Source organism: Sphingomonas sp., from assembly GCF_965200135.1.
In the GTDB taxonomy this organism is placed as follows: Bacteria; Pseudomonadota; Alphaproteobacteria; order Sphingomonadales; family Sphingomonadaceae; genus Sphingomonas.
Genome location: NZ_CBDATK010000009.1, coordinates 110638 through 301437 on the forward strand (window position 1 = coordinate 110638; position 190800 = coordinate 301437).

Sequence of the window (190800 nt, forward strand, 5' to 3'; positions counted from 1 at the left end):
GGGCGCGGCGACTCCTCGACCAAACCGCGCCCCAGCCTCATCGTTCAGGCGGACGCCCTCATGCCAGTCACCCGATATTTACCGTGTGCCCGATCACCACTCATCTCACGGGCGCGTTCTTTTATCGCGTCCCGATGGGGCGTGATGCGGGCAACGGGCTACGCGAAGATAGTGAGGTCGAGATCGACTTGATCCAGGCCATCCGGCAGGAGCGAATCAGGAACGTGATCGGCAGCACTTCGCCGGAAGTGATGACCGTCGTAGACCAGGCGCTCCGACGCTGGTTTTCTTTGTAATTTCAACCACAGGAACTCGCATGACCCCCGCCGTCACCGCCATTCTCGCCAAGTACGAAGCGACCTCGCCTGCCGTGAAGGCGAACCTCGCGCGCATCCTGATGCACGGGCGGCTCGGCGGGACGGGCAAGGTCATCATCCTGCCGGTCGACCAGGGCTTCGAGCACGGGCCGGCGCGGTCGTTCGCGATCAATCCGCCCGCCTACGACCCGCACTATCACTATCAGCTGGCAATCGACGCCGGGCTGAACGCCTTCGCCGCGCCGCTGGGGATGATCGAGGCGGGGGCGGATACCTTCGCCGGTCAGATCCCGACGATCCTCAAGGTCAACAGCTCGAACAGCTGGGCCACGTCGGTTCAGCAGGCCCAGACCGGCAGCGTCGGCGACGCGCTGCGGCTGGGCTGCGCGGCGATCGGTTATACGATCTATCCGGGCTCCGACGACATTTTCGCGTCGATGGAGCTGCTGCGCGGGCTGCGCGAGGAAGCGGACGCGGTCGGCCTCGCGACGGTGGTGTGGAGCTATCCGCGCGGCGGCACCCTGACCAAGGACGGCGAGCTGGCGCTCGACGTCGGCGCCTATGCCGCGCACATGGCGGCGCTGCTCGGCGCGCATATCATCAAGGTCAAGCTGCCGAGCGACCATATCGAGCAGGCGGAGGCGAAGAAGGTGTACGAGGGCACCGATTGGTCGAAGCAGGCCGACCGCGTGCGCCACGTCGTCCAGTCGAGCTTCGCCGGCCGACGCGTCGTCGTGTTCTCGGGCGGCGCGTCAAAAGGGACGGACGCGATCTATCAGGACGCACGCGACATCCGCGACGGTGGCGGCAACGGCTCGATCATCGGCCGCAACACGTTCCAGCGGTCGCGCGAGGACGCGCTGGCGATGCTCGACAAGCTCGTCGCGATCTACAAGAACGAGGAGTGATCGACCGGCGCGCGCTGGTCGGCGGCGCGACGGTCGCGACGCTGCTCGGCGGCACCGCCGTCGCGGCGGGCGGGGCGGCTGACCGGTACGGCATGATCGGCCGGATTACGGCGAAGCCGGGGCAACGCGCGGCGCTCGCCGGGCTGCTGCTGGCGGGCAGCGCCGATATGCCCGGGTGTCTCAGCTACGTCGTGTCGGAGGATCTCGCCGACCCGGATGCGCTGTGGGTGGCGGAGGCGTGGGACAGCAAGGCGAGCCACGCCGCCTCGCTGTCGCTGCCGGGCGTGCGCGCGTCGATCGCCGGGGCGCGGCCGCTGATCGCGGACTTCACCACGACCGCCGAGGTGAGGCCGCTGGGCGGGACCGGGCTGGGTCGACGCTGATGGTCGAGCGGACGGAGGCGCCGGACCCGCGCTGGGCCGAGGTGGACGGCTATATCGCCGACCGGCTGCTCGGCACCGACGAGACGCAGGCGGCAACACTGGCGGCGAACGCGGCGGGCGGACTGCCGGATATCGACGTGTCGCCAGCGCAGGGGCGGATGCTGCACCTGCTGGCGCGGATGGCAGGGGCGCGGCGCATCCTGGAGGTGGGCACGCTTGGCGGCTATTCGACGATCGAGCTGGCGCGGGCGCTGCCGGCGGTCGGGCGGCTCGTGTCGCTCGAGATCGATCCGCATCATGCCGCCGTCGCGCGCGGGAACATCGCGCGGGCCGGAATCGCCGACCGCGTCGAGGTGCTGGTCGGGCCCGCCGCCGAGACGCTGGCCACGCTGGACGGGCCGTTCGACTTCTTCTTCATCGACGCCGACAAGCCGTCCAACGTCACCTATCTGCGCGAGGCGCTACGGCTGGCGCGGCCGGGCGCGACGATCGTCGTCGACAACGTGATCCGCGAGGGCAGGGTGCTCGACGCTTCGAGCGACGACTCGCGCGTCGTCGGCACCCGTGCATTGTTCAACGCCATCGCCGCCGAGCCGCGCCTCACCGCGACGGCCGTGCAGACGGTCGGCGTGAAGAAGTGGGACGGGTTCGTGCTGGCGATCGTCACCGGCTGAGCCAGTTCCGTCAGTCGGGCCGCACAACCGCAAAGTGGAAGCGGTAGGGCCGCGGTGCGGGCTGTTCGCCCGCGACGCGATCCGGGCTGACGCTGTCGAGCACCAACCCCGGCGCCGCCGGCTCGCCGAGCGTCAGGTCGCGCGTCATCCGGGTGCGGCCCCGCACGATCGTCGCGCGCACCACCAGCCGGCCCGCCCAGACGCACCGCGCGTTCATCGGGCAGCGGCTGTCCTCGACGACCCGCACCGGCATCACACGATAGGGGCCGACGCGCTGTGTCTGGTGGAGGCCGATCGACCTGGCATCGGCGGCGGTGGCCAATATCATGGTGGTGGCGAGAAGAAGCGTGCGCATGACCGGGAGGTGGCGGAAGTCGGCTGAGCGCGGGCTGAACCGCCCGCCGGTTTGCTCCTCCCCCGGCGGGTGGCTAGGGGATGGCGATGCCACAGCCAGACCTGACCGAAGACCCGCTGGGTCCGCTCGATCCCGACTTCGCGGCGCGGTTCCGGCGCGATATGCGGCGGCCGCCGTGCCAGCTGTATCTCGTGTCGCCGCTCGATACCGGCGGCGACTTCCCGGACCGGCTCGCCCGCGCGCTCGATGCCGGGCCGGTGGCGGCGTTCCAGTTCCGGGTGAAGGAGATCGACCAGCACGAGGCGGCGCGGCTGGCGGAGCCGTTGCAGCGGCTGTGCGCCGATCGCGACGTCGCCTTCATCGTCAACGATTCGGTCAGTCTGGCGAAGCGGCTCGGCGCGGACGGGGTGCACCTGGGGCAGGACGACGGCGATGCGATGGAGGCGCGCCGCCTGCTCGGGCCGGAGGTGCAGATCGGGGTGACCTGTCACGACAGCCGCCACCTCGCGATGGAGGCGGGCGAGGCGGGGGCGGATTACGTCGCGTTCGGCGCGTTCTATCCGACGGTCACCAAGGAGGTGCGGCACCGCCCCGACCCCTCGATCCTCGGCTGGTGGGCGTCGATGTTCGAGCTTCCCTCGGTCGCGATCGGCGGCATCGTGCCCGCCAACGCAGCACCGCTGGTCGCGGCGGGCGCGGACTTCCTGGCGGTCAGCGCCGGGGTCTGGGACGACCCGGCCGGCGAAGCGGCAGCGGTCGCCGCGTTCGCGAAGGCGCTGGAGGGATAGAAAGCGCACCCGGACCGTTCTTGCGCCAGCGTAACGGTTTGAGGTGATCGGCATGACCAAGTGGATGCTCGCGGGCGTAGCAGGAGTGGCGCTGGCAGGGGCCGCGCTGGCCCAGTCGACCTCCCGACCGACCGCTCGACCGGCACCGGCATCCAGCCCCGCCGTCGCGGACCCCGGCGCGATCGACCAGGACATCATGCACGTACAGGTGATCCTCGACCATCTCGGCTTCTCGCCCGGCACGCTCGACGGGCGCGCGGGGATTTCGTTGACGGCGGCGCTGAAGGGTTTTCAGGAAGCGCGCGGCCTGACAATTACCGGCAGGATCGATCAGCCGACGCTCGCGGCCCTGCATCCTTATGCGGCGTGGCGACCGACGGTTCGACTGCGGTTGACGGAGGCGGCGCTGGCCGGGCCTTACGTCAATCCGATCCCACACAGCGAGATGGAGCAGGCGAAGTTGCCCTCGCTCGGCTATCGCAATCCGCTCGAGAAGCTGGCGGAGATGTTCCACACCACGCCCGACGTGCTGATCCGGCTCAACTCGCGCGAGACGCAGTTGACGCCCGGCACGATGGTGGTGTTTCCCAACGCGCTGCCCAGCAGCCGCGCCTACGACACCAGCCTGAAGCCCGACTGGCAGCAGACACTGGCGTCGCTCAACGTCGACGCCGTCCAGCCGCAGGGCGAGAAGATCGTCGTCGACAAGTCCGACGGGGTGCTCCGCGTGCTGGACGCGGCCGGCAAGCTGGTCGCGCAGTTCCAGGTGACCACCGGCAGCGAGCACGACCCGTTGCCGCTGGGCACCCACAAGGTCACGGTGATCGACCGCAATCCCAAGTTCCACTACAATCCGGACCTGTTCTGGGACGCCAAGGCGACCGACAAGGCGGCGATGCTGCCGCCGGGGCCGAACGGTCCGGTGGGCGTCGTGTGGCTGGACCTGAACATCCCGCATTACGGTATCCACGGCACGCCGGAGCCGCAGTATATCGGCCGCACCGAAAGCCATGGCTGCGTCCGGCTGGCGAACTGGAACGCGGCCCGGCTGGCGCAGATGGTCAAGCCGGGGGTCGTCGTGGTCTTCCAGGCCTGACGCCATGACGCGGATCGGGTGGATCGTCCTCGGGGGTATCGTGCTGGTGGTCGCCTTGTTCGCCTCGCTGCTGTCGTTCGGCGGCGAGCGCGTGGTTGGGTCGCCCAAGGTCACGTTCGATCCCACCACTACCGTTGCCGAAACGACGCCCGGCCTGCCGGCGCTTCAGGTGCCGGTGGCGGGTGTAGCTCGCGGCCAGATCGCCGATAGCTGGGGCGATGCGCGCGGCGAGGGTCGCCAACATCACGGCACCGACATCATGGCGCCGGGCGGCACGCCGGTGCTCGCCGCCGCCGGGGGTACGATCGAGAAGCTGTTCCAGAGCCGGCTGGGGGGGACCACGCTGTACCAGCGCTCCGCCGATCGGCGCTGGACCTTCTATTACGCGCATCTCGCCGGCTACGCCGCGGGCGTGCACGAGGGGCAGGCGGTGCGCGCGGGTGAGGTGATCGGCTATGTCGGCGATACCGGCGATGCGGGGGCGGGCAACTACCACCTCCACTTCGGCCTCGCGCGCGTGTCGCCCGAGCAGCACTGGTACGAGGCGGATGACGTGAACGCCTATCCGGCACTGCGCGGGCGGTGACCCCTCTCGCTGCGCGCTACCGGAGCGCCTTCTTGGCAGATCGAGCGCCCCTCGCTACATCGCGGCATCGGGCCGACGGCCCCGGCTCTTTCCAGCAGGTCAAGCTCCATGAAGATCAGCGGCGTGGACATCCGTCCCGGCAACATCATCGAATATGAAGGCGGCATCTGGCGCGCGGTGAAAATCCAGCACACGCAGCCCGGCAAGGGCGGCGCGTACATGCAGGTGGAGCTGAAGAACCTGATCGACGGGCGCAAGAACAACGTCCGCTTCCGTTCGGCGGAAAGTGTCGAGCGCGTGCGGCTGGACACCAAGGACTTTCAGTTCCTGTTCCGCGACGGCGACCAGCTGACCTTCATGGACAAGGACAATTACGAGCAGATCGCGCTCGACGCCGGCATCCTGGGCGATGCGGCGGCGTTCCTGCAGGATGGCATGGACGTGGTGCTGGAACTCTATGACGAGCGCCCGATCTCGGTCGAACTGCCGAGCACGATCGAGGCGATGATCGTCGAGGCTGATGCGGTCGTGAAGGGGCAGACCGCCTCGTCCAGCTACAAGCCCGCGATCCTCGACAACGGCGTCCGCGTCATGGTGCCGCCGCACATCGGCGCCGGGACGAAGATCGTGGTCGACGTCTACGAGCAGACTTACGTCAGGCGCGCGGATTGATGCGACGTTGGTGGCGCCGACTGTTCCCCGCGCCGCCGCCGCCATCGGTATACCTGTTCCGGCACCTGCGTGGGGAGGGGGCCGGGTACGACCTCGACGACCTGATGACCCGTCATGAGGGCGATCCGGCCTATCAGGACGTGATCGACACCGTTCTAGAGATGATGCTCGAGCATCGGGATCAGGCGCTCGATCGTTCGGCGGCACGGTCCGCGCTGCAAGGGCTGGCCATGCGCCTCGCTTCACAAGGTAGATAGATGCCCACCCATTCCGGCCTACTCACCATCATGGAGCGCGCCGCGCGCAAGGCGGCGCCGCGGCTGCGGCGCGACTTCAACGAGGTCCAGCAGCTGCAGGTCAGCCGCAAGGGTCCGGCCGACTTCGTGTCGATGGCCGACCGCCGCGCCGAGCAGACGATCTTCGAGGAGTTGAGCCACGCGCGGCCCGACTGGAGCTTCCTGATGGAGGAGCGCGGCGAGATCGTCGGCGACCCGGCCAAGCCGCGCTTCATCGTCGATCCGCTCGACGGCACCAGCAACTTCCTCCACGGCATCCCGCACTTCGCGATCTCGATCGCGGTCGAGGAAACGATGGCCAACGGGAAGCGCGAGATCACGACCGCGCTGGTCTATCAGCCGCTCACCGACGAGAGTTTCTGGGCGGAGAAGGGTAAGGGCGCCTGGAACACCGACCAGCGGCTGCGCGTCTCGGCACGGCGCGAGATGTCGGAGGCCCTGATCGCGACGGGCATCCCGTTCATGGGTCACGGCGACTTCGTCCAGTGGAGCCGCATCTTCGGTGCGGTCGCGCCACAGGTGGCGGGCATCCGCCGCTTCGGCTCCGCCGCGCTCGATCTCGCCTGGGTCGCGGCGGGGCGGTACGACGGCTATTGGGAGAGCGATCTGCAACCGTGGGACGTCGCGGCCGGGCTGTTGCTGATCAAGGAGGCGGGCGGCTTCGTCACCGACTTCCGCGGCGGCGACCGGCCGATGGAGCGCAACGAGTTCCTGGCCGCCAACGACGTGCTGCATTCGAAGCTGCACAAGCTGGTCGCGGGGGCGCTGCGCTAGGTTGCAAAAGGCGGTTCAATGCCTTGCTCCCCCTAACGGGCGCGCCTAAAGCGGGCACGTTCCGTTCGCACTTGCGAGAGACAATTTGGTCGACCTGTCGCACTATCTGCCGATCCTGCTGTTCCTGGGCGTGGCGCTCGTGCTGTCGAGCGCGTTCGTGTTCCTGCCGATGGTCGTGTCGCGCCTGACCGGCGCGCACAAGCCGACGCCGGAGAAGCTGTCGGAGTACGAGTGCGGCTTTCCCGCGTTCGAGGACCCGCGCAGCCAGTTCGACGTCCGCTTCTATCTCGTCGCGATCCTGTTCATCGTCTTCGATCTGGAGGCGGCGTTCCTGTATCCTTGGGCGGTCAGTGTGTTTCATCTCGGCTGGACCGCATGGTTCGCGATGATGATCTTCATCGCCGAACTGGCGCTCGGGCTCGTCTATGCGTGGAAGAAAGGGGCGTTGGATTGGGAATGACGCCTTCTCTCGTCGGCCATTCCGGCCCCGTCGAACTGCAGCCCGGCCCTGACGCCGGGGTCGCGGTGACGCCGCCCGATCAGGCTTTCTTCGACAGCCTCAACGGGGAGCTGACCGACAAGGGCTTTCTGGTCACCTCGACCGAGGATCTGTTCCAGTGGGCGCGCACCGGCTCGCTGTGGTGGATGACGTTCGGTCTCGCCTGCTGCGCGGTGGAGATGATCCACGTCAACATGCCGCGCTATGACCTGGAGCGGTTCGGCGCCGCGCCGCGCGCCAGCCCGCGCCAGTCGGACGTGATGATCGTCGCGGGCACGCTGTGCAACAAGATGGCCCCGGCGCTGCGCCGCGTCTACGACCAGATGTCGGAGCCCAAATACGTCATCTCGATGGGGTCGTGCGCGAACGGCGGCGGCTACTACCATTACAGCTATTCGGTGGTGCGCGGCTGCGACAGGATCGTGCCGGTAGATATCTACGTGCCGGGCTGTCCGCCGACCGCGGAAGCGCTGCTCTACGGGATCATGCAGCTGCAGCGGAAGATCCGCCGGAGCGGGAGCATCGAGCGATGAACGCGGCGCCGTCGCGCTGGCGGTTTGCGGTGCTGCCGCTGGTCAGCTTCAGCATCCTGCTGCCAAACCTGATGCGTGACCGCCACCTGCTCGCGGGGGCATGGCCGGCGTGGCGGGGTATGATCCTAGACACGCTGCTGGTCGCCGCCGGTGCCGTGCTGGTCGCTGGCGTGGCGTTCGCTGTCCACGCCTGGCGTGAGGCGAAGCGGCATGCGTAGCCCGGCGCCCGCCTATGCCGTCGATCTGAACGACGCGACGATCGACGCGGCGCGCGCGGTGCTCGGGCCGATGCTGGAAGAGGCATGGGCGCGGGTCGGCGAGGTGCAGCTGTATGTGCGGCGTGACGACATCGTCGCCGCGCTGACGGCGCTGCGCGACACGCCGGGGCTGGAATATCAGCAACTGATGGAGATCGCCGGGGTCGACTATCCCGAGCGCCCCGAACGCTTCGCGGTGGTCTATTGCCTCCTGTCGCTGACCCGCAACCATCGCGTGCAGGTGCACGTCTGGACCGACGAAGAGACGCCGGTGCCGTCGGTGACGGGGCTGTGGCCGGTCGCGGGGTGGCTGGAGCGTGAGGTCTACGACCTGTTCGGCGTGCTGTTCGCGGGCAACCAGGATCTGCGCCGCATCCTGACCGACTACGGCTTCCGCGGTCATCCGCTGCGCAAGGACTTCCCGCAGACCGGCTATACCGAACTGCGCTATTCTGAGGAGGAGAAGCGCGTCGTCTATCAGCCGGTGCAGCTGGCCCAGGATTTCCGCACCTTCGACTTCATGTCGCCGTGGGAGGGCGCCGACTATACGCTGCCCGGTGACGAGAAGGCGGCCGACGGCGCCGGGCTGCCCGAGGCCAAGGGAGCGCAGACGCCGTTGTCGGCCGACGCGATCGCCAAAGCGGGCGCGGCGCAGACCGACAAGGTGAAGCCGACCGATCCCAAGGTGACCGAGACCACCGCGCAGTCCGGTGCCGGCCAGCCGCATCCGGGCAACAAGCCGGCCGAGAAACCCGCCGCCGCGGACGTGCCGCCGCCGGCGACGGGCAAGGGGCAGAACCAGTGAGCACCGACACGATCACCGCGCCCGCCGACATGCCTGCGCCGGCGACGACGGACATCGACCCCTATGTCTCCGAGCTCCTCCACGAGCCCACGCCGGGCGAGGAGACGACCGGCGACGTCACGATCACCAACTACACGATCAACTTTGGGCCGCAGCATCCGGCGGCGCACGGCGTGCTGCGGCTGGTCATGGAGCTGGACGGCGAGATCATTGAGCGGATCGATCCGCATGTCGGGTTGCTCCATCGCGGCACCGAGAAGCTGATCGAGTTCAAGACCTACGCGCAGGCGTTGCCCTATTTCGACCGGCTGGATTACTGCTCGCCGCTGTGCATGGAGCACAGCTTCGTGCTTGCGATCGAGAAGCTGCTCGATCTGGAGGTGCCGCTACGCGCGCAGTATTTGCGCGTGTTCTTCGCCGAGCTGACACGCATCTCGAACCACATGCTCAACCTCGGGAGCCACGTCATGGACGTGGGCGCGATGACGCCGAACCTGTGGCTCTTCGAGGTGCGGGAGGACTGCTACAATTTCTTCGAGCGCATGTCGGGCGCGCGGATGCACCATAATTACTTCCGGCCGGGCGGCGTGCATCAGGACGTGCCGCTCAAGCTGCTGACCGACATCGCCGACTGGCTGGACGACCGTTTCACGCGGCTGTTCGAGGACGCGATCTCGCTCGTCGCGGACAACCGCATCTTCAAGCAGCGCAACGTCGACATCGCCACGGTCAGCCGCGAGGACGCGATCGCCTGGGGCTTTTCCGGGCCGATGATCCGCGCGGCAGGGCTGCCCTGGGATCTGCGAAAGTCGCAGCCCTATGATGTCTATGCCAGGATGAAGTTCGACGTGCCGGTAGGCACGCGCGGTGATTGCTACGACCGCTTCATGGTGCGCGTGGAGGAGTGCCGGCAGTCGGCGCGGATCATGAAGCAGTGCCTCGCCGAGATGCCGGAGGGGCCGGTCCAGAGCCTCGACCGCAAGGTGATGCCGCCGCCGCGCGCGGACATGAAGCGGTCGATGGAGGCGCTCATCCATCACTTCAAGCTCTACACCGAGGGCTATCACGTTCCGGCGGGCGAAGTGTACGTCGCGACCGAAAGCCCCAAGGGCGAGTTCGGCGTGTATCTGGTCGCCGACGGGAGCAACAAGCCGTATCGTTGCAAGATCAGGCCGACCGCGTTCAGCCACCTGCAGGCGATGGACTTCATGAGCCGGGGGCACATGCTGGCGGACACGACGGCGATCTTGGGGGCTATGGATATCGTGTTCGGGGAGTGCGACCGGTGAGCACTGAAAAACCCGCCTCAGTTGTTCGGGACCACTTGGCTGGTGTCCGTAGCTTCGAATGCGACGTAAACGTGGCACCGGACAGTCAGTGGACTGTCGTGTCGGGTAAATTTGTACATAGAATGTCAGTTCAGCAGTCGTACCGCTTCATAACGCAAGCATGGGACTTTCCCATTGTATCGGGTTTCGTGAGTGAAATCAGCGGCACTGATGCCCTTGCCGAGCTTCAGCTTGATAACGGGAACGGCTACATGAAGCAGGTGGCGGCGCAATACCGTGTGGATGATGGGCGCATTGTGCAGGCTAGTCTGAAAGTTTCTCAAGCGAGCCAGATGCATGGCTGAAGCTGCCACTATTCCCGACGGAACCGAAGTCCGCGCGCGTTGGGGTTCCTTCGCGTGGTCGGAGGAGAACGTCCGCAAGGCGAACGAGATACTCGGGCGCTACCCCGCCGGGCGCGAGCAGTCGGCGTCGCTGCCTCTGCTAGACCTCGCGCAGCGGCAGGTCGGCGCGGAGACGGCGACGCAGGGCTGGCTGCCCGTGCCGGTCATCGAGTTCGTCGCGCAACAGATCGGCGTGCCGTACATGCGCGTGTTCGAGGTCGCGACCTTCTACACCATGTTCAACCTGGCGCCGGTCGGGCGCTTCCACGTCCAGGTCTGCGGCACGACGCCGTGCCTGCTGGCGGGCTCCGACGATGTGCTGGCGGCGTGCAAGAACCACGGGCTGACCAAGGGCCGGACGACGCCGGACGGGCTGTTCACGCTGACCGAGGTCGAGTGCCTGGGCACCTGCGCCAATGCGCCGATGGTGCAGATCAACGACGATAATTACGAAGACCTCGACTACGACCGCACCACGGCTGTGCTTCAGGCGCTGGCGCGCGGCGAAATACCCGCGCCGGGCTCGACGACTGGGCGGCGGGCGAGCTGTCCCGCCGGCGGCCCGACTTCGCTGACCGCGATGGTGGATGCGAACCACGATTATTGTGGCGAGTGGGGTGACGTGGCGATGCCGGACGCGGTGCAGCGGGAGGCGGCGCATGGCTGACGATTTTTTGGTGGAACTGCTGAAGGGCATCCAGACGAACATCGCAGAGCTCGGCCGCCGGATGGATCGGCTGGACTCTCGGATGACGAGCATGGAAGATCGCTTGGAGCGGATCGAGCGCCGTCAAACGGCGGCGCAACACTTTCATCAGCAGGTTCTTGTCCATCTTACGAGCATCGATGAGAGGATCGACAACTTCAGTGCTGAACTCGTGGGTCTTACGCGTCGCGTTGCCGCGCTGGAGGCACGCGGCTAATGCTCGCTGACAAGGACCGCATCTTCACCAACGTCTATGGGTTCCAGCCGTGGAACCTGCCCGCCGCGCGTGGGCGGGGCGATTGGGACAATACGAAGGCGCTGCTCGACCTCGGGCAGGACAAGATCATCGACGCGATCAAGGCGTCGGGTCTGCGCGGGCGGGGCGGGGCAGGGTTCCCGACCGGCACCAAATGGTCGTTCATGCCCAAGGAGCCGAAACCCGACCGGCCGAACTTCCTGGTCATCAATGCCGATGAGTCCGAGCCGGGGTCGTGCAAGGACCGCGAGATCATCCGTCACGATCCGCACAAGCTGATCGAGGGCGCGCTGGTCGCGGGCTTCGCGATGCGGGCGCGCGCCGCGTATATCTACATCCGAGGCGAATATATCCGCGAGGCGGAGGTGCTGTTCGCCGCCGTCGCCGAGGCGTACAACGCCGGACTGGTGGGAAAGAACGCCTGCGGCTCGGGCTATGATTTCGACGTCTTCGTCCATCGTGGCGCGGGGGCGTATATCTGCGGCGAAGAGACCGCGATGCTGGAATCGCTGGAAGGCAAGAAGGGCCAGCCGCGTCTCAAGCCGCCCTTCCCGGCGGGCGCGGGGCTGTACGGTTGCCCGACCACGGTCAACAACGTCGAGAGCATCGCGGTCGCACCGACCATCCTCCGGCGCGGCTCGCCCTGGTTCGCGGGCATCGGCAACAAGGGCAACGAGGGCACCAAGCTCTTCCAGATCAGCGGCCACGTGAACACGCCCTGTGTCGTCGAAGAGGCGATGAGCATCCCGTTCCGCGAGCTGATCGAGAAGCATTGCGGCGGAATCAGGGGCGGCTGGGACAATCTGCTCGCGGTGATCCCCGGCGGCTCGTCGGTGCCGTTGGTGCCGGCTGCGCAGATCATGGACGCGCCGATGGATTTCGACGGGCTGAAGGCGCTAGGCTCCGGCCTCGGCACGGCGGCGGTGATCGTGATGGACAAGTCCACCGACATCGTCCGCGCGATCGCGCGCCTCAGCTATTTCTACAAGCACGAGAGCTGCGGCCAGTGCACGCCGTGCCGTGAGGGCACCGGCTGGATGTGGCGCGTGATGGAGCGGCTGCGCACCGGCGACGCGGACTTGTCGGAGATCGACATGCTCCAGCAGGTGACCAAGCAGGTCGAGGGCCATTCGATCTGCGCGCTCGGCGATGCGGCGGCGTGGCCGATCCAGGGGCTCATCAAGCATTTCCGGCCCGAGCTGGAGCGGCGGATCAACGAGCGCGGCGGCGATCTGGCACCGATGATGGAGGCGGCGGAGTGAGGGGCGTCGCTCGTTATATGAGCGCGCTGCTCGTCGCTGGGGTCGCTGTCCCGCCGGCCTTCGCCCAGACGGGGTCGATCCTGCCCGATCGAGCTGCGGAAACTTCGGCCCATGGGTCTGACGCCGACCGCGCGCACCGGACGATGAACGATTACGGCGTCTGCCTCGTCAAATCCAGGTTTACCGCCGTTCGGCGTGCCATTGCCTCGCCAGAAGGGCAGGTAGACGGAGCACTCAGTAGCCTTGCGATCGACGACTGCCTTCAGAGCGGTGAGCTTCGCATGTCGAGAACATTAATGCGCGGCGCCGTCTTCCGCGCCCTGTACATACACGATTTCGGCAGACGCCCGCCGGTCGCACCCATTATCGAGACGAGCGTGTCCACCAATGTGCCACCAGGCGACAATCCTTTGCGGGTCTTCGGCCGTTGCGTGCTTGGATCCGACGCCGCGAACACACGCGCGTTCGTCCTTGCCGTCCCTGCCACGTCGGCGGAACGCGACGCATTACGGGGTCTCGCTCCGGCGCTGGCGCGGTGCGTGGCTGGCGGGCAGACTATTCGGTTCAGTCGAGCGACGCTGCAGGGCGTGCTCGCGGAAGCTGCATATCGCAGTTCCAGCGTGCCGGTGAGCAACTAACATGCCTAAACTAAAAGTCGACGGGATCGAAGTGGAAATGCCGCAGGGCGCCACCGTGCTTCAGGCGTGCGAAGCTGCGGGCAAGGAAATTCCGCGCTTTTGCTATCACGAGCGGCTGTCCATCGCGGGCAACTGCCGGATGTGCCTGGTCGAGGTGAAGCCGGGCCCGCCCAAGCCGCAAGCTTCGTGCGCGCTGCCGGCGGCGGACAATCAGGAGGTGTTCACCACCACGCCGATGGTGAAGCATGCCCGCGAGGGCATCATGGAATTCCTGCTCATCAATCACCCGCTCGACTGCCCGATCTGCGATCAGGGCGGCGAGTGCGACCTGCAGGATCAGTCGGTCGCCTATGGCAAGGGCCACAGCCGCTACACCGAGAACAAGCGTGCGGTGACCGAGAAATATATGGGGCCGATCGTCAAGACGATCATGACGCGGTGCATCCAGTGCACGCGCTGCATCCGCTTCGCGGAGGAGGTCGCGGGCGTCGAGGAGATCGGCGCGATCTATCGCGGCGAGGACATGCAGATCACGTCGTACCTCGAACAGGCGGTGACCAGCGAGCTGTCGGGCAACGTCGTCGATCTGTGCCCGGTGGGCGCGCTGACGTCGAAGCCCTATGCCTATGAGGCGCGGCCGTGGGAGCTGCGCCGGACGTTGACGATCGATGTGCAGGACGCGGTCGGCACGAACATCCGGCTCGACAGTCGCGGTCGTCAGGTGCTGCGTTGCGTCCCGCGCATCAACGAGGACGTCAACGAGGAGTGGGCGCACGACAAGACGCGCCATCACGTCGACGGCTTGGTGCGGCGGCGGCTCGACCGGCCGTTCGTGCGGCGGGACGGCAAGCTGGTCGAGGCGACCTGGGACGAGGCGTTCGCGGCGATCGCGGCCGTAGAGCACGGTGGGTCTGTCGCGGCGGTGGCGGGCGACCTGGTCGATTGCGAGACGATGTACGCGGCCAAGTCGCTGGTGCGTGCGCTGGGCGGGTCGCTGATCGAGGGTCGCCAGACCGGCATGGCCTACGACACGTCCAGTCTGTCGGCGGTCAACTTCAACACCACGATCGCCGGTGCGGAGCGCGCAGACGCGGTGCTGCTGGTCGGCACCAACCTGCGCTGGGAAGCGCCACTGCTCAACACGCGCATTCGCAAGGCGATCAAGCGTGGCGCCAGGGTGTGGGCGATCGGGCCGGAGACCGATCTGACCTACAAGGTCGAGTGGCTCGGCGACGACCTGTCGCTGCTGGGGGCGCTGCCCGATGCCGTCATGCAGGCGTTCGCGACAGCGGAGCGGCCGATGGTGATCGTCGGCGGCGGAGCGCTGAAGGGCGGCCACGGCGCGGCGCTGGCGCTGGTCGAGCCGCTGGGGCTGGTCAAGGACACCGCTTCGGCAGGCTCAGGACATGGCTGGAACGGGTTCAACGTCGTCCATATGGCCGCGAGCCGGATGGGCGGGCTGATGCTCGGCTACGCGGCGAAGGGCGGGATCGCCGACCTCCATGACGCGAAGCTGACCTTCTTCCTCGGCGCGGACGAGGTCGATTACAGCCGCTTCGGCGGCTTCAAGGTCTATGTCGGCCACCATGGCGATCGTGGCGCGGCGGCGGCGGACGTGGTGCTGCCGGGCGCGGCCTATGCCGAAAAGGCAGGGATCTGGGTCAATCTGGAGGGCCGCGTCCAGCGTGGCGAGCGTGCGGTGTTCCCGCCGGGCGACGCGCGCGAGGACTGGAGCATCCTCCGCGCGCTGTCGGAGCGGCTCGGCACCACGCTGCCGTTCGACAGCTTCGCTGGCCTGCGCGAGGCGATGTTCACCGAGGTCCCGCAGCTGCGCGAGCAGGGGCTGGTGGCGTTCGACTGGTCGCCGCCCGCGCTGGACTCGACGGGACAGGGGTGGATCGAGGGCTATCCGATCAAGGATTTCTACCTCACCAACGCGATCTGCCGCGCCAGCCCGACGATGCAGCGCTGCTCGCAGGAGCTGGTCCACGGCGAAGCCTTTGCGGAGGCGGCTGAGTGACCGACTTCTTCAACACCACCGTCGGCTTACCCTATGGTTGGGCATGGTTCCTCGCGACGATCGCGGGCATCCTGCTGATCGCATTGCCGCTGATGCTGGCGGTGGCGATGATCATCTATGCCGATCGCAAGATCTGGGCGGCGATGGCGTTGCGGCGTGGGCCCAACGTGGTCGGGCCATTCGGGCTGCTGCAGAGCTTCGCGGATGGGCTGAAGGTGTTCCTGCAAGAGACGATCGTCCCGTCGGCAGCCAACCGCGTGCTGTTCCTGCTGGCGCCGATCATCACTTTCACCGTCGCGCTGATCGTCTGGGCGGTGGTGCCGTTCGGGGCGGGCGTGGTGCTCGCCGACATCAATGTCGGGCTGCTCTACGTGCTCGCGGCATCGAGCCTCGGCGTCTACGGCATCATCCTGGCGGGCTGGGCGTCGAACTCGAAATATCCCTTCTACTCGGCGTTGCGCGCGGCGGCGCAGATGGTCAGCTATGAAGTCGCGATCGGCTTCGTGCTCGTCACGGTCGTGCTGTGGGCCAGGTCGTTCAACCTGTCGGCGATCGTGCTGGCGCAGGCAAATATGTACGACCTGCCGATCAATGGCTTCGTGCTCAACCCGCTGCTGTTCCCGATGTGGGTGGTGTTCCTGATCTCGTCGATGGCGGAGACGCAGCGTGCGCCGTTCGACCTGACCGAGGCGGAGTCGGAACTGGTCGCCGGGTATCAGACTGAATACAGCTCGATGAGCTTTGCGCTGTTCTGGCTGGGCGAATACGCCAACGTGCTGCTGATGTGTGCGTTGAACGCGACGCTGTTCTGGGGTGGCTGGCTGCCGCTGTTCAACTTTGCGCCGTTCACCTGGGTGCCGGGCATCGTCAACCTGTTCGTGAAGATCCTGTTCTTCTTCTTCATTTTCTCGTGGGTGAAGGCGACGGTGCCGCGCTATCGCTACGATCAGCTGATGCGGCTGGGATGGAAGGTGTTTTTGCCGCTGTCGCTGCTATGGGTGTTTCTGGTGTCCGGCGTGTTGATGTGGATGAGGGTCGGAATATGACGATCGCACTTGCGCTCCTGATCGCCGGACAGGCCACCGCCGCCGCCGCACCCGCCCCGGCGCTTGGGACCGACACGCAGCTCAGCTGCACCCTAGTCGGTCCCGGCGACCGCAACGCCAGCCGACTCGATCTCGATTTCCGCAGCAAGAAAGCGCCGAACGCCACCCTCGCTTTCGCCGCCGACAGTCCGTTCGCGCGGGTGGGATCGACCAGCGTCGTCGCGCGCCGTGCAGATGGTCCGTATGTGATCGGCTTCGCGACCGGCAACGGCCAATATCGGCTGGAGCTGACGCCCCAGGGTTCCGGACAGGCGCAGGCGGTTCGGCTGCGTGTCACCAGCGTCGTCGATCGCACAATGCGGCTGACGGTGGCGCAGGGCTTTTGCAACGCGCGTCGCGGCAAGAAGCTTAACACACGCGCGTCGGTGCCGCTGCCCGTCGACGACGCCGTCCTGCCGCCGCCGTGGAAGCTCGCGGCGCTGCCGAGCCGCCTGCCCGACGCTGTGTGTCGGGTGGTGGCGCGCGACGGGCGGGTGCATCAGTTCAGCTATCAGATCACCACCGCCGACAAGAACGAGCTCAGCGCCAGCTATCGCTTCATCACCGCCGACCTCGCGGGGGCGACGACGCAGCTGGGGGCAGGGACGCAGTTCTACCTCGTCGCGCCGGCGCAGCGGATGGTCGCGACCACGCTGCTGCTCGGCACCGCCGCCGGAACCGCGGCGACCTATGTTCACACCACTTATGAGCGGCTGGGCACTTTTGTCGATTTCAGCCGTGCCGGCAACATCTTCGCGGTCGGCGAGTGCGGTACGCCGCCGATCTGGATCGCCGCCGCAGCAGGGACCCCGCCGCGATGACCGTCGCCCAGTTTGTCAAGTCCTTCACGCTTTGGGAGTTCCTGAAGGCGCACGCCAAGACGCTGCACTATTTCTTCAAGCCCAAGGCGACGATCAACTACCCGTTCGAGAAGATGCCGCTCAGCCCGCGTTTCCGCGGCGAGCACGCGTTGCGGCGTTATCCGAACGGCGAGGAGCGGTGCATCGCGTGCAAGCTGTGCGAGGCGGTGTGTCCCGCGCAGGCGATCACGATCGAGGCCGAACCGCGCGACGACGGGTCGCGCCGCACGACGCGCTACGACATCGACATGACGAAGTGCATCTATTGCGGGCTGTGCCAGGAGGCGTGCCCGGTCGATGCGATCGTCGAGGGGCCGAACTACGAGTTCTCGACCGAGACGCGTGAAGAGCTGATCTACGACAAGGCGAAGCTGCTCGATAACGGCGATCGCTGGGAAAGCGTGCTCGCCGCGAACCTTGCCGCCGATGCGCCCTACCGCTAGGCGCCCGTCCGAGATGAACAAGTCGACATGATTCAGGCGCTCGCCTTTTACCTGTTCGCGACCGTCGTGATCGTCGCCGCAGCGCTGACGGTGTCGTCGCGCAACCCGGTCCACGCGGTGATGTGGCTGATCCTGGCGTTCTTCAACGCCGCCGGGCTGATGGTGCTGTGCGGCGCGGAATTTATCGCGATGCTGCTGGTGATCGTCTATGTCGGCGCGGTCGCGGTGCTGTTCCTGTTCGTGGTGATGATGCTGGACATCGAGGTGGCTCAGATGCGCGCCGGGTTCGCCCGCTATTGGCCGCTCGGCTTTGCGATCGCGGCGGCGCTGCTGGCGGAGATCGTGATCGGCGTGCAGGCTTGGTCGATCGGCGGCGTCGATCTCGCGCGGCGTGCGGGGACGACGGTGGCGGCGAAGCCGAACATCGAGGCGCTCGGCGAGCTGCTCTACACCCGCTATCTCTTCGTGTTCGAGGGCGCCGGTCTGGTGCTACTGGTGGCGATGATCGGCGCGATCGTGCTGACCCATCGCGAGCGCAAGGGCACGCGCTATCAGAACGTCAGCCGCCAAAACGCGCGGCGGCCGCAGGACGCGACGCGCAACGTCGATCAGCCGGTCGGCGTCGGGGTGGAGCTGTGAATGGGCGGCGTCAGCATCGTTCACTGGCTGGTGTTCGCCGTGATCCTGCTCCTCTTGGTCGGCATACCGGCGGCCGCGATCGTCGCCTTTCTCCTGCTGCGGAAGCGCTGACGTGATCGGGCTCGTCCATTATCTGGTCGTCGCTGCGATCCTGTTCGCGCTCGGCGTGCTGGGCCTCGTCGCCAATCGCAAGAACCTGATCGTCATGTTGATGGCGATCGAGCTGATCCTGCTGGCGGTGAACCTCAACCTGGTGGCGTTCTCGTCCTACCTTCACGACATGGTCGGGCAGGTGTTCGCGATGTTCGTGCTGACGGTCGCGGCGGGCGAAGCGGCGATCGGGCTGGCGATCCTGGTGATCTATTTCCGCAGTCGCGGCACCATCGCGGTCGACGACGTCAACCGGATGAAGGGCTGAGATGATCCTCTTCATCGTCTTCCTGCCGCTGCTCGCCGCGGTGGTCGCGGGGCTTGGCAAGAAGCAGCTCGGCGCGCTGCCGTCGAAGCTGGTGACGACGGCGGCGCTGTTCGTCGCGGCGGCGCTGTCGTGGGTGATCTTCGCGGGCTTCCTCAGCGGCACCGCGACGCCCGGCGCGATCACGGTCCTAACCTGGATCGACTCCGGCTCGATGCACGCGGCGTGGCGGCTGAACGTCGATCAGCTCACCGCGGTGATGCTGGTCGTTATCACCACCGTGTCGGCGCTGGTCCATCTTTATAGCTGGGGCTATATGGCGGAGGACCCGGATCAGCCGCGGTTCTTCGCCTATCTGTCGCTGTTCACCTTCGCGATGCTGATGCTGGTGACCGCCGACACGCTGATCCAGATGTTCTTCGGCTGGGAAGGCGTCGGTCTCGCCAGCTACCTGCTGATCGGCTTCTGGTTCCGCAAACCCAGCGCCAACGCCGCCGCGATCAAGGCGTTCGTCGTCAACCGCGTCGGCGATCTCGGCTTCATGCTCGGCATCTTCGGCACCTATCTGGTGTTCGACACCGTCTCGATCCCCGCGATCCTCCACGCCGCGCCGGCGATGGCGGGGTCGACGATCGGGTTTCTGGGCCAGCGCTACGACACGATGACGGTGCTGTGCCTGCTGCTGTTCGTCGGCGCGATGGGCAAGTCGGCGCAGCTCGGGCTGCACACCTGGCTGCCCGACGCGATGGAGGGGCCGACGCCGGTCTCGGCGCTGATCCACGCCGCGACGATGGTGACCGCGGGCGTGTTCATGGTGTGCCGCCTGTCGCCGATGTTCGAGACGTCGCCGGACGCGCTGTCGGTGGTCCGCTTCGTCGGCGCCGCGACCTGTCTGTTCGCGGCGACGGTTGGCATGGTGCAGACCGACATCAAGCGCGTAATCGCCTATTCGACCTGTTCGCAGCTCGGCTATATGTTTTTCGCCGCCGGGATCGGCGCCTATGGCGCGGCGATGTTCCATCTGTTCACGCACGCTTTCTTCAAGGCGCTGCTGTTCTTGGGCGCGGGCAGCGTGATCCACGCGATGCACCACGAGCAGGACATGCGCTATTACGGGGGCCTGCGTAAAAGCATTCCGCTGACCTTCTGGGCGATGCTGCTGGGGACGCTGGCGATCACCGGCGTCGGTATCCCGGCGGTGTTCGGCAACCCGGTCGGGTTCGGCTTCGCGGGCTTCCATTCCAAGGACGCGATCATCGAGGCGGGGTGGGCGTCGGGCTGGACCGGCACCTGGTTCGTCGGCACGCTGGTCGCGCTCATCACCAGTTTCTATTCGTGGCGGCTGATGTTCCTGACCTTCTGGGGCGCGCCCCGCTGGATCAATTCGGAGCATATCCAGCACGCCCTCCACGACGCGCACGGGCATCACGACGACGCCGAGGAACAGACGCACGATACGACCGCGCATCCGCACCAGCGTCAGCCCGGCGCCGCCGATCTGCAGGACGGCACCGGCGGCTACCATCCGCACGAGAGCCCGCTAAGCATGTTGATCCCGCTCGGCGTGCTGTCGCTGGGTGCGGTGGTGGCGGGATTCGTCTTCCACGGCTGGTTTATCGAGCCCGACGCGGGCGAGCGTTACTGGCACGGCACGATCGCGTTCCGCGAGCATCTGATGCACTCGATCCACGAGGTGCCGTTGCTCATCAAGCTGTCGGCCAGCATCGCCATGCTGCTCGGGCTGTTCGGCGCCTGGTATGCCTATATCCGCCGCACCGACACGCCCGCCGCGGTCAGCGAACAGTTCGCGCCGGTCTACGATTTCCTGCTCCACAAATGGTATTTCGACGAATTGTACAACCTGCTGTTCGTGCGCCCCGCCTTCGCGATCGGGCGGCTGCTGTGGCACCGTGGCGACGAGGGCACGATCGATCGCTTCGGGCCGAACGGCGTCGCCGCCGTCGCCGCGTTCGGCAGCCGCGTCGCGGGCCGGTTCCAGTCGGGCTACCTCTACAGCTATGCGTTCGTGATGCTGATCGGGCTGACCGGCGCGGTGACCTGGGCGATCACGCGATGATCGGCGGCTTTCCGCTGCTGTCGGTGATGTTGGCGGTGCCGGCGCTGGCGGCGGTCGCGTGCCTGTTCCTGTCGCCCGCCAATGCGCGCTGGCTGGCGCTGGCGGCGACGCTGGTCGACTTCGCGCTGGGCGTCGTGATGTGGGCGGGGTTCCAGACCGGCGGGCCGCAGTGGCAGTTCGTCGAACAGGGGCCGAGCCTGGGCGTGTTCAGCTGGAGCCTCGGCATCGACGGTTTCGCGATGCTGCTCATCATGCTCTCCGTGTTCCTGATGCCGATCTGCATCGGTGCGAGCTGGCGCGCGATTGTCGACCGCGTGCCCGAATACATGGCGGCGTTCCTGTTCACGGAAGTGCTGATGATCGGCACCTTCGCGGCACAGGACCTGTTCCTGTTCTACATCTTCTTCGAGGCCGGGCTGATCCCGATGTACCTCATCATCGGCATCTGGGGCGGCGCCAACCGCATCTATGCCAGTTACAAGTTCTTCCTCTACACCCTGCTCGGCTCGGTCGTGATGCTGATCGCGATGCTCTACATGGCGCATGCGGCGGGGACGACGAGAGTACCGGCGCTGATGGCATACGACTTTCCGGCCGGCGTGCAGACCTGGTTATGGCTGGCCTTCTTCGCCAGCTTCGCGGTCAAGATGCCGATGTGGCCGGTCCACACCTGGCTCCCGGACGCACACGTCCAGGCGCCGACGGCGGGGTCGGTCATCCTCGCGGGTGTGCTGTTGAAGCTGGGAGGCTATGGCTTCCTGCGCTTTTCGCTGCCGATGTTCCCGGAGGCGAGCGCGCAGCTGGCGTGGCTGATCTTCGTGCTGTCGGCGATCGCGGTGGTCTATACCTCGCTGGTCGCGCTGGTGCAGGCGGACATGAAGAAGCTGATCGCCTATTCATCGGTCGCGCACATGGCGATCGTGACCATCGGCCTTTATGCCTTCAACCGCCAGGGGGTAGAGGGCGCGATGATGATGATGCTCAGCCACGGGCTGGTATCTGGTGCGCTGTTCCTGTGCGTGGGCGTGATCTACGACCGGCTGCACACGCGCGAGATCAGCCGCTATGGCGGGCTGTCGATCAACATGCCGCGTTATGCGCTGTTCTTCCTGCTGTTCACGATGGCGTCGATCGGGCTGCCGGGCACCAGCGGCTTCGTGGCGGAGTTCCTGAGCCTGATGGGCGTCTACAAGCTGTCGACCTGGACGGCGCTGATCTGCACCACCAGCATCATCCTGGGCGCGGCCTACATGCTCTACCTCTATCGCCGTGTCGCGTTCGGGGAGATCAAGTCGGCGGATGTCGCCGAGATGAAGGACCTGACCGGCCGCGAGCTGTGGCTGCTGGCGCCGATCGCGGCGGTGGTGATGTGGATGGGTGTCTATCCGGAGAGCTTCATGGCACCGATGCGGAAGGACGTGGCGGTGCTGCTCCAGCGGATCGACCGCGCCGCGCCGGCGAGCGACTCCGCGCCGACCGCGGGTAAGGGATTGGCTGCGGCCGCCCAGGCGGGAGCGCACCACTGATGGGCGCGAACATGATGATGACACTGCCCGAGGTGGTGCTGTCGGCGGGCGCGATCCTGCTGATGCTCGTCGCCGCCTGGGGCGGGGCCGCGTCGACGCGCGCAGTCAGCTGGGCGGCGGTGGCGGTGCTGATCGGCGCGGGCGTGGCGCTCGCCGGGCCGGCGACGTCGGGGGGCGAGGCCTATGGCGGCCTCTACCGCGCCGATGCGTTCGCCGGGTTCGCGAAGATCCTGATCTATCTCGCCACCGCCGTGTCGATCGTAATCGCGCCCGGCTTTTTCGGCCGCACTGCGGGCGACGACCTGCGGCCCGAATACCCGGTGCTGATGCTGCTTGCGGCGGTGGGCATGGGGATGATGGTGTCGGCGGGCGACATGCTGACGCTGTATGTCGGGCTGGAGCTGCAGTCGCTCGCCTCTTACGTGCTCGCCAGCTTCATGCGCCGCGATAGCCGCTCGGCTGAGGCGGGGCTGAAATATTTCGTGCTCGGCGCGCTGGCGAGCGGCATCCTGCTCTACGGCGTCAGCCTGATCTACGGCTTCGCCGGCACGACGCTGTTCTCCGGGATCGCCGCTGCCTATGCCGGCGCGGCACCCGGCACGGCGACGTTCCTCGGCCTCGTCTTCGGGCTGGTGTTCGTCTTCGCCGGTATTGCGTTCAAGATGGCGGTGGTGCCTTTCCACATGTGGACGCCCGACGTTTATGAGGGCGCGCCGACGCCGGTGACCACCTTCTTCGCCACCGCGTCGAAGGTGTCCGCCGTGGCGCTTGCCGCACGCGTCGCGATCGGGGCTATGGCACCGGCATATGGCCAGTGGCAGCAGATCGTGATCTTCGCCGCGCTGGCGTCGATCGTCCTCGGTGCGGTCGCGGCGATCGGCCAGAGCAACATCAAGCGGCTGCTCGCCTATTCCTCGATCAACAATGTCGGCTTCATCCTGGTCGGGCTGGCGGCGGGCACCGACGAAGGCGTCGCGGCGATCCTGTTCTACCTGGCGGTCTATGTCGCGATGACGCTGGGCGCGTTCGTGGTGGTGTTGCAGATGCGCGGCCCCGACGGCGAGCAGCTGGAATCGATCGCAAGCCTGTCGGGCCTGTCGCGCACCCGGCCGGCACTGGCGGCGGCGATGGCGATCTTCATGTTCTCGCTCGCGGGCATTCCGCCGCTGCTGGGTTTCAACGCCAAGCTGGCGGTGTTCCGTGCGGCGGTGAATGCGGGGTTGTACCCGCTCGCGGTGGCGGGCTTCGTCGCGTCGGTGATCGGCGCCTATTATTACCTGCGCGTCATCAAGGTGATGTATTTCGACGACCCCGCCCCCGAGTTCTCGCGCGGACATGACCGGGTCGAGGGCGGGCTGATCGCCGCATCGGCGCTGGTCGTGTCGCCGCTCGGCTGGTTCCTGCTCGCGCCGCTTGGTGCGTGGACGATGGCCGCCGCGCATGCGCTGTTCTAGGGCACTGCGCCGCTGACCACGATCCGTACCGTCGCGGAAACCGGATCGACCAACGCCGACCTGCTCGCGCTGGCGCGATCGGGCATCGAGGAGGGGTTCTGGCTTCGCGCCGAGCGGCAGACCGCGGGGCGGGGGCGACAGGGCAGGGCGTGGGTGTCGCCGCCGGGTAATTTCTACGGGTCGACGTTGGTGCGGCTGCGGGCGGGTGACCCGTCGGCGGCGACGCTGGGCTTCGTCGCGGCGGTGGCGTTGTGCGAAGTGGTCGCGCTGCTGCTCGATCGGTCATCCGTGGCCGGGCACGGCGAGGCGCGCCTGAAATGGCCCAACGACCTGTTGGTCGGCGGCGCGAAGCTGTCGGGCATCCTTCTCGAGCGCGCCGACGACGCTGTGGTGGTCGGGGTCGGGGCCAATCTTGCGCATCACCCCGACCTGCGCGACCGCCCGACCACCAGCCTCGCCTCCCACGGCGCCCTGCTCGCGCCCGAACCGTTCGCCGAGATGCTGGCCGAGGGCTTCGCGCGCTGGCTGGCCCGCTGGCGCGGCGAAGGGTTCGCCGCCGTTCGCACCCGCTGGCTCGACCTTGCCCATCCGCGCGGCACCGCGCTCGCGGTCCATCTGCCCGACGGGGCCGCCGTCCAGGGACTGTTCGACGGCCTCGACCCGGACGGGGCGCTCATCCTTCGCTTGGCGGCGGGCGAACCGCGTGTCATTCACGCCGCCGATGTATTCTTGGCCTGACCCATGCTGCTAGCGATCGATGCGGGCAACACCAACGTCGTGTTTGCTGTTCTCGACGGACGGAGGATCGTCGCGCGCTGGCGGATCGCCACCGACCCGCGCCGCACCGCCGACGAATATGCGGTGTGGCTCAGTCAGTTGCTCCACCTCGAAGGCATGAGCCGCGACGTGATCGAGCGCGTTATCATCGCCACCGTCGTGCCGCGCGCGCTCCACAATCTGGAGGTGCTGGCCGAGAAATATTTCAATACGACCGCGCTGGTCGCCGGCCGCGCCCCGGTCGAGTGGGGCATCGCTCTCGATGTCGACGAGCCGCAGTCGCTCGGCGCCGACCGCGCGGTCAACACCATCGCCGCGCATGCGCTCCACCCCGGCGACCTGATCGTGGTCGACTTCGGCACCGCCACGACCTTCGACGTCAGCGACTTTTCGGGCGCCTACAAGGGCGGGATCATCGCGCCCGGCCTCAACCTATCGCTCGACGCGCTGGTCACCGCCGCCGCCAAGCTGCCCCGCGTCGCGATCGAGGCGCCCAAGGGGGGCACCGGCGTCATCGGGCGGAACACCGTCGATCAGATGCAGATCGGCATCTTCTGGGGCTATATCGCGCTGGTCGAGGGGTTGGTCGCGCGGCTAAAGCAGGAGGTCGGGCGACCGACCAAGGTGATCGCCACCGGCGGACTCGCCACGCTGCTGACCGAACATACCGCCGTCTTCGACACGATCGAACCCGACCTGACCATTCAGGGGCTGGCGATCATGTCGGAGCGCGCCCATATACCGGCCTAGAGTTTTCCCCACCGGTGTCGACCGGTAACCCCGCTATCCCAATATCGTCAACGGAGCGACGTCGTCGCTCGGGCGGGCATGACGAGAGAATATCAGGACTACATGACTCCCAGAAACAACGAATTGCTCTTCTGCGCCCTCGGCGGCTCGGGCGAGATCGGCATGAACGTGACGCTGTACGGGACGGCCGGCAAATGGCTGATGGTCGATTGCGGCGTGACCTTCGCCGATGCGGGCTATCCCGGTATCGACCTCATTCTCCCTGACCTCCAATTCATCGAGGAGCGCCGCGACGACCTGGTCGGCATCGTGCTGACCCACGGGCATGAGGATCACATCGGCGCGCTGCCGTACCTGGCCGAAGAGCTGGGCGTGCCGCTCTACGCCACCGCTTTCACCGCCGGGCTGATCCGCGGCAAGCTGGAGGAAGAAGGGCTGACCGATCAGGTCAAGCTGCGTGTCATCGGCACCGGCAAGCGGTTCGACCTTGGGCCGTTCGGCGTGACCTTCGTGCCCATGTCGCACTCGATCCCGGAGGCCAACGCGCTGACGATCGAAACGGCGGCGGGCAGCGTCTTCCACACCGGCGACTGGAAGCTCGATCCGTCGCCGGTGATCGGCAAGCCCTCGACGCCCGAGCAGCTTACCGCGATCGGCGACAAGGGCATCGACGTGCTCGTCTGCGATTCGACCAACGTCTTCAACGCCGAGCGCTCAGGGTCGGAGAGCAGCGTGCGCGAGGGGCTGCTCGAGGTCGTCGGACAGGCGAAGGGGCGCGTGCTCGTCACCACCTTCGCGTCCAACGCGGCGCGGCTGCACACGCTCGGCCAGGTGGCGAAGCAGACCGGGCGGACGGTGTGCGTCACTGGCCGCTCGCTCGACCGCATCCTGCGCGTCGCCCGCGCAACCGGCTACCTCACCGATTTCCCGGAGACGGTGGACCCGGAGACGGCGATGCGACTGCCCGCCAATCGCGTTCTGATCGTCGCCACGGGCGGTCAGGGTGAGCCGCGCGCCGCGCTTGCACGGGTGGCCGAGGGCACGCATCCGATTTCGCTCAAGGCGGGCGACACCGTCGTCTTCTCGTCGAAGCAGATCCCCGGCAACGAGGTCGCGATCGGGCGCATCCAGAACATCCTGGCGGGTCGTGGCGTGGAGATGATTACCGAGCGCCAGGCGCATGTCCATGTGTCGGGGCATCCCGGCCGTCCCGAGCTCGCGGACATGTATCGCTGGATCAGGCCGTCGGTGCTCGTCCCCGTTCATGGCGAGATGCGGCATCTTCAGGAGCAGGCGCGGTTCGGCAAGGCGGAGGGGATCGCGGAGACGGTCGTCCAGACCGACGGCGACCTGCTCCGGCTGCTGCCCGGCCCGGTCGCGAAGATAGGCAACGCCACGGTCGGCCGGCTGGTGCTCGACGGCGACATCATCCTGCCTTCCGACGGCGCGACGATCAACGAGCGCCGCCGGATCGCGGTGAACGGTCAGGTCTCGGTCGCCGTCGCCGTGCGTGACGGGCGGCTGCTGGGTCGTCCCGAGGTGCGCGTGCAGGGCGTGCCGGTCGAGGAGGATCGGGCCGCCTTCGTCGCCGACGCGGGCGACGCGGCGGCGGCGGCGGTGAAGGGCGGCAAGCGCAACACCGACCGGCTGCGCGAAGACATTCGCCTGGCGGTGCGGCGGACGGCGACGCGATGGACGGGCAAGAAGCCGATCGTCGACGTGATGCTCATCGAGGTCTGACATGCGCTGGACCTCGGCGCTCGCGATCTACATCCTGTTCTGGGCTTTCTCGGTGTTCCTGGTCCTGCCCTTTGGCGTCCGTACGACGCGCGAGGCCGGGGGCGAGCACATCCCCGGCACTGCCGAAAGCGCGCCGCACGGATTCCGGCCGCGCCGCGTCGCGATGCGGGTGACGGTGGTCGCCACCGTGCTGTTCGGGCTGTTCATGCTGAACTATCATTTCGACTGGATCGACCAGCAGTCGCTGACCTTCTTCAACCTGCAGGAAGCACCGGAGGTCAGGTAGCGCGTCCGCCGCGACGTCGTTTCCTGTCCCTTAGCCAGCCCAGCGGTTCAGACCGCCGGCATGACCACTGCGCTTCTCCCCGTCCCGACGTCCCCGGTGCGACCGGGCGTGGAAACTGAGGTGAAGGTCACGGAACGTAGCGTCAATTTCGTCGATTTCAGCCGCGAATTACCGCAGCCGTTCGATCGCCTGCGCCATCGCCACGTACAGCTTGCCCATGTCGCCCGACAGCAGCGTCACGCCCAGCGGCGAGCCGTCGCGCTGCACCAGCACCGCGCGCAGCATCGATTCGAAATCGTGGATGTAGCGGTTCACCTGCTCGCGGAAGCTGGCGTCGGCATCGTACAGTGCCGCAATCGCGCGCGCCTCGCCGGCGTCCAGCAGCCGCACCGCGCGCCGGGTGAAGACGCCGCGATCACCCTTCAGATATGCCGCCCAGGCACTGTCCGCGACCTCGGGCGACAGCGTGCGCGTGATGTCGATCGAGGCGGAGTTGAGCGCTTCGATCAGCAACGAGACGCGGCGCGCGAAGGTGTCGCGGTCGTGCTCGTCACGCTCGGCGCGTGCGTCCTCGATCCGCGTCTCGACGATCGCGGTCTGGTCGGCGATCGCCTGCACATGCGTCGCCAGCCGCTCGGTCGCGCGGGTCGAGGCATCCACCGCCCGCGCCGTCGCATCGGTGACGGCGGCGATCTGCCGCTCGACGGTGTCGCTGGTCGCGCGCGCCAGCGCTGCCGCGCTCGCCGCTTCCAGCTTCGCCGTGGCCTCCGGGATCACCTGACCCAGCGCCTCGCGCGCCTTGTCGGCCGCCGACTGCGCCGTCTCGCGCACCCGCAGCAGCGCTTCCAGCAGGCGCGGTGCGGCATCCTCGGCGAAGCGGTTCGTGCGGCCGATCGTCTCGTCGACCATCACGCCCAGCGCATCGGCCTTGGTGCGACCCTCGTTGAGCGTCTGTAGCAGCTGCGACGACAGCTGGTCGACCACGCGGCGCTGATCGGTGATGACGCCGGCGACCGCCTCGATCGCATCGTGCGTGCTTTCGGCGGCGGTGACGAGCGCGAGTAGCTCGGGCTTGGTGGCGCCGATCACGCCCTTGCTGTCGGCGACCTTGGCGTCGAGCCGGGTCAGCGCATCCGGCAACGTCTCGTCAATCTCTCGTGCGGCGGCGTCGAGTGCGATCAGCAGCGACTCGGTCGTGCCGATCGTCCGCGTCGCCATCGCCTCACCCGCCCGCAACGCCTCCGTCATCGCGTCGGCGGAGCCGCCCAGCGCGCTGATCGAAGCGGCGAGCATCTGCGAGCGCTCGACGCCTTGATGGTGCAGCGTCGCCATCCGGTTCTCGACGCGCTCCAGCCCGCCTTCCAGTCCGGCGACGACCGCCTCGCCCGACGCGCGCTGCTCGTCGAGTCGCGTTGCAACCCGATCGATCGTGCCCTCGACCGTCTCGATCCTCGCAGCCAGCGTCTCGGCCGATTCACGTGCGGCGGTGTCCAGCGCCGCCTGATGCGCGCCGACCATCGCCAGCATCGCGTCGCCCTGCGCGGCGATTCCCTGACGCGAGCGGTCGACCGCGTCGGCGGTGCGGCCGAGCAGGGCGTCGATCGCGACCGTCATCGCAGACGTGACCGCCTCCAGCCGCGCCGCCGCCGCCTCGCTGGTGCCTTCCATCCGCTGGAGGTGGTCTGCCAGCGCCTGCGCCGCGCCCCCCGCGATCCGGTCGGCATCGTGACCCTGCGCGGCGAGCGCGGTCAGCCGCTCATGCAGCGCCGCCGCCTGATCGCGTGCGTTCTCGGCCGTGACGTCGAGCAGCGCCGCCGCCGCCTCGGTCTCGCCCCGTGCGCGCGGCAGGTTGGCGAGCAGCGCGCCGACACTGTCCTCGGCGCGGCGGGCCGCTTCGCTCAGCGTCGTGGCATGACGGTCGGCGAGCACCACCTCGCCGGCCAGGCTCTGGCTCAGCGTGGCGAGTCGTTGACCCGCCGCATCGCCCCGATCGAGCAGGTCTTCGACATGCGCGGCCAGCCCCTGGCGGTGCGCGTCCACCTGACGTCCCATCGCAGCGACGGCGGACTCAAGCCGCGCGGATTCGGTCCGCATCGCTGCCGCCGTCCGGCCGAAGCGCCGCGCCTCGGCGTGGCTGGTCCTCAGCGCCAGCAGCCACACGATGCCGAGGGCGGCAGGCACGATGACGAGCGCCGCGACGAACTCCACCAGCGCGACGGGCGGCAAGGTCGGCAAGGCGTCCCGCGCCAGCCAGAGCGCGCCGCCGACCCAGATCAGCGATGCGACCACCGCGACCATCACAGCGGCGAGCCGCAGGCCGTGGCGCGATGGCACCGCCTCGACCTGGTCCTCGATCCAGCCGCTTTCGAGGTCGAGATCGTGCGGCGCCGCGGCGCTGGGTGGCGCGCGACTGGTGTCGGCGCGGATTTCGACCGCGATGGAGCCCCCGTTCATCGGTGGGATTTACCATCTTTCCGCCGTCCGCAAAGCCCCGAACGCAACGCTTCGGTAAACACCGTCGCATATGGAAGGCGGCATGGCGTACGATCCGGGAGCGATAGAGGCGACGCTGGCGGCGGCGGTGGGGGACGATCCCGCGCTGATCGTCGAGCTGCGGATCGCGTTCGTCGAAAGCGCGGCGGCGGCGCTCACCGGTCTGGACCTCGCGGCCGGTCCGGAGGCGTGGGTCGCGGCGGCGGGTCGACTGAAGGGATTGGCGGCCAGCTTCGGCGCGGTGCGGCTGATGGCGCTGGCGAGCGAAGCGGTGAAGGCGGGTGCGCCCGACCCGCAACTGCTCGGTCGCATCAGGCGGATGGTGGCGCGGCTCTAGCCGTAGCCGCCCCCACGCCGTAACAGCCGCGACATATGCTCGCGGGGCTCCTCTTCGCCGTCCAGGAAACCGACGATCGGCCCGAGCGGCTGACCGCGACGCTGCCGTTCGGCGGCGTGACGCTGATCGAGTATCAGGCGCGGTTGCTGATCGAGGCGGGGGCGGGGCAGATCATCGTCCTGGTCGCGCGCCTGACCCCCGAGCTGCTCGGTGCGGTCAGCCGCATCGGCCGGCGCGGCGTCACCGTCGATGCGGTCCGGCACATCGCGGAGGCGGCGGGCAAGCTCCATCCGCTCGCCCGCGTCCTCGTCTTGGCGGACGGTCTCATCACCACCGAGCGCGTGGTCGCGACGCTGGCCGGCGAGGGCGGTGACGCGCTGCTGGTCGTGCCGCAGACGGATGCCGGGCCGGTGTTCGAGCGGCTAGGTGGCGCGCAGGCCTGGGCCGGCGTCGCCAGGCTCGATCCGCGCCGGTTCGCCGACGCAGCCCGACTGCCAGCCGACTACGACGCGCAATCGACGCTGCTGCGCGTCGCGGAGCAGGCCCGCGCCACGCACGTCATGCTCCCCACCGAGGCCCTCGCCCACGGTCACGGCATCGAGCGCGACCGCGTGGCGCTGGAGCGGCGCGGTCGCGCGGTGCTGGCGGCGATCGTTTCCGACCGGCGGGGCTGGTTCGATCGCCGCGTCGTCGCGCCGCTCGCCCGCTGGACGCTGCCGGCGATGATCGATCGCGGGTGGCCGGGGCTGGGGGTCGCGATGATCGGCGGCCTAATCGGACTGACGGGCCTGGTCGCCGTCGCGCTCGGCTGGAGCACGACCGGGCTGGTGTTCGCCTTCGCCGGCTGCCTGGTGCTGGCGCTCGGCGCGACGCTCAGCGGCCTGCGTGACGAGCCGCGCATCGAGCGGGCACAGCGGGTCGGCGGCCTGGCGGTCCCCGCGCTTGCCGCGCTGTTCCTTGGGGCGGCGACCAGCGGCATGGCCGGGAACGTCGCCGCGCTGGCCGTGGCGGCGGCGCTGGTGACGATCGCGGCGCTGGCCGAGCGGGCCGGGCCGGAGCGGCTGCGGCGCTGGTGGTGGGGCAGCGCCCCGGCCTATCTGCTGCTCGTGATGGTCGCGACGGCGGCGCACTGGCCGCTGGTGGGGATGGCGATCGCGGCGGCATACGCCGCCGCGACGCTGGCGGCGGCGATCGAGCGGCTGCGGCGACAGGCTTAGCGCTGCCTTAACCGTGAGTGCCGTAGGACGGGCGGATGCCGGCCGACACCGCTTCCCCGACCGCCGCCGTGCGTGCCGCCGAGGCGCGCGCGCGGGCGGACGCGCGGCTGCTGGTCGCGATGGGCGATATGATGCTGCCCGATGACGGCAGGCTGGACGAGCAGACCCGGCTGGCGGTGATACGGTCGCTGACCGATGCGATCGGGGCGATCGAGACCGACCTGCGGCGTCAGGCTGCGCGGCTGCTCGCGGCGCGTGGCGCGACTGAAGCGGCCGAGTCGCTCCTGCGCGGCACCGGTGCTGCGGGGCGACTGATGGCGGCAGGGCTGTTGCGCGACGAGCCGCTGATCGCGACGCTGACCGCGCATAGCCAGGCGCGTCTGCTCGCCGCCGCCCTGCCGGTGACGGTCAGCGAGACCGAGGAGGCAAGCCTGCTGGTACGGCTGGCCGCCGTGCCCGACCGCCTCGTCGCCGCCGCCGCCCATGAGATGTTGGTCGCCGATGCGGTCGAACGGCCGACGCTGCCGGCGGAGGTGCAGCACCGCCTCGTCTGGGCGGTCGCCGCCGCCATCCGACCGCCGACCGCCGACGCGGATTTGGATCGCGCCATTGCCGAGGCAGCGTTGCGCGCGCTCGGAGCGCACGACGAGGGGGTCGGCGCGGCGAGGGTGGCAATGAACCTGGCGCAGGCGATCGACGCCCGTCCCGAAGAACTCGCGCCGCTGCTGCTGGAGGCGCTCGGCGACCGGCGGCTGGCGCTGTTCGTCGCGGTATTGGCCCATGCGGTCGGCCTGGATTTCGCGCGGACGCAGGCATTGATCCTCGATCCCGCCGGCGAGCGACTGTGGCTCGCCCTTCGGGCTGCGCGGCTCGATCGTCGATCGATCGCGGGCATCGCCTTGGCGCTTAGCGACGCCGACCCCCGCCGAGACATCGAAGCCTTTGCCGACGATATCGACCGCATCGCCGCGATCAAGCCGTCAGAAGCGAGGTCGGCGTTGGCACCGGAGACGCTGGAGCCTGATTTCAGGTCGGCCATCCAGGCGCTGGCGCGGGGCGCTCGCCGGTGACTGCTACCGGCGCCGAGCGTGAGATAGCGCACGCGATCGTCGACGCGGAGGGACGGCTGGACTCCGCCGACCTCGCGATCGAAAGGCTCAATACGCACGCTGGTGGCAGCATCGGCAAACCGCTAGCGGTACCACAGCTCGCCACGGTGGCGCGCTTGGCGCGGCGCCTCGGCGTGATCGTTTCGCGCGGCATCGTCGTCGCGGATGAGGACGCCGATCTCGACCTGTGGGTCCGAGCGCAGCCGGACGGTGATCGGGTGCGGCTGGCGATCAGCGGCTGGCGTGAAATGCGCGCCTGGCGCCCGGCGAGGATTTCCAACCCCGCCTCCATCGCCCAGGCGGGGGCTGACCTGTGCTGGGAGACGGATTGGGCGCTCTGCCTCACCTTTGTGTCTCTGGACGCGGCCGCGGCTGCCGGTGTCGATGCGTTCGCGCTGCTCGGTCAGCCGCTGACGGCACTGTTCACGCTGGAAGGCGGGGAAGACGGCACGCTGCCGATCCTAGCCGCGGTGGCGGCGCAGCGCCCGGTCGTCGATCAAGCCGCGCGCGTCCGCGCGACCGGTGCGCCGGTGATCCTGTCCGCAACGGTTCGCCAGGCCGGGGGCGGCGTCTTCGCGGGCCTGAGCGGGACGGCGGTCATGTCGTCGCAATCGGCCCCGCCCGTGCCCGAGGCTCTCTCGCGCACGTTCACCGAGGGACTGGACGCCGCGTTGCGTTCGTCGCTCGCGCGGATCGTCGCCAATGCCGACAGCATCACCGCGCGTACCGACGGGCCGATCGCGCCGGGCTACGCCGATTACGCGGCCGATATAGCCGGCGCCGGCCGCCATTTGCTGTCGTTGGTCGACGATCTGGTCGATTTGCAAGCGGTCGAACAACAGGATTTCACCCTGCCATCGGAGCCGATCGACCTTGCCGATGTTGCCCGGCGGGCCGCTGCGTTGTTGGCGATCCGGGCAAGCGACGCGCAGGTGTCGGTGGAACGGCCGGCCGCCAATGCCACGCTGATCGCGGGTGGTAATTTCCGTCGGGCGTTGCAGATCGCGGCCAATCTGTTGGGCAACGCGTTGCGATACGCGCCAGCGGTTTCAACAATCGGCATTACCGTAGGCCAGGAGGGAGATCGGGCGTGGTTGACCGTTGCCGATCAAGGCAAGGGTATCGCCGCGGCGGACCAACAACGCATCTTCGACAAGTTCGAGCGGGTCGATCCGGAGGAACCCGGCACTAACGGACTAGGCCTCTATATCGCGCGGCGACTGGCCCGCGCGATGGGGGGCGATCTGACGGTGGCAAGCAGCGCCGGCGAAGGCGCGCGCTTCACGTTGTCGCTAACGGCGCAGCCTTCGTCCGACCAGCAATAGCAGCAGCCCGACCACGGCAAGCGCGGCGCCGCGGTTCGCCCATGGCCGCTGATCGAGCATGAAGCTGGAGCGCGGCCAGTGGATATAGCCGAGCCCCTGACCGATCCACAGCAGCCCCATCAATGTGGCAAGCACACCCAGGACGAGTGCGATCGTTCGGATCGGATATCGCATCAGCGATCGCCCACAGCGACGTAGTCGCGTGCGGTCGGGCCGGTATAGAGCTGTCTCGGCCGCCCGATCTTCTGGTCGGGATCGGTAATCATCTCGTTCCACTGTGCCACCCAGCCGACGGTGCGGGCGAGCGCGAACAGCACGGTGAACATCGATGTCGGGAAGCCGATCGCCGACAGGATCACGCCAGAATAGAAGTCGACGTTGGGGAACAGCTTCTTCTCGACGAAATAAGGATCGCTGAGCGCCATCTCTTCCAGCTGGATCGCGACGTCGAACACGGGATCGGTGACGTTCAGCGCGCCGAGCACCTCGCGCACCGTCTGTTGCATCACCGTCGCGCGCGGATCGTAGTTCTTGTAGACGCGATGGCCAAAGCCCATCAGGCGGAACGGATCGTTCTTGTCCTTGGCGCGGGCGATGAACTCGGGGATGCGGTCCGGCGTCCCGATCTCGCGCAGCATGTTGAGCGCCGCCTCGTTGGCGCCGCCATGCGCCGGACCCCACAGACAGGCGATGCCCGCCGCGATGCAGGCGAACGGATTGGCGCCCGACGACCCGGCGAGCCGCACGGTTGACGTCGACGCGTTCTGCTCATGGTCGGCATGGAGGATGAAGATACGATCCATCGCCTTTTCGACGATCGGGTTCACCACATAGGGCTCGGCCGGCACGCCGAACGTCATGCGGAGGAAGTTGCCCGTGTAGCTCAGCGAATTGTCGGGGTAGAGGAACGGCTGGCCGACGCTGTACTTATAGGCCATCGCCGCGATCGTCGGCATCTTAGCGAGCAGGCGGTGCGAGGCGATCACGCGCTGCGCGGGATCATGGATGTCGGTCGAGTCGTGATAGAAGGCGGACAGCGCGCCGACGACGCCGCACATGATCGCCATCGGGTGCGCATCGCGGCGAAAACCCCGGAAGAAGGTCGCCAGCTGCTCGTGCACCATGGTGTGACGGGTAATGGTGGTGGTGAACTGATCGAGTTCCGCCTGCGTCGGCAGCTCGCCGTTCAAGAGGAGATAGCTCACCTCCATGAAGCTGGACTGCTCGGCTAACTCGCCGATCGAGTAGCCGCGATGGAGCAGCACGCCCTCGTCGCCGTCGATGTAGGTCAGCTTTGACTGACAACTAGCGGTTGAGGTGAAGCCGGGGTCGTAGGTGAACATCTCGGTGTCGGCGTAGAACTTGCGGATATCGACCACGTCCGGGCCGACGGAGCCGGACATCACCTTATAGTCGTGGCCGGCGAACTGGACGGGGTCGGTCATCGGACGGGTTCCTCGATCTGGGCCTGATCGGCGATGCGGGCCAGGCTCTCGTCGCGACCCAGCAGGGCGAGCACGTCGAAGATGCCTGGCGACGTCCGCCGACCGGTGAGCGCGACGCGCAGGGGCTGGGCGACCTGACCGAGCTTCAGCCCGGCCGTTTCCGCCACGGCCCTGACCGCCGCCTCGAGCGCTTCCGTATCCCAGTGCTGCACCGCGTCAAGCGCGTCGTGGACAGCCTGAAGTGTACGACGTGCATCGCCAGCGAGCAGCGGCGCGGCGTCGCCGGCGACGGGCAGGGGGCGGCTCGCGAACAGAAAGCCGGCGTTCTCGGCCAATTCGTTGAGGTTGGCCGCGCGCGGCTTCAGCGCAGGCATTGCGCGTTGGAGCAGATCGATCGCCGGCCCGCTCATGACATCGAGCGTGTTCGCGATCAGCCCGGCCAGTCGGTCGTCGCCTGCTTCGCGAATGTAGTGGCCGTTGAGACTTTCGAGCTTCCTGAGGTCGAAGCGCGACGGGGCCTTGCCTACCGCGGCCAGATCGAACCACTCGACGGCCTGTGCGCGGGTGATGATTTCGGCATCGCCATGGCCCCAGCCGAGGCGGAGCAGGTAGTTGTCGAGCGCTTCGGGCAGAATGCCGAGCTCGTCGCGATACGCCTCGACCCCGACCGCGCCGTGGCGCTTCGACAGTTTGGCGCCATCGGCGCCGTGGATCAGCGGGATGTGCGCGTAGATCGGCTCGGGCCAGTCCATCGCGCGGATGATCGGCAGCTGGCGAAAGGCGTTGTTGAGATGGTCGTCACCGCGGATGACGTGGGTGACGCCCATGTCGTGATCGTCGACGACGACCGCGAGCATGTAGGTCGGCGTACCGTCCGAGCGGAGCAGGACGAGGTCGTCGAGCTCGGCGTTCTGAACGGTCACGGCGCCCTGGACGCGGTCGTCGATCGTCGTGGCGCCCTCTCGCGGCGCCTTGAGGCGCACGACGAAGGGCCGCTCCGCCGGTCCGTCGTCCCGGTCGCGCCAGGGGGAGCGGATGCGGAGCGGCTGTTTCGCCGCCTGCGCCGCCGCACGCTGCGCGTCGATCTCCTCGGCTGTCATATAGCAGCGATAAGCGTGACCGCGCGCGATCATCTCGGCCGCGATCTCGGAGTGGCGGGCGGCGCGGGCGAATTGATACACGGCGTCGCCGTCCCAGTTCAGACCGAGCCAGGTCATGCTGTCGAGGATCGCGTCGATCGCCGATTGCGTCGAGCGCGCCCGATCGGTGTCCTCGATCCGCAGCAGGAACTCGCCGCCGTGATGGCGGGCGAACAGCCAGTTGAACAGTGCGGTGCGCGCACCGCCGAGATGGAGGAAGCCGGTCGGCGAGGGCGCGAAACGGGTGACGACCGCGCTCGATCCCGAGGTCGCTTCCGGCGCGGCGATGTTGTCGGTTGCGCCCAAGCGCGGCTGCTCCCAAGCTGATGGTGATGGCGACGATCGCCCCTTTCGCCGCTAGCATGGGCCTGCCCGGGCGGCAAACGCCAGCGGTGGCGGGCGCTGCAATAGAGCGCTGGCTGGAGGCGGAGCGCGATCAGCTGGCGTTGTGGTTGCCGGTTGCGCTGGGCGTGGGCGTAACCGCGTGGTTCGTGCTGCCGGACCCGCGTGGCTGGACGGCGGTGTTGCTGGCGCTGCTGTCGCTTGGGTTGGGTGCGTTGGCGATCGGGCGTTCCGGGCGGCTGGCGCGGGCGGTCGGGGTCGGGGCGCTGGCGGCGGCGCTCGGGTTGACGTTGGTCTGGTGGCGGGCGGAGCGGGTGGCGGCGCCGGTGCTGGGCGGCCCGACGGTGGCGCGGTTCACTGCCATAGTCGAGCGGGTCGAGCCGCTCGCGGCGCGTGGGCTGGTGCGGCTGACGGTGGTGCCGGCGACCGGGGCGACCGATGATCGCGGTGGCGCGGTGAGGCTGCCGCCGCGGGTGCGGATCAATCTTCAGGCGGAGGATGCGCCGGCGGGGCTGGGAGCGGGTGCGGTCGTGCGGCTACGCGCGCGGCTGATGCCGCCGCCGATCGCGGCGGTGCCGGGCGCCTACGACTATGCGCGGCAGGCCTGGTTCGACGGGATCGGCGGCACCGGGCGGGGGTTCGCGCCGGTGACTGTCGTGCGTCCGGGTGCGGTGGGCGGGGGGCTGCGCGCGGCGTTGTCGCAACACATCACCACGCAGCTGCCGGGGAGCGAGGGCGGGATCGCGGCGGCGCTGGCGACGGGTGATGTCGGCGCGATCGGGCAAGAGGACTCCGACGCGATGCGCCGCGCGGGGCTGGCGCATCTGCTGTCGGTCAGCGGGCTGCACATCACGGCGGTGGTGGCGGCAACGATGTTCGTGATGCTGCGGCTGTTGGCGTTGAGTTCGTGGCTGGCGCTGCGGACGCGGCTCCCGCTGTTGGCGGCGATCGCCGGAGCGGCGGCGGCGATCGGCTATACCGCGCTGACGGGGTGGCAGGTGCCGACGATCCGATCGTGCGTGGCGGCGCTGCTGGTGCTCGGTGCGCTGGCGCTGGGGCGTGAGGCGGTGACGTTGCGGCTGGTGGCGACGGGCGCGATCGCGGTACTCTTGTTCCGGCCGGAAGCGCTGGCGGGGCCGAGCTTTCAGCTCTCGTTCGCGGCGATCACCGCCATCGTCGCGCTGCACGAACAGCCTCAGGTGGCGGCCTTCTTCGGCCCGCACGAGGAGGCGCGCTGGCGGCAATGGGGGCGGGGGCTGCTGTCGCTGCTGCTGACCGGACTGGTGGTCGAGGTCGCGCTGATGCCGATCGCGGCGTATCACTTCCATCGCGCGGGCCTGTACGGGGCGATCGCCAACATCGTCGCGATTCCGCTGACGACCTTCGTCATCATGCCGTTGGAAGCGGCCGCGTTGCTCTTCGATCTGGTCGGCTTGGGACGGCCGTTGTGGTGGCTGACGGCGCAGACGCTGGCGGGGTTGCTGGTGATGGCGCGACTGGTGGCGAGCGCGCCGGGGGCCGTGGCGGCGGTGCCGGGGATGCCGGGCGGTGCGTTCGGGCTGATGGTCGCGGGCGGGCTGTGGCTTGCGTTGTGGCGGACGCGGTGGCGACGGCTGGGGCTAGTTCCGTTCGCGATCGGGGCGGGGTGGGCACTGATGACGACCGCTCCCGACCTGCTCGTCACGGGCGACGCCCGCCATCTGGCGCTGCGGCTGCCCGATGGCGGGATGGCGCTGCTGCGCGAGCGGGCGGGCGACTATACGCAGACGATGCTGGCGGAAAGCGGCGGGGTGGACGGCGCGCTGACGCTGCTGCCGGATCAGCCGTTGGCGCGGTGCAGCGACGATCTCTGCCTGGCCGACGTGGCGGGTAGCGGTCGGACGTGGCGGGTGTTGGCGACGCGAAGCGGCTATCCGGTGCCCGCGCCCGAGTTGATCGCGGCGTGCCGACAGGCCGACATCGTCGTCAGCGAGCGTTGGCTGCCGCGCGGGTGTCGGCCGCGTTGGCTGAAACTCGACAAAATGGTGGTGGGGCGGACCGGCGGCGTGGCGATCACGCTTGGAACCGTACCGACGGTCAGGACCGTGCTCGACCCCGCCGACCGACATCCCTGGCGAGTGCCGGAGCGGCTACGCGCTGAGACTCGCTTTCCACGGCGCGGCGCCAGCGGTTACGGACCCCGGTCCAGCGTCGAGTCGACGACGCGGCGCGACCAGGACCCCCGCGCCTCGATGCCTCAGTTGTAGCGCCGGAGGATGCCCGAAAGCTTGCCCTGAATACGGACCTGTGCGGGCGTGTAGCGCTGCGGGTCATAGGCGCGGTTGGCGGGGTCGAGCCGGACCATCGCGCCTTCGCGGCGGAAATATTTCAGCGTCGCCTCGACATCGTCGATCAGCGCCACGACGATCTCGCCGTCGCGGGCGACCTCCTGACGCTTCACCAGCGCATAGTCGCCATCGAGGATGCCGGCCTCCACCATCGAGTCGCCGGCCACTTCCAGCGCATAATGGTCGCCCTGACCGAGCAGCGCGGCTGGGACGGCGAGCATCGAGGCACCCTCGAATGCCTCGATCGGCACACCGGCGGCGATGCGGCCGTGGAGCGGGATTTCGATCACGTCGTTGGCGGCGCTGGGCAGGCTGCGGAGCTGTGGAACTTCACTGACTTCACGGAGCGTCGGGCGGGAAACACCCTTTTTCTCCGGCCGTTCGGGCATCCGCAGCACTTCCAGTGCGCGCGCGCGATTGGGCAGACGGCGGATGAACTCGCGTTCCTCCAGCGCGGAGATCAGACGATGGACGCCCGACTTCGACTTTAGGTCGAGTGCCTCCTTCATTTCCTCGAACGAGGGAGATACGCCGGTCTCCGCCAGGCGATCGTTGATGAAGCAGACCAGTTCATGCTGCTTGCGCGTGAGCATCCGGGTTCTCCGTCTCAGGAACAGACGTGGAACTCCTATGGAACAAAAGAACAGGCGTCAAGCGATGTCGAGGACTTCCGCCGAGTCGCCCGCGTGAGCCGCCGGTGCTTCAGGTGCGCGGATCACCAGGCAGGTGGAATGCGCCAGCGTCAGCAGCATCGAGCTGTCCTGAACCGGGGCGGCATAAACGCGACCATCGCGCTCGGTGCCACGCAGATAGTCGGTACGGCCGTTGTTGGCGGGCAGGTCCTCACCAAGCACGGCGAGACGTGGCCGGGGCAGGGGATCGGCCGCCCCCGACAGGTGCCCGACCAGCGGACGCACGAACAAGGTGGCGGTGACGAAGGCGGAAACGGGATTGCCCGGCAGCCCGAGTACAGTCGTGCGCCCTAGACGCCCGGCCATCATCGGCTTGCCGGGGCGGAGCGCGACCCGCCAGAAGTCGACCCTGCCACCCGCCGCCGCCAGCGCCGGCCGGACCAGATCGTGATCGCCGACTGATGCACCGCCGGTGGTGACCAGCAGGTCGGCGTCCACCCCGGCGAAGGCGTCGCGCATCGTGTCGAGCCGGTCGGGCAGGATGCCGAGATCGACGAGGTCGACCGGCAGGTCGGCGAGCATCGCGGCGAGCATCGCTCGGTTGGATTCGGGGAGCGCGTTCGCAGAGAGCGGCCGGCCGGGGTCGACCAACTCGTCGCCGGTCGCGGCCAGCGCGACGCGAACGCGGCGACGGACCGGGAGGGTGCCGTGGCCGGCGGTGGCGGCAACGGCGAGCCGGGCGGGGGTGATCCGCTCGCCCGCGGCGATCAACCGGTCACCCTTGCCGAAATCGAGCCCCTTGCGGCGGGTGTTGCGGCCGAGGTGAGGCGGTCCGTCGCCAGTTAGACGGAGCTGCTCACCGTCGCGACCCGCCTCTTCCTGGATCAGCACGGTGTCGGTCCCGGCCGGCATCGCCGCGCCGGTGAAGATGCGCGTGGCCTCGCCGGCGCCGACCGCGCTTGCGAAAGGCCGCCCCGCCGCGCTCTCGCCGATCACGCGCCACGGACCCGGCAGGTCGGTGAAGCGTAGGGCGTAGCCGTCCATCGCGGAGAGGTCGACGGCGGGCTGGGTACGTAGAGCCCGGACGTCAGCGGCGGCCCAGCGACCGGCGGCCTGCGCGAGCGTCACCTCCTCGGACGCGATCGGGGCAGCCAGGGCGAAGAGTCGGGACTGCGCCTCGGTAATGGGAAGCAGCGTCATTGCATCGTACCCGTGGCGATCTGCGGGAGGCCGGCACGGGTCCGGGCGAGGAACGCGGCTTCGCGTGCCCATGAAGGATTGGTGTCCGGCCGGTCGGCCGAATTCGGCGCGGCGGCGAGCGTCTGCCAGAGGGTCAGATACCGGTCGGCGATCTGCCGAAAGCGGGCCGGATTGGTCGCGGGCGAGGTCAGCCGCTCCGCCTCTACCAGCCAAATGAAGGCGTTCGATCGTTGCTGCCTGTCCTGAGTCCGAACCACCCGCTCTGCTCGCCGGATATAAAGGTCGGCGAGCACGTCCTCGTACCGCCCGAGTCGGATCGACCATCCATCGCGACGTTCCAGCAGCCGATGGCGCAACAGTTTCGCCGCGAGGTCGAATGCCTCATCGCCAAGCGGCGCGGGCTGTGGGTCTAGCAGTTCCAACGTCGCCCGCACGCGCCAATAGGCGAGCAGGCGGCCTTCGAAGTCATTTTCCCTGTTCTCACAGGCGGTCCTGATCGCTTCGAGGTCGGCACGGTCGTCCACGTCGCAGAGGTCGCCGCCATGTTCGTACGCCTCGAAGGCGGCGCTGCGGAGCAAGGCACCGTCACCTCGGTCGAGCAGGCGGGTGGCTTCGGCCAGATCGGTCGGCGCACGGGTCAGCGTCGCGTGGAGCACCGACGCACGCGCCTCCATATCGCGCACGGCATTGACCGTCCCCGCAGGGAGGTTGAGCAGATGGGCTGCGGGCGGGTCGGCAGCCATCGCGACGAGCGCATCGTCGAAGAACAGCCGGACACCCTCGGTGGCGGCTCGGAGGTAAAGTCGAGCTGTCGCCAGCAACTCCGGTGAGCGGTGGAACTCCGCTGCGCGAAGATATTGCTCGGCCAGGAACACGCTTGCCTCATACCCGCGTGCGAACGGCTGGAGGGCACGGATCGTGCGATCGGCGGCGACCGCCCTGCGCCAGCGTACGTCGCCGCCTGGAACGTCCAGGCGGGCCAGCGTTCGGATGCTAGGTTGAGCGCGGTGCCAGGCGGCGCCAACCCCGGTGAGAAAGGGATCGCCGGTCGGTACGCCTCGCGTCGAGTCGGCTTCAAGGAATGCCAGCGCGGCGGTGACGCTCGCCGCGCTCCCGAAGGCGAGATGCCAGTCGATCAGCGACGGCCTGTGCAGCGTGTTGCATGGTCCGGCGGCGAATATCGTGCGGTAGCTGTCGGGCACTGGTGTGGTTTCGATCAGGCGCGTCTCGGCCGTGCTGCCCGACCACATCGTAAGGATCGTGACGCATTCGATCTCGTTGGACTCTCTCCGTGCTTGCGCGCTGGCGGGTAGCAAAACGAGGGCGGCAAGTGCGAGGCGAAGCGGGGCCATCTCAGGACGCCGTCCAGCGGTGCGCGCGCAGCCAGCGGGGAACGCTCTGCTCGCCATCGTCTTCGGCGCTGCCGGGGATGCGGAACATGGTGTGGCCGTCGGGGCGGATCAGTGCGACCGGGTTGTAGGAGCCGCCTTCGACGCGGTGATAGTAGCGGTGCTGTCCGACCAGCAGATAGCCGCGCCAGGGGCCGGTGCGAATGACGCCTAGGTTCCAGCCATCGACGATATACCGTTCGGCGCCGGTGCGGACGTCGATCTGGTGAATGGCTTCCGACGTCGCCCAGGCGTTGGCGTCCAAATACACGAAGCGACCGTCCAACGACCAGTGGAGATTGCCGAACCGGGCGAGGTTGCGCTCCGGCTCACGTGACTCGCGTGGGGCGACCAGGCGGCGAGGCGGCGCGCCAGCGGTTGCGGCGACCCATAGCGAGGTGCGTTCTTCGTCTTCCACGCTCGAGTCGGCGTGGAGGAAGGCGACCTGCCGACCGTCGGGGGAGACCACCGGCTCGCTGAAGCCGCCACCGATGGTGATCGTGCGGGTGGCAGGGCCGTCATGCACGACGACATTGCCGCGATCGATCGTGGCGCTGATGGCGAGGAGCAGGGCGAGGGCAAGCATCGCGCCAGCCTAGGCAGGGTCGGGCGGGATCGCCATCCCCGCCTGCCAGTCCCCCGACGCGCCGCCGCGTTTGGCGAGCAGGCGGATGCCCTCGATCGTCATCCCCCGGTCGATCGCCTTGGCCATGTCGTAGATCGTGAGCAGCGCGACCGACACGGCGCTGAGCGCCTCCATCTCGACGCCGGTCTTGCCGTCGGTGGCGCAGGTGGCGGTGGCGGTGATGTCGTGCTCGCCCAGGTTGAGATCGAGCGTGACGCGGGTGAGGGGGAGGGGGTGGCAGAGCGGGATCAGGTCGCTGGTGCGCTTTGCTGCCATGATGCCGGCGATGCGGGCGACGGCGATGACGTCGCCTTTCCTGGCGCTGCCGCCGCGGATGGCGGCGAGCGCCTCGGGCGACATGGTGATGCGGCCGGTGGCGGTCGCCTCGCGCTGGGTGACGGGCTTAGCTGCGACGTCGACCATGCGTGCTGCGCCGGTGGGATCTAGGTGGGTGAGGTCAGCCACCGAGCAGCGCTTTAGTGGCCGCCTCGACGTCGGGTTGGCGCATCAGGCTCTCGCCGACGAGGAAGCAGCGGATGCCGTGCTCGGCGGCGGCCTGCACGTCGGCGTGGGTGGCGATGCCGCTTTCGCTGACGAGCGTGCAGCCGGCGGGGACACGCGCCGCGAGGCGGTGGGCACGGGTGGGATCGGTGTCAAAGGTCTTCAGGTCGCGATTGTTGACTCCGATCAGCCGCGATCGGAGCCTCAGCGCGCGGTCCAGTTCGGCGTCGTCATGGACCTCGATCAGCACGTCCATGCCTTGGTCGATCGCGACTGCTTCGAGGTCGGCGAGGGCTGCGTCGTCGAGCGCGGCCACAATCAGGAGGATGGCGTCTGCCCCGTGAAGGCGCGCTTCGGCGACCTGCCAGTCGTCGACCATGAAGTCCTTGCGAAGCACCGGCAGAGCGACGGTGGCGCGGGCTTGGACGAGATAGTCGAGATGGCCCTGGAAATAGGGGGCGTCGGTCAGCACCGACAGGCACGCGGCGCCACCGGCGGCGTAGGCGCGGGCGTGAGCGGCGGGGTCGAAGTCCGCCCGAATCAGCCCTTTCGACGGGCTCGCTTTCTTGATTTCCGCGACCAGACCGAAACCGTTTGCGGAAGCCGCCCGAAGCGCAGCGTGGAAACCGCGTGGTGCGCCGGCGGGCGGGAGGTCGGGAAGGCCCATGCGCTTGCGACGGGCAACCTCCTCGCGGGTAGTCGCGAGGATCTGCGCGAGGCGGTCGCTCACCAGGCGATCCAGCGGTCGAGAAGGTCGGCGGCGGCACCGGAGTCGATCGCTGCACCGGCCTGAGCCGCGCCCTCGCGCAGGTCGTCCGCGTTGCCCGCGAGCATCAGCGCGGCGGCGGCGTTGAGGAGGACGGCATCGCGATACGGGCCGTGTTCGCCGCCGAGCAGCCTGCGGAGCGCCAGCGCATTGTGGGCGGGGTCGCCGCCGTGGATGCCGGCGAGCGGGTGGCGGGGGAGGCCGGCGTCCTCCGGAACGATGCGGCCGGGAAAGGCGACGCAGCCGACCGCCACCGCGACGCTGGCGCCGGCGCCGGATAGCTCGTCCAGACCCTCCTCCCCCGAGACGATCAGCGCCGTCTCCGTGCCGAGCAACTGGAGCGCCTCTGCATAGATTGACGCATAATCCGGCCGGGCGATGCCGATCAGCTGACGGCTCACCCGCGCCGGGTTGGCCAGCGGGCCCATCAGGTTGAAGATCGTGCGCCGGCCGAGGCGTTGGCGGATCGGCGTGATGCGCTTCATCGCGGGGTGGTGATTGGCGGCGAAGAGGAAGCAGATGCCCAGCGCGTGCAGCGTGTCCTCCGCCGCCGCGCCCGCGCGCGCCATGTCGAGGCCGAGCGCCTCCAGCGTGTCCGCGGCGCCGGCTTTTGAGGAGGCGGCGCGGTTGCCGTTCTTGGCGACGGGCACGCCCACGGCGGCGACGACGAGCGCGACGGCGGTGGACACATTAAGCGTGTGGTGCCCGTCGCCACCGGTGCCGCAGACGTCGATCGCGCCCGGCGGCGCGGTGATCGGGAGCAGGCGGGCGCGGAGCGCTGCGGCGGCCTCGGCGATCTCGATCGAAGTTTCGCCTCGGTCGGACAGGTCGGCGAGGAAGCGGGCGATCTCGTCGTCGGGGGCGCGACCGTCGAGGATATCGGCGAACGCGGCGCGGGCGGACTCGTGGCTGAGCGGAGTCGCCGGCGACGGGAGAAGGGCGAGCGTGGTCATGCCAGCTTCCGCACCTTCATGCCTGCAACGCGGAAGAAGTTTGCGAGGATCGCATGGCCGTGCTCTGTCGCGATCGACTCCGGGTGGAACTGGACGCCGTGAATCGGTAGCGTCGCGTGGCGGAATCCCATCACCGCGTCGTCGTCGCTGCGGGCATTGACGAGCAGCGTGGGCGGCACGTCGTTGACGATCAGCGAATGATAGCGCGTCGCGGTGAAGGGGGAGGGCAGGCCGTCGAACAGGCCGGTGCCGTCGTGAAACACGGGACTGGTCTTGCCGTGCATCAGATGGCCACGCTCGACCCGGCCGCCGAAATGCTGGCCGATCGCCTGATGCCCCAGGCATACGCCGAGCAGCGGCCGGGCGGCGTCGGCGCAGGCCGCGACCAGGTCGAGCGTGACGCCCGCATCGTCGGGAGTCTTCGGCCCCGGCGAGATCAGGATCGCCTCCGCCCCGGACGACAGCGCCTGACCGGCGGAAATGGCGTCGTTGCGGACGACCTCAACCTCGGCGCCGAGCTCCTGGCAGTAATGCACCAGGTTCCAGGTGAAGCTGTCGTAATTGTCGATGACCAGCAGCATGAGCCGGCGGCTGTAACGGGTGAAGGCAGGGTTGCAAGGCAGACCGGTGGCGACGCGGGAGCGTTCGCGGGCGGAGCGCGTTGAGGGCACAAAGGAGAACGGGTCCATGTTGCGTTTGTTCGTTACCGCCGCCGTCCTGATCGCACCGACACTGGCGGTGGCGCAATCGGCGCCGCCGCAGCGCATCCGCAATGTCCAGTTGCAGCACGGTCAGCCCTGCCCGCCTGCGAGCGTGCCTGGCGAGGTGGTCGTCTGTTCGACCTTGGAAGAGCCGTATCGCATTCCCAAGGCTTTGCGCGACGACGCGCCGGTCGCGGCAGCGAACCAGAGCTGGGTCAACCGCGCGGCTGATATCGACCAGACCAGCCGGGTGCAGGGCGGGCTCCCGGATACCTGCTCGGTGGTCGGCAATGGCGGGCAGACGGGCTGCGCCCAGGCGGCGGCTCGGGCATGGGCGGCGGATCGACGCGCGGGCAACGTGCCAGGGCGGTAACCGCAAAGAAGTTTTATTGTCCCCAGCCCGACTCTCTCGCTCTCGCCACCGCGTCGCGGGCGGCGGCGAGAATGGCGCCGGCCTTGGCTTCGCACTCGCGCTGTTCGGACGCTGGGTCGCTGTCGGCGACGATGCCGGCGCCGGCTTGGGCGTGGATGACGCCGTCCTTCACCACGGCCGTCCGGAGTACGATGCAGGAGTCGAGCGACCCGTCCGGCGAGAAGTAACCGACGCCGCCGGCATAGGCACCGCGTCGTTCCGGCTCGAGTTCTGCGATGATCTCGCAGGCGCGGACCTTGGGCGCACCCGACACGGTGCCGGCGGGGAAGCCGGCGAACAGCGCGTCCAGCGCGTCGCGGTCGGGGGCGAGGTCCGCGACGACGTTCGATACGATGTGCATGACGTGGCTGTAGAACTCGACCGTGTAGCTGTCCGTGACCCGAACGCTGCCGGCGCGGGCGGCGCGGCCAGCGTCGTTGCGGCCCAGGTCGAGCAGCATCAGGTGTTCGGCGCGCTCCTTGGGATCGGCGAGCAGTTCGGCACGGTTGACCTCATCCTCCGCTGCGGTCCGCCCCCGCGGGCGGGTGCCCGCGATCGGGCGGATCGTGATCTCGCCGTCGCGGACGCGGACCAGGATTTCGGGGCTGGAGCCGATCAGCGCGAAGCCGGGCAGGTCGAGATGGTAAAGGAACGGCGACGGATTGATGCGGCGGAGCGAGCGGTAGAGTTCGAAAGGCGGCAGCGGGAAGGGCGCCGAGAAACGCTGGGCGAGCACGACCTGGAAGATGTCGCCCGCGACGATGTACTCTTTCGCGCGCGCGACCATCGCGGTGTAGCGGTCGGGCGCGAGCGCGGGCGTGTAGACCGGCTCGGCGGCATCGGCCCGGACCGGAGCGGGCAGCGCCGTCGCGGCGAGGCGGGCGGCGGTGGCGTCGAGTCGCTCCTCGGCCTCTGCGACGATCGCGTCGACGGTGCGGGCCGGATCGGGCCAGGCGGGCGCGACGAGGAACAGCGCGTCGGCGAGGCGATCGAACACCAGCAGCACGGTCGGGCGCACGAACAGCATGTCGGGCAGGCCGAGCGGATCGGCGGCGGGTTGCGGCAGGCGCTCGACTAGGCCGAACGTCTCGTATCCGAAATAGCCGACCAGACAGGCGAGCGCCTGGGGCAGGCCGGCGGGCACCTCCGCGCGGCATTCCGCGACCAGCGACCGCAGCGCCGCCAGCGTCGGGCCGGCGGGCGCGAAGGCGTCGCGGACGGTGGCCCAGCGACGGTTGATCTCGGCGCGGTCGCCGGTCGCGCGGAACACGAGGTCGGGGGCGAGGCCGATCAGGCTGTGTCGGCCGCGCGTCGCGCCGCCCTCGACCGATTCGAGCAGGAAGTCCCCGCGACCCGGCTCGATCAGCCTGAGCGCGGCGGCGACGGGCGTCTCGGTGTCGGCGACCTGACGCCGCCAGATCAGCGCCGGGCGGTTCGCGGCGAGCGCCGCGACCGCCTCAGTTGCCGCTGCCACCCTGACCGAGCAGCTGAGCACGCACGCGGGCGACCGCGGCGGGGTTGGTCTTCGCGCCGACCTGACGCTCGGCGGCGCGGGCGAACTGCTCGGCATATTCGCGGCCGAGCAGCCCACCGAACGCCTGCTTGATCGCGCCGACCCGCACGGTGTCGCGCGAGGCGTCGCCGGACTGCACGCGGTCGAGCCGGATGATCGCCCAGCCGCCGTTGCCGGGCGCCTCGAGCAGCCGCGTCGTGTTGGGCGCCATCGCGAACATCAGCGCCAGCGGCGCGCGGCTCGGTCCCTGCGTCCGGTCGACATCCTCGCGGCTGGCGTTGAGCGGCTTCGGGCCCTCGCCGGAGACGCCGGCGGCGGCCCATGCCTGTTGCAGCGTGGCGCCGGCGTTGACCTTCGCCAGGATCTGGCCGGCGACGCGGCGAGCCGCCTGACGGGCGCGCTCGCCCTGAACGTCGCGGACGACGTCGGCGCGCACCGCCGCCAGCGGGCGCGGGGCGGCGGAGACGATCCGCCCGAGCGCCACGACCGCGAACCCACCGTCGGCGCCGGTCGCGACGAGTTGAGGATCGTCACCGTCCTGCATCTGGAACGCGGCCTGGACAAGCGGCGCCAGCGCGGCGTCGGGCTGACCCGGCTTGTCGGGGTCGGTGGCGTCGACGAGCAGGCCGGGGGTGGTCTGTGCGGCCAGCCCCTTGTCGCGCACGACCTCGTCGAAGGTGGCGTGGTCGGCGAGCGCGGTGTCCAGCTGGTCGCGCAACGCCTGCAAAGCCGCCGCCTGCTTCTGCGTCCGCAAGTTGGCGGCGATCTCGTCATGGACCTGCGCGAGCGTGCGACCGGCGACCTGTTCGATCGCGTCGACATGCGCGACGAAGAAGCCGAGCCCCCCGCGCACCGGCCCGATCACCGCGCCCTGCGCGGCGGTGAAGGCGGCATCGGCCAGCGCCGGCGCGGTCTGCGTCGCCAGCGCCGCTTTCGTCAGGCCGGTGCGAGCGGAAGCGGCGAGGCCGGCGGCGGTCGCGGCGGCGGCGAGCGATTGGCCGCTCCCCGCCTTGGTGGCAAGCTGGGTGGCGGTCGCCTGATCCAGCACGACGACGGTGGTGACCGACCGCTTCTGCGTCGGCGCGTATTTGGCGCGGTCGGCGTTATAGGCGGCGGCGATTTCCGCCTCGCTCGGCACTGCCTGGGCGCGCACCTGATCCGCGCCGATGCGGGCGTAGCGGAGCACGCGGCGCTCGGGCACGGTGTAGCGCGCGAGGCTGCGGTTGTAGAAAGCCTGCAATTCGGCGTCGGTCGGCGCGGCGCCGACGGGCATGCCGCGCGTCGGCACGAAGGCGATCGTGCCCTGACGACGCTCCATCAGCAGGTTGGCGTAGGGCACCGCGAGCTGCTGCGGCACGCCCTGAAGCCGGAGCAAGGGCGCGGTCATCGCCTGTTCCATCAGGCTGCGCGCGAAGTCGTCGCGCACCGCGCGTTCGGTCAGCTTGCGCTCGACGAGCAACTGGCGGAACAGACGCGGGTCGAACTGGCCGTCAGGACCCTGGAGGCCTGGGATGGAGGCGATCTGGCCGTCGATGGCGCGCTTGGAAATCCGCATCCCCTGCGACGCGCCGAACTGCTCCAGCGCCAGGCCGCTGATCGCGCGGCGTAGCGAGCCGTCGAGCCCCTTGCCGGCGATGAATTGGGCCATGGTCAGCCCCGGCTGCTGCTGGCGAAACGATTCCAGTTCGTTGGCGGCACGCTGCGCCAGCTCGGCCTCGCCGATGCCGGTATCGCCCACCTTCGCCACGTCGTTGCTGCTTCCGCCCAGCGCCGCCATCCCCTCCGAGCGGAGCGACGACACGTCACCGCCGGCAAAGGCGAGTGCGATCAGGACGAGCACGACGCCCGTGACGATCGCACCCGTCTTCGAATAGATCAGACGGCGGAAGGTGGAGAGCATTCGAGGGCTTTCGGCCGGAAAGGAATGGGGTGCCTTACGGGCGGGCGAGCGGCGCTTCAAGCTTGTGCGGCGAGGGGGCGGCGCTATCCGCGGATGGCAGAGGAGTGTTGACGATGCGGCGCAAGCTGGTGGCGGGTAACTGGAAGATGAACGGGACGCGCGCGACACTGGCCGAGCTGGATGCGATCGCGGCGGCGGCGGCTGATCGACCGGGGGTCGACGTGGCGGTGGCGGTGCCGTTCACGCTCGTCATGGCCGCGGCCGAGCGCGTGCCGACGCTGTCGATCGGCGCACAGGACGTGCATGCAGCGGACGCGGGCGCGCACACCGGCTGTATCTCGGCGGCACAGGTGCGCGATGCGGGCGCGACCTTCACGATCGTCGGTCATAGCGAGCGCCGCGCGGATCAGGGCGAGACCGATGCCGACGTGCGCGCCAAGGCCGGCGCTGCGCGGCGCAACGGGCTGACCGTGATCCTTTGCGTGGGCGAGACGCTGGCCGAGCGTGATGCCGGCCGGGCGGAGGCGGTGGTGACGGCGCAGCTCGCCGGGTCGCTGCCGGAGGGCGCGACGGCGGACTGGCTGTCGGTCGCCTACGAGCCGGTGTGGGCGATCGGGACCGGGCGGACACCGACGATCGCCGACGTGGCGGCGATGCACGGGGCGATTCGGGCGGAGCTGCGCCGATCGATCGGCAACGAAGCCGATGCGGTGCGGCTGCTGTATGGCGGGTCGGTGACGGCGGACAACGCGGCGGGGTTGCTGGCGGCGGGCGATGTGGACGGCGCGCTGGTCGGTGGAGCGAGTCTGACCGCGGCGAAGTTCGTGCCGATCATCGAGGCTGCTTGAGCGGCGAGCGAGTTTTCAGCCGCCCCGCTCCCCGCCGCTTTGGTCAGCATTTCTTTCTGCCGATCATGCCGCCGAGCATCCCGCCGACGCTGGGGCGGCAGGCTTGGCGAGCTGGCTCCTGGCCCTGCTGGCCCTGCATCATCGCGCCCATGCTCGGCGCGACCATCGCGGTCGATTTGTAGCGGACCTTGACCGTCGAGTCGGGGTGCCATGGCGTGCGCTGGTTGGCCGGGCGGGGCGGGTAGGCGAAGTCGGCTTCCGGACCGAAGGCATTGAGGAACGCGATCGTCTGCGCGCCGCCGACCTCGGCCGGGATCGCGCAGCTGGTGCGCGATGGCGCCATCACGGTGCCGCGCGGCACCAGGCGCGAGACGATGCCGGGCGCGACATAGTCCCACAGGCCGCCGCCGATCTCGCGCGTCGTCGCCGACGCCCACCAGATCACGTCGCCATTCTGCCCCGCGCCGATCGCCCAGGCATAGTAGCCCGTCGCGCCCGCGACACCGTTCCAGCTGAGCAGCGACGAGCCGTCCGCCTGCGCGGCGCGTTGCGCGTGGAGCGCGGGCAGGAAGTCCTGCGCCAGGCTGAAGGCGATCTCCGGGCTGTAGTTGCCGGCGACGCGATGGGCGCCGACGATCGACGACGCCGCCTGCGGCTTCTTGACGCGGCCGACCGGATAACCGCCGAAGGTGCGGCTGGTGGCGGCGTTCGGGGGCGTGTCGAACGGCACGCTGGCGGTGAAGAGGTTGGGCGGGAACTGGCCGTCCGCCACTTTCGCGAAGTCGATGATCGCGGGCTGACCGGGGCCGGCATGGGCGCCGCAGCCCCAATAGACGAGCAGGCGGCCGCGTGGGCGCTGCGGCTGACCGGGGCTACCGGGTTCCGAGGTGGAGGGCTGCGTCGGCCCGCTCTGGCTCGGAGACGGCGAGACCAGCGGCACCGATGGGCCGATCAGCGCGCCGGCGGGCATGAAGTGATCCGCGCGCGGCGCGCCGCCGGTCGGCGACAGCGTCGATCCGAGACTGAGCGTCAGGCTGCGGCTCTCGCCTCCGCCCCGCATCATCGCGCGCAACCCGCCGGCGAGCGGTCCGGTCGCGGTGCTCACGTCCATGTAATAGCGCACCTTGGGCGAATTTGCGCTCTGCGCGCCGCCGTCGGCAGTCAACGCGAGGCACAGGCCGGCGGCACCCGCCAATAAGATCGTAGCTCGCATCTCGCACCCCCTGGTTCGACTCGGGCGCGACCCTGCTCTTATTATCGTGCCGGGACTGCCCGCGATTGGGGGAGAAGTCGAGTATTCCTCAGCGGCCGTATCGATCCTTCAGCATCTGGTATGCGGCGCGCAGCGCATAGGCGTCGCCGCCCTTGGGTCGTCCTGCCTTCGCCGTCGGACGCCAGGCGAAGACGTCGAGGTGCGCCCATGCCACCCCCTTGGGCACGAAGCGGCGGAGGAACAGCGCGGCGGTGATCGCGCCGGCCAGGCCGCCGTCGGGCGCGTTGACCATATCGGCGATGTCCGACTTGAGGTCCGCGTCGTAGCCGTCCCACAGCGGCATCCGCCACAACGGGTCGCCGAGCGCGGTGCCCGCCGCGAGCAGCGCCTCGGCAAGCGCGTCGTCGTCGGTGAACAGCGGCGGCAGGTCGGGCCCGAGCGCGACGCGGGCGGCGCCGGTCAGCGTGGCGTAGTCGAGGATCAGCTCGGGCTTGCCTTCGCCCGCCTTGGTCAGCGCATCGGCGAGGATCAGCCGGCCCTCGGCATCGGTATTGGTGTTCTCCACCGTCAGCCCGGCGCGGCTGCGGAGCACGTCGCCGGGGCGAAAGGCGTCGCCGGCGATGCTGTTCTCGACCGCCGGGATCAACAAATGGAGGCGGACCGGCAGGTTGGCCGCCATCACCAGCCCCGCCAGCGCCAGCGCGTGTGCGGCACCGCCCATGTCCTTCTTCATCAGCTTCATGCCGGCGGCGGGCTTGATGTCGAGGCCGCCGGTGTCGAAGGTCACGCCCTTGCCGACCAGCGCGACGCGGGGATGGACGGGGTCGCCCCATTCCAGCTCGATCAGGCGCGGGTGGCGGTCCCTGGAAGCGGCCTGTCCGACCGTGTGGATCATCGGATAGCCGGTCGCGAGCGCGTCGCCGCGCGTGACGGTCAGCGTCGCGCCGTGCCGCTTCGCCAGCGCCTCGGCCTGTGCCTCCAGGTCGGCGGGACCCATGTCGGACGCGGGCGTGTTGACCAGATCGCGGACCAGCGCCGTCGCCTGCGCCAGCCGCACCGTCTCGGCGATGCGCGCGGGATCCGGCGTGAGCAGGACGCGCGGCTCGGCGGGGGCGTCCTTGCGGTAACGGCCGAAACGATATTGGCCGAGCAGCCAGCCGAGCGTGCCCGCGCCGGGATCGTTCGTCAGCCGATAGGTTCCGGGCGGCAGGAAGCCGCCCATCGACGCAAAGCGCCACGGCGACGTGACCGGGTCGTCGCAGACCAGCACGGCGGACCAGTCCTCCGCCCCCTCGCCGGGCAAGATCGCCTTGTCGCCAGCCTTGCCCGTCAGTGCATGCGCGGCGACGGCAGCGCGGCCGCGAGCAGGTTGCGCGGCGAGCCAGGCGGTCCACGCATCGGGAGTGACGACGTGAATGTCGCGGGCGGGCTGCCCGCGATCGGGCTGGAGCAGGTCGGCGAAAGTCATTGCGTCGGCGCCACCAAAAACTGCTCGAACCGTCCGCTCTCACCGGGTTCGGCATAGGTGCTGACCGCGAGCGATCGGTTGGGATAGGTGACCCGATACACCCGGTTGATGAACCCGCCGCGCAGCCGCGTGCGGCCGGTCTGGACGAAGCCGGTCGGCTCGCCGAGCGGGGCGAGGCTGGTGCGGTAGTCGCCGCGAGCCTGCGCGGTGAAGTAGAAGTTCGCGTCCGTCGTCAGCAACCGAGCGTCGAGGGCACCTCGGCGGAGCTGGTCGTAGACGATCCGGGCGCGGGCGAGCGCCGCCTGGTCGGCGGTCGCCGGCGCGGGCGCGGGGGGAAGGACGACGCGGCCGATGCCCTGCGCGATCCGGGTGACGGCGTCGGAGAACCAGCTGTTGGTGAGGACGACGATCGCGGCCTGCTGATCGGGGAAGACGACGTTCTCCGACAGGAACCCGACCGCCTCGCCCGAATGCTCGACATAGCGGCGGCCGTCGGCGACGCCGGTGCCGACCCCCAGCCCATAGCCGTTGGTGGTGCCGTCGGCGAGGCGCACGGGCGTCTCCTGCGCCGCCCAATCGTCGGCGGGAAGCAGCGTCCGCTGTAACCGTGCCACGTCCCACTTCGCCAGATCCTCCGCCGACATGGCGAGTTCCCCGGCGGCGTATAGCCAGCCGTGCGCGGCCGGCGTCTCGACCCGCACCGGGCCGAGCGCCAGCCGGCGATAGCCCTGCGGAAAGCCGGGACCGACGGCCAAATCCTGATCCATCGCGCGGATGCCGAGCGGGTGAAAGACTCGGCGCTGGAGGAACGCGAGCAGCGGCTCGCCCGCGGCCTTCTCGACGATCAGTCCCGCGACGACATAGCCCGTGTTTGAATATTGCCACTGCGTGCCGGGGTCGAAGTCGAGCGGCTTCTTCGCCCAGCGGTCGACGATCTCCTGCGGCGTGATCGGCCGCGCCATCGCGGCGAAGCTGTAGTCCTGCGGCCAATAGTCCTGCAGGCCGGAGGTGTGGGAGAGCAGCTGGCGGAGCGTGATCCGGTCGCCGCCGGTGATGCCGGGCAAATATTTCGCGACGGTATCGTCGAGGCTGAGCTTGCCCTCGTCCTCCAGCAACAGCAGCGCGGCGGCGGTGAATTGCTTGGACACCGACGCGATCTGATAGGGCAGCCGCGCATCGGGTGCGCCGCACCGCTCGCACTGTTTGCCATAGGCGCGAACGAAGACGATCCGCCCGCCACGCACGATCGCGATCGAGGCGGACGGCACGCCGGTGTCGCGCAGTGTGGCGGTGACGACCTGATCGACCTGCGCGCGCTCGGCAGGGCTGAGCGCCTGGGCGAGAAGGGGGGCGGGAGACAGGGCGAGGACGGCGGCGAGGAGCGAGCGGAGCATGACGTCGTTCAATCAGATGCGTCCGCCGGGCGCAACTTTCGTCTAGGCGCCGACTGGGACGCCGAACAGGTCGTGCTCGTCCGCATCCTCGATCGTCACGTCGACGATGTCGCCAGCGGACAGATGCGCGGCGTCGCGGAGCAGGACCTGGCCGTCGATCTCCGGCGCGTCGGCCTGGCTGCGGCCGGTGGCGCCTTCTTCGCCGACCTCGTCGATGATGACCGACAGCGTGCGCCCGATCTTCGCCTGGAGCTTGGCGGCGGAGATGGCGGCGGTGCGCTCCATGATGCGCGCGTAGCGCTCCTCCTTGACCTCCTCGGGCACGTGGTCGGGCAGCGCGTTGGCGGTAGCGCCCGCTACGGGTTCGAAGCGGAACGCGCCGACGCGGTCGAGCTGGGCCTCGTCCAGCCAGTCGAGCAGATAGTCAAAGTCCGCTTCGGTCTCGCCGGGGAAGCCGACGACGAAGGACGAGCGGATCGCGATGTCCGGACAGATGTCGCGCCAGCGGCGGAGGCGTTCGAGCACCTTGGCGTCGTTGGCGGGGCGCTTCATGCGCTTGAGCACGGCGGGGCTGGCGTGCTGGAACGGAATGTCTAAATAGGGGACGACCAGCCCCTCGGCCATCAGCGGGATCACCGTGTCGACGTGCGGATACGGATAGACGTAGTGAAGGCGGACCCACGGCGCGATGCGGCCGAGTTCGCGGGCGAGATCGGTCATCGCGGGCACGACCTCGCGACCCTTCCATGACCGCGGCTCGCGGCGGATGTCGATGCCGTAGGCGCTGGTGTCCTGGCTGATGACCAGCAGCTCGCGTGTGCCCGCCGCGACCAGCTTCTCCGCCTCGCGCAGGATCGCGTCCGGGCGGCGGCTGACCAGATCGCCGCGCAACGACGGGATGATGCAAAAGGCGCAGCGGTGGTTGCAGCCCTCCGAAATTTTCAGATAGCTGTAATGGCGCGGCGTCAGCTTGAGGTCGGTGTCTTCGACGGCGCCGCCGGGCACCAGGTCGAGATAGGGCGAATAGGGCACCGGCGCGGCGTCGTGGACGGCGACGACGACTTGCTCGTATTCGTGCGCGCCGGTGATCGCGAGCACGTCGGGAAAGCGGCTGCGGATCGCGTCCGCCTCCTTGCCCATGCAGCCGGTGACGATGACGCGGCCGTTCTCCGCGATCGCCTCGCCGATCGCCTCCAGCGACTCCTCCTTGGCGGAATCGAGGAAGCCGCAGGTGTTGACCAGCACGACGTCGGCGCCGGCGTAGTCGGGCGACAAGCTATAGCCATCGGCGCGCAGCCGCGTCAGGATACGCTCGGAGTCGACCAGGTTCTTGGGACAGCCGAGCGACACCATGCCGACGCGCGGCGGGGAGGGAAGGACGGTCGCCATGGGAGACGGCGCATGTAGGCCAGTGCGAGCCGATTTGCCACCACTTGCCTTCGGCCCTCGGCGCGGCGACACGATGCGACCAGTGCCGACCTATCATCTGACCCCGCATCCTGACCATCCGCCGCTCGCCGTGCGTGGGGTCGAGGTGGAGGTGACGGGCCGCGACGACGGTGTCCGCCTCGGCTACCGCGTGCTCGCGCCGGAGACGGTCCTCACGCCCGAGCGCCTATCGCCCGCTCGCGCAGACGAGCTGTGGCGGACGACGTGTTTCGAGCTGTTCCTGCGCTTCGATGACGACGAGCAATATGTCGAGTTCAACTTCTCGCCGTCGACCCGCTGGGCGGCGTATGCGTTCGACGGGTATCGGGAGGGGATGACCGCGCTCGACCGCGACGTCGATCCGCGCATCCAGCGGCGACCGGACGGGGTCGCCGTCGCGTGCAATCTGCGCGGTCTTCCTTACGGCGGGCTTGCGATGGCGCTGACGGCGGTGATCGAAGAAACGGACGGCACGAAGTCCTATTGGAGCCTCGCGCACCCGCCGGGCGCGCCCGACTTCCATCATCCGGCTTGCTTCGTCGCGCGGCTCCCGGCACCGGCTGCGCAATGAACTTCGGTATCGACCGGCTGCTCGCCGAGCCCGACCTCCGTCGCCCGCTGGTCGGCAAGCGTGTGGCGCTGCTGGCGCATCCGGCGTCGGTGACGGCGGACCTGACGCACTCGCTCGACGCGCTGGTCGCGGCGGGAGTGAACATCACGGCGGTGTTCGGGCCGCAGCATGGCGTGCGTGGCGACCTGCAGGACAATATGGTCGAGTCGCCGGACTACACCGACCCGGTCTACGGCGTGCCGTGCTTCAGCCTGTATGGCGAGGTGCGGCGTCCGACCGGGCAGTCGATGGGGACGTTCGACGTGCTGCTGGTCGACCTGCAGGATGTCGGCTGTCGCATCTACACCTTCGTGACGACGCTGCTTTACATGCTGGAAGCGTGCGCCGCGCAGGGCAAGGCGGTATGGGTGCTCGATCGGCCCAACCCCGCCGGGCGGCCGGTCGAAGGGACGACGCTGCAACCGGGCTGGGAGAGCTTCGTCGGCGCGGGGCCGATGCCGATGCGCCACGGGCTGACGCTGGGCGAGATGGGGCGCTGGTTCGTCGCCAGGTTCGGGCTGGATGTGGATTATCGGGTCGTCGAGATGACGGACTGGCGTCCCGAGGAGGCGCCGGGGTTCGGCTGGCCGCCCGAGCGGGTGTGGATCAACCCAAGCCCCAACGCCGCCAACGTCAACATGGCGCGCGCCTATGCCGGCACGGTGATGCTGGAGGGAACGACGATGAGTGAGGGCCGGGGCACGACGCGGGCGCTGGAGCTGTTCGGCGCGCCCGATCTCGATGCGCTTGAGCTGCTGGCGACGATGCGGCGGATCGCGCCCGACTGGCTGGCGGGATGCACGCTGCGACCGATCTGGTTTCAGCCGACCTTCCACAAGCATGTCGGCGAGCTATGCGCGGGGCTGTTCATCCATGCCGAAGGCGCCTGTTACGACCATGCGGTGTTCACGCCGTGGCGCTTGCAGGCGCTGGCATTCAAGGCGATCCGGACGTTGCGGCCGGACTATCCGTTGTGGCGCGATTTTCCGTACGAATACGAGTTCGACAAGCTGGCGATCGACGTCATCAACGGCGGTACTGGGTTGCGCGAGTGGGTGGACGATCCTGCTGCCGCGCCTGGCGATCTCGATGCGATTGCCGGGCCGGACGAGGCGGCGTGGGGGGAAGAGCGGCGACCATACCTGATATATTGAGCACGGTCGCCGATCGGTTCGGATTTAGGCCTTCTTTGCTGCTGGCTTCTTGGCGGCAGTCTTCTTGGCAGCCGGTGCCTTTTTCGGCTTGTCGCTCTTCAGCGCGCGGGCGGCGGCGGGACCGCCGATGATGGCCGCGGCACCCGCTACGATCGCGGCACCGATGGCGGCGGCGGTCTTCGGCCGGGCCTTGACCGCGTCAACCGCTTCCTCCGCCAGATCCTGCGCGCGCTCGCCGAGTTCCTTGGCACGGTCGCTAAGCGACGGGCCGTCGACCTTGGCGGCCTTGTCCGCCTTCGGTGCCTTCGGCGTTACGCCCGGCTGTTCGGGCTCGGCGACGTGGGCGTGCTTCATCTTGGCGTTGGGAATGCTGGACATGGTACGCTCCTGGCGGTGATGCAGGTTAAACCGGAACGGTAGCGCAATGGTTCCGTGGCGATCGATCCGCACCCCTGCTATGTGGCGGCGATGAGGAGTTCGATCGCTGTCGGCGTCGCAGCGCTGTGCGTAATGACCGCGCCCGTGGCGGCGCAGGTATCGCGCGACGTCGTCGTCACCGGGCGGCGCGAGGTCCCACGTGCCGCCGCACGGCGGTTCGCCGACAGTATCGCCTGAAGGTCGACGGGCAGCTTTCGCGCGTACGCTGGCCGATCTGCCCGGTCGTGCTGGGCATCGATCCGGCGCTGGCCGAGGTAATCGTCGCGCGGCTGCGGCAGGCACGCGATGCGGGTGCGCCGGTCGCGGGCGAGGGCTGCCATGACGCCAACAGCAAGCTCATCATCGCCGCGGACCCGGCAGCGCTGATGACCGACATCCGACTGACGCGGCCCGGTTGGCTGAACGGCGTCCGCGCGGCGGGGATCGAACGTCTAGTCGCAGACACCGGACCGGCGCGCGCCTAGCAGGTGACCGAGGTGCTCAACGAGGACGGTCGCGCGATGCGAGGCTCGCCATCCACCTCGGGCGCGACCGCACCGACCACCAATCCGGGCGGGAGCGGTTCGGTCGCGCTGCCGTCCGCGCCGGTGTTGCAGGTAATGGGAAGCTCGATCCTGCAGCCGTCGACGCAGCAGGCGATCGGCGCCGCGTTCCTGGTGATCGACGCCCGCGCAAGGCTGGGCAAGACGCCGACCCAGATCGCCGACTATGCGGCGATGCGGTTGCTGGCAGCGACGCGAGTGCCGGCGGCGGGCGGCGACACCGTGTTGACGCTGTTATCGGGCGGCGAGGCGCCGGCGGGACTCACGCCGAGCGATGCCGCTTATCTGCGCGCGCTCCACCATACGCCGACGACCGAGAAGGCATCGGCCCGGCTCGACTCGATGGCAGGACAGATGGCGAGAGCCGCCCGCTAACGCTTGCGCGTCAGTTCCCGCATCGCGTCGTCGAGGCCGGTGAGCGACAGCGGGTACATGCGGTCGGTCATCAGCTCGCGGACGATCTTCACCGATTGCGAATAGCCCCATTGCTGCTCGGGCACCGGATTGAGCCACACCGCGGCGGGGTAGGTGGTGGTCATGCGGTGCAGCCAGACCGAGCCCGCCTCCTCGTTGAAATGCTCGACGGAGCCGCCGGGATGGGTGATCTCATACGGGCTCATCGAGGCGTCGCCGACGAACACCAGCTTGTAGTCGTGCCCAAACTTGTGGAGCACGTCCCACATCGGCGTCCGTTCGGTGAAGCGGCGCCGGTTGTCCTTCCACACGCCTTCGTACGGGCAGTTGTGGAAGTAGAAGAACTCGAGGTTCTTGAACTCGGTCGTGGCGGCGGAGAACAGCTCCTCGCAAAGCTTGACGAACGGGTCCATCGACCCGCCGACGTCGAGGAAAAGCAGCAGCTTGACCGCGTTGTGCCGCTCGGGGCGCATGTGGATGTCGAGCCAGCCCTGCCGCGCGGTGCCCTCGATCGTCGCATCGAGGTCGAGCTCGTCGGCCGCGCCGTCCCGCGCGAAACGGCGCAGGCGGCGTAGCGCCACCTTGATGTTGCGGGTGCCGAGCTCCTTGGTGCTGTCGAGGTTCTTGAACTCGCGTTGGTCCCAGACCTTGACCGCCTTCTTGTGCTGAGATTCGCCGCCGATCCGGACGCCTTCGGGATTGTAGCCGCCATTGCCGAACGGCGAGGTGCCGCCGGTGCCGATCCACTTGTTGCCGCCTTGATGCCGGCCCTGCTGCTCCTCCAGCCGCTGTTTCAGCGTGTCCATGATCTCGTCCCACGAGCCGAGCGATTTGATCGCTTTCATCTCCTCGGGCGTCAGGAACTTCTCGGCCACCGCCTTTAGCCAGTCGGCGGGGATTTCCGCGTCCTGCTTGCCGAAGGTGGTGGCGATGCCGCGGAACACCTTGGCGAAGACCTGATCGAACCGGTCGAGCAGCCCCTCGTCCTTCACATAAGTCGCGCGGGCGAGATAGTAGAAGTCTTCCGGCGTGCGTTCGATGACGTCGCCTTCCAACGCCTCCAGCAGCACGAGGTGCTCCTTGAGGCTGGCCGGGATGCCGGCGATGCGGAGTTCGTCGAGGAAGTTCAGGAACATGACCGGCCCCAGGCTTAACGCCGCGCTAACCGTCCAGCGGCTATCGCGGGTCAGGACTTTCGGAGCGTGACTAGCATGCCCATCGGCGCCGACGCGAGTGCGATCGACGACATGGCCAGGAACTGCGGCGCCGTCGCGATCGGCGCCACGGAGGCGCACGGCCACATGACGCGGGTGTCGGGTACGATCCGGGACCAATTGGCGCGGCTGGCGACGTTGCAGACCGTGACGGAGCAGCTGTCGGCGGAGCAGGCGCAAAGCGCCGCCTCGACGCTGGAGGCGCGGGCGATCGCCGACCGGTCGAGCGCCAACGTGCGCGCGGGCGCGGCGCTGATCGCGGACGCCATCGGCGACTTCGGGTCGCTCACCAAACTGGTGGTGCGACTGGGGCAACATGTCGCGCGCTTCGCCGACGCGATGGAGGACGTGCGCCGCGTCACCGACGATATCGATACGCTCGCCCGCACTACCAACGTGCTGGCGCTCAACGCGACGATCGAGGCGGCGCGCGCCGGCGACGCGGGCCGCGGCTTTGCGGTGGTCGCGGACGAGGTCAAGCGGCTGGCGCACAGCACGCGCACCGCGAACGACGCGATCGGGACGCGCATCGCGTCGCTGCATCAGGAGGCGAGCGGGATCGCGGCCGACCTGAACGTCGGCGTCGATCAGGCGCGCGCGGCGCAGGGCCGCTTCGGGGCGATCGACGGCGTGCTGGGCGAAGTCTCGCGGCTCACCGAACTGGTGTCGCAGCAGTCGGACGAGACGGTCCGCTCGACCACGCGGGTCGAGGCGGGCGTGACGCGGGTTCGCGACGGATTGGACGGGTTCGTCCGCGACGCGCGTGCCAATAGCGAGCAGCTGGGCGAGGCCGAGCGCAACGTCACCGAGCTGGAGGTGCTGTCGAACCGGATGTTCGATCGGCTCGTTACCGGCGGGTTCGCGCGCGACGATCAGCGTTTTGTCGAGATCGCCATAGCCGGGCGCGACGAGGTGCAGGCGATCGTCGAAGCCGCGATCGCGCGTGGCGAGATCGGGGCCGATGCGGTGTTCGATACGACCTATCGACCGATCGCGGGTTCCACGCCCGAGCGGTTCGACACCCGGTTCTGCGATTTCGCCGACGCACATATCCGTGCCGTGATCGATCAGGTTTCGAGAAGCGATGCGCGGATCGAGGGATCAGTGATCTCCGACGTCAATGGCCATCTCCCGACGCATGTATCGGAGCGATCGCTGCCGCCACGAGCAGGCGAATCGGCATGGAACGACGTCAACTGCCGCAATCGCCGCATCTTCTGGGATGCCGCGACCGAGCGGGCGGTCGCGAGCGCGCAGCCCTTCACCATGTCGGTGTACCAGCTGGACCGATCGTCGCAGCGGCTGATGGTGAAGAGTGTGTATGTGCCCCTGTTCATCGCGGGCCGACGCTGGGGGAATTTCGAGATCGCCTACCGCGATCGATAGGCGGGGCCGTTACTTCCCGTAGGCGTCGATGAGCGCCGCGACGTAGTCCGGGTTCCGGCCCGTCAGCTCCCCGGCAGGCGCGCGGTCGGCGTAGATGAACCCATCGACCGGGTAGGTTGAGCCGCCTAGCCCGTCCGAATCGCGGAACCAGACGCGTACCTCGCTCCAGTCGTTGGCGGGGGAGACGTCGAACAGCGTCACGTCCTGCTCGGCATGGCCGCGCGCGCCGTTGAGCCGCGACCAGTTGGCGTGGGTCAGCAGCACGACGCGCTTTTCAACGACCCGGCTGATGACCGCGACATGGCCGAGCGGCAAGCGGCCGGTGCGGGAGAACACGACCACGGCACCCGCGCGTGGGCTGTGTCCGCGCTGATAGCGGCCTGCCGCCTGACTCCACCAGGTCCATGCGTCGCCATAGATCTGGACGCCCGACGCGGCCCGCGCGAAGGGCACGCATTGTCCGACGTAGTCGAGCAGCGATGCCGCCGGCGCCTGTGCGGCCAAGCCGAGGGCCGCGAGGGTCGCGACAAGACGTAGAGGCGCGCGCATCGGCAAATCCTAGTCACGCAGTGGTTAACAAAATGTTGCGTGCCGTCCCTGGACGGATTTGCGACCGTAACGGAAAATCCATCTTGCCGCACGGCCGATTTGGCGCAAAAGATACCGTCACTTCCGGGGGTAATCGGGAGCGAACAGGGGACAGATTCATGATGAAGCAGATCGCTGCCGCGGCCGTGTCCGCCGCGCTTTTCACCGCAGCCACTATTGTGCCGTTGCCGACGCTGGCCGTCGCCCACGCCGCGCCCGCCAAGGGCTGCACCGACGGCAAGAACCGCCGGGTGCGGATGGTCAACGCGACCAGCTACACGATCCAGCGGATGTATGGGTCCAACGAGGGCCGCACGACCTGGGAAGAGGATGTCCTGGGCGATTCGGTGCTGCGGCCCGGCAATTCGGTAGTTGTGAACTGGGACGACGGCACTTGTTACTGCGTGTTCGACTTCAAGGCGGTCTATTCCGACGGCGACACCAGCACCAAGCGCACGGTCGACGTCTGTCGTCTGGAGACGTTCCGCTTCGTCGAATAGCGCCCGATGATCGGGATCGGGATCGATGCGCCGTCGGCGGGCTGCGGCTCGCCGACGGTGCGTCGACTCAGCCCCGATTGGCCTGGCGCTTGGCCATGAAGGCAAGCCGTTCGAACAGCATCACGTCCTGCTCGTTCTTGAGCAGCGCGCCGTGGAGCGGCGGGATCGCCTTGGTCGGGTCGCGGTTCTGCAGCACTTCAAGCGGCATGTCCTCGTGGAGCAGCAGCTTGAGCCAGTCGAGCAGCTCGCTGGTCGACGGCTTCTTCTTCAATCCCGGCACGTCGCGAACGTCGTAGAAGATGTCCATCGCCTTGGCGACGAGCAGCCGCTGGATGCCGGGAAAGTGGACGTCGACGATGGCCTGCATCGTCTCCCGGTCAGGAAACTTGATATAGTGGAAGAAGCAGCGGCGCAGGAAGGCGTCGGGCAGCTCCTTTTCGTTGTTCGAGGTGATGACCACGATCGGCCGCTCGACGGCGCGCACCGTTTCCTTGGTCTCGTAGACGTGGAACTCCATGCGATCGAGCTCTTGGAGGAGATCGTTCGGGAACTCGATATCGGCCTTGTCGATCTCGTCGATCAGCAGCACGGGCGCGACGGGGCGCGTGAACGCCTCCCACAGCTTGCCGCGCCGGATGTAGTTGCCGATGTCGTGGACGCGCTCGTCGCCGAGCTGACCGTCGCGCAGGCGGGCGACGGCATCGTACTCGTACAAGCCCTGCTGCGCCTTGGTGGTGGATTTGACGTTCCATTCGATCAGCTCGGCGCCGACCGCCTTGGCGATCTCGTGTGCCAGTACGGTCTTGCCGGTGCCGGGTTCGCCCTTGACCAGTAGCGGCCGCCGCAAGGTGACGGCGGCGTTGACCGCGACCTTTAGGTCGTTGGTGGCGACATAGTCTTGGGTGCCTTCGAAGCGCTTCATGGCCATGCCTGTTTTCGAGGAATGGGTATGCGAATGGCGTAAGCGAGCGTCTAGTGCAAGCTGTCCGCGGCCTGTTGTCCCATCGTGACGTAGTCGAGCTTGCCCGTGCCGAGCACGGGTAGCGCCGGGACGATCCGGATGTCCTTGGGCAGCATCAGTTCGGTGACGCCGTTCGCGCGGCCCCAGGACTGGAGCGCGGCGGCGGTGGCGTCGGCGCGAGTCGTGAACATCACGAGCTGTTCGCCCTTGCGTGCGTCGGGGCGGGTGACGACGGCGTGTTCGGCATCGGGCCAGAGCTTGCCCGCATAGCCCTCGACGGCGGGCAGCGAGACCATCTCGCCGCCGATCTTGGCGAAGCGCTTGGCGCGGCCGCGGATCGTGACGAAGCCAGCGTCGTCGATCGTGACGATGTCGCCGGTGTCGTGCCAACCGTCTTCGGGCGGCTGGAGCACGCCGGGGCGGTCGGCCTTGAGGTAGCCGGCCATGACGTTGGGGCCGCGGATCGAGAAGCGGCCGCCCTCGTCGATGCCGGGGACGGGATCGAGGCGGCCTTCGACGCCGGGGAGGAGGCGGCCGACGGTGCCCGCCTTGAAGTGCATCGGCGTGTTGACCGCGATGACGGGCGCGGCCTCGGTCGCGCCATAGCCTTCGAGGATACGGAGGCCGAACTTTTCGGCATAGACCTTGCGGGTCTCGTCGCGCACGCGTTCGGCTCCGGCAAAGATGTAGCGGAGCGAGTAGAAGTCGTAGCCGTGCGCCATGCGCGCATAGCCCGACAGAAAGGTATCGGTGCCGAAGAGGATCGTGGCGTTGGCGTCGTAGGCGAGGGCGGGAACGATGCGGTAGTGCAGCGGGCTGGGGTACATGACTGTCCGCACCCCGTGGAGGATCGGCAGCAGGGTGCCGCCGGTCAGGCCGAAACTGTGGAAGACGGGCAGCGCGTTTAGCACCACGTCGCCCTCGTTGAAGTCGATCCGGGCGGAGAGCTGTTCGCAATTCGCCAGCAGATTGCGGTGGGTCAGGACCACGCCTTTGGGCAATCCCTCCGAGCCGCTGGTGAAGAGGATCACCGCCGGACTGTCCGCCGACACGGCGCGGCGGCGGTGGAGGCGGAGCGCCCATCGAACGGCGAGTATGGCGCCGAGCTTTCTGAGCGGGCCGATTTCGGTGCCGGCGTCCTCGACGTTACGGACACGGATGTTGGCGGAGGTGACGCCTTCGATGACGCTTTGCAGCTTCGATTGCTCGACAAAGGCGCGTGACGTCACGATCGTCCTGATCTCGGCGGCCTCACAGGCGGCGAGGATGTTGGACAGGCCGGCGGTGAAGTTGAGCATCGCGGGCACGCGGCCGGCATATTGAAGCGCGAAGAAGGTTGCGACGGTGGCGTTGACGTTGGGGAGCAGGACGCCGACCGCCTCGCCCGGTCGCGTGTCGCGGGTGAGCGGGCCGGACAGCGCGAGCGACCCGGCGATCAGCCGCGCATAGGTGAGGGGCACGCGCTTGATGTCCTCGACCACCGGCGCCTTGCCGCCGTGGATGTCCTTCGCATCGATCAGTGCCTGGAACAGCGTGCGGTCGATGTTGGAGGTGGCGAACATCGTCTCGCTCATCACGTCGTAGAGCTTGCGCCCGGCGGCGGCGCGGCGCGCGCGGGCGCTGTCGCCCTCCACCTCGAACCGGCGCTGCGGCAGCACGGTCAAGGTGATGCGCGGAAACCAGCGGCGGCGGACCTTGCCGCCGAGCCGGGAGAAGGGCGTGAACTGCGCGCCGTCGATGCGGACGGGGACGATCGGCGCGTCGGCCTTGGCCGCGACCATGCCGGGGCCGTCGAACACCTTCATCAGCGCGCCGGTGACGGTGATGCGGCCTTCGGGGAAGATCACCAGCGTGCGGCCGTCGCGCACCGCCTTGACCATCGCCTTGGCCGCCATCGGGTTGGTGGGATCGACCGGGAAAGCGTCGAACAGCTTGATGAACGGACGCACCCACCACGCCTGCGCGATGCGGGTGTGGACAGCGAAGGTCGGCTTGCCGGGCAGGAAGGCGGCGAGCAGCAGGCCGTCGAGGAAGGAGACGTGGTTGACGACGACCACCGCGCGCTCGCCGGCGCGCGGCATGTTCTCCGCGCCGTCGACGCGGACGCGGTAGAACGTGGCGAGGACGCCGCGCACCAGCCATTTGAACACCGTCTCCGGCAACAGCCAGCAGGTGATGAGCGCCACCGCCAGCGTCGCGAAACCCATCGTGCCGATCACGCCGGGCACGCCGACGCCGGCGGACTGGAGTGCGAGCACGACGAAGACGATGCTGACCGTCGAGATCGCGTTGAGGATATTGTTGGCGGCGATGATGCGCGAGCGGTTGGCGGGATCGGCATGGGTCTGGAGGATCGCGTAGAGCGGCACCACGAAGGCGCCGCCCGACAGCGCCAGGCCGAGCACGCCGGCCAGCACCGGCCACGCCTGCGGCTGCACGGCGAAGGCTCGCCAGTCGAGGCCGGGCACGGGGGTGTAGGTGCGCGACACCACCCACAGCGCGATCAGCGACGCCGCCATGCCGAGGGCGGCGAGCGGGACGAAACGCGCGGAGACCTCGCCGCGCAGCAGCCGATTGACGAGCAGCGAGCCCGACGCGACGCCGATCGAGAAGACCAGCAGGAACAGGATCACCGCGTCGGCGCCGAGGCGCAGCGACCCGGCGAGCGCGGGCAGCTGCGCGGTGACGACGGTGCCGACCGAGAAGAACCAGCTGATGCCGAGGATCGCGAGCCACACCCCGCGTCCACCACGCGCGGCGCGCAGGATCTCGCCCGTGCCGCGGATGATGTTGGGATCGACCTTCAGCCGGGCGGCAGGCGGCGCCGACGGGACGGCGAGGCTGACGAGCAGACCGGCGACCGCGACGCCGATCGCGATGTAGCCCGCGTGCATCGGCGGCATCAGCCCGCCCATCAGCTGGCCGGCGAGGATCGCGAGGAACGTGCCCGCCTCGATCAGGCCGGTGCCGCCCATGATCTCGCCTGCTCCCAGATGCTGGGGCAGGATCGAATATTTGACCGGGCCGAAGATCGCCGAATGGACACCCATCGCGACGACGCAGCCGAGCAGGATCGGGATCGACGCGAAGTGGAAGCCCGCCAGCGCGACGCCCATAATGGCGATCTCGGCGGTCTTTACCCAGCGGACGAGCTTCGCCTTGTCGAGACCGTCGGCGAGCTGGCCCGCGACGGAGGACAGGAGGAAGTAGGGCAGGGTGAACAGCCCGGCGGCGATCGTCGCCAGCATCTCCGCCCGCCCCGGCTCGCCCGGATAGAGCGTGAAGGTGGCGAGGAACACCATCGCATAGCGCAGCAGGTTGTCGTTGAACGCCCCGCCGAACTGCACGAGGAAGATCGGGGCGAAGCGGCGCTTGCCGAGGAGCGACAGGTCGGGAGCGGACATGGGTGCCTCTCTAACAGTCTATTGCGACTTTTCCGCTGTGCTCGTGCGGAGGCAAGAGCACAGGGCGGTCATGTGTTATGCTCAGGGTCCTGGGCTCCTGCCTCCGCAGGCGAACGGTCGTCCGGCAAATAGCGGCTGTAGAGCCAGCCGATGCCGATCAGGCTGAACCCGAGCGCGGCGAAGGAGGCGATGCGGAGCAGGCCGTGGAGGCCCGAGGTGTCGAGCAGGAACACCTTGGCCACCGCGCCGAGCATCACCACCAGCGAGGCGATGCGCCAGTCGCGGCTACGGCGACGGATGCCCCATTGCAGGAAGCCGATCGCGATGCCGATCGCGACGACCGAGCGCAGGATGTCCTCGCCCTCGCCGACGCCGTGCGTGGCGAGCAGGCTGCCCTGGAAGAGCTGGCGCAGCGCCGACGCGGCGAAGAGCAGGACGAGGAGCATCTGCGCCCAGCCGCGCGCCCGCTCCGCGTGTGGCGGCAGGCCGGTGCGTCCCGCCGCCCAGAGCAGCCCGAAGGCGAGCGCATAGACCGGCAGCAGCAGGTTGACGACGGGGAGCGCGCCGACCGCCTGATCGCTCCACAGCGGGTCGTGGATCACTAGCGTGAACCAGCCGAGGTGCGCCATCGCGGCGATCCCGAGCGCACGGGCGGCCACGGGGACGCGCTTCGCCAGCCCGACCGCGGCGAGCGCGAGCAGCGCCTCCCACAACGTACGCTCCGCGAGGCCGTGCGCGACGAAGTCGGCGGCGCCGTGGAGCGCGAACAGCTGCTTGTAGGCGATGTGCGCCACCGGCGTGCCGAGCAGCGCCAGCCCGACCGTCCAGCCGAGGCGGACCGTCCGGTCGACAGGCGGGTGACGCCATAGCAGCAGCGCGGCGGCGACGGCGGGCGCCAGCAGGCGCGTGGCGGTGTCGGTGAGGCTCGGCAGCGCGTCGACATAGAGCGGTAAGCCGAGCAGCGCGCCGCCGCCGCCCGCGAGCCACTGGCCGAGCGGCCATGCCGCCCACGCGGTCGCGAGGACGCCGGCGGTGATCGTCGCGGCGTCGGAACGGCGGAACCAGCCGAGCGCGGCGAGAGCGGCCGCGGGGATCAGCGGCAGCAGCGCGGTCGGGAGCAGCTGCGCGACCGCGACATAGCCGAGCAGCACGGCGGCGATCTCACCGATCGGCCGGGCGGCGGGCAACTTGCCCCAGCGTGCGAAAACCAGCGCGGTGGCGGTGGCGATCGCCCAGCGCAGCGACTCCAGCGGGAGCGCGGCGCGATCGAACAGGCCGCCCGCATGGCCGAGCGGATCGGCGCGGCCGGCGGTGAGGACATAGAGGCCGAGCGTCGCCGCACCGGCGAGCCAGGCGAAGCGTTCGACGTGGCGGTCCTGCGCCCGGTCGGCGAGCAGCACGAGGCCGGCGGCGACCGCGGCCCAGGCGGGGGCGATCCACATCTCGGGCAGCGCAAAGGCGGCGGCGGTCGCGGTCAGTGTCGCGGCGGTGGCGGTGAGGAGGACGAAGCGGATGTCCTCGCGCCGCGTCGCGTTGCGCCAGCCGAGTGCCGCGACGCCGCCGGCGACGGCCGCGCCGAGCAGGGCCAGCAGCGTCGCGTCGCGGTCGATCGGGTCGGCGTGGAGCAGCCACAGCACGATCGGCGCGGCGGCGAGTGCCGCGACCGCGCCGGCATCGGCGAGCCGCGCGTCGGGGCGCCAGACGCGCCACGCGGCGGGCAGGCCGAAGATCGCGGCGGCGCCGGCGAGCACGATCGCGAGATCCTGTTCGGTCGGCAGCGGCCACGCCATCATCAGCAGCAACGCGACGACGAGCGCGGGCGCGGGGAGGTCGGCGAGCGGCTTCTCGCGGCGCGACAGCCAGACGCTGGCGATGCCGAGCAGTCCGAACAGGCTCCATTCGAGCATCGCGTAACCGCCGGTCGCGACCAGCGCGGCGAGCTGCGCCGCCGCCGCCAGCGTGCCGACGAGGCGGACGAGGTGACCGCGCGCGCCGCCGAACAGCAGCACCGGCAGCCCGACGCCGAGCAGCAGCAGGAAGCCGCCGACCGACAGCCGGTCGGTGAGGTCGAGCGCGCCGCCGAGGATCAGCACCAGCCCCCAGCCGAAGCCGCCCGCCAGCGCCGCGACGCCCAGCCACCACCAGCGCTGCGCCCGGCCGAGCGTCGCCAGCCCGCCGACCGCGAGCGACAGATAGGCGGCGAGCAGCGGCACGTTGGGGTTGCCGCTGCCGACCAAAGCGGGCGCGGCGAGCCCGCCGACCAGCCCCAGTACCGCAGACGGTGCGCCGAAGCGGATCGACAGGAAGCCGGCGAGCACGGTCACGCCCGCCAGCCCGACGAACGCGGTCAGCGGCGGGATGAGGTGATAGAGATTGGTCGCGATCAGGATGGCGGCGTACAGCGTCGCGACGCCGGCGCCGGACAGCGCCTGTGCGACGCGGGGGTCGCGGACGCGGTGTTCGTTCTGCCGCGCCGCCTCCGCGCCGGCGATCAGGCCCGAGCCGAACAGCAACCCGCCGACGACGCGCACCCAGGGCGAGAGCAGACCGGCGTCGATCGAGTATTTGACGATCAGGAAGCCGCACACCGCGAGCGTGATGCCGCCCGCCCAGATCGGGAGCTTGCGGCCGAACAGGTCCTCGAAGGAGAAGGCGGGGCGGGGGGCGGCCGGCGTCGGCGGTGTCGCTCGGGTCCCGTCGTCCCCGCGCACGCGCGGAGTCATCTCATTCGCTGGTGCGGCTTCGATGGCCGGAGCCGGGTCCCCGCTTTCGCGGGGATGACGGGGGGTGGGCAGTTCTTCGTCACCGGGATGACGGGGGGGTTGAACGACGCGGACGGTGACGAGCGGGGCGACGACCGCATCGGGCTCGACCGGCTCCGCGGGGACATGGACGGCGGGGGTGGCCCAGTTGGGGGGGAAGTCGGACAGGCGCGTGGGCTGGCCCAGCTCCATCGCGCGGACGCGGAGCCGGAGCGCGCCGATGTCGGTCCAGAGCTTCACCACCGCGCCGAACAGCGCCAGTACCAATAGCCACAGCATCGCTGCATCTCCCGTGTCGCAGCCCGCCTAGAGCAATAATGAGCGCTGTTCAATAACTGAATTGGACAGCGCTCATTTTTTGTGGTCAAGCGTCGCCATGGGTAGGCGATCAGATCACAGCCGCGCCGAGCTGGAGGCGCTGATCCTGCACGAGGGCCACGGCCTGATGGCCGAAGTCGGCTTCGCGCGGTTCTCTGCGCGCGAGGTGGCGAAGCGGGCGGGCTATTCGATCGGGACGATCTACAACGTCTTCGGCAGCTACGACCGGCTGGTGCTGGCGATCAACACCCGCACCTTCACCTTGTGGGCGCAGCATCTGCGCTCGAAGCTGAGCGGGGCGGGCGAGGACCGCATCGCGGCGCTGGTCGCCGGGTATTTCGGGTTCGCGCGCGAACATCCGCATCTGTGGATGGCGATCTATGACCACCGGCTGCCCGCGGGGATGTCGATCCCGGCAGCGGACGAGGCGACGCGCGCCGAGCTGACCGGGATCGTGGCGGAGGAGATCGCGCGCGCGCTGGGCGGGCGGCCGGACGTGGGCGCGCTGACGCGGTCGCTGGTGGCGACGGTCCACGGCCATTGCGATTTCGCGCTGACCGGCGCGTTCGCGCTGATGGGCGAGGCGGACCCGGAGGGCGCGGCGCTGGCGCGGGTGCGCGAGACGCTTAGCGCCGCAGGCTGAAGAATGTCGCGCGGCTCAGCGCCGCGCGACCGGCAGCGAGAGGCAGAAGCACGCGCCGGTGTCGGACGGGCGCAGCGCGATGTCGCCGCCGACCGCGTCGAGTAGCGAGCGGACGATGGCGAGCCCCAGGCCGCTGCCACCCGCGTCGCGCTTGGTGGTGAAGAACGGCTCGAAGATGCGGTCGCGGTCGGCGGCGGGGACGCCCGGTCCGTCGTCGGCCGTGCTGACTTGTACGGTGCCGCCGTCGACGCGCGCGGTGATCCGCACGGCGGTGGCGCCGGCCTGACGCGCGTTGTCGAGGAGGGTGACGAGCATTCGTTCGAGGACGGCGGCTGGGGCGGCGACCGGCGGCAGGGCGGGCAGCATTACAGCGACGGCGAACCCTTCCTTCCGAGCGGCGTCCGCGACGGCGTGGACGACGGTGGCGAGGTCGGTCGAGGCATCGGCGGGGGCGGCGGTCATGTCGGCACGTGCGAGGTCGAGCAGGCGCGTGACGAGGTGTTGGAGGCGGCCGGCGTCGGCGTCGGCATTGGCGAGGAAGCGGCGGCGCTCGGCGGCGGTCATGTCGTGCTCGCCGACCAGTTCCAGCGCGCCGCGGATGCCCGCGAGCGGCGTCTTGAACTCGTGGCTGACCGCGTGGGCGACATCGCGCAGGTAGCGCGAGCGGCGCTCGATCGCGGCGGCCATGACGGCGAAGTCGCGATACAGGTCCTGGATCTCGGCGGCGGCGGTCGGCGGCGGCGGTGGGACGACACCGCGCCCGGCGCTGACCGAGCGGGTGGCGGCGGATAACGCCTCGACCGGGCGGGCGATCGAGCGCGACAGCAGCGCGGTCAGCCCGAACAGCGCCGCGAGGATGACGGCGATGCCAGCTGAGATCTTGCCGCGATCCTCGTAGAGCCCGCGGAACAGCGCCCGCGCGGAGCGGCTGACGAGGACGACGCCGACGACGCGGCCGTTCACCACCACCGGCCGGGCGTGATGGACGCGGATCGCGGCGGCGCGGCTGAGCCATTCGAACCAGTAGACCGGCCGATATGCGCCGTTGCGACGGAGCACGGTGGCGGGGCGACCGGCGAGCGCGGCGCGGACCTCGGGCAGGTCGGCATGGCCGCCGCCCGCGAGCGGCCCGGCGACGATGCGTCCGGCGCCGTCGAGCAGATAGGCGGTGGCGAGCGTGACCTGACGGGTGCGGGCGAAGACGGGGGCGAGCCGCTGCGCGGCCTGGACGGCGTCGGGGGCGGGCGGCCCTTCGTAGCGCGGCTGCGGGCGGGCGGGGAGGATCGGCGTGGCGCTGAGATCGACCTGCGGTGCCTCCGGCATGACGTCGTTGGCGGCGGGGAGCGGCCGGGGCTGCGCGCCCGGCCAGTCGACGGCGGCGGCGGCGGCGAGGGCGGCGCCCTGCGCGACCAGTTCGGCTTCGGTCTGGCGGACGAGCGTGTTCTCGTAGACGCGCAGGAACACCGCCGCGATGCCGGGGGTGGCGGCGACGAAGAAGAGCGTCGCGAACAGGACGGTGCGGAGGCGGACGCGGGGCCAGCGCGCCTTGAGCCAGTCCTTGGTGCGGGCGATCACCGGTCAGCCGCACAATTCTTCGTCGCCCCGGCTCAAGGCCGGGGTGACGAGACGAAGGCGTTCATCGGATCTTGTCACCACAATTGCCAAGCCGATAGCCGATGCCCGCCCGCGTCTCGATCAGATCGGTGGCGCCGAGCGCGCCGAACTTCGCGCGGAGGTTGCGGATGTGGCTGTCGATCGTGCGGTCGGTGATCGCGAAGCCGGGGCCGTGGAGGCGGTCGATGATCGCGTCCCGGCTGAACACCTTGGCGGGGTGCGCGGCGAGCGTGCGGAGGATGGAGAACTCGGTCAGCGTCAGCGCGATCGCCTCGCCCGCCCACTCGGCGCGCCAGCCGTCGAGGTCGAGCGTCAGCCGGCCATGGCGGATCGCGGGGCCGGCGACGACGGGCGCGCGCGCGCCGGTGCGGCGGAGCACGGCCTGGACGCGCGCGACGACCTCTCGCGGGGAGAAGGGTTTGACGACGTAATCGTCGGCGCCCAGCTCGATCCCGACGACGCGGTCGATCTCGTCGTCGCGGCTCGACAGGAACAGCACCGGCGTGTCGCCCCCGGCCCCTCGAAGCCGGCGACAGACCTCCAGCCCGTCCATGCGCGGCATGTTGATGTCGAGGACGACGAGGTCGGGCGCGTCCGCCTCGACCGCCGCGAGCGCAGCCTCGCCGTCGGCGGCCTCGCTGGTCGCGAAGCCCGCCTTGCCGAGCGCGAAGACGAGCAGCTGGCGGATGTGCGGGTCGTCGTCGACCACGAGTACGGAGCGGGGCATCGGGCAGACGATGCGGGACGGGGCGGGAAGGTCAAGGGCGAGCATGAGGAGCGGGGTAGCGAGGCGGGGTGCAGGGGGTGTCGGTGCCGGTGTGCAGAACGGGTGCAGGCGAGGCATACCGCCGTCATCCCGGCCGTGAGCCGCTGCGGGTTGTCGTTGAGGTCAGACTCGCGACCGTTTCGCACCCGGCCCTCACCCTGGCGCTTCGCGCCTGTCCCTCTCCCGCAAGCGGGAGAGGGTTGGGACCTGCCTCTTCCGTCGGCGCTGGGAGGCAGCGGGACCCCGGCTCAGGGCCGGGGTGACGGATGATCCATCCCGAAACCGCGCGGGATACGTCGCTCCTGGCAGCCGGTGGCGGCGAAGCTGGCCATGAGCGAGGCGAGCGCCGCATCGAGGTCGTGCCTGCTGCCGCACAGGAAGATGTCGACGGCGGCATAGCCGTGTTCGGGCCAGGTGTGGATCGAGATGTGCGATTCGGCGAGCAGCGCGACGCCGGTCACGCCCTGGCCTTCCCCGAAATGGTGGAGGCGGACGTCGAGCAACGTCGCGTCGGCGGCGGCGACCGCGTCGCGCAGCGCGGTGTCGACGCGGGCGACGTCGGCGAGGCCGGTGCAGCCGGTGAGGTCGGCGATGAGGTGGGTGCCGGTGGGGGTCACGCCGTTGCCCTAGGGCCGGAGCCGTCGAACTTGAAGCCTTCCGCGAACGGCCAGCGCTGGTGACCGGACGGGGTCATACCAGGGTCGAGACATGCGCCACGCCCAGCATCTCCAGCACGTCCTCGGCGGCGCGCGTGCCTCGATAGTGTGCCTCCTCGAACAGCGACAGGCCGCTCAGGTCGGAATGCGCGAAGAACAGCGGCGGGCGAGGTCTGGCCGCTTCCTCGCGCGCGCCGGACCAGAAGAAGCCGGGGACGGGGCGGATCATCGCATGCCCCCAGCGCCAGACGTCGATGCGGCGGATCGCGCCCTGGAGATCGGGATTGGTGACGAGCAGGTCGTCGCGGACGATGCGCTGCCAATGGTCGAGCGGGCGGGCGAGCAGCTCCTTGCGCGCCGCATGCGGGTCCATGTCCGACAGCGGCATATACCAGCTGAGGACGGTCGGCCCGGGGACGCTGTCCAGCGCCTGATGCGTGGCGACGACGTAGCCGAGGCTGCGGCTGGTCCAGCTGACATTGTCCCAGGCGAGGCCGACGCCCGGACCGGCGGGCGGGCGGTCGACGGTGACGTTGGCGACCAGCCACGGGGCGTAGCCGAAGCCCTCGGCCGCGCCTTCGCCCAACAGCCGCGTCGTGACGAAGTGCGGGGTGGCGAGGATCGCGGCGTCGGCGAGCGTGCGGACGGCGGTGCCGTCGGGGACGAGGCTGTCGATCGCGACGCCGTCTTCGTGGCGCGCGACGCGGAGGACGAGCCGGTCGGGGGCGAGGTGCGCGCGCAGGCGAGCGGCCATGCGGCCGGCGAGGTGGGCGTTGCCCTCCGGCCAGGTCAGCACCGCATCGCCCGCGACATTGGCCGCCTCGCCGCGCCGGCCCGCCCAATAGTGGATGCCGGCCCAGGCGGAGGTGTGCTCGGGCTCCGTGCCGTAATCGTCGCGGCAGCCGTAGCGGACATGCGCGTGGAGGACGGGCGAGCGCCACCCCTGCGCGTGGAGCCAGTCGGTGAAGCTCTGCCGGTCGAGCGCGAGGAGGTCGGCGTCGCGGCTGGACCCCGCCATCGGCAGCGCGAACGCGGGGCGGCCGTCGCTGCCGATGCGTTTGCGGAACGTGTCCATGCTGGCGAAAAAGGCGTGGAGGTCGGCCTTGTCGGTATCGGTGAGGCCGAGCGTGGGAACGAGCCCGTCCTGCCAGCGGCCGAGGTGGAGCAGCCGCTCGTCGGGGTCGCCGACGACCTGATAGGGGTCGAACACCGGCTTGCCGTCCTGCCAGTCGGTGACGATGCCGAGCCGTTCGAGGAGGCGGATGACGCCCTTCGCCTCCGGGTTGGGGATCGGCAGATAGTGCGCGCCGAGCGGATAGGCGCTGACGGCGTTGCGGCCGGCGCGGGCGTTGCCGCCGGCGCGGTCTTCCAGTTCGAGCAGAGTGAAGGGGACGCCGGCGTCGGCGAGCGCCCAGCCGGCCGCGAGCCCCGCGACGCCGCCGCCGATGATCGCGACGCGGGTGCGTTCGGTGCGGGTGGGCGCGGGGAAGCCGCCGGTGCGGAGCTTGTGACCACGTTTCGCGTCGGCGCCGCCGAGGGTGCCGGGAATGGTGTCGTCGCGGGTGAGCGCGAATGCGCCGGCGGTGGCGGCCGCCGCAGCGACGGCGCCCGTGGCGAGGACGGTGCGGCGGCGCATCAACCCTCTCCCGCTCGCGGGAGAGGGAAAGCCGCGCAGCGGCGAGAGTGAGGGCTGGGAGCGATGCGGCTGGTTGGTCGCACCCGGCCCTCACCCTGGCGCCTGCGGCGCCTGTCCCTCTCCCGCGAGCGGAAGAGGGTGAGGTCAGCCCTCATACCGGCTCCACTCCGCCTCGAACTGGCGGACGAGGCTCTGGTTGTCGAGGCGGTTCACCGGCGTCGGCACCCTCGCCATGTCGGGGGGGAAGTAGAAGGCGAGGCGGTCCGCGACCGGGGTCAGGAAGTGTAGCCCGGCGGGCAGCGGGCGCGGCGCGGGGAGGGGGCCGTGGCTGGCGAGGACGAAGCCCCATTCGCCGAAGCTGGGGACGTAGACATGGTAGCCGCGCGTGCTGAGCCCCGCCGCCTCCAGCGTCGACGATACCGTCCAATACGCGCGGGGTGCGACCAGCGGCGAGGTGCTCTGGATGCTCGCCACCGCGCCGGGCGCCATCGCGCGGGCCAGCTCGCGATAGAAGGTGACGGTGTAGAGCTTGCCGATCGAGAAGTTGCTCGGGTCCGGAAAGTCGACCAGCACCGCGTCGAACCGGCGGCGGTTGTCGCGCAGCCATCGGAAGGCGTCGGCGTTGACGACGCGCACCTTCGGCGAGCTGAACGAATTGTCGTTGAGGCTCGACAGCAGGCCGGAGCGGGTGAACAGCGCGGTCATGGCCGGGTCCAGATCGACCAGCGTCACCGAGCGGACGCTCGGATATTTGAGGATCTCGCGCACCGCGAGGCCGTCGCCGCCGCCCAGCACCAGCACGTCGTGGAGCGACGCGACGCGGCTGAGCGGGACGTGGACCAGCGCCTCGTGATAGCGATATTCGTCGCGGCTGGAGAATTGCAGGTTGCCGTTGAGGAACAGGCGCAGGTCGTCGGCGCGCTTGGTGACGACGATGCGCTGATAGGGGGTCTGCTGCGCGTAGATGATCGGGTCGCCATAGGCGGCGACCTCGGCGGTGCGCTCGATGCGTTCGGAGACGGCGAAGCCGGCGAGCAGCACGATTGCGACGACGATCGCGGCGGTCAGCTCGGCGCGCAGGCGCTTGCCCGGCAGCATCCGGATCAGCGCGACGGCGACGGCGACGTTGGCGAGGCCGAACAGGAAGCCGGTGCGGATCAGCCCCAGATGCGGCACCAGCAGCAGCGGGAAGAGCAGGCTGGCGGCGAGTGCGCCGATATAGTCGAAGGTCAGCACCTTCGACACGAGGTCGCCGAACTCCAGCCGGTCCTTCAGGATCCGCATCAGCAGCGGGATTTCGAGCCCGACCAGCGCCCCGATGACGAGGACGAGGCCGTAGAGCGGCAGGCGGAAATCCTGCACCCGGTCGAACAGCAGGAACAGCAGCGCCGTCGAGCCGCCGCCGACCGCCGCGATCAGCACCTCGACCCGGACGAACACCGCGACCTCGTTGCTGCGGACGTAGCGCGAGCACCACGAGCCGGCCCCCATCGCGAACAGATAGGTGCCGATGATCGTCGAGAACTGCGTGACGCTGTCGCCGAGCAGATAGGAGGCGAGCGTGCCGGCGAGCAGCTCGTAGATCAGCCCGCAGGTGGCGACGACGAACGCGGACGCGAGCAGCGCCCAGCCGGTGCGGGTGGCGGTGGTGGTCATGGGAACGGTGATCCTCCCCGGGACGGGGAGGTGGCAGCCCAACGGGCTGACGGAGGGGGCTCGCAACGAGCGATCCCCTCGCGGAAACCCCCCTCCACCACGCCGCTGCGCGACGCGGTTCCCCTCCCCGTCCCGGGGAGGATTTGGCTAGCCATGAATTGCCGCGCTGATGATGAGCGCCAGCCCGATCGCGACGCCCGCAGCGAGGATCGCGACCGCCTGGTTGCCGCGGCAGATCTCGCCCCACAGGTCGGCTGGCGTCGCCTTGTCCCACAGCCAGAAGCCGACCACGAAGATGACGATGCCGATGCCCGCATAGACCAGCGTCGCGAGCAGGACGTCGGTTGAGAGCAGGCCGGCGACCGGCACGGCGTTGGCGGTGGTGGCGGCGAGGGTGGTGAGCATATCGGGTCCCCTATTTATGCTGCGGGCCGCCGGTGCGGCCGCCGTAGAAGAAGAAGCCGCCGCGATTGCCCCCCGCGGCGAAGGGGGAATAGCCGTTGCGGGCGCTCATGAAATAGAGCGCGACGACGCCGAGGCAGAACAGCGCGAACAGGAGGCCGGAGCGGCTCATTCGTCGTCATCCCAATCATCGTCGTCGCCCGAGCCGGCGACGGCATTGCGACGTGCCTCGAACGTCTTGTGCCGGGACCAGGCGATCAGCGGCCAGACCAGGATCGCGATCAGCGCCAGCCAGAACGGTCCCGCGAAGCCGCCGCCGCGATCGACGGTGATCGTCACCGGCAGCGTGGCGCTGGTATCCTCGGGCACGACCGAGCCGGTGCCGAAGATGCTGGTATAGCTGCTCGCCTGCGCCTTGGGATCGACCCAGCGATGCGCGCTCGCCTCGACGACCAGGTCATAAGTGCCGCGCGGGATGGCGGCGAGGCCGGTGGTCGGCTCCGCATTGCCCTCGCTCCAGCTGCCGTCGGAGTCGCGGCCGTGATAATATTCGGCGGTGCCATAGGCGTCGTAGCTTTGCTGCGATTGGCGTTCGACCAGCGAATAGTCGAGGTCGACCCACATGTTGTCGAGCCCGCCGGCGCGGCCCTGAATGCGGACCTTTTCGCGCGGCACGTCGACCGGGATGGGGCCGAGCACGATGTTGCGGGTGGTGCCGTCGACCGGGATGGTGATGTCGCGCTGGAGGACGCGGGTCGAAGCGGCGGTGCCCAGCGCGATGACGATGCAGGCGGCGAGCGCCAGCAGCGCGAGGATGCGCGCGTCGCGCCACGCGGCGCGATAGGGCGACGGTTCGTGCGGGGCGGGGGTGCCGCGATAGTCGGCGCGACGTGGCTCGATTCCGAACGCGCGCTCGGCGGCGCCCCAGTCCTGCATCTCCAGCGCGGTCCAGGTGCGTTCGTTGCCGGACTCTTCACACACCAGCATCGTGCCGGGGCGGACGTAATCGGTCTCCATCGCCCGGTCGGCGATGCGGACGCGCCAGTAGAACTCGCCGACCACGAACTGCGTGCGGACGGGATAGGTCTCGCCGAACCGGTCGAAGTTCCGGCCGCCTTCGGTCAGCCCGCCGAAGCGGTCGCCGGGCAGGACGGTGAGGAGCTTGCCGAGGCTGAAGCGACGGCCGTCGTCGACCAGAAAGGCATAGCCCTCATACGGGTTGAACAGGAGGTACTCGCTCCACGCGACCTCGCCGTCGGAGCGTTCCTGATAGCCGACGGCCTCCCACGTCGAACCGCCGAGCGTGCCGCGGGTGCCGAGCGGGATCAGCGGCTTGTGCAACGCCTGGTCGGCGCGGACGATGACGGCGAGGTCGGGGCGAGTCGCGTCGAGCGTCGAGCCGCAATGCTCGCAGACGATCGACACGGTGCTGCCGGCGGCGCGCAACGCGATGGTGCCGCCGCAATTCGGGCAGGAGAGCGAGCGGACGGAGGTTTGCGCCGAGGCGGTAAGGGTGTCGGTCATGCGGAAAGGACCGTAGCGACCGATTCTGCCGTCACCCCGGACTTGAGCCGGGGTTCCGCTGGCTTGGCTTTGCGCGCGAAGAAGAAGCGGGATCCCAGCTCAAGGCCGGAATGACGATGGGAAGGGTTGGTCACGCCGCGAACCTCGGCATCGGCCAGCCGTCGAACTGACGCAGGCCGGTCGCGGCGATGTCGGCCAGCGTCACGTAGCGGCCAGCATAGGCGGACACCTGACCGCCGTCGGTCTGGAGCGAAGCGGTGCGGCCGTCGGGGCGTTGGAGGTCGACGCTGACCGCCTTCGTGCCGATCGGGGTGGGGTAGGGCAGCTCGCCCTCGGAGCCGATGCAGCCGACCTGCTGCACGTCGGAAACGCTGTAGTCGAGGCCGCCGATCGCCGCGACCATGCCGGGTTCGACGGTGCCGCCGGTCGACAGCCGCGCGACCGCCTCGCCCGAGAACATCGACGTTTCCGCTTCGCGAAGCAGCATCAACCGGCCCGATGCCTCGCCGAGCCAGCCGTAGCTGCCGTCGGCGTAGAGCAGACACCACTCGTTCCATGCGCCGTCGGCATAGCCCCAGCGGACGCGGCCGACGATCTCGAAAGCGGTAGTGAGGTCGCGACCGCGCACGCCGACCTGCAACGGGCTGACGTCGCCGGGGACCTCGGCGGCCTTGCCGACATTCTCCAGCACCTCGCCCTTGCGGACGATGGTGGAGCGGCAATAGTCGCAGACCTTCACCGCCAGCTCGGCCGAGCGGAAGCGCAGCGCGGCGCCGCAATTGGGACAGTTGGTATCGAGCATGCCGCTCAGCTCATGCGCTGGAGCCAGGAGGCCTTTTTGGCGTCGAACTCGTCCTGCGTGATCGCGCCCATCTGCAGCAGCTTGTGGAGCTTCTCGATCTGTTCGAACGCATCGTCGGACGAGACCGGCGCCGCTGCCGCCGCCGCGACGGGAGCGGCGGCGGGTGGCGCGCCCCCGGCGAACGCGCCGCCCAGCGTCGACGCCATGTTCTGGCCGATCGCCATGCTGGCGCCGAGGCCCGCCATGCCGCCGCTCGCCGACGCCGCCTCGTCGATCGAATCCGCGGCTTGGAACCGCGCATATTGGTTGAGGTCGCCGACGACGCGCATGGAACTCGCCTTGTCGAGATATTCCTGCACGTTGTCGGGCAGCGACACGCTCTCGACAAAGAAGCTGGTGCACTTCAGCCCCCATTGCGCGAAGGCAGGCGCGACGGCGGCCATCAGCCGCTCCGACATCGCGGCCTGATCGCCGGCGATGTCGAGGAACGCGGTCTCGCCCTTGCCGAGCGCGGCGGCGATGGCGGTGTTGATGACGCTCTTCAGCTGCGGTTCGAGGTCCTGGACGGTCAGGTGCTCGAGCGTGCCGAGCAGCTTCGCGGCGAAGACCGCGATGTCGTCGATGCGAAAGCCGTAGGAGCCGAACGCGCGGATGCGAAGCGGCCCGAACTCCTTGTCGCGCACCGTGATCGGCTGCGGTGTGCCCCATTTCAGCCCGGTGTGCTCGCGCGTGGTGAAGAAATAGACGTCCGCCTTGTAGGGCGAGCGGAAGCCCGTTTCCCAATGCCGCAGCGAGGTGAGCATCGGCAGGTTGGCGGTGTCGAGCGTGTGCAGGCCGGGCTGAAAGGCGTCGGCGACGCGGCCCTCGTCGTAGAACAGCGCGATCTGGCCGTCGCGGACGGTCAGCTGTGCGCCGTTCTGGATCTCGCGATCCTTGATCGGATAGCGCAACGCCAGGTCGCCCGGCTCTTCGGTCCAGTCGATGACGTCGACCAGCTGCTTGGACAGGAAATCGAACAGGCCCATGTGTCGCTCCCCGGAGTGTTCTACGCAGCTATGCCACCCTTCGTCATCCCCGCGCAAGCGGCGACCCATCCCGGATGCGCTGGAGATGGGTCCCCGCCTGCGCGGGGATGACGACTATTGCATCACCTGTGCCGAGAACCGCTCCATCTCTTCCATCTGCGGGCTCATCTGAAGGAGCAGCAGGTCGAGGCCCGCCGCCTCGTATTCGGCGATGCGCTCCTTCAGCTGTTCGGGGGTGCCGACCAGATTGGGGCGCAGGCCGCGGTTGGAGACGCTGTATTCCTGCACCTTCAGCTCGCGTTCCAGCTGCGTGCCCGACAGCCACTGGTCGAAATTGGCGTAGCCGGCGGGGAGCTGGTCGACGGTGGTGATCCGCTCCAGCTCGCGCTTCGCCTCGGCTTCGGAGTCGCGGACGATGGCGTAGGCGGCCATGCCGTAGTGCATCGGCGGCTTGCCGATCGTCTCGCGGCGCGCGGCCATGTCGGCGATCTTGGGGGCGATCGCTGCTGCCGGGTCGCCGTGCATGACATAGGCGTCGCACTGGGCGGCGATCATCGCCTTGGCCCCCTCGCTCTCGCCGCCGGCGTAGACGACCGGGTGGTGTGCAGGCTTGGGCGCGCAGATCGCGTCTTCGGTGCGATAGAAGCGGCCGTCGAACGAGAAGCGCTCCTGCGACCACAGGCCGTCCACGACCTGCAGCCATTCGGACGTGCGGGCATAGCGGTCGTCGTGCTGGTCGAACTGGAGACCGTATTGCCGCGCCTCGTCCGCCCACCAGCTGCTGACGACGTTGAGGGCGAGGCGGCCGTCGGCGATCCGGTCGATGTTGGCGGCCGCCTTCGCGAACAGCGCCGGGTGGTGGAAGTTGGGGCGGACGGCGACCATCAGCTCGATCGACTCGGTCACCGCCGCGAGCGCAGCGGCGGTGGACCAGGCGTCCAGCGCGGGCTGGTCGACGCCCTTGATGTCGTTGAGGTTCAGCTCCGCGATCAGGCTGAGCGAATAGCCCCACCGCTCCGACGCCTGCGCCAGCCGCTTGGTATAGTCCCACGACGCCGCCATGCCTTCGTCGGGTACGTTGCGGAGCCAGCCGCCGAACACGGGCATCCAGTAACCGTATCTCATGCGCGCGCCTCCTCGATCAGCCCGACCAGATAATCCACGAGCCGGTCGTGCGGGTCCCAACCGAGCACATCGATCGGTTTGGCGACGAAGTTCGACAGCGCGTTGATGTCGTAGAAGCGGGCGATGCCGTCGCGGTCGTCGACCATCACCTCCACCCCGCCGACGTCGAGGTCCATCGCGCGGGCGATCGCCTCGGCCGCGTCGACCAGCGCGGGCGAGGGCTGGACGGCACGCATCGAGATGCCGGAGCCCTCGACACAGGCGTCGGCGGGGCAGAGGTCGAACGCGCCGCCGCCTGCGACCTCGATCGCGTAGAGGAAGCGGCGGTCGAGCGTCTCGATGCGGGTGATCGTGCCGTCACGGACGGGGACGTAGTCCTGCACCAGCAGCACGCCGTCGACGCTGGTCGGCAGGTCCCCGGCGTCGATCGCGTATCGTAGCTCGGCCATGTTGTCGAAGCGGCTGATCCCCGCGCCCGAGCCACCGATGTTCGCCTTGACCACCAGCGGAAAGCCGACCGCGTCCGCCGCCGCCGGCACGTCGGCGGCGCGGTGGACGACGCGGGTGGCGGGGATGGCGAGACCGAGCCCGGCGAGCAGCGACAGCTGGCGCGCCTTCGAGGCGTCGATCGCGAGCACGTCGGCGCCGTTGACGACGCGCGCGCCCCGGCGCCAATGGTCGAGCAGCGCGGCGGTGAAGAAGATCGGGTGTTCGTCCGAGCGCAGGAAGCTGGACATCGCGATGCGGTTGAGGACCACGGGCGCGGGCGGGGCGGGGTCGGCGGGGTCCCAGCCGAGATCGGGGGTTAGCCGCACATGGTCGACGCCGCGTCGGTCCAGTGCGGCGAAGAGCGGCGCGAACCATTGCGGGTGTTCGTAGAGGATGGCGAGATCGGGCATCGCACGGTTCCTGCCACGACGGCAGGTCCTCGCCTAGCGGCTTCGGCGGCGCGCGGTGAACGGAGGCGGCCGCGGTTTGACGCGGTGGAGCGTTAGGCGGTAGCAGCTGACACGACGGCGACAAGGACTCGCGCTCCGGGGGTATGGAGCGCGCGGCGGGCTGCGTAACGGGGGTAAGGGCATGGGCAGGCAGCGTCGCCTGGGGATCGCTTCCACGCTGGGGCTCGCCTTGGCGTGGCCGGGGCTGGCGCGCGCGCAGACCGCGACGCCGCAGGGCAACCCGCTGCCACCGCGCGAGACGATCACGCCACCGACGCCGACGCTGGCGCCGCCGGCCACCGCCACCGTCGATTCGCGCGCGGCGCTGGCGCAATCGAGCTGTCCGTTCGAGACGTCGCCGATCCGGCTGTCGCTCAACCGCGTCGTGTTTTCCCGCCCCGACGGCAGCCCCTTGCAGGCGCCGATCGCGCAGACGCTGGGCCGGATCGCGGCGCCGACGGGCGATCAGCCGATCCGCGTGATCTGCGACCTGCGCGATCAGGCGAACACCGCGCTCAGGCGCGACGGCTGGGTCGCATCGGTGCAGATTCCGGCGCAGAGCATCGAGACGGGTGAGCTGAAGCTGCAGGTCGTGACCGCGCGGATCACCGAGGTGCGGGTGCGTGGCACGCCGGGGCCGTATCGACGCGCGCTGGAAGAGCGGCTGACGCAGCTGAAGAGCCTCGATCCGCTGAACGAGCGCGACGCCGAGCGTGCGCTGCTGCTGGCGGGCGACATTCCGGGCCTCGACGTCCAGCTGTCGCTGCGGCCGGCGGGCACGCAGCCCGGCGACGTGATCGGCGACCTGCAGATCAGCTATCACCCGTTCACGCTGGTCGGCAACGCGCAGAACTTCAACAGCCGCGCGCTGGGGCGCGAGACGGTGTATGTGCGCGGCGACGTCTATGGCCTGACCGGCGCGCAGGACGTGCTGTATCTGGGCGCGTCGACCACGACCGACTTCGACGAGCAGAAGATCGTCCAGGCGGGCTACACCGTGGGCATGGGGCTGAGCGGGTTGTCGTTCGGGCCGCGCGTCATCTATGCCTGGTCGCGGCCCGATCTCGGGCAGCTGGACCTCAAGACGGATACGGTGATCGCCGGGTTCGACGCGATCCTGCCGATCCGGCGGACGCTCAACACCAACCTGCGCGCCGGCGTCGGCTTCGATTACGTCGATCAGCGCACCACCGTGTCGACCAGTGGCTCGACCAGCGTGCCGCTCAACCTCGACAAGCTGCGGGTCCTGTTCGGGCGGATCAGCGGCGACACCGCCGGGCGGCGCGCGGATGGGTCGGTCTTCTATTCATTGCGCGGCGGGCTGGAGGTGCGGAAGGGCTTGGGCATCTTCGACGCGACGCCGCGCGGCGGGGTGACGGGGACGGGTGCGATCCCGTCGCGGATCGACGGCGACGCGCGCGCGACGGTGATCCGGCTCGACCTGGACGGCGCGTTGGCGCTGAACCGCATCTTTTCGATCGCAGGCTCGACGCGGGCGCAATATTCCAATCACGCGTTGCTCAACTACGAGGAGTTCAGCCTCGGCAATCTGACGATCGGCCGCGGCTATGACCCCGGCTCGAACAGCGGCGACAAGGCGGTCGGCGTCCGTGGCGAGGTGATCGCGCGGCTGCCGCTGCGGACCAGCCTGGTCGATACGCAGGTGTTCGGGTTCTACGACAGCGTGTGGCTGACCAACCTCGACCGCAATTCGACCGAGACCGACCGGCACCTGCGCTCCTATGGCGGCGGTCTCCGCGCGATCATCGCCAACCAGGTGTCGCTGGAGGCGATCTACGCGCATCCGCAGGACCGCGCGCTGACGATCGACAAGGCGCCGCCGCCCGACCGTTTCCTCGTCTCGCTGACCGCCCGCTTCGACGCCCGGCCCCGCTGACGCCAGTATCTCCGGAGAGTAGCCATGACCCCGACCGCCCCGACCCGGACGCTCCGCCGCACGCTGGCGCTCTCCACCGCGCTGGGCGTCACGCTGGGCGTGTTCGCGACGCCGGCGGCGGCACAGACGGTGCAGAACGTGCTGCCCGGTAACCTGACCCAGGGTGCGACGGTCGAGAACGCGGTGACGATCCCCGGCCAGACGGTGAACGTGACCGTCAACGCGCCGCGCGCGGTCGTCGACTGGTCCAGCTTCAACGTGCTCAACGGCACCACCGCCAATTTCGTCAATGCCTCCACCGCGGGCACCGCGGTGATCCTGAATCGCGTCACCACGCTCGCACCGACCAATACGACGACGCTGGCCGGCACGATCAACGCGGTCAACAACCTGATTGCGGGCAACGGCCTGCCGGCCGGGCAGCAGGGCAACGGCGTCGAGGTGTGGGTCGCCAACCCCAACGGTATCGTCATGGGGGCGACGGGCAACTTCAACACCCAAGGGTTCGTCGCGACTACGCGGTCGTTCGACGCGACCGACGTCGGCAACTTCGTCGCGGGCAATGCGGCGTTGACGCTGACCGCGCCGAGCGGGCTGGGATCGACTCCGAACTCCGGCATCACGGGCGCGGCGGGGCAGATCGTGACCGACGGCCATGTGCTCGCCTTCATCGCGCCGGTGATCCGGCTGTCGGCCGGGACGTTCGACGCCGGCGCGGGCGACGTCGCGTTCGTGACCGCAAGCGACGTGACGATCGGCAATCCCGGCAGTCCGCTGACCATGACGATCAACGCCGGCACCGCGCTGGACGCGGCGAGCGGGACGGCGTTGCAGGTCGGCGGCGCGGTGACGGGCGGCAACGCCTATTTCATCGCCAGCGCACAGACGGGCGTCGACGCGCTGCTCAACGTGACGGCAGGCGTGACCACCGCGAGCAGCGTCAACGGCGTGGTCGTGCTCGCGAAGGCCGCCTCGCTCGGCGTGCCGTTCACGTTCGCGACGGGCGCCGGGAGCGACAATGACGGGTCTCTGGACGTCACGCTGAGCGGGGCGCTGACGGCGAACGGCGGTGGCGGCATCCTCGTCGTCAACGGAACGACCGGCGGCGGTATCGCCAACAGCGGCGCGCTGACCGTCACCGGTGCGAACAACGTCGACCTGATCGCCGACGGTGCGCTGTCGATCAGCGACAACGTCACCGTGGGCGGTGCCTACAACGCCGTCGGGAGCAGCGTCGTGCTTGGCCGCGCCGCCGCTACCGTTCTGCAACAGGCAGGCGTCAGCAACATCGAGGCCAAAGGCGGCACGATTTCCTCGGTCGGTGATCTTAGGCTCTCCACCACCAGCACCGATATCGCGCTGGGTGGGACCGGCACGACGGGCATCGACCTGACCGGGAGCAGCATCCAGGTCGGCACGACCGGGACCGGCGGTCTCGCCATCACCACCAATACGAACGCGGCGTCGGTCGTGCTGGGCGACGTCACCGCCGGGACGCTGGGTCTGTCCTCGGCGCGCACCGGCGTCGTCACGACGGGCGACCTGGTGCTCAACAACGTCAATCCGGAGACGATCCGGACCACCGGCGTGCTAACCACCGGCGCGGTCGCGTCGACCGACGAGCTGACGCTGCGTGGCGATGCCGGCGTGGTGGTCGGCGGCGCGCTGACCAAGGTCGGCGCGGGAAGCGGCATCGTCAGCGTCATCAGCAATGCGGCCACGGTGTCGCTGCAAGGTAGCAACCTGGCCGGCGCGCTGACGGTCGACGCCGCCGGCGACGCCAGTTTCACCGACCTGGCGGGCGCGGGGAGCAAGTCGATCGTCGCCGGCGGCGGCATCGCCGGGACGAGCATCGCGGGCGCGGGCGCGGTGACGTTGCGCGCCGGGCTCGCCAGCCCGATCACGATCACCGGCACGTTGGGTGCGAGCGGCGCGCGGATCGGCGTGCTGACGATCAACGGCAGCAATGGTGCCACGATCGGCACGACGGGTGCGACCGGCACGACGGCGTTCCTGACCAGCGCCAGCATCGGCCAGGCGCCGGGCGTCGCGACGGCGGGGCTGACCGTCAACGGCGGCACCGATCATAGCGGCACCTTCACGTCGACGACGACCGGCGCGACGACGATGGGCGACGTCGCGAGCGGGGCCGCGTTCCAGGCCACTGCCGGCCTGGCGGGCGCGAGCTTCGGCGCGTTGTCGGGGGCGGGCAGCAAGACGGTGACGACGACCGGTTCGATCGGCGCGACCAGCATTCGGGGTGCGGGTGCGGTGGTGCTGACCGGCGGCAGCGGCGCGGTCGAGGGCGTGACGGTCGGCGGGGGCATCGGCGCGAGCGGCGCGCCGGTCGCGAGCCTTACCGTGAACGGGGGCAACGCCTCGCTCGGCAATGTCGTCGCGACGGGCGCGGCGCTGCTCGGGCAGGGCGCGGGGCTGAACTCGCTGACGACCGGCAGCGTCGACGTCGGTCGTCTGACGTCCGATACGACGACGCTGCTGATCGCACCGGGCACGAACTTCACGGGCGCGGTGCGGGCACGGACGGGCGCGATCGACGTCGGCAGCGCCAACGGCATCACCTTCGCCGGCACGCTGGACGGCCCGGCGGCGCTGGTGGTGCAGGCGGGCGTGGCGAACAGCGTCACCTTCGGCGGCTCGGTAGGGGCGTTGCAGCCGTTCACGACGCTGACGAGTGTCGGCGTGGCGACGGTGCGGCTGAACGCTGCGTCGGTGACGACGACCGGCGCGCAGAATTACGGCGGGTCGCTGGTGCTGGGTGCCGACGCGACGCTGACCGGCACGGGCGCGACGTTCACCGGCGGCGTGCAGGGCAATAACGGCACGCGCGACCACGACCTCGCGCTGAACTTCACGGGCGCGCAGACGATCGCCGGCGCGGGCGTCCTCGGCGTCCGCAACCTCGCGACCGATACGGTGACCGCAGCCGGGACGACGAGCCTGTCGGGCGCGATCACGACCTCGGGCACGCAGACCTATAACGACGCGGTCCTGCTGACCGGCGTCGGCGACGTCGCGCTGGTGGGCGGGGGCAACGTCACCTTCAACAACACGCTCGGCGGGCCGCGCGGGCTGTTGGTGACGACGCCGGGCACGCTGGCCTTCGGCGGGGTCGTCGGCGGCGGCGGCAATCCGCTGGACGCGATCGGTGCGGGCACCGTCGGCGCGGTGGTCATCAAGGCGAACGTCACCACCACGGGCGCGCAGACCTATGCGCCGGTGACGCTCAACGGCGGCGGCGACGTGACGCTGACCGCCGGCGGCAGCGTCGTGATCGGGGGGCTGAGCGGCCCGCGCGGGCTGACGGTGAACAGTCCGGGGATCACCGCGATCACCGGCAACAACGGCGCGGCGCTCGCCTTCGTCACCACCGACGCGGCGGGCACGACGACGTTGTCTGGAACGATCAACAGCGTCGGCGAGCAGACCTATGCCGGCGCGACGGCGCTGACCGGCAACACGGTGCTGAGCGGCACGCGCGCGGTGTTCGGCGCAGGGCTGACCGGCGGCGGGTTCGACCTGACGCTGAACAGTTCGGGCGCGCAGCAGCTGGGCGGCGGCGTGTCGGGCATCCGCAATTTGCTGAGCGACGCGGCGGGCACGCTCGCGATCACCGGCGACATCACGACGACGGGCACGCAGACCTATAACGACGCGACGACGCTGACCGTCAGCGCGACGCTGAATGCGGGCACGAACGCGATCACCTTCGGCGGGACGCTCGGCAGTCTGGACGAGGGGCAGGCGCTGACGACGACCTCGCCGACCGTGTTCAACGGCGACGTCGGCGGCGCGGCGGGCGGTGGCGTCCGGCTGCTGTCGCTGACGACCGGCGGTGCCACGACGGTCGGTGGCGCGGGCGCGCGCACGATCCGGACGGTGGGGGCGCAGAGCTATGGCGGGCTGCTGACGCTCAACACCGGCGGCGTGCTGATCGGCAGCGGCGCGACGTTCACGGCCGGCGTCACCGGCACGGCGGCGCACAACGATCTGACGCTGACGTTCACCGGGGCGACGACGCTGGGGCCGGAGCCGTTCGCCAATATCGGCGATTTCGCGGTGACGGGCACCGGGCCGCTGACGCTCAACGGCAACCTGACGACCTTCGACAGCCAGACCTATGTGCCGACGCTGACGCTGGGCGCCAACGCCGTGCTGACCAGCCAGAATGCGGGCGCGATCACCTTCGCGACGATCGCGGGCGGCGGCCGGGCGCTGACGGTGAACACCGCCGGGGTGACCAGCTTCACCGCGGGCGCGGGCGGGCTGGCCTCGCTCGCGACCGACGGGCCGGGGTCGACCAGCGTCGCGGGCACGATCGCCACCTCCGGCGCGCAGACGTTCGGCGACGCGCTCGTGATCGCGGCGGACACCGATTTCACGAGCAGCGGCGGCGGCGCGATCGGGTTCGGCGGGACCATCACCGGTGCCCATGCGCTGAGCACCACGACGGCGGGGCGGACGACCTTCGGCGGCGCGGTCGGCGCGACATTGCCCGACGGCACGGCCGATGCGGCGGTGTCGCCGACCAGCGTGACCTCGGCGGGCGTCGGACTGGTGCGCGTCGATGGCGGCAGCATCGCCACCAGCGGCGCGCAGGCCTATGTCGGGCTGCTGCAGCTCGGCGCGAACACCGTGCTGACGGGGGTCGCGGGCAGCTTCACCGGCGGCATCGACGGCAACGGCTTCGACCTGACCCTCAACTTCTCCGGCGCCACGACGATCGACGGCGGGTCGTTCGGCGGGGTCAACAATTTCGCGTCGGGCGGCGGCGGGGTGACCAATCTGGCGGGCGCGATCACGACGATCGGCGGTCAAACCTATGGTGACGCCGTGACGCTGATCGGCGCGACGACGCTGGCGAGCAGCGGTGGCGGCGCGATCCGGTTCGCGGATACGCTCGACGGTGCGCAGGCATTGCGGATCACGACCGCCGGGCAGACGCGCTTCGACGCGGCGATCGGCGGGATCACGCCGCTCGCTTCGCTGCTGATCGACGGCAGCGGTGGCATCCTGCTCAACGGCGGCAGCATCCGGACCGACGGCGCTCAGACCTATACGGGCGCGACGACGCTGGGCGTGGATACGCTGCTGGCGACGGACGGGGGCGACATCGGCTTCGCCGGGACGGTCGACGGCGCGCAGCTGCTGTCGGTGCGGACCAGCCTGGCCGGGGCGCCGGTCGCGGGGACGGTGAGCTTCGGCGGCGCGGTCGGTGGCGGCACGGCGCTGATCGGGCTGGCGATCCGCGCGAATGCGGCGACGGCGGTCGGCGGTAACCGGGTCGGCACGCTGGCGGCGCAGGTCAACGGCGGCGGGCTGACCTTCGCCGACGCGGCGGCGCTGACGATCGGCACGGTCGACGGGTTGTCGGGCATCGCCACCGGCGCGGGCGTGGCGACGATCGGGGCGGGCGGGCTGCTGACGCTGGCGAGCGACGTCACCGCCGGTGGTGCGGCGCTGAGCGGCGTCGGCGTAACGCAGAACGCGGGCACCAGCATCGTCGCGGGCGCGGGCACGATCCTGATCGACGGCAACGACGGCGCCCTTGCGCTGGCGGGAACGCTGACCACGACCAACGGCGGCGCGGGCGCGGTACGGCTGATCGACGCGAGTACGGCGCAGCTGGGGATCATCACGACCGGCGCGGGCGGGACGTTGACGCTGGGCGAGGCGGGCGGCGACGCACTGTCCGGCGCGGTGACGCAGGCGGTAGGGACCACGATCGCGGCGGGCACGCTGGCGGGGAACGTCGGCGGCACCGCGACGCTGACCGAGGCCAACGGCATCGCGACGCTGGGCGCGTTCAGCGCTGCCGGGCTGGCGCTGCGGACGACGGGCGCGCTGACCGTGACGGGGCCGGTCACCACCGGCACCGGGCCGCTGTCGCTCCAGCTCGACGCCGGGGCGTTGACACTGAACGGCAACCTCACGGGCGGTGCGGTGACGTTCGTCGTGGCGGGCGGCATCACGCAGGATGCGGCGGGCAGCGTCATCACGGCGACGTCGCTGAGCGGCTCGGCGGGCGGAGACGTGTCGTTGCCGGGCGCCAATCGCATCGGCAGCATCGGCGCGTTCTCGAGCACCGGCGGCTTCGCGTTCAACAACGCGCAAACACTGACGATCACCAGCGACCTGACGGTGAGCGGCGCGTTGCAGATCGGGGCGACCGACCTCGACTTCACCGGGCGGACGCTGACCGCCGGCGGTGCGGCGACGCTGAGCGCCAGTGGGGCGCTGACGGGGGGCACCGTCGTGGCGGGCGGCAACGTCACCGGCACCGGCACGACCATCGCGCTGGACAGCGCGACGGCGGGGACGACGCCGACCGGCGCCTTGACGCTGACCGCCACGGGCACGCTGTCGCTCGGCAGCGGAACGGCGGGACGGACGATCGCGCTGACCAGCACCAACGGGCCGCTGACCGCGACGACGCTGACGGCGGGCACCGCCGGCAATACGGCCGCCGTCACTTCGATCGGCGCGGTGTCGGGCGGAACGACCGGCGTCGGCACCGCGACGAGCAACAACGGGTCGGTGACGGTGAACGGCGCCAGCGCCAGCCTGACCACCGGGGTCGCGACCAACGGCGCGCTGAACATGACCGCGAGCGGCGGCGTGCTGACGCTCGGCATGGGCGACGCCGGCGCGACGGCGACGCTGAACGCGACCGGACCGCTGTCGGTGACGGGTGGGCTGACCAGTGGCGGCGACGGATCGTTGACGGCGACCGGGACGGCGATGGTCAACGCCGTGGAGAGCACCGGCGGCGCGCTGTTGGTGCGCGGGAGCAGCGTAACGCTGGGTAGCGATCCGACGCTGATGGCGGCGCGAAGCGCGTCCGCGCTGACGGTCGAGGCGACCGCGGGTGACGTGACGCTGACCAACGCGGTCGCCGGCAGCAACGCGAGCCTGACGGCGACGGGCGCGATCACCGGCACCAGCCTGCTCGCAACGGGTACGGCGACGGTGACCGGCGGCGGCGCGGTCGGCTTGGGGACGCTGGCGGGCACCGGTGTCACCGCACAGGGCGGTTCGGTCGCGATCACCACGGCTACCGCGACCGGGGCGCTGATCCTCAAGGCGACGGGCGGCGACCTGTCGCTCGGCACCGGCGAGGCGGGCACGACCGTCGACCTGACCGCTACGGGCGCGCTGACGGTCGGCATCTCGCTGACCGGCGGCAACACGGGCGCGGGCGGTAACGTCACCACGACCTCCGGCGGTGCGACGACGATCACGGCGGTGCAAAGCCGCACGGGCGCGGTGAGTGCGACGGGCGGCAGCGTCGCGGTCGGCACGGCGCTGGCGAACACGACGCTGTTGCTGCGCGGCACGGCGGGGGCGGTGTCGCTCGGCACCGGCACCGCCGGGGGGGCGGCGACGCTGGACGCGCAGGGACCGCTGACCGTCTCGACCGGCGTCACCGCGGCCACCGCAACGCTGACCGCCACGGGCGTCGCGACGGTCCAGTCGGTCACGACAACGGCGGGCACGATCTCCGTCCGGGCCGGGTCGGCCACCGTCGTCAATGCCGATGCGCGAACGACGCTCGACGTGACGGCGACCGCCGGCGATGCGACGCTGACGACCGGCAGGTCGGGCGGCGACACCGTCGTCCAGGCGACGCGCGCGGTTACGCTCGGCACGATCACCAGCGGCGGCGCGCTCACGGCGACGGCAAGCGGCGGCGCGCTGTCGTTGGGGTCGGGGACGGCGACGAGCACGGCGACGCTCGGTGCCGCGGGGCCACTGACCATCGCGACGGCGCTGACCAGCGGCGGCAAGGCCATGACGACGGCAACGGGGGCGACCACGATCGGCGCGATCCGGTCGACCGGCGGCGCGGTGAGCGTCACGGGCGGCAGCGCCGACGTGACGAGCGCGCAGGCTGCGACGACGCTGGATCTGATCGCGACGACGGGCAACCTGACGCTCGGCACCGGCACGGCGGGCGGTGCGGCGACGTTGACCTCGGCGGGAACGCTCGGCACCACCGCACTGACCGCGACCGGCGCCGCGACGCTGACCGCGACCGGCGCGGCGACGCTGGGGCAGACGACCGCCGGCGGCGCGGTGGCGGTGACCGGCGCCACGATCGGCGCGGGCCAGACCAACGCCGCCACGACGCTGACGATGACCAGCGCCGGCAACCTGACGCTGGCGGGCGGACAGGCGGGCGGCAACGCCAGCTTCGACGCGAACGGCACGGTGGCACTGGGGCAGGTGATCGCGGGCACGGCCTCGACCATCACGATCAAGGCGCTCGACGCCGCGATCACGGGGACGCAGCGGGCGGCCACCGTCGCCTTCGTCAATCGCGCGCCGGCGACGACCGCCTTCAAGCTGGGCGACGCGACCAGCGCGGGCGGGTTCGCGCTGAGCCAGAGCGAGGTGAACAACGTCGAGGCCGGACAGCTGACCGTCGACGGAGGTGCCGGCAACATCGAGGTCGGCGCGCTGGCGTTCGATGCCGACGCGGGTCGGACGCGGGTCGACCTGCTCTCGACGGGGCGGATCGACGTGATCGGCGCGATGGCGGGCGGTGGCGCCGGGCGCACCTTCCGCCTGGGCGGCACCGCGACGAGTACGACCGACAAGGCGGGGGTGATCCGCGTCGTCGCGACCGCGAGCGCGGGCGGGCGACTGTTGTTCGACACCGCCGACCTCGACCTGCGCGGCACCCGGATCGGGATCGGGCAGGCGGCGGGGTTCCTCGATCCGATCGGCCTGAGCCCCGGCGGCACGCCGCAGTCGGCGGGTGCCGTCGCCGCCGCCTATGTCGGCAACCCGAACTCGTCGCTGTACAACTCCACCTTCGGCGGCGCGCTTTATACGGGGTCGCCGGTGCTGGTGTCGGCGCGCAGCCTGACGGTGCGCTACGGCGACTATGCGCTGATCCAGAATACGGGCGTGCCGGGGCAGAATACGGGCGCGACGCTCGGCTCGGTCACGACGCCCGTGACGCCGGCGCTGATCCTGCAAGGGCCGGCACCGAGCGCCAACGCATTCGCGATCTTCGGCTCGATCAACGGCATCACCGGCACGGGCGCGGCGGTGCTCGGCTCGTCGGTCATCCAGGTCAGCGGCGCCGACATCGCCAACACGCGCGTCAACGGCTGCCTCGCCGGGTCGGGGGCGGGCTGTCTGACGGCGGTGGTCAGCCAGCCGCTGCTCAACGTGTTCGACTCCAGTCGCCTCAACGTCTTCCGCGCGGCGGACGATCTGGCGCTGCCGTTCGACCCGGTGGTGGGCACCAACAACGAGGCGCTGTTCTCCGGCTTCGGGCTGATCGAGTCGCCGGTGACGGGCACCGAATGCTCGGACGATCAGAGCAATCCGAATTGCGCGCAGAACCGGGAGCAAGGCAAGTGACACGAGCCAATTCGCGCATCGCGGCGCTGACGTCCGCGGCCGCGCTGGCGATCGCGACGGCCGGGTGCGCCGGACCGCAGGCGCTTCGGTCGCAGCCCGACAGCTTCAGCCTCGGCCGCAATGCCGCGGGCGAGCCGTGCACCGCGACGCGCAACTGGCGCGATCCGGCGGTGCTCGACTCGTTCGACCAGTCCTGGTCGATCGGTTGCCGCAACGTCGCCGCCAGCCGGTCGCTCGGCACCGTCCGCCTGCTCCACGAAGGCGAGGAACACGACGCGGTCGACAAGGCGCTGACCTGCGGCGAGGCCCGCACCGTTCAGCTTACCCGCATCGGGGAAGTCGCGGCGCGGCGTTGCTACGACAGTTCGCTGGCGACCCCGACGGTCGCCTTCGTGTCGAATCGCGGCGGCAGGCTGGTGATGGTGTCGGCCGCGGAGAACGTCCTCGGCCCGACGGAGGAGGCGGTGCGCCTGATCGCAGGCGGCGAGCGCGCGTCGCCGGACGCGACGCGGACGGTCGCGGCCCAGTTGAAGGTCGGCGACCTCGCCGCCGCGCCGGCGGGTACGTCGACCGCCGACCAGGCGCCGTTCGATCCCGCCGTGGCGCTGAGTGACGGGATCAACCTCAACCATCGCGGCCTGTATGTGCAGGCGTCGCGCGTGCTCAACGACGCGCTGAGCCGCCTGCCGGTCAACGTCACGCCCACCACCCGCGCCGAACTGCTGCTCGAAGCCGGGCTGGCCGATTCGAACATCCGCTTCAGCGATTCGGCGACTGAGCATTTCAACGAAGCGGATACGCTGCTCGCCGCCGCCGAGGGCGCGCCGCGCATCGCCTTTCTCGCCCGCAAGCGCGACGCCTATCGCGCGCTGGACCTGCTCAACCAGCGCAAGTTCCGCGAGGCGCTGGTCGCGCTCGACCGGCTGGTGTCGGTGCCGGGGCCGACCGATCAGCCGCTGGCCGACCCGGCGACGGTGCGGCTGCTCAACCAGACGGGGCGCACCAATGTCGGCGTGAGCAGCTCGATCGCGGTGCCGGAGACCGCCGCCTTGCAGCAGCTGGTGCTCGACGCGCAGGCCAGCTGGGCGCGATCGGTTGCGATGTATGCGCTGGGCGACGCGGCCGGATCGCAGGTCGCGCTGGACCGCGCGATGGTGGCGTATCGCCCGCTCATCAACGAGCGGATCGATCCGACGCTGATCCTGTGGCTCGGCGCGCATCTCAATCGCCAGCAGGGACGGTTGCAGGCACGTCAGCGGCAATATCCGGCGGCGATCGCCAGCTTCGACCGCGCGTTGACCGAGCTGCGCCGGGGCGCGCTCAACACCGCCGGGACGGGCACCGAGCCGACGATCGCCGAGACCGCGCTTGAGCGGGCCGGGATCATCCAGGATGCCGGCAGCGACCCGGCCCTGATCCGGCGCGAATACGACCAGGCGATCGACCTGCTGATCCAGGCGAACGAGACCGGCGGCGCGATGTCGCTGCCCAACGGCGTCGCGCGTTATCTGGACCTGCTGATCGCGGATGCGGACGCGACCGGCTCGACGGCCGCGTATGAACAGTTCTTTCGGGCGGTGCAGGCGGTGGGCGAACCGGCGGTGGCGCGGCAGCTGAACCAGCTGCAAGCGGTGGTGACCGCCGATCCCGCGATCGGCGTCAAGGTTCGCGATCGCGCCGAGCTGGAGCGTGAGATCACGCGGCTGCGCTATGACATCGCGTCGGGCGCGCAGGCGGGCGCTGCTACAACGGCGTTGGAACAGCAGCGGCAGACGGCGGAATCGAAACTGCTGCAGATCGACTCGGATCTCGGCAGCTCCGCCCGCTATCGCGCCATCGACGACCGGCCGGCCACGATCGCGGAGCTGCGCCAGGTGCTGCGGCCGGGCGAAGGCTATTTCAAGATCGTCGAACTCGGCGGCCGTGCCTATGGGATGTTCGTCAACGCGGATCGCAGCTGGATCTATCCGGTCGCGGCACCAAAGGCGGCGCTGGATGGGCTGGCGGCGCAGATCCGTGGCTCGATCGACGGCAAGCTGCCGGTATCGCTGGTGCCGTTCAAGGTAGCGGAGGCGTACACGCTGTTCGCGTTGCTGGGCGGGCCGGCGACCGACGCGATGCTGAAGTCGACCGCGCTGGTGATCGATCCGGCGGGGCCGTTGCAGAACCTGCCCGCCGGCGTGCTGGTCACCGACCGTGCCAGCGTCGCCGCCTATGCCGCGACCGCCAAGGCGGCACCGTTCGATTTTACCGGCGTTCATTTCCTCGCGGCGCGGGCGACCGTCTCGACGGCATTGTCGCCGCGGTCGTTCCTGGTCGCGCGCTCCTTGCCGCCGTCGACCGCGAAGCAGGCGTTTCTGGGGCTCGGTGAGCATGCGCCCGCGCCGCCGGTCGCGGGCGAGGAGGGCGCGCGGCCGGTGTCGGTCGGGTTCGGCTGCACCGTCAGCTATTCGACGCTCGCCGACCTGTCGCGCCAGCTTCAGCCGATCAATCGCAAGGAATTGGCGCTGGCGTCCGCCGCGCTCGGCGTGCCGAACGCGCCGGAAGTGACGGGACAGGCGTTCAGCGACACCGCCGTCGAGGCGCGCACCGATCTTGCCGACTTCGAGGTGATCCACTTCGCCACCCACGGGCTGGAGGAGGGGGTGTGGGGCTGCAACAAGTCGCCGCCGGCGCTGGTCACGTCGATGGGCGATGCCAATTCGGACGGACTGCTGAGTTTCGACGAGATCGCCCGGCTGCGGCTCGATGCCAATCTGGTGGTGCTGTCGGCATGCGACACCGCGTCGGGGGTCAAGGACGAGGCACTGGCACGGCGCTCCGGTCAGGAAGAGGCGGGATCGACGCTTGAAGGTCTGGTGCGCGCGTTCCTCACCGCCAACAGCCGCGCGGTGCTGGCGACCTTCTGGCCGGTGTCGGCGGGCGGCGAGACCGATCAGTTTATTCAGCGCTTCTATTCGGTCGCGCGGCAGCGCTCGATCGGCGGCTCGCTCCAGACCGCACAGGAGGCGTTGATGCGGAACCCGGAATATTCGCACCCGTTCTATTGGGGGCCGTATTTCGTGGTCGGCGACTCCACCAAGATGATGCTGTCGGGCACGCGCGCGGCGAACGCCTCGCCGGGCGGCGGGCGAGCTGCGGCCCGATGAGGGGCCGGTCGTGAATTGGTCGAGTCGTCGTTGCGGCGGGCGTCGCAACGACGGATGGGCCGGCGTAGTACGGGCGAGGGGTAAGTAGCAGCATGGGAATGCCAGCATCGCGCCTCGGCGACATGCATGTCTGTCCGATGGTCACCCCCGGCGTGCCGCCGATCCCGCATGTCGGCGGACCGATCCTGCCGCCCTGCTCCATCAACGTGCTGACCGGCAGCATGCCGCAGGCGCGGATCACGGACATGTGCGTGTGCGTGGGGCCGCCCGACGTGCTCGTGAAGGGATCGGTGACCGTCTTGGTCAACGGCCTGATGGCGATCCGGATCGGTGACATGACGGCGCATGGCGGCTCGGTCGTCGTGGGATATCCGACCGTGTTGATCGGCGGTTGAGCGCGACGTCGCTCCTGTCTCGCGGCTGACGATGATCCGCGCACTGATCGGACTTGTGATCCTGGCGATCGCCGTCGCCGTCTGCTGGGGCGTGCTCGTCGTCGGCCAGGCGCACGCGCTGGCGTGGATCACCGCCGCGGTCGGAGCCGAACGCGCGAGCGATCCGCCGACGGTCGAATCGCTGTTCAACGTCATCATCTTCGCGCCGCTGATCGTCGTCGCGGTGATCGGCGGTATGCTGGAGCGGCGGAATGCGTTGAGGCTGGGGACGCGGCCGGCACTGTCGCTGGGTGTCGGGCTGATCGTCGGGTTGGCCGGGCTGTCGGCGACCGTGCTGTATGCCTGGCTCGCCGGCGTGTTGACGGCGGGCGGCGATCCCGGTGCGGGGGCGGGGCTGTTGTTGTGGGGGCTGGGCGTTACCGCGTTTCAGGTGGCGGCGGAGGAGATCTATTTCCGCGGCTGGCTGCAACCCGCGCTGACGATGCGGTGGGGGCAGGTGGCGGGCGTCGGCGCGGCGGCGCTGGCATTCGGCGCGCTGCACGTCGCGGGCGGCGCGCGGGAGCCGGTGAGCCTGGTCAATTTGTTCCTCGGCGGGGTTATGTTCGGGCTGTTCGCGCTGCGCGGCGGCGGGCTGGCGGCGGCATTCGGCGCGCACTTCGCATGGAACGCGGTGGAGCAGCTCGCCTGGGGACTCGACCCCAATCCCGGTATCGGCAGCTTCGGTGCGGTCGTCGACAAGGAGCTGGTCGGCGCCGCGATCTGGGGCGGCTCGGGCGAGGGGCTGAACGGCAGCATCGGCATGACGATCGCGCTGCTCGCCATCGTCCTGCCGCTGGCGCTGCTGAGCTGGCGGCGCGTGTCGGGGGCGACGCCCGCTGCCGTCGCCAAACCGACCACTCCGCCGGCGACGGCGCCGGTCGCGCGCGCCGCCTAGCTTACCGGTGCCGCCCGGCTGCGGTCGATGCGGTCGCGCTCCTTGCGGAATCCGGTCAGCGCATCCCCGCCCAGTACCTTGCCCGTGCCCGTGTCGACACTCATCGGATCGATCGGCTGACCGTCGACGTGCAGCTCGAAGTGCAGATGCGGCCCGGTCGAGCGACCGGTCGTGCCGATCTCGCCGATCTTCTGCCCCTGACTGACCCGCGCGCCGGGGACGACGCCGGGCATGAACATGCTCTGGTGGAGGTAATAGGTCTGCCAGCCATTGTCGTGCTGGAGGATCGTCAGATTACCGTTCGGCCCCTTCATCGCCGCCCACTGGATGACGCCATTACCCGCGGCGTAGATCGGCGTGCCGATCGGCGCGGCGAAGTCCGTGCCCTTGTGGAGCTTGTTGAAGTGCAGCACCGGGTGGAACCGCATGCCGAAGCCCGAGCTGATCCGGGCCCCGTCGACCGGCGTCCGCATCAGCGCCGTCACCGTGCTGCGGCCGTTGCCGTCGTACCAGCCCGGCTCCGTGTCGCCGGGGGCGAGGAAGCGATACAAGGACTTCGATTTCGCCTGCGTCTGTAGCGACACATAGATCAGCACCGGCGGCCCGACGCGGTCACCCTGCGGATTGACCTTCTGCTCGAAGGCGGCCTCGAAGATGTCGCCGGAATGCACATCAGTCGCGAAGTTGAAGTCGAACGCGAATGCCTTGGCGAACGTCTCGATCAGCGAATCGGTGATCCCGGCGGTGACGGCGGCGCTGTAGAAGCTGTTCGAATCCATCTCGCCGCGGACGACCTGAACCTCGGTGGTCAACCGCGCCTGCTGCACGGCCGATGCGTAGCTGCCGTCCGGCTTGACCGTAAGCACGACGCCCGACCCGTCGTCGCGCGTCGCTTCCAGCCGGGTCATGCGCCGCGCATCGTCGGGGCCGACCAGATCGATCATCATGCGGATGTCGCCGGCGGCGCTGCCGAGCGCGCTGGCCGCCGCGCGCGCCGCCGCCGTCGCGGCCCCGGCCGGGATGCCGGTGCTGGTCAGCGTCGTCGCGACGTCGGCGGGGCTGGCGATCACCAGGGTGCGACGGCTGGCGTTGACCGCCTCGACCGGCGGCGGAGCGGCGACCGTGGAGGCGATGCCCGCGGCCGGCGCGGCCTGTGCCGTCGCCGGCGCCGTGGCGTGGGAGAGGTGGGCCGCGACCGCGCCGCCGGTCAGCAGCACCGCGCTCAGCCCGGTGGCGAGAAGATAGGGCGGCCGACGCATCGCGGGTGGCGGGGAAGAGGGTGGTGCCGCAGCGATCGGCGGCGGTGGCGGCGCAACCGGCGCGGCGTCGGCGGTCGTGCCCCAGCTCTTCGGGTCGAACGAGGTCTGGTCGGCAGGCAAGTTTGACGGCGGGGGCGAGGCGCTCGGCACGGGTGCCTTTGGCGACGGTGCGCCGCCCCACGTCTTGGGGTCGAACGACGTCCCTTCGTCCTCCCCCTTCGCCACGCAGTCCCCCTTCGACCCCCGCGCAACCACCTTTGCGCGCCTCGACTCGAATAACGCGGCTTTTGCGGAAGCGGAAGCTGTGCTTAAAGCCTATGCCGGGGAGCGGGGGTATAGATGGCAGGCAAGAACCGTGTTGCGTGGCGCGAGGGGATGTTCCTGCGGCCGCAGCACTTCCAGGCACAGGACCGCTTCCTCGACGCGCAGCTGCGCGCGCGGGTCGACAGCGTGCAGCCCTGGGCCTGGGGCTTTACCGAGCTGGTGGTCGACGAGAGCCTGGCCAGCCTGGGCAAGTTCGGGATCAGCCGCGCGCGCGGCGTCATGCCCGACGGCACCCCCTTTTCGATTCCCGACGAGCTGCCCCCGCCCGAGCCGCTGGACGTGCCGCCCGACTCGCGTGATGCGCTGATCGCGCTGACGCTGCCGGCGGCACAGGTCGGCGCGACCGAGTTCAAGGAGGCGGATGCGAAAGCGCTCGACGCGCGCTTCCTGGTCGACGAGGCGGAGGTGGCCGACGCCTTTTCCGACGACCGCACCACCGAGCCGGTCGAGCTGGGCCGGCCCAACCTGCGCTTCGGGATCACGCGCGACCAGCTTTACGGGCGCGTGACGCTGGGTGCGGTGCGGGTGCGCGAGGTATCGAACAAGCGGGTGATGTTCGACGACCGCTATATCCCGCCGACGCTGGACATGGACGCGGCGCAGCGGCTGAGCGCCGGGCTTACCGACATCATCGGCCGCGCCGAACAGCGTGCCGACGAACTGGCGCTGCGCGCGGTGGAGGCGACCGACGGCGGGTCGGAGACCTTCGCCAGCTTCCTGTTGTTGCAGGCGCTCAATCGCTGGATCCCAGTGATGCAGCATCTCGAAGGGCTGCCGTCGATCCATCCGGAGCGGCTGTACGAGACGCTGATCGCGGCGGCGGGCGAGCTGGCGACGATGATCCGGTCGGAGCGCAAGCCGCCCGCCTTGCCCCGCTACGATCACGAGAACCCGCAGACCTGCTTCGACCCGGTGTTCGACCTGCTCCAGTCGATGCTGTCGGCGGTGTTCGATCGCTCGGCGGTGCAGCTGCCGCTCGAACCCGCCGGGCCGGGCGCGTATGTCAGCCGGATCACCGACCACAATCTGTTCAAGACGGGTTATTTCTACCTCGCCGTTTCCGCCGCCAACCCGGTGGAGGAGATTCGCGGCCGGTTCCCGATGGTCGCCAAGATCGGGTCGGTGACCAAGATGCGGCAGATCGTCGAGTCGGCGCTGCCCGGCGTGCCGCTGCGGCATACGCCGACGCCGCCGCCGCAGCTGCGCGTGCTGCCCGGCTTCGTCTATTTCGAACTCGATCGCGGGGTGCCCGACTGGCGCGATTTCGCCACCGCACCCGCGCTCGGCCTGCATGTGGCGAGCGACTGGCCGCAGCTGAAACTCGAACTCTGGTGCGTGAAGAGAGCGAACCGATGAGCGATCGTCATGAGTGACTCGGGCGGCAACAAGACGGTCTTCCGCCCGTCGCCGTTGCAGGGGCGCAAGCAGGGCGCGGCGCCGCCTGCGCCGCCTCAGCAGCAGCAGGGCTGGGGTGCGCCACCACCGGCCGACTATGGAGCGCCGCCGCCCGCCCAGCAGCAGCAATGGGCACCACCTCCGCCGACCGCCGCCGACCCGCAGGGGTATGGCGCGATGCCGACGATGTCGCACGAGCAGCCGCAGGCGGGACCCGCGCTGACGCCGTCGCGGCTGGGCGAGGACGACGTGCCGCTGCCGACCACGACGCGCGAGGTCCGCAACATCATGCTGGGCGAGGCGGGGCCGGTGCTGGCGCTCGCGGCCGGGATGCGGGCGGGGCGGGTCAGGACGCCGCTGCCGCAGTTTCATCGCGAGGCGACGAAGGCGATCACGCAGTTCGAGCGCGCGATCGCACCGCACTATTCCGAAGAGACCCGCCAGCGCGCGAAATACGCGGTCTGCGCGACGATCGACGACGTCGCGCAGAATCTGCCGGGCGCGGGCAACGACGGCGCGGAATGGGCGCGGCGGTCGATGGTGGTCCAGTTCTTCCGCGAGAACATCGGCGGCGACCGGTTCTGGCAGCTGGTCGACGACATGCTGCGCACGCCCAGCGACAATCGCGACATCATCGAGCTGTACCACGCCTGCCTCGCCGCCGGGTTCGAGGGGCGCTTTCGCGTCATGCCCGACGGCCGACGCCGGCTGCACGAGATCATGTCGCGGTTGCAGGGCGCGCTGGAGCATGTCCGGTCGCTGTCGATGCTGGAGATGTCGCCCCGCTGGCGCGGCGAGAAGGCGCCGCTCGGCAAGGTCGGGCTGTGGACCTATGTCGCGATCGCGGCGGCGGCGGCGGCGGCGTTGCTGCTGGTCGTGTATATCGGCCTGCGCCTGCTGTTGATGTCGGCGGGCGAGGCGCCCTCGGGCCAGCTCGCCGGGGCGATGCCGGAGGAACGGCTGCGGCTGTCGCGCGAGGGCGGGCCGGTCGCGGCCCCGGCCGCCAGCGCGCAGGCGGGCAAGCTGTCGACCTTCCTGGCGCCGGAGATCGGCCAGAATCTGGTGTCGGTCGAGGAAGACGCGCAGACCGTGCGCGTCCGCACCAAGGTCGGCCAGCTGTTCAAGTCGGGGTCCGACCAGCTCGAACCGGGGCAACGCGCGTTGTTCGAGCGGATCGCGCGCGCCGTCCAGACCGAGCGCGGCGCGATCACCGTCGAGGGTCATGCCGACAGCGACAAGATCGCCTCGCTCGCCTTTCCCGACAACATGGCGCTGAGCCAGGCGCGCGCGGAGACGGTCGCCACCATCATCAAGGGCATCATCGCCGACCCCAGCCGCGTCACCGCCAAGGGGATGGGCGAGACGGTGCCGATCGCCTCCAACAGCACGCCCGCCGGCAAGACGCGCAACCGCCGCGTCGAGGTCGTCGTGCCGCGGACCTATTGAGGAGCGCGCCGGTGAGGAAGTTCTTCGGCAACTGGTGGTTCCTGACCATGCTGGGCGCGATCATCGTCGCGCTGATCCTGGCGGTGGGCCTGCCGCTGTTCGTCGGCGCGCTGCGGCCGTTGTGGGTGCGGATCACCTGCGTCCTGGTGGTCGCCGCGATCTGGGGACTGTTCGCGTTCCTGCGCGTCCGCAAGGCGCGCAAAGCGGCGGACGCGATCGCGAAGGAGCTGACCCAGCCCAGCGCGTCGGACGCGGAGTCGGCCGCGCTCGCCAAGCGGATGAGCGAGGCGATGGCGACGCTGCGGTCGTCGGCGAACAAGAAGCGCGACTACCTCTACACCAAGCCGTGGTACGTCATCATCGGCCCGCCCGGCGCGGGCAAGACCACGGCGCTGCTCAATTCGGGCCTGCGTTTTCCGATCGGCGATCAGGCGCTGAAGGGCGTCGGCGGCACGCGCAACCTCGACTTCTGGTTCGCCGACGAGGCGGCGATGGTCGACACCGCCGGACGCTACACGACGCAGGATTCGGATCAGGCGGTCGATTCTCGTGGCTGGACCAGCTTCCTTCAGCTGCTCAAGAAGAACCGGCCGCTGCAGCCGATCAACGGTATCATCGTCGCGATCGGCGTCGACGAGCTGATCCGCGCCGACTGCGCGCAGATCGACGCGCACGCGCGTGCGGTGCGCCGCCGCATGGTCGAGCTGCGCCGGACGCTGGAGGTCGCGGCCCCCGTCTACGTCATGCTGACCAAGGCGGACCTGCTCGCGGGCTTCACCGAATATTACGACGATCTCGACGTCGAGGGGCGGCGTGCGGTGCTCGGCGCGACGGTGCCCTATGCGGGTGGCCGGCCCAGCGCGGACGTGCTCGCGCGCGCCTTTGACGAGATGGCGCAGGCGGTGGCGGACCGGCAGGCCAAGCGCCTGTTCGACGAGGTCGATGCGTCGCGCCGCTCGCTGCTGCTCGGCTTTCCCGCGCAGCTGCAATCGCTCCGCTCGCGGCTGATGCGGTTCCTCGACGGCGCGTTCGTGTCGGGCGACGAACCGACGGGTGCGCTGCGCGGGTTCTACCTCACCTCCGGCGTGCAGGAAGGCACGCCGCTGGACCGCATCATGTCGGGCATGGCCGACGTCTATGATCGCCCGCAAAAGGTCGCGGCGGGGCAGGGGCGCGCCTACTTCCTCAACCGCCTGTTGACGGAGGTGATGTTCCCCGAGGCCGGGCTGGTCACGCTCGACCCCAAGGCGCGCGCGCGGCAGCGGTCGCAGCTGATCGGCGCGATGACCGTGATCGGCGCGCTGTGCCTGCTGGTCTTCACCGGTTGGGGCGTGAGCTATGCGCGCAACCGGTCGTTCCAGACCGGGGTGCTGACGCAGACCAACGCCACCGAGGGCGCGCTGAAACAGTCCGGCGTCGATCTGCGCGAGGTGCGCGACAGCGATGCCGACCTGCGCGCGGCGTTGCCCGCGCTCAATCAGCTCCGCAACCTGCCGCGCGGCTATGCCGAGGCGCATGCCGGCGGCCCGCCGCTGCTGATGCGGCTCGGGCTGTATCAGTCGTCGCTCAGCGAAGAGGCGCAGGCGAGCTATCGGGAGGGACTGCGTCGCATCATGCTGCCTCGCCTGCTGCTGCGGATCGAGAAGTACATGGCCGCGAACTCCGGCGACGCCCTCAAATTATACGAGCCGCTCAAGGTCTATCTGATGCTCGGGTCGCAGGGGCCGATGGACGCGGCGGCGGTAAAGGCGTTCGTCACCACCGACTGGGCGACGGAGGTCTATCCGGGCGCCGACGCCAACGCAGAGCGCGACCAGCTGGCGCAGCATCTGTCCGCGCTGCTGGAGGACACCGATCTCGCCGCCTCCTGGCCCGACCGTCGCGCGCCGCTGAACGGGACGCAGGTCGCGAGCGCGCGTGCGGCTGTGCAGACGCTGAGCCTCGCCGACCGCGCCTATGCGGTGATGAAGCAAAAGGCGGCGAGCGCCGGGCCGCCCTGGCTCGCCGCCAACATCCTGACCCAGGGCGACGCGCTCGCCTTCGCCAATCCCGATCAGGTGATGACGGTGCAGGTGCCGTTCTTCTTCACCCGCGCCGGGTTCGAGAAGAGCTACACGCTGGGGCTGGCGACGGTGCAGCAGGACCTGCAGCGCGACCTGTGGGTATTGGGGTCCGATGCCACCAACGGCGGCACGCAGGCGGAAATGGCGAACGTCCGCCCCGGCGTCGCCGGCCTCTATGCGCGCGACTATATCGCGGCATGGGATGGGGTCATCAAGGCGATGGCGCCGGGCAACTACTTCGGCGATCCGGCCGCGTTCGGCGCGTTCACCAAGATGCCGTCGCCGCTGAAACGCGTGCTGCTGGAGCTACGGAAGAACACGATCTTCGCGGGCGGCGCCAGCGCGGTCGTGAACAGCACCATCAGGCGCCAGATCGAGCAGAGCCGGCTGCGTCGCGTGATCGGCGACGCCAGTACGGGTCGCGCGACCGGGCTGTCGGCGGGCGACGAGATCCGCAACTATTTCAGCTCGGTCCACGAATATGTCGGCGACTCGAAATCACCGGCGCCGATCGACGACTTCATCGCCGCGCTGAAGGATGCCGGCCAGGCGGTGATCGCGGCCAAGGCCTTGCAGAACGGCGGCGGCGGGTCGGACGCGGTGCAGGCGGCGATGGCGCAGGCGATGGCGAAGGTCGCCACCGCCGCCGCCGGTGCGCCGCCACAGCTGCAAGGCTTCGTGGCGGCGGCGACGAAAGGAGGCGCGACGGCGCAGACCGTCTCCGCGGGCGAGGCCACCAGCGGCGGCTACGAAGCCAACGTGGCGCCGGTATGCAAGGAGGTGGCCCAGGACCATTACCCTTTTTTCGGCGGGGCGACGCAGGATGCCTCGGTTCCTGATATCCTGCGCGTCTTCGGCATGGGCGGGACGATCGACGCCTTCGGTCGCGGCCTGACGCCGAAGCTCGACATCAGCGGTCCGGTCTGGCGCTGGAAGGCGGACGACGTCGTCGCCCAGACCTTCGATCCCCAGACCCCCGAACAGTTCAGCAAGGCCCAGCAGATCCGCGACCTGCTCGCGGGCGGCCTGCCGCTCAAGGTGTCGGTCGTCGCCTTCGGCAGCGAGGTCGATTCGGCCGAGTTCGCGAGCGGCGGCACGACCTATCGGTTCACCAAGGCCGACATGGCCGACAAGCCGCTGCAATGGAGTGCCAACAGCGGCACGCCGGCCGCCGACGTGGTGCTCAACGCGGCCGGTGCCGCGGGCGCGCCGGGTGCCGAACTGCGACGGTTTGAGGCCGAGGGGCCATGGGCGCTGTTCCGCCTGTTCGACAAGGCGACCAGCAAGGAGAACAGCGGCCCGACCGCGTTCAAGGCGACGTTCGGCGACGGCGCGCGCACCGTCACCTTCCTGATCCGGCTGCCGTCCGAGCAGAACCCCTTCAGCCGTGGCGGGGTGTGGTCGTTCCGGTGCCCGATCAAGCTTTGACGGCGTTCCTGTTCGGCAAGCTGCCCGCGCATGGCGACTTCGTGGCGCGGGGACTGGAACCCGACGCGCGCGAGGCACTCGACCTGTGGCTCGCCGATTCGCTCGCGGCGGCGCGTGAGATGTTGGGAGAGGCGTTCGACGACCTCTACGAAGAGGCGCCGCCGTGGCGGTTCGCTGCTGCCGGCGTCGACGGTTGGACGGCGGGCGCGATGGCGTTGTCGGTCGACGGTGTCGGCCGGCGCTATCCGATCCTGCTCGCGCTCGACGGGCTGGCGAACGGGCAGGTCGAGACTGCCGCCGACGCATGCGAGAACCTGCTCTACGATGCGCTGGGTGAGGGTTGGGACGCCGACCGGCTCCACGCCGCCGCGCTGGCCGTAACGCCGGATGCGACCGTCGCGTGGCAAGGTGGCGAAGGTTGGTGGACGCTCGGGGCGGAGCGCTTTAACGAGGCGTATCTGCTGGGCGCGCGCCCGGCGGGGTTGATCGCCGCGGTGCTGACGCCGCGCGATGACACTGGGCAAGACGACGCAGGGGGGCCGGACGACGCATGAGCGGCAGCAACCGCCTGGAACACGCCGCCCTGTCGCACGAGGGGCGCGTTCGGAAAAATAACGAGGACGCCTTTTGCGTCCGGGCGGAGGACGGCCTGTTCCTGGTCGCCGACGGGATGGGTGGGCACGAGAACGGCGAATGGGCATCGGCGGCGATCGCCGACCAGCTCCGCGACGTGGCGTTGCCAGGCGACTTCGAGGAGGCGAGTCATGCGGTCGCCGCCGCGATGCACCGCGCCAACGCCGTCATCTTCGCCGAAGCACAGGCTCGCGGGTTGCAGATGGGGTCGACCGCCGTCGCGCTGCTGATCCGCGGGCGTGAGTTTGCGGTGCTGTGGGTTGGCGACAGCCGCTGCTACCTCCACCGCGATGGTCAGCTCGTCCGGATGAGCCACGATCATACCCAGGTCCAGGACATGATCGATCGTGGGCTGCTGACGCCGGAAGAAGGCGAAGGCCATCCGATGAGTCATGTCCTCGCCCGCGCGATGGGCGTGCGCGAGACGGTGGAGGTCGATGTCATCGCCGACGAGATCGAGTCGGGCGACGTCTTCCTGCTCTGCTCCGACGGGCTGATGGCACGGGTCGAGGACGACGAGATCGAAAAGGTGCTGACCGAGCCCGATGCGGCCGCGCGCGCGCAACGCCTGATCAAGCTGACGCTCGATCGCGGCGCCCCCGACAACGTCACGGTCATCACGGTCGGCATTCCGCAGACGACCCTCCTCCAACTCAACCAACCCATTCACGTGGTGGCGCCATGAGCGACGAGATCGACAACGCGGGCGGGGCCCCCGGCCAGGGCGAAGAGCCACGGACGGTGTTCATGCCCGGCCCCGCTTCGCCGGTCGCGCCGATGCCGTCCACACCCCCGCCGCCCGAGCAGCCCGCCGAACCCGGTCCGAGCACCCCGCCGGTGTTTCAGCAGACCCAAGGCAGCTTCAACACCCAGTTCGCGCCGCGCGAAGTGGGGCAGGGCATCCAGGTCGGTGACGTCCTCAACCACATCTTCGAGGTGCGCCGCTTCATCGCGCGCGGCGGCATGGGCGAGGTGTTCGAGGGCATCAACGTCAACTCGGACGAGCGCGTCGCGATCAAGGTGATGCTGCCCAGCCTCGCCGCCGATCCCAACGTCATCGGCATGTTCCGCAAGGAGGCGCGCACACTCACCCGCCTCCAGCACGAGGCGCTGGTCAGCTATCGCGTGCTGGCGCAGGAGCCGCAGCTCGGCGTCCTCTACATCGTCACCGAATATGTCGACGGCGACAATCTCGCCGATGTGCTCGGGCGGCAGCAGCCGAGCGGCGCGGATCTTGCGCTGCTGCTGCGGCGCCTTGCCGCCGGGCTGCGCGCCGCGCACCAGCTCGGCGCCATCCATCGCGACATGTCGCCCGACAACGTCCTGCTCGAAAACGGGGAGCTGGCGCGCGCGAAGATCATCGATTTCGGGATCGCCAAGGATCTCGATCCGGGATCGAAGACGATCGTCGGCGACGGGTTCGCGGGCAAGCTCAACTATGTCGCGCCCGAACAATTGGGCGATTTCGGGCGAGAGATCGGGCCGTGGACCGACGTCTACAGCCTGGCGCTGGTGATCCTGGCGGTGGCGCTGGGCAAGAACGTGCAGATGGGTGGCAGCCTGGTCGACGCGGTCGACAAGCGACGCGCGGGGCCGGACCTGTCGGCGGCGCCCGAGGAAATCCAGCCGGTGCTGGCACGGATGCTCGCGCCCAACCCCGCCAACCGCCTGCGGTCGATGGACGAGGTGCTGGCGGAGCTGGAGCCAAAGATCGTGCTCGCGCCCGAATGGGAGGATGTGCCCAAATCCAAGGCGCCGCTCTTCATCGGTGCCGGACTCGGTCTGGCGGCGCTCGCGGCGGCGGGGTTCTTCCTGCTGCGGCCGGGCGGACCCGGCGGGCGGGGGGCCGACGGCGGGATTGCGGTGGTCTCCAGCGACCCGGTCGAGGTCGCTCGATCGACGCTGAATTCGACGCTGCCGTCGGTGGCATGCACCTGGCTCGACATCGCCAAGGTCGAAAAGGCGGGCGATCGTCTGGCGGTGGCGCTGACGGGTGTCGCCGGCAACCCGGCATCGGCGCAGAGCGAGATCAGCCGCGCGTTGAGCCAGCAGAAGATCACCAACGCGGACATCGATTTCGAGGCGGTCTCGCCAATTACCCAGTCGGGCTGCTCCGCGCTCGACGCCTATCGCCAGATCCGCTCGCCGGACGGCGGTCGCCTGTCGGCGGCGCAGCACAAGTTCGAGATGCGGATGCAGGCGCCCGGCACCGCTTATGCCGGCAAGGTCGCGGCCAACACCATCGTCAACCTGAACCCCGGCAGCAACGACTTCACGCTGATCGGGATCGAGCCGTCCGGCATCATCAGCGACGAGATCGAGAGCCGCAAGGCGTTCGAGGCGATCCAGGCCGCCGTCGGCGGTCCGATCACGAAGCTCGGCGAAAACCGATTCCAGCTGCGTCTCGACGTCGATCACACCGGCTGGTCGGGCATCCTGCTGCTGACGGGCAAGGGGCCGTTCCCGGCCACCGTCGTCGCCCCGCCGCTGGGCGCACGCGGGCCGGATTGGCTCAACAAGTTCGTGTCGCAGGCAGCGGCGAACGGCTGGCAGTCGGACATGGTCTGGTACAAGACCGTCGACGAAGTGCGGGAGTAGGACGATGCCGGCCACGAACGAGCGCGCTTTCGACATGCCCGGCACGTTGCAGCGCGCGATGGGCTTCGGCCGCCCCGGCCTGATCGGCGGTGCCGGCGGCAAACCGGGCAAGACCGGCGGGATCACCGGTTGCCAGCGCGTCGAGCTGGTGGCGGGGACCAGCATCGTCCGCTTCGGTCAGAAGCGGCTGACCCCCAACCGCACCAGCCTGAGCGCGCGCGGGCTGTTCAGCGGTGCGGCGGAGGGCGAGTGGTGGCTGGAGCAGGATCAGTTCGACCGCGTCGAGCGCTATGCGACCGAGCAGCGGATCGAGGTCGGCGCGGCGGTGGGCGCGCTGTGCGTGGTGCCGGAGGAGTGGAGCGACCTCGACATCGTCATCTTCGCCCGGCTGAAGTCGCCGCTGCTCGCCTATCGCGGCTCACCCAACCCCGCGACCGTACGCGGCCGGCTCGCACCCAAGCTGCGCGATAATCACAATTATCTCATCAAGCAGCTGTTCGTGCCCGGCCTGGCCAACGGTGACGTGCTGCACGACGCGCTGATGATCGAGCGTCAGGTTTTCCTGCACCAAAAGGCGCGCCACTGATCTCGCGGGCGCGGCTCAGCGCCGGCGGTTGCGGCTCAGCTCGTCATAGGCCTGCCGGAACTCCTTCGCGAAAACGTCCATGAACGCCTCGTCCGATCCCTGCGCGACGCCGGAGAACTCCTTTTCATAGGTCTGCCAAAGCGTCGCTTCGCGGCCGCCCGGCAGCAGGCGAGCGAGAAAGCCGCCCGTTTCGGCGCGCTGCTTGATCGCGGTCGGGGAGAAACGGTCGAGCGTCGCGCGCAACGCGCCCTGCATCGCCTTCAACGTCGCCATCTGGTGCGACTGGAGGTCGAAATAGGCGTCCTCGACCGCCTTGTCCGCCGCCATGAAGCCGCGCTCCGGCGGGTTGAGCAGCTGTGACAGGGCCTGATCGGGCGCGCGCGCGAACTTGATCGGGTTGTTGCCGTCGAACTCCAGCCCGGTCTGCTCCGCCCCCATCTGCGATTTGGCGCGGGCGCGCGCCTCGACCATCACCACGAGCCCCGAGACGAGGCGCCGCATCAGGTCACCCGCGCGGGTCATGGTTTCCGCAGACGGCTCCTTGATCTGGTCGGGACGCAGCCCCGCCGCGGTCGCGAAGGCGAGGACCATCGCCGTGGCATCCGGGGCCGGAGCAACCTGGGTCGGGGCGGAAGCAGGGGCCGGAGCGGGTGCGACCGGCGGGGTGGCCGCCGGCGCGGGTGCCGGGCGCGGGGCGGGAGGAGGCGCGGGCGGTGGGGGCGGGGAGGAGGCCGGGGTCTCGCCCCAACCACCCGTCGCCCCAGCGGGGGTCGGCACGGGTGTCGGCGCACTTGCCCAGCCACCCTGCACGGGCGCTGCCGGCGCCGGCGCGCGCGGCAGTTCCGCCGGCAGGGCCGCACTGGGTGCGGGCTTGTTCAACCCGAGCGGATCGTCGTTCCGGTCGGGCTTCTGTCCGAAATCGGCACGTGCCCAATCGACGACGTTGCTGCTCTCCATCGAGCCCCAGATGTCGTTGGGCGTCGCCGCCGCCGGCCGATCCGATGCCGCGCTCGACCATGCCGACGATTGCTGCACGGGCGCCTGCGCCGAATCCCATGGCGACGGCGCGCGCTCTACCGCCTGCTGCGGCGCAGGGGTCCAGCTGTCCGCCAGGCCCATCGATCCCGCCGCCGACGGTCGTTGCGGTGCGCCGTTGCCGGCTTGCGCGTAGGGGGTCGGTGCGCTGAGCGACGGCCGGGCTTCCGGTGCCCAGGAACCCGCGTCGCCGCCGCCCGGTGCGGCTCCCCAGCCGTCGTTCGATGCCGGCGCTGCCGCGGGCGCGCCCCAGCCGTCGTTCGAGGATGGCGCGGGCGCCGCGCCCCAACCCTCGTCGTCGGCGGCGGGAGCTGCCGACGCGCCCCAGCCGCCCAACGGTGCCGCGGCACCGCCGGCGCCGTGGGCCAGACCGCCGTTACCGGGCGCATCGCCCCAGTCGTCACGCGCGGCCGCCGGCGGTGGCGCGGCGGGAGCGCCGCCACCGGCCTCCCAGCTCCACCCCGCCTGGGCGGCAGCGTCGTCGGCGACCTGTTGTTCCTGCCGCTCCACCGCTGCCGCCGCGGCGCCGGAGAGCGAGGCGGCGATCTCGTAGTGGCCGACCAGGAACAGATCGCCATCCTCGACGCGGTGCGGATCGCCGCGCGTCATCCGCTCGCCGGCACCGTTCAGGAAGGTGCCGTTGGTGCTGATGTCGTCGAAATAATAGAAGCCGTCGCGGAACGTCACCTCCCCATGGCGCGAGGAGATGTAGCTGCGCGGGTCGGGCAAACTCCAGTCGCACGTCGTCGCGCGCCCGATCAGCGCGCCGCGCCGATTGAGCACGAACTCGGCCGGCATGCCGTTGTCGAGCCGGTCGACGTTGCGGATGGAAAAGGTCAGCGTCATTCGGCGGACAGCGCTCGCATACCATGCGTTGCGATTTTCTCACCAAGGTCGAGCGCGCGGTCGATCACCGCCTTGCGTCGTTCGATCACGCGGCCCGCCGCCATGATGATCGCCCCCGCCGCGAACCGGCCCGCGACGCCGGGCGCGGGCGGGACGGGGGGCAGTTCGGGTTCGGAGATCGATCCGCCCGAGAAGAAGACGCCGAGCGCCAGCATCCGCTCCGGGCTGCGGTCGCCCGCCGCCTCCGCCGCGACACGCGCGGCGCGGCGCGGCTGATCGCTCTGATCGCCCAGCCAGCGCAATGCATGATCCAGTGCCTGACGGTCGGCGGGCGGCAGTTGACGTCCCTCCGCCTCGGTCTCGACGATGCGCCCGGCCCAGGCGATCGCCTCCAGCCGGGGCAGCGTCGCGCCCATGAACAGCACCGCCGCGGTCCCGTCCTCGCCGCCGCGCAGGCTGCGGTAATGGTCCTCCGGCGCGATACCCTCGGCGGGCATCTCGCCTTCGTCGGCGCCCATCATCGAGGCGACCTGACGCGCCTCCGTCCAGCGTATCTGATTCCACCCCATGCCCGCACCTTACGATGCCGTGGCGACGCCGTCGATGCCCCGATGGCTAGTTGATCATCACGATGCCGCCCTTGAGCGTGCTCATCGCGTCGGCGGACGACGTCACCATGATCCCCTTCAGATCGACGTTGACGGTGCCCTTGATCGTGACGCCGACCTGATCGATCACGACCGAACTGCCACCGACCTTGAGCGTGATCGATTGCAGCGCCTCCATCTCGATCTTGCCCATGCTCGCCTTCACCGAGATGTTGCCCATCGACACCGTCTCGGTATCGTTGCCCATCTTGATGGTCACCTCGCGGTTGCCCATCTCGATCGTCTCGGTCTGATTGCCTTCCTTGATCGTCAGCGTCTGGTGGCGCTTGATCGTGGTGGTCTCGTCGCGCCCGACATAGGCGTCCCGGTCCCAGAACACCTTGTCGTACTGGTTGTGCGCGACATGGTTGGTCTGGTCGTTGCGGGTGCGGAGGTTCATGTCCTTTTCGGCGTGGAGGAAGACCTCCTCCTTCCCCGACTTGTCCTCGAAACGCAGCTCATTCGCGCCGGGGCTGTCGGTATCCAGCGTCTCCGCCTCTGGGTATTTCGTCGACTTGCCGCCCATGTAGCTTTTGGTGCGCCACAGCGCCCGCGTCTTGTTCTCGGGCAGCGGATAGATCGGTCGGTGGGTCTGGTTGAAGACCCAGCCGACGACGATCGGCTCGTCGGGATTGCCGTGGAGGAAGTCGACCATCACCTCCTGGCCGATCCGCGGCAGGATGATGTTGCCGAGCCCGCCGAACTGCGCGACGCGGATCCAGCAGGTGCTTTTCTCGCCCGTCGTGTCCGAGCGGTCCCAATGGAAGCGGACCTTCACGCGGCCATGCTCGTCGGTGTAGATCTCCTCGCCGTCGGGGCCGCTGACGATCGCCGTCTCCAACCCCTGCACCAGCGGCTTGGGCGTGACCTGCGGCAGGTGGAAGGGCGTGTCCGCGGGGATCGCCTCGATAACGACGCGGGTCGCCTCTTCGTCCTCGTTCTCCGCCGAGCTGTCCTGCGCCCGGTACTGCTCGCCCTGCAGCACGTGCTCGACCCGCGTGATGAGATAGGTCTGATCCAGCCGCTTGGCGAAATGGTCCTGCACGGTCAGCTTGGACCCGCAGGCGAGGCTGGTCGCCTGCGTGCGCCCGGCATAGAGCAGGCGATCGCGCCGCAGCGTCGTCAGCGGCACCAGCGCCTGATCGCTGTCCAGCTGGTGATTGAAGAAGCGGTTAGGGTATTGATAGACCTCGCGATTGTCGTTGGGGTGTTCCAACGGATCATAGGCATGGGTCGACAAGGGGCGCTCCGGCTTCTCGAAGTCGAAGGCGCGCAGCGTCACCTGCGCCTCGCCACCGCTCGCGACCCGCTCGCCCCAGCTTTCCAGGAAGTGCTTCGAGCCGCCGCGTTCCCCCGACCCGGCGCGGTGCATGGACCCGGCGCTCGTGTTGAAGGTCAGCGTTCCGGGTGTGCCTGCCGTATGCGCGGACGGCGAGTCGCATAGCACCATCACATGCTTCGACTCGCTGTGCGTCCAATAATAGTAGATGCCTTCTTCTTCCATCAACCGGGTGATGAAGGCGAAGTCGCTCTCTCGGTACTGCACGCAATAGGTCCGCGGGTGGTAGGTCTTCCGCAGCTCCAGCTTGAAGTCGGAAATGTGGCCGTTGCTCAGCACCTTTTTGATGATCTCGGGGACGGGCAGGTCCTGAAAGATCGCCATGTCGCGGTTGTGTGCGAGAAAGTAGGTAAAGGGTCTCGCCTGCAGCCGGTAATGAAAGCCGGAGCCACTCTCCTGCTTGAATTCGCCGCCCACGATCAGCCCGTGGAAATGGCGCATGACCTCGTCGTCTTCGTGGAGGTGGATGGCGATCGGCTTGCCCAGGTGCGGCAAGAGATCGATCTCGCCCAGCATGGCCACGACGTCGACCTGCAGCTCAAATGGCTGCCCCAGCTTGTCGACGAATCGCGCTCGCTCGATCTTCACCTGCTCGCCGCCCAAGTCCACGGTCATCTGGACCTGGCGCGTGTCGTTGATGGCGGCCATGGCAACTTCCCCTTTGTGCCCGCCTTGCCCTAGCCGACGGACCTTCGCGACGATGCCGTCGACGGATTTGCGACACTATCGCATGGCAGCCGCCCCGACAAAACCCGTGACAAGCCCTTCGACGCCATCGGAGCGGGGCCGGATCGGGACAGGGCTTCGCTTGTCACTCGCGCGCTTTTCGGATAGTGGCACCCCATTCAATTTTCTATCTTTGCTTTGGGAACGGGGGTTCACATGCGGAACATGATCTTGGCGGTAGGCACCGCGGTGCTGTTGACCGGCACGTCGGCGTTGGCTCAACAGACGGCGACCGAGCAGGCACCGGCCGCGAGCGAGACGAGCAGCTACCTTTGCGCCCTGGCGGGCAAGTGCGACGGCGATGCGTCGGCGACCGAGGGCACGCCCACCCGCGCCGCGCCGGCGACGAAGGGTTTCCGTTTGGCCGCGCAGCAAGCGCCAGAGACGCCGACCCGCGCCGCGCCGACGACCCGTGGCTTCCGGCTCGCGACGCAGCAGCCGACCACCCCGGCGCCGACGACCCGCGGCTTCCGCCTCGCGACCGGCGCGGCGGCGACGCAGCCCAGCGTCGCGGCGCCGAGCACCCGCTCCTTCCAGGTTGCACGGCCCACGGGGGTAGCGTCGACCACGACCGCCTCGCCGATCGCGTCGGTCCGCGCGCGCGGCAGCCGCGCGTCGCGACGTAATCTCGTGGCCGCCAACCGCGGCACGGTCACGCCTGGCGTGGCGCGGTCCGACCTGATGCTGAGCTTCGACCTCAACTCGGCGAACATGACGCCGGGCGCCGAGGCGCGGGCGCGCACCTTTGCGCAGGCGCTGATGATGGAAGAACTGCGCGGCAAGCGGTTCCTGATCGAGGGTCATACCGATGCGCGCGGTGCTCGCGACGCCAACATCGACCTGTCGCGCCGGCGCGCGCAGACCGTCGCCGATTACCTGATCGCGCAGGGTGTGGATCGCAGTCGCGTCGAGGTCCGTGGCGTCGGTCCCGACGCGCCGCTGCCGGGCCAGACCCGTGCGGCGGAGTCCAACCGGCGCGTCGAGGCGGTGCTGCTCTCCTGATCGGATCGTCCCGCTTCGCTGACGGGGGGACGGCGACTTATGGCTCGTGATATCGCGGCGCTGACCGCGCCGCTTTCCGACGAAGACGGCGAGGCGGCTGGTGCCGATCTCAGCTATTCCAACGACCGCACGACCATTGAGGCACCGTTCCAGCTCGACGCCAACGGTGACACGGTCGAGGAGCGCGCCTGGCGGGACTCGATACGGCTGATCGACGATCAGGCGATACTGACGCGCGATCTGTGGCTCGCGACGTATCTCGCGCGGAGCGGGGCGAAGGTCGGTGATCTCCAGACCGTCGCCGACGGCACGGAGATGCTGGCCGGGCTGCTCGAAAACCTGTGGGACTCGGTTCACCCGACGCTCGACGACGCGGACTTCATCGGCCGCAAGACCCCTTGCGATTCGCTGACCAAGATTCGCGAGTTCCTGACGCCGTTGAAGCGCGTGACGGTGTTCGAACACCGTATGGGCAAGGTGACGGGTGAAGACCTGGAGCGGTTCGCGGCGCAGGGCGGCGCGGCCGACGGCTATGCGCAGTTCCGTGGCGCGGTCGAGACCAGCGATCCCGATCGCGCGGAAGAGATCAAGCAGGCCTTCGTCGAGGCGATCACCAAGCTCGACGCGATCCGCGACTCGCTCAAGCGCGTCGATACGGTGCTCGTCGCCAACGCCGGCAGCGACACGGGCACCAATTTCCAGCCGACCTACGACACGCTGGCGACGATCCGCGCGGCGGCCGTGCCTTATGCCGGAGTCGACGAACCCGAAGCGACCGAGGAGCAGCACGGCGCCGAGACCGGCGCGACCGGGGGCGAGGGCCGCCCGTCATTGTCGGGCCGCGTCAACACGCGCGAGGACGTCATCCGCGCGATCGATGCCATCGCCGAATATTACACCGCCCGCGAACCGGGGCACCCGATGCCCGTGCTGATGAAGCGGGCAAGGCACTGGGTGACGATGGATTTCATGGAGCTGCTGGGCGAGATCGCGCCGGACAGCCTGGACGGCGCGCGCCGTATGCTGGTGTCCAAGCTCGATGCGCCGCCGGTGGACGACGGTTATTAGGGCTGTTGCTTCGACCCCGGTCTGCGGTAACGTGGACGTGGGGTCGGCGAGTCTTTCGGACGGTCGCCGCGATTCAGGGGAACAGAGATGCCGGTAAAGAGCGGACAACGTTTCATTCGCGAGAACCGGGCACCGCGCGTGCATATCGAGTACGAGGTCGAGACCTACGGCGCCAAGCAGAAGGTCGAGCTGCCGTTCGTGATGGGCGTGATGTCGGACCTGTCCGGCAAAAGCCACGTCGAGAAGAAAGAGGCGTCCAAGCGCGACTTCGTCGAGTTCGACATGGACAATTTCGAGCAGCGGATGGAGGCGATCGCCCCGCGCGCCGCCTTCAATGTGCAGAACACGCTGTCGGGCGAGGGCCAGATGGCCGTCGACCTGTCGTTCAAGAACATGGAAGACTTCTCGCCGGGCGAGATCGCCAAGAAGGTGCCGGCGGTGGCCAAGCTCCTCGAGGCGCGTCAGCAGCTCAACGACCTGTTGCTCTATATGGACGGCAAGGACGGGGCGCAGGAGCTGCTCGACAAGGTGTTGAAGGACCCGACGCTGATGCAGGCGCTGTCCTCGGCCAACCAGAACAGCGACGCCACCCCGGACGCGGACAAGCCGGCGGCGGAGTGAGGTAGCGGCGGTCCGGGAACGGGCCGCCTTTTTTTATTTCCCAACGGGGGTTGGAGTCGGGGTTATGGCGCAAGAAGCACTTCAGACCGGCGCGCAGGCGCAGGGCGAGTCCATTCAGTTCGACGACTTTTCGTCGCTCCTGCAAAAGGAGTTCAAGCCGCAGGACGACAAGAAGGCCGATCGTATCAGCCAGGCGGTGCAGACGCTGGCGCAGCAGGCGCTGGCCGACGCCGCGGTGATCGGCGACGACGTCTTCACCACCGTCGACGCGATGCGTTCGGCGCTGGATCGCAAGATGTCGGAGCAGATGGATGCGATCATCCACCATCCGGATTTTCAGAAGCTCGAGAGCGCGTGGCGGGGGCTCAGCTACCTCGTCATGAACACGTCGACGGGCAAGGACATGAAGATCCGCGTCATGAACATGTCGAAGGACGAGTGCCGGAAGATGTTCCGGCAATATCGTGACGCGGCGTGGGATCAGAGCCCGCTGTTCAAGAAGATCTACGAGTCGGAGTTCGGCCAGCTTGGCGGTCAGCCCTACGGTGCCTTTACCTGCGACTATTCGTTCGATCATTCCGCGCCCGACCTGGAAGTCATGCGCGGCCTGGCGAAGATCGGCGCCGCGGCGCACGCGCCCTTCATCGCCGGTGCGGCGCCCGGCCTGTTCGGGATGGAGAGCTGGCAGGAGCTGGCCAATCCGCGTGATCTGGCCAAGCTGTTCGACGCGACCGACTATGCCGCGTGGCGTTCGTTCCGCGAGTCGGACGACGCGCGCTACCTCGCGCTGACGATGCCGCGCTTCCTCGGCCGGCCGATCTATGGCGCCAAGACCGATCCGGTCGAGTCGTTCGACTATGAGGAGGATACGTCGGGCAGCCACGACAACCACCTGTGGATCAACGCCGCCTATGCGATGGCGACCCGCATCACCGAGGCGTTCTCGACCTACGGCTGGTGCACGCGGATCCGCGGCGTCGAGTCGGGTGGCACGGTCGAGGGGCTGCCGACGGCGGCCTTCCCGACCGACGACGGCGGCATCGACATGAAGTGCCCGACCGAGATCGCGATCTCCGACCGGCGCGAAGCGGAGCTGTCCAACGCGGGGTTGCTGGCGCTGGTGCATCGCAAGAACACCGATCAGGCGACCTTCATCGGCGGGCAGACGCTCTATAAGCCGAAGATGTTCGACAATGCCGACGCCACCGCGAATCAGAATCTGTCGGCGCGACTGCCCTACATTTTCGCGTCATGCCGATTCGCGCATTATCTCAAGTGCATGGTGCGCGACTGGATCGGCGGCAACCGCGAGGCGCACCAGCTGCAACGCGATTTGAGCGACTGGGTGAGTCAGTACGTCGACGGTTCGCCGCAAACGTCGAGCGAATCCGTGAAAGCCAAGCTACCCCTCAAGGGGGCTCAGGTCGAGATCCTGGCTGACCCGGAGAACCCGGGTTACTACAAGGGGAAGTTCATGTTCGTTCCTCATTATCAGATGGAAGGCATGGACATCGCCATGAGCATGGTCTCGCGCCTGCCCAAGGCCGCCTGATCGTCAGGCAGCACGCACTCGGCCGGCCGTCGGTGACGGTCAGCGGCCACATCGGAGGGAATAGCAATGGCAACCGACTTCTTCCTCGACATCGACGATCTCAAGATCAAGGGCGAGGCTACCGCGCGTCACGCCAAGGATCACATCGATGTTCATTCCATGAGCTTCGGCGTGACTCAGCCGCATGCGGTTGGTCGCACCGGCGCCGGCCTGTCGACCGGCAAGGCTTCGTTCGGTGAGATCCACTTCACCAAGTACACCGACAAGGCGTCGCCGAAGCTGTACATGGCGGCGGGTTCCGGCACCCACTTCGGCAAGGCCGTGTTCTCGGGCTTCAAGCATGGCGACAAGCCGATCCTGTACTTCAAGGTGACGCTGAGCGATGTCATGGTGACCTCGTTCCAGAACTCGGGTGCCGGTGGCAGCGAAATGACCGAGCAGGTTTCGTTCGGCTATTCGAAGATCGAGTTTGAATATGTCGAGCAGACCAAGGAAGGCGGCACCTCGGGCAAGAACCTAGCGATGTTCGACGTCCGCGAGGGCGCCAACTCTTAAGCTCGAACGACGCGCGGCAGGGGGTCGCATCATGAGTAACGATGCCGACCAACTGCTGCGGGCAGGAGACCTCGACGGTGCGCGACGCGCGCTCGTCGAGGTCGTCCGCGCCAAGCCGGGCGATGCGCAGGCCCGGATGTTCCTGTTCCAGCTTCTCGCCGCGGCGGGTGAGTGGGACAAGGCCAAGACTCAGCTGAACACGCTCGCCACGCTCTCGCCAGAGGCGCAGATGCTGAGCGTCGCTTATGGTCAGGCCGTCGACGCCGAGCGGCAGCGTGCCGCCGTCTTTGCGGGCACCGAACGTGCCCAGCTGCTCGTTACCAGCGATTGGGCCAATGCGCTCGTCGATGCGATCGAACATTACGCGCTGGGCCGCATCGCCGAGGGCGATGCCGCGCGCGACGCGGCGTTCGAGGCCGCGCCCGACACGCCCGGGACGCTGGACGGCGTCGAGTTCGACTGGATCGCCGACGCAGACAGCCGCTTCGGTCCCGCGTTCGAGGCCATCGTCGGTGGCCGCTACGGCCTGGTGCCGTTCGATACCGTCGCCAGCCTTAAGAGCGGCGGTCCCAAGGATTTGCGCGATACCGTCTGGTATCCCGCGCAAGTGGCATTCAAGTCCGGCCAGTCCGTCGCGGCGATGTTGCCGACGCGCTATCCGGGCAGCGAGGCGTCGGACGACGTCAACGAGCGGCTCGGCCGCGCCACCAGCTGGCGCGATGTCGCCTGGGGTCAGGCCGGCAGCGGCCAGCATCTGTGGACCTTGTCGACCGAGGACGATTGCGACCTCCTGTCGGTTCGCCAGCTCGTCTTCGCCTGAGGCGGCGCAGACCGTGGCCGCCGTCAAGCAGCGCCTGACGCCATCCCTGTTCGACAAGCTCGTCGGCGACATCGACATGGCGGGGCTGCGCGAGAACGAGGACTCGCGTACCACCGTCGCGCGAGAGAATTTCCGCTTCTACACAGTGCCGCAACTCGAACGCTTCAACGAGGTCGCGCTGCGGGGAACGGTCCGCCGCGAACTGGCGTGGTTGCTCAATACCACCAACTACGGTGCGACACGCGATCTCGCGGCCTATCCGCAGGTCGAGACCTCCGTCCTCAACTACGGCCTGCCCGACCTCGCCGGCAAAACCGGCGATCGGCGCGCCACGCAGCAGCGGGCGCGGGAGATACGGACGGCCATCCGTAATTTCGAACCGCGGATCGACCCCAAGACGTTGGTCGTCGATACCGTCGTCCAGGACGAGCAGCGGCATCAGGTCAGCTTCGTGATCCAGGGCGACATCTCCGCCGCCGCGCACGCGATGCCGGTCAAGTTCCACACGCATGTCGATCCCGACACCGCGTCGGTCGACGTCGAAGAGTAGGGCGCAAGTGGATCCCCGCCTGCTCCGCTTCTACAACGACGAGCTGGGCTATTTGCGCGAGTCCGCGCGCGAGTTCGGCGAGGAGCACGAGACGGTCGCCGCACGGCTCGGGCTGAAGACCCCGACCGAGATCGATCCCTATGTCGAGCGGCTGCTGGAGGGCGTCGCCTATCTGGGGGCGCGGGTACAGCTCAAGCTCCACGATCAATATCCCGAGTTCACCCAGCACCTGCTCCACGCGATCCAGCCGCATTATCTGGCGCCGATGCCGTCGATCTGCATCGCCGGTTTCGAGCCCAAGGAAGGCGACCCGGTGCTGGTCAAGGGCCACAAGGTGCCGCGCGGCACCGAGCTGACCGCGATCGCCGCCGATCAGGGCGGCACGCCGGTGCCGTTCCGCACCGGCCACGACGTCACGCTGTGGCCGCTGAAGATCAGCGAGGTCGAGTATCTCGCCAGCCGCGCCGCCGTCGCGCCGTTCGCCGCCGCCGCCGATGTGCGCGCCGAGGGCGGGCTGAGGCTGCGGTTCGAGGCGACCGCCGGCGTCGACCTGACCCAGGTCTGGCCCGCCAGCCTGCCGATCTATCTCGCCGGGGCGGAGTCGATCCCCGGCGAACTCTATCGCCAGCTGATCGGCGAGACGCTGGTGGTGCTCGCCCGTTCCGCCGATGCGCCCGCGAACGCGCCGTGGCTGCGGCTGCCGATGCCGGAGCAGATCGGCTTCGACGACAAGGAAGCGCTGCTGCCGGCCGAGGAGCGGTCGTTTCGCGGCTATCGCCTGCTCAGCGAGTATTTCGCGTGTCCCGAACGCTTCCTGTTCATCGACCTGAAGGAGCCGGGCCGCGCCTTCAAACAGTCGCCCACGGCGTGCGACGTGGTATTCCTGTTCTCGCGCTCGTCGGCGACGCTGACCGGGGCGGTGGAGCCGGCCAACTTTCGCCTCTATTCGACGCCGGCGATCAACCTCTTCGAAAAGCAACTCGGCCGCGTCCAGGTGACGCCGTACGAGCATGAATATCACGTCATCCCGGATCGCACGAAGCCGCTCGATTTCGAGGTGTTCCGCCTGCTCGAGGTCAAGGCTTACGACCGCGAGAACGTCAACGCGCGCACCGTGGCGCCGCTCTATTCGTTCGGCGCGCTGCTCTACGACTGGCAGGAGGCGCTTTTCTATACCACGCAGCTGCGCGCTCGGCGGTTGTCGACGCGTGAGCAGCGGCTCCGCAAGCGCACCGAATATGTCGGCACCGAGACCTGGCTGAGCCTGACATCGCCGGGCGATGCGACGCGGCTGGACGGCATCCAGGAGCTGAGCGTCCGCGCGCTGGTCACCAACCGCGAGCTGCCCGAGCTGCTCACCTTTCGCGGCGACAAGCATTTTCTGATCTCCGGCATTCCCGCGCGCGGCGTGTCGGTGCTGCGCGCGCCGACCCGCCCACGCCCGCCACTGGGGATGGGCGATGCGGCGTGGCGGGTGATCGGGCATCTGACGCCCAACTACGCGACGCTGGCGCCCGAGGATCACGACGATGCGTCGGTGCTGCGTGACCATCTGGCGCTCTATGGGCAACAGGACGACGCCGCGTTGCGGAAGCAGATCGACGGCGTGCTGTCGATCCGCTCGCGCAAGGTCGCCCGGCGCGTACCGGGGCTCGACCGGATGGCGATCGCGCGGGGGCACCGCATCTCGATCAAGCTGGACGATGCGGCGTTCGAACGCAGCCGGATGTTCCTGTTCTCGGTGGTGCTCGAACGATTCCTGTGCGAATTCGCCAGCATCAACTCGTTTACGGAAACCTGTTTCGACAGTCCTCAGGAAGGGGAGTTCGCGCGATGGCAACCGCGGATCGGCCGCCGACCGAACATCTGAGCTTCCTGCAGCGCGCGGCCGCCGAGGTCCGCCGTTACGGGATGTTCCCGCTCGTCCGTGGAGCGGAGGCGCGCGCGCCGGGTCTGCCGCGTGTCGGTCGCGCGCGCCTGCCGGCGCAGACCGCGGTCGACCTCGCGCAGGTGCCCAGCCTGTCCTTCCCCGATGCGACGATGGAGCAGGTCGAAGTCCGCCACGGCCGTCCGACGCTACATGGCCTGTGGCTGGGCCTGCTCGGGCCGATGGGGCCGCTGCCCACGCATCTGACCGAGTTCGCCTATTACGAGCGCCGTTATGCGACGTCGCGGCCGTTCGGGCGCTGGCTCGACCTGATCTCCAACCGCATGCTGCAGTTGTTCTATCGCGTGTGGGGCGATTCGCAGCCGGTGGTGCAGGCGGATCGGCCCGAGGACGATCGGTTTGCGCGTTACCTCGGCGCGCTGTCCGGCGCGGCGGAGGGCGTCGGCGAGCAGGCGCTGTTCCCGCCGCGCGCGCGGCTGTTCTATGCGGCGCTGTTCGCCTCGCGCCGGTCGGCGGTGGGTATAGAGGATGCGCTGAGCAACCTGTTGCGCCAGCCGGTGCGCGTGCTCGAATATCAGCCGCGCTGGCGCGAGATCGAACCCGACGACCAGACCCGGCTGGGGCGCAGCTTTGCCAGACTCGATCAGGGCGTGGTGATCGGCGGGCGCACCCGAGTCGCCTCCGACGCCTTTCGCGTCGCGATCCGTGCCGGCTCGATGCGCGAATACGAACAGTTGCTGCCGACCTCGGCCCGGTTCGCGGTCGCGTCGGAGGCGCTGGACGCCTTTACGCCCTCGCATCTCGAATGGGACATGATGATCGAGATGGAGGAGCGCCATGCCCGCCCCGCCAAGCTCGACGGCCGCGCGCAACTCGGCTGGACGGGCTGGCTCAAACCGGGCGGCGGGACTAACATCCGCTCGGACGCACATCTGACGCGCCGCGCGAAGGGGACTCGCGCGCCAATTGGGGGATTAGCATCATGACCGAGATCAGCCGCTCTGCCCTGTTCGGGCGACTCAATCCGACCGGCCTCAAGGCGATCGAGACCGCCACCGGCTTCTGCAAGATGCGGGGCAATCCCTATGTGGAGCTGGTCCACTGGGTCCATATACTGTTGCAGGACGCGCAGAACGACTTCGCCGCGATCCGCACCGCGTTCGGGCTGAACGACACGCAGGTCGCGCGCGACGTGGTGGCACAGCTCGACTCGCTGCCGCGCGGCGCGACCGCGATCAGCGACTTTAGCCCACAGATCGAGGAGGCGATCGAGAAGGGCTGGCTGTATGCCTCGCTCCAGTTCTCGGCGGGCCGCGTCAGGACCGGGCATCTGCTGTACGGCATGCTCAAGACGCCGACGCTGAAGAACGCGCTGTTCACGATCTCGGGCGAGTTCCGCAAGGTGCAGGTCGAGAAGCTGGGCGCCGAGTTCGAGCAGATCGTCCGCGCCTCGACCGAACAGACGCAGCGCGATGCCGGTCCGGCCGCGAGTGCGGGCGGCGAGGGCGGAGAGCCGGGCGCGGGTCCGGTGTCCGAGGGCGAGGCGCTGGTCAAGTTCTCGGTCGATCTGACCGCCAAGGCACGTTCGGGCGAGATCGACACGATCGTCGGCCGCGACCAGGAGGTCCGTCAGCTGATCGACATCCTGCTGCGCCGTCGCCAGAACAACCCGATCCTGGTCGGCGAGGCGGGCGTCGGCAAGACTGCGGTAGTCGAGGGCTTCGCCAAGCGCATCGTCGACGGCGACGTGCCCCCGGCGTTGCAGGGCGTGACGTTGCGCGCGCTCGACATCGGCCTGATGCAGGCGGGCGCGAGCGTGAAGGGCGAGTTCGAGAAGCGGCTGCGGATGGTAATCGACGAGGTCGAATCGAGCCCGGTGCCGATCGTGCTGTTCATCGACGAGGCGCATACGCTGATCGGCGCGGGTGGCGCGGCGGGGACGGGCGATGCCGCCAACCTGTTGAAGCCGGCGCTGGCGCGCGGGCGGCTCAGGACGATCGCGGCGACCACCTATGCCGAGTACCGGCAGTATTTCGAGAAGGACCCGGCGCTGACCCGCCGCTTCCAGACCGTCGACGTGCCCGAGCCCGAGACGCCCAAGGCGATCGCGATGATCCGTTCGGTCGCGCCGATGATGGAGAAGCATCATAACGTCGTGGTGCTGGACGAGGCGGTGGCGGCGTCGGTGACGCTGTCGCAGCGCTATGTCCCCGCACGCCAGCTGCCCGACAAGGCGGTGAGCCTGCTCGACACCGCCTGCGCGCGCGTCGCGGTGTCGCAGCACGCGACGCCGGCACAGGTCGAGGACCGCATGCGCCGCGTCGAGCTGCTGGAGGTCGAGCGCGAGATCGTCGAGCGCGAGCGGGCGGGGCAGTATCGCAGCGACGACCGGCTGGAGAAGATCGACGAGGAGCTGACCGAGGCGCGCGCGGCGGCCGAGGCGATCAACGTCAAGTGGGCCGACGAGAAGGCGGCGCTGGAGAAGCTGGTCGCCGCCCGCGATGCGTTGCGCGCGATGCGTGAGAGCGGCGAGGGCGACGAAGCTGCCCTCAAGACCGAGCTGGATAGCGCGATCGAAGTGATGCGCGGCGCGCAGGGCGACCAGCCGATGGTATTCGGCGTCGTCGATCAGGATGCGGTCGCCGCTGTCGTCGGCGACTGGACGGGCATCCCGATCGGGCGGATGGTGAAGGACGAGATCCAGTCCGTGCTCAAGATCGCCGACGAGCTGAAGAAGCGCGTCGTCGGCCAGGACCATGCGATGGACGCGATCGCCAAGCGCATCCAGACCAGCCGCGCCAAGCTGGACAACCCCAACAAGCCGCAGGGCGTGTTCATGCTCGCCGGCCCGTCGGGCGTCGGCAAGACCGAGACCGCGCATGTGCTCTCGGAGCTGCTGTATTCGGGCGACGATTCGATGATCGTCATCAACATGAGCGAGTTCCAGGAGGCGCACACCGTCTCGACGCTGAAGGGCGCGCCGGCGGGGTATGTCGGCTACGGCCAGGGCGGCGTGCTGACCGAGGCGGTGCGGCGGCGACCCTATTCGGTGGTGCTGCTCGACGAGGTCGAAAAGGCGCATCCGGACGTCCACGAGATGTTCTTCCAGGTGTTCGACAAGGGGTTCATGAACGACTCCGAGGGGCGGTTCATCGACTTCAAGAACTGCCTGATCCTGCTGACCTCGAACGCCGGCACCGACCTCATCACCACGATGTGCGAGGACCCGGAAATGGCGCCGGAGCCGGAGGCGCTGGCGACCGCGCTTCGCCCCGACCTGCTCAAGGTGTTCCCGCCGGCGCTGCTCGGCCGGCTGGTGGTGCTGCCGTATTTCCCGCTGTCGCCAGAGATGCTGGGCGGGATTGTCGTGCTGCAGCTCAACCGGATCAAGAAGCGGATCGCGGAGAACCACAAGATCCGGTTCGCTTATACGCAGGCCGTGGTCGAGCTGATCGTCAGCCGCTGCAACGAGGTGGCGTCGGGCGGACGCATGATCGACGCGATCCTGACCAACACGATGCTGCCGGAGATGTCGATCGCACTGTTGGGCAAGCAGATGTCGGGCGAGATCGTCGAGGCGATCGAGGTGGACGTCGATGGCCAACAGTTCAGCTATGGCTTCCACGCCAAGGGCGCGGGTTCGGTTTCCACGGTAACCGGTCCCGTCGAGGAGCCGCTGACGGCCTTCTCCGGCGAGGCGTTGCTGGCGGAGGCCGTGACGGAGGAGGCGGCCTGACGTGCGGATCGTCTCGCCGACGCCGAATCAGGTCTTCACGATCTCGAGCGACACGACCGCGCCGGTGATCGAGAGCGGCGGCGCCCAGCGGCGTTGGACGCTGCGCTGGCGCACCTACACCAAACAGGGAATCGGGTCCTCGACAGGCAACTGGGTCAGCATGCAGCCGCTGCTGGCCGGGTTGGGTGGGACGCTGACCATCACGGGGACGGCGGCGGGCAAGAGCGCGGCGGTGACGGTGAAGATCGTCGGCGCCAACCCCAGTCTTCAGGAACTGCGCGACTTCACCCGGCCGCTGCCGCAGGGGCCGGACCTGCTGCTGATCCTGGAGCACGAGACGCACGGGCGTCATTTCAACACCGGGCGAGTCCACAATGGCGAGCCGATCGTCTCGTTCGACGGCGGCTACGGCATCTCCCAGCTGACGACACCGCGGCCCACTTACGAGCAATGCTGGAGCTGGAAGGAGAACGTCCGCGGCGGGATCGCGCTGTTCGCGACCAAACGCGCCGACGCGATCGCTTTCTTGAGCCGCGGCGGGAGGACCTATACGCCCGACCAACTGCGCCGCGAGACCATCTGTCGCTGGAACGGTGGCCGTTACCACGAGTGGAACGGCACTGCCTGGCAACGGCCAGCCAACATCGTCTGCGCGCCGGGCACCGGCAATATCGGCTGGAACACCAACCTGGCAGCCAATCAGGATCAGACGGTGACCCAGTTGCAGGACCGCGACCGCGACGATTATCGCCTGCCGCACGACGATGGTGACAACTGGAACTATTACGGAGTCTGCTATGTGGATTCGCTGCTCGGCGGCTAGTGCGGCGCTGCTTGTCGGCTGCGCGGCACCGGTCGTTGGCGCGGGACAGGCGGCGGCGGTCGCCGGCGGGATCGTGGCGCAGCGTAACGGGTCGCAGCCGGGCGATCCGGGCCGTATCGCGCTTCTGGTCGGCGGCCGGCGGGTAGAAGCTGCCGTACGCGTCGACCGTACGACGATCACGCGAGGACGACGCGAGGTGACGCTGCTGGCACAGCGCGGGGGGCTCGCGATCCTTACCGACTCCTATGGATCGCGTCCGCAGGGACTCAGCCGCTGCCAAGCGGGCGATGAGATCTATGCCAGGGTGATCGACGTCGCGGCGCGGCGCGAGCGGTACAGCAAGCTGGTCGAGAGCTGCCTGAAGCCGGTCATCTCGGGCAGTCCGGCGTACACGGTGACGCCAGACGGCAGCGCCGTCACTTTCGACCTGCTCTATGAGCCGGCCGTGACCGTGACGCTCGGCGACCACGGCCGGGTCGACGTCGTTCCCCTGCCGCGATGAGCACCACCGACCGCGTCGAACTGCACCTGCCGATCCCCGGCAACGAGCGGACGATCCTGATCGAGGTCGATCGCGATCTGGTCCGTTCGGTCAATACGCACAAGCTGACGCTGGTCGGCGGGGTCGGCCCGCTGCATGTCGCGATCGACCGCTACGAGTCTTCGGTGGCAGGCGGCGAGGAGTGCTACGTCCGGGTGCTCGATCTGGCGGCGGAGGAGGAGCGCTGGTGCCTGCTGGCGCGGAGCACGACGCGCGGGCTGGCCGCGATCGAGCCGGTGGTCGATTGGGAACCCGACCGGGCCAGCTTCACCGTCCGGCTCGCCGGTCGACCGTCGCTCCGGGTGGACCTGAGCGAGGATGGCGAGATGACGGTGGGCGCGCTTGTGGATCAGGTGTCCGAATGAGCGACGATTCCCTCGCCGAGGCGGCCGCGTTGCAGGCGCGCGACACGGCCGCTTATGGCCGCACGCCCTATCCGGCGCTGATCCATCCGCACACGCATCCCGATCGGCTGGCGGTGATCGCGCGGCTGGCGGGGATGGACCCGCCCGACATCCGTACCGCCCGCGTGCTGGAGGTCGGCGTCGGCAACGGTCTCAACCTGCTGGTGATGGCGCAGGCGCTGCCCGAGGCGCGGTTCGTCGGCTTCGACATCGACACGCAGGCGATCGAGCTGGGGCAAAGTTGGATCGCCGAAACCGGCGCGACCAACGTCACCCTCGCCGCGCTGGACCTGCTCGACGCCGCCGAGCGGCTGGACGGGGAGTTCGACTACATCATCGCGCACGGCGTCTTCGCCTGGGTGCCGGAGGTGGTCGCCGACGCGCTGCTCGACCTGATCGGGCGGAAGCTGTCGCCGCACGGCGTCGCCTTCGTCAGCGCCAATACCCTGCCGGGTTGCCACGTCCGCCTCGCGTTGCGCGACGCGATGCTGCGGGCGAGCGCCGGTGTGACCGACGATGAGGAGCGGCTGCGGCTGGCGCGCGCGGCGCTCGCCCGGATCGCGGTGCCCGGCGACGACGACCTGCCGATCCAGACCGGGATGCGCGCGGAGGCGCAGTCGCTGCTCGACCGGCCGGAGGGCAGCGTCATGCTCCACGATGAATTGGGCGTCAGCTATCGACCCTGGTATCTCCACGAGGCGATCGCGCGCGCCGGGGCGAACGGCCTAGACTTTCTCGGCGACTCGACGCCCGACCTGATCGGCGACGCGCTGCTGTCCTCCACCGGTAGCGCCGACGATCATCAGGCGGCGATCGGGGAGGCGGCGTGCGACGGCGACGAAACCGCGTTTCGCTTCTTTCGGCGCATGCTGTTCGTCCGGCGCGGCGCGGCCCCGGACCGCGTGTTGCACCCCGCCCGCGTGGCGCAGCTGTTCGTTTCGAGTTCCGCGACCGGCGCGGCCAACGGTATCTGGCAGCGCGGCAACGCCAAGGCGCGGATCAGCAGTCCGGTGCTGAGCGCGATGCTGGTGCGGCTGGGCGCGATCTGGCCGGCGCGGCTGGCGGTTGCGGAGCTGGAGTTCGACGCCGACTATACGCGATCGTTGATCGGGTTGTCGGCGCTCGGGCTGGTGTCGCTCCATTCGATCCCGGCGCCGTTCGCGACGGCGCCGGGGTCGCAGCCGGTCGCGAGCCCGCTGGCGCGGTGGACCGCGGCGCAGGGGCTGCCCTGGGTCGCGACGCTGGATCATCGCGCGCTGACGCTCGATCCGATCGCGCTGGCGGCGTTGCAGGTGCTGGACGGCGCGCCCGACGAGGGCCGGTTCGCCGCCGCGCTGGCGCAGGCGACCGTGACGCCCGACCAGGCGTTGCGCGCGCTGGCGTCGGAGGCGCTGCTGCTCCCCTGACGCTCAGCCGCGCACGAAGCGCCAGCGGTCCGGCTCGCTCTCGTCGGCGACGTAGCGATAGCCCTCCCAGTCGAACGCCTGCATGTCGTCGGGCGTGGCGACGCGGTGTTCGATCAGCCACCGCGCCATCGCGCCCCGCGCGCGCTTCGCATTGAACGATACGAACCGCCGGTCCGCACCCTCGCGGAAATCCGCCGAGATCACCCGCACGTCCGGCAACCGCCCCTCGACCGCCGCCCAATATTCGTTGCTCGCGAGGTTCAGCACCGTCGCCGAGCCGTCCGCCGTCAGGTCCTCGATCAACGTCGCGGCGATGCGGTCGCCCCACCAGTCGGTCAGCTTTGCCCGGCGCGGCGCCCAATGCGTCCCCATCTCCAGCCGGTACGGACGCATCAGGTCGAGCGGCCGCAGCAGCCCGTATAGCCCCGACAGCATCCGCAGGTGATCCTGTGCGAAGGCGACCGCCGCCTCGTCCAGCGTCGCGACGTCCAGCCCGTGATAGACGTCGCCGGCAAAGGCATAGAGGGCGGGCCGCTCCGGGGCGTCCGCGAACCCAACGAAACGGTCGTGGTTAAGCTTCGCAAGCGCGAGCGAGATCCCCATCAGCTGCCGCAACCGCTTCTGCGGCAGCCGCGCCGCCGAGCGCGCCAGCGTCGCCGCTTCCTCGCCGAAGCGCGGCGCGGTCGGCGTGAGCGGGGGCAGGGCGGTGGCGTAGTCGAGTGTCTTGGCGGGCGAGATGACGGCGATCATGGCGATAGCGGCTAGCGATCCTCTCGGGCTCGTTCAATCGCGGTTCAACGGGCGGCGGCCACGGGCGCGGTCCGACATCGCTTGAAGGGCGCAGGCGCTCCCACTACACTCGTCGTCAACCATATCGAACGGCGCGCCCCCGCGCCCGGACGCAAGGAGAGTTCCCATGAAGTCGTTTCCGAAGCTCGCGCTGGCGGCTGTTCTCGCCACGGGCACGGCAGGCGTAGCGCTGGTCGCACCCGCCGTCGCCAAGGAGAAGCCCAAGACCGCCGAAGCGGGGCTTCAGCTCAGCCCCGCAGTCATCAAGGTCGCAAAGCCTGCACAGGACGCGGTGCAGGCGAACAATCCGGCCGTCGCCGAGCCGGCGGTCGCGGCGGTAGAGGCCGTCGCGACGACGGAAGGCGACAAATACGTCGCGGCGGTGCTTCGTTATCAGCTGGAGTCGCAGAAGGCGCGCGCTTCTCAGGCGGCGAACCCGCGTGCCGTGGTCGACGAATCGTTGCAGGCGCGGCCGCTGGACGTGTTGATCGCCAATCCGAACACGCCGGCGAACGTGCGTGGTGCCTATGCGGCACGGCGCGGCGAGATCTCGTACAATGCGCGCCAATATCCGCAGGCGATCCAGTATTTCACGCAGGCGCGCACGCTCGGCTTCACCGACGGCAATCTGGACCTGATGATCGTCAAGGCAAAGGTGGACGGCGGCGACATCGCCGGTGGGTCCGCCGACCTGGAACGGGTGGTCGCGGCGGCGAGCACGGGCGGTGCCAAGGCGCCGGTCGAATATTACCGCTACGCCATCGGCCGGTCGAACAAGGCGCATCTGGTGCCGCAGACCGTGTCCTGGATGAACCGCTACCTCGCCGCGTACCCGACCAACGGCCAGACGTGGTACGAGGTGCTCGCGACCTACGGCTTCTCGCAGGACGCGACCGCAAGGCTCGACAATCCGCAAAAGATCGACCTGTTCCGCCTGATGCGGGCGGCTGGCGGCCTGCAGGATCAGTATTTCTATATCGAGTACGCGCAAAAGGCGCAGAATGCGGGCTTGCCGCTGGAGGCACAGGCGGTGCTTCGCGAGGGGTTGGCTAACGGCAAGATCCCGGCAGGCAACAGCGAGGCCAAGGCGATGCAGGTTGAGCTGACCCGCTCGATCGCCGCCGAAGGGTCGCTCGCGTCGCTGGAGACCAAGGCCGCCGCAGCCGCCAATGGCCAGCTCGCCGGCCAGACGGCCGACGCCTATCTGAGCCAGGGCACCTGGGCCAAGGCGGCGGGGCTGTATCGCACCGCGTTGACCAAGGGCGGGGTCGATGCCGACACGATCAACACCCGGCTGGGCATCGCGCTGGCGCGGTCGGGCGACAAGGCCGGGGCGCTCGCCGCCTTCGCGCTCGTCAAGGGCAACCCGCGCGCCGATATCGCGACGTTCTGGACGACGTGGCTGAACGCGTCGGGCACCGCGCCCGCCGCATGATGGTAATGCCACCCCGGCGCTCGTGACGAGTGCCGGGGTGCGCTACTCCGGATCGACGGGAACGCCGCTCTTCGCCTTTGCGGTTCGGATCGTGAGCGAGGTCTTGACGCTCGCCACGTTGGGGGCGGCGGTCAGACGGGTGGTAAGCAGCGTCTGGAACCCGCTCAGGTCGCGGGCCACGATCTTCAGGATGAAGTCGATCTCGCCGTTGAGCATGTGGCACTCGCGCACCTCCGGGATCGCGGCGACGTGGCTTTCGAACGCGGCGAGGTCGTGCTCGGCCTGGCTCTTGAGCGACACCATGGCGAACACGGTGATCGGATAGCCCAGCCGGGTCGCGTCCAGGTCGGCATGATAACCGCGGATCGCGCCGCCGTCCTCCAGCGAGCGCACCCGGCGCAAGCAGGGCGGGGCGGTCAGCTCGACCCGCCTGGCCAGTTCGACATTGGTCATGCGGCCATCGTCCTGAAGCATCGCCAGGATTTGCCGATCGATCCGATCGAGCATCATCATCGTTCCTCCATGTCGACCGATCCTGTCCATTCCCGCGACTGCCTTGGTATTATTATTACGCCCAAAGGCAATCGTCCCACATCGTGACGGTCGCAAATGCGGTGTTCCGCCGCGCGGACGGCAACGTTAATGCCGTGTTGACCGCGACGGGAACGGGGTGTCGGGGAGGGTACGTCTTGCGCTTCGACGACAGTCTGACGACCGTGCTTGCCGCCGACGCGCAGTCGGGCTTCGGCGCACAGGCGGCGTGGCGACAGCTCGCCGACCTGATCGGACGCCACCGCGTGGCGGAGGTCGACGCGGCCATCGCGCGACTGAAGCTGCTCCGCGACCGGGTGCCGATCGCCGTCCGCGTTGCCAGCGCGCGCGTGATGGCAACGGGCGATCTGCCGGAGGCCTTGGTCGCATTGTTCGCCGAGGACGAACCCGCCGTCGCCGCGCCGGTGCTGCGTGCCGCGACGCTGCGTGCCGACGAATGGCTGGCGCTCTTGCCCCGATTGGGTCCTGCGGGGCGTGCGGTGTTACGCGCGCGCCGCGACCTGATGCCGGAGGTGGTGCGCGGGCTGGCGAGCTTCGGTTCGACCGACTTCGTGCTTGGGCATGACGGACCCGTCGACGCGGCGCGATCGGCGGGCCAGATCATCACGCCAACGCCGATCGCCGGGGTCGATGGGCTGGCGCGCACCCGGCCGGTCGAAGCAGAGGCGCCGCGTTCGCGTGCGGGGCCGTCGGGCTTTGAGATCGCCGATCTGGTCGCCCGCCTCGACGCTTTCCGCCGAGACCGACCCGAGGCGCCTCCCCCGGTCGTCGCGCCTCCTCCCTCCGACCGGTTCGATTTCCACACCGATGCGGCGGGCGTGATCCGTTGGGTTGAGGGAGTGGCCCGCACGCCGTTGATCGGGGCGACCTTTGCCAGTGGGCGAGGACAGGGCGCGGCGACGCTGGATCGCGCGGCCGGAGAAGTGCTGCACGCGCGGGCGCCGTTCCGTGACCTCTGCCTGCAGGTGGAGGGCGACTCGAGCGCCGCCGGAACGTGGAGCCTTGCCGGTCTGCCCCGTTTCGATCCCGCGACCGGGCAGTTCACCGGCTTCGCCGGCTCCGGTCGGCGTTCCCGCGCCGACGCCGTCCCGACCCCTGCCGTCGACGCCGCCGACTCGCTGCGTCAACTCGTTCACGAGCTGCGGACGCCTGCCAACGCCATCACCGGTTTCGCGGAGATGATCGGCACCGAGCTGCTCGGCCCGGTGCCGCCGGTCTACCGCGAGCGGGCGTTGCTGATCGAGAGCGAAGCGGCGGCGCTGGTCGGTGCCATCGACGATCTCGACACCGCCGCAAGGTTGCAGGGTGAGGCGCTGGACCTGCGTCCGGGGCCGATCGATCTCGTCGTGCCTTTGGCGGCGGCAGTCGCGGCGTTGCACCCGCTCGCGACAGCCAGAGGCGTGTCGCTGATCGCGGACCCGAGCGAGCCGGCGATCGTGCTCGCCGACGATCGTGCCGTCGCACGGCTGCTTGCGCGCCTATTGACTGTCGCTGTCGCAAGCGCCGAGACGGGCGAGCACCTGCGCGTTCAGATCGTGCTCAAGACCCGCAACGTGAGACTTCACGTCACGCGGCCGCGCGGCCTTAGCGTAGAGGGGGACGATGCGCTGCTCGCGATCGCACCGTCGGGGGCGGCCGGGACGGGGGACGGCGACCCATTGCTCGGCCTTGCCTTCACGCTGCGGCTGGTGCGCGATCTGGCCGGGGCGCTCGGCGGATCGCTGGCGATCACGCCGGATCGCTTGACTTTGCGGTTGCCCGCCGCCGTAACCGCCAGGATGGAGCGGGCGACGACACGGTGACAGCGAGGGGCGCGGGTGTTCCGCGCGGCCATCGAAGTTACGTTCCGGCACCGGGCCCGCCGGTGCGTTGGCCGAATGATTTCGGCACCCGCTTCACCGTATTCGTCGACGTCGAGGAAGAGTTCGACTGGTCGGCGCCGCTCGATCGCGCGCATCGGGCCACGACCGCGATGCGCGCCTTTCCGGCGGCGCACGCGCGTTTCGCCGACGCGAGCGTCGGGCTGACCTGCATGGTGGATTACCCGATCGCCACCGACCCGGCGGCGATCGACATCCTGCGCGCGGTGCAGGCCGACGGCCGTTCCGCGATCGGGGCGCAGCTTCACCCCTGGGTCAATCCCCCGCACGAGGAGCAGGTCGGCGCGTTCACCAGCTTCCCCGGCAACCTGCCGCGCGCGTTGCAGGAAGCGAAGCTGGCGGCGCTCACCGACGCGATCGAACAGGCGTTCGGCGAACGTCCGGTCGCGTTTCGGGCCGGCCGCTACGGTCTCGGCCCCGACACCTTCGCGCTGCTGGCGGCGGCGGGTTATCGGCTCGATAGCTCGGTGCGGCCGGGTTATGACTACCGGGGGGAGGGCGGGCCGGACTTCCGCCGCTCGGGCCAGCGGGCCTGGCACACGACCGGACTGGTCGAGCTCCCGCTCACCACCGTCTTCACCGGTCGGCTGCGCACCGGCGGCGCGGCGCTCTATGCGGCGCTCGATCGCCTGCCCCGTGGCCGTGGCATGTTTTCCCGAGCGGGGCTGCTGACGAGGGTCGCGTTGACGCCCGAGGACATGCCGATCGCGGCGGTGCTGGAGGCGATTGCGGTGGCGACCGGCGAGGGGCTGCCGCTGCTCGCCTTCTCCTTCCACTCGCCGTCGCTGGTGCCGGGGCACACGCCCTACGTCCGCGATGCGGCGGACTTGGCGACGTTTTGGCGGTGGTGGGATCGCGTGCTCGACCGGCTGGATCTGCTCGGCATCCGCTCCGCGTCGCTCGCGGAAATCCTCGCCGCTGCCGAGCCGCATGCGTTACCTCTTGCGATCAAAGACCGCTGACCGCATGGGCATGTATGTCGGGGAGTGGCGCAGCCTGGTAGCGCATCTGGTTTGGGACCAGAGGGTCGCAGGTTCGAATCCTGTCTCCCCGACCACCTGTCTCGGGATTCGAGACGGTAGCGTCCCATAGCTGGCGGCGGGTATGCGTGGTGGGCCCGGCAGGACTCGAACCCGCAACCTAGCCGTTATGAGCGGCCAGCTCTAACCATTGAGCTACAGGCCCACGCGCACCTCGTCGTTAGCCGAGCGTGTGCGGAAGCGAAAGGCTGAGGCTATCGCAGGTTCTGCACCTGCGCGTCCGCCGCATCACCGACGTTGCGGCGGGCGGCGTCCAGTTCGTCGGCGGCGTTCCGCATCGCATCGGCGGCATTACGGTCGGCGGCACCGTCCGCCATCGACGACAGGTTCGCCGCTTCGTTTCGCAGCGCAGCCTCATAGGCTTGCGCGTTGTTCTCGACGCTTTCCGCCGCGGGCGAGGAGCGGTCGCATGCCGACACGAAGACCAGGCAGGCCAGTGCTACGAACTTCATGTCGACGTCCTTCGCGCAAAACGAAGGCGGCGCCCGCACCGGCCGGACCAAGGTCCGACCGGCACGAACGCCGCCATGGAACCCAACGGGTGCGCTACTTAGTGCGCGCCCATCATGTTGCCGGTCGCGACGTTCGCCGCAGTCGCCGGGTTGTTGGTCGCACCGGTGTCGGTCGCGTCGGCGGCGTTGTCGGCCATCGCATGCTGGTTGTCGGCGACGTTCTGGATCGCGTCCTGACCGGCTTCGGTCGTGGCGTTGTCGGCCATCGCGTCGTTCGCGTCGGCGGCCGCTTCCAGGTTCTGGGCGGCAGGGTTGTCGTCATGCTTGTTGCATGCGCCGAGCGTCAGCAGGCTGGCGGCCGCAACCGCGAAAGCAATCTTCTTCATCCAAGTGCTCCTAAAGGCATCAAGGCGAACCGGCCCCCGCGCCGCTCGCTGAACATGGGATTACCGTAATGTGGCGGAAGGTCAATTCCCAATCGTTCGATAGGATATGATTTCGCCTCAATTCGCCGCATTTTTGCCTCATTTGCGCGGCGTGACGTTGCCGATGTCTTCCGACGCGTTTGCAACGACCGCCAGCATGGCCGTCCAAGCCGCTACATTCTGCCGTAATTGCGCCGGGTCGATCCGTTCCAGCGTGTCGTCGGGCGTATGGTGCGTGTCGAAATAGCGCAGCCCGGACTGGTTGAGGTCGACCGAGCCGACGCCGAGCGCGATCGTCGGTCCGACGTCGGTGCCGTCGCCCCCGATGCCAGCACCGCGCGAGATGCCGAGCGGGGCGAGCGCGGATTGCAACCGATCGGCCACCGCCTTCGCGCTGTCGGGCAGGTTGACCTCGAACCGCCAGACGCGGTCGGCTCCGAAGTCGCTCTCCTGCGCGGTGGCGTGGCGCTCGCGGCCGTGGACGCGCGCATAGTCGATGCCGCCATAGCCGCCCGGCTCCTCCGCCCCGAACCAGACGACGCGGATCGTGCGTCGCGGGCGGGGTCCGTCGAGCAGCCGCTTCGCCGCCGCCGTCGTGATCGCGACACCGGCGCCGTCGTCGATCGCGCCGGTCCCCAGATCCCAGCTGTCGAGATGGCCGCCGATCAGGACGATACCGGCGCGCGGGTCGGTGCCCGGCACCTCGGCGATGACGTTGCCCGACTCGCCCTCGCCGGCGAAGCGCGGGGTGAGCGTGAGGTGGAGCGTGATCGGCTTGCCCCGGTCCGCCATGCGTTCCAGCAGCAGCGCATCGCTGACCGACAGCGCGGCGGCGGGGATCGGCTGAACGCCCGGCGGCCAGTTGGTGCCGCCGGTATGCGGGTTGCGGTGCGCGTCGGTGCCGATCGAGCGGATCACCACGGCCAGTGCGCCCTTGCTCGCCGCCAGCGCGGGCCCCACGAACCGCGCCGCGCCGTTCGAGCCGTAACTGGACCCGTCCTGCGTCGGCTCCATGGCGTTGCCGACATAGGCGATGCGTCCCTTCAGGCTCCCGGCCGGCGCGTTGGCGAGGTCGCCATAGGTGCGGAACACCGTCACCGGCGCGGTCAGGCCCTCGGCCGGCGTCGCGCCGGAGTTGCCGAGCGCGACCAGTTGCAGCTTTTGCGGGAACGGCGAGATCACCTCCGCGCGTTCCTCGCCGCGCAGCCACACGGGCATGCGGAAGGTCTCGATACGGACGTTGCGGAAGCCGAGCGCCTTCAGCCGCGCGACCGCCCAGGTCCGCGCGCGCGCCTCCGCCTCCGTCGCCGCGAGCCGTTGCCCGATCTCGGTCGTCAGGCCCTCGACGATGTCATAGGCGAGCGTGTCCTCCAGCGCCGCGTCGCGCAGCCGCGCGACGGCGGGATCGACGCGCGCCGGCACGGGGGGCGCGGGCCGCTGGGCCACGGCGGGGGCTACGGCAGTGGTGGCGAGCAGCAGGGCGGCGGCGATGGCGGGGTGGTTCATGGCGCCGGTCTACGCATCGCCGGCACCATTGCCAACAGCACCGCCGCGACCGCTTTCGGACAAGCGAAAGGCCGCGGCGATCGTCTCGCCGAGGCCTCTTGCCGTCATCGCATCGGGGTTCAGGCGGTGGCGAGGCCACCCACCGAGCGGCGACGGCGCAGGCTGCCGCCGACCGCGCCGAACCCGACGATCATCAGCGCCCAGGTCGCCGGCTCCGGCACCGCACCGGCCAGGCTGATGCCGTCGATGAACGAGGTGCTGTCGGTGCCATTGTAATCGCCGACGAACCCGATCGTGTAGGACTGGCCGGCGACGAGGCGGAACGAGGACGAGGTCTGCGCCGTGAAGGTCTGGCCGGCCGTGGTCTGACCATCGGTCAGGCCGTTGAAGATGTTGAACCCGTTGAACGACGCCACATAAGTATGCGGGCCGTTGTAGCCGCCGCGCGAGCGTCCGGCGTCGAGGAAGCTCAACGCGAAGGTGCCGGTCGTGTCCGCCGTGAACGTCTGGAACAGCGAGCCGCCGCCCTGAATGAAGCCGTGATAGTCGCCGACCGTGCCCGGCGCGCCCGGCCAGTCGCCGTTGCTGGCACCGACGAAGCCACCGCCGCCGCCGACCGACGTCCAGCTACCGCCGGCGCAATTGCTGTTCAGATAGCAATAGGAGGTGTTGCCCATCGAGGCACTGCCCTGCGTCTCGAAGCTGCCGTCGACGAGCTGTGCGACCGCAGGCGAGGCGACGAGGGCAGCGGCGAGACCGATGGTGGTGAAAAGCGTCTTCATGATGACCCCCTGAGAACGGCGCTGGCCGGTCCGAATTGTTGATGTCGAGATACCGCGTTCCTAACGATCCGTAAACGCGGCAAATCGGCCACAGTGCGGGTATCGTCCCGTTCTGGCGCAAGCCTATCCCGGTTTGCCAAGCCTCTCGCCGCTCCCTAGATGCGATCCGACATTTCCGCACCTCTCGCACCCGGAGCAGCGACCGTCATGGCCGTCCAGTATACCTACGTCATGAAGGGTCTGACCAAGACCTTCCCCGGCGCCAACAAGCCCGTGCTCAACAACATCCACCTTCAGTTCATCCCGGGCGCGAAGATCGCGATCATCGGGCCGAACGGGTCGGGCAAGTCGACGCTGATGAAGATCATGGGCGGCATCGACACCGAGTTCCAGGGCGAAGCCTGGGCGGCCGAGGGGCTGCGCGTCGGCTACCTGCCGCAGGAGCCGCAGCTGGATAATTCGAAGACGGTGATCGAGAACGTCCGCCTCGGCGCCGGGCCGGTGGTCGGCATGATCGAGCGCTTCAACGCGATCTCCGCCGAGATGGGTGATCCCCAGGACGACACCGACTTCGACGCGCTGATGGAGGAGATGGGCGACCTTCAGGCAAAGATCGACGCCGCCGACGGCTGGTCGCTCGACAGCCAGCTGGAACAGGCGATGGAGGCGATGCGGTGCCCGCCGTCGGACTCGGCCGTCACCAACCTGTCGGGCGGCGAGAAGCGCCGCGTCGCGCTGGTCCAGCTGTTGCTGGAGAAGCCCGACATCCTGCTGCTCGACGAGCCTACCAACCATCTCGACGCCGAAAGCGTCGCGTGGCTGGAGAACTTCCTCAAGGAGTATCAGGGCAACGTCATCCTCGTCACCCACGACCGCTACTTCCTCGACAACGTCGTCAACTGGGTGCTCGAACTCGATCGCGGCCGTTACTACACCTATGAGAGCAACTACTCCGGCTATCTGGAGAAGAAGGCGAAGCGGCTGGAGCAGGAGGAGCGCGAGGAGCAGGGCAAGCAGCGCGCGATCGCCGACGAGCTGGCCTGGATGCGTCAGACTCCCAAGGCGCGTCAGACCAAGTCGAAGGCCCGCATCCGAGCCTTCGACGAGCTGATGGAAAAGCAGGAGAGCCGCGTCGCCGGCAAGGCCGCGATCCTGATCCAGCTACCCGCGCGGCTCGGCGGCAAGGTGATCGAGGCGAAGGGTCTGACCAAGGCCTATGGCGACAAGCTGCTGTTCGACGGGCTCGACTTCATGCTCCCGCCCGGCGGCATCGTCGGCGTGATCGGTCCGAACGGCGCGGGCAAGTCGACGCTGTTCAAGCTCATCACCGGTCAGGAAGTCCCGGACAGCGGCACGATCGAGGTCGGCTCGACGGTCAAGCTCGGCTATGTCGACCAGAGCCGCGACGACCTCGATCCGGACAAGAACGTCTGGCAGGAAATCTCGGACGAGCTGGAAATCTTCCGTTTCGGCAAGCAGGAGATGGGGACGCGCGCCTATGTCGGCGCGTTCAACTTTCGCGGGCCGGACCAGCAGAAGAAGGTCGGTCAGCTATCGGGCGGTGAGCGCAACCGCGTTCACATGGCCAAGATGCTGAAGGAGGGCGGCAACGTCCTGCTGCTCGACGAGCCGACCAACGACCTCGACGTCGAGACGCTGCGCGCGCTGGAGGAGGCGCTGGAGACCTTCGCGGGCTGCGCGGTGGTCATCAGCCACGATCGCTTCTTCCTCGATCGCCTGTGCACGCACATCCTGGCATTCGAGGGCGACAGCCATGTCGAGTGGTTCGAGGGCAATTACGAGAGCTATGAGGAAGACAAGCGCCGCCGCATGGGCGACGCGGCGGACCGTCCGACGCGGCTGGCGTACAAGAAACTGACGCGGTGACGGGCGGAGGCGAAGCTACTCGCATCAGGCACGCAGCGGTTGCGACGAGGTCTCCTCGAAGGCTGCCGCAATCATAGCGTGGTCGTGCGGATCGACAGCTCGGGCTTTGTGATTGAGGCAATGGGTTGCCCAAAGGGAATGTCGTCTCGTTCTGAATAGGTGTGTGCGGACGGCGACCACATCCGGTGGATCATCTGTCCGGTCACGTCTACGACCCAGTATTCGGGGATGCCGCCAGCCGAGTAGCGCATCGCCTTGCTCCCGAGGTCGTCTTCCAGCGTTGTTGAGGAAACCTCGACCAGCAGGGGCACGGAACTGCCGGGCACCGGGCCATCGCCTGTCGCTTCTGAGGTAAGCAGGATGTCTGGACGCGGCATGTCCGTATCGGAGATCGCGATGCTTCCCTCCGTGCCCACGAAGTACGGGAGGCCGGCATCGTCTACGGCGCGGCGGAGCAGATAGAGAAGCTCAGATTTGATACGAAAATGCGGTCGCCATTCAGGGCTCAAGACGAACACCTGTCCATCGACCAGTTCCGTTTCCTGATGTCGGAAGCTGCCCTTCTCATGCAGCATGACATAGTCCGCAATACGCAAGCGGTAGCGTGCCGGTTGGTTGGCGTTTTCCGCTGTTGGTATTTTGATCCGAACCGGCGCGTTCATATCGGTACCTTAGCAGCTTTGGGCACGCTCCGCATCACCGCACCCGTTTCACCCACAACCCATTCTCGCGCCGCTCGACCTGGAACTGGTCGACCTTCTCGATCAGGTCGCTCAGCTGCTTGAATCCGTAATTCCGCGCGTCGAAGCTGGAGCGGTTACCCGCCAGCTGGCCCATCGCGGACAGGCTGACATAGCCCTTCGCGTCGCGTTTCACCGAGTCATAGGCGTCGATCAGCAGCTTCACGAGCTCCGGATCGTCGGCCAGCCGCTTGGCGCGGATCGGCGGGGGCAGGGTGTCGGCCAGCGTGCGGGGGTCGTCGTCCGCCTCGGGCGGCGGGGCGGGGGCGGCGACCGGGGTGCGCGCCGGCGCGGGCTTGTCCTCGCCCCGCGCCGCGACCAGCAGCGCGCCGACGTCGATGAACCGGCTACAGGCGTTCTGGAAGGCGAGCGGTGTGCGGCTGGTGCCGAAGCCATAGACCTCCAGCCCGTCCTGCTTCAGCCGCATCGCCAGCGGCATGAAGTCGCTGTCCGACGACATGATGCCGAAGGCGTCGACCCGGCCGCGATACAGCAGGTCCATCGCGTCGATCGTCATCTTCATGTCGGTCGCGTTCTTGCCCTTGGTCAGGTCGAACTGCTGCATGGGTTCGACGCCATAGCGGACGAGCTGATCGCGCCACCCGCCGAGCGCCGGTTTGGACCAGTTGCCATAGGCGCGCCGGACGTTGACCGTGCCCAGCTCGGCCAGCACCGTCAGCACCGGGTCGAGTGCGGCGGGCTGCGCGTTGTCGGAGTCGATCAGCAGGGCGACATTGCGGGAGGCGCTGGGCCGGGAAGTATCGGGCATCGCCGCTCCCTGCCCGCCGAACGCGGCCCGTGCAACGAGGACCTGACCCGGTCAGGCCGAACGGCGCTCATCGGACCGAAATGACCGGCGGCGCAGGGGGCTTGGTCAATCCGGATAGGCGATCGCGGTGACCTGATACTCGCGTTCGCCAACGGGCAGCGTCACGCGGCGCAGGTCGCCGACCGCCGCACCGCGCAGCGCCCTGGCGATCGGCGCGCTCCAGCCGATCCGCCCGTTGCCCGTATCCGTCTCGTCGTCGCCGACCAGCGTCAGGACGCGCTCCTGCTCGTCGTCGTCGATCAGCGTCACGCACGCGCCGAACCACACGCGCGTCCGGTCGGACGCCTGCGCGGGATCGACGACCCTCGCCGCCTTCATCCGCTTCGACAGCGAGCCGAGGCGCCGGTCGATCTCGCGCAGCCGCTTCTTGCCGTAGAGATAGTCGCCGTTCTCCGACCGATCGCCGTTGCCCGCCGCCCAGCTGACCACCTCGACCAGTTGCGGTCGCTCGGTGCCGAACAGCTGCTCGTATTCCGCGCGCAGTGCCGCATAGCCGGCGAGGGTGATGTAGTTGGGGCGGTCGGTCATCTCTCTCTCGTCACCGCGGTCTTGCCCCGGTAGAAGAAGAAGCGGGATCCGGGGTCGAGCCCGGGATGACGAGGGCTAGGACGGCCGCCGCCCCAGATACCAGCTGAGGTTCGCCGGCCCCCGGCTGATCGCGCGGTCGGGGCGCATCAGGTCATAGACGACCGCATTCTCCAACACGCGCTGGACATAGTTGCGCGTCTCCTGGATCGGGATCGCCTCGACCCAGTCGACCATGTCGATCGTGCCCGTGCGCGGATCGCCGTTGGCGCGCAGCCATTTGTTCACGTTGCCCGGCCCCGCGTTATAGGCCGCGATCGTCAGCGGATAGCTGCCGTAGATGCCGTAGACCCGGCGGAAGAAGCCCGCGCCCAGCTTGATCGACAGATCGGGATTGCCGGTGAGCTCGGCGGGTTGATAGCTGATCCCCATCTTGCCCGCCTGCTCGCGTGCGGTGGCTGGCATCAGCTGCATCAGCCCGCGCGCGCCGGCATGGCTGATCGCGGTGCGGTTGAACTGGCTCTCCTGCCGCGCGATCGCGTGGATGATCGTCCAGTCGCCCTCATAGCCGAACGGCACCGGCACCGTCGGAAAGCCCGTCGCCGAATAGTCGCTGAGCCCGTTGAGCAGCGCGCTGCGCCCGACCATCACGCCGAGATCGGGTCGTTGCAGCTCACGCGCCAGGTTGGCGGCGAGCAGATGGTCGGTGTCGCTCTTCGCCAGCAGCGCGATCTGGCGGACGAAGACCGTCTGGTCCTCGTGCAGCCCCAGTTTGCCCAGGAACCGCACCGCCCGCACGATCTCGCGATTGCCGAACGCCAGCTTGGTCATCGCATCCACCCGCTGCGCCGCGACCGGCGGCGGCGCCACCAGCGGGCGACCGAGATGCTCGTTGGCGAGCTGGCCGTAATAGGCGTCGCGATACGCCGCCGTCGCCGCCCACAGCCGCGCCGCATCGGCGCTCAACCCCGCCCGCTCCGCCGATCGCGCCGCCCAGTAGAGTCCCTTCGATCGCGTCGAGGGCGTCGGCGTACCGTGCGCGTAGCGGTCGAAGAGCGTCATCGCGTCCGCCGGGCGCCCGACCTTCAGCGCCGCCTGCGCCGCCAGCCAGGCGAGGCTGGTATAGTCGTCGCGCTCGCCATAGCTTTTCGTCGCGACGTCGGTGCCGGGCGGGTAGGCACCGTCGACCTGCCGCGCGATGTCGTAGGCGACCTGCCACTGCCCGTCCGCCGCCGCCCCGCGCGCCGCCGTCAACAGCACCTCGAAATATTCTTCCGGATTGCCGGGCAGCACCGTCAGCCTTCTCGCCTGTGCCAGCCACGTCCGCGCGCTCGGCCCCGCGCCGCTGTTGCGGAGCCATGTCGCCTTGTCCGCGACGAACCCCGCATCGTCGCCGAAGCCGGCCGAGGCCGCCAGCGCCGACGCTTCCGGCGCATTGGTGCGGAACGCCAGCCGCGCCGCGAAGGCATCCCGCCGGTCGGCCGCGACCAGCGGCAGCACGCGCGCCGCCGCGCCGGTCGATCCCGCCCATAGCAGCGTATCCGCGCGCACCGCGTGATCGGCCGGGGTCAGCTGTCCGGCGAAGCTGGTCAGCACGAAGCTCTCGTCCGCCGCCGCCAGCCCGCCGCCGCGCCACGCCGCGCGCGCTGCGGTCGCGGCGCCGACCGGATCGCCCGTCGCGAGCAGCGCGCGCGCCAGCGCGACGCGGCCGGCGCCGGTCAGCGGCGGGAACGCGATGAAATAGCGCGCCACGCTGCCGGGCGACGCAGCGCCGGCCTTTGCCTCGGCAGCGCGCCGGATCGTCGCCTCGTCGGGCCAGCCGGGATGGGCGAGCAGGAAGCCGGCATAGCTGTCGAACGGTAGCTGGCTGGTGTCGCGCACCGCCCGCCATTGCGCGATCGCGGCGGCGATGGCGGTATCCGGCGCGACGGCGACGGCCACCGGCTGAACCGGCGACACGACGCCCTCGCGCGCGCTGTCCTGCACCCCCGACGCGCCGATCGCGGCCAGCGCGGCGGTCAACAATCCGGTCTTCAGCGTGTGTGCGAACATGTGGACAGGATACGGACCGCGCCCGTATCTGTCCTGAACAAAATAGGGCGACTTTCTCGATGTTCTCCGGCTCCATTCCCGCGCTCGTCACCCCGTTCGAGGCGGACGGCAGCTTTGCGGAGGCCGCCTTCCGCGATCTGATCGAGTGGCAGATCGCCGAGGGCTCGTCGGCGCTAGTCGCGTGCGGCACGACGGGCGAGGCGGCGACGCTGCCCAAGGACGAGCATTTCGCCGTCGTCCGTATCTGCGTCGATCAGGCACGGGGCCGGGTGCCGGTGATCGCCGGCGCCGGTTCCAACGACACCCGCGTCGCGCAGGAGAACCTCGCCGCCGCGCATGCCGCCGGCGCCGACGCCGCGCTGATGGTGCCGCCCTATTACAACCGCCCCAGCCAGGACGGCATCGCGCAGCATTTCGCGGCGCTGGCGGCGTCGTCGCCGCTGCCGATCCTGCTCTACAACGTGCCGGGCCGCACCGTCACCGACATCCTGCCCGCCACCGTTGCCCGCATCGTCGAGGCGAGCCGTGACGTGTTCGTCGGGATCAAGGACGCCTCCGGCGCGATCGCCCGCATCTCCGATCACCGCGCGGCGCTGGGCGCGGACTGGTGTCAGCTGTCGGGCAACGACGATCTGGCGCTCGCCTTCAACGCGATGGGCGGGGTGGGGTGCATCTCGGTCAGCGCCAACGTCGCCCCGCGCCTGTGCGCCGACTTTCAGACCGCCTGCGCGGCCGGCGACTATGCGATCGCCCGCGCCCTCCACGACCGGCTCTTCCCGCTCCACTCCGCGGTGTTCACCGACGCCTCGCCCGGCCCGGTGAAATATGCGCTCAGCCGCGTCCGCCCGGACATGCCGTGCGGATTGCGCCTGCCGATGACGTGGCCGTCCGAGGCATCGCAGCATGCGGTCGACGCCGCGCTGGCTAGGCTGGAGCAGGCATGACTAGTTTTCCGCAAGCGATCCGCCACTGCCTTCGCCGCCTCGGGACGTTTCGAGGCCGCGACACCCGATCGCAGTTTTGGTTCTTTGTCCTCGGCCTCGTCATCGCACAGCAGGTTGGCAGTGCCGTCGTGATGGTGCCCCTCATGTTCCTGCATTTCGGCGATGCCGGCCTCGCGGCAGACGCGACGGCGTCGGCGGACGGGTTTGCTTCGATAATGAGTTGGTTCGTGGTGATCGCACTGGCGCTGCCGGTTCTGGCTGTCGCCTTACTTGCTGCCGCCATCGTCAGGCGTCTGCACGACCGGGGATTGTCCGGATGGTGGGGCGTCATGCCCTTACCATTTCTGGTGCTCGGAGCGGCGGGCATGTACCGCTTATTTTCTTCTTTCGGTACTGATGGGGCGGATGTTGACCAGCAAACGTTCGCGATGGTCCTCCTGAACAACGTACTTTACCTGCTGACACTGCTCGTGCTTGTCATCTTGCTCATCAAGGAGAGCGACCGTGGGCCGAACCGATACGGTCCGCCCGCGCCGCAGGAGTTCTGACCCATGGCTTCCCTGCTCCGCGATCACCTGACCCGCCTCGCCGACTTTTCGGGCCGCGAGAACCGGCAGCCCTTCTGGCTGTGGATACTGGCCGTCTATCTCGCGCAGATGGTGGTCGGGGTAGTGCTCGCCTCCGTGCTCATGTCGCGGATGATGACGGCGATGCAGCCGTTGATGGGGCAGGATCAGGTCTATATCGACCAGCATCCGGAACTTGCGGCGCAGGTGATGATGGGCGTCATGGTGCCGCTCATGCGCGGCATGCTGATCTTCAGCATCGCCATCGTCGTGGTGAACCTGATGCTGGTCGGCGCGGCGGTGGTGCGGCGGCTGCACGACGGCGATCGTTCGGGCTGGTGGGCGTCGCCGGTGCTGGTGTTGCAGGTCGCGATGCCGATCGCCTACCTCGTCATCATGCCGCGCTTCCTCGGCATGATGGGCTCGTTCGGGCAGGAGACCTCACCCGATCAGGTCAACGCCGCCATGGCATCGATCATGCAGGCGTTCATGCTGGTCTGGCTGCTCGGGATGATCGGCGCCGTGCTCACGCTCGGGCTGATCGTGCTGCTGGTGCTGCGCGGCACGGTGGGGCCTAACCGCTATGGCGACGACCTGTCGCCGCCGCCGGCGCTCGTGCCGGTGCCGGAATACCGGCCCGCGCCGCCGGTCGGACAGCCGCAGCCGGCGGCCCGCATCGTACGCGCATCCGACACGCCGCCGACCGCGCCCTGAAGTCGCCGCATTGCCGGGCGACACTGCGATGCAGGGAGGGCAGGGCATGCCGGTCGTCATTCTCGTCCAGGCCGTCGCGGGACCGTTCCTGCCGGCGCCGTCGCGACCACGCGGCGATGCGCCGTGTCCACCGCCGTCGGCCGACGGCGAGGTGGTGGTCTGCGCCCGCGATCAGGAGCGCTACCGCCTACGCACGCCGCCGACCGTCGACGGGCGCGACGGTCCGCCGCGCGCTGCGGTGCGCGTCTTCGGTGACGCCAAGCTGGGCGCCGAGGCCGAGCAGGGTCGCGACGCGCAGGGTGGCCCGATCAATCGGATCATGGTCCGGCTGAAGGTTCCTTTCTGACGCTTTCGTCCTTTGCCGATCGTCCCTACATGCTGCCACCTATGGCCCGACCCAAACCCGTCACGTTCGACAAGAAGAAAGTCGTCGCCGAGAACCGGCGCGCGCGGTTCGATTATGCGGTCGACACCGTCTACGAAGCGGGGCTTGTGCTGACCGGCACCGAGGTGAAGTCGTTGCGTGGCGGCGAGGGGTCGATCGCCGAATCCTATGCTGACATCCAGGACGGGGCGGTGTGGCTCATCAACGCCAACATCCCCGAATATAATTTCGGCAATCGCTTCAACCATGAGGCGAAGCGGCCGCGCAAGCTGCTGTTGCACGTCCGCGAGATCAACAAGCTCCACGGCGCGGTGGCGCGCGACGGCATGACGCTGGTGCCGCTGTCGGTCTATTTCAACGGCACCGGTCGCGCCAAGGTGGAGCTGGCGCTCGCCAAGGGCCGCAAGGCGCACGACAAGCGCGAGCACATCAAGGAGCGCGAGTGGAAGAAGGAAGCCGGGCGGGTCCTGCGTGAGCGCGGCTGACCCGGCGCTGCCCGCCGGCGGGGTCGCCGGGTGGGTCCGCCGTCACATCCCGACGCGCGAGGCGATCGAGCGCAACCGCTGGCTGCGGCCGGTCGCCAGGTACATCCTGTTGCCCAGCCTGTGGCGCTTCAACCGGCGCTCGGTGCCGCGCGCGGCGGCGGTCGGCACGCTGTGCACCGTGCTGTTCCCCTTCGCGCACATGCCCGCAGCCGCGCTCGCCTGCGTGCCCGCCCGCGCCAACGTGCCGCTCGCGGTCGCGATCACGTTGCCCGCGACGTTCCTGTTCGGCCCGATCGGCTATCTGGCGCTTCAGATCGGACGCTGGGTGCTGCGCGTCGACCGGCAAGTGCCGGGGCGGCCGGTCGCGACCAATCTCCATTTCTGGCAGGGCGTGCTCAACTGGCTGGTCCATAGCGGCCCGGCGATGATCGTCGGCCTGCTGGTGCTCGCGCCGATCTTCGCGGGTGCGGCCTATGCGGTGGCGGCGGCGATCTGGCGGCTGCGGACGGCGCGGCGCTGGCGTAAGCGGCGGCAGCGACACGCTTAATTTGACGGCGCGCGTCGCCCGACTAGAACGGCACGCAATCGACCTCCCCGTCAAAGGACCATTCATGCGCAAGCCGGTCATCGCCGCCCTTCTTCTCGCGTCCGCCGTTTCCACGATCGCCGTGGCGCAGAGCCGCCGCGCCCGCCCCACCGTCGCTCCCGCGCCCGCGGGCCGCCCGACCTACGGCACCTTCGGGGTCGACCTCGCGGGTCGCGATCCGGCGGTGAAGCCCGGCGACGACTTCTTCGATGCGATGAGCGGCAGCTGGTATGCGCGCACCGAGATCCCGGCGGACAAGGCTGCCTACGGCATGTTCAACACGCTGGACGACCTGTCGCGCGAGCGCACGCGCGGCATCCTGGAGGCCGCCGCGCGCCGCCCCGGCGACAAGATCGGCGACTTCTACACCAGCTTCATGGATCAACGCGCGATCGACGCCGCCGGCATCGCGCCGGTGCAGCCCTGGCTCGACCGCATTGCCGGTGCCGCGTCGAAGGATCAGCTGGTCGCGGTGATGGCCGACCTGCAACGGCAAGGCGTCGGAACGCTGATCGGCGCGGCCGTCGGTCAGGACGACAAGGCGCCCGACACCTATGTCGCCGGCTTCTATCAGGCGGGTCTGGGCCTGCCCGACCGCGACTATTATCTGAAGGACGACCCCAAGCTCGCGGACGTGCGCGGGCGTTATCAGGCGTATCTGGCGCAGATGCTCGGCATCGCCGGGCAGCAGGACGGCGTCGCCCGCGCCGCCGCCGTGTTCGCGCTCGAAAAGACGATCGCGCAGGCGCACTGGACGCGGATCGAGAGCCGCGACGCCGACAAGACCTACAACCGCTGGACCCCGGCGCAATTCGCGAGTCAGGCGCCCGGCTTTCCCTGGCCCGCCTATATGAGCGGGCTCGGTTTCGGCGACCGGCCCTTCTATCTCGTCTCGCAACCCAGCGCGCTGACCGGCGAGGCGAAGGCGTTCGCCGACGCACCGCTGCCGGTGTTGCAGGACTTCCTGCGGCTGCGCGTGATGCGCGCCTATGCGCCGTATCTCGCACAGACGATCGACGATGCCAATTTCGGCTTCTACGGCACCGTCCTGTCCGGCGTGCCGCAGCAGCAGCCGCGCTGGAAGCGGGGCGTCGGCGTCGTGTCGGCGGGCATGGGCGAGGCGATCGGACAACAGTATGTCGCGCAATACTTCCCGCCTGCGACGAAGGCCGCCGCCGACCAGCTGGTCAAGAACGTCATCGCCGCGATGGGCGACCGGCTCCGCAATCTCCAGTGGATGGCGCCGGAAACCAAGGTGAAGGCGCTCGCCAAGCTGGCGGCGTTCACGCCCAAGATCGGCTATCCGGACCGCTGGCGCGACTATTCGGCGCTGACGGTGGCGCGAGGCGATCTGGTCGGCAACGTCGCGCGCGCGAACGGTTTCGAATGGAACCGCAACCTCGCCAAGCTCGGCGCCCCGATCGATCGGGGCGAGTGGGGCATGACGCCGATGACGATCAACGCCTATGCCAACCCGACGATGAACGAGATCGTGTTCCCGGCGGCGATCCTGCAACCGCCGTTCTTTGATCCCAACGCCGACCCGGCGGTCAATTACGGCGGCATCGGCGCGGTGATCGGGCATGAGATCAGCCATCATTTCGACGATCAGGGCCGCAAGTACGACGCCACGGGCAAGCTCTCCGACTGGTGGACGGCGAACGATATCGCGCAGTTCAAGCGCTTCACCGACGCGCTGGTCGCGCAATACGACGCCTACGAGCCGCTGCCGGGCCAGCACGTCCAGGGTGGGCTGACGCTGGGCGAGAACATCGCCGATCTGGCGGGGCTGACGGTGGCGCTCGACGCCTATCACCGCTCGCTGAACGGTCGCCCGGCGCCGGTGATCGACGGCACCACCGGCGACCAGCGCTTCTACATGGGCTGGGCGCAGGTGTGGCGGGTCAAGACCCGCGAGGCGGCGCTGCGGTCGCAATTGTTGAGCGACCCGCACTCGCCGGGGCATCAGCGCGTGCTGACCGTCCGCAACCTCGATCCCTGGTATGCGGCCTACCGCGTCGAGCCGGGGCAGCGGATGTACCTGAAGCCCGCCGACCGCGTCCGCATCTGGTGACCGCTTTCCCTCTTCCTCCAGGGAGAGGGAAGGCTTGACCGCGAGGTCCAATCCGCCCGAAGCAAGCCCATGGCCACCGCCGCCCGCTCGCTGACCCCCACCCGCACCGCCGCGCTGATCGCCGTCGCCACCGGCATCCTCGCCGCGCTGGCGACGCTGTGGGCGATCGACAGCCCGATCGCGGCGGCGGGGTTCGCCGCCGCCGCGCTGGTCATCGCAGGCGCGATCGCCGCATGGCGGCTGCTCGCCCCGGTCAAGGCGGGCGAGCAGATCGGCGACACCGATTGGGCACTCGCCCGCAGCCTCGCCGCCGCCAGCGACGACGCGATCGCGGTGACCGACCGCGCCGGTCGGCTGGTCTGCGCGAACGACGCCTGGGCGGAGCTGTTCCGTGGCTTTCCGACCCCGCCCGGCGTGCCGTTGGACGAGGCGGGCGTCGCCGCACTCGGCACCGCCGGCCGCAACGCCTGGCGCGATGGCGAGGGCAGGGCGGGGGGGCTGACGCTCGACGGCCGCCGCCTCGCCGCCACCGTCATCCGTGCGGGCGACGCGGGCGACCTGCTGGTCTGGCGCTTCGCCGTCACGGCGGCCGAACGGGACCTCGGCGGCGCGCTCACCGCGCTGATCGCCGGCCCGGCGGGCGAGCGACTGGGCGCGAATGGCGTCATGGCGGCGCTGATCGACGCCGACGGGCGTGTCCGTATCGCCAACGCCGTGCTCGCGCAGCGCGCGCTCGGCGGCACCGCCCCCGATCTGACGGGTCGCGACTTCGCGCACCTGCTCATCACCGACAGCCGCGGGCTGGTCCGCTTCGAACGCGAAGGGCTGGAGGGCACGCCGCTGCGCGTCATCCAGCTACCGGTGCTCGACGGCCCGATGCCCAACGGCGAGGACCCGCCGCTGCTGGTGGCGCTGCTCGACGAGGACGAGGCGGCGCAGCCCGCGATCGGCGGCTCCGCGTCGGCGCATGTCCGCAGCCTGGTGTCGCTGATGCCGTTCGGCATGGCGCTGGTCGACCGCGACGGCCGCTTCCTCCAGATGAACGACGCCTTCGCCCGCGCCGCGCAGGTCGATCCGGCCGCACCGCCGATCTATCCCGGCGACCTGGTGACGCGCGAGGACAAGGCCGCCGTCGCCGACGCCGTCCGCCGCTTCGCCGGTGGTGCCACCCACTCCACCGACATGACCGTCCGGCTGAAGCCGCATCCCGACGAGCCGGTGGCGCTCACCATCGCCGGCGCGCGCGGGCTGGGCGATGCGGCGGTGCTGCTGTCGCTCAAGGACAATTCGGTCGAATCGCGCCTCAAGCGCGAGGTCGCGCAGGCGACCAAGATGCAGGCGGTCGGCCAGCTCGCGGGGGGCGTCGCGCACGATTTCAACAACATCCTGACCGCGATCATCGGTCATTGCGACCTGATGCTGATGCGCCATTCGCCCGGCGACAGCGATTATGACGACATTCAGCAGATCAGGACCAACTCGAACCGCGCCGCCGGGCTGACGCGCCAGCTTCTCGCCTTTTCGCGGCAACAGACGCTGCGCCCGCAGGTGTTGCAGCTGCCCGACGTCGTGGCGGAGGTCTCCAACCTGTTGAAGCGCCTGATGGGCGAAACGGTGAAACTCAACGTCGCGCACGGCCGCAACCTCGGCCCCGTCCGCGCCGATCCGGGCCAGCTGGAACAGGTCGTCGTCAACCTGGCGGTCAACGCCCGCGACGCGATCGTGCAGCACGATCCGCGCGGGGGCGGCACGCTGACCATCCAGACCAAGGCGGTGTCCGCCGCCGACGTCCGCGCGCTCGGCAACGACGTGCTGCCGCCCGCCGACTATACCGCGCTGATCGTCACCGACACCGGTGCCGGCATCCCGCCCGACATCATCGCCAAGATCTTCGAGCCCTTCTTCACCACCAAGGAGCTGGGCAAGGGCACGGGGCTGGGCCTCTCCACCGTCTACGGCATCGTCAAGCAGTCGGGCGGCTGGATCTTCGCGGAGTCGAAGCCGGGGCAGGGGGCGAGCTTTTCCATCTACCTGCCCGTCCACGCCGCCGGCGCGCCCGTCCGCTCGACCGCCCGCGTCGCACCCAAGCCATCGGAGACCTGGGGCACCGGCACCGTGCTGCTGGTCGAGGACGAGGAGATGGTCCGCGCCGTCGCCGAGCGCGCGCTGGCGCGGCAGGGCTACAGCGTCCTCACCGCCGAAAACGGCGAAGCGGCGCTGGAGCTGCTCGCCACCAGCGGCCGCCCCGACCTGCTCATCTCCGATGTGGTGATGCCGACGATGGACGGGCCGACGATGGTGGCCCGCGTGCGGGAGAGCTATCCGGACCTGCCGGTGATCTTCATGTCGGGCTATGCCGAGGAACAGCTGCGCAAGTCGATCGACCTCGACAACGTCGCGTTCCTGCCCAAGCCGTTCTCGGTCCAGCAGCTTGCCGAAGCCGCGAAGGAAGCGCTGATGCCGCTGCCGGGCGCAGGCGGAGAACAGCCGGTAGTCGAGCCGCTGCCGACCGTCGCGTAGCGCACGGCCGAAGCCCGGCGTCACGACGATCGACGCCAGCCAGCCGCGACCGACGACACGCGGTAATCAGTTGGACTTGCACCGAACTCCCGCTAACAGGCAGTCATGACGGGGCCGCAACAGATCCTCATCGTCGAGGACGAACCGCTGATCGCAATGATGCTCGAAGACTTCCTCGAGGTGCTCGACAAGCAGGCGTGCGGGACCGCGGACAATGTCGCGAGTGCGCTGGAGCGGGTCGAGCAGGGCGGCATCGATGCCGCGATCCTCGACCTCAACCTGCGCGGCGGCGAGCGCAGCATCCCGGTCGCGGAGGCGCTCGCGGCAAGGGGGGTGCCTTTCATCTTCGCCACCGGCGGCAGCGACGACGCACTGGACGCACGCTTCAGCGACCGCCCGCGCCTGACCAAGCCCTTCACGATGGACAGCGTCCAGAAGGCATTGGCCAGCCTCTGAGGCTCGCGCAACCTTGCCGGTCCCCGAACGCTTGAACCGCCAGGCGTCGAGGAGCGGGTGAATGACGGTTGAGCTTTCGGATCGGGTCGCGATCGTCACCGGGGGAGAGTCCGGGATCGGGGCCGCCTGCGTCGCCGCGCTGGTCGCGGCCGGCGCCCGCGTCGCTTTCACCTATTTTCGTGACGAAGCGGCGGCGGACGCCGTGCGAGACGCTGCCGGCGGTGCCGCGCTGGCGTTGCCCGTGCAGTGCGACGTCGCCGACGAGGCTGCGGTCGAGGCGCTGTTCGCGACCTGCGAGCGGTCGTTCGGCACCGCGACGCTGCTCGTCAATTCCGCGGGGCTCAACATGAGCGGCGTCCACATCGTCGACATGGCGCTGAGCCAGTTCGACCGAGTGATCCGGTCCGATCTCTACGGCCCGTTTCTGACCTGTCGCCGCTTTGCCCAGGCGCTGACGAACAAGAAGCTCGGCGGTCGCATCGTCAACATCTCGTCGATCCACGAGCGCGCCCCGCGCCCCGGTGGCGTCGACTATGATTCGGCGAAAGGCGGGCTGTCACAGCTCACCGCCACGCTGGCGCTCGAACTGGCGCCGCAGCAGATCGCGGTGAACGGCGTCGCTCCCGGTATGATCCTGACGCCGATGAACGAGCGGGCGACGCAGGACGAGGCGTATCGCCGGTCGCTCGAAAGCAACATCCCCTGGGGCCGGGCCGGTCGCGCGGACGAAGTGGCGGCACTCGTCGCCTTCCTGCTGTCGCCCGCGGCCGATTACATCACCGGCACCACCGTGACGATCGACGGCGCGCTGTCGCTTACCGTCGCGCAGGGCGCCTGACCCGGTGCCGACCTATGCCGTCGAGCAGCTCGATACCGTCACCATCGCGTCGAGAACGCCCCTGGACGGCATGGACCTGATGAGCCCGTTCGTGTGGAAGGAGGGCGATCGCTATCGGATGATGGTGCGCGGCGTCCCCGATCCGCTCGGTCCCACCGATCCGACCGGGCTGATCGCGTGCGGCGAGAGCAGCGACGGGCTGAACTTCACGCTCGACGCGAAGCTGGCGGTGGCACCCGGCGCCGATCCGGCTGACGCGGACGGCGGCGGCTGCGAGGACCCGACCGTGGTCCTGACGGACGCGGGGTACGTCGTCTATTACACCGGCGTCGACGCGAAGCGGACGCAGGGCGTGATGATCGCCGCATCGGGGCCGACGCTGGAGACGCTGGTCAAGCGCCGCGTCGCGTTGGCCGCCCCGGCGGGGGAGGGCAACATCAAGGAGGCGACGCTGGTGCAGACGCCGGCGGGCGACTGGCGGCTGTTCTACGAATATGCGGCGCTGTTCGATGGTGGCGTCGGCGCGTCGCGGGTCGGCGTCGCGCGGGCGGGCGCGCTCGGCGAGGACTGGGAGTCGATCGCCGATCCGTTTCCGACACGCGAGGACAGCTGGGACAACTGGCACCTCTCGACCGGCCCGATCTGTCGGCTACCCGGTGTCGACCCGGTAATGTTCTACAACGGCGCGACGCTGGACGCGCGCTGGCGGATCGGCTGGATCAGTTTTTCGGAAGACTATTCGCGAGTCACGGGTCGTGGCCTCGAACCGCTCATCCTGCCGCCGCCGCCGGCCGATCGATCCAAAACCGATATCGCGTTCGCCGCCTCGACCGTGATCGAGGACGGCGGGATCAGCCTGTACTTTTCGTTGGAGGACCGCATCCTGCGGCGCGCGCGCATCCGCTACTACGCCTGAGGGCCGCGCCTCTCCCCATCGCGGGGCAAATGTGCCAACAGCGCAGCCATGCCTCGCTTCGATAAATCCACGCTCCCCTCCCGCCACGTCAGCGTCGGGCCCGAGCGCGCGCCGCACCGTTCCTATTACTACGCGATGGGGATCAGCGAGGAGGACATCCAGAAGCCGTTCGTGGCGCTCGCCAGCGCCGGCAACGATAGCGCGCCGTGCAACACCACGCTCGACGTGCAGGCGGACGCGGCGCGGGCCGGGGTGATCGGCAACGGCGGCATGCCGCGCCGGTTCAACACCATCACCGTGACCGACGGCATCGCCATGGGGCATCAGGGGATGAAGGCGTCGCTGGTCAGCCGCGAGGTGATCGCGGACTCGGTCGAGCTGTCGGTGCGCGGCCATTGCTACGACGCGCTGGTCGGCTTCGCGGGGTGCGACAAGTCCTTGCCGGGCATGATGATGGCGATGCTGCGGCTCAATATCCCGTCGATCTTCGTCTATGGCGGCTCGATCCTGCCCGGCCGCTTCGACCAGCGCGACGTCACCGTCGTCGATGTGTTCGAGGCGGTGGGCCAGTATGCCGCGGGCAGCTGTCCGCTGGAACGACTGACCGCACTCGAAAAGGTCGCATGCCCCGGTGATGGCGCCTGCGGGGGTCAGTTCACCGCCAACACCATGGCCTGCGTCGGCGAGGCGATCGGATTGTCTTTGCCGAACAGCAACATGGTGCCCGCTCCTTACAGCAGCCGCGAACAGATCGCGATCGCCGCCGGGGCGCAGGTGATGGAGCTGGTCGAGCGTCAGCTGCGCCCGCGCGACATCTGCACCCGCGCCGCGTTCGAGAACGCCGCGCGGGTGGTGGCGGCGACCGGCGGCTCGACCAACGCCGCGCTGCACCTGCCGGCGATGGCGAACGAGTGCGGGATCGACTTCGACCTGCACGACGTCGCGCGCGTGTTCAAGGACACGCCCTACCTCGCCGACCTCAAGCCCGGCGGAAAGTATGTCGCCAAGGACATGCACGACGCGGGCGGCGTTTACATGCTGATGAAGACGATGCTGACCGGCGGGCTGCTCGACGGCGATTGCCTGACCGTCACCGGCCGCACGCTGGGCGAGAACATCGACGAGGTGACGTGGAACCCCGACCAGAAGGTGATCTATGCCTTCGACACGCCGATCACGCCGACCGGCGGCGTCGTCGGTCTGCGCGGCAGCCTCGCGCCCGACGGCGCGATCGTGAAGGTCGCCGGGATGCACCGGTTGCAGTTCGAGGGGCCGGCGCGCTGCTTCGACGGCGAGGAGGCGGCGTTCGCGGCGGTCGAGGCGCGCGACATCGACGAGGGCTGCGTCGTCGTGATCCGCTATGAAGGACCGAAGGGCGGGCCGGGCATGCGCGAGATGCTGTCGACCACCGCCGCGCTCTATGGGCTGGGGCTGGGCGAGAAGGTGGCGCTGGTCACCGATGGCCGCTTCTCGGGCGCGACGCGCGGCTTCTGCATCGGCCATGTCGGACCCGAAGCGGCGGACGGCGGCCCGATTGCGCTGGTAGAGGACGGCGACCCGATCCGCATCGATGCGGAGGCCGGCACGATCGACCTGCTGGTGTCGGGCGACGTGCTGGCGCAGCGCCGTGCCGCATGGCGCGCGCGCGACAACGGCTATGGCTCGGGCGCGCTGTGGCGATACGCGCAGAATGTCGGCCCCGCGCATCTCGGCGCGCTGACGCACCCCGGTGCCAAAGCGGAAAGTCACGTCTATGCGGATATTTAACCTACGCTCCTCATACGAGAGATCAGGTGAACGGCACAGCCGTGGTAAGGCTAGTGCGACCACTTTTGCGTTGCTTCTCGCCGCGTGCGGCCAGCAAGCTCACGACCAGCAACAAGCGATGGCCAACGAACGGGCCGCCGAAGCCGCGCTCCCGCGCTTCCCCTGCGCGAGCGGCACCGCCGCGCTCGCGCCGGTCTGCACCGCCGAACGCATCCGCACCGCGCAGGGCTGGGTCATCACCGTGCGTCACCCCGACGGCCATTTCCGCCGCCTGCTGGTGAAGGACGACAACAGCGTCACCGCCGCCGACGGCGCACAGCCCGCCGTCGTCAGGCAGGACGGCACCGAGATCGAGGTCGCGATCGCCAACGACCGCTACCGCCTCCCTGCCGCACGCTGATGCTGCCGATCGACGGCCAGCCGATCCTCACGGCCGCGCAGATGCGTGCGGCGGAGGAACGCGCCGCGCCGACCCCCGACGCGATGTACGGCCTGATGGAGCGGGCAGGGGCAGGGGTGGCCGAAGCGGTCCGCCGCCTAGCGGCCGGCGCGGAGGTGCTGATCCTCTGCGGACCCGGCAACAACGGCGGCGACGGCTACGTCGCGGCGCGGGTGCTGCGGGCAGCGGGGCACCCGGTGCGGGTCGCGGCGCTGGGCGAATCCGTCACCGACCTCGCTCGGCGTGCGCGGGCGGCGTGGGACGGCCCGGTCGAGGCGTTTCCTGCGGCACTCCCCGACGAGGCGGCGTATGCTCCCGTCGTCGTCGACGCGGTGTTCGGCACCGACCTGTCGCGCCCGCTCGCGAACGACGCGATGGCGGCGATCGGCGCGCTGGTCGCGTACGCTCACCTGTCGGTCGCCGTCGACCTGCCGAGCGGGATCGACGCCGATACCGGGGCCGAGATCAACCGTCTCCAGATACCCGAGTTCGACCTGACGCTGGCGCTCGGCGCGCTCAAGCCGGCCCATGTCCTTCAGCCCGCGGCCGAGCAGTGCGGCGCCGTCCGGCTGATCGATATCGGCCTCGGCCTCGACGAAATCGGCTCCCCGCGCGACAACGTCAGTCCCGACCAGGCGATGGCGGCTCCTTGGCTGCACGCGCCGTACAGCTGGAATCACAAATACTCGCGCGGCATGGCGGTGGTGATCGCCGGCGCGATGCCGGGCGCGGCGGCGCTCGCGATCGAGGCGGCGATGCGCGCGGGCGCGGGCTACGGTCTGCTGCTTGCCGAGGACGCGCCCGGCCTGCCGCATGCGGTCGTGCGTCGCCCCTGGTCCGCGGACGCGCTCGCCGAGGCCGTCGACGGCAAGCCCAAGGTCGTGATCGTGATCGGTCCCGGCCTTGGGCGGGGGGCGGACGCGCTGGCGAAGCTCGACGCCGCGATCGCCTGCGATTGCTCGCTGGTGATCGACGGCGACGCCCTCCACCTGCTCGAAGAGCGGCACCTCGCGCTGTTTCGCGAGCGCACCGGCGTGGCCCCCGACCGGCGCGTCGTCCTCACCCCCCATGCCGGCGAGTTCGCCGCGCTGTTCGGCAAGCCGAGCGGCTCCAAGATCGAGGCCGCCCGACAAGCGGCAAGACGGGCCGGCGCGACGGTGGTCTACAAGGGCCCCGACACGGTCGTCGCGCACCCGAACGGCCACACCAACACAGCCCGGCTCGGCAGCACTTGGCTCTCCACCGCCGGCACCGGTGACGTGCTGGCCGGCACGATTGCCGGGACATGGCACGCCGCAACGCCGTTCGGCGGGGTCGAAGCCGCAGTCTGGCTCCACGCCGAGGCCGCGCGCCGCTGCGGCGCGAGTTTCATCGCCGACGACCTCGCCCACGCGCTGACCGCCGCGCGCGCGTCGCTATGTCGCTGATCGTCCGCGTCGCCGCGCGGGGTGACGGCATCACCGCCGATGGCCGCCACGCCGCCTCCGCCGCCCCCGGCGACACGCTGACCGACACCGGCGAGGTCATTCCCGGCCCGCACCATCAGCCGCCGCCCTGCCGTCACTTCCCCGAATGCGGCGGCTGTCAGCTCCAGCATCTCGACGACGACAGCTACGCCGCCTTCGTCGCCGACCGCATCGCCACCGCGCTCGCGGCGCAGGGGATCGAGGCCGACCTCCGCCCCACCGCCTTGTCGCCGCCACGCACCCGTCGTCGCGCGACGCTGCATGCCGAGGGCGGACTGATCGGCTTTACCGAGCAAGCGTCGCACCGCATCGTCGACATGCGCGAGTGCCACGTCCTGCACCCGGCACTGTTCGTGCTCGTCGGGCCGTTGCGCGCGCTCGTGCAACGGCTACGACCAAAGGGCAGGGTGGAACTCCACCTCACGCTCGCCGATCAGGGCGTCGACCTGCTCGTCAAGGCGACGCTGCCCCCCGGCCTTGCCGCCGCCGAGGCGATCACCGCCTTCGCGCAAGCCCACGCGCTTGCCCGGCTGAGCATCGACGAAGGCTACGGCCCGGAGGCACGTTGGGAACCGCAGCCGGTCACCGTCACGCTGGGCGGCACCCCCGTCGCACTCCCGTCCGCCGCCTTTCTCCAGGCGACGGCGGAGGGCGAGGCCGCGCTCGTCGCCGCCGTGCGCGAGGCCACCGCCGGTGCCGCCACGGTCGCCGACCTGTTCGCCGGCCTCGGCACCTTCGCGCTGGCGCTGCCCGCCAAGGTCTATGCCGCCGAGGGGGCCCGCGACGCGCATCTCGCGCTCAAGGCGGCGAGCGCGCAGCGGCCGTTGTTCACCGAGCATCGCGACCTGTTTCGCCGCCCGCTCACCGTGGCCGAGCTGGATCGGTTCGACGCGATCGTCCTCGACCCGCCCCGCGCCGGCGCCCGCGAACAGATCGCGAAGATCGAGGCCGCCAAGACGCCGCGCCTCGCCTATGTTTCCTGCAATCCCAGCAGCTTCGCGCGCGATGCGAAGGCATTGTGCGAGGGAGGCTGGCGGCTGGATTGGGTCCAGCCCGTCGGCCAGTTCCGCTGGTCGACGCATGTCGAACTGGCGGCGCGGTTCAGCCGCTAGAGCGCGACGACCTTAGGCCCGACCATTTCTTACCGTTCGCCCTGAGCGAAGTCGAAGGGTGTGGGACTCACCTGTGCTTCGACTTCGCTCAGGGCGAACGGGGCAAAGTGAGGTCGGCATGCTTTAAGGATAGACCGCGCCCACGAAATACAGCCCGTCCGCCGGCGCGTTGAGCGGCAGCTTCGCCCGATCGCGTGCGCCCAGCGCCGCTGCGAGGTCGTCCGGCGTCCACCGCCCCAGCCCGACCTCCGCCAGCGCCCCCACCATCGAGCGCACCTGATGATGCAGGAACGACCGCGCCGCCGCGCGCACGGTCACCCGCTCGCCGTCGCGCACGACCGTCAGCGTGTCGAGCGTTCGCAAGGGGCTGTCCGCCTGACAATGCGCCGACCGAAAAGTGGTGAAGTCATGCCGCCCGACCAATCGCCGTGCGCCCGCGTCCATCGCCGCAGCGTCGAGCGGCCGCGTCACCTGCCACACCAGCCCGCGCTCGACCGTCAACGGCGCCCGTCGGTTGACGATGCGGTATTCGTATGCGCGCCCGAGGCAAGAGAACCGCGCATGCCAGTCGTCCGCGATCGCCTCGCAGCTCAGCACCGCCACCGGCGCCGGGCGCAGCAGGGCGTTGAGCGCCTCCATCAGCCGGAACGGCGCGATCGGCTTGGCAATATCGACATGCGCCCGCATGGCCAGCGCATGCACCCCCGCGTCGGTCCGCCCCGCCGCGTGGACCGCCGCCGCCTCGCCCGTCACCGCCAGCACCGCCGCCTCCAGCGCGCCCTGCACCGACACGCCGTGCGCCTGTCGCTGCCACCCCACGAACGGCCGCCCGTCATATTCGACCGTCAGCGCGAACCGCGTCAAAGCTGCGTCCCGGCGGGGATGGGAAAGCCGCGGAGCAGGTCGGTCGCCGTCATCGGCTTGCCGCCCGCCCGCTGGACCAGCGTCGGCCGGATTGCGCCGTCGCCGCACGCGATCGTGAGATGCTCGTCGACGACTGTCCCTCGCCCCGAAGGAGAGAGTGACAGCATTTCGGCCGCCAGCACCTTGACCCGCTCGCCCGCCACCTCGAACCATGCCCCCGGCGCGGGGTTCATCGCCCTGACCAGCCGCTCCACCTCAATCGCTGGCCGCGACCAGTCGATCCGCGCCTCCGCCTTGTCGATCTTCGCCGCATAGGTGACGCCGTCGTCGGGCTGCGCCACCGCCACCCGCGCGTCGAGCGTCGCCAGCGTCTCCACCATCAACGCCGCGCCCAGCTGCGCCAGGTCCGTCGTCAGCTCACCCGCCGTCCGGGCGCCGATCGCGACCCGCCCGTCGAGCAGCACCGGCCCGGTATCCAGCCCCGCCTCCATCCGCATGATGCACACGCCCGTCTCGTCGTCGCCCGCCATGATCGCGCGCTGTACCGGCGCCGCTCCGCGCCAGCGCGGCAGCAGCGAGCCGTGGACGTTCAGACAGCCGAGCCGCGGCGCGTCCAGCACCGGCTGCGGCAGGATCAGGCCATAGGCGGCGACCACCGCGATGTCCGCCCCCAGCGCCGCGAACGCCGCCTGCTCGTCCGCCCCGCGCAACCTCGCCGGCGAGCGCACCGCGATCCCCAGCGCCGCCGCCCGCCGCTGCACCGGCGACGGCACCAGTTCGCGCCCGCGCCGCCCGCCCGGTCGTGGCGGCTGCGTGTACGCCGCGACGATCTCGTGCCCCGCCGCCGCCAGCGCGTCGAGCGTCGGCACCGCGAAGTCGGGCGTTCCCATGAAGACGATCCGCATGGCGCGGCTTTGATGCGGGGGGGCCGCGCTGGCAACCCGTGCTCCTGCGAAGGCAGGAGCCCAGGGCGGCGGAAACCGGCGCGCGCGGGTCTGGGCTCCTGCCTTCGCAGGAGCACGGACGAGGTGACGCGATGCGGAAGAGCAACTATCTACTCCTAATGGCCTCCCGCGAGATCGAGACCCTGACCCAGGCGCTCAGCCGCCTTCCCGGCCTCGGCCCGCGATCGGCGCGGCGTGCCGTGCTCCATCTGCTCAAGCGTCGCGAGGCCGCGCTCGGCCCGCTGCTCGCCGCGTTGCAGGCGGTGGAGGCGCATCTCGCCACCTGTTCGACCTGCGGCAATGTCGACACGTCGGACCCCTGCACGATCTGCGCCGACCCGCGCCGCGACGCGCGCGCGCTGTGCGTGGTGGAGGAGGTCGCGGACCTGTGGGCGCTCGACCGCTCGCGGCTCTTCCCCGGCCGCTTCCATGTGCTGGGCGGGCGATTGTCGGCGCTGGAAGGCGTCCGGCCGGAGGACCTCGCGATCGACACGCTGATCGCCCGCGTCGAGGCGGGCGGGATCGACGAGGTCGTGCTGGCGATGAACGCGACACTGGAGGGTCAGACCACCGCGCACTACGTGGCCGAACGCATCGAGCGCTTCCCGGTGCGGGTGACGCAGCTCGCCCACGGCCTGCCGGTCGGCGGCGAACTGGATTACCTCGACGAAGGCACGCTGGCGCAGGCGCTGCGGGCAAGACGACCGGTCAGCTGATCCTTCCCGTTCACGGGGAGGATTGGGTTGACCCCCGCATCGCCCCAACCTAGCGCCGCCCCCCATGGCCGTCCTCCCCATCGTCGAAGTCCCCGACCCCCGCCTGCGCCTCGTCTCCGGCCCGGTCGACGCGATCGACGCCGCCACGCGCGCCTTCGTCGCCGACCTGATCGAGACGATGTACGCCGCCAAGGGCATCGGTCTCGCCGCGATCCAGGTCGGCGTCGATCGCCGCATCCTGGTCATCGACCTGCAGGCGGAGGAGGACGCCGAGGGCAAGCCCGTTCGCGACCCCCATGCCTATCTGAATCCCGAGATCCTGTCGGTGTCCGACGAGCTGTCGGTCTACAACGAGGGCTGCCTGTCGATCCCCGAGCAGTATGCGGAGGTGGCGCGCCCCGCGTCGTGCCGCGTCCGCTGGCAGGACGAGCAGGGCGGGGACCACGAGGAGGACATGGACGGCCTGCTCGCGACCTGCATGCAGCACGAGATCGACCATCTGAACGGCGTGCTCTTCACCGACCATCTGTCGCGGCTGAAGCGCGATATGGTGATGAAGAAGCTGACGAAGATGCGGAAGATGGCCTGACTCTCCAATCTCCGGTCCTTTCGTAGCGGCCTAGAGCCGGGAACCCGCTTTCCCTTTAGCCCCGGGTGAAAACAGGGCTGTCCTGCCACACTCGTTCCGGCTACGTTCCACCATCGGCCATCCGGGTCGGTCGGATCGGGAGCTTTCACGTGCGACGTAGCGAGATGATCGTGAGGTTCCGCCATGACTGAGCTGGCGCTGGTCGCGCTGCTGGCGCTCGCCGCCGGGTTGCTGATCGGGTGGCTGGTCGCGGCGCGTCGCACCGGCACGCTCGCCAGCGACCTCGCCGTCGCCAACAGCCGCGCCGCCGACGCCGACCTGATCCGCCAGACCCGCGACGCCGTCGAACGCGAGCGCAACGCCGCGCATCAGGACGTCGCCGCCTTGCGCGCCGCCGCCGAAGCACGCGATCAGGCCCACGCCCGCCACGTCGAGCAACACGCCGACCTCGCCCGCAAGGCCGATACCATCGAGGCCGAGCGTAGCCGCCTCGCCGCCGACCTCGCCGCGCTCCGCTCGCAGGCGCTGGAGCGACAGCAGGCGCATGCCGACAACCTGACCGCGATGCGGACGCATTTCGAGGCGGCCGCCGGCCAGGCGCTGGAGGTCGCGCAGACCAAGTTCCTCGACCGCGCGCATCAACGCTTCACCGAATCGGAGAAGTTGCAGGGCGAGAAGCTGTCGCAACTGCTCGCCCCCGTGAACGACCGCCTCACCCGCTACGAAGAGACGGTGACCAAGGTCGAACAGGAGCGCCGCTCCGCCTTCGACACGCTCGACGGCCAGATCAAGGCGATGCGCGACGGGCAGGAGCGCGTCTCGACCGAGGCCGCGCGCCTCGTCAACGCACTCCGCAACGCGCCCAAGGCCCGCGGCCGCTGGGGCGAGCAACAGCTCCGCAACGTGCTGGAGACCTGCGGCCTCGCCGAGCATACCGACTTCGCGATGGAGGTCAGCGTCACGGACGGGGAGGGCGGTCGCCTGCGCCCCGACGCGGTCGTCCGCGTACCCGGCGGCAAATCGCTCATCATCGACGCCAAGGTGTCCCTCAACGCCTATCAGGACGCCTTCGATGCGGTCGACGACGAGGCGCGCAAGCTCGGCCTCGCCGCGCACGCCCAGTCGATGAAGAACCACGTCACCGGGCTGGCGGGCAAAAGCTATTGGTCGCAGTTCGACGACACGCCCGAATATGTCGTGATGTTCGTGCCGGGCGAACACTTCCTCACCGCCGCGCTGGAGCACGACCCGACGCTGTGGGACTATGCCTTCGACAAGCGCGTCCTGCTCGCCACCCCCACCAACCTCATCGCCATCGCCCGCACCGTCGCGGCGGTGTGGCGGCAGGAAAAGCTCGCGGGCGAGGCGCGCGCGATCGCGGAGCTGGGCAAGGAATTGTACGCGCGGCTGGCGACGATGGGCGGGCATGTCGCTCGAGTCGGACGAGCCCTCGATCATGCGGTGGTCGGGTACAATGCCATGGTTGGGAGCCTAGAAAGTCAAGTCCTGACAAGTGCGCGAAGGTTCGAGACTCTGAATATCGATACTGGTGCAAAGCAGCTTGACGCGCTTCCAATCGCCGAGCAATCTACACGTCCGCTCACTAAACTGGTGAGCACAACTGCAAAGGAGAATGATCCAACGGCCGGGAAGGGCCGCGACTAATTTCGCTTCAGTTCTAATAGGTTGGCTAACATCTTAGCAAGCGCGATAAGACCCGAAGAACGGCACCGCAAATTGCTCGTATCGCGGCCACTCTGACAAAGACTGAGGCTTCTTCATAACGGAGCAAGTCCATGAGCAGGTTGATTTTCGACCTGCATCAGGATCGCGAGCAGTTGTGGAAGTGGCATGGGTGCGCCCCTGGCTCTAACCAGCTGATCGTGTCGCGTCGCTCATACGAGCTTCGTTCGACCTGCCAGGAAGCGCTTAGTCGCTTTCTTGATTGTGTCGCACGAGCAGAGCGTCGGTAGATGCAGGGGAGTAGGTGGACACGTTCACCTACTCTCCGCCTCGTCAGGTTCGCCCCAGCACCTCATACGCCATCACCGCGGTCGCGACCGCCGCGTTGAGGCTGTCGGCCTTGCCCAGCATCGGCATCTTCACCAGCAGGTCGCACGCCGCCGCATAGTCGGCCGGCATTCCCTGCGCCTCGTTGCCCGTGAGCAGGAAGGTCGGGGCCGCATATTGCGCCGCGCGATAGTCGCCGCCGTCGAGGCTCAGCCCGACCAGCTGCCCCGGTCCGCCGCGCAGCCAGGCGAGGAACGGCGCCCACTCGCTCCGCACCACCGGCACCGTGAACAGCGCCCCCATGCTCGCGCGCACCGCCTCGACCGAGAACGGATCGACGCACTCGCCGATCAGGATCAGCCCGCCGGCACCGACCGCATCGCCGGTTCGCAGGATCGTGCCCAGATTGCCGGGGTCGCGCAGCCGCTCGGCGACCAGCCAGATGTCGCTCGCGGTCCGGTCGAGCGCGTCGAGCGGCGTGTCCCAGGCGTCGAACACGCCCACCACCGCCTGGGGATTGTCCTTGCCCGACAGCTTCGCCAGGATGTCGGGCGTGGTCGCGATCGCCTCGCCGCCCGCCGCCTCGACCTCGGCGATCAGCGTCCGCACCAGCGGATGCGCGGCACTCGCCTCGGCGAGGAACACCAGCACCGGCAGCCGTCCGCCCTCGCGTGCCTCGATCAGGATGCGGAGTCCTTCCGCCAGGAAGCGCCCCGACTCGCGACGATGACGCTTGTCGCGCAGGTCGCGGACCTGTTTGACGAGCGGATTGGAATAGGCGGTGATCGTTCGCACGCGGCGGCGCTACACCGGGCGGGCCGTCGCGGCAAAGCCGTCCGGCGTCACTCTTCCCCGAACTTCGCCTCGACCAGCGTCGCCATCGCGGCCACCGCGCCGTCCGCGCCGTCGCCGGTGGCGCTGATCCGGATCGTGTCGCCCATCGCCGCGCCCAGCATCATCAGCCCCATGATGCTGGTCCCGGTCACCGGCTCGCCCGCGCCGTCCTTCTCGACCAGCAGCTCGCACGGCTGCTCGCTGGCAAGCGTCACGAACTTGGCCGACGCGCGCGCATGCAGCCCGCGCTTGTTGGTGATGAGGACGGAGCGTGCGCTCTCGCTCATGCCGCCGCCTCGCCGAGAACCTCGGAGGCGACAGAGATGTATTTGCGCCCCGCCTCGCGCGCGGCGGCGACGGCGGCGGTGACGCCCATCGCCTTGCGCGCGGAACCGAGCCGGATCAGCATCGGCAGGTTCATGCCCGCGATCACCTCGACCCGTCCGCGCGCCATCAGCGAGATGGCGAGGTTCGACGGCGTGCCGCCGAACAGGTCGGTCAGCACGATCACGCCCGAGCCGTCGTCGACGGCGGCGATGGCGGCGGCGATGTCGTCGCGGCGCGACTCCATGTCATCCTCGGGGCCGATCGCGACGGGCGCGATCTGCTCCTGCGGGCCGACGACGTGCTGCATCGCGGTGACGAACTCCTCCGCCAGCCGTCCGTGGGTCACCAGAACCAGACCGATCATCGTGCCGTATGCTTACCTGTGCCATCGGCCGGCAGGCGCGAGCCCTCCAGCGAGTCCTGCGGCGCGGCCCGGAGGTCGCGGTGGGTCACCGTGGGCGAAAAGCCGCGCTCGTGCAACCACCGCCCGAGCCGGTCGGCGACGTGGACCGACCGGTGTCTCCCCCCGGTACACCCGATCGCGACGGTAACGTACGACTTCCCCTCCGCCCGGTAGCGCGGCAGCAGCAGCGCGATCAGCTCCTCGATCCGCCCGACCGCTTCGGCGTAGGCCGGGTCGGCCGCGACATAGGCGGCGACGTCCGGGTCCAGACCGGTTCCCGGCCGCAGCGCCGGCACCCAGTGCGGGTTTTGCAGAAAGCGCATGTCGAACACCAGGTCGGCGTTGCGCGGCAGCCCGCGTGCGAAGCCGAACGACATCACCGACAGCACCGGCGCGTCGCTGTTGCCGCCCGCAAACATCTGTCGCACCTGCCCGGCCAGGTCGTGCGCCGACAGGCTGGTGGTATCGATCAGCCGGTTCGCCCAGTCGCGCAACGGCGCCAGCAGTTCGCGTTCGCGCGCGATGCCATCCGCCGCCGGCCGATCGTCGGCGAGCGGATGCCGCCGTCGCGTCTCGGTATAGCGTCGCTCCAGCTCGCTGCCCGCACAGTCGAGGAACAGCGCCCCGATCGCCACGTCCTCGCGCTTCCTCAACTCGGTCACCCGTGCGACGACCCGCTCGGGATCGAAGTCGCGCGTCGTCGATCCCAGCCCGATCGCCAGTGGACGCGGCGTGTCGCCCTCCGGCATCGCGCCGATCAGTCTGCCCAAGAGGGGAAGAGGCAGGTTGTCGACGACCTCCCACCCCAGATCCTCCAATGTCTTGAGCACGGTCGACTTGCCTGCGCCCGACATGCCGGTGACGATCAGCACGGTCGCGCCGCTCATGGTGCGTTCTCCGGCTGACGCAGCGCCCATTCGACCTTGAGCGGCCCCGACGCGCGGAACGGGTCGATCACCAGTTCGCGCACCGCCAGCCCGGCGATCTCGCGCGTGTGCCGCTCGGGCAGCCTATCCTCCTCGACGCCGAGGCGCACCAGCAGCGCCACCGGCGCGGCCGTGACATGGGGCACCGCGACGATGCCGAGCCCACGCACCTCGATCCGCCCCGCCATCCGCTCGGGCGCGTGAGCCGTCAGCCGCTCGCCGTCTCGCACCAGTCGGGTCCGGTCGTCACTGACCAGTACCGCGCCGCGATCGATAAGGCGCAGCGCCAGGTCGGACTTGCCCGCCCCTGACGGCCCCTCGATCAGCACCGCGCGTCCTTCGATCGCGACGGTGGTGGCGTGCATGGTCTGAGAGGGCGGGTCGGTCAGCTCAGGCTCCAAGGCGCGAGGGGGCGAGCGGCAGGCGGATGACGAAGCGCGCCCCCACCAGCCGGTCCTCGCGTGATTCGGCGACGATCTCGCCCTGATGCCCCTCCACGATGGTCCGCGCAATCGCGAGGCCCAGCCCCGAATGCTGCCCGAACGCCTCCGTCTCCGGCCGGATCGACTGGAAGCGGCGGAAGATCGATTCGCGCGCGTCCTCCGGCACGCCGGCGCCCTCGTCCTCGACGCGGACCACCAGCTCGTCGTGTTCGCGTGCCGCCGCGACGCTGACCAGCCCACCGTCGGGCGAGAAGGATACCGCGTTGTCGAGCAGGTTCTCGAACACCCGCTCCAGCCGCGCGCCCTCGCCCAGCACCGTGAACGGCCCGTCGCCGGCCCGGTCGAAGCGGATGCGGACGCCGCGTTCGTGCCCGCGTTCCTCGCGCTGGCCGAGCAACCCCTCCAGCATCGCCGCCACGTCGATCGGCTCGAACGTCGCGCGGCTCAGCTGCGCGTCGAGCCGTGACGCCTCCGAAATGTCGGTGATGAGCCGATCCAGCCGCCGCACGTCGTCGCGGACGATCGCGAGCAGGCTCGCCTGCAACGCCGGATCGGTGACGCGGCCCAGCCCGTCGACCGCCGATCGCAGCGAGGCGAGCGGGTTCTTCAACTCGTGCGTCACGTCGGCCGCGAACGCCTCGGTCGCGTCGATCCGCGCGCGCAGCGCCAGGCTCATGTCCGACAGCGCGCGCGCCAGCAGCCCCAGCTCGTCGCGGCGTGACGGCAGGCGCGGCACCACCACCTCGCGCGCGCGCCCCAGCCGAACGCGCACCGCCGCGCGCGCCAGCCGCCGGAGCGGCCGCACGATCGTGCGCGCCAGAAACAGTGACAGCAGCACCGACACCAGCGTCACGACCAGCAGCAGCACCGCCAGCCGGAACCGCTCGACCCGCACCGTCTGCGTGATGTCGCGCGCGTTGACCGACGTCAGCACCACCCCATCGTCACCGATCGGCGAGGCGGCGGTGATGACATAGGTGCGGTCGGGCGCGCGCCACACGGTGGCGGCGATGATCTTGCCCTCGCGCGCCGCCTTGGCGTCGGGCCACTGCGCGCCGTTGCGGCGCTCGCGATACAGCGGCTGGCGCGGCGCCCCCACCACCGTGTCGACCGTCGCGTCAAGGAAACGCGCGACGTCCTGTCCCCACGGGTCCTTGTCGGGGTCGGTCAGCTGGAAATTGTGGACGCCCAACGCGCGGCTGTCGGCGAGCAGCTTGCCGCCCGCATCGTACATCCGCACGCGCAACCCCGAATCGTCGGCGAGCCGCACCACCATCTCGTCGCGCCGCCGCGTCCCGCCGGCGGTGATCGCCTCGCCGATCAGCCGCGCCTCGCGCAACGCCTGCGCCACGCGGTTGTCGATCAGCCGCGTCCGGAACGAGTCGAGATAGAAGAACCCGCCCGCCAGCAGCAGCAGCGCCACGATGTTGACCGCCAAGATGCGCCGCGTCAGCGAGATTTGCCCCGACCAGCGCAGCGTCAGGTCGCTGCCCTCGTCGTCCGGATCGTCGACGCGCGGCGACCGTCGCTTCCAGCGCAGCGCCACTAGCGCAGGTGCCGACCGGCGTGCGTCACCGCCACCGTCCCGCCGCGCCGGGACAACGGGGCGGCATGGCCGGCGACCGCTTTAATCGTCGGAGAAGCGATAGCCGGCACCGTACAGGGTCTCGATCGCGTCGAAGCTGGGATCGACCTGCCGGAACTTGCGCCGCAGCCGCTTGATGTGGCTGTCGATGGTGCGGTCGTCGACATAGATGTCGTCCTGATACGCCGCATCCATGAGCTGGTTGCGCGTCTTCACGACGCCGGGCCGCTGCGCCAGCGTCTCCAGGATCATGAACTCGGTGACGGTCAGCGTCACCGCATCACCCGCCCAGGTGGTGCGGTGGCGCGCCGGGTCCATCAACAGTCGTCCGCGTTCGACCGGCACCGCCGCCACCGTGTCCGCCTCGCCCGGCAGGGGGGCGACCTCCGTGCGGCGGAGGATGGCTCGGATGCGCGCGATCAGCAGCCGCTGGCTGAACGGCTTGGCGATGTAATCGTCCGCGCCCATCGCGAGGCCCAACGCCTCATCCAGCTCGTCGTCCTTACTGGTCAGGAAGATGACCGGGACGTGGCTGCGCTCACGCAGGCGCCGCAACAGCTCCAGCCCGTCCATTCGCGGCATCTTGATGTCGAGCACCGCCAGGTCGGGCGGGTTCTCGGTCAGCGCCTTCAACGCCGTCTCCCCGTCCGAATAGACGCGCGTCAGGAACCCCTCGGTCTGCAACGCGATCGACACGGAGGTCAGGATGTTGCGGTCGTCGTCGACCAGGGCGATCGTGGCCGTCATGATGGGCAGGGCGGTAAGCCATCGCGCGGCCGCACTCAACCGTGCGCTCGCCACGCCCTCGCTTGGCGTCCGCGACGAAATGCCGCATTGGCGGCCGATGGACACCGATCTGCCGGACTTTCGCACCCGTGCCTCGTTGCGCGCCGATCTCGGCAGGATCGGCGTGCGTGCCGGCGACACCGTCATGGTTCATGCCGCCATGAGCAAGGTCGGGCCGCTGCTGAACGGCCCGGACGCACTGGCGAACGCGCTGCTCGATGTCGTCGGCGCAGATGGCACCATGCTGGTCTACACCAGCTGGGACAGTGTCCACGACGACCTGCTTGACGACGACGGACGTGTCCTGCCCGAATGGCGCGACCATGTGCCAGCCTTCGATGCGCGGACATCGCGTGCAGTGCGGATGAACGGCGTCATCGCCGAGTTCGTCAGGACCATGCCGGGGGCTCGGCGCAGCGCTAATCCCGGCGCCTCCGTCGCGGCGGTCGGCAAGCTCGCCGACTGGATCACCGCCGATCACCGGCTCGACTACGGCTTCGGCGAGGACACGCCCTTGTCCAGGCTGGTCGAGGTCGGCGGTCGCGTGCTGATGGTGGGCGCGCCGTGGGATACCATGACGCTGATCCACCATGCCGATCACCTCGCCGACATTCCCGACAAGCGGCTGGTCCGGATCGAGGTGCCGCTCGCCGGTCCGAACGGAACGCTATGGCCGATGATGGAGGAGTTCGAGACCGGCGATCCGGTGCATGAGGGCTTGCCTGACGACTATATCGAACGGATCGTCACCGCCTATGTCGAGGGTGGCGGCGGGCGTCAGGGGCCGGTCGGACTTGCGCCGTCGTTGCTGGTCGACGCTTCCCCGATGCTCGCCTTCGCCATCGAGTGGCTGGAGGCGTGGGTCCGCCGACCCCGTTCCGGCTAATCCTGTCGATTTGACGCTCCCCGCCGCCACCGATAAGCGCCGGATCAGATCGGGCATTGCCCGCAAGCATTTGCATAAGAGAGGTTTGTCTTTGAGCCAGCGTGTTCCCGCAGTCGGCCTGTCGGAGGGGCTGGGCCACGACTATCCCCTGAACGCCGAGGTGCACTGGAACCTGACGGCGCCCGCGCTGGTCGAGGCAGCGGTGGCACGCGGCGAGGGCAAGCTCGCCGCCGATGGTCCGCTGGTGGTGGAAACCGGCCCGCATACCGGCCGGTCGGTCAAGGACCGCTTCATCGTCCGCGACGCGCAGACCGAGAGTACCGTGTGGTGGGGCAAGTCCAACCAGCCGATGGACCCGGATGCGTTCGGTCGCCTGAAGGCGGACTTCCTCGCCGCGCTGGGTGAAAAGGAGACGCTGTTCGTCCAGGATCTCCACGGCGGGTCGCAGCCGTCGCATCGCGTCAAGGTGCGCGTCGTCAACGAGTTCGCCTGGCACAACCTGTTCATCCGCACGATGCTGGTGCGGCCCGAGGAGAAGGAGCTGGCCGGCTTCCGCCCCGACTATACGATCATCGACCTGCCCAGCTTCCGCGCCGATCCCGCGCGACACGGCTGCCGGTCGGAGACGGTGATCGCGGTCAGCTTCACCGAGCGGCTGATCCTGATCGGCGGCACCCGTTATGGCGGGGAGATGAAGAAGTCGGTGTTCAGCCTGCTCAACTATCTGCTGCCGCCGACCGGCGTCATGCCGATGCACTGTTCGGCCAACATCGGCCCGAACGGCGACACGGCAGTGTTCTTCGGCCTGTCCGGCACCGGCAAGACGACGCTGTCGGCCGACGCCAATCGCACCCTGATCGGCGACGACGAGCATGGCTGGTCCGACACCGCCGTCTTCAATTTCGAGGGCGGCTGCTATGCCAAGATGATCCGCCTGTCGGCCGACGCCGAGCCGGAGATCTTTGCGGTGACCAAGCGCTTCGGCACCGTGCTCGAAAACGTGGTGATGGACCCCGACACGCGCGCGCTCGATCTGGACGATCCGACGCTCGCGGAGAACAGCCGCGGCGTTTATCCGATCGACTTCATCCCCAACGCCAGCGCCGACAATCTCGGGCCGGTGCCGACCAACATGATCTTCCTGACCGCGGATGCCTATGGCGTCATGCCGCCGATCGCGAAGCTGACGCCGGATCAGGCGATGTATCACTTTCTGTCGGGCTATACCGCCCGGGTGGCGGGGACCGAGATCGGCGTGGTCGAGCCCGACGCGACCTTCTCCACCTGCTTCGGCGCACCGTTCATGCCGCGCCATCCATCGGTCTACGGCAACCTCCTCAAGGAGCGGATCGCGGCGGGCGGGGTCGATTGCTGGCTGGTCAACACCGGCTGGACCGGCGGCAAGTACGGCGTCGGTCACCGCATGCCGATCAAGATCACCCGCGCGCTGCTCAACGCCGCGCTCGACGGCAGCCTCAACCAGGCGGAATTCCGCACCGACCCGAACTTCGGCTTCGAGGTGCCGGTCGCGGTGTCGGGCGTCGACTCGACCATCCTCGACCCACGCCAGACCTGGGTCGACAAGAACGCCTACGATCAGACCGCCGCGCAGTTGGTCGAGCGGTTCGTCGAGAACTTCACCCAGTTCGCCGACGGCGTCGACGAGGGCGTCCGTCAGGCCGCGCCGAAGGTGACGCGCGAGACCGCGACCGCGTGATCCTCATCCGCCACTGATCGTCATCCCGCCTTCGCAGGGCAACGATCAGTGGCGGATCTGGCGGCCCACACTACGCCGCCACGATCCGCCCCAGCACTGTCATCGGCACCGGGCCCGCGCCCACGACGCGGTCGTCGAACGCCTTCAGGTCCAGCCGCCCCTTCGCCGTCTCGCGCAGCCGCAGGATCTCCGAATGGCCGACCTTGTAGGCGCACGCCTGACCCGGCCAGCTGCAATAGCGGTCGACCTCGCTCCCGACCTCGACGGGGTCCTGCCCGTTGGCGTCGGCGAACCACTGCACCGCCTTGGCACGCGACCAGCGCTTGGCGTGCAGTCCGGTATCGACCACCAGTCGGCACGCGCGAAACGCCATCGACTGGAGGAAACCCAATCGGTTGACCGGGTCGTCGGCATACATGCCCAGCTCGTCCGCCAGCTGCTCGGCGTACAACGCCCATCCCTCCTGATAGGCGCTGAAGCTCAACAGGTTGCGGATCAGGGGTAACCGAAACGCATATTCGCCCTGCCACGCATGGCCCGGAATCGCCTCGTGATAGGCGAGCGTCGGCAGCGAATAGCGCGGCAGCCCGCCGGGGTTCCGCAGGTTGATCCACAGCCGCCCCGGCGTCGACCCGTCGATCGCGCCCGACCCGCCATAGGCACCCGCGGCGCCCGGCTCCTCCGCGATGGGGATGCGCCGCACCTCGACCCGCCCGCGCACCGGATGCGCGAACGCGGTCGCCAGCTTTGGCCGGATCGCATCGATCTGCGCTTGCAGGAACGCGATGATCTGCGCCCGCCCGGTGTCGTTATCGGGGAACAGGAAGCGCGGGTCCTTGCCCAACGCCGTCATCCGCGCGCCCACCGACCCCTGCGTATACCCCAGCGGCCGCAGGATCACGTCCATCTGCGCCTGATAGCGCGCCAGCTCGTCCAGCCCCTGCGCGTGCAGCTCGTCAGGCGAGCGCGTCGTCGTCGTCGCCGACCGCAGCGCCCAGCGGTAATAGGCGTCGCCGTGGGGCAGCCGCCACACACCCGCGTCGCTCCCCGCCCGCGTGCGCTGGTCGCGCAGCGCCGCGATCTGGCGGCCGAAGGCAGGCAACACCCGCTCGCCCGCGATCCGCGCCGCCTCCGCCCCATGCGCCGGGTATTTCGTCGCCAGCCGGGTCACCATCTCCCACGCCGCCGGATCGCCGGCGCGCACGGTCGTCAGCTGCGCCAGCGCCTTGTCGAGCAGGAAATCCGGCGGCACCGCGCCCGCCGCGGTGCCCAGCCGCACCCGCTCGGTTTCGCCGTCCAGTTCGGCCGCAAAGCCGGCGAGGCGCTGTAGATAGTACCCCGCATCCGCCTCGTTCTCCAGCTTCTGGGTCACCGTCAGCAGGCGCGGCACGTCGATATACGCGCCGACGTTCTGGATCACCGGATAGGGCGAGTTACGCCAGCTTCCCGTCGCCACTTCGCCATAGGGAAAGGCGAACCCCTCCAGCGCGGTCGTGTAGCTGGTCCGCACCACGTCGACATGAACCTTCGTCGTCGCATCCAGCGTCGCCGGATCGAGCCGATCGAGCGCCGCCAGATCCTGCCGCAGCCCCGCCGCTACCGCCCGCTGTCCGGCCACGCTACGATCGGGCAGCTTGCCGCGCAGCTCGGCGCGCGTGCCGCTATCGACGCCCAGCTCGGTCGCGTCGGCCGGGTAAGCCCGGCAGAACCGGTCTGCGATCGCGTCCAGCGTCGAGGTGGCGCGGGGCGCTTCGGCGGCATTGGCGGGCAGGGCGGCCACCGCGAGCGAGGCGGTGCCGGAGGCGAGCAGGTCACGGCGATTCAGCATGGTCCATGCATCCGCCAAAGCGGCACGCCCCGCAACTCCCTTCGCCGCCGGCGGCAGGGCAGGTGGAACCTTGCCTCCCGCCGCCGCCTCGCTAAAGCCCGCCAATGGACATCCCCCTCGGCCTCACCTTCGACGACGTCCTCCTGGTGCCCGCCGCCTCGGAGGTGCTGCCGACCGAGGCCGACACCCGCACGCAGCTGACGCGCGGTATCCGCCTCAACATCCCCGTGCTCTCGTCCGCGATGGACACGGTGACGGAGGCCGACATGGCGATCGCGATGGCGCAGCTGGGCGGCATCGGCGTGCTCCACCGCAACCTGTCCGTCGAGGAACAGGTCGCCGCCGTGCGTCAGGTCAAGCGCTTCGAGTCGGGCATGGTCGTCAATCCGATCACCATCGCGCCCACCGACACGCTCGCCGACGCGCAGGGGCTGATGACCCGCCACAAGATCAGCGGCATTCCGGTGGTCGAGGCGGACGGCCGCCTCGTCGGCATCCTCACCAACCGCGACGTCCGCTTCGCCGAACATCCGGGTCAGCCGGTCGCCGAGCTGATGACCCGCGACAACCTCGCTACCGTGTCGACCGATGTCGGGCAGGAGGACGCGCGCCGTCTGTTGCATCAACGCCGCATCGAGAAGCTGCTGGTCGTCGACGACGCTTATCGCTGCGTCGGCCTTATCACGGTCAAGGACATCGAAAAGGCGGTCACCTATCCGACCGCAACCAAGGACGCCGCCGGCCGCCTTCGCGTCGCCGCCGCCACCACCGTCGGCGACAAGGGCTTTGAACGGACGGAGGCGCTGGTCGCCGCCGAGTGCGACCTGATCGTCATCGACACCGCGCACGGCCACAATCGCGACGTCGCCCGCGCCGTCGAACGGGTGAAAAAGCTGTCGAACAGCGTTCAGGTCGTCGCCGGCAACGTCGCCACGGCATCGGCGACGCGCGCGCTCGCCGATGCGGGTGCGGACGCGGTCAAGGTAGGCATCGGCCCCGGTTCGATTTGCACCACCCGCGTCGTCGCGGGCGTCGGCGTGCCGCAGCTCACCGCCGTTATGGAATGCGCGGAGGAAGGCGCGAAGCTAGGGGTGCCCGTCATCGCCGACGGCGGCATCCGCACCTCGGGCGACATCGCCAAGGCGCTGGCGGCGGGCGCGTCGACGGTGATGATCGGCTCGCTGCTGGCCGGCACCGACGAGGCACCGGGCGAGACCTTCCTGTATCAGGGCCGCGCCTATAAATCCTATCGCGGCATGGGCTCTGTCGGCGCGATGGGCCGCGGCTCGGCGGATCGGTATTTCCAGGGCGACGTCAAGGATCAGATGAAGCTCGTTCCCGAAGGCATCGAGGGTCAAGTCCCCTTCAAGGGCCCCGCGCGCGACGTCGTCCATCAGCTCGTCGGCGGCGTGAAGGCGGCGATGGGCTATACCGGCGCCGCGACGCTGGCGGAGTTGCGCGATCGCGCCAAGTTCGTCCGCATCACCGGCGCGGGCCTGCGGGAAAGCCACGTCCACGACGTGACGATCACGCGCGAGGCCCCGAACTATCCGACAAGGTGATAAAGCTCCCTCCCGCAAACGGAGGGGCTCTATGATCTGCGCTTGGTTCGGCGACACCGATGACAGGCTCGGCGGAGCCAAAAGGCTTTGCTGGCGAGTATGACCAAGCGCCGGGGTCGGACGGATTCAAGCGCCGAGGCGGTCGCGTCGTGGGAGACGATCGGTCGCCGGCAAGCCTGGTAGCGAAGCCGCCGGCGCCGACGACGGCGTCGCCAGCAGATCAGGCTTCGGCGATCGCGCTGTTGCGTTGCCAGCTGGACCGGGCGGGATGGGAGGCGACATCCTGAACAAACCATCGGCATCTTTGCGGAGATGCAGCGACGAAGTTCGCCTTCATTGAGCAGCATGCGTCGGCTCCGGACGCACCATCAGCGGCGATACGGGTCGGCCAGGATGCACGCCACTCTGCGAGCTGAAGGTCTTGGATGTAGCCGTGGTCGCGTCGAGCGGCCGATGCGCCGGCATCGCATCCGTGCGCTGGCCGGTTGCAGGTTCCCGTCCTGCACGGCCGATAGCCGTAACCATTCGCCGTTCGCGCCGAACCTGTTGACGCAGCGTTTCGGGGCGTTCTCACCAACCGGATCTGGCTGACCGACATCGTGTCTGTCGCCGCCGGCGAGGATCATCGGGAACTGAGGTGGTTCCGCCTTTTTGGACAGTTTGGCGGCTGAGCTAAGCTATACCCCTGTTGATTTACGCCGCCATTCTGGTGCGCGCCATGTCCGGGGCATGCCCCGGACATGGCGTTGTGTCTGTTTGCCCATGGACCTCGTCCGGCGTTCGGCCGCCGAAGCGGGAGTGGGGCCGGTGCCCGTTGTAATGGTTGATCCACCGGCCGAGCCCAGCGCGCAGCTCGGAGCCGGTCTCGAAGGCGTTCAGGTAGACGCACTCGTACTTCAGCGACCGCCAGAGCCGTTCGATGAACACGTTGTCCATCCAGCGGCCACGGCCGTCCATTGAGACCTTCACCTTGGCACCGCGCAGGACGTCGGTGAAGTCGTTGCTGCTGAACTGGCTCCCTTGGTCAGTATTGAAGATGTCGGGCTTGCCGAACCGCACCAGCGCCTCTTGCAGGGCAACGACGCAGAACTCCGCATCCATCGTGTTCGACAGCCGCCAGGCGAGCACCTTCCGGCTTGCCCAGTCCATGATCGCGACCAGGTAGAGAAAGCCGCGCCGCATCGGGATGTAGGTGATGTCGGCGCACCAGACCTGGTCCGGCCGCGTGATCTCCAGATCGCGCAACAGGTACGGGTAGATCCGATGCTCGGGGTGCGGGTCGCCGGTCCGCGGGCGCTGGTAGATGGGCGACAGCCCCATCTTCGCCATCAGCCGCCGCACACGCCGTCGTCCGACCGCATGCCCGAGCCGCGACACGTGCCGGGCCATCTGCCGGCTGCCATACCATGGGTGATCGAGGAACGAGGCGTCGATCACCGCCATCAGCGCCAGCGTCTCGACCGTCTCCGCCGCCGGCGCATAGTAGAAGGACGACCGGCTGATCGACACCAGCCGGCACTGCGCCACGATCGACAGGCTGGCATGTCCGCGTTCGATCATCCGCCGCCGCCGCTCGACGCTCATCGCGCGAACCCCTTCGACAAAAAATCCCGTTCCACCACCAACTGCCCGATCTTCGCGTGCAGCTTCTCGATCTCGGTGTCGCCAGCGGTCTTGCTCGCCTCGCTCGCGCCCGAGAACGTCGCCGCCATGCCGTCTGTCGCCTGGCGCTTCCATGTCGCGATCATCGTCGGATGAATGCCGTGCCTGGCCGCCAACTCCGCCAGCGTAAGATCACCCCCGATCGCCTCCAGCGCAACCTTGGCCTTGAACTCGCCCGTATACCGCTTCCGCGTCGTCTTCATTGCCGTCCATCCCTCACGCCCGGGATAGCTTAGCCGCCTGTCCAGATTTCCAGCACCACCTCAGACGACGGTGGTCGCGAACTCGACCAGCGATCGATAAGGCGACAGCAGGCACGGAAGTAGCTTCGCCCGATCACAGGCGCGGTTAACTTCACGGCGGCAGCGGCGCTGCTCGCCCTTGTCACGTACGCAGCAGCCGCTCAGGACGGCGGCGAAGGTCGTGCGACGAGCTGCTTCACGAGACATTGTTCTTCACGAACATCGAAGCATCGAATTGCTGCACGCGGGATTAACCGGTATCGAGCCTTTGGCGATTTCCGACTTGGGGGACGACACCATGAAAATTGCTCTGATCGTAGCTTTGCTCAGCTCGGCTCTCGCCACGCCAGCAGTCGCGCAGACGGCGATTGCCGAGAACTTCGACAGCGAGGCCGGTGGCGGCACCGCTCTCAGCTACAACAGCTTTTCGCAGTTCGATGTGACGAACGGCAGCGTCGATGTCCTGCATCAGCCGAACAGCTTCTCGCTCAATTGCTCCGGCCGCGGTGGTTCTTGCGTTGATCTAGATGGGACTACGAATTCGGGCGGCACGCTGACGACGAAAAACGCACTGTTGTTTAACGCTGGGCGTCTCGTAACCCTGTTGTTCGATCTCAGCGGCAACCAGCGTGGCGCTGGTTCTGACAATTTCTTCGCAGGCTTCGATTTCGGTGCCGGATCGGGCGCGGTGGTAAACGACTTCACCTTCGGCGGTTGCTTCGGGAACTTTAATTTCGGCTCTTTCGGTAGAGTCAATTCGGCGACCGCGTGCTGTACGACCTATGACGCCGCTCCGTTCTCTCGCTACTCGATCAGCTTCACTTCAGGTTCGACCGGTACGGTGAAGGGGTTCATCGGCACCGACAGCGTCGATAGCCAAGGCCCGATCCTGGACAATTTCAGCCTCTCGGTCGCGGGCGTTCCCGAGCCGTCGATTTGGGCGCTGATGTTCGTTGGCTTCGGTGCGGTGGGAAGCTCGATGCGGCGCCGTACCAAGTTGCGAACCGCTATCGGCTTCGCCTGATCCGCCGGGCAGGTAAGTTTAAGGGGCCGCTGTTCTCGACGGAGGACGGCGGCAGTTTTGCCGACCCGGTCGATCCGGCGACACGCGAGGGGGGTGAGACCCGGAGCTGATTAAGGCCAACGCGGACCAAGGCGCCTCGCTACGAAACCTCGCCCACGGCAATGCGGAGGCGGGGCATCTTCCTGCTCGAGAGAACGGCAACCCCGATCCCATGGCGGACCGTTTGGAACCGGCCGGTCTGATGGCTACGCCCAAGCAGCGGGTCTCGTTCAGATAGCTGTCGCAGGGATGGACCTCGCTCATCTGTCAGATGCTCAACCGATAACCGATGCCGGGTTCGTTCAAGATGAGGGCCGGTGCTGCCGGATCGGTCTCCAGCTTCAGGCGAAGCGCGCGGATGGCGACCCGCAGATATTCGACATCGCCGAGGTGCGCTTCACCCCATACGGTCCGCAACAGGTGCGCGTGCGTGAGCAGCTTGCCACCGTGCCGGGCCAGCTCCGCAATTAGAGCGAATTCCTTGCGGGTCAGCTTGACGGGTGCGCCGTCGCGCCAGATCCGATGCGAGGCGAGATCGATTTCGACCGGGCCGACGTGTAGCCGGTCCTGGCCGGCGGGAGCGGCGGCGCGGCGGCGCAACGCACCCCGCACGCGGGCGAGCAACTCTTCGGTATCGAACGGCTTCACGACATAGTCGTCTGCACCGAGATCGAGCGCGGCCACCTTTTCCGTCGTCGCGTCGCGCGCAGTCAGCACGATGACGGCGCGGTCCATCGCCTTCAGAAGCGGCACGAGCTCGATGCCGTCGCGGTCGGGCAGGCCGAGATCCAGCAGCACGAGTTCGCAGCCCGGCCGATGCGCCGCGGCGAGGCATTCGGCCGCGGTGCCGGCGTCGTCGGCGCTAAGTCCGGCACGTTCGACGGCGCCGTGCACCAGCCGACGAATCGCGACCTCATCATCGACAATGAGGATCCGCGCGCTCATTTGGCGGCAGTAGGGCGGATCAAAGCGGCAGGCCACAGGACCACGAAGGCGGCCCCCCCCTGCTCGCGGTTACGGGCAGTGACGCTCAACTCCATCGCGTGGGCGAACCCCTGAACGATCGCCAGTCCCAGTCCCGTGCCGCCGCTACGATCGTCGCCATCGACCCGGGTGAAGCGATCGAACAGGTGCGCCTCCTTGCCCGCCGGTAAGCCTGGCCCCCGATCGAGCACACCGAGCGTCAGGCCATTGGGCAAACGGCGGCCCTCGATCACGATATCCGTCCCGGCGGCCGCGAACTTCGCCGCGTTGCCGAGCAGGTTGACGAGCACATGGTGCAGCATCCGCGGATCTGCCTCGACCAGAGGAAGCGTGGGCGGAACGTCGAGGATCAGCTTGTGGCAGCTAAGTTCGGCCCGGAGATCGTGGGCGGCAGCCGCGACGGCATCGGTAAGGTCGGTCGCCTCTCGCTTCGCGACGAGGGCGCCCGCCTCGATCCTCGTCATCTCGACGAGATCGTCGAAGACGCGGCGCAGGCGGCGGGCCTCGCTTTTCAACGTGACGGTCGCGGGCGAAGCGCCGTGCGCGTCCGACAGCGCGTCGGCGGCGGCGACCACGGCGGTAAGAGGGGTCTTGAGATCGTGGCCGATCGAGGCGAGCAGCGTCGCGCGCAGATCGTCGCGTTGTTGGAGGGCACGCACGTCGCGAGCCTGCGCTTCCAGCTGGAGGCGCTCGTGTGCCAGCGAAGCCTGGCTGATCAATGTGGAGAACAAGATACGCTTGTCGGCCGGAATGGGGTCGCCCCCGCCTTCGCGGGCGACACCCAGCACGCCCAGAACACCCAACGCGGTCTTGAGTGGATGAAACTGCCATTCGCTTGCCGCCAGCGTGCCGCTGTCGTGACCCGTCACCTCGCCACGATCGAACGCCCAATCGGCCGCCGCGACGTCGATCGGGCTGAAGTGCGGAATATCCGGCACGCTCGTGATGATGGCGTGACGTCCCGCGCGCCGACCGAGCAGGACGGTGGCGACCCCGAGCAGCGCAGCGATTTCCTCACAGGTCGCCGTTGCCGTACTGGCTTCGTCCGATGCGGCGGCGAGGCGTTGCCCGAAGGCGGCGAGCGCTGCGTTCTCGGTGGCCGTTCGCGCGCCGATATTGGCCTCACGCCGCACCTGCCCGGCCAGTTGGCTGGCCACCACCGCGACGACCACGAACACGATCAGCGTGACGATGTTCTGCGGATCGGTGATGGTCAGTGTGTAGAGCGGCGGCAGGAAGAAGAAATTATAGGCCAACGCGGCACCGATGCTGGCGAGCAGGGACGAACGCAGACCGTACAGGGTCGCGGTGGCGATGACGGGTAGCAGATAGAGCAGGTCGATTGCGTTGGGGCCGACCAACGGGCGCAGGAGCGTCGCCAGAGCGGTGTTGGCGGCGACGAACCCCAAGCCGATCAGGCTGCCGGGCGCGAAGATCGGACGTGCGACGGGCTGTTGGCGAACCGTCTCGCTGGGGACCGCAACCGGCACGACGTGGATCGCGACGTCGTCGAGCGCGCGCACCAGCCGGTCGACGACCGAGCCATGCCGAAGCTCGAACCACCACGATCGCCGCGATTTCCCGATCACTACGGCAGTCGCGTGCGCCTCGCAGATATGCGAGACCAAGCCCTCGAACACGCTGCGCGCCGGGACGGTGGCGATCGTCGCGCCAAGCTCCGTGGCGAGATCGAGCGCGACCGCCATGCGCGCCCGTGCCCCGGCCGACAGGGTCGCGGTCCGCGGCGTCTCGATCACCACGGCGGTCCAGTTGGCGCGGAGCGCATCGGCGAGGCGCTTGGCGGATCGGATCAGCGTGTCGCTGCCGGGCTGGTCGCCGACGGCGACGACGATGCGCTCGCCGCCCGCCCAGACGCCACCCTCGCCCAGGCTGGCGACGTGGTCGAGCAGATGCCGGTCGACGGTCTGCGCAGCGCGGCGCAACGCAAGCTCGCGCAACGCGGACAGATTCGACTTCGAGAAGAAGCGATCAAGCGCCCGCGTGGCTTCCGCGGGGATGTAGACCTTGCCGTCTTGCAAACGCGCGATCAGTTCGTCGGGCGGCAGATCGACCACCTCGATTTCCGCGTTGTCCAGCACCGCATCGGGCACCGTCTCGCGCACCCGCACGCGGGTGAACCCGGCGACCACGTCGTTGAGGCTCTCGACATGCTGGATGTTGAGCGTGCTCAGCACGTCGATCCCGGCTTCGCGTAGTTCCTCGATGTCCTGCCAGCGCTTGGGGTGCCGGCTTCCCGGCGCGTTGGTGTGTGCGAACTCGTCGATCAGCGCGACCTGCGGGTGCCGCGACAGCATCGCATCGAGATCGAACTCGTCCAGCGTATGCGCGCCATGGACGACGACCGCACGGGGCAGGATCTCGAACGGCGCGGTCAGGCGCTCGGTCTCCGTGCGCCCGTGCGTCTCGATCACACCCGCGACGACATCGGTGCCGGCATGCAGCAGTTCAGCCGCTTCGCGCAGCATCTCGAATGTCTTGCCGACGCCGGGCGCCGCGCCGAGAAAGATCTTCAGCCGCCCGCGGCCCTCCCGCCGGGCCGCCTTCAGCAGGGCTTCGGGAGAGGGTCGCGCGTGGCTCACCGCGCCGTGGTAGCGGAAAGCGCGTCGAGCTGTCGATTGAGCAGCAGCACGTTGACGTGCGGCTCGCCGATGATCCCGAGGACCGGTCGCTCGATCCGTGCAGCGACGAGCGCCCTGAGCGTTGCGACCTCCATGCCGCGTACACGGGCGATGCGCGCGACCTGGGACAAAGCCGCCTGGGGACTGAGATCGGGATCGAGCCCCGAGGCGCTAGTGGTGACCAGGTCGGCGGGTACGGACCCGGTCATCCCGTCCGCCCGCGCATCCCTCACGCGGCGCGCGATGGCATCGCGCAGGTCCTGCGATCCCGGTGCGAGGTTGGTCGCGCCCGATGCGCCGGCATCGTAGCCGTCCGTCCCGGCTGCGGACGGGCGTGGGTGGAAATAGCGCGCCGTCTTGAAATTCTGGCCGATCAGTCGGGACCCGATCACGCGGCCCCGATCTTCGATCAGGCTGCCGTTGGCATTTCCGGGCATCGCGACCTGCGCGATGGCGGTGATCGCGGCGGGGTAGGCGAGGCCGGTGACGGCGGTCATGCCGAGCAGGAGGACGGCGGCCGGACGCAGCGCGCGCAAGGTTTCGGTAAGCATCGACGAGTTCCTTCAGGCGAGGTGCAGCGCGGAGACGGCGAGGTCGATGAGCTTGATCCCCGCGAACGGCGCGATCAGCCCGCCCACGCCGTACACGGCGAGGTTGCGCGCCAGCAGCGTCCCGGCAGGCGCGGGGCGATATTTCACCCCCTTGAGCGCCAGTGGCACCAGCGCCGGGATGATCAGCGCGTTGAAGATGATCGCCGACAGGATCGCGCTTTCGGCGCTGGCGAGGCGCATCACGTTCAATCCGCCGAGGCCCGGATAGAGCGCGAGAAAGATCGCCGGGAGGATCGCGAAATACTTCGCGACATCGTTCGAGATCGAGAAGGTCGTCAGCGCGCCGCGCGTCATCAGCAACTGTTTGCCCAGGCCGACGATCTCGATCAGCTTGGTCGGGTCGCTGTCGAGGTCGACCATGTTGCCGGCCTCGCGCGCGGCCTGGGTGCCGGTGTTCATCGCCACGCCGACGTCGGACTGGGCAAGCGCGGGCGCATCGTTGGTGCCGTCGCCGCACATCGCGACGAGCTTGCCGCCTTCCTGCTCGCGGCGGATCAGCGCGAGCTTGTCCTCGGGCGTGGCCTCGGCGAGGAAATCGTCGACCCCGCTCTCGGCGGCGATGCTGGCGGCGGTGAGCGGGTTGTCGCCGGTAATCATCACCGTGCGGATACCCATCCGGCGCAGTTCGCCGAACCGCTCGCGGATGCCGGCCTTGACGATGTCCTTTAGCTGCACCACGCCGAGCAGGCGGTCGCCGTCGGCGACGGCGAGCGGGGTGGCGCCGCCGCGGGCGATCTCGGTGGCGATCGTCCGCAGCGCATCGGCGTTGGGTGCCTCGGGCAGGCGCCTCAGCACCGCGTCGACCGCGCCTTTGACGAGGGGGCGATCACCGATCTGAAGGCCCGAGACGCGCGTCTGCGAGGTGAACCTGATCTCCTCCGCGCCGTCCGGAACGGTTAAGGCGGCAGCGCCGTCACGATCGGCCAGCACGACGATCGACCGGCCTTCCGGCGTCTCGTCGGACAGGCTCGCCAGGCGCGCGGCGGCGGTCAGTTCCGCCACGGTCACGCCGGGGACGGGAAGGAAGGCGGTGGCCTGCCGGTCGCCGATGGTGATGGTGCCGGTCTTGTCGAGCAGCAGGGTGTCGATGTCACCTGCCGCCTCCACGGCGCGTCCGGACTTGGCGAGCACGTTGAAGCGCACCAGCCGGTCCATGCCTGCGATGCCGATCGCCGAGAGCAAGGCCGAGATCGTCGTCGGGATCAGCGTGACGAACAAGGCGACGAGCACCGGCACGGCCAGCACGCCACCGGCATAGGAGGCGAACGCCGGCAGCGTGCCGACCGCGATCAGGAAGATGAGCGTCAGCCCGGCGAGCAGGATCGTCAATGCGATCTCGTTGGGCGTCTTCTGGCGTTGCGCCCCCTCGACCAGCGAGATCATGCGATCGAGAAAGCCTTGTCCCGCGCCTGCGGTGACGCGGACGGTGATGCTGTCGGCGATGACGCGGGTGCCCGCCGTCACGGCCGAACGGTCGCCGCCGCCCTCACGGATGACGGGCGCACTCTCGCCGGTGATCGCGGCTTCGTTGACGGAGGCGACGCCGCCGACGACGTCGCCATCGGCCGGGATCAGGTCGCCGGTCTCGACCAGCACCTCGTCGCCGACCTCGAGCCGGGTGGCGTCGACCATCTCCCACGCCCCTGCGACGCCGATCAGTTTCTTGGCGCGCAGGTCGGCCTTGGTAGCGCGCAACGATGCGGCCTGCGCCTTGCCGCGCCCTTCCGCCAGCGCCTCTGCGACATTGCCGAACAGTACCGTCAGCCACAGCCAGAAGACGAGCTGCCCTTCGAACAGCGGATCGCCGGTGCCGGTGGCGAGACCCTTGACGAACAGGACGGTCGAGAGGCCGGCGACGATCGCCGTCACGAACATCACGGGGGTCTTGATGAGCTTGCGCGGATCGAGCTTGAGGACGGCATCGCGGGCCGCGGCGACGAGCAGCGGGCCGGTGAACAGTGAGGCGTTTGCCATCGTATTTGACCTTTTCAGAGCAGCGTGCCGGCGGCGACCTGCGCTTGATCCGCGATCGGACCCAGCGCGAGCGCCGGCAGGAAGGTGAGACCGCCGACGATCACGATGACCGCGGCCAGCAGGCCGATCCACAGCGGTCCGGTGGTCGGGAACGAGCCGGGCCCGTCGGACACGCGACGCTTGGCAGCCAGGCCGCCGGCGATCGCCAGCACGGGCAGGATCACGCCGAACCGGCCGGCCACCATGCCGAGCGCGAGCAGCAGGTTGTAGAAGGGCGTGTTGCCGCTCAGCCCGCCGAATGCCGACCCGTTATTCGCGGCGGCGCTGGAGAAGGCGTAGAGCATCTCGCTGAAACCGTGCGCGCCCTTGGCGAGTGGGCCGGCCAGCCCTGCGCCGGTCACGCAGGCAACCGCGGTCAAGCCGAGGATCGCGAGCGGCGGGATGGCGATCGCGATCACCGCCAGTTTCATCTCTCGCGCCTCGATCTTCTTGCCGACATATTCCGGCGTGCGGCCGACCATCAGCCCGGCGATGAACACGGCCAAGATGCAATAAACCAATGCCGCATAGAGACCCGACCCCACACCGCCGATGACGAGTTCGCCCAGCTGCATGTTGAACATCGGCACCAGACCGCCGAGCGGCGTGAAGCTGTCGTGCATGCCGATCACCGCGCCGCAGGATGTGGCGGTCGTGATGACCGCGAACAGCGCGGTCGCGGCGACGCCGAAGCGGACCTCCTTGCCCTCCATGCTACCGCCCGCGACGCCCAGTGCCTGGTGGATCGGATTGCCGGCGGCTTCCGCACCATAGGTGACGCCGACGCCGACCACGAAGATCAGCAGCATCGCCGCCAGGATCGCCCTGCCTTGCCGGACATTGCCGACCGCCTTGCCGAAAGTGACCGTCAGACCCGCGCCCAGCACGAAGATCGACAGCATCTGCACGAAATTGCTGATCGCCGACGGATTTTCGAACGGATGCGCCGAATTGGCGTTGAAGAACCCGCCGCCGTTGGTGCCGAGCATCTTGATCGCCAGTTGCGAGGCGACGGGGCCCATCGCGATGGTCTGCTTCGCGCCCTCCATCGTGGTCGCGGTCGTCGACGGGTCGAAGGTCTGCGGCACCCCCAGCGCGACATAGATCAATGCCAGCGCGACGGAGATCGGCAGTAGCAGGTACAGGGTGACGCGCGTGATATCGACCCAGAAGTTGCCGATGCCGCCGCCCGACCCGCCAGGCGCCTGCTTCTGCGCGAACCCGCGGATCAGTGCAAAGGCGACGGCGATGCCGACCGACGCCGACAGGAAGTTCTGCACCGTCAATCCCGCCATCTGCGACAGGTTCGACAGCGCGGACTCGCCGCCGTAATTCTGCCAGTTGGTGTTGGTGACGAAGCTGACCGCCGTGTTGAAGGCGAGCAATCCTGCCATGCCGGGCATCCTCTGCGGGTTCATCGGCAACACGCCCTGCAGCGTCAGGATCGCGAACAGCAGTGCGATGCCGCCGAGGTTGAACACCATCAGCGACACCGCGTAGCCGACCCATCCTTGCCCGGCTTCGGGATCGATCCCGGCCATTTTGTAGAAGCCACGCTCGACGAAGCCGAGCGGCAAGGTCTCGCGCCCGTAGAGCGCTTGCATCCACAGGCCGGCCGGCCTTGCCAGGGCGACGACGAAGGCGAGAAAGAGGAGGATCATGCTCCAGCCGGCGAGAGTCATCGCGCCGCCCCTCAGTACCGCTCGGGGCGTGCGAGCACGCCGAGCAGGTAGATGAGAACGACTATGGCGACGATGCCGCCGAGGATGAGGTCGAAGGACATAGCGGCCCGCCTGCGATGGATGAGGCCGCCGCTGTGCTACTTACCGGCGTAAACGCGCGCGGTGGATCAGGGCGTCGTGTCGTAAAGCGCGCGTAAAGTCGTCCGCTTCGGCCGTCGCGGCGGCCCCCCCGCCGTTCCCACGACGTTCCGATGCTGCGGGCGGCGTGTCCCGTAACGATCCGGGCGCTGGCAAGAGCGCAGCCCGCCGCTGGACGATATGTCGTCTCCACAGGGTCAATGATCGAGCCGGCAGGATCTCCGCGCGCGCAAAGGGTGCTGCGCTGGCGTGGGGAACGGCCTCTTACCGCCGCGAGCACGATGGTTGCCGTCGAGCAGTTGGACGGCAAAGTCGTTTGTCGAACTGATGCACGCAGCCTGCGGCAGCTTGACGGTTCGACCCGACGAGGCAGCTCGGACGGCTGGCGTTCGGCGGCGATCCTACAGGCCGAAGATGAAGCTCGCGCGGCTGGTCGAACCGCCGTTGGCGACCGGTCGTTCGTTCTCGAAGCGGTATTCGTAGGACAGGCGCAATTTCAGATTGCGGGAAAGCTGTGTGTCCAGCGACGAGGCGGAGAGGCCGTCGGTCTTGCCGTCCTCGAAGAAGGCGGCGACCTTCTGCTTGAGTATCAGGCGCGACGAGAGCGGCCAGTTCAGGTCGGCGGAGCCTCTGCCGGCGAGGGCGGTACGGCTTTCGTCCAGACGGTCGGTGCGGCGGACGGCGGGGCCACCATCCACCAGGAGTTGCAGCCGTTCGGGGCTGCCGAAGCGCAGGCCCGCGCCGATGCCGACCGAGTAGCGGTTGTCGTAGCCGAGCGCGGGATCGTGCTCGTATTGCGTCAACCCGAAGGTATAGCCGCGTTCGCCGAAGCTGTAACGCGGCTGCCACGACGCCGTCACGCGCTCCACCGCGCGCGAGCCGTTCGTTTCCTGCATCTCGCCGCGCACCTGCAGCTTGTGCGTCCACGCGACGCCCTTGCGCTCGACGTCGACCGAGCCGAGCAGCCCGAGGCTGGACGCGGCGCCGGTCGTCCAGGAGGCGCCGAACTCCAGCTGGCCGGCCCAATTGACGAGCGGATTCCAGCGCGCCAGCCGGACCTCCGCGGCCGTCGCTTCTTCCCGGCGCTTGCGGTCGAGCTGTTGCTGGTAGGTCGCGTGTAGCGCGTCGATCGCGGCGACCGCATCGGGGCGGGCGCGCCGCGCGTAGCCGAACACACGCTCGATCGTGGCGGCATCGCCCTCGCCGATCGCGAACTCCAGGATGCCCCTGACGTCCGCCGGAAGCTGGCCCGCGTCGGTCGCGACGGGTGCGGGCTGAACCGCGGGAGGGGACTGACCGATCATCATGGCGTTCACGAAGACGCTCAATAAATGCCGGCAGCGGCCGGGGCAAGCGTCAGCTACGTTGACCTTTGCGCCGCTCGACAAAGGTTTGTCGTACGGAATACGCTGCAAGAGGCCGAGTATGGGAGCGGGTCGTGACAGGATCGAGAATGCGTTGGCGCGAACTCTCGGTACTGGCTGGTGTCGCCATCGTCTCCGCCTTGTCCGGCTGTGCGTCGATGGCGCGACCGTCACCGGTTCCCGCCACCATGGCCCTGGACCCGTTCTACACCCAGTATCTGAACGCCGGCGGCATTCCGATCACCGCCTCCGCCGCGACGCCGCCCGAGGCGCTGGTGCGGGCGCGCAGCATCGTCGCCGAGATGCTGGAGCATCGTCCCGACGTCCGCGCCGCGCTGGTCAAGCTGGGCGCGCGGGTCGTGATCATGGCGGAAACCGAAGGCACGATGGACCTGCCCGAGCAGCGCGACTGGAAGAAGCCCACGCGCGACGACCCGGCACTGTTCGCGCTGCTGGGTGAGGTTTACGGCACCCGCCACCGGCTGACCGGCGACGCCTTTTACCTCAGCCCCGCGCGGGTGCCGCCGGGCGGGCCGCCGACGTCCACCGCCGACGTCCACCGCCGAGGTGTGCTGACGATGGCGGGTCGCGGCGCTAGGCCTGTCCGCCGCCGCGCCGCCGGTGAGGACGCCGCGCAGGATCACCGGATCGCTGCTTGCGCGCGGCAACCGGTTCCGGCTCGGCACCGACGCGGGGGGAAGCACAGCTTCGTCTCGGGCCGCGGCTCGCATATCTTCTGGATGCGGTGCGACGTGGCGGACTAGGGCCGCTCGGTCGGAGGGGATCTATGGCGCACCACCGACACATGGCGTGGTCCTGCTGCGGGTGGACGCCGCCGCCCGGTGAGGACGGAGCGCGGCTTGCCCGACCACCCCGGTCGGCGCTACCGCCGCGCGATGACAGCTTACGATGTCCTCATCGTCGGTGCCGGGCATGGCGGCGCCCAGGCTGCGATCGCGCTGCGCCAGCAGAAGTTCGCCGGCTCGATCGCGATCGTCGGCGACGAGCCCGACCCGCCCTATGAGCGTCCGCCGCTGTCCAAGGAGTATCTGTCGGGCGACAAGAGCTTCGAGCGGCTGCTGATCCGCCCGGTGGCGTTTTGGGCGGAGCGCGACGTCGCGTTGCTGCTCGGGCGGCGGGTGACGACGATGGACCCGGTGGCGCACACGGTCGCGACCGACACCGGCGAGACGCTCGGCTATCGCCACCTGATCTGGGCCACCGGCGGCGCGCCGCGCCGGCTGGTCTGTTCCGGCCATGATCTGGTCGGCGTCCACACCGTTCGCACGCGCGCCGATGCCGACCGGATGCGCGCGGAAATGGCGGGTGTCGCCGGTGCGGTGGTGATCGGCGGCGGCTATATCGGGCTGGAGGCGGCGGCGGTGCTGGCGAAGGCGGGCAAGCGGGTGATCGTGCTGGAAGCGCTGGACCGCGTGCTGGCGCGCGTCGCGGGCGAGC

Annotated in this window: 171 protein-coding genes, 2 tRNA genes and 1 pseudogene; 104 read left to right on the plus strand and 70 right to left on the minus strand. The window is 69.2% G+C overall.

The genetic code is table 11. The features are described from left to right. Positions 1-74 precede the first annotated feature (74 nt). Genes ACOFKS_RS12075 through ACOFKS_RS12090 form a run of 4 tightly spaced genes read left to right on the plus strand, consistent with a single transcriptional unit; the run spans position 75 to position 2282 of the window. Entirely contained in the window at positions 75-296 is a 222-nt protein-coding gene (locus ACOFKS_RS12075) for a type II toxin-antitoxin system PemK/MazF family toxin (protein ID WP_419809663.1), read from the plus strand. A gap of 20 nt (positions 297-316) precedes the next feature. Then, positions 317-1225 carry a class I fructose-bisphosphate aldolase gene (locus ACOFKS_RS12080; RefSeq protein ID WP_419809495.1) on the plus strand — a complete coding sequence of 303 codons (909 nt, stop codon included), beginning with the start codon at positions 317-319 and terminating at the stop codon, positions 1223-1225. Next, positions 1222-1608 (plus strand): putative quinol monooxygenase, encoded by a 387-nt coding sequence (locus ACOFKS_RS12085; RefSeq protein WP_419809496.1) that lies wholly within the window; start codon positions 1222-1224, stop codon positions 1606-1608. The genes ACOFKS_RS12080 and ACOFKS_RS12085 overlap by 4 nt, the downstream gene beginning before the upstream one ends. Next, entirely contained in the window at positions 1608-2282 is a 675-nt protein-coding gene (locus ACOFKS_RS12090; RefSeq protein WP_419809497.1) for an O-methyltransferase, read from the plus strand. Before ACOFKS_RS12085 ends, ACOFKS_RS12090 begins: the two co-directional genes overlap by 1 nt. Before the next feature lie 10 nt (positions 2283-2292). Here ACOFKS_RS12090 and ACOFKS_RS12095 read toward each other — a convergent pair whose 3' ends face one another. Further along, positions 2293-2637, minus strand: coding sequence for a hypothetical protein (locus ACOFKS_RS12095; RefSeq protein ID WP_419809498.1), 345 nt, complete (start codon positions 2635-2637; stop codon positions 2293-2295). An 86-nt stretch (positions 2638-2723) separates the two neighbouring features. On the opposite strand from ACOFKS_RS12095, the gene thiE reads away from it, so the two are divergent. The 29 genes from thiE (at position 2724) to ACOFKS_RS12240 (ending at position 27549) form a co-directional block, all read left to right on the plus strand. Then, positions 2724-3425, plus strand: coding sequence for a thiamine phosphate synthase (thiE, locus tag ACOFKS_RS12100; RefSeq protein ID WP_419809499.1), 702 nt, complete (start codon positions 2724-2726; stop codon positions 3423-3425). Positions 3426-3477: 52 nt separating this feature from the next. After that, positions 3478-4521, plus strand: a complete 1044-nt coding sequence (locus tag ACOFKS_RS12105; RefSeq protein ID WP_419809500.1) for a L,D-transpeptidase family protein — start codon at positions 3478-3480, stop codon at positions 4519-4521. Between the two features lie 4 nt (positions 4522-4525). Beyond that, positions 4526-5107: a M23 family metallopeptidase gene (locus ACOFKS_RS12110; RefSeq protein WP_419809501.1), complete on the plus strand. Its 582-nt coding sequence runs from the start codon at positions 4526-4528 to the stop codon at positions 5105-5107. Between the two features lie 108 nt (positions 5108-5215). Then, positions 5216-5779 carry an elongation factor P gene (gene efp, locus ACOFKS_RS12115; RefSeq protein WP_419809502.1) on the plus strand — a complete coding sequence of 188 codons (564 nt, stop codon included), beginning with the start codon at positions 5216-5218 and terminating at the stop codon, positions 5777-5779. Next, complete coding sequence (locus ACOFKS_RS12120) at positions 5779-6036, plus strand: hypothetical protein (protein WP_419809503.1); 258 nt, start codon at positions 5779-5781, stop codon at positions 6034-6036. The genes efp and ACOFKS_RS12120 overlap by 1 nt, the downstream gene beginning before the upstream one ends. Further along, positions 6037-6849, plus strand: coding sequence for an inositol monophosphatase family protein (locus ACOFKS_RS12125; protein ID WP_419809504.1), 813 nt, complete (start codon positions 6037-6039; stop codon positions 6847-6849). 85 nt (positions 6850-6934) lie between these two features. Further along, positions 6935-7309 carry an NADH-quinone oxidoreductase subunit A gene (locus tag ACOFKS_RS12130; RefSeq protein WP_419809505.1) on the plus strand — a complete coding sequence of 125 codons (375 nt, stop codon included), beginning with the start codon at positions 6935-6937 and terminating at the stop codon, positions 7307-7309. Then, positions 7306-7881 (plus strand): NuoB/complex I 20 kDa subunit family protein, encoded by a 576-nt coding sequence (locus tag ACOFKS_RS12135; RefSeq protein ID WP_419809506.1) that lies wholly within the window; start codon positions 7306-7308, stop codon positions 7879-7881. Before ACOFKS_RS12130 ends, ACOFKS_RS12135 begins: the two co-directional genes overlap by 4 nt. Then, positions 7878-8099 carry a hypothetical protein gene (locus ACOFKS_RS12140; RefSeq protein ID WP_419809507.1) on the plus strand — a complete coding sequence of 74 codons (222 nt, stop codon included), beginning with the start codon at positions 7878-7880 and terminating at the stop codon, positions 8097-8099. Before ACOFKS_RS12135 ends, ACOFKS_RS12140 begins: the two co-directional genes overlap by 4 nt. Next, complete coding sequence (locus tag ACOFKS_RS12145) at positions 8092-8943, plus strand: NADH-quinone oxidoreductase subunit C (RefSeq protein ID WP_419809508.1); 852 nt, start codon at positions 8092-8094, stop codon at positions 8941-8943. The genes ACOFKS_RS12140 and ACOFKS_RS12145 overlap by 8 nt, the downstream gene beginning before the upstream one ends. Further along, on the plus strand, positions 8940-10232 hold the full coding sequence (locus ACOFKS_RS12150) for an NADH-quinone oxidoreductase subunit D (protein ID WP_419809509.1): 1293 nt from the start codon (positions 8940-8942) through the stop codon (positions 10230-10232). The genes ACOFKS_RS12145 and ACOFKS_RS12150 overlap by 4 nt, the downstream gene beginning before the upstream one ends. After that, positions 10229-10576, plus strand: coding sequence for a hypothetical protein (locus ACOFKS_RS12155; RefSeq protein WP_419809510.1), 348 nt, complete (start codon positions 10229-10231; stop codon positions 10574-10576). Before ACOFKS_RS12150 ends, ACOFKS_RS12155 begins: the two co-directional genes overlap by 4 nt. Further along, positions 10569-11282, plus strand: a complete 714-nt coding sequence (locus ACOFKS_RS12160; protein WP_419809511.1) for a complex I 24 kDa subunit family protein — start codon at positions 10569-10571, stop codon at positions 11280-11282. The genes ACOFKS_RS12155 and ACOFKS_RS12160 overlap by 8 nt, the downstream gene beginning before the upstream one ends. After that, a complete protein-coding gene (locus ACOFKS_RS12165; protein WP_419809512.1) occupies positions 11275-11538 on the plus strand; it encodes a hypothetical protein in 264 nt (87 codons plus the stop codon). Before ACOFKS_RS12160 ends, ACOFKS_RS12165 begins: the two co-directional genes overlap by 8 nt. Next, positions 11538-12839, plus strand: coding sequence for an NADH-quinone oxidoreductase subunit NuoF (gene nuoF, locus ACOFKS_RS12170; protein ID WP_419809513.1), 1302 nt, complete (start codon positions 11538-11540; stop codon positions 12837-12839). The genes ACOFKS_RS12165 and nuoF overlap by 1 nt, the downstream gene beginning before the upstream one ends. Before the next feature lie 17 nt (positions 12840-12856). Beyond that, the gene (locus tag ACOFKS_RS12175) at positions 12857-13477 is read left to right on the plus strand and encodes a hypothetical protein (RefSeq protein ID WP_419809514.1); all 621 of its coding nucleotides are present in this window, start codon (positions 12857-12859) and stop codon (positions 13475-13477) included. A gap of 1 nt (position 13478) precedes the next feature. Further along, positions 13479-15497, plus strand: a complete 2019-nt coding sequence (gene nuoG / locus ACOFKS_RS12180; protein ID WP_419809515.1) for an NADH-quinone oxidoreductase subunit NuoG — start codon at positions 13479-13481, stop codon at positions 15495-15497. After that, a complete protein-coding gene (gene nuoH, locus ACOFKS_RS12185; RefSeq protein WP_419809516.1) occupies positions 15494-16543 on the plus strand; it encodes an NADH-quinone oxidoreductase subunit NuoH in 1050 nt (349 codons plus the stop codon). Before nuoG ends, nuoH begins: the two co-directional genes overlap by 4 nt. After that, positions 16540-17403 (plus strand): hypothetical protein, encoded by an 864-nt coding sequence (locus ACOFKS_RS12190; protein ID WP_419809517.1) that lies wholly within the window; start codon positions 16540-16542, stop codon positions 17401-17403. The genes nuoH and ACOFKS_RS12190 overlap by 4 nt, the downstream gene beginning before the upstream one ends. Continuing rightward, positions 17400-17885 (plus strand): NADH-quinone oxidoreductase subunit NuoI, encoded by a 486-nt coding sequence (gene nuoI / locus ACOFKS_RS12195; protein ID WP_419809518.1) that lies wholly within the window; start codon positions 17400-17402, stop codon positions 17883-17885. The genes ACOFKS_RS12190 and nuoI overlap by 4 nt, the downstream gene beginning before the upstream one ends. 27 nt (positions 17886-17912) lie before the next feature. Further along, positions 17913-18524 carry an NADH-quinone oxidoreductase subunit J gene (locus ACOFKS_RS12200; RefSeq protein WP_419809519.1) on the plus strand — a complete coding sequence of 204 codons (612 nt, stop codon included), beginning with the start codon at positions 17913-17915 and terminating at the stop codon, positions 18522-18524. Positions 18525-18636: 112 nt separating this feature from the next. Further along, the gene (gene nuoK, locus ACOFKS_RS12205) at positions 18637-18942 is read left to right on the plus strand and encodes an NADH-quinone oxidoreductase subunit NuoK (RefSeq protein ID WP_419809520.1); all 306 of its coding nucleotides are present in this window, start codon (positions 18637-18639) and stop codon (positions 18940-18942) included. 1 nt (position 18943) lies between these two features. After that, a complete protein-coding gene (gene nuoL / locus ACOFKS_RS12210) occupies positions 18944-21016 on the plus strand; it encodes an NADH-quinone oxidoreductase subunit L (protein ID WP_419809521.1) in 2073 nt (690 codons plus the stop codon). Then, positions 21016-22542, plus strand: coding sequence for an NADH-quinone oxidoreductase subunit M (locus ACOFKS_RS12215; protein WP_419809664.1), 1527 nt, complete (start codon positions 21016-21018; stop codon positions 22540-22542). The genes nuoL and ACOFKS_RS12215 overlap by 1 nt, the downstream gene beginning before the upstream one ends. Then, a complete protein-coding gene (nuoN, locus tag ACOFKS_RS12220; RefSeq protein WP_419809522.1) occupies positions 22542-23996 on the plus strand; it encodes an NADH-quinone oxidoreductase subunit NuoN in 1455 nt (484 codons plus the stop codon). The genes ACOFKS_RS12215 and nuoN overlap by 1 nt, the downstream gene beginning before the upstream one ends. A gap of 21 nt (positions 23997-24017) precedes the next feature. Further along, the gene (locus ACOFKS_RS12225) at positions 24018-24734 is read left to right on the plus strand and encodes a biotin--[acetyl-CoA-carboxylase] ligase (RefSeq protein ID WP_419809665.1); all 717 of its coding nucleotides are present in this window, start codon (positions 24018-24020) and stop codon (positions 24732-24734) included. Positions 24735-24737: 3 nt separating this feature from the next. Beyond that, positions 24738-25523, plus strand: coding sequence for a type III pantothenate kinase (locus tag ACOFKS_RS12230; RefSeq protein ID WP_419809523.1), 786 nt, complete (start codon positions 24738-24740; stop codon positions 25521-25523). Between the two features lie 102 nt (positions 25524-25625). Next, positions 25626-27263 carry a ribonuclease J gene (locus ACOFKS_RS12235; RefSeq protein WP_419809524.1) on the plus strand — a complete coding sequence of 546 codons (1638 nt, stop codon included), beginning with the start codon at positions 25626-25628 and terminating at the stop codon, positions 27261-27263. Position 27264: 1 nt separating this feature from the next. After that, positions 27265-27549 (plus strand): DUF1467 family protein, encoded by a 285-nt coding sequence (locus tag ACOFKS_RS12240; protein ID WP_419809525.1) that lies wholly within the window; start codon positions 27265-27267, stop codon positions 27547-27549. A 168-nt stretch (positions 27550-27717) separates the two neighbouring features. Here the strand turns inward: ACOFKS_RS12240 and ACOFKS_RS12245 are convergent, their stop codons facing one another. After that, complete coding sequence (locus tag ACOFKS_RS12245) at positions 27718-30003, minus strand: hypothetical protein (protein WP_419809526.1); 2286 nt, start codon at positions 30001-30003, stop codon at positions 27718-27720. A gap of 82 nt (positions 30004-30085) precedes the next feature. On the opposite strand from ACOFKS_RS12245, the gene ACOFKS_RS12250 reads away from it, so the two are divergent. The 4 genes from ACOFKS_RS12250 to ACOFKS_RS12265 are packed head-to-tail and all read left to right on the plus strand — an operon-like array spanning position 30086 to position 34030. Next, positions 30086-30379 (plus strand): Hpt domain-containing protein, encoded by a 294-nt coding sequence (locus ACOFKS_RS12250; protein ID WP_419809527.1) that lies wholly within the window; start codon positions 30086-30088, stop codon positions 30377-30379. A gap of 35 nt (positions 30380-30414) precedes the next feature. Continuing rightward, positions 30415-31596: a hypothetical protein gene (locus ACOFKS_RS12255; protein ID WP_419809528.1), complete on the plus strand. Its 1182-nt coding sequence runs from the start codon at positions 30415-30417 to the stop codon at positions 31594-31596. Positions 31597-31631: 35 nt separating this feature from the next. Next, positions 31632-32666 (plus strand): DUF2336 domain-containing protein, encoded by a 1035-nt coding sequence (locus tag ACOFKS_RS12260; protein WP_419809529.1) that lies wholly within the window; start codon positions 31632-31634, stop codon positions 32664-32666. Further along, positions 32663-34030, plus strand: coding sequence for a sensor histidine kinase (locus ACOFKS_RS12265; RefSeq protein ID WP_419809530.1), 1368 nt, complete (start codon positions 32663-32665; stop codon positions 34028-34030). Before ACOFKS_RS12260 ends, ACOFKS_RS12265 begins: the two co-directional genes overlap by 4 nt. On the opposite strand, the gene ACOFKS_RS12270 is transcribed toward ACOFKS_RS12265, so the two are convergent. Genes ACOFKS_RS12270 through gltX form a run of 3 tightly spaced genes read right to left on the minus strand, consistent with a single transcriptional unit; the run spans position 33998 to position 36920 of the window. Beyond that, on the minus strand, positions 33998-34204 hold the full coding sequence (locus tag ACOFKS_RS12270; RefSeq protein WP_419809531.1) for a hypothetical protein: 207 nt from the start codon (positions 34202-34204) through the stop codon (positions 33998-34000). The genes ACOFKS_RS12265 and ACOFKS_RS12270 overlap by 33 nt on opposite strands. Further along, complete coding sequence (locus tag ACOFKS_RS12275; RefSeq protein ID WP_419809532.1) at positions 34204-35475, minus strand: citrate synthase; 1272 nt, start codon at positions 35473-35475, stop codon at positions 34204-34206. Before ACOFKS_RS12275 ends, ACOFKS_RS12270 begins: the two co-directional genes overlap by 1 nt. Continuing rightward, positions 35472-36920: a glutamate--tRNA ligase gene (gene gltX / locus ACOFKS_RS12280; protein WP_419809533.1), complete on the minus strand. Its 1449-nt coding sequence runs from the start codon at positions 36918-36920 to the stop codon at positions 35472-35474. The genes ACOFKS_RS12275 and gltX overlap by 4 nt, the downstream gene beginning before the upstream one ends. 56 nt (positions 36921-36976) lie before the next feature. Here gltX and ACOFKS_RS12285 point away from each other — a divergent pair, with 56 nt between their 5' ends. After that, positions 36977-39202, plus strand: coding sequence for a ComEC/Rec2 family competence protein (locus tag ACOFKS_RS12285; protein WP_419809534.1), 2226 nt, complete (start codon positions 36977-36979; stop codon positions 39200-39202). Here the strand turns inward: ACOFKS_RS12285 and lexA are convergent. From lexA to ACOFKS_RS12325, 8 genes are all read right to left on the minus strand, one after another. Next, a complete protein-coding gene (gene lexA, locus ACOFKS_RS12290; protein ID WP_419809535.1) occupies positions 39193-39876 on the minus strand; it encodes a transcriptional repressor LexA in 684 nt (227 codons plus the stop codon). The genes ACOFKS_RS12285 and lexA overlap by 10 nt on opposite strands. 57 nt (positions 39877-39933) lie before the next feature. Beyond that, a complete protein-coding gene (gene glp, locus ACOFKS_RS12295) occupies positions 39934-41115 on the minus strand; it encodes a gephyrin-like molybdotransferase Glp (protein ID WP_419809536.1) in 1182 nt (393 codons plus the stop codon). Beyond that, positions 41112-42365: a hypothetical protein gene (locus tag ACOFKS_RS12300; protein ID WP_419809537.1), complete on the minus strand. Its 1254-nt coding sequence runs from the start codon at positions 42363-42365 to the stop codon at positions 41112-41114. The genes glp and ACOFKS_RS12300 overlap by 4 nt, the downstream gene beginning before the upstream one ends. 103 nt (positions 42366-42468) lie before the next feature. Next, a complete protein-coding gene (locus tag ACOFKS_RS12305) occupies positions 42469-43089 on the minus strand; it encodes a TolB family protein (RefSeq protein WP_419809538.1) in 621 nt (206 codons plus the stop codon). A gap of 9 nt (positions 43090-43098) precedes the next feature. Beyond that, positions 43099-43593: a cyclic pyranopterin monophosphate synthase MoaC gene (gene moaC / locus ACOFKS_RS12310; RefSeq protein ID WP_419809539.1), complete on the minus strand. Its 495-nt coding sequence runs from the start codon at positions 43591-43593 to the stop codon at positions 43099-43101. After that, positions 43586-44359: an indole-3-glycerol phosphate synthase TrpC gene (gene trpC / locus ACOFKS_RS12315; RefSeq protein WP_419809540.1), complete on the minus strand. Its 774-nt coding sequence runs from the start codon at positions 44357-44359 to the stop codon at positions 43586-43588. Before trpC ends, moaC begins: the two co-directional genes overlap by 8 nt. Further along, positions 44356-45348, minus strand: a complete 993-nt coding sequence (trpD, locus tag ACOFKS_RS12320) for an anthranilate phosphoribosyltransferase (protein WP_419809541.1) — start codon at positions 45346-45348, stop codon at positions 44356-44358. Before trpD ends, trpC begins: the two co-directional genes overlap by 4 nt. Beyond that, positions 45345-45929: an anthranilate synthase component II gene (locus ACOFKS_RS12325; RefSeq protein ID WP_419809542.1), complete on the minus strand. Its 585-nt coding sequence runs from the start codon at positions 45927-45929 to the stop codon at positions 45345-45347. The genes trpD and ACOFKS_RS12325 overlap by 4 nt, the downstream gene beginning before the upstream one ends. A 106-nt stretch (positions 45930-46035) precedes the next feature. Between ACOFKS_RS12325 and ACOFKS_RS12330 the strand changes: the two genes are divergently transcribed. Further along, on the plus strand, positions 46036-46422 hold the full coding sequence (locus tag ACOFKS_RS12330; RefSeq protein WP_419809543.1) for a hypothetical protein: 387 nt from the start codon (positions 46036-46038) through the stop codon (positions 46420-46422). A gap of 13 nt (positions 46423-46435) precedes the next feature. On the opposite strand, the gene ACOFKS_RS12335 is transcribed toward ACOFKS_RS12330, so the two are convergent. Beyond that, positions 46436-47935 carry an anthranilate synthase component I family protein gene (locus ACOFKS_RS12335; RefSeq protein ID WP_419809544.1) on the minus strand — a complete coding sequence of 500 codons (1500 nt, stop codon included), beginning with the start codon at positions 47933-47935 and terminating at the stop codon, positions 46436-46438. After that, positions 47919-49874: a SurA N-terminal domain-containing protein gene (locus ACOFKS_RS12340; protein WP_419809545.1), complete on the minus strand. Its 1956-nt coding sequence runs from the start codon at positions 49872-49874 to the stop codon at positions 47919-47921. The genes ACOFKS_RS12335 and ACOFKS_RS12340 overlap by 17 nt, the downstream gene beginning before the upstream one ends. Before the next feature lie 113 nt (positions 49875-49987). Here ACOFKS_RS12340 and tpiA point away from each other — a divergent pair, with 113 nt between their 5' ends. Continuing rightward, complete coding sequence (gene tpiA, locus ACOFKS_RS12345; RefSeq protein WP_419809546.1) at positions 49988-50722, plus strand: triose-phosphate isomerase; 735 nt, start codon at positions 49988-49990, stop codon at positions 50720-50722. A gap of 43 nt (positions 50723-50765) precedes the next feature. Here tpiA and ACOFKS_RS12350 read toward each other — a convergent pair whose 3' ends face one another. From ACOFKS_RS12350 to rimO, 4 genes are all read right to left on the minus strand, one after another. Beyond that, positions 50766-51935, minus strand: a complete 1170-nt coding sequence (locus ACOFKS_RS12350; protein ID WP_419809547.1) for a hypothetical protein — start codon at positions 51933-51935, stop codon at positions 50766-50768. A gap of 88 nt (positions 51936-52023) precedes the next feature. Next, positions 52024-53403, minus strand: a complete 1380-nt coding sequence (locus tag ACOFKS_RS12355; protein ID WP_419809548.1) for a leucyl aminopeptidase family protein — start codon at positions 53401-53403, stop codon at positions 52024-52026. Then, complete coding sequence (locus ACOFKS_RS12360) at positions 53400-54797, minus strand: serine hydrolase domain-containing protein (protein ID WP_419809549.1); 1398 nt, start codon at positions 54795-54797, stop codon at positions 53400-53402. Before ACOFKS_RS12360 ends, ACOFKS_RS12355 begins: the two co-directional genes overlap by 4 nt. Positions 54798-54839: 42 nt before the next feature. Continuing rightward, positions 54840-56186, minus strand: a complete 1347-nt coding sequence (rimO, locus tag ACOFKS_RS12365) for a 30S ribosomal protein S12 methylthiotransferase RimO (RefSeq protein WP_419809550.1) — start codon at positions 56184-56186, stop codon at positions 54840-54842. A gap of 73 nt (positions 56187-56259) precedes the next feature. Here rimO and ACOFKS_RS12370 point away from each other — a divergent pair, with 73 nt between their 5' ends. Beyond that, a complete protein-coding gene (locus ACOFKS_RS12370) occupies positions 56260-56796 on the plus strand; it encodes a DOMON-like domain-containing protein (RefSeq protein ID WP_419809551.1) in 537 nt (178 codons plus the stop codon). Then, a complete protein-coding gene (locus tag ACOFKS_RS12375; protein ID WP_419809552.1) occupies positions 56793-57989 on the plus strand; it encodes an exo-beta-N-acetylmuramidase NamZ domain-containing protein in 1197 nt (398 codons plus the stop codon). Before ACOFKS_RS12370 ends, ACOFKS_RS12375 begins: the two co-directional genes overlap by 4 nt. Before the next feature lie 24 nt (positions 57990-58013). Here ACOFKS_RS12375 and ACOFKS_RS12380 read toward each other — a convergent pair whose 3' ends face one another. Continuing rightward, positions 58014-58439 (minus strand): hypothetical protein, encoded by a 426-nt coding sequence (locus ACOFKS_RS12380; RefSeq protein ID WP_419809553.1) that lies wholly within the window; start codon positions 58437-58439, stop codon positions 58014-58016. Positions 58440-58457: 18 nt separating this feature from the next. Here ACOFKS_RS12380 and ACOFKS_RS12385 point away from each other — a divergent pair, with 18 nt between their 5' ends. From ACOFKS_RS12385 to ACOFKS_RS12395, 3 genes are read left to right on the plus strand one after another with little or no spacing between them, the layout of a single operon-like run. Continuing rightward, the gene (locus tag ACOFKS_RS12385; RefSeq protein WP_419809554.1) at positions 58458-58604 is read left to right on the plus strand and encodes a hypothetical protein; all 147 of its coding nucleotides are present in this window, start codon (positions 58458-58460) and stop codon (positions 58602-58604) included. Positions 58605-58651: 47 nt separating this feature from the next. Further along, entirely contained in the window at positions 58652-58891 is a 240-nt protein-coding gene (locus tag ACOFKS_RS12390; protein WP_419809555.1) for a hypothetical protein, read from the plus strand. A 3-nt stretch (positions 58892-58894) separates the two neighbouring features. Beyond that, a complete protein-coding gene (locus ACOFKS_RS12395; RefSeq protein ID WP_419809556.1) occupies positions 58895-59344 on the plus strand; it encodes a hypothetical protein in 450 nt (149 codons plus the stop codon). On the opposite strand, the gene ACOFKS_RS12400 is transcribed toward ACOFKS_RS12395, so the two are convergent. Next, entirely contained in the window at positions 59341-60519 is a 1179-nt protein-coding gene (locus ACOFKS_RS12400; RefSeq protein ID WP_419809557.1) for a vWA domain-containing protein, read from the minus strand. The two genes, ACOFKS_RS12395 and ACOFKS_RS12400, sit on opposite strands and share 4 nt — an antisense overlap. 75 nt (positions 60520-60594) lie before the next feature. Between ACOFKS_RS12400 and ACOFKS_RS12405 the strand changes: the two genes are divergently transcribed. Beyond that, positions 60595-61983, plus strand: coding sequence for a methyl-accepting chemotaxis protein (locus tag ACOFKS_RS12405; protein ID WP_419809666.1), 1389 nt, complete (start codon positions 60595-60597; stop codon positions 61981-61983). Between the two features lie 9 nt (positions 61984-61992). On the opposite strand, the gene ACOFKS_RS12410 is transcribed toward ACOFKS_RS12405, so the two are convergent. Next, entirely contained in the window at positions 61993-62532 is a 540-nt protein-coding gene (locus ACOFKS_RS12410) for a CHAP domain-containing protein (protein ID WP_419809558.1), read from the minus strand. Positions 62533-62690: 158 nt separating this feature from the next. Between ACOFKS_RS12410 and ACOFKS_RS12415 the strand changes: the two genes are divergently transcribed. After that, a complete protein-coding gene (locus ACOFKS_RS12415) occupies positions 62691-63071 on the plus strand; it encodes a hypothetical protein (RefSeq protein WP_419809559.1) in 381 nt (126 codons plus the stop codon). Between the two features lie 67 nt (positions 63072-63138). On the opposite strand, the gene ACOFKS_RS12420 is transcribed toward ACOFKS_RS12415, so the two are convergent. The 3 genes from ACOFKS_RS12420 to ACOFKS_RS12430 form a co-directional block, all read right to left on the minus strand. Further along, positions 63139-63993, minus strand: coding sequence for an AAA family ATPase (locus tag ACOFKS_RS12420; RefSeq protein WP_419809560.1), 855 nt, complete (start codon positions 63991-63993; stop codon positions 63139-63141). Positions 63994-64043: 50 nt separating this feature from the next. Further along, positions 64044-67436 (minus strand): acyl-[ACP]--phospholipid O-acyltransferase, encoded by a 3393-nt coding sequence (locus ACOFKS_RS12425; RefSeq protein ID WP_419809561.1) that lies wholly within the window; start codon positions 67434-67436, stop codon positions 64044-64046. A 68-nt stretch (positions 67437-67504) separates the two neighbouring features. Then, positions 67505-70477, minus strand: a complete 2973-nt coding sequence (locus ACOFKS_RS12430) for a DUF2339 domain-containing protein (RefSeq protein ID WP_419809562.1) — start codon at positions 70475-70477, stop codon at positions 67505-67507. 97 nt (positions 70478-70574) lie between these two features. Here ACOFKS_RS12430 and ACOFKS_RS12435 point away from each other — a divergent pair, with 97 nt between their 5' ends. Then, complete coding sequence (locus tag ACOFKS_RS12435) at positions 70575-71159, plus strand: TetR/AcrR family transcriptional regulator (protein ID WP_419809563.1); 585 nt, start codon at positions 70575-70577, stop codon at positions 71157-71159. Between the two features lie 15 nt (positions 71160-71174). On the opposite strand, the gene ACOFKS_RS12440 is transcribed toward ACOFKS_RS12435, so the two are convergent. From ACOFKS_RS12440 to ACOFKS_RS12495, 12 genes are all read right to left on the minus strand, one after another. Continuing rightward, positions 71175-72734, minus strand: a complete 1560-nt coding sequence (locus tag ACOFKS_RS12440; protein ID WP_419809564.1) for a sensor histidine kinase — start codon at positions 72732-72734, stop codon at positions 71175-71177. Between the two features lie 61 nt (positions 72735-72795). Beyond that, positions 72796-73545, minus strand: a complete 750-nt coding sequence (locus ACOFKS_RS12445) for a response regulator (protein ID WP_419809565.1) — start codon at positions 73543-73545, stop codon at positions 72796-72798. Between the two features lie 242 nt (positions 73546-73787). After that, positions 73788-74156 (minus strand): adenosylmethionine decarboxylase, encoded by a 369-nt coding sequence (gene speD / locus ACOFKS_RS12450; RefSeq protein WP_419809566.1) that lies wholly within the window; start codon positions 74154-74156, stop codon positions 73788-73790. Positions 74157-74229: 73 nt separating this feature from the next. Then, complete coding sequence (locus tag ACOFKS_RS12455; protein WP_419809567.1) at positions 74230-75831, minus strand: FAD-dependent oxidoreductase; 1602 nt, start codon at positions 75829-75831, stop codon at positions 74230-74232. A 144-nt stretch (positions 75832-75975) separates the two neighbouring features. Beyond that, on the minus strand, positions 75976-77487 hold the full coding sequence (locus tag ACOFKS_RS12460; protein ID WP_419809568.1) for a polyamine aminopropyltransferase: 1512 nt from the start codon (positions 77485-77487) through the stop codon (positions 75976-75978). Positions 77488-77634: 147 nt separating this feature from the next. Next, positions 77635-77892, minus strand: coding sequence for a DUF350 domain-containing protein (locus ACOFKS_RS12465; RefSeq protein WP_419809569.1), 258 nt, complete (start codon positions 77890-77892; stop codon positions 77635-77637). 10 nt (positions 77893-77902) lie between these two features. Further along, complete coding sequence (locus ACOFKS_RS12470; RefSeq protein ID WP_419809570.1) at positions 77903-78061, minus strand: hypothetical protein; 159 nt, start codon at positions 78059-78061, stop codon at positions 77903-77905. Beyond that, complete coding sequence (locus ACOFKS_RS12475; protein ID WP_419809571.1) at positions 78058-79413, minus strand: DUF4178 domain-containing protein; 1356 nt, start codon at positions 79411-79413, stop codon at positions 78058-78060. The genes ACOFKS_RS12470 and ACOFKS_RS12475 overlap by 4 nt, the downstream gene beginning before the upstream one ends. A 130-nt stretch (positions 79414-79543) precedes the next feature. Beyond that, positions 79544-80215, minus strand: coding sequence for a DUF4178 domain-containing protein (locus ACOFKS_RS12480; protein ID WP_419809572.1), 672 nt, complete (start codon positions 80213-80215; stop codon positions 79544-79546). A 5-nt stretch (positions 80216-80220) separates the two neighbouring features. After that, on the minus strand, positions 80221-81240 hold the full coding sequence (locus ACOFKS_RS12485) for an SPFH domain-containing protein (RefSeq protein ID WP_419809573.1): 1020 nt from the start codon (positions 81238-81240) through the stop codon (positions 80221-80223). A 114-nt stretch (positions 81241-81354) separates the two neighbouring features. After that, positions 81355-82365: an LLM class flavin-dependent oxidoreductase gene (locus tag ACOFKS_RS12490; protein ID WP_419809574.1), complete on the minus strand. Its 1011-nt coding sequence runs from the start codon at positions 82363-82365 to the stop codon at positions 81355-81357. After that, positions 82362-83264, minus strand: a complete 903-nt coding sequence (locus ACOFKS_RS12495) for an ATP-grasp domain-containing protein (RefSeq protein ID WP_419809575.1) — start codon at positions 83262-83264, stop codon at positions 82362-82364. Before ACOFKS_RS12495 ends, ACOFKS_RS12490 begins: the two co-directional genes overlap by 4 nt. A gap of 181 nt (positions 83265-83445) precedes the next feature. Here ACOFKS_RS12495 and ACOFKS_RS12500 point away from each other — a divergent pair, with 181 nt between their 5' ends. The 5 genes from ACOFKS_RS12500 to ACOFKS_RS12520 all read left to right on the plus strand — a co-directional run bounded on the left by ACOFKS_RS12500 (position 83446) and on the right by ACOFKS_RS12520 (position 99071). Next, entirely contained in the window at positions 83446-85200 is a 1755-nt protein-coding gene (locus tag ACOFKS_RS12500) for a ShlB/FhaC/HecB family hemolysin secretion/activation protein (protein WP_419809576.1), read from the plus strand. Between the two features lie 24 nt (positions 85201-85224). Continuing rightward, positions 85225-94593 (plus strand): filamentous hemagglutinin N-terminal domain-containing protein, encoded by a 9369-nt coding sequence (locus tag ACOFKS_RS12505; RefSeq protein ID WP_419809577.1) that lies wholly within the window; start codon positions 85225-85227, stop codon positions 94591-94593. Continuing rightward, positions 94590-97742: a CHAT domain-containing protein gene (locus ACOFKS_RS12510; RefSeq protein WP_419809578.1), complete on the plus strand. Its 3153-nt coding sequence runs from the start codon at positions 94590-94592 to the stop codon at positions 97740-97742. The genes ACOFKS_RS12505 and ACOFKS_RS12510 overlap by 4 nt, the downstream gene beginning before the upstream one ends. Before the next feature lie 98 nt (positions 97743-97840). Further along, positions 97841-98137, plus strand: a complete 297-nt coding sequence (locus ACOFKS_RS12515) for a PAAR domain-containing protein (RefSeq protein ID WP_419809579.1) — start codon at positions 97841-97843, stop codon at positions 98135-98137. Between the two features lie 31 nt (positions 98138-98168). Beyond that, a complete protein-coding gene (locus ACOFKS_RS12520) occupies positions 98169-99071 on the plus strand; it encodes a type II CAAX prenyl endopeptidase Rce1 family protein (RefSeq protein WP_419809580.1) in 903 nt (300 codons plus the stop codon). On the opposite strand, the gene ACOFKS_RS12525 is transcribed toward ACOFKS_RS12520, so the two are convergent. Then, positions 99068-100555: a M23 family metallopeptidase gene (locus ACOFKS_RS12525; RefSeq protein ID WP_419809581.1), complete on the minus strand. Its 1488-nt coding sequence runs from the start codon at positions 100553-100555 to the stop codon at positions 99068-99070. The genes ACOFKS_RS12520 and ACOFKS_RS12525 overlap by 4 nt on opposite strands. 114 nt (positions 100556-100669) lie before the next feature. Between ACOFKS_RS12525 and tssK the strand changes: the two genes are divergently transcribed. Genes tssK through ACOFKS_RS12560 form a run of 7 tightly spaced genes read left to right on the plus strand, consistent with a single transcriptional unit; the run spans position 100670 to position 110803 of the window. Further along, positions 100670-102010 carry a type VI secretion system baseplate subunit TssK gene (tssK, locus tag ACOFKS_RS12530; protein ID WP_419809582.1) on the plus strand — a complete coding sequence of 447 codons (1341 nt, stop codon included), beginning with the start codon at positions 100670-100672 and terminating at the stop codon, positions 102008-102010. A 9-nt stretch (positions 102011-102019) separates the two neighbouring features. After that, positions 102020-103495, plus strand: a complete 1476-nt coding sequence (icmH, locus tag ACOFKS_RS12535) for a type IVB secretion system protein IcmH/DotU (protein ID WP_419809583.1) — start codon at positions 102020-102022, stop codon at positions 103493-103495. Positions 103496-103506: 11 nt separating this feature from the next. Beyond that, the gene (gene tssM / locus ACOFKS_RS12540; protein WP_419809584.1) at positions 103507-106986 is read left to right on the plus strand and encodes a type VI secretion system membrane subunit TssM; all 3480 of its coding nucleotides are present in this window, start codon (positions 103507-103509) and stop codon (positions 106984-106986) included. Then, positions 106968-107540 carry a type VI secretion system-associated protein TagF gene (tagF, locus tag ACOFKS_RS12545; RefSeq protein ID WP_419809585.1) on the plus strand — a complete coding sequence of 191 codons (573 nt, stop codon included), beginning with the start codon at positions 106968-106970 and terminating at the stop codon, positions 107538-107540. Before tssM ends, tagF begins: the two co-directional genes overlap by 19 nt. Beyond that, on the plus strand, positions 107537-108304 hold the full coding sequence (locus tag ACOFKS_RS12550; RefSeq protein WP_419809586.1) for a PP2C family protein-serine/threonine phosphatase: 768 nt from the start codon (positions 107537-107539) through the stop codon (positions 108302-108304). Before tagF ends, ACOFKS_RS12550 begins: the two co-directional genes overlap by 4 nt. Further along, the gene (locus ACOFKS_RS12555) at positions 108301-110217 is read left to right on the plus strand and encodes a serine/threonine-protein kinase (protein ID WP_419809587.1); all 1917 of its coding nucleotides are present in this window, start codon (positions 108301-108303) and stop codon (positions 110215-110217) included. Before ACOFKS_RS12550 ends, ACOFKS_RS12555 begins: the two co-directional genes overlap by 4 nt. 4 nt (positions 110218-110221) lie before the next feature. Beyond that, complete coding sequence (locus tag ACOFKS_RS12560) at positions 110222-110803, plus strand: hypothetical protein (protein WP_419809588.1); 582 nt, start codon at positions 110222-110224, stop codon at positions 110801-110803. Positions 110804-110818: 15 nt separating this feature from the next. Here the strand turns inward: ACOFKS_RS12560 and tagH are convergent, their stop codons facing one another. From tagH to ACOFKS_RS12575, 3 genes are read right to left on the minus strand one after another with little or no spacing between them, the layout of a single operon-like run. Further along, positions 110819-112684 (minus strand): type VI secretion system-associated FHA domain protein TagH, encoded by a 1866-nt coding sequence (gene tagH / locus ACOFKS_RS12565; RefSeq protein ID WP_419809589.1) that lies wholly within the window; start codon positions 112682-112684, stop codon positions 110819-110821. Continuing rightward, on the minus strand, positions 112681-113253 hold the full coding sequence (locus ACOFKS_RS12570; RefSeq protein ID WP_419809590.1) for a DUF6931 family protein: 573 nt from the start codon (positions 113251-113253) through the stop codon (positions 112681-112683). The genes tagH and ACOFKS_RS12570 overlap by 4 nt, the downstream gene beginning before the upstream one ends. Before the next feature lie 46 nt (positions 113254-113299). Continuing rightward, positions 113300-115318 carry a type VI secretion system Vgr family protein gene (locus ACOFKS_RS12575; RefSeq protein ID WP_419809591.1) on the minus strand — a complete coding sequence of 673 codons (2019 nt, stop codon included), beginning with the start codon at positions 115316-115318 and terminating at the stop codon, positions 113300-113302. A gap of 243 nt (positions 115319-115561) precedes the next feature. Between ACOFKS_RS12575 and ACOFKS_RS12580 the strand changes: the two genes are divergently transcribed. The 14 genes from ACOFKS_RS12580 (at position 115562) to ACOFKS_RS12645 (ending at position 130362) form a co-directional block, all read left to right on the plus strand. After that, complete coding sequence (locus ACOFKS_RS12580; protein ID WP_419809592.1) at positions 115562-116398, plus strand: OmpA family protein; 837 nt, start codon at positions 115562-115564, stop codon at positions 116396-116398. Between the two features lie 39 nt (positions 116399-116437). Next, a complete protein-coding gene (locus tag ACOFKS_RS12585; protein WP_419809593.1) occupies positions 116438-117466 on the plus strand; it encodes an ImpA family type VI secretion system protein in 1029 nt (342 codons plus the stop codon). Positions 117467-117553: 87 nt separating this feature from the next. Then, on the plus strand, positions 117554-118087 hold the full coding sequence (gene tssB / locus ACOFKS_RS12590; RefSeq protein ID WP_419809594.1) for a type VI secretion system contractile sheath small subunit: 534 nt from the start codon (positions 117554-117556) through the stop codon (positions 118085-118087). A 64-nt stretch (positions 118088-118151) separates the two neighbouring features. Beyond that, positions 118152-119639 carry a type VI secretion system contractile sheath large subunit gene (gene tssC, locus ACOFKS_RS12595; RefSeq protein WP_419809595.1) on the plus strand — a complete coding sequence of 496 codons (1488 nt, stop codon included), beginning with the start codon at positions 118152-118154 and terminating at the stop codon, positions 119637-119639. Between the two features lie 66 nt (positions 119640-119705). Then, on the plus strand, positions 119706-120194 hold the full coding sequence (locus ACOFKS_RS12600; protein WP_419809596.1) for an Hcp family type VI secretion system effector: 489 nt from the start codon (positions 119706-119708) through the stop codon (positions 120192-120194). Between the two features lie 31 nt (positions 120195-120225). Continuing rightward, complete coding sequence (locus ACOFKS_RS12605; RefSeq protein ID WP_419809597.1) at positions 120226-121014, plus strand: type VI secretion system accessory protein TagJ; 789 nt, start codon at positions 120226-120228, stop codon at positions 121012-121014. Positions 121015-121027: 13 nt separating this feature from the next. Then, positions 121028-121564: a type VI secretion system baseplate subunit TssE gene (gene tssE, locus ACOFKS_RS12610; RefSeq protein WP_419809598.1), complete on the plus strand. Its 537-nt coding sequence runs from the start codon at positions 121028-121030 to the stop codon at positions 121562-121564. Positions 121565-121571: 7 nt separating this feature from the next. Continuing rightward, positions 121572-123434, plus strand: a complete 1863-nt coding sequence (gene tssF, locus ACOFKS_RS12615) for a type VI secretion system baseplate subunit TssF (protein WP_419809599.1) — start codon at positions 121572-121574, stop codon at positions 123432-123434. Continuing rightward, positions 123398-124438 (plus strand): type VI secretion system baseplate subunit TssG, encoded by a 1041-nt coding sequence (gene tssG / locus ACOFKS_RS12620; protein WP_419809600.1) that lies wholly within the window; start codon positions 123398-123400, stop codon positions 124436-124438. Before tssF ends, tssG begins: the two co-directional genes overlap by 37 nt. Next, entirely contained in the window at positions 124435-127188 is a 2754-nt protein-coding gene (tssH, locus tag ACOFKS_RS12625) for a type VI secretion system ATPase TssH (protein WP_419809601.1), read from the plus strand. The genes tssG and tssH overlap by 4 nt, the downstream gene beginning before the upstream one ends. Before the next feature lies 1 nt (position 127189). Continuing rightward, the gene (locus ACOFKS_RS12630; RefSeq protein WP_419809602.1) at positions 127190-128011 is read left to right on the plus strand and encodes a hypothetical protein; all 822 of its coding nucleotides are present in this window, start codon (positions 127190-127192) and stop codon (positions 128009-128011) included. After that, on the plus strand, positions 127986-128513 hold the full coding sequence (locus ACOFKS_RS12635) for a hypothetical protein (protein WP_419809603.1): 528 nt from the start codon (positions 127986-127988) through the stop codon (positions 128511-128513). The genes ACOFKS_RS12630 and ACOFKS_RS12635 overlap by 26 nt, the downstream gene beginning before the upstream one ends. Beyond that, the gene (locus tag ACOFKS_RS12640; protein WP_419809604.1) at positions 128510-128917 is read left to right on the plus strand and encodes a hypothetical protein; all 408 of its coding nucleotides are present in this window, start codon (positions 128510-128512) and stop codon (positions 128915-128917) included. The genes ACOFKS_RS12635 and ACOFKS_RS12640 overlap by 4 nt, the downstream gene beginning before the upstream one ends. Beyond that, positions 128914-130362, plus strand: coding sequence for a methyltransferase domain-containing protein (locus tag ACOFKS_RS12645; RefSeq protein WP_419809605.1), 1449 nt, complete (start codon positions 128914-128916; stop codon positions 130360-130362). Before ACOFKS_RS12640 ends, ACOFKS_RS12645 begins: the two co-directional genes overlap by 4 nt. Positions 130363-130365: 3 nt before the next feature. Here ACOFKS_RS12645 and ACOFKS_RS12650 read toward each other — a convergent pair whose 3' ends face one another. After that, positions 130366-131112, minus strand: a complete 747-nt coding sequence (locus ACOFKS_RS12650) for a YaaA family protein (protein WP_419809606.1) — start codon at positions 131110-131112, stop codon at positions 130366-130368. Between the two features lie 166 nt (positions 131113-131278). Here ACOFKS_RS12650 and ACOFKS_RS12655 point away from each other — a divergent pair, with 166 nt between their 5' ends. Continuing rightward, entirely contained in the window at positions 131279-132586 is a 1308-nt protein-coding gene (locus ACOFKS_RS12655) for a hypothetical protein (RefSeq protein WP_419809607.1), read from the plus strand. A gap of 42 nt (positions 132587-132628) precedes the next feature. On the opposite strand, the gene ACOFKS_RS12660 is transcribed toward ACOFKS_RS12655, so the two are convergent. Next, entirely contained in the window at positions 132629-133096 is a 468-nt protein-coding gene (locus ACOFKS_RS12660) for an Lrp/AsnC family transcriptional regulator (protein ID WP_419809667.1), read from the minus strand. A gap of 86 nt (positions 133097-133182) precedes the next feature. On the opposite strand from ACOFKS_RS12660, the gene ACOFKS_RS12665 reads away from it, so the two are divergent. From ACOFKS_RS12665 to ACOFKS_RS12675, 3 genes are all read left to right on the plus strand, one after another. Continuing rightward, entirely contained in the window at positions 133183-134940 is a 1758-nt protein-coding gene (locus ACOFKS_RS12665; RefSeq protein WP_419809608.1) for a sensor histidine kinase, read from the plus strand. A 62-nt stretch (positions 134941-135002) separates the two neighbouring features. Next, a complete protein-coding gene (locus tag ACOFKS_RS12670; RefSeq protein ID WP_419809609.1) occupies positions 135003-135980 on the plus strand; it encodes a polysaccharide deacetylase family protein in 978 nt (325 codons plus the stop codon). An 18-nt stretch (positions 135981-135998) separates the two neighbouring features. Continuing rightward, a tRNA-Pro gene (locus ACOFKS_RS12675) sits at positions 135999-136075 on the plus strand. Between the two features lie 52 nt (positions 136076-136127). Here the strand turns inward: ACOFKS_RS12675 and ACOFKS_RS12680 are convergent. The 5 genes from ACOFKS_RS12680 to ACOFKS_RS12700 all read right to left on the minus strand — a co-directional run bounded on the left by ACOFKS_RS12680 (position 136128) and on the right by ACOFKS_RS12700 (position 139223). Continuing rightward, positions 136128-136203, minus strand: a tRNA-Ile gene (locus tag ACOFKS_RS12680). Positions 136204-136252: 49 nt separating this feature from the next. Continuing rightward, complete coding sequence (locus ACOFKS_RS12685; protein ID WP_419809610.1) at positions 136253-136510, minus strand: hypothetical protein; 258 nt, start codon at positions 136508-136510, stop codon at positions 136253-136255. Positions 136511-136608: 98 nt separating this feature from the next. Then, positions 136609-136896, minus strand: a complete 288-nt coding sequence (locus ACOFKS_RS12690) for a hypothetical protein (protein WP_419809611.1) — start codon at positions 136894-136896, stop codon at positions 136609-136611. 138 nt (positions 136897-137034) lie between these two features. Next, entirely contained in the window at positions 137035-138441 is a 1407-nt protein-coding gene (locus tag ACOFKS_RS12695; protein WP_419809612.1) for a M28 family peptidase, read from the minus strand. 119 nt (positions 138442-138560) lie between these two features. Then, positions 138561-139223, minus strand: a complete 663-nt coding sequence (locus tag ACOFKS_RS12700) for a PEPxxWA-CTERM sorting domain-containing protein (RefSeq protein ID WP_419809613.1) — start codon at positions 139221-139223, stop codon at positions 138561-138563. Positions 139224-139430: 207 nt separating this feature from the next. Here ACOFKS_RS12700 and ettA point away from each other — a divergent pair, with 207 nt between their 5' ends. Then, complete coding sequence (gene ettA / locus ACOFKS_RS12705; protein ID WP_419809614.1) at positions 139431-141110, plus strand: energy-dependent translational throttle protein EttA; 1680 nt, start codon at positions 139431-139433, stop codon at positions 141108-141110. A 71-nt stretch (positions 141111-141181) separates the two neighbouring features. On the opposite strand, the gene ACOFKS_RS12710 is transcribed toward ettA, so the two are convergent. From ACOFKS_RS12710 to ACOFKS_RS12725, 4 genes are all read right to left on the minus strand, one after another. Next, positions 141182-141772 carry a Uma2 family endonuclease gene (locus ACOFKS_RS12710; protein ID WP_419809615.1) on the minus strand — a complete coding sequence of 197 codons (591 nt, stop codon included), beginning with the start codon at positions 141770-141772 and terminating at the stop codon, positions 141182-141184. Between the two features lie 34 nt (positions 141773-141806). Next, the gene (locus ACOFKS_RS12715) at positions 141807-142619 is read right to left on the minus strand and encodes an NYN domain-containing protein (RefSeq protein WP_419809616.1); all 813 of its coding nucleotides are present in this window, start codon (positions 142617-142619) and stop codon (positions 141807-141809) included. A 105-nt stretch (positions 142620-142724) separates the two neighbouring features. Further along, a complete protein-coding gene (gene greB / locus ACOFKS_RS12720; protein ID WP_419809617.1) occupies positions 142725-143207 on the minus strand; it encodes a transcription elongation factor GreB in 483 nt (160 codons plus the stop codon). A gap of 75 nt (positions 143208-143282) precedes the next feature. After that, positions 143283-145256 carry a lytic transglycosylase domain-containing protein gene (locus ACOFKS_RS12725; protein ID WP_419809618.1) on the minus strand — a complete coding sequence of 658 codons (1974 nt, stop codon included), beginning with the start codon at positions 145254-145256 and terminating at the stop codon, positions 143283-143285. Positions 145257-145315: 59 nt separating this feature from the next. Between ACOFKS_RS12725 and dapA the strand changes: the two genes are divergently transcribed. The 15 genes from dapA (at position 145316) to ACOFKS_RS12800 (ending at position 160524) form a co-directional block, all read left to right on the plus strand. Further along, entirely contained in the window at positions 145316-146200 is an 885-nt protein-coding gene (gene dapA / locus ACOFKS_RS12730; RefSeq protein ID WP_419809619.1) for a 4-hydroxy-tetrahydrodipicolinate synthase, read from the plus strand. Next, on the plus strand, positions 146197-146748 hold the full coding sequence (locus tag ACOFKS_RS12735) for a DUF805 domain-containing protein (protein ID WP_419809620.1): 552 nt from the start codon (positions 146197-146199) through the stop codon (positions 146746-146748). Before dapA ends, ACOFKS_RS12735 begins: the two co-directional genes overlap by 4 nt. 3 nt (positions 146749-146751) lie before the next feature. Then, complete coding sequence (locus tag ACOFKS_RS12740) at positions 146752-147480, plus strand: DUF805 domain-containing protein (protein WP_419809621.1); 729 nt, start codon at positions 146752-146754, stop codon at positions 147478-147480. A 46-nt stretch (positions 147481-147526) separates the two neighbouring features. Further along, a complete protein-coding gene (locus ACOFKS_RS12745; protein ID WP_419809622.1) occupies positions 147527-147826 on the plus strand; it encodes a hypothetical protein in 300 nt (99 codons plus the stop codon). A 41-nt stretch (positions 147827-147867) separates the two neighbouring features. After that, positions 147868-148350 carry an SsrA-binding protein SmpB gene (gene smpB / locus ACOFKS_RS12750; RefSeq protein ID WP_419809623.1) on the plus strand — a complete coding sequence of 161 codons (483 nt, stop codon included), beginning with the start codon at positions 147868-147870 and terminating at the stop codon, positions 148348-148350. Then, positions 148337-148897: a DUF2062 domain-containing protein gene (locus tag ACOFKS_RS12755; RefSeq protein WP_419809624.1), complete on the plus strand. Its 561-nt coding sequence runs from the start codon at positions 148337-148339 to the stop codon at positions 148895-148897. The genes smpB and ACOFKS_RS12755 overlap by 14 nt, the downstream gene beginning before the upstream one ends. A 64-nt stretch (positions 148898-148961) precedes the next feature. Next, a complete protein-coding gene (locus ACOFKS_RS12760) occupies positions 148962-151010 on the plus strand; it encodes a M13 family metallopeptidase (protein ID WP_419809625.1) in 2049 nt (682 codons plus the stop codon). Positions 151011-151079: 69 nt separating this feature from the next. After that, positions 151080-153530 carry a response regulator gene (locus ACOFKS_RS12765; protein ID WP_419809626.1) on the plus strand — a complete coding sequence of 817 codons (2451 nt, stop codon included), beginning with the start codon at positions 151080-151082 and terminating at the stop codon, positions 153528-153530. Between the two features lie 105 nt (positions 153531-153635). Further along, positions 153636-153986: a response regulator gene (locus ACOFKS_RS12770; protein ID WP_419809627.1), complete on the plus strand. Its 351-nt coding sequence runs from the start codon at positions 153636-153638 to the stop codon at positions 153984-153986. Between the two features lie 61 nt (positions 153987-154047). Beyond that, entirely contained in the window at positions 154048-154824 is a 777-nt protein-coding gene (locus ACOFKS_RS12775) for an SDR family NAD(P)-dependent oxidoreductase (protein ID WP_419809628.1), read from the plus strand. 4 nt (positions 154825-154828) lie between these two features. Then, positions 154829-155740 carry a glycosidase gene (locus ACOFKS_RS12780; protein WP_419809629.1) on the plus strand — a complete coding sequence of 304 codons (912 nt, stop codon included), beginning with the start codon at positions 154829-154831 and terminating at the stop codon, positions 155738-155740. A gap of 48 nt (positions 155741-155788) precedes the next feature. Next, complete coding sequence (gene ilvD / locus ACOFKS_RS12785; protein WP_419809630.1) at positions 155789-157507, plus strand: dihydroxy-acid dehydratase; 1719 nt, start codon at positions 155789-155791, stop codon at positions 157505-157507. A 118-nt stretch (positions 157508-157625) separates the two neighbouring features. Next, complete coding sequence (locus ACOFKS_RS12790) at positions 157626-157907, plus strand: hypothetical protein (RefSeq protein WP_419809631.1); 282 nt, start codon at positions 157626-157628, stop codon at positions 157905-157907. Next, positions 157907-159373, plus strand: coding sequence for an NAD(P)H-hydrate epimerase (locus ACOFKS_RS12795; RefSeq protein ID WP_419809632.1), 1467 nt, complete (start codon positions 157907-157909; stop codon positions 159371-159373). Before ACOFKS_RS12790 ends, ACOFKS_RS12795 begins: the two co-directional genes overlap by 1 nt. Next, positions 159364-160524 (plus strand): class I SAM-dependent RNA methyltransferase, encoded by a 1161-nt coding sequence (locus ACOFKS_RS12800; RefSeq protein WP_419809633.1) that lies wholly within the window; start codon positions 159364-159366, stop codon positions 160522-160524. The genes ACOFKS_RS12795 and ACOFKS_RS12800 overlap by 10 nt, the downstream gene beginning before the upstream one ends. Positions 160525-160647: 123 nt before the next feature. Here the strand turns inward: ACOFKS_RS12800 and truA are convergent, their stop codons facing one another. Beyond that, the gene (truA, locus tag ACOFKS_RS12805) at positions 160648-161388 is read right to left on the minus strand and encodes a tRNA pseudouridine(38-40) synthase TruA (protein WP_419809634.1); all 741 of its coding nucleotides are present in this window, start codon (positions 161386-161388) and stop codon (positions 160648-160650) included. Continuing rightward, positions 161385-162293, minus strand: a complete 909-nt coding sequence (fmt, locus tag ACOFKS_RS12810; protein ID WP_419809635.1) for a methionyl-tRNA formyltransferase — start codon at positions 162291-162293, stop codon at positions 161385-161387. Before fmt ends, truA begins: the two co-directional genes overlap by 4 nt. A 158-nt stretch (positions 162294-162451) precedes the next feature. Between fmt and recR the strand changes: the two genes are divergently transcribed. The 3 genes from recR (at position 162452) to rmuC (ending at position 165302) form a co-directional block, all read left to right on the plus strand. Then, positions 162452-163048, plus strand: coding sequence for a recombination mediator RecR (gene recR, locus ACOFKS_RS12815; RefSeq protein WP_419809636.1), 597 nt, complete (start codon positions 162452-162454; stop codon positions 163046-163048). A gap of 64 nt (positions 163049-163112) precedes the next feature. Beyond that, positions 163113-163637, plus strand: a complete 525-nt coding sequence (gene def, locus ACOFKS_RS12820) for a peptide deformylase (protein ID WP_419809637.1) — start codon at positions 163113-163115, stop codon at positions 163635-163637. Positions 163638-163820: 183 nt separating this feature from the next. After that, a complete protein-coding gene (gene rmuC, locus ACOFKS_RS12825) occupies positions 163821-165302 on the plus strand; it encodes a DNA recombination protein RmuC (protein WP_419809638.1) in 1482 nt (493 codons plus the stop codon). 351 nt (positions 165303-165653) lie between these two features. On the opposite strand, the gene ACOFKS_RS12830 is transcribed toward rmuC, so the two are convergent. From ACOFKS_RS12830 to ACOFKS_RS12860, 7 genes are all read right to left on the minus strand, one after another. Further along, a complete protein-coding gene (locus ACOFKS_RS12830; RefSeq protein ID WP_419809639.1) occupies positions 165654-166442 on the minus strand; it encodes a TrmH family RNA methyltransferase in 789 nt (262 codons plus the stop codon). A 47-nt stretch (positions 166443-166489) separates the two neighbouring features. Further along, on the minus strand, positions 166490-166768 hold the full coding sequence (locus ACOFKS_RS12835) for an HPr family phosphocarrier protein (protein ID WP_419809640.1): 279 nt from the start codon (positions 166766-166768) through the stop codon (positions 166490-166492). After that, on the minus strand, positions 166765-167172 hold the full coding sequence (locus ACOFKS_RS12840) for a PTS sugar transporter subunit IIA (protein ID WP_419809641.1): 408 nt from the start codon (positions 167170-167172) through the stop codon (positions 166765-166767). The genes ACOFKS_RS12835 and ACOFKS_RS12840 overlap by 4 nt, the downstream gene beginning before the upstream one ends. Beyond that, a complete protein-coding gene (gene rapZ / locus ACOFKS_RS12845) occupies positions 167169-168098 on the minus strand; it encodes an RNase adapter RapZ (RefSeq protein ID WP_419809642.1) in 930 nt (309 codons plus the stop codon). The genes ACOFKS_RS12840 and rapZ overlap by 4 nt, the downstream gene beginning before the upstream one ends. After that, on the minus strand, positions 168095-168502 hold the full coding sequence (locus tag ACOFKS_RS12850; RefSeq protein WP_419809643.1) for an HPr kinase/phosphorylase: 408 nt from the start codon (positions 168500-168502) through the stop codon (positions 168095-168097). Before ACOFKS_RS12850 ends, rapZ begins: the two co-directional genes overlap by 4 nt. Positions 168503-168527: 25 nt before the next feature. Next, positions 168528-170126 carry a stimulus-sensing domain-containing protein gene (locus tag ACOFKS_RS12855; protein WP_419809644.1) on the minus strand — a complete coding sequence of 533 codons (1599 nt, stop codon included), beginning with the start codon at positions 170124-170126 and terminating at the stop codon, positions 168528-168530. Positions 170127-170207: 81 nt separating this feature from the next. Next, on the minus strand, positions 170208-170912 hold the full coding sequence (locus ACOFKS_RS12860) for a response regulator (protein ID WP_419809645.1): 705 nt from the start codon (positions 170910-170912) through the stop codon (positions 170208-170210). Here ACOFKS_RS12860 and aac(3) point away from each other — a divergent pair. Both aac(3) and ACOFKS_RS12870 read left to right on the plus strand, forming a co-directional pair. After that, positions 170911-171837 (plus strand): aminoglycoside 3-N-acetyltransferase, encoded by a 927-nt coding sequence (gene aac(3) / locus ACOFKS_RS12865; RefSeq protein WP_419809668.1) that lies wholly within the window; start codon positions 170911-170913, stop codon positions 171835-171837. The genes ACOFKS_RS12860 and aac(3) overlap by 2 nt on opposite strands. 91 nt (positions 171838-171928) lie before the next feature. Further along, complete coding sequence (locus ACOFKS_RS12870; protein ID WP_419809646.1) at positions 171929-173554, plus strand: phosphoenolpyruvate carboxykinase; 1626 nt, start codon at positions 171929-171931, stop codon at positions 173552-173554. Positions 173555-173624: 70 nt separating this feature from the next. Here ACOFKS_RS12870 and ACOFKS_RS12875 read toward each other — a convergent pair whose 3' ends face one another. Further along, positions 173625-175382: a DUF885 domain-containing protein gene (locus ACOFKS_RS12875; protein WP_419809647.1), complete on the minus strand. Its 1758-nt coding sequence runs from the start codon at positions 175380-175382 to the stop codon at positions 173625-173627. A gap of 104 nt (positions 175383-175486) precedes the next feature. Between ACOFKS_RS12875 and guaB the strand changes: the two genes are divergently transcribed. Together guaB and ACOFKS_RS12885 are read left to right on the plus strand one after the other, a co-directional pair. After that, positions 175487-176944 carry an IMP dehydrogenase gene (gene guaB / locus ACOFKS_RS12880; RefSeq protein WP_419809648.1) on the plus strand — a complete coding sequence of 486 codons (1458 nt, stop codon included), beginning with the start codon at positions 175487-175489 and terminating at the stop codon, positions 176942-176944. A gap of 161 nt (positions 176945-177105) precedes the next feature. Next, positions 177106-177564, plus strand: a pseudogene (locus ACOFKS_RS12885) (IS3 family transposase); the annotation flags it as partial. A gap of 73 nt (positions 177565-177637) precedes the next feature. Here the strand turns inward: ACOFKS_RS12885 and ACOFKS_RS12890 are convergent. Then, positions 177638-178809, minus strand: a protein-coding gene (locus ACOFKS_RS12890; RefSeq protein WP_419809649.1) for an IS3 family transposase whose coding sequence is annotated in 2 segments (ribosomal slippage) — positions 177638-178554 and positions 178554-178809 — 1173 coding nt in all. Because the reading frame shifts where the segments join, the coding sequence is not laid out codon by codon here. Positions 178810-178987: 178 nt separating this feature from the next. On the opposite strand from ACOFKS_RS12890, the gene ACOFKS_RS12895 reads away from it, so the two are divergent. Next, a complete protein-coding gene (locus ACOFKS_RS12895) occupies positions 178988-179872 on the plus strand; it encodes a PEPxxWA-CTERM sorting domain-containing protein (RefSeq protein ID WP_419809650.1) in 885 nt (294 codons plus the stop codon). 306 nt (positions 179873-180178) lie between these two features. Here ACOFKS_RS12895 and ACOFKS_RS12900 read toward each other — a convergent pair whose 3' ends face one another. The 7 genes from ACOFKS_RS12900 to ACOFKS_RS12930 all read right to left on the minus strand — a co-directional run bounded on the left by ACOFKS_RS12900 (position 180179) and on the right by ACOFKS_RS12930 (position 189516). Beyond that, positions 180179-180856: a response regulator transcription factor gene (locus ACOFKS_RS12900; protein ID WP_419809651.1), complete on the minus strand. Its 678-nt coding sequence runs from the start codon at positions 180854-180856 to the stop codon at positions 180179-180181. Next, on the minus strand, positions 180853-183495 hold the full coding sequence (locus ACOFKS_RS12905) for a DUF4118 domain-containing protein (protein WP_419809652.1): 2643 nt from the start codon (positions 183493-183495) through the stop codon (positions 180853-180855). Before ACOFKS_RS12905 ends, ACOFKS_RS12900 begins: the two co-directional genes overlap by 4 nt. Beyond that, positions 183492-184085 (minus strand): potassium-transporting ATPase subunit KdpC, encoded by a 594-nt coding sequence (kdpC, locus tag ACOFKS_RS12910; RefSeq protein WP_419809653.1) that lies wholly within the window; start codon positions 184083-184085, stop codon positions 183492-183494. Before kdpC ends, ACOFKS_RS12905 begins: the two co-directional genes overlap by 4 nt. 12 nt (positions 184086-184097) lie before the next feature. Continuing rightward, positions 184098-186119, minus strand: coding sequence for a potassium-transporting ATPase subunit KdpB (kdpB, locus tag ACOFKS_RS12915; protein ID WP_419809654.1), 2022 nt, complete (start codon positions 186117-186119; stop codon positions 184098-184100). 14 nt (positions 186120-186133) lie between these two features. After that, positions 186134-187840 carry a potassium-transporting ATPase subunit KdpA gene (kdpA, locus tag ACOFKS_RS12920; protein WP_419809655.1) on the minus strand — a complete coding sequence of 569 codons (1707 nt, stop codon included), beginning with the start codon at positions 187838-187840 and terminating at the stop codon, positions 186134-186136. An 11-nt stretch (positions 187841-187851) separates the two neighbouring features. Next, positions 187852-187941 (minus strand): potassium-transporting ATPase subunit F, encoded by a 90-nt coding sequence (locus ACOFKS_RS12925; protein ID WP_419809656.1) that lies wholly within the window; start codon positions 187939-187941, stop codon positions 187852-187854. A gap of 438 nt (positions 187942-188379) precedes the next feature. Beyond that, positions 188380-189516, minus strand: coding sequence for a DUF481 domain-containing protein (locus tag ACOFKS_RS12930; RefSeq protein WP_419809657.1), 1137 nt, complete (start codon positions 189514-189516; stop codon positions 188380-188382). Positions 189517-189530: 14 nt separating this feature from the next. On the opposite strand from ACOFKS_RS12930, the gene ACOFKS_RS12935 reads away from it, so the two are divergent. Together ACOFKS_RS12935 and ACOFKS_RS12940 are read left to right on the plus strand one after the other, a co-directional pair. Further along, on the plus strand, positions 189531-190106 hold the full coding sequence (locus tag ACOFKS_RS12935) for a hypothetical protein (protein ID WP_419809658.1): 576 nt from the start codon (positions 189531-189533) through the stop codon (positions 190104-190106). Positions 190107-190238: 132 nt separating this feature from the next. After that, the coding region (locus tag ACOFKS_RS12940; protein ID WP_419809659.1) for an NAD(P)/FAD-dependent oxidoreductase at positions 190239-190800 on the plus strand (562 nt) is incomplete at its 3' end.

Bases quoted from the DNA above. Each gene is read 5' to 3' on its own strand.
- ettA (WP_419809614.1), top strand. From the start codon at position 139,431: ATGGCCGTCCAGTATACCTACGTCATGAAGGGTCTGACCAAGACCTTC.
- ACOFKS_RS12445 (WP_419809565.1), bottom strand. From the start codon at position 73,545: ATGCTCGCCCTTGACCTTCCCGCCCCGTCCCGCATCGTCTGCCCGATG.
- ACOFKS_RS12260 (WP_419809529.1), top strand. From the start codon at position 31,632: ATGCCGGCCGACACCGCTTCCCCGACCGCCGCCGTGCGTGCCGCCGAG.
- ACOFKS_RS12120 (WP_419809503.1), top strand. From the start codon at position 5,779: ATGCGACGTTGGTGGCGCCGACTGTTCCCCGCGCCGCCGCCGCCATCG.
- glp (WP_419809536.1), bottom strand. From the start codon at position 41,115: ATGACGCTGCTTCCCATTACCGAGGCGCAGTCCCGACTCTTCGCCCTG.
- ACOFKS_RS12135 (WP_419809506.1), top strand. From the start codon at position 7,306: ATGACGCCTTCTCTCGTCGGCCATTCCGGCCCCGTCGAACTGCAGCCC.
- ACOFKS_RS12650 (WP_419809606.1), bottom strand. From the start codon at position 131,112: ATGATCGCCGTCATCTCGCCCGCCAAGACACTCGACTACGCCACCGCC.
- ACOFKS_RS12695 (WP_419809612.1), bottom strand. From the start codon at position 138,441: ATGAACCACCCCGCCATCGCCGCCGCCCTGCTGCTCGCCACCACTGCC.
- tssB (WP_419809594.1), top strand. From the start codon at position 117,554: ATGCCGGTAAAGAGCGGACAACGTTTCATTCGCGAGAACCGGGCACCG.
- ACOFKS_RS12935 (WP_419809658.1), top strand. From the start codon at position 189,531: ATGGCCCTGGACCCGTTCTACACCCAGTATCTGAACGCCGGCGGCATT.
- ACOFKS_RS12470 (WP_419809570.1), bottom strand. From the start codon at position 78,061: ATGAGCCGCTCCGGCCTCCTGTTCGCGCTGTTCTGCCTCGGCGTCGTC.
- ACOFKS_RS12550 (WP_419809586.1), top strand. From the start codon at position 107,537: ATGAGCGGCAGCAACCGCCTGGAACACGCCGCCCTGTCGCACGAGGGG.
- ACOFKS_RS12465 (WP_419809569.1), bottom strand. From the start codon at position 77,892: ATGCTCACCACCCTCGCCGCCACCACCGCCAACGCCGTGCCGGTCGCC.
- fmt (WP_419809635.1), bottom strand. From the start codon at position 162,293: ATGCGGATCGTCTTCATGGGAACGCCCGACTTCGCGGTGCCGACGCTC.
- ACOFKS_RS12305 (WP_419809538.1), bottom strand. From the start codon at position 43,089: ATGCTTGCCCTCGCCCTGCTCCTCGCCATCAGCGCCACGATCGATCGC.
- ilvD (WP_419809630.1), top strand. From the start codon at position 155,789: ATGCCTCGCTTCGATAAATCCACGCTCCCCTCCCGCCACGTCAGCGTC.
- ACOFKS_RS12570 (WP_419809590.1), bottom strand. From the start codon at position 113,253: ATGGGGTGGAATCAGATACGCTGGACGGAGGCGCGTCAGGTCGCCTCG.
- ACOFKS_RS12350 (WP_419809547.1), bottom strand. From the start codon at position 51,935: ATGCGAGCTACGATCTTATTGGCGGGTGCCGCCGGCCTGTGCCTCGCG.
- ACOFKS_RS12555 (WP_419809587.1), top strand. From the start codon at position 108,301: ATGAGCGACGAGATCGACAACGCGGGCGGGGCCCCCGGCCAGGGCGAA.
- ACOFKS_RS12330 (WP_419809543.1), top strand. From the start codon at position 46,036: ATGTTGCGTTTGTTCGTTACCGCCGCCGTCCTGATCGCACCGACACTG.
- ACOFKS_RS12850 (WP_419809643.1), bottom strand. From the start codon at position 168,502: ATGCACGCCACCACCGTCGCGATCGAAGGACGCGCGGTGCTGATCGAG.
- smpB (WP_419809623.1), top strand. From the start codon at position 147,868: ATGGCCCGACCCAAACCCGTCACGTTCGACAAGAAGAAAGTCGTCGCC.
- ACOFKS_RS12490 (WP_419809574.1), bottom strand. From the start codon at position 82,365: ATGAGATACGGTTACTGGATGCCCGTGTTCGGCGGCTGGCTCCGCAAC.
- ACOFKS_RS12505 (WP_419809577.1), top strand. From the start codon at position 85,225: ATGACCCCGACCGCCCCGACCCGGACGCTCCGCCGCACGCTGGCGCTC.
- greB (WP_419809617.1), bottom strand. From the start codon at position 143,207: ATGACCGACCGCCCCAACTACATCACCCTCGCCGGCTATGCGGCACTG.
- ACOFKS_RS12515 (WP_419809579.1), top strand. From the start codon at position 97,841: ATGCCAGCATCGCGCCTCGGCGACATGCATGTCTGTCCGATGGTCACC.
- ACOFKS_RS12300 (WP_419809537.1), bottom strand. From the start codon at position 42,365: ATGTGGTCGGGCAGCACGGCCGAGACGCGCCTGATCGAAACCACACCA.
- tpiA (WP_419809546.1), top strand. From the start codon at position 49,988: ATGCGGCGCAAGCTGGTGGCGGGTAACTGGAAGATGAACGGGACGCGC.
- def (WP_419809637.1), top strand. From the start codon at position 163,113: ATGGCCGTCCTCCCCATCGTCGAAGTCCCCGACCCCCGCCTGCGCCTC.
- ACOFKS_RS12255 (WP_419809528.1), top strand. From the start codon at position 30,415: ATGCTCGCGGGGCTCCTCTTCGCCGTCCAGGAAACCGACGATCGGCCC.
- recR (WP_419809636.1), top strand. From the start codon at position 162,452: ATGGCCTCCCGCGAGATCGAGACCCTGACCCAGGCGCTCAGCCGCCTT.
- ACOFKS_RS12500 (WP_419809576.1), top strand. From the start codon at position 83,446: ATGGGCAGGCAGCGTCGCCTGGGGATCGCTTCCACGCTGGGGCTCGCC.
- kdpA (WP_419809655.1), bottom strand. From the start codon at position 187,840: ATGACTCTCGCCGGCTGGAGCATGATCCTCCTCTTTCTCGCCTTCGTC.
- ACOFKS_RS12240 (WP_419809525.1), top strand. From the start codon at position 27,265: ATGCGCTGGACCTCGGCGCTCGCGATCTACATCCTGTTCTGGGCTTTC.
- ACOFKS_RS12405 (WP_419809666.1), top strand. From the start codon at position 60,595: ATGCCCATCGGCGCCGACGCGAGTGCGATCGACGACATGGCCAGGAAC.
- dapA (WP_419809619.1), top strand. From the start codon at position 145,316: ATGTTCTCCGGCTCCATTCCCGCGCTCGTCACCCCGTTCGAGGCGGAC.
- ACOFKS_RS12080 (WP_419809495.1), top strand. From the start codon at position 317: ATGACCCCCGCCGTCACCGCCATTCTCGCCAAGTACGAAGCGACCTCG.
- efp (WP_419809502.1), top strand. From the start codon at position 5,216: ATGAAGATCAGCGGCGTGGACATCCGTCCCGGCAACATCATCGAATAT.
- ACOFKS_RS12520 (WP_419809580.1), top strand. From the start codon at position 98,169: ATGATCCGCGCACTGATCGGACTTGTGATCCTGGCGATCGCCGTCGCC.
- ACOFKS_RS12125 (WP_419809504.1), top strand. From the start codon at position 6,037: ATGCCCACCCATTCCGGCCTACTCACCATCATGGAGCGCGCCGCGCGC.
- ACOFKS_RS12655 (WP_419809607.1), top strand. From the start codon at position 131,279: ATGAAGTCGTTTCCGAAGCTCGCGCTGGCGGCTGTTCTCGCCACGGGC.
- ACOFKS_RS12420 (WP_419809560.1), bottom strand. From the start codon at position 63,993: ATGAAGCGCTTCGAAGGCACCCAAGACTATGTCGCCACCAACGACCTA.
- ACOFKS_RS12685 (WP_419809610.1), bottom strand. From the start codon at position 136,510: ATGAAGTTCGTAGCACTGGCCTGCCTGGTCTTCGTGTCGGCATGCGAC.
- ACOFKS_RS12580 (WP_419809592.1), top strand. From the start codon at position 115,562: ATGATCTTGGCGGTAGGCACCGCGGTGCTGTTGACCGGCACGTCGGCG.
- ACOFKS_RS12875 (WP_419809647.1), bottom strand. From the start codon at position 175,382: ATGCTGAATCGCCGTGACCTGCTCGCCTCCGGCACCGCCTCGCTCGCG.
- rapZ (WP_419809642.1), bottom strand. From the start codon at position 168,098: ATGAGCGGCGCGACCGTGCTGATCGTCACCGGCATGTCGGGCGCAGGC.
- ACOFKS_RS12415 (WP_419809559.1), top strand. From the start codon at position 62,691: ATGATGAAGCAGATCGCTGCCGCGGCCGTGTCCGCCGCGCTTTTCACC.
- ACOFKS_RS12355 (WP_419809548.1), bottom strand. From the start codon at position 53,403: ATGACTTTCGCCGACCTGCTCCAGCCCGATCGCGGGCAGCCCGCCCGC.
- tssH (WP_419809601.1), top strand. From the start codon at position 124,435: ATGACCGAGATCAGCCGCTCTGCCCTGTTCGGGCGACTCAATCCGACC.
- nuoG (WP_419809515.1), top strand. From the start codon at position 13,479: ATGCCTAAACTAAAAGTCGACGGGATCGAAGTGGAAATGCCGCAGGGC.
- ACOFKS_RS12430 (WP_419809562.1), bottom strand. From the start codon at position 70,477: ATGCTGTGGCTATTGGTACTGGCGCTGTTCGGCGCGGTGGTGAAGCTC.
- lexA (WP_419809535.1), bottom strand. From the start codon at position 39,876: ATGCTCACGCGCAAGCAGCATGAACTGGTCTGCTTCATCAACGATCGC.
- ACOFKS_RS12140 (WP_419809507.1), top strand. From the start codon at position 7,878: ATGAACGCGGCGCCGTCGCGCTGGCGGTTTGCGGTGCTGCCGCTGGTC.
- ACOFKS_RS12325 (WP_419809542.1), bottom strand. From the start codon at position 45,929: ATGCTGCTGGTCATCGACAATTACGACAGCTTCACCTGGAACCTGGTG.
- ACOFKS_RS12790 (WP_419809631.1), top strand. From the start codon at position 157,626: ATGGCCAACGAACGGGCCGCCGAAGCCGCGCTCCCGCGCTTCCCCTGC.
- ACOFKS_RS12460 (WP_419809568.1), bottom strand. From the start codon at position 77,487: ATGACCACCACCGCCACCCGCACCGGCTGGGCGCTGCTCGCGTCCGCG.
- ACOFKS_RS12710 (WP_419809615.1), bottom strand. From the start codon at position 141,772: ATGAACGCGCCGGTTCGGATCAAAATACCAACAGCGGAAAACGCCAAC.
- nuoL (WP_419809521.1), top strand. From the start codon at position 18,944: ATGATCCTCTTCATCGTCTTCCTGCCGCTGCTCGCCGCGGTGGTCGCG.
- ACOFKS_RS12425 (WP_419809561.1), bottom strand. From the start codon at position 67,436: ATGTCCGCTCCCGACCTGTCGCTCCTCGGCAAGCGCCGCTTCGCCCCG.
- guaB (WP_419809648.1), top strand. From the start codon at position 175,487: ATGGACATCCCCCTCGGCCTCACCTTCGACGACGTCCTCCTGGTGCCC.
- ACOFKS_RS12110 (WP_419809501.1), top strand. From the start codon at position 4,526: ATGACGCGGATCGGGTGGATCGTCCTCGGGGGTATCGTGCTGGTGGTC.
- ACOFKS_RS12410 (WP_419809558.1), bottom strand. From the start codon at position 62,532: ATGCGCGCGCCTCTACGTCTTGTCGCGACCCTCGCGGCCCTCGGCTTG.
- ACOFKS_RS12340 (WP_419809545.1), bottom strand. From the start codon at position 49,874: ATGCTCTCCACCTTCCGCCGTCTGATCTATTCGAAGACGGGTGCGATC.
- kdpC (WP_419809653.1), bottom strand. From the start codon at position 184,085: ATGCTTACCGAAACCTTGCGCGCGCTGCGTCCGGCCGCCGTCCTCCTG.
- ACOFKS_RS12160 (WP_419809511.1), top strand. From the start codon at position 10,569: ATGGCTGAAGCTGCCACTATTCCCGACGGAACCGAAGTCCGCGCGCGT.
- ACOFKS_RS12190 (WP_419809517.1), top strand. From the start codon at position 16,540: ATGACGATCGCACTTGCGCTCCTGATCGCCGGACAGGCCACCGCCGCC.
- ACOFKS_RS12230 (WP_419809523.1), top strand. From the start codon at position 24,738: ATGCTGCTAGCGATCGATGCGGGCAACACCAACGTCGTGTTTGCTGTT.
- ACOFKS_RS12145 (WP_419809508.1), top strand. From the start codon at position 8,092: ATGCGTAGCCCGGCGCCCGCCTATGCCGTCGATCTGAACGACGCGACG.
- ACOFKS_RS12200 (WP_419809519.1), top strand. From the start codon at position 17,913: ATGATTCAGGCGCTCGCCTTTTACCTGTTCGCGACCGTCGTGATCGTC.
- ACOFKS_RS12735 (WP_419809620.1), top strand. From the start codon at position 146,197: ATGACTAGTTTTCCGCAAGCGATCCGCCACTGCCTTCGCCGCCTCGGG.
- ACOFKS_RS12600 (WP_419809596.1), top strand. From the start codon at position 119,706: ATGGCAACCGACTTCTTCCTCGACATCGACGATCTCAAGATCAAGGGC.
- ACOFKS_RS12560 (WP_419809588.1), top strand. From the start codon at position 110,222: ATGCCGGCCACGAACGAGCGCGCTTTCGACATGCCCGGCACGTTGCAG.
- kdpB (WP_419809654.1), bottom strand. From the start codon at position 186,119: ATGGCAAACGCCTCACTGTTCACCGGCCCGCTGCTCGTCGCCGCGGCC.
- ACOFKS_RS12370 (WP_419809551.1), top strand. From the start codon at position 56,260: ATGCGACCAGTGCCGACCTATCATCTGACCCCGCATCCTGACCATCCG.
- ACOFKS_RS12485 (WP_419809573.1), bottom strand. From the start codon at position 81,240: ATGGGCCTGTTCGATTTCCTGTCCAAGCAGCTGGTCGACGTCATCGAC.
- tssK (WP_419809582.1), top strand. From the start codon at position 100,670: ATGGCAGGCAAGAACCGTGTTGCGTGGCGCGAGGGGATGTTCCTGCGG.
- tagH (WP_419809589.1), bottom strand. From the start codon at position 112,684: ATGACGCTGACCTTTTCCATCCGCAACGTCGACCGGCTCGACAACGGC.
- ACOFKS_RS12285 (WP_419809534.1), top strand. From the start codon at position 36,977: ATGGGCCTGCCCGGGCGGCAAACGCCAGCGGTGGCGGGCGCTGCAATA.
- ACOFKS_RS12175 (WP_419809514.1), top strand. From the start codon at position 12,857: ATGAGCGCGCTGCTCGTCGCTGGGGTCGCTGTCCCGCCGGCCTTCGCC.
- rmuC (WP_419809638.1), top strand. From the start codon at position 163,821: ATGACTGAGCTGGCGCTGGTCGCGCTGCTGGCGCTCGCCGCCGGGTTG.
- ACOFKS_RS12495 (WP_419809575.1), bottom strand. From the start codon at position 83,264: ATGCCCGATCTCGCCATCCTCTACGAACACCCGCAATGGTTCGCGCCG.
- ACOFKS_RS12770 (WP_419809627.1), top strand. From the start codon at position 153,636: ATGACGGGGCCGCAACAGATCCTCATCGTCGAGGACGAACCGCTGATC.
- ACOFKS_RS12715 (WP_419809616.1), bottom strand. From the start codon at position 142,619: ATGCCCGATACTTCCCGGCCCAGCGCCTCCCGCAATGTCGCCCTGCTG.
- ACOFKS_RS12795 (WP_419809632.1), top strand. From the start codon at position 157,907: ATGCTGCCGATCGACGGCCAGCCGATCCTCACGGCCGCGCAGATGCGT.
- ACOFKS_RS12740 (WP_419809621.1), top strand. From the start codon at position 146,752: ATGGCTTCCCTGCTCCGCGATCACCTGACCCGCCTCGCCGACTTTTCG.
- thiE (WP_419809499.1), top strand. From the start codon at position 2,724: ATGCCACAGCCAGACCTGACCGAAGACCCGCTGGGTCCGCTCGATCCC.
- ACOFKS_RS12375 (WP_419809552.1), top strand. From the start codon at position 56,793: ATGAACTTCGGTATCGACCGGCTGCTCGCCGAGCCCGACCTCCGTCGC.
- ACOFKS_RS12840 (WP_419809641.1), bottom strand. From the start codon at position 167,172: ATGATCGGTCTGGTTCTGGTGACCCACGGACGGCTGGCGGAGGAGTTC.
- ACOFKS_RS12800 (WP_419809633.1), top strand. From the start codon at position 159,364: ATGTCGCTGATCGTCCGCGTCGCCGCGCGGGGTGACGGCATCACCGCC.
- ACOFKS_RS12455 (WP_419809567.1), bottom strand. From the start codon at position 75,831: ATGCGCCGCCGCACCGTCCTCGCCACGGGCGCCGTCGCTGCGGCGGCC.
- ACOFKS_RS12250 (WP_419809527.1), top strand. From the start codon at position 30,086: ATGGCGTACGATCCGGGAGCGATAGAGGCGACGCTGGCGGCGGCGGTG.
- ACOFKS_RS12640 (WP_419809604.1), top strand. From the start codon at position 128,510: ATGAGCACCACCGACCGCGTCGAACTGCACCTGCCGATCCCCGGCAAC.
- ACOFKS_RS12435 (WP_419809563.1), top strand. From the start codon at position 70,575: ATGGGTAGGCGATCAGATCACAGCCGCGCCGAGCTGGAGGCGCTGATC.
- rimO (WP_419809550.1), bottom strand. From the start codon at position 56,186: ATGGCGACCGTCCTTCCCTCCCCGCCGCGCGTCGGCATGGTGTCGCTC.
- ACOFKS_RS12645 (WP_419809605.1), top strand. From the start codon at position 128,914: ATGAGCGACGATTCCCTCGCCGAGGCGGCCGCGTTGCAGGCGCGCGAC.
- ACOFKS_RS12605 (WP_419809597.1), top strand. From the start codon at position 120,226: ATGAGTAACGATGCCGACCAACTGCTGCGGGCAGGAGACCTCGACGGT.
- nuoN (WP_419809522.1), top strand. From the start codon at position 22,542: ATGGGCGCGAACATGATGATGACACTGCCCGAGGTGGTGCTGTCGGCG.
- ACOFKS_RS12900 (WP_419809651.1), bottom strand. From the start codon at position 180,856: ATGAGCGCGCGGATCCTCATTGTCGATGATGAGGTCGCGATTCGTCGG.
- ACOFKS_RS12860 (WP_419809645.1), bottom strand. From the start codon at position 170,912: ATGACGGCCACGATCGCCCTGGTCGACGACGACCGCAACATCCTGACC.
- ACOFKS_RS12765 (WP_419809626.1), top strand. From the start codon at position 151,080: ATGGCCACCGCCGCCCGCTCGCTGACCCCCACCCGCACCGCCGCGCTG.
- ACOFKS_RS12775 (WP_419809628.1), top strand. From the start codon at position 154,048: ATGACGGTTGAGCTTTCGGATCGGGTCGCGATCGTCACCGGGGGAGAG.
- ACOFKS_RS12925 (WP_419809656.1), bottom strand. From the start codon at position 187,941: ATGTCCTTCGACCTCATCCTCGGCGGCATCGTCGCCATAGTCGTTCTC.
- ACOFKS_RS12475 (WP_419809571.1), bottom strand. From the start codon at position 79,413: ATGACCGACACCCTTACCGCCTCGGCGCAAACCTCCGTCCGCTCGCTC.
- ACOFKS_RS12760 (WP_419809625.1), top strand. From the start codon at position 148,962: ATGCGCAAGCCGGTCATCGCCGCCCTTCTTCTCGCGTCCGCCGTTTCC.
- ACOFKS_RS12635 (WP_419809603.1), top strand. From the start codon at position 127,986: ATGTGGATTCGCTGCTCGGCGGCTAGTGCGGCGCTGCTTGTCGGCTGC.
- nuoI (WP_419809518.1), top strand. From the start codon at position 17,400: ATGACCGTCGCCCAGTTTGTCAAGTCCTTCACGCTTTGGGAGTTCCTG.
- ACOFKS_RS12745 (WP_419809622.1), top strand. From the start codon at position 147,527: ATGCCGGTCGTCATTCTCGTCCAGGCCGTCGCGGGACCGTTCCTGCCG.
- ACOFKS_RS12690 (WP_419809611.1), bottom strand. From the start codon at position 136,896: ATGAAGAAGATTGCTTTCGCGGTTGCGGCCGCCAGCCTGCTGACGCTC.
- ACOFKS_RS12245 (WP_419809526.1), bottom strand. From the start codon at position 30,003: ATGAACGGGGGCTCCATCGCGGTCGAAATCCGCGCCGACACCAGTCGC.
- ACOFKS_RS12275 (WP_419809532.1), bottom strand. From the start codon at position 35,475: ATGACCGACCCCGTCCAGTTCGCCGGCCACGACTATAAGGTGATGTCC.
- ACOFKS_RS12165 (WP_419809512.1), top strand. From the start codon at position 11,275: ATGGCTGACGATTTTTTGGTGGAACTGCTGAAGGGCATCCAGACGAAC.
- ACOFKS_RS12360 (WP_419809549.1), bottom strand. From the start codon at position 54,797: ATGCTCCGCTCGCTCCTCGCCGCCGTCCTCGCCCTGTCTCCCGCCCCC.
- ACOFKS_RS12105 (WP_419809500.1), top strand. From the start codon at position 3,478: ATGACCAAGTGGATGCTCGCGGGCGTAGCAGGAGTGGCGCTGGCAGGG.
- ACOFKS_RS12400 (WP_419809557.1), bottom strand. From the start codon at position 60,519: ATGTTCCTGAACTTCCTCGACGAACTCCGCATCGCCGGCATCCCGGCC.
- ACOFKS_RS12090 (WP_419809497.1), top strand. From the start codon at position 1,608: ATGGTCGAGCGGACGGAGGCGCCGGACCCGCGCTGGGCCGAGGTGGAC.
- ACOFKS_RS12575 (WP_419809591.1), bottom strand. From the start codon at position 115,318: ATGGCCGCCATCAACGACACGCGCCAGGTCCAGATGACCGTGGACTTG.
- nuoF (WP_419809513.1), top strand. From the start codon at position 11,538: ATGCTCGCTGACAAGGACCGCATCTTCACCAACGTCTATGGGTTCCAG.
- ACOFKS_RS12480 (WP_419809572.1), bottom strand. From the start codon at position 80,215: ATGCTCGATACCAACTGTCCCAATTGCGGCGCCGCGCTGCGCTTCCGC.
- ACOFKS_RS12585 (WP_419809593.1), top strand. From the start codon at position 116,438: ATGGCTCGTGATATCGCGGCGCTGACCGCGCCGCTTTCCGACGAAGAC.
- tssC (WP_419809595.1), top strand. From the start codon at position 118,152: ATGGCGCAAGAAGCACTTCAGACCGGCGCGCAGGCGCAGGGCGAGTCC.
- ACOFKS_RS12700 (WP_419809613.1), bottom strand. From the start codon at position 139,223: ATGAAGACGCTTTTCACCACCATCGGTCTCGCCGCTGCCCTCGTCGCC.
- trpD (WP_419809541.1), bottom strand. From the start codon at position 45,348: ATGACCACGCTCGCCCTTCTCCCGTCGCCGGCGACTCCGCTCAGCCAC.
- ACOFKS_RS12660 (WP_419809667.1), bottom strand. From the start codon at position 133,096: ATGATGCTCGATCGGATCGATCGGCAAATCCTGGCGATGCTTCAGGAC.
- ACOFKS_RS12095 (WP_419809498.1), bottom strand. From the start codon at position 2,637: ATGCGCACGCTTCTTCTCGCCACCACCATGATATTGGCCACCGCCGCC.
- ACOFKS_RS12235 (WP_419809524.1), top strand. From the start codon at position 25,626: ATGACTCCCAGAAACAACGAATTGCTCTTCTGCGCCCTCGGCGGCTCG.
- icmH (WP_419809583.1), top strand. From the start codon at position 102,020: ATGAGTGACTCGGGCGGCAACAAGACGGTCTTCCGCCCGTCGCCGTTG.
- ACOFKS_RS12270 (WP_419809531.1), bottom strand. From the start codon at position 34,204: ATGCGATATCCGATCCGAACGATCGCACTCGTCCTGGGTGTGCTTGCC.
- ACOFKS_RS12835 (WP_419809640.1), bottom strand. From the start codon at position 166,768: ATGAGCGAGAGCGCACGCTCCGTCCTCATCACCAACAAGCGCGGGCTG.
- ACOFKS_RS12385 (WP_419809554.1), top strand. From the start codon at position 58,458: ATGAGGAGTTCGATCGCTGTCGGCGTCGCAGCGCTGTGCGTAATGACC.
- tssG (WP_419809600.1), top strand. From the start codon at position 123,398: ATGGCAACCGCGGATCGGCCGCCGACCGAACATCTGAGCTTCCTGCAG.
- ACOFKS_RS12725 (WP_419809618.1), bottom strand. From the start codon at position 145,256: ATGTTCGCACACACGCTGAAGACCGGATTGTTGACCGCCGCGCTGGCC.